General features: G+C 66.6%; 201 protein-coding genes, 2 tRNA genes and 1 riboswitch. Of the genes, 102 read left to right on the top strand and 101 right to left on the bottom strand.

Features of this window, described 5'->3' with window-relative positions:
- Positions 1–88 precede the first annotated feature (88 nt).
- Positions 89–904, bottom strand: coding sequence for a DUF4184 family protein (locus AC6CHY_RS01015; RefSeq protein WP_217387435.1), 816 nt, complete (start codon positions 902–904; stop codon positions 89–91).
- Positions 905–1,076: 172 nt separating this feature from the next.
- The gene (locus AC6CHY_RS01010; RefSeq protein WP_498225131.1) at positions 1,077–2,024 is read right to left on the bottom strand and encodes a LysR family transcriptional regulator; all 948 of its coding nucleotides are present in this window, start codon (positions 2,022–2,024) and stop codon (positions 1,077–1,079) included.
- 108 nt (positions 2,025–2,132) lie between these two features.
- On the opposite strand from AC6CHY_RS01010, the gene AC6CHY_RS01005 reads away from it, so the two are divergent.
- Complete coding sequence (locus AC6CHY_RS01005; RefSeq protein WP_498225345.1) at positions 2,133–3,842, top strand: L-aspartate oxidase; 1,710 nt, start codon at positions 2,133–2,135, stop codon at positions 3,840–3,842.
- Positions 3,843–3,926: 84 nt separating this feature from the next.
- Here AC6CHY_RS01005 and AC6CHY_RS01000 read toward each other — a convergent pair whose 3' ends face one another.
- Complete coding sequence (locus tag AC6CHY_RS01000) at positions 3,927–5,225, bottom strand: MFS transporter (protein ID WP_498225130.1); 1,299 nt, start codon at positions 5,223–5,225, stop codon at positions 3,927–3,929.
- A 48-nt stretch (positions 5,226–5,273) separates the two neighbouring features.
- On the opposite strand from AC6CHY_RS01000, the gene AC6CHY_RS00995 reads away from it, so the two are divergent.
- From AC6CHY_RS00995 to AC6CHY_RS00935, 13 genes are all read left to right on the top strand, one after another.
- Positions 5,274–6,098, top strand: coding sequence for an IclR family transcriptional regulator (locus tag AC6CHY_RS00995; RefSeq protein WP_498225129.1), 825 nt, complete (start codon positions 5,274–5,276; stop codon positions 6,096–6,098).
- Positions 6,099–6,249: 151 nt separating this feature from the next.
- Positions 6,250–7,197 carry an ABC transporter ATP-binding protein gene (locus tag AC6CHY_RS00990; protein WP_217387440.1) on the top strand — a complete coding sequence of 316 codons (948 nt, stop codon included), beginning with the start codon at positions 6,250–6,252 and terminating at the stop codon, positions 7,195–7,197.
- Positions 7,194–8,009 (top strand): ABC transporter permease subunit, encoded by an 816-nt coding sequence (locus AC6CHY_RS00985; protein ID WP_217387441.1) that lies wholly within the window; start codon positions 7,194–7,196, stop codon positions 8,007–8,009. Before AC6CHY_RS00990 ends, AC6CHY_RS00985 begins: the two co-directional genes overlap by 4 nt.
- 528 nt (positions 8,010–8,537) lie before the next feature.
- A complete protein-coding gene (gene abaF, locus AC6CHY_RS00980; RefSeq protein ID WP_217387442.1) occupies positions 8,538–9,929 on the top strand; it encodes a fosfomycin efflux MFS transporter AbaF in 1,392 nt (463 codons plus the stop codon).
- A 42-nt stretch (positions 9,930–9,971) separates the two neighbouring features.
- Complete coding sequence (locus AC6CHY_RS00975; protein ID WP_217387443.1) at positions 9,972–11,450, top strand: alanine/glycine:cation symporter family protein; 1,479 nt, start codon at positions 9,972–9,974, stop codon at positions 11,448–11,450.
- Positions 11,451–11,577: 127 nt separating this feature from the next.
- Positions 11,578–12,483: a dihydrodipicolinate synthase family protein gene (locus tag AC6CHY_RS00970; protein WP_217387444.1), complete on the top strand. Its 906-nt coding sequence runs from the start codon at positions 11,578–11,580 to the stop codon at positions 12,481–12,483.
- An 88-nt stretch (positions 12,484–12,571) separates the two neighbouring features.
- A complete protein-coding gene (locus tag AC6CHY_RS00965) occupies positions 12,572–13,573 on the top strand; it encodes a proline racemase family protein (RefSeq protein WP_217387445.1) in 1,002 nt (333 codons plus the stop codon).
- A complete protein-coding gene (locus AC6CHY_RS00960) occupies positions 13,570–14,523 on the top strand; it encodes an ornithine cyclodeaminase family protein (protein ID WP_498225128.1) in 954 nt (317 codons plus the stop codon). The genes AC6CHY_RS00965 and AC6CHY_RS00960 overlap by 4 nt, the downstream gene beginning before the upstream one ends.
- Positions 14,520–15,257 carry a GntR family transcriptional regulator gene (locus tag AC6CHY_RS00955; protein WP_254455751.1) on the top strand — a complete coding sequence of 246 codons (738 nt, stop codon included), beginning with the start codon at positions 14,520–14,522 and terminating at the stop codon, positions 15,255–15,257. Before AC6CHY_RS00960 ends, AC6CHY_RS00955 begins: the two co-directional genes overlap by 4 nt.
- A gap of 12 nt (positions 15,258–15,269) precedes the next feature.
- Complete coding sequence (locus tag AC6CHY_RS00950; RefSeq protein ID WP_217387447.1) at positions 15,270–16,451, top strand: NAD(P)/FAD-dependent oxidoreductase; 1,182 nt, start codon at positions 15,270–15,272, stop codon at positions 16,449–16,451.
- Positions 16,448–16,714 (top strand): (2Fe-2S)-binding protein, encoded by a 267-nt coding sequence (locus tag AC6CHY_RS00945; protein ID WP_217387448.1) that lies wholly within the window; start codon positions 16,448–16,450, stop codon positions 16,712–16,714. Before AC6CHY_RS00950 ends, AC6CHY_RS00945 begins: the two co-directional genes overlap by 4 nt.
- Entirely contained in the window at positions 16,711–18,162 is a 1,452-nt protein-coding gene (locus tag AC6CHY_RS00940; protein WP_217387449.1) for an FAD/NAD(P)-dependent oxidoreductase, read from the top strand. The genes AC6CHY_RS00945 and AC6CHY_RS00940 overlap by 4 nt, the downstream gene beginning before the upstream one ends.
- 76 nt (positions 18,163–18,238) lie before the next feature.
- The gene (locus AC6CHY_RS00935) at positions 18,239–19,702 is read left to right on the top strand and encodes an aldehyde dehydrogenase (NADP(+)) (protein ID WP_217387450.1); all 1,464 of its coding nucleotides are present in this window, start codon (positions 18,239–18,241) and stop codon (positions 19,700–19,702) included.
- Between the two features lie 219 nt (positions 19,703–19,921).
- Here AC6CHY_RS00935 and AC6CHY_RS00930 read toward each other — a convergent pair whose 3' ends face one another.
- From AC6CHY_RS00930 to AC6CHY_RS00920, 3 genes are read right to left on the bottom strand one after another with little or no spacing between them, the layout of a single operon-like run.
- A complete protein-coding gene (locus AC6CHY_RS00930; protein WP_217387451.1) occupies positions 19,922–20,560 on the bottom strand; it encodes a LutC/YkgG family protein in 639 nt (212 codons plus the stop codon).
- Entirely contained in the window at positions 20,557–22,071 is a 1,515-nt protein-coding gene (locus AC6CHY_RS00925) for a LutB/LldF family L-lactate oxidation iron-sulfur protein (RefSeq protein ID WP_217387452.1), read from the bottom strand. The genes AC6CHY_RS00930 and AC6CHY_RS00925 overlap by 4 nt, the downstream gene beginning before the upstream one ends.
- Positions 22,068–22,868: a (Fe-S)-binding protein gene (locus tag AC6CHY_RS00920; RefSeq protein WP_498225127.1), complete on the bottom strand. Its 801-nt coding sequence runs from the start codon at positions 22,866–22,868 to the stop codon at positions 22,068–22,070. The genes AC6CHY_RS00925 and AC6CHY_RS00920 overlap by 4 nt, the downstream gene beginning before the upstream one ends.
- Before the next feature lie 243 nt (positions 22,869–23,111).
- Between AC6CHY_RS00920 and AC6CHY_RS00915 the strand changes: the two genes are divergently transcribed.
- Both AC6CHY_RS00915 and AC6CHY_RS00910 read left to right on the top strand, forming a co-directional pair.
- Positions 23,112–24,848, top strand: coding sequence for an L-lactate permease (locus tag AC6CHY_RS00915; RefSeq protein ID WP_217387454.1), 1,737 nt, complete (start codon positions 23,112–23,114; stop codon positions 24,846–24,848).
- Between the two features lie 140 nt (positions 24,849–24,988).
- Positions 24,989–25,753 (top strand): FadR/GntR family transcriptional regulator, encoded by a 765-nt coding sequence (locus AC6CHY_RS00910; protein ID WP_217387455.1) that lies wholly within the window; start codon positions 24,989–24,991, stop codon positions 25,751–25,753.
- 16 nt (positions 25,754–25,769) lie between these two features.
- On the opposite strand, the gene AC6CHY_RS00905 is transcribed toward AC6CHY_RS00910, so the two are convergent.
- Both AC6CHY_RS00905 and AC6CHY_RS00900 read right to left on the bottom strand, forming a co-directional pair.
- Complete coding sequence (locus AC6CHY_RS00905; protein ID WP_498225126.1) at positions 25,770–26,780, bottom strand: NADP-dependent oxidoreductase; 1,011 nt, start codon at positions 26,778–26,780, stop codon at positions 25,770–25,772.
- Positions 26,781–26,820: 40 nt separating this feature from the next.
- A complete protein-coding gene (locus AC6CHY_RS00900) occupies positions 26,821–27,210 on the bottom strand; it encodes a DUF1304 domain-containing protein (RefSeq protein WP_217387457.1) in 390 nt (129 codons plus the stop codon).
- A gap of 94 nt (positions 27,211–27,304) precedes the next feature.
- On the opposite strand from AC6CHY_RS00900, the gene AC6CHY_RS00895 reads away from it, so the two are divergent.
- Together AC6CHY_RS00895 and AC6CHY_RS00890 are read left to right on the top strand one after the other, a co-directional pair.
- Positions 27,305–27,910 carry a TetR/AcrR family transcriptional regulator gene (locus tag AC6CHY_RS00895; RefSeq protein ID WP_498225125.1) on the top strand — a complete coding sequence of 202 codons (606 nt, stop codon included), beginning with the start codon at positions 27,305–27,307 and terminating at the stop codon, positions 27,908–27,910.
- Positions 27,911–28,044: 134 nt separating this feature from the next.
- On the top strand, positions 28,045–29,283 hold the full coding sequence (locus AC6CHY_RS00890) for an MFS transporter (RefSeq protein WP_498225124.1): 1,239 nt from the start codon (positions 28,045–28,047) through the stop codon (positions 29,281–29,283).
- 22 nt (positions 29,284–29,305) lie between these two features.
- On the opposite strand, the gene AC6CHY_RS00885 is transcribed toward AC6CHY_RS00890, so the two are convergent.
- Both AC6CHY_RS00885 and AC6CHY_RS00880 read right to left on the bottom strand, forming a co-directional pair.
- Positions 29,306–30,850: an amino acid permease gene (locus tag AC6CHY_RS00885; RefSeq protein WP_498225123.1), complete on the bottom strand. Its 1,545-nt coding sequence runs from the start codon at positions 30,848–30,850 to the stop codon at positions 29,306–29,308.
- A gap of 635 nt (positions 30,851–31,485) precedes the next feature.
- A complete protein-coding gene (locus AC6CHY_RS00880; protein WP_498225122.1) occupies positions 31,486–33,231 on the bottom strand; it encodes a bifunctional metallophosphatase/5'-nucleotidase in 1,746 nt (581 codons plus the stop codon).
- Positions 33,232–33,416: 185 nt separating this feature from the next.
- Here AC6CHY_RS00880 and AC6CHY_RS00875 point away from each other — a divergent pair, with 185 nt between their 5' ends.
- Together AC6CHY_RS00875 and aztD are read left to right on the top strand one after the other, a co-directional pair.
- Complete coding sequence (locus AC6CHY_RS00875; protein ID WP_254455754.1) at positions 33,417–33,659, top strand: toxin-antitoxin system YwqK family antitoxin; 243 nt, start codon at positions 33,417–33,419, stop codon at positions 33,657–33,659.
- Positions 33,660–33,835: 176 nt separating this feature from the next.
- Complete coding sequence (gene aztD, locus AC6CHY_RS00870) at positions 33,836–35,146, top strand: zinc metallochaperone AztD (protein ID WP_498225121.1); 1,311 nt, start codon at positions 33,836–33,838, stop codon at positions 35,144–35,146.
- Between the two features lie 91 nt (positions 35,147–35,237).
- Here aztD and AC6CHY_RS00865 read toward each other — a convergent pair whose 3' ends face one another.
- Both AC6CHY_RS00865 and AC6CHY_RS00860 read right to left on the bottom strand, forming a co-directional pair.
- Entirely contained in the window at positions 35,238–35,783 is a 546-nt protein-coding gene (locus AC6CHY_RS00865) for an OsmC family protein (protein ID WP_217387461.1), read from the bottom strand.
- A 40-nt stretch (positions 35,784–35,823) separates the two neighbouring features.
- Positions 35,824–35,942: riboswitch (SAM riboswitch) on the bottom strand.
- Positions 35,943–36,299: 357 nt separating this feature from the next.
- On the bottom strand, positions 36,300–36,803 hold the full coding sequence (locus AC6CHY_RS00860) for a MarR family winged helix-turn-helix transcriptional regulator (protein WP_217387462.1): 504 nt from the start codon (positions 36,801–36,803) through the stop codon (positions 36,300–36,302).
- Between the two features lie 276 nt (positions 36,804–37,079).
- On the opposite strand from AC6CHY_RS00860, the gene AC6CHY_RS00855 reads away from it, so the two are divergent.
- The 3 genes from AC6CHY_RS00855 to AC6CHY_RS00845 all read left to right on the top strand — a co-directional run bounded on the left by AC6CHY_RS00855 (position 37,080) and on the right by AC6CHY_RS00845 (position 39,731).
- Positions 37,080–37,511, top strand: coding sequence for a VOC family protein (locus AC6CHY_RS00855; RefSeq protein ID WP_217387463.1), 432 nt, complete (start codon positions 37,080–37,082; stop codon positions 37,509–37,511).
- Between the two features lie 391 nt (positions 37,512–37,902).
- Positions 37,903–39,273, top strand: coding sequence for an FAD-dependent oxidoreductase (locus tag AC6CHY_RS00850; protein ID WP_498225120.1), 1,371 nt, complete (start codon positions 37,903–37,905; stop codon positions 39,271–39,273).
- Positions 39,274–39,338: 65 nt separating this feature from the next.
- On the top strand, positions 39,339–39,731 hold the full coding sequence (locus tag AC6CHY_RS00845) for a hypothetical protein (RefSeq protein WP_217387465.1): 393 nt from the start codon (positions 39,339–39,341) through the stop codon (positions 39,729–39,731).
- A 337-nt stretch (positions 39,732–40,068) separates the two neighbouring features.
- On the opposite strand, the gene AC6CHY_RS00840 is transcribed toward AC6CHY_RS00845, so the two are convergent.
- From AC6CHY_RS00840 to AC6CHY_RS00830, 3 genes are read right to left on the bottom strand one after another with little or no spacing between them, the layout of a single operon-like run.
- Entirely contained in the window at positions 40,069–40,968 is a 900-nt protein-coding gene (locus AC6CHY_RS00840; RefSeq protein ID WP_217387466.1) for a glycine betaine ABC transporter substrate-binding protein, read from the bottom strand.
- 54 nt (positions 40,969–41,022) lie between these two features.
- Entirely contained in the window at positions 41,023–41,871 is an 849-nt protein-coding gene (locus AC6CHY_RS00835; RefSeq protein ID WP_498225119.1) for an ABC transporter permease, read from the bottom strand.
- The gene (locus tag AC6CHY_RS00830) at positions 41,871–43,187 is read right to left on the bottom strand and encodes a quaternary amine ABC transporter ATP-binding protein (protein ID WP_217387468.1); all 1,317 of its coding nucleotides are present in this window, start codon (positions 43,185–43,187) and stop codon (positions 41,871–41,873) included. Before AC6CHY_RS00830 ends, AC6CHY_RS00835 begins: the two co-directional genes overlap by 1 nt.
- A 531-nt stretch (positions 43,188–43,718) precedes the next feature.
- Here AC6CHY_RS00830 and AC6CHY_RS00825 point away from each other — a divergent pair.
- Positions 43,719–44,057 (top strand): bifunctional 3-phenylpropionate/cinnamic acid dioxygenase ferredoxin subunit, encoded by a 339-nt coding sequence (locus AC6CHY_RS00825; RefSeq protein ID WP_217387469.1) that lies wholly within the window; start codon positions 43,719–43,721, stop codon positions 44,055–44,057.
- 212 nt (positions 44,058–44,269) lie between these two features.
- On the opposite strand, the gene AC6CHY_RS00820 is transcribed toward AC6CHY_RS00825, so the two are convergent.
- Positions 44,270–46,546 carry a LuxR C-terminal-related transcriptional regulator gene (locus tag AC6CHY_RS00820; RefSeq protein ID WP_498225118.1) on the bottom strand — a complete coding sequence of 759 codons (2,277 nt, stop codon included), beginning with the start codon at positions 46,544–46,546 and terminating at the stop codon, positions 44,270–44,272.
- 292 nt (positions 46,547–46,838) lie between these two features.
- Between AC6CHY_RS00820 and AC6CHY_RS00815 the strand changes: the two genes are divergently transcribed.
- Both AC6CHY_RS00815 and AC6CHY_RS00810 read left to right on the top strand, forming a co-directional pair.
- Positions 46,839–47,426 (top strand): flavin reductase family protein, encoded by a 588-nt coding sequence (locus AC6CHY_RS00815; protein WP_217387471.1) that lies wholly within the window; start codon positions 46,839–46,841, stop codon positions 47,424–47,426.
- Positions 47,427–47,475: 49 nt separating this feature from the next.
- Positions 47,476–49,071 (top strand): 4-hydroxyphenylacetate 3-hydroxylase family protein, encoded by a 1,596-nt coding sequence (locus tag AC6CHY_RS00810; RefSeq protein ID WP_217387472.1) that lies wholly within the window; start codon positions 47,476–47,478, stop codon positions 49,069–49,071.
- On the opposite strand, the gene AC6CHY_RS00805 is transcribed toward AC6CHY_RS00810, so the two are convergent.
- Entirely contained in the window at positions 49,068–49,271 is a 204-nt protein-coding gene (locus tag AC6CHY_RS00805) for a hypothetical protein (protein ID WP_498225117.1), read from the bottom strand. The two genes, AC6CHY_RS00810 and AC6CHY_RS00805, sit on opposite strands and share 4 nt — an antisense overlap.
- Here AC6CHY_RS00805 and AC6CHY_RS00800 point away from each other — a divergent pair.
- The 6 genes from AC6CHY_RS00800 to bioD all read left to right on the top strand — a co-directional run bounded on the left by AC6CHY_RS00800 (position 49,270) and on the right by bioD (position 56,610).
- Complete coding sequence (locus AC6CHY_RS00800; protein WP_217387474.1) at positions 49,270–50,472, top strand: MBL fold metallo-hydrolase; 1,203 nt, start codon at positions 49,270–49,272, stop codon at positions 50,470–50,472. The genes AC6CHY_RS00805 and AC6CHY_RS00800 overlap by 2 nt on opposite strands.
- 422 nt (positions 50,473–50,894) lie before the next feature.
- Positions 50,895–52,139: a biotin synthase BioB gene (gene bioB / locus AC6CHY_RS00795; protein ID WP_217387475.1), complete on the top strand. Its 1,245-nt coding sequence runs from the start codon at positions 50,895–50,897 to the stop codon at positions 52,137–52,139.
- Entirely contained in the window at positions 52,136–53,485 is a 1,350-nt protein-coding gene (gene bioA, locus AC6CHY_RS00790; protein ID WP_217387476.1) for an adenosylmethionine--8-amino-7-oxononanoate transaminase, read from the top strand. The genes bioB and bioA overlap by 4 nt, the downstream gene beginning before the upstream one ends.
- A complete protein-coding gene (locus AC6CHY_RS00785) occupies positions 53,475–54,686 on the top strand; it encodes an aminotransferase class I/II-fold pyridoxal phosphate-dependent enzyme (RefSeq protein WP_498225116.1) in 1,212 nt (403 codons plus the stop codon). The genes bioA and AC6CHY_RS00785 overlap by 11 nt, the downstream gene beginning before the upstream one ends.
- The gene (locus AC6CHY_RS00780) at positions 54,683–55,852 is read left to right on the top strand and encodes a cytochrome P450 (protein WP_498225115.1); all 1,170 of its coding nucleotides are present in this window, start codon (positions 54,683–54,685) and stop codon (positions 55,850–55,852) included. The genes AC6CHY_RS00785 and AC6CHY_RS00780 overlap by 4 nt, the downstream gene beginning before the upstream one ends.
- On the top strand, positions 55,849–56,610 hold the full coding sequence (gene bioD, locus AC6CHY_RS00775) for a dethiobiotin synthase (RefSeq protein ID WP_498225114.1): 762 nt from the start codon (positions 55,849–55,851) through the stop codon (positions 56,608–56,610). Before AC6CHY_RS00780 ends, bioD begins: the two co-directional genes overlap by 4 nt.
- A 111-nt stretch (positions 56,611–56,721) precedes the next feature.
- Here the strand turns inward: bioD and mhpA are convergent, their stop codons facing one another.
- From mhpA to AC6CHY_RS00760, 3 genes are all read right to left on the bottom strand, one after another.
- Complete coding sequence (gene mhpA, locus AC6CHY_RS00770) at positions 56,722–58,446, bottom strand: bifunctional 3-(3-hydroxy-phenyl)propionate/3-hydroxycinnamic acid hydroxylase MhpA (protein WP_498225113.1); 1,725 nt, start codon at positions 58,444–58,446, stop codon at positions 56,722–56,724.
- Between the two features lie 155 nt (positions 58,447–58,601).
- Positions 58,602–59,309: an IclR family transcriptional regulator gene (locus AC6CHY_RS00765; protein WP_498225112.1), complete on the bottom strand. Its 708-nt coding sequence runs from the start codon at positions 59,307–59,309 to the stop codon at positions 58,602–58,604.
- Positions 59,310–59,536: 227 nt separating this feature from the next.
- Positions 59,537–60,439: a LysR family transcriptional regulator gene (locus tag AC6CHY_RS00760; protein WP_498225111.1), complete on the bottom strand. Its 903-nt coding sequence runs from the start codon at positions 60,437–60,439 to the stop codon at positions 59,537–59,539.
- A gap of 119 nt (positions 60,440–60,558) precedes the next feature.
- Here AC6CHY_RS00760 and AC6CHY_RS00755 point away from each other — a divergent pair, with 119 nt between their 5' ends.
- Both AC6CHY_RS00755 and AC6CHY_RS00750 read left to right on the top strand, forming a co-directional pair.
- Positions 60,559–61,635 (top strand): MBL fold metallo-hydrolase, encoded by a 1,077-nt coding sequence (locus AC6CHY_RS00755; protein WP_498225110.1) that lies wholly within the window; start codon positions 60,559–60,561, stop codon positions 61,633–61,635.
- Positions 61,636–61,672: 37 nt separating this feature from the next.
- Positions 61,673–63,067 carry an MFS transporter gene (locus tag AC6CHY_RS00750; protein WP_498225109.1) on the top strand — a complete coding sequence of 465 codons (1,395 nt, stop codon included), beginning with the start codon at positions 61,673–61,675 and terminating at the stop codon, positions 63,065–63,067.
- A gap of 230 nt (positions 63,068–63,297) precedes the next feature.
- Here AC6CHY_RS00750 and AC6CHY_RS00745 read toward each other — a convergent pair whose 3' ends face one another.
- From AC6CHY_RS00745 to AC6CHY_RS00705, 9 genes are all read right to left on the bottom strand, one after another.
- Positions 63,298–65,400: a S8 family serine peptidase gene (locus tag AC6CHY_RS00745; RefSeq protein ID WP_498225108.1), complete on the bottom strand. Its 2,103-nt coding sequence runs from the start codon at positions 65,398–65,400 to the stop codon at positions 63,298–63,300.
- 105 nt (positions 65,401–65,505) lie between these two features.
- Positions 65,506–67,995, bottom strand: coding sequence for a CHAT domain-containing protein (locus tag AC6CHY_RS00740; RefSeq protein ID WP_498225107.1), 2,490 nt, complete (start codon positions 67,993–67,995; stop codon positions 65,506–65,508).
- Between the two features lie 2 nt (positions 67,996–67,997).
- Positions 67,998–68,471 carry a hypothetical protein gene (locus AC6CHY_RS00735; protein WP_217387487.1) on the bottom strand — a complete coding sequence of 158 codons (474 nt, stop codon included), beginning with the start codon at positions 68,469–68,471 and terminating at the stop codon, positions 67,998–68,000.
- Positions 68,468–69,049 (bottom strand): RNA polymerase sigma factor, encoded by a 582-nt coding sequence (locus AC6CHY_RS00730; RefSeq protein ID WP_217387488.1) that lies wholly within the window; start codon positions 69,047–69,049, stop codon positions 68,468–68,470. Before AC6CHY_RS00730 ends, AC6CHY_RS00735 begins: the two co-directional genes overlap by 4 nt.
- Positions 69,046–70,515, bottom strand: a complete 1,470-nt coding sequence (locus AC6CHY_RS00725; RefSeq protein ID WP_498225106.1) for a S8 family serine peptidase — start codon at positions 70,513–70,515, stop codon at positions 69,046–69,048. The genes AC6CHY_RS00730 and AC6CHY_RS00725 overlap by 4 nt, the downstream gene beginning before the upstream one ends.
- Positions 70,516–70,820: 305 nt before the next feature.
- Positions 70,821–71,849: a 4-hydroxy-2-oxovalerate aldolase gene (dmpG, locus tag AC6CHY_RS00720; protein ID WP_217387490.1), complete on the bottom strand. Its 1,029-nt coding sequence runs from the start codon at positions 71,847–71,849 to the stop codon at positions 70,821–70,823.
- Between the two features lie 20 nt (positions 71,850–71,869).
- Positions 71,870–72,805 carry an acetaldehyde dehydrogenase (acetylating) gene (locus AC6CHY_RS00715; protein WP_217387491.1) on the bottom strand — a complete coding sequence of 312 codons (936 nt, stop codon included), beginning with the start codon at positions 72,803–72,805 and terminating at the stop codon, positions 71,870–71,872.
- 48 nt (positions 72,806–72,853) lie between these two features.
- Positions 72,854–73,660 (bottom strand): 2-keto-4-pentenoate hydratase, encoded by an 807-nt coding sequence (locus AC6CHY_RS00710; RefSeq protein WP_254455755.1) that lies wholly within the window; start codon positions 73,658–73,660, stop codon positions 72,854–72,856.
- Complete coding sequence (locus tag AC6CHY_RS00705) at positions 73,657–74,598, bottom strand: 3-carboxyethylcatechol 2,3-dioxygenase (RefSeq protein ID WP_217387492.1); 942 nt, start codon at positions 74,596–74,598, stop codon at positions 73,657–73,659. The genes AC6CHY_RS00710 and AC6CHY_RS00705 overlap by 4 nt, the downstream gene beginning before the upstream one ends.
- Before the next feature lie 195 nt (positions 74,599–74,793).
- On the opposite strand from AC6CHY_RS00705, the gene AC6CHY_RS00700 reads away from it, so the two are divergent.
- On the top strand, positions 74,794–75,423 hold the full coding sequence (locus tag AC6CHY_RS00700; RefSeq protein ID WP_217387493.1) for a TetR/AcrR family transcriptional regulator: 630 nt from the start codon (positions 74,794–74,796) through the stop codon (positions 75,421–75,423).
- Between the two features lie 89 nt (positions 75,424–75,512).
- On the opposite strand, the gene AC6CHY_RS00695 is transcribed toward AC6CHY_RS00700, so the two are convergent.
- From AC6CHY_RS00695 to AC6CHY_RS00685, 3 genes are all read right to left on the bottom strand, one after another.
- A complete protein-coding gene (locus AC6CHY_RS00695; RefSeq protein WP_217387494.1) occupies positions 75,513–76,844 on the bottom strand; it encodes an MFS transporter in 1,332 nt (443 codons plus the stop codon).
- A gap of 175 nt (positions 76,845–77,019) precedes the next feature.
- A complete protein-coding gene (locus AC6CHY_RS00690) occupies positions 77,020–77,829 on the bottom strand; it encodes an IclR family transcriptional regulator (RefSeq protein WP_217387495.1) in 810 nt (269 codons plus the stop codon).
- A 232-nt stretch (positions 77,830–78,061) separates the two neighbouring features.
- Positions 78,062–78,922 carry an alpha/beta fold hydrolase gene (locus AC6CHY_RS00685; RefSeq protein WP_498225105.1) on the bottom strand — a complete coding sequence of 287 codons (861 nt, stop codon included), beginning with the start codon at positions 78,920–78,922 and terminating at the stop codon, positions 78,062–78,064.
- 612 nt (positions 78,923–79,534) lie between these two features.
- Between AC6CHY_RS00685 and AC6CHY_RS00680 the strand changes: the two genes are divergently transcribed.
- Complete coding sequence (locus tag AC6CHY_RS00680; RefSeq protein ID WP_217387497.1) at positions 79,535–80,746, top strand: NAD(P)/FAD-dependent oxidoreductase; 1,212 nt, start codon at positions 79,535–79,537, stop codon at positions 80,744–80,746.
- Positions 80,747–80,824: 78 nt separating this feature from the next.
- The gene (locus AC6CHY_RS00675) at positions 80,825–81,190 is read left to right on the top strand and encodes a Rieske 2Fe-2S domain-containing protein (protein WP_217387498.1); all 366 of its coding nucleotides are present in this window, start codon (positions 80,825–80,827) and stop codon (positions 81,188–81,190) included.
- Between the two features lie 42 nt (positions 81,191–81,232).
- Here the strand turns inward: AC6CHY_RS00675 and AC6CHY_RS00670 are convergent, their stop codons facing one another.
- Positions 81,233–82,075, bottom strand: coding sequence for a hypothetical protein (locus AC6CHY_RS00670; RefSeq protein ID WP_217387499.1), 843 nt, complete (start codon positions 82,073–82,075; stop codon positions 81,233–81,235).
- 204 nt (positions 82,076–82,279) lie between these two features.
- Here AC6CHY_RS00670 and AC6CHY_RS00665 point away from each other — a divergent pair, with 204 nt between their 5' ends.
- The 3 genes from AC6CHY_RS00665 to AC6CHY_RS00655 all read left to right on the top strand — a co-directional run bounded on the left by AC6CHY_RS00665 (position 82,280) and on the right by AC6CHY_RS00655 (position 84,756).
- Entirely contained in the window at positions 82,280–83,566 is a 1,287-nt protein-coding gene (locus tag AC6CHY_RS00665) for an MFS transporter (RefSeq protein WP_217387500.1), read from the top strand.
- An 84-nt stretch (positions 83,567–83,650) separates the two neighbouring features.
- Complete coding sequence (locus AC6CHY_RS00660) at positions 83,651–84,103, top strand: DedA family protein (RefSeq protein ID WP_217387501.1); 453 nt, start codon at positions 83,651–83,653, stop codon at positions 84,101–84,103.
- 158 nt (positions 84,104–84,261) lie between these two features.
- On the top strand, positions 84,262–84,756 hold the full coding sequence (locus AC6CHY_RS00655; protein ID WP_217387502.1) for an Lrp/AsnC family transcriptional regulator: 495 nt from the start codon (positions 84,262–84,264) through the stop codon (positions 84,754–84,756).
- 7 nt (positions 84,757–84,763) lie between these two features.
- On the opposite strand, the gene AC6CHY_RS00650 is transcribed toward AC6CHY_RS00655, so the two are convergent.
- On the bottom strand, positions 84,764–86,221 hold the full coding sequence (locus AC6CHY_RS00650) for a GuaB1 family IMP dehydrogenase-related protein (RefSeq protein WP_217387503.1): 1,458 nt from the start codon (positions 86,219–86,221) through the stop codon (positions 84,764–84,766).
- A gap of 242 nt (positions 86,222–86,463) precedes the next feature.
- Here AC6CHY_RS00650 and AC6CHY_RS00645 point away from each other — a divergent pair, with 242 nt between their 5' ends.
- The 3 genes from AC6CHY_RS00645 to AC6CHY_RS00635 all read left to right on the top strand — a co-directional run bounded on the left by AC6CHY_RS00645 (position 86,464) and on the right by AC6CHY_RS00635 (position 89,088).
- Positions 86,464–86,757, top strand: a complete 294-nt coding sequence (locus tag AC6CHY_RS00645; RefSeq protein ID WP_217387504.1) for a DUF1540 domain-containing protein — start codon at positions 86,464–86,466, stop codon at positions 86,755–86,757.
- Positions 86,758–86,985: 228 nt separating this feature from the next.
- Positions 86,986–88,203 (top strand): NRAMP family divalent metal transporter, encoded by a 1,218-nt coding sequence (locus AC6CHY_RS00640; protein WP_254455756.1) that lies wholly within the window; start codon positions 86,986–86,988, stop codon positions 88,201–88,203.
- A 69-nt stretch (positions 88,204–88,272) separates the two neighbouring features.
- Positions 88,273–89,088, top strand: a complete 816-nt coding sequence (locus AC6CHY_RS00635; RefSeq protein ID WP_498225104.1) for a putative hydro-lyase — start codon at positions 88,273–88,275, stop codon at positions 89,086–89,088.
- 256 nt (positions 89,089–89,344) lie between these two features.
- Here the strand turns inward: AC6CHY_RS00635 and AC6CHY_RS00630 are convergent, their stop codons facing one another.
- Positions 89,345–90,346: an adenosine deaminase gene (locus tag AC6CHY_RS00630; RefSeq protein ID WP_498225103.1), complete on the bottom strand. Its 1,002-nt coding sequence runs from the start codon at positions 90,344–90,346 to the stop codon at positions 89,345–89,347.
- Positions 90,347–90,433: 87 nt separating this feature from the next.
- Here AC6CHY_RS00630 and AC6CHY_RS00625 point away from each other — a divergent pair, with 87 nt between their 5' ends.
- Positions 90,434–91,816: an MFS transporter gene (locus AC6CHY_RS00625; RefSeq protein ID WP_498225102.1), complete on the top strand. Its 1,383-nt coding sequence runs from the start codon at positions 90,434–90,436 to the stop codon at positions 91,814–91,816.
- Positions 91,817–91,842: 26 nt separating this feature from the next.
- Here the strand turns inward: AC6CHY_RS00625 and AC6CHY_RS00620 are convergent, their stop codons facing one another.
- Both AC6CHY_RS00620 and AC6CHY_RS00615 read right to left on the bottom strand, forming a co-directional pair.
- Entirely contained in the window at positions 91,843–92,355 is a 513-nt protein-coding gene (locus tag AC6CHY_RS00620) for a hypothetical protein (protein ID WP_498225101.1), read from the bottom strand.
- A 115-nt stretch (positions 92,356–92,470) separates the two neighbouring features.
- On the bottom strand, positions 92,471–94,084 hold the full coding sequence (locus tag AC6CHY_RS00615) for a helix-turn-helix domain-containing protein (protein WP_498225100.1): 1,614 nt from the start codon (positions 94,082–94,084) through the stop codon (positions 92,471–92,473).
- Positions 94,085–94,268: 184 nt separating this feature from the next.
- Here AC6CHY_RS00615 and lysA point away from each other — a divergent pair, with 184 nt between their 5' ends.
- The 5 genes from lysA to AC6CHY_RS00590 all read left to right on the top strand — a co-directional run bounded on the left by lysA (position 94,269) and on the right by AC6CHY_RS00590 (position 99,233).
- On the top strand, positions 94,269–95,573 hold the full coding sequence (gene lysA, locus AC6CHY_RS00610; protein WP_498225099.1) for a diaminopimelate decarboxylase: 1,305 nt from the start codon (positions 94,269–94,271) through the stop codon (positions 95,571–95,573).
- A 67-nt stretch (positions 95,574–95,640) separates the two neighbouring features.
- Positions 95,641–96,582 (top strand): ABC transporter substrate-binding protein, encoded by a 942-nt coding sequence (locus AC6CHY_RS00605; protein ID WP_498225098.1) that lies wholly within the window; start codon positions 95,641–95,643, stop codon positions 96,580–96,582.
- A complete protein-coding gene (locus tag AC6CHY_RS00600) occupies positions 96,569–97,540 on the top strand; it encodes an amino acid ABC transporter permease (protein ID WP_498225097.1) in 972 nt (323 codons plus the stop codon). The genes AC6CHY_RS00605 and AC6CHY_RS00600 overlap by 14 nt, the downstream gene beginning before the upstream one ends.
- Positions 97,537–98,346: an amino acid ABC transporter ATP-binding protein gene (locus AC6CHY_RS00595; protein ID WP_498225096.1), complete on the top strand. Its 810-nt coding sequence runs from the start codon at positions 97,537–97,539 to the stop codon at positions 98,344–98,346. The genes AC6CHY_RS00600 and AC6CHY_RS00595 overlap by 4 nt, the downstream gene beginning before the upstream one ends.
- Positions 98,347–98,468: 122 nt before the next feature.
- Complete coding sequence (locus AC6CHY_RS00590; RefSeq protein WP_498225095.1) at positions 98,469–99,233, top strand: SurA N-terminal domain-containing protein; 765 nt, start codon at positions 98,469–98,471, stop codon at positions 99,231–99,233.
- Positions 99,234–99,262: 29 nt separating this feature from the next.
- Here AC6CHY_RS00590 and AC6CHY_RS00585 read toward each other — a convergent pair whose 3' ends face one another.
- From AC6CHY_RS00585 to AC6CHY_RS00570, 4 genes are read right to left on the bottom strand one after another with little or no spacing between them, the layout of a single operon-like run.
- Positions 99,263–99,943 carry a GntR family transcriptional regulator gene (locus AC6CHY_RS00585; protein ID WP_217387509.1) on the bottom strand — a complete coding sequence of 227 codons (681 nt, stop codon included), beginning with the start codon at positions 99,941–99,943 and terminating at the stop codon, positions 99,263–99,265.
- 41 nt (positions 99,944–99,984) lie between these two features.
- A complete protein-coding gene (locus AC6CHY_RS00580; protein WP_498225094.1) occupies positions 99,985–101,727 on the bottom strand; it encodes an acetyl/propionyl/methylcrotonyl-CoA carboxylase subunit alpha in 1,743 nt (580 codons plus the stop codon).
- Entirely contained in the window at positions 101,724–103,379 is a 1,656-nt protein-coding gene (locus AC6CHY_RS00575; RefSeq protein WP_498225093.1) for a 5-oxoprolinase subunit B/C family protein, read from the bottom strand. Before AC6CHY_RS00575 ends, AC6CHY_RS00580 begins: the two co-directional genes overlap by 4 nt.
- Entirely contained in the window at positions 103,376–104,134 is a 759-nt protein-coding gene (locus tag AC6CHY_RS00570; RefSeq protein ID WP_217387512.1) for a LamB/YcsF family protein, read from the bottom strand. Before AC6CHY_RS00570 ends, AC6CHY_RS00575 begins: the two co-directional genes overlap by 4 nt.
- A gap of 206 nt (positions 104,135–104,340) precedes the next feature.
- On the opposite strand from AC6CHY_RS00570, the gene AC6CHY_RS00565 reads away from it, so the two are divergent.
- From AC6CHY_RS00565 to AC6CHY_RS00555, 3 genes are all read left to right on the top strand, one after another.
- The gene (locus AC6CHY_RS00565) at positions 104,341–104,529 is read left to right on the top strand and encodes a hypothetical protein (RefSeq protein WP_217387513.1); all 189 of its coding nucleotides are present in this window, start codon (positions 104,341–104,343) and stop codon (positions 104,527–104,529) included.
- A 67-nt stretch (positions 104,530–104,596) separates the two neighbouring features.
- Positions 104,597–105,097: a DUF456 domain-containing protein gene (locus tag AC6CHY_RS00560; RefSeq protein WP_498225092.1), complete on the top strand. Its 501-nt coding sequence runs from the start codon at positions 104,597–104,599 to the stop codon at positions 105,095–105,097.
- 203 nt (positions 105,098–105,300) lie between these two features.
- Entirely contained in the window at positions 105,301–105,663 is a 363-nt protein-coding gene (locus AC6CHY_RS00555; protein ID WP_217387515.1) for a hypothetical protein, read from the top strand.
- Between the two features lie 96 nt (positions 105,664–105,759).
- Here the strand turns inward: AC6CHY_RS00555 and AC6CHY_RS00550 are convergent, their stop codons facing one another.
- From AC6CHY_RS00550 to AC6CHY_RS00540, 3 genes are all read right to left on the bottom strand, one after another.
- On the bottom strand, positions 105,760–105,999 hold the full coding sequence (locus AC6CHY_RS00550; RefSeq protein WP_498225091.1) for a LapA family protein: 240 nt from the start codon (positions 105,997–105,999) through the stop codon (positions 105,760–105,762).
- Between the two features lie 226 nt (positions 106,000–106,225).
- Positions 106,226–106,936, bottom strand: coding sequence for an SDR family oxidoreductase (locus tag AC6CHY_RS00545; RefSeq protein ID WP_498225090.1), 711 nt, complete (start codon positions 106,934–106,936; stop codon positions 106,226–106,228).
- Between the two features lie 63 nt (positions 106,937–106,999).
- Complete coding sequence (locus tag AC6CHY_RS00540; protein WP_498225089.1) at positions 107,000–108,076, bottom strand: alkene reductase; 1,077 nt, start codon at positions 108,074–108,076, stop codon at positions 107,000–107,002.
- Positions 108,077–108,252: 176 nt separating this feature from the next.
- On the opposite strand from AC6CHY_RS00540, the gene AC6CHY_RS00535 reads away from it, so the two are divergent.
- Together AC6CHY_RS00535 and AC6CHY_RS00530 are read left to right on the top strand one after the other, a co-directional pair.
- Positions 108,253–108,855, top strand: a complete 603-nt coding sequence (locus AC6CHY_RS00535; protein WP_498225088.1) for a TetR/AcrR family transcriptional regulator — start codon at positions 108,253–108,255, stop codon at positions 108,853–108,855.
- A gap of 63 nt (positions 108,856–108,918) precedes the next feature.
- A complete protein-coding gene (locus AC6CHY_RS00530; protein WP_254455758.1) occupies positions 108,919–109,470 on the top strand; it encodes a PaaI family thioesterase in 552 nt (183 codons plus the stop codon).
- Positions 109,471–109,551: 81 nt separating this feature from the next.
- Here the strand turns inward: AC6CHY_RS00530 and AC6CHY_RS00525 are convergent, their stop codons facing one another.
- From AC6CHY_RS00525 to AC6CHY_RS00515, 3 genes are all read right to left on the bottom strand, one after another.
- Positions 109,552–110,415 carry an alpha/beta fold hydrolase gene (locus AC6CHY_RS00525; protein WP_498225087.1) on the bottom strand — a complete coding sequence of 288 codons (864 nt, stop codon included), beginning with the start codon at positions 110,413–110,415 and terminating at the stop codon, positions 109,552–109,554.
- 72 nt (positions 110,416–110,487) lie between these two features.
- Positions 110,488–111,483: an NADP-dependent oxidoreductase gene (locus AC6CHY_RS00520; RefSeq protein ID WP_217387520.1), complete on the bottom strand. Its 996-nt coding sequence runs from the start codon at positions 111,481–111,483 to the stop codon at positions 110,488–110,490.
- 435 nt (positions 111,484–111,918) lie between these two features.
- Complete coding sequence (locus AC6CHY_RS00515; protein ID WP_498225086.1) at positions 111,919–112,593, bottom strand: TetR/AcrR family transcriptional regulator; 675 nt, start codon at positions 112,591–112,593, stop codon at positions 111,919–111,921.
- A 109-nt stretch (positions 112,594–112,702) separates the two neighbouring features.
- On the opposite strand from AC6CHY_RS00515, the gene AC6CHY_RS00510 reads away from it, so the two are divergent.
- From AC6CHY_RS00510 to AC6CHY_RS00475, 8 genes are all read left to right on the top strand, one after another.
- Positions 112,703–114,127: a flavin monoamine oxidase family protein gene (locus AC6CHY_RS00510; protein WP_217387522.1), complete on the top strand. Its 1,425-nt coding sequence runs from the start codon at positions 112,703–112,705 to the stop codon at positions 114,125–114,127.
- A gap of 5 nt (positions 114,128–114,132) precedes the next feature.
- Positions 114,133–115,011: a universal stress protein gene (locus AC6CHY_RS00505; protein ID WP_217387523.1), complete on the top strand. Its 879-nt coding sequence runs from the start codon at positions 114,133–114,135 to the stop codon at positions 115,009–115,011.
- A gap of 78 nt (positions 115,012–115,089) precedes the next feature.
- Positions 115,090–116,616: an APC family permease gene (locus AC6CHY_RS00500; RefSeq protein WP_498225085.1), complete on the top strand. Its 1,527-nt coding sequence runs from the start codon at positions 115,090–115,092 to the stop codon at positions 116,614–116,616.
- Between the two features lie 186 nt (positions 116,617–116,802).
- Complete coding sequence (idi, locus tag AC6CHY_RS00495) at positions 116,803–117,333, top strand: isopentenyl-diphosphate Delta-isomerase (RefSeq protein WP_217387525.1); 531 nt, start codon at positions 116,803–116,805, stop codon at positions 117,331–117,333.
- A 219-nt stretch (positions 117,334–117,552) separates the two neighbouring features.
- Positions 117,553–118,317 carry an electron transfer flavoprotein subunit beta/FixA family protein gene (locus AC6CHY_RS00490; RefSeq protein WP_498225084.1) on the top strand — a complete coding sequence of 255 codons (765 nt, stop codon included), beginning with the start codon at positions 117,553–117,555 and terminating at the stop codon, positions 118,315–118,317.
- Positions 118,318–118,331: 14 nt separating this feature from the next.
- Positions 118,332–119,300 (top strand): electron transfer flavoprotein subunit alpha/FixB family protein, encoded by a 969-nt coding sequence (locus tag AC6CHY_RS00485; RefSeq protein ID WP_498225083.1) that lies wholly within the window; start codon positions 118,332–118,334, stop codon positions 119,298–119,300.
- Positions 119,301–119,345: 45 nt separating this feature from the next.
- Entirely contained in the window at positions 119,346–120,278 is a 933-nt protein-coding gene (locus AC6CHY_RS00480; protein WP_498225082.1) for a cytochrome b/b6 domain-containing protein, read from the top strand.
- 71 nt (positions 120,279–120,349) lie between these two features.
- Positions 120,350–121,486: an acyl-CoA dehydrogenase family protein gene (locus tag AC6CHY_RS00475; protein WP_498225081.1), complete on the top strand. Its 1,137-nt coding sequence runs from the start codon at positions 120,350–120,352 to the stop codon at positions 121,484–121,486.
- 37 nt (positions 121,487–121,523) lie between these two features.
- Here AC6CHY_RS00475 and AC6CHY_RS00470 read toward each other — a convergent pair whose 3' ends face one another.
- On the bottom strand, positions 121,524–121,919 hold the full coding sequence (locus AC6CHY_RS00470) for a RidA family protein (RefSeq protein WP_498225080.1): 396 nt from the start codon (positions 121,917–121,919) through the stop codon (positions 121,524–121,526).
- Between the two features lie 103 nt (positions 121,920–122,022).
- Positions 122,023–122,499, bottom strand: coding sequence for an Lrp/AsnC family transcriptional regulator (locus AC6CHY_RS00465; RefSeq protein WP_217387531.1), 477 nt, complete (start codon positions 122,497–122,499; stop codon positions 122,023–122,025).
- Between the two features lie 393 nt (positions 122,500–122,892).
- On the opposite strand from AC6CHY_RS00465, the gene AC6CHY_RS00460 reads away from it, so the two are divergent.
- Both AC6CHY_RS00460 and AC6CHY_RS00455 read left to right on the top strand, forming a co-directional pair.
- Positions 122,893–123,111, top strand: coding sequence for a helix-turn-helix domain-containing protein (locus tag AC6CHY_RS00460; RefSeq protein ID WP_498225079.1), 219 nt, complete (start codon positions 122,893–122,895; stop codon positions 123,109–123,111).
- A gap of 79 nt (positions 123,112–123,190) precedes the next feature.
- A tRNA-Ala gene (locus AC6CHY_RS00455) sits at positions 123,191–123,263 on the top strand.
- Positions 123,264–123,284: 21 nt separating this feature from the next.
- Here the strand turns inward: AC6CHY_RS00455 and AC6CHY_RS00450 are convergent.
- The gene (locus AC6CHY_RS00450) at positions 123,285–124,451 is read right to left on the bottom strand and encodes a DUF4232 domain-containing protein (RefSeq protein WP_498225078.1); all 1,167 of its coding nucleotides are present in this window, start codon (positions 124,449–124,451) and stop codon (positions 123,285–123,287) included.
- A 424-nt stretch (positions 124,452–124,875) separates the two neighbouring features.
- Between AC6CHY_RS00450 and AC6CHY_RS00445 the strand changes: the two genes are divergently transcribed.
- On the top strand, positions 124,876–126,024 hold the full coding sequence (locus AC6CHY_RS00445) for a N(5)-(carboxyethyl)ornithine synthase (RefSeq protein WP_498225077.1): 1,149 nt from the start codon (positions 124,876–124,878) through the stop codon (positions 126,022–126,024).
- A gap of 96 nt (positions 126,025–126,120) precedes the next feature.
- Entirely contained in the window at positions 126,121–126,792 is a 672-nt protein-coding gene (locus AC6CHY_RS00440; RefSeq protein ID WP_498225076.1) for an alpha-ketoglutarate-dependent dioxygenase AlkB family protein, read from the top strand.
- A gap of 21 nt (positions 126,793–126,813) precedes the next feature.
- Here the strand turns inward: AC6CHY_RS00440 and AC6CHY_RS00435 are convergent, their stop codons facing one another.
- Positions 126,814–127,551, bottom strand: coding sequence for an endonuclease/exonuclease/phosphatase family protein (locus tag AC6CHY_RS00435; RefSeq protein WP_498225344.1), 738 nt, complete (start codon positions 127,549–127,551; stop codon positions 126,814–126,816).
- A gap of 497 nt (positions 127,552–128,048) precedes the next feature.
- On the opposite strand from AC6CHY_RS00435, the gene AC6CHY_RS00430 reads away from it, so the two are divergent.
- Together AC6CHY_RS00430 and AC6CHY_RS00425 are read left to right on the top strand one after the other, a co-directional pair.
- On the top strand, positions 128,049–129,302 hold the full coding sequence (locus AC6CHY_RS00430; RefSeq protein ID WP_498225075.1) for an NAD(P)/FAD-dependent oxidoreductase: 1,254 nt from the start codon (positions 128,049–128,051) through the stop codon (positions 129,300–129,302).
- 211 nt (positions 129,303–129,513) lie between these two features.
- Positions 129,514–130,743, top strand: a complete 1,230-nt coding sequence (locus AC6CHY_RS00425) for an MFS transporter (protein ID WP_472857759.1) — start codon at positions 129,514–129,516, stop codon at positions 130,741–130,743.
- A gap of 19 nt (positions 130,744–130,762) precedes the next feature.
- Here AC6CHY_RS00425 and AC6CHY_RS00420 read toward each other — a convergent pair whose 3' ends face one another.
- Entirely contained in the window at positions 130,763–131,377 is a 615-nt protein-coding gene (locus tag AC6CHY_RS00420) for a TetR/AcrR family transcriptional regulator (protein ID WP_217387537.1), read from the bottom strand.
- Positions 131,378–131,809: 432 nt separating this feature from the next.
- Between AC6CHY_RS00420 and AC6CHY_RS00415 the strand changes: the two genes are divergently transcribed.
- Positions 131,810–131,882, top strand: a tRNA-Ala gene (locus AC6CHY_RS00415).
- Between the two features lie 62 nt (positions 131,883–131,944).
- Here AC6CHY_RS00415 and AC6CHY_RS00410 read toward each other — a convergent pair.
- Positions 131,945–132,361 carry a hypothetical protein gene (locus AC6CHY_RS00410; protein ID WP_498225074.1) on the bottom strand — a complete coding sequence of 139 codons (417 nt, stop codon included), beginning with the start codon at positions 132,359–132,361 and terminating at the stop codon, positions 131,945–131,947.
- 427 nt (positions 132,362–132,788) lie between these two features.
- Between AC6CHY_RS00410 and AC6CHY_RS00405 the strand changes: the two genes are divergently transcribed.
- On the top strand, positions 132,789–133,859 hold the full coding sequence (locus tag AC6CHY_RS00405; RefSeq protein ID WP_498225073.1) for an SH3 domain-containing protein: 1,071 nt from the start codon (positions 132,789–132,791) through the stop codon (positions 133,857–133,859).
- 34 nt (positions 133,860–133,893) lie between these two features.
- On the opposite strand, the gene galK is transcribed toward AC6CHY_RS00405, so the two are convergent.
- On the bottom strand, positions 133,894–135,039 hold the full coding sequence (gene galK / locus AC6CHY_RS00400; protein ID WP_498225072.1) for a galactokinase: 1,146 nt from the start codon (positions 135,037–135,039) through the stop codon (positions 133,894–133,896).
- A gap of 11 nt (positions 135,040–135,050) precedes the next feature.
- Positions 135,051–136,187: a galactose-1-phosphate uridylyltransferase gene (gene galT / locus AC6CHY_RS00395; protein ID WP_498225071.1), complete on the bottom strand. Its 1,137-nt coding sequence runs from the start codon at positions 136,185–136,187 to the stop codon at positions 135,051–135,053.
- A 265-nt stretch (positions 136,188–136,452) separates the two neighbouring features.
- Here galT and AC6CHY_RS00390 point away from each other — a divergent pair, with 265 nt between their 5' ends.
- Positions 136,453–137,229, top strand: coding sequence for a DeoR/GlpR family DNA-binding transcription regulator (locus AC6CHY_RS00390; protein ID WP_217387542.1), 777 nt, complete (start codon positions 136,453–136,455; stop codon positions 137,227–137,229).
- A gap of 20 nt (positions 137,230–137,249) precedes the next feature.
- On the opposite strand, the gene AC6CHY_RS00385 is transcribed toward AC6CHY_RS00390, so the two are convergent.
- The 3 genes from AC6CHY_RS00385 to AC6CHY_RS00375 all read right to left on the bottom strand — a co-directional run bounded on the left by AC6CHY_RS00385 (position 137,250) and on the right by AC6CHY_RS00375 (position 140,107).
- Positions 137,250–137,762: a methylated-DNA--[protein]-cysteine S-methyltransferase gene (locus AC6CHY_RS00385; protein WP_498225070.1), complete on the bottom strand. Its 513-nt coding sequence runs from the start codon at positions 137,760–137,762 to the stop codon at positions 137,250–137,252.
- Between the two features lie 7 nt (positions 137,763–137,769).
- The gene (locus AC6CHY_RS00380; protein WP_498225069.1) at positions 137,770–139,170 is read right to left on the bottom strand and encodes a DUF1731 domain-containing protein; all 1,401 of its coding nucleotides are present in this window, start codon (positions 139,168–139,170) and stop codon (positions 137,770–137,772) included.
- 94 nt (positions 139,171–139,264) lie between these two features.
- Positions 139,265–140,107 carry a helix-turn-helix transcriptional regulator gene (locus AC6CHY_RS00375; protein WP_498225068.1) on the bottom strand — a complete coding sequence of 281 codons (843 nt, stop codon included), beginning with the start codon at positions 140,105–140,107 and terminating at the stop codon, positions 139,265–139,267.
- 77 nt (positions 140,108–140,184) lie between these two features.
- Between AC6CHY_RS00375 and ilvD the strand changes: the two genes are divergently transcribed.
- Positions 140,185–142,053 carry a dihydroxy-acid dehydratase gene (gene ilvD / locus AC6CHY_RS00370; RefSeq protein WP_217387546.1) on the top strand — a complete coding sequence of 623 codons (1,869 nt, stop codon included), beginning with the start codon at positions 140,185–140,187 and terminating at the stop codon, positions 142,051–142,053.
- A gap of 48 nt (positions 142,054–142,101) precedes the next feature.
- Here the strand turns inward: ilvD and AC6CHY_RS00365 are convergent, their stop codons facing one another.
- The 4 genes from AC6CHY_RS00365 to AC6CHY_RS00350 form a co-directional block, all read right to left on the bottom strand.
- Positions 142,102–143,622: a S10 family peptidase gene (locus AC6CHY_RS00365; RefSeq protein WP_498225067.1), complete on the bottom strand. Its 1,521-nt coding sequence runs from the start codon at positions 143,620–143,622 to the stop codon at positions 142,102–142,104.
- A 161-nt stretch (positions 143,623–143,783) separates the two neighbouring features.
- A complete protein-coding gene (locus AC6CHY_RS00360) occupies positions 143,784–144,161 on the bottom strand; it encodes a DUF4282 domain-containing protein (protein ID WP_217387548.1) in 378 nt (125 codons plus the stop codon).
- 117 nt (positions 144,162–144,278) lie between these two features.
- The gene (gene putP, locus AC6CHY_RS00355; RefSeq protein ID WP_217387549.1) at positions 144,279–145,796 is read right to left on the bottom strand and encodes a sodium/proline symporter PutP; all 1,518 of its coding nucleotides are present in this window, start codon (positions 145,794–145,796) and stop codon (positions 144,279–144,281) included.
- A 180-nt stretch (positions 145,797–145,976) separates the two neighbouring features.
- The gene (locus AC6CHY_RS00350) at positions 145,977–146,921 is read right to left on the bottom strand and encodes a LysR substrate-binding domain-containing protein (RefSeq protein ID WP_217387550.1); all 945 of its coding nucleotides are present in this window, start codon (positions 146,919–146,921) and stop codon (positions 145,977–145,979) included.
- 249 nt (positions 146,922–147,170) lie between these two features.
- Here AC6CHY_RS00350 and AC6CHY_RS00345 point away from each other — a divergent pair, with 249 nt between their 5' ends.
- The 3 genes from AC6CHY_RS00345 to AC6CHY_RS00335 all read left to right on the top strand — a co-directional run bounded on the left by AC6CHY_RS00345 (position 147,171) and on the right by AC6CHY_RS00335 (position 151,785).
- Positions 147,171–150,686: a proline dehydrogenase family protein gene (locus AC6CHY_RS00345; protein ID WP_336245022.1), complete on the top strand. Its 3,516-nt coding sequence runs from the start codon at positions 147,171–147,173 to the stop codon at positions 150,684–150,686.
- A 155-nt stretch (positions 150,687–150,841) separates the two neighbouring features.
- Positions 150,842–151,522, top strand: coding sequence for a hypothetical protein (locus AC6CHY_RS00340; protein ID WP_217387552.1), 681 nt, complete (start codon positions 150,842–150,844; stop codon positions 151,520–151,522).
- The gene (locus AC6CHY_RS00335) at positions 151,522–151,785 is read left to right on the top strand and encodes a helix-turn-helix domain-containing protein (protein ID WP_217387553.1); all 264 of its coding nucleotides are present in this window, start codon (positions 151,522–151,524) and stop codon (positions 151,783–151,785) included. The genes AC6CHY_RS00340 and AC6CHY_RS00335 overlap by 1 nt, the downstream gene beginning before the upstream one ends.
- A gap of 58 nt (positions 151,786–151,843) precedes the next feature.
- Here the strand turns inward: AC6CHY_RS00335 and AC6CHY_RS00330 are convergent, their stop codons facing one another.
- From AC6CHY_RS00330 to AC6CHY_RS00315, 4 genes are all read right to left on the bottom strand, one after another.
- A complete protein-coding gene (locus tag AC6CHY_RS00330) occupies positions 151,844–153,079 on the bottom strand; it encodes an ABC transporter permease (protein ID WP_217387554.1) in 1,236 nt (411 codons plus the stop codon).
- On the bottom strand, positions 153,076–153,957 hold the full coding sequence (locus AC6CHY_RS00325; protein ID WP_217387555.1) for an ABC transporter ATP-binding protein: 882 nt from the start codon (positions 153,955–153,957) through the stop codon (positions 153,076–153,078). Before AC6CHY_RS00325 ends, AC6CHY_RS00330 begins: the two co-directional genes overlap by 4 nt.
- Before the next feature lie 125 nt (positions 153,958–154,082).
- Complete coding sequence (locus tag AC6CHY_RS00320) at positions 154,083–154,793, bottom strand: response regulator (protein WP_217387556.1); 711 nt, start codon at positions 154,791–154,793, stop codon at positions 154,083–154,085.
- The gene (locus AC6CHY_RS00315) at positions 154,790–156,166 is read right to left on the bottom strand and encodes a histidine kinase (protein ID WP_217387557.1); all 1,377 of its coding nucleotides are present in this window, start codon (positions 156,164–156,166) and stop codon (positions 154,790–154,792) included. The genes AC6CHY_RS00320 and AC6CHY_RS00315 overlap by 4 nt, the downstream gene beginning before the upstream one ends.
- 119 nt (positions 156,167–156,285) lie before the next feature.
- Between AC6CHY_RS00315 and AC6CHY_RS00310 the strand changes: the two genes are divergently transcribed.
- Positions 156,286–158,121, top strand: a complete 1,836-nt coding sequence (locus tag AC6CHY_RS00310) for a glycoside hydrolase family 15 protein (RefSeq protein WP_256449108.1) — start codon at positions 156,286–156,288, stop codon at positions 158,119–158,121.
- Positions 158,122–158,144: 23 nt separating this feature from the next.
- Here AC6CHY_RS00310 and AC6CHY_RS00305 read toward each other — a convergent pair whose 3' ends face one another.
- Positions 158,145–159,323 (bottom strand): metallophosphoesterase family protein, encoded by a 1,179-nt coding sequence (locus AC6CHY_RS00305; RefSeq protein WP_217387559.1) that lies wholly within the window; start codon positions 159,321–159,323, stop codon positions 158,145–158,147.
- A 455-nt stretch (positions 159,324–159,778) separates the two neighbouring features.
- On the opposite strand from AC6CHY_RS00305, the gene AC6CHY_RS00300 reads away from it, so the two are divergent.
- Complete coding sequence (locus tag AC6CHY_RS00300) at positions 159,779–160,153, top strand: VOC family protein (protein ID WP_498225066.1); 375 nt, start codon at positions 159,779–159,781, stop codon at positions 160,151–160,153.
- Positions 160,154–160,264: 111 nt separating this feature from the next.
- On the opposite strand, the gene AC6CHY_RS00295 is transcribed toward AC6CHY_RS00300, so the two are convergent.
- Complete coding sequence (locus tag AC6CHY_RS00295) at positions 160,265–161,542, bottom strand: MFS transporter (protein ID WP_498225065.1); 1,278 nt, start codon at positions 161,540–161,542, stop codon at positions 160,265–160,267.
- Positions 161,543–161,685: 143 nt separating this feature from the next.
- Between AC6CHY_RS00295 and AC6CHY_RS00290 the strand changes: the two genes are divergently transcribed.
- On the top strand, positions 161,686–162,234 hold the full coding sequence (locus AC6CHY_RS00290; RefSeq protein WP_217387562.1) for an acyl-CoA thioesterase: 549 nt from the start codon (positions 161,686–161,688) through the stop codon (positions 162,232–162,234).
- A 30-nt stretch (positions 162,235–162,264) separates the two neighbouring features.
- On the opposite strand, the gene AC6CHY_RS00285 is transcribed toward AC6CHY_RS00290, so the two are convergent.
- The gene (locus AC6CHY_RS00285) at positions 162,265–162,645 is read right to left on the bottom strand and encodes an antitoxin Xre/MbcA/ParS toxin-binding domain-containing protein (protein WP_217387563.1); all 381 of its coding nucleotides are present in this window, start codon (positions 162,643–162,645) and stop codon (positions 162,265–162,267) included.
- Between the two features lie 147 nt (positions 162,646–162,792).
- Between AC6CHY_RS00285 and AC6CHY_RS00280 the strand changes: the two genes are divergently transcribed.
- Positions 162,793–163,638 carry an SDR family oxidoreductase gene (locus tag AC6CHY_RS00280; protein WP_217387564.1) on the top strand — a complete coding sequence of 282 codons (846 nt, stop codon included), beginning with the start codon at positions 162,793–162,795 and terminating at the stop codon, positions 163,636–163,638.
- 24 nt (positions 163,639–163,662) lie between these two features.
- On the opposite strand, the gene AC6CHY_RS00275 is transcribed toward AC6CHY_RS00280, so the two are convergent.
- The 4 genes from AC6CHY_RS00275 to AC6CHY_RS00260 form a co-directional block, all read right to left on the bottom strand.
- The gene (locus AC6CHY_RS00275) at positions 163,663–164,955 is read right to left on the bottom strand and encodes a M20 family metallo-hydrolase (RefSeq protein WP_498225064.1); all 1,293 of its coding nucleotides are present in this window, start codon (positions 164,953–164,955) and stop codon (positions 163,663–163,665) included.
- 31 nt (positions 164,956–164,986) lie between these two features.
- On the bottom strand, positions 164,987–166,654 hold the full coding sequence (locus AC6CHY_RS00270) for an amidohydrolase (protein ID WP_498225063.1): 1,668 nt from the start codon (positions 166,652–166,654) through the stop codon (positions 164,987–164,989).
- Entirely contained in the window at positions 166,651–168,291 is a 1,641-nt protein-coding gene (locus AC6CHY_RS00265) for a thiamine pyrophosphate-dependent enzyme (RefSeq protein WP_498225062.1), read from the bottom strand. Before AC6CHY_RS00265 ends, AC6CHY_RS00270 begins: the two co-directional genes overlap by 4 nt.
- Positions 168,292–168,388: 97 nt before the next feature.
- Positions 168,389–169,711 (bottom strand): MFS transporter, encoded by a 1,323-nt coding sequence (locus AC6CHY_RS00260; protein ID WP_217387568.1) that lies wholly within the window; start codon positions 169,709–169,711, stop codon positions 168,389–168,391.
- A 162-nt stretch (positions 169,712–169,873) separates the two neighbouring features.
- Between AC6CHY_RS00260 and AC6CHY_RS00255 the strand changes: the two genes are divergently transcribed.
- Both AC6CHY_RS00255 and AC6CHY_RS00250 read left to right on the top strand, forming a co-directional pair.
- Complete coding sequence (locus AC6CHY_RS00255; protein WP_217387569.1) at positions 169,874–171,058, top strand: RsbRD N-terminal domain-containing protein; 1,185 nt, start codon at positions 169,874–169,876, stop codon at positions 171,056–171,058.
- A gap of 26 nt (positions 171,059–171,084) precedes the next feature.
- On the top strand, positions 171,085–171,663 hold the full coding sequence (locus tag AC6CHY_RS00250; protein WP_217387570.1) for an antibiotic biosynthesis monooxygenase: 579 nt from the start codon (positions 171,085–171,087) through the stop codon (positions 171,661–171,663).
- Positions 171,664–171,742: 79 nt separating this feature from the next.
- On the opposite strand, the gene AC6CHY_RS00245 is transcribed toward AC6CHY_RS00250, so the two are convergent.
- Together AC6CHY_RS00245 and AC6CHY_RS00240 are read right to left on the bottom strand one after the other, a co-directional pair.
- On the bottom strand, positions 171,743–172,726 hold the full coding sequence (locus AC6CHY_RS00245; protein ID WP_498225061.1) for a diaminopimelate dehydrogenase: 984 nt from the start codon (positions 172,724–172,726) through the stop codon (positions 171,743–171,745).
- A 227-nt stretch (positions 172,727–172,953) separates the two neighbouring features.
- On the bottom strand, positions 172,954–175,362 hold the full coding sequence (locus tag AC6CHY_RS00240) for a hypothetical protein (protein WP_498225060.1): 2,409 nt from the start codon (positions 175,360–175,362) through the stop codon (positions 172,954–172,956).
- 352 nt (positions 175,363–175,714) lie between these two features.
- Here AC6CHY_RS00240 and AC6CHY_RS00235 point away from each other — a divergent pair, with 352 nt between their 5' ends.
- Positions 175,715–177,469 carry an FMN-binding glutamate synthase family protein gene (locus AC6CHY_RS00235; protein WP_498225059.1) on the top strand — a complete coding sequence of 585 codons (1,755 nt, stop codon included), beginning with the start codon at positions 175,715–175,717 and terminating at the stop codon, positions 177,467–177,469.
- Positions 177,470–177,520: 51 nt separating this feature from the next.
- Positions 177,521–178,717: an MFS transporter gene (locus tag AC6CHY_RS00230; RefSeq protein WP_498225058.1), complete on the top strand. Its 1,197-nt coding sequence runs from the start codon at positions 177,521–177,523 to the stop codon at positions 178,715–178,717.
- 23 nt (positions 178,718–178,740) lie between these two features.
- On the opposite strand, the gene AC6CHY_RS00225 is transcribed toward AC6CHY_RS00230, so the two are convergent.
- Both AC6CHY_RS00225 and AC6CHY_RS00220 read right to left on the bottom strand, forming a co-directional pair.
- Entirely contained in the window at positions 178,741–179,031 is a 291-nt protein-coding gene (locus tag AC6CHY_RS00225) for a hypothetical protein (RefSeq protein WP_498225057.1), read from the bottom strand.
- A gap of 208 nt (positions 179,032–179,239) precedes the next feature.
- Complete coding sequence (locus AC6CHY_RS00220; RefSeq protein ID WP_498225056.1) at positions 179,240–180,292, bottom strand: enoyl-CoA hydratase/isomerase family protein; 1,053 nt, start codon at positions 180,290–180,292, stop codon at positions 179,240–179,242.
- A gap of 181 nt (positions 180,293–180,473) precedes the next feature.
- Here AC6CHY_RS00220 and AC6CHY_RS00215 point away from each other — a divergent pair, with 181 nt between their 5' ends.
- The 4 genes from AC6CHY_RS00215 to AC6CHY_RS00200 all read left to right on the top strand — a co-directional run bounded on the left by AC6CHY_RS00215 (position 180,474) and on the right by AC6CHY_RS00200 (position 184,480).
- Positions 180,474–180,863, top strand: a complete 390-nt coding sequence (locus AC6CHY_RS00215; protein WP_217387577.1) for a YidH family protein — start codon at positions 180,474–180,476, stop codon at positions 180,861–180,863.
- Complete coding sequence (locus tag AC6CHY_RS00210) at positions 180,860–181,195, top strand: DUF202 domain-containing protein (RefSeq protein ID WP_498225055.1); 336 nt, start codon at positions 180,860–180,862, stop codon at positions 181,193–181,195. Before AC6CHY_RS00215 ends, AC6CHY_RS00210 begins: the two co-directional genes overlap by 4 nt.
- Before the next feature lie 124 nt (positions 181,196–181,319).
- Positions 181,320–183,926: a SpoIID/LytB domain-containing protein gene (locus tag AC6CHY_RS00205; RefSeq protein WP_498225054.1), complete on the top strand. Its 2,607-nt coding sequence runs from the start codon at positions 181,320–181,322 to the stop codon at positions 183,924–183,926.
- 83 nt (positions 183,927–184,009) lie between these two features.
- Entirely contained in the window at positions 184,010–184,480 is a 471-nt protein-coding gene (locus AC6CHY_RS00200; RefSeq protein WP_498225053.1) for a hypothetical protein, read from the top strand.
- Between the two features lie 15 nt (positions 184,481–184,495).
- On the opposite strand, the gene AC6CHY_RS00195 is transcribed toward AC6CHY_RS00200, so the two are convergent.
- On the bottom strand, positions 184,496–185,431 hold the full coding sequence (locus AC6CHY_RS00195) for a LysR family transcriptional regulator (protein ID WP_217387581.1): 936 nt from the start codon (positions 185,429–185,431) through the stop codon (positions 184,496–184,498).
- A gap of 81 nt (positions 185,432–185,512) precedes the next feature.
- The gene (locus AC6CHY_RS00190; protein ID WP_217387582.1) at positions 185,513–185,767 is read right to left on the bottom strand and encodes a hypothetical protein; all 255 of its coding nucleotides are present in this window, start codon (positions 185,765–185,767) and stop codon (positions 185,513–185,515) included.
- A gap of 137 nt (positions 185,768–185,904) precedes the next feature.
- Here AC6CHY_RS00190 and AC6CHY_RS00185 point away from each other — a divergent pair, with 137 nt between their 5' ends.
- The gene (locus AC6CHY_RS00185; protein WP_217387583.1) at positions 185,905–186,399 is read left to right on the top strand and encodes a hypothetical protein; all 495 of its coding nucleotides are present in this window, start codon (positions 185,905–185,907) and stop codon (positions 186,397–186,399) included.
- A 48-nt stretch (positions 186,400–186,447) separates the two neighbouring features.
- Here AC6CHY_RS00185 and AC6CHY_RS00180 read toward each other — a convergent pair whose 3' ends face one another.
- The 3 genes from AC6CHY_RS00180 to AC6CHY_RS00170 form a co-directional block, all read right to left on the bottom strand.
- The gene (locus tag AC6CHY_RS00180; RefSeq protein ID WP_498225052.1) at positions 186,448–187,551 is read right to left on the bottom strand and encodes a class I SAM-dependent methyltransferase; all 1,104 of its coding nucleotides are present in this window, start codon (positions 187,549–187,551) and stop codon (positions 186,448–186,450) included.
- 559 nt (positions 187,552–188,110) lie between these two features.
- Entirely contained in the window at positions 188,111–189,733 is a 1,623-nt protein-coding gene (locus tag AC6CHY_RS00175; protein ID WP_498225051.1) for a LuxR C-terminal-related transcriptional regulator, read from the bottom strand.
- Positions 189,734–189,835: 102 nt separating this feature from the next.
- The gene (locus AC6CHY_RS00170; protein ID WP_498225050.1) at positions 189,836–190,831 is read right to left on the bottom strand and encodes an LLM class flavin-dependent oxidoreductase; all 996 of its coding nucleotides are present in this window, start codon (positions 190,829–190,831) and stop codon (positions 189,836–189,838) included.
- 86 nt (positions 190,832–190,917) lie between these two features.
- Between AC6CHY_RS00170 and AC6CHY_RS00165 the strand changes: the two genes are divergently transcribed.
- A complete protein-coding gene (locus AC6CHY_RS00165) occupies positions 190,918–191,580 on the top strand; it encodes a hypothetical protein (protein WP_217387585.1) in 663 nt (220 codons plus the stop codon).
- A gap of 100 nt (positions 191,581–191,680) precedes the next feature.
- Here the strand turns inward: AC6CHY_RS00165 and cspE are convergent, their stop codons facing one another.
- The 3 genes from cspE to nirD all read right to left on the bottom strand — a co-directional run bounded on the left by cspE (position 191,681) and on the right by nirD (position 193,296).
- Positions 191,681–191,884 carry a transcription antiterminator/RNA stability regulator CspE gene (gene cspE / locus AC6CHY_RS00160; RefSeq protein WP_007271190.1) on the bottom strand — a complete coding sequence of 68 codons (204 nt, stop codon included), beginning with the start codon at positions 191,882–191,884 and terminating at the stop codon, positions 191,681–191,683.
- A 246-nt stretch (positions 191,885–192,130) separates the two neighbouring features.
- Entirely contained in the window at positions 192,131–192,922 is a 792-nt protein-coding gene (locus AC6CHY_RS00155; RefSeq protein ID WP_498225049.1) for a sirohydrochlorin chelatase, read from the bottom strand.
- Entirely contained in the window at positions 192,919–193,296 is a 378-nt protein-coding gene (gene nirD, locus AC6CHY_RS00150; RefSeq protein ID WP_498225048.1) for a nitrite reductase small subunit NirD, read from the bottom strand. The genes AC6CHY_RS00155 and nirD overlap by 4 nt, the downstream gene beginning before the upstream one ends.
- Before the next feature lie 363 nt (positions 193,297–193,659).
- Between nirD and nirB the strand changes: the two genes are divergently transcribed.
- From nirB to AC6CHY_RS00135, 3 genes are read left to right on the top strand one after another with little or no spacing between them, the layout of a single operon-like run.
- On the top strand, positions 193,660–196,293 hold the full coding sequence (nirB, locus tag AC6CHY_RS00145; RefSeq protein WP_498225047.1) for a nitrite reductase large subunit NirB: 2,634 nt from the start codon (positions 193,660–193,662) through the stop codon (positions 196,291–196,293).
- Positions 196,290–197,312: a uroporphyrinogen-III C-methyltransferase gene (gene cobA, locus AC6CHY_RS00140; protein WP_498225046.1), complete on the top strand. Its 1,023-nt coding sequence runs from the start codon at positions 196,290–196,292 to the stop codon at positions 197,310–197,312. The genes nirB and cobA overlap by 4 nt, the downstream gene beginning before the upstream one ends.
- Positions 197,309–198,439 (top strand): uroporphyrinogen-III synthase, encoded by a 1,131-nt coding sequence (locus tag AC6CHY_RS00135; RefSeq protein WP_498225045.1) that lies wholly within the window; start codon positions 197,309–197,311, stop codon positions 198,437–198,439. Before cobA ends, AC6CHY_RS00135 begins: the two co-directional genes overlap by 4 nt.
- Here AC6CHY_RS00135 and AC6CHY_RS00130 read toward each other — a convergent pair.
- Entirely contained in the window at positions 198,436–200,019 is a 1,584-nt protein-coding gene (locus AC6CHY_RS00130; RefSeq protein WP_498225044.1) for an MFS transporter, read from the bottom strand. The genes AC6CHY_RS00135 and AC6CHY_RS00130 overlap by 4 nt on opposite strands.
- A 111-nt stretch (positions 200,020–200,130) precedes the next feature.
- Between AC6CHY_RS00130 and AC6CHY_RS00125 the strand changes: the two genes are divergently transcribed.
- Positions 200,131–200,673: a TetR/AcrR family transcriptional regulator gene (locus AC6CHY_RS00125; RefSeq protein WP_217387592.1), complete on the top strand. Its 543-nt coding sequence runs from the start codon at positions 200,131–200,133 to the stop codon at positions 200,671–200,673.
- A 4-nt stretch (positions 200,674–200,677) separates the two neighbouring features.
- On the top strand, positions 200,678–201,937 hold the full coding sequence (locus tag AC6CHY_RS00120; RefSeq protein ID WP_498225043.1) for an MFS transporter: 1,260 nt from the start codon (positions 200,678–200,680) through the stop codon (positions 201,935–201,937).
- Between the two features lie 16 nt (positions 201,938–201,953).
- On the opposite strand, the gene AC6CHY_RS00115 is transcribed toward AC6CHY_RS00120, so the two are convergent.
- From AC6CHY_RS00115 to AC6CHY_RS00105, 3 genes are all read right to left on the bottom strand, one after another.
- Positions 201,954–202,580 (bottom strand): trimeric intracellular cation channel family protein, encoded by a 627-nt coding sequence (locus AC6CHY_RS00115; protein WP_217387697.1) that lies wholly within the window; start codon positions 202,578–202,580, stop codon positions 201,954–201,956.
- 81 nt (positions 202,581–202,661) lie between these two features.
- On the bottom strand, positions 202,662–203,213 hold the full coding sequence (locus AC6CHY_RS00110; RefSeq protein ID WP_217387594.1) for a DUF1697 domain-containing protein: 552 nt from the start codon (positions 203,211–203,213) through the stop codon (positions 202,662–202,664).
- Positions 203,214–203,336: 123 nt separating this feature from the next.
- Positions 203,337–204,644, bottom strand: coding sequence for an Nramp family divalent metal transporter (locus AC6CHY_RS00105; protein WP_498225042.1), 1,308 nt, complete (start codon positions 204,642–204,644; stop codon positions 203,337–203,339).
- Between the two features lie 402 nt (positions 204,645–205,046).
- Here AC6CHY_RS00105 and AC6CHY_RS00100 point away from each other — a divergent pair, with 402 nt between their 5' ends.
- Together AC6CHY_RS00100 and AC6CHY_RS00095 are read left to right on the top strand one after the other, a co-directional pair.
- Positions 205,047–207,008 carry a S9 family peptidase gene (locus AC6CHY_RS00100; protein WP_498225041.1) on the top strand — a complete coding sequence of 654 codons (1,962 nt, stop codon included), beginning with the start codon at positions 205,047–205,049 and terminating at the stop codon, positions 207,006–207,008.
- A 59-nt stretch (positions 207,009–207,067) separates the two neighbouring features.
- Positions 207,068–208,456 (top strand): NAD(P)/FAD-dependent oxidoreductase, encoded by a 1,389-nt coding sequence (locus tag AC6CHY_RS00095; protein WP_498225040.1) that lies wholly within the window; start codon positions 207,068–207,070, stop codon positions 208,454–208,456.
- Positions 208,457–208,569: 113 nt separating this feature from the next.
- On the opposite strand, the gene AC6CHY_RS00090 is transcribed toward AC6CHY_RS00095, so the two are convergent.
- Complete coding sequence (locus AC6CHY_RS00090; protein WP_217387598.1) at positions 208,570–209,913, bottom strand: MFS transporter; 1,344 nt, start codon at positions 209,911–209,913, stop codon at positions 208,570–208,572.
- Positions 209,914–210,029: 116 nt separating this feature from the next.
- On the opposite strand from AC6CHY_RS00090, the gene AC6CHY_RS00085 reads away from it, so the two are divergent.
- From AC6CHY_RS00085 to AC6CHY_RS00075, 3 genes are all read left to right on the top strand, one after another.
- A complete protein-coding gene (locus AC6CHY_RS00085) occupies positions 210,030–210,521 on the top strand; it encodes an acyl-CoA thioesterase (protein WP_217387599.1) in 492 nt (163 codons plus the stop codon).
- A 77-nt stretch (positions 210,522–210,598) separates the two neighbouring features.
- Positions 210,599–211,381, top strand: coding sequence for a cyclase family protein (locus tag AC6CHY_RS00080; RefSeq protein WP_217387600.1), 783 nt, complete (start codon positions 210,599–210,601; stop codon positions 211,379–211,381).
- Positions 211,378–213,036 (top strand): thiamine pyrophosphate-binding protein, encoded by a 1,659-nt coding sequence (locus AC6CHY_RS00075; protein ID WP_498225039.1) that lies wholly within the window; start codon positions 211,378–211,380, stop codon positions 213,034–213,036. Before AC6CHY_RS00080 ends, AC6CHY_RS00075 begins: the two co-directional genes overlap by 4 nt.
- A gap of 176 nt (positions 213,037–213,212) precedes the next feature.
- Here the strand turns inward: AC6CHY_RS00075 and AC6CHY_RS00070 are convergent, their stop codons facing one another.
- The 5 genes from AC6CHY_RS00070 to AC6CHY_RS00050 all read right to left on the bottom strand — a co-directional run bounded on the left by AC6CHY_RS00070 (position 213,213) and on the right by AC6CHY_RS00050 (position 219,633).
- Entirely contained in the window at positions 213,213–215,618 is a 2,406-nt protein-coding gene (locus AC6CHY_RS00070; protein ID WP_498225038.1) for a bifunctional salicylyl-CoA 5-hydroxylase/oxidoreductase, read from the bottom strand.
- Positions 215,619–215,686: 68 nt separating this feature from the next.
- Positions 215,687–217,318, bottom strand: a complete 1,632-nt coding sequence (locus tag AC6CHY_RS00065; protein WP_217387603.1) for an AMP-binding protein — start codon at positions 217,316–217,318, stop codon at positions 215,687–215,689.
- A 58-nt stretch (positions 217,319–217,376) separates the two neighbouring features.
- Positions 217,377–218,246 carry an acyl-CoA thioesterase gene (locus AC6CHY_RS00060; protein WP_217387604.1) on the bottom strand — a complete coding sequence of 290 codons (870 nt, stop codon included), beginning with the start codon at positions 218,244–218,246 and terminating at the stop codon, positions 217,377–217,379.
- Entirely contained in the window at positions 218,243–218,728 is a 486-nt protein-coding gene (locus AC6CHY_RS00055) for a cupin domain-containing protein (protein WP_217387605.1), read from the bottom strand. The genes AC6CHY_RS00060 and AC6CHY_RS00055 overlap by 4 nt, the downstream gene beginning before the upstream one ends.
- A gap of 53 nt (positions 218,729–218,781) precedes the next feature.
- On the bottom strand, positions 218,782–219,633 hold the full coding sequence (locus AC6CHY_RS00050) for a fumarylacetoacetate hydrolase family protein (protein ID WP_217387606.1): 852 nt from the start codon (positions 219,631–219,633) through the stop codon (positions 218,782–218,784).
- A gap of 141 nt (positions 219,634–219,774) precedes the next feature.
- On the opposite strand from AC6CHY_RS00050, the gene AC6CHY_RS00045 reads away from it, so the two are divergent.
- The gene (locus tag AC6CHY_RS00045; RefSeq protein ID WP_217387607.1) at positions 219,775–220,194 is read left to right on the top strand and encodes a RidA family protein; all 420 of its coding nucleotides are present in this window, start codon (positions 219,775–219,777) and stop codon (positions 220,192–220,194) included.
- A 118-nt stretch (positions 220,195–220,312) separates the two neighbouring features.
- Here the strand turns inward: AC6CHY_RS00045 and AC6CHY_RS00040 are convergent, their stop codons facing one another.
- Entirely contained in the window at positions 220,313–221,194 is an 882-nt protein-coding gene (locus tag AC6CHY_RS00040; protein ID WP_217387608.1) for a PaaX family transcriptional regulator, read from the bottom strand.
- A gap of 144 nt (positions 221,195–221,338) precedes the next feature.
- Between AC6CHY_RS00040 and AC6CHY_RS00035 the strand changes: the two genes are divergently transcribed.
- Complete coding sequence (locus AC6CHY_RS00035) at positions 221,339–222,355, top strand: D-2-hydroxyacid dehydrogenase (RefSeq protein ID WP_217387609.1); 1,017 nt, start codon at positions 221,339–221,341, stop codon at positions 222,353–222,355.
- A 14-nt stretch (positions 222,356–222,369) separates the two neighbouring features.
- On the opposite strand, the gene AC6CHY_RS00030 is transcribed toward AC6CHY_RS00035, so the two are convergent.
- Positions 222,370–222,603 carry a response regulator transcription factor gene (locus tag AC6CHY_RS00030; RefSeq protein WP_217387610.1) on the bottom strand — a complete coding sequence of 78 codons (234 nt, stop codon included), beginning with the start codon at positions 222,601–222,603 and terminating at the stop codon, positions 222,370–222,372.
- On the opposite strand from AC6CHY_RS00030, the gene AC6CHY_RS00025 reads away from it, so the two are divergent.
- A complete protein-coding gene (locus AC6CHY_RS00025) occupies positions 222,500–223,195 on the top strand; it encodes an HTTM domain-containing protein (RefSeq protein ID WP_217387611.1) in 696 nt (231 codons plus the stop codon). The two genes, AC6CHY_RS00030 and AC6CHY_RS00025, sit on opposite strands and share 104 nt — an antisense overlap.
- A gap of 37 nt (positions 223,196–223,232) precedes the next feature.
- Here AC6CHY_RS00025 and AC6CHY_RS00020 read toward each other — a convergent pair whose 3' ends face one another.
- The 4 genes from AC6CHY_RS00020 to AC6CHY_RS00005 form a co-directional block, all read right to left on the bottom strand.
- On the bottom strand, positions 223,233–223,457 hold the full coding sequence (locus AC6CHY_RS00020) for a PLD nuclease N-terminal domain-containing protein (RefSeq protein ID WP_217387612.1): 225 nt from the start codon (positions 223,455–223,457) through the stop codon (positions 223,233–223,235).
- 80 nt (positions 223,458–223,537) lie between these two features.
- Positions 223,538–223,915 (bottom strand): RNA-binding S4 domain-containing protein, encoded by a 378-nt coding sequence (locus AC6CHY_RS00015; protein WP_217387613.1) that lies wholly within the window; start codon positions 223,913–223,915, stop codon positions 223,538–223,540.
- Positions 223,916–224,013: 98 nt separating this feature from the next.
- Positions 224,014–224,508, bottom strand: a complete 495-nt coding sequence (locus AC6CHY_RS00010; RefSeq protein WP_498225037.1) for a thermonuclease family protein — start codon at positions 224,506–224,508, stop codon at positions 224,014–224,016.
- Positions 224,509–224,572: 64 nt separating this feature from the next.
- Positions 224,573–224,929, bottom strand: a complete 357-nt coding sequence (locus AC6CHY_RS00005; RefSeq protein WP_498225036.1) for a hypothetical protein — start codon at positions 224,927–224,929, stop codon at positions 224,573–224,575.
- Positions 224,930–225,006 lie beyond the last annotated feature (77 nt).

Genomic DNA, 225,006 nt, shown 5'->3' with positions numbered 1-225,006 from the left:
AAAGGATGCCTTCCCCCTGCAGGGAAGCCGGCGTCGGTAATCATCAACATAGCAAGTGAAGATGTACTAAGCCACCATCCGGGCAAGGCTAGGAGCGGGACCCGGCGATGGCGCGCAACCTCCGGATCACGGACACCGCATGCCACACGACGGCATAGGCCGCCAAGGCCACAACCAGGGCGGCGCCGCCGCGCGTAATGACGATCCACAGGAACGACCCGGCAGTGGCTGCGTCTTCCATGGCCGGTGTCGAACCCAGGCCGAGGACCGCGGCAGCCGCGGCGGGAACCACAAGGAACAGCGCCAGCAGCACGGTGCGCACCTTCCGGCCCACCCGTTCGCTTCTCTTCCCCCGATGCCCGGAGGCTTTCTGCCGTTTCAGGTACCAGATCACGATGAACGCCAGCCCGGCCAGGGTGCTGCCGTGCTGCAGGAGCCGGTAGACGGCGATCCCGGCAAAAGGCTCGCTGGCCAGCAACGGCACTCGTTCAACGACCCAACCGTAGGAATGCGTGAAGGAATCCCATGCAAGGTGCGTGAGAAGCCCGAGCATCAGCGAATAGAAGGTCCACAACGCAACCCGGGCACTCGTGGGCGGACGCCCCTTGAGCGCCGGCTTGTCCGGGACCCACGAGTCGGGAAGCGCCCACCGCAGCGGTTTCACCACGAGCCACAGGAACCCTGCCAGCACCAGCGCCAGCGGCAAGCCGACGGTCAGGATCTGGGAAAAATCGTGCGAGTTGGCGCCGTTGAGCATCGGTGCGTACCAAGCGCCGCTGGTGGAGGACACCATGGCGAAGTAGGGGACATCCGGGGCCATGGCTCCGGCGACCAAGGCAATCGGGACGAAGGGTTGCCGCAGGAAGGGCAGGACGGCAGCCGGGTGGGCCAGGGTGAAAGGCAAGGGATTCCTCGAAAAGTTGTTTCAGGGCCCACGGAGCAGCCAATGACTGGTGCGAATGGGCCTACCGTCAAGCCTAATCCTCCATGGACGCGTTCCGGGCTGAATCCGCTGTTGGCACCGCCACGTTGGCTGCAGTCTGGGACACGGCGCCCAAGTGCCGCCAGTGTATTGCCTAGTGTTTGGGTGCCGGCGTGATCAATCCGTCCGGGGTGGTGCCGACCGATGAAAAGGTGTGGGCGGTCTGAAGGATCATCTGCTGCATGGCCTGGGCGGCACGGGTCGGGGCCACGTCATTGCGGTGGACCAAGGCGACCGAACGGATCAGGCTCGGCTCCTTCAGCCTGACCGATCGCAATTCCGGGCGATCCACCATAACCATGGCGGGAACCACAGCGACGCCGAGGCCGCGTTCCACGCAGCGGAGCACCGCGTCCATTTCCGACCCCTCGAGAACAATCTTCGGGCTGAGTCCCGCTTCCCGGAAGGCCTGCATCGTTGCCGCCCGCAGGTCGTAGCTTTCGTGAAACGTGATCTGCGGAAGGCGCGCGAGCTCGGCCAATGTGAGCGATTCCCGGTTCTTGAACAAGGGGCTGTGAGCCGCGGCCGCGACCACCAGTTCCTCGGTGAGCAGCGGGATCCTCCGGAAACTTGCCGAAGCCGCCTGGGCATCCTCCGAGGTGGTGATGAGCGCCAGGTCCAAGGTGCCGCCGGCCAGCTCATCCAACAGACCATGCGAGCCGCTTTCGCTCAGGTGCAAGTCAATGCCCGGGTAAGCCGCATGGAACGCAGCCAGGACCTCGGCGACCATGCTGATGCACAGCGTCGGCGGAGCGCCGAGGCGGACCCGGCCCTTTCGCAGCCCGGCCAGCTCCTGCATCTCGTGGCGGACCGTCTCGGCATCGGCGAGCATCCGTCTGGCCACGGGAAGAAGAGCCTCGCCGGCGGCGGTCAGCGTGATGTTGCCCCTGGCCCGGTGGAAAAGTTCACTTCCGAGATCCGCTTCCAGGGTGGAGATCTGTCGGCTCAACGAGGGCTGGGCAAGGTGCAGATGCGCGGCGGCACGCGTGAAATGGCCGATGCGGGCCACCTCCACGAAACTTTGGAGCTGTTCCAGGTTCATGTTTGATAGCGTATCCGCATTGAAACGACTCAAACAATTCATTGGACGAATCATGGGCATGTTCCTAGCGTTGAATACATGAGAACAACGAATGCGAACGAGCAACAGATTTCCACCACGGTCCTGGTCATCGGCACCGGCGGATCCGGCCTGCGGGCCGCCATCGAGCTGGCCGAAATGGGGGTGGACGTGCTCGCCCTGGGCAAGCGCCCGCGCAACGACGCCCACACCTCGCTTGCCGCCGGCGGCATCAACGCGGCCCTTGGCACCATGGACAAGGACGACAGCTGGCAACAGCACGCAGCCGACACCATCAAGGAAAGTTACTTCCTGGCCAACCCGCACACCGTGGAGATCGTTGCCCGCGGTGCAGCGCAGGGAATCGGCGACCTGGAACGCTACGGCATGGGGTTCGCGCGGGAAGAGGACGGCCGCATCTCGCAGCGCTTCTTCGGTGCACACACCTTCCGCCGCACCGCCTTCGCCGGTGACTACACGGGGCTGGAAATCCAGCGCAGCCTGGTGAACCGGGCCGAGCAACTGCAGATCCCGATCCTTGACTCGGTGTACGTCACCCGGCTGCTGGTGAAGGACTACCAGGTCTTTGGCGCCTACGGCTTCGATATCAACACCGGCAAGCGCTACCTCATCCATGCAGACTCGGTCATCCTGGCCGCCGGGGGCCACACCCGCATCTGGCGCCGCACCTCCTCGCGCCGGGACGAGAACACCGGGGATGCCTTCCGCCTGGCCGTGGACGCCGGCGCGCGGTTGCGCGACCCCGAGCTGGTCCAGTTCCACCCCTCCGGCATCATCGAACCGGAAAGCGCGGCGGGCACGCTGATTTCCGAGGCAGCCCGCGGCGAGGGCGGCATACTGCGCAACGCGTTGGGGGAGCGGTTCATGGAACGCTACGACCCGATCCGCAAGGAACTCTCCACCCGCGACCGCGTGGCCCTGGCTGCCTACACCGAAATCAAGGAAGGCCGCGGCACCAAGAACGGCGGCGTCTGGCTCGATGTATCACACCTGCCACGTGAAACCATCATGGAGCGGCTGCCGCGCGTCTACCAGACCATGATGGAGGAACAGATGCTCGACATCACCGCCGAGCCCATCGAGATCGCCCCCACCGCCCACTACTCCATGGGCGGGGTCTGGGTCCGCCCGGAGGACCACGGCACCGACGTCTCGGGGCTCTACGCCATCGGCGAGGCCTCCAGCGGACTGCACGGGGCCAACCGGCTGGGCGGCAACTCGCTGATCGAGCTGCTGGTCTTCGGGCGCATCGTCGCACGCGCCGCGGCCAAGTATTCGGCCTCCCTGGAATCCCAGCCGCGTTCGGCCGGCGCCATCGCCGGCGCCCGGGCGGAGATCGAGGACCTGCTGGCGGCAGACGGGACGGAAAACGTCCGGGAGCTTCAGCGCGCCATCCGGAACATGATGACCGACCATGCGGGCGTGGTGCGGGACGAGGAGGGCCTGTTGGCCGGCCTGGCGAAACTGGACTCGATCGAGGAGCGCATGGAGGCCGTGGGGATCCACCCCGACATTGCCGGCTACCAGGACCTCGCCCATGTATTCGACCTGAAGGGATCCGCGCTGGCCGCCAGGGCCACCCTCGAGGCGGCGCTCGAGCGCCGGGAGACCCGTGGCTGCCACAACCGCAGCGACTACCCCCGGATGGACGAATCCCTGCGGGTCAACCTGGTGTGGTCGCCGACAGCAGGGATTGTTCGTGAGGAGATCCCGGACGTTTCCATGGAAGTCGCCGAGCTCATCAAGGAGGTCTCAAGCGTCGGAAAGCTCGTGGAGTAGCGGGCAGGACGGTGCTGCCTGCGGCCCCGGCGGCCATTCCCGACGCAGGGGAAGGCCGCCCGGGCCGCAGGCATTTCGCGGCGGCTAGTGCTGTTCGGCCGGGTCGGCCACGGGCTTGACGCGGAAGGTGATGACGGCGAACAGGACTGCGGCCAGGCCCGCTCCCAAGGCGAAGACGAGGAAGTTCGAGTTGACGCCGAGCCCGGCGGCCAGCAGCAGCCCGCCCACCTGCGGGGCGGCGACGGCGCCGATGCGGCCCATGCCCATTGCCCAGCCCAGCGCGGTGCCGCGCAGACGCTCCGGGTAGTGGTTGGCGACGGCGGCGATGAGCAGCGCCGCGGTGCCGTGGGTGCCCACGCCGGCGAGGATCAACATCGCATAGACGACCCCGACCGGGGGAGTGGTCATGATGACTGCCAGCCCGATCCCGGCCACCAGGGCCGCGGCGGCCGCGGCGGGGGCGGCGCCAAAGCGGTCTCCGGCCCAGGCCGTGACGACGGAGCCTGCCACGGCGCCCAGGTTCAGGGCCAGCGCGAAAGTCAGGGCTGAGCCCAGGTCGTACCCGGCCTGTTCCATCAGGCTGGGCAGCCAGGTGCCCAGGCCGTACCAGGCGAAGAGGATGGCCAGCGAAGCCACCGCGAAGAGCACCGAGGCACGGGCATAGGGTGCGCGGAGCAGTTGGCCAAAACCCGACCCGCGGCGCGCGCCCGGCCCGCTGCGGTGCTTGAAGGAGAGGGTTTCTGGCAGGTAGCGGAAGCCCATCGGCACCACCACGACCAGCGCGATGATTGCAATCAGGAACATCGCCTCCCAGCCGAAGGCCGGGATGACCCAGATGCCGGTGACAGCGGCGATCGAACCGCCGATGGGCACACCCGACATCATCAACGTGGCCATGGTCGAGCGCCAGCGGTCCGGCACCAATTCGGCCACCATCGCGTTGGCCGAGGGAACGAGGCCACCCAGGCCGATTCCGGCCAGCAGACGGAGGGCACCGAAGACCAGGGGGTTCGGGGCGAAGGCGCACAGGATGGTGAGGGTGGAGAAGAGGATCGAGCAGGCCAGGATGGTCCGGCGCCGACCCAGCACGTCGGCCAGCCGTCCGGCCCCGAGCGCACCGATCATCATGCCCACGAAGGCCAGCGAGCCGATGGTGCCCATGGTCGTCGGGGTCAGGCCCCAGTCATCGATCGCGAGCAGGGATGACTGCACGGTGCCGTACACGATGAGGTCGTATCCGTCGAAAACCACCAACAGCCAACAGGTCACAATGGCCAGCACGGCCTTGCGGTTTGAGAGGTTCTTGGGCTGTGACGGCTGCGCCGAATCGCCGGTGTTCTGTCCGGTAGGACCCGCAACGGCGCCCGTTGTGGAAAAAGTCATAGGTACAAGTGTTGCCGGTCTCAGTGTGACGGCACATATAATTCTGATGTGCAGAAATTACGGGTAAGCCGCGAGATCCCCCGCTACCCCATCGAGGCGGTCGACAACGCCCTGAAGCTCATTGAGCTGTTGCGCGACCATGGTTCCGTCCGGCTCAAGGACGCGGCCGCCGAGCTCGGCGTCTCGCCCTCCACCGTCCATCGCCTGCTGGCCATGCTCATCTATCGCGGCTTTGCCGAACGCGCGAGGGGCCGCGGCTACGTACCCGGTCCCGCGCTCGGGGCAGGGCCTGCCGGCCACGGCAGGATCAGCGAGCTGCGTGCCCTGGCGCAGCCGCTGCTGGAGGAGCTGGCTGCCACGGTGCGGGAAACCGTGAACCTGATGGTGCGCGTGGGCGGGGAAGTCCGCTTCCTGTCCACCGTCGAGGGATCCCGGCCGGTGCGTGTCGGCGACCGCCAGGGGACGGTGCTGCCCGCCCACCGGGCCTCGGCCGGAAAGGCCATGCTGGCCCGGCTCGACCCGAACGAGCTCGAGCAGCTCTACCGCGGGGAAATGGCCACCGCACGCCGACTCAATGAGGAGGACTACGCCGCCCTGGTGCGCGAACTCGGAATCGTCCGGGAACGCGGGTTTGCCGCCAACTTCGAGGGGACCGAAGAGGGGGTCAGCGCGCTGGGAATGGCCATAACCAACGAAGATGGCGAGGTGGTCTGCGGCATCAGCGTGGCCATCCCGCAATCCCGTTTCCGGGAGGTGTTCGACGCGGGCCTGCTCGGGCAGACGGCGCGCACCGCCAAATTGCTGGAAGAGCGGCTGGGCGCGGTTTCCGGCGGCTCTGGGCCGGACCGGGACCAGCCGCCCTCGGCCGGGTAGTTCCGGCGCGGGCGCCGGATTGGAACCCGTTCGATGGCGCCGGGCCGCGGGCAACACCGGCCCCTGGAGTGCGGGGCTCTGGTGTGGATCCCCTTCGGGAACGACAATGAAGCGTGGGGGCCGAAGCGGGAACCCCGGGAAGGGAAGTGGCATGGAGAACGCCATCTCGGTGCAGGGCCTTGCCAAGCGCTTCGCCCACCGCGAGGCGTTGCGCGGCATCGACTTCGAGATCCCGCGCGGCAGCGTCTTCGGGGTGATCGGGCCCAACGGGGCCGGCAAGACCACCGCCATGCGCTGCCTGCTGGACATCATCAGGCCCACCGCCGGGAGTGTGCGGGTGCTGGGCACCGATCCGCGCCGGGCAGGCCCGGAGATCCGCCGCCGCATCGGATACCTGCCGGGCGAACTCGCCCTGGAGCGGAGGATCACCGGGCGGAGGATGATGGACCACTTTGCCGCCATCAGCGGACCCGTGGCACCCGGCCGGGTCGAGGAACTCGCCTCACGGCTGGGACTCGAGCTGGACCGGCAGTCGCGCAAGCTCTCCAAGGGCAACAAGCAGAAGCTCGGACTGGTGCAGGCGTTCATGCACGATCCGGAGCTGCTGATCCTCGACGAACCCACCTCCGGCCTGGACCCGCTGATGCAGCGGGAGTTCCTCGGCATGGTCGAGGATGCCCGCGGGCGCGGGCAGACACTCTTTCTGTCCTCCCACTTGATCGGGGAGATCGAACAGGCGGCGGACCGCGTGGCGATCCTGCGCGACGGATTGATCGTGCGCACCGCCACCGTCGAAGAGCTGCGGGCAGGTGCCCGTCGCCGGCTGCGTGTTCTGGCCGCCACCGACCCCGTAACACTGGCCGCGGCACTTAAACCGCTCCCCGGCCTTCAGCTGCTGGACGCCGAACGGCTCGGCGAAGGGGCCGGCGCGCTCGAGGCGAGATTCTCCGGCGAGGTCGGTGCGCTCCTGCACGCCCTGGCCGGGATCGAGGTGCTCGACCTGGTCCTTGAGGAGCCGGACCTGGAGGAAGCGGTGCTCGAGCTCTACGGCTCACCTCCCGGGAACGGACGCCATCGCGCGGGGGAGCCGCGGCCATGACGCCCGCCGCCCGCCGCCCGTTCCTTCCGCTGACGGGCAAGGCGCTGTTGGACACCTGGCGTTCCACGCTCGTCTGGGCCCTGGTGCTCCTGTCCGTGCTGGCGCTCTACCTTCCGCTCTACCCGTCCATGGCCGGCCCGGAAATGGAGAAACTGCTCGCCTCCCTGCCCGAGGAGCTGATCCGGGCGCTGAACTACGACCAGATCGCGACGGGCGCCGGCTACGCCCAGGCGACCTTCTTCGGCCTGCTGGGATTCATGCTCTCCTCGGCCGTGGCCATCGGCACCGGGGCGGCGGCCATCGGCGAGGACGAGGACGCTGGCCTGCTCGAACTCACGCTTGCCCACGGGGTGACGCGCACCCAGGTGGTTCTGGAACGGTCCCTGGCGCTGTTGCTGCGCATGGCCTTCCTGATGGTGGTGATCTATGCGGGGGTGCTGGCGCTGAACGGGCCCTCGGAGCTGGGCCTTGACGCCGGAACGCTCTTCCAGGCGGTGGCGCAGTTCCTGCTGCTGGTCCTGCTTGGCGGCACCGCGGCGCTGCTGGGCGGGGCCGTGGGCGGGCATCGGACGCACGGAACCGCTGCCGGTGCCCTGGTGGCGGTCGGGGGTTACGTGCTCAACGCGCTGGGCAACCAAGGCGAGGACCTGCAATGGATGCACGCCTTCTCCCCGTACCACTGGGCGCTCGGCGGGCAGCCCGTGGCCAACGGCGTGGACTGGAGCGCGTTTTGGGGACTGGCGGGCCTGAACGTCCTTTTCGTTGCGCTCGCCGTCCTCGCGCTGCGCCACCGCGATGTCGGGGGAGCATAGCGGCGGGATCCGGACCTGCGACTGACTCAGTCCGTTGACAACATCCCGACAGATCCGGCTCGTCGGCGGCGCATTGTTGGAAGAAACCGGCCGTGCATGCCGGAGCACCACCAGGTTCAGCTGCAGGCGGCCGCTGAGGGGAACGCCCACGGCAACGAAGAGGACAATTGCGCTGGCGTCGGTTGCATCCGCGGCCGACGCGACGGGAGCCGCCTCCGACCCGACCGCCGGCACCACGCAGTCGGCGCCCTCCGGAGGCGGTGGTCACGGACGGGACACCCACCCGGGACCACTCAGACGCGGTGGTCGGGCGCCGGGGCGTCGACTCGGGACCGCGTGGCCGGCGACATCCTCGAAGCGCTCGGCAGCTGTCAACACAACATGGATTCTTGTGCGGGGGCGCTGATCTCAAAAAGTTGAACCAGGGTCGAGAAAAGCATTGTTTCCTGAAAATGTGACATGTACCATTGCATAGATCGGTGATGCAGGGCACATGGGTGACGAAGCCCACCTTCTCAAGGAGACCAAATGAGTAGCAACGAAACACTCGACAGAACGGCCCGAAACGGGAGCGGCGGCGACGGATCAAAATCTACGAGCCCAGGAGGGTTGAAACGTGTCGTGGCTGCCGCAATGGCTGGAACCGTCGCGGAGTGGTATGAATTCTTTCTTTATGGAACTGCGTCGGCCCTGGTCTTCGGAACGCACTTCTTCCGGCAGACAGGCAATCCGGTCGATGGTGTGATTGCTGCATTTGCGCTCTATGCCGTGGGCTTCGCCGCCCGGCCGATCGGCGGACTGGTCTTCGGTCACTTCGGCGACCGCATCGGCCGAAAGGCGTTGCTCCAGCTGAGCCTTGTCGTCGTTGGCATCACGACGTTTCTCATGGGCTGCCTTCCCACCTTTGATGTCATTGGGTACTGGGCGCCCGCACTTCTGGTGACCCTGCGCCTGATCCAGGGCTTTGCCTTCGGAGGCGAGTGGGGAGGTGCAATCATCCTGGTGAGCGAGCACAGCCCCGACAACAGGCGCGGCTTCTGGGCAAGCTGGCCGCAGGCGGGTGTCCCGATGGGCAACCTGGTTGCCACGCTCGTCCTCCTTGGACTGTCCAGTGCCTTGCCCGAAGAGGCATTCCTTTCATGGGGCTGGCGCGTGGCGTTCTGGTTCTCCGCCGTGGTGGTCCTGATCGGCTACTGGATTCGCACGAAGGTCGATGACGCGCCGATTTTCAAGGAGGCCCAGGCCCGCCAGGCTGCTTCGCAGGAGGTCCAGCCCGGCGTCCTCCACGTCTTGCGTTACCACTGGCGCGCAGTGTTGATCGGCGTTGGCGCCAGGTTCGCGGAAAACATCCTCTACTACCTCGTGGTCACCTTTTCGATCACGTACCTCAAGCTGGTCGTCGAGATGGATACCTCGCGGATCCTCCTGCTGATGTTTGGCGCGCACTTCCTGCATTTCTGCATGATCCCGCTCGTCGGCCTGCTCTCGGACATCGTCGGCCGCAAGCCCGTCTACCTGACCGGAGCCGTGCTGACCGCATTCTGGGGATTCGTCGGATTCCCGATGATGGACACCGGCAACGACTGGATTGTCATGGCCGCAATCACATTGGGCCTGGCCATAGAGTCGTTGACCTACGCGCCGTACTCGGCGCTGATGACCGAAATGTTCCCCACCAACGTGCGTTACACGGCGCTTTCGCTTTGCTACCAGTTTGCGCCGATCCTTGCCGGGTCCCTGGCCCCGCTCATCGCGCTCTCGCTGCTGCAGAAGTTCGATTCGTCGACGCCGATTGCCCTCTACCTTGTCGGTGCAGCGGTCATTTCCATTGTCGCCGTTTCGTTCGCCAAGGAGACCAAGGGCAAGTCGCTACGCGATGTTGACGACGAGTCGGCGTTGCGTACCAACGTCCCGGCCTAGGCGCTCCCTCCTGTAGCCGCCCGAAAGACTTAAGGAATAACTATGGACATGCTCACCAGCATCAACGATGCGATCTGGAACCCCATGGCGTACTTCGCCCTGGCCGTCGGATTGTTCTTCACCGTACTAACCGGTTTCGTCCAGTTCCGGCGATTCCCTGACATGATCCGCCAGATCATGAGCAAGAAGAACAGCTCGGACGGCATCTCGCCGGTCCAGGCGTTGCTCCTGACCCTGGCAAGCCGCGTGGGCGTGGGCAACATCGCCGGTGTTGCAACGGCGATCGCTGCCGGCGGCCCCGGCGCGCTGTTCTGGATGGTGGTCTGCGCACTGCTCGGATCGGCCAGCTCCTTCGCCGAATCCATCCTGGCCCAGGTCTACAAGCGCCGCATCAACGGCGAACACCGCGGCGGCATGCCGTTCTACATAGAGCACGGACTGAAGCTTAAGTGGCTGGCCGTCACGGTGTCGTTCGTGGCCATGGTCGGCTACGGGTTCGTGTTCCCGGGCGTCCAGTCCAACAACATCGCCTCCAGCGTCGAGACCGCGTTCAGCGTTCCCACCTGGGTCAGCGCCGTTGGCATCACCGCACTCATGGCATTCGTCATCATCGGCGGGACCAAGCGCATCGTCGGTGCCGCACAGTTGATGGTCCCGGTGATGGCCGTGGGTTACATCCTTGCCGCACTGGTGATCGTCGCCGTGAACTTCGAGCAGATCATTCCAACCATCGGCCTGATCCTGTCCTCGGCCTTCGGCGCCCACCAGGTCTTCGGCGGCATCGTCGGTGCGGCCGTGGCCTGGGGCGTGCGACGCGCGGTGTTCTCCAATGTCGCCGGTGTGGGGGAGGGGACCTACGGCGCCGCAGCCGCATCGGTGTCCCACCCTGCCAAGCAGGGCCTGGTCCAGGCCTTCTCGATCTACATCGATACCGTTGTAGTCTGCTCCGCCACCGGCCTCATGATTATCATGACCGGCTCCTACAACGTCACGGCCCCCGATGGCACGGTCCTCATCCAAGGCGTGCCAGACCTTAAGGCCGGCGCCGCATACACCCAGCAGGCCATCAGTACCGTGTTGCCGGGCGTTGGCCCGGGGTTCGTGGCCGTCGCGCTCTTCTTCTTCGCCTTCACCACGCTCGTTGCGTTCTTCTACATCGCCAAGACCAATCTCGTCTACCTCACCGGTCGCGACGACAGCCCGGTGCTGGACTGGGCCTTGAAACTGGGCATGCTCGGTATCACATTCTTCGGCGGCATCGTCAGCGCCGATGCGATGTGGGCGATCGGCGACATCGGTTACGGGACCCTGGGCTGGATCAATATGCTCTGCCTGTTGGCGCTCACGTCGGTGGTCTACAAGGTCAGCCGCGACTACGACAGGCAGTGCAAGGCCGGCCTGGACCCCGTCTTCGACCCCATTTCCCTGTCCATTCGAGGCGCCGACTTCTGGGTCGAGGAGGCGGCGGAAATCGCCAAGAACCAGGCGTCTTTGGCTGCTGGCGGGTCCCGGAAGAACTAATTTGATCCGCCCCTTCCTTCTGTGCAATGTCACATGATACTATCGAAATGTGATGTACGGCATGGAGCCGAAAGCATCGCCCCCAACTTTGCAAAACACTGAAAAGTCCGCTTGAAAGGAACACAACATGAGCACCACCAAGAAGCCCTGGCACGGAGTCATCGTCGCATCGGCGCTGCAGTTCAAGGATGACCACTCGGTCGACTACGAAGCATTTGCCGACCACGTTCGCTTCCTTGCCAGCAGCGGCTGCGACGGCATCGCCCCGAATGGCTCGCTGGGTGAGTACCAGACCCTGTCCGACGAAGAACGCGCGAAGGTCATCGAGACCGCTGTTGCCGCCGCACCCGAGGGCTTCGTAGTCATGGCCGGCGTTGGCGCCTACGGCGGACTGCAGACCCAGAAGTGGGCACAGCATGCCAAAGATGCCGGCGCTCACGCCATCATGTGCCTGCCACCGAACACCTACCGTGCAACCGACGACGAGGTAGTCGAGCACTTCCGCCTCGCCGCCTCCGCAGGCCTGCCGGTAGTGGCCTACAACAACCCGATCGACACCAAGGTCGACCTCACCCCGGCGCTGGTGGCACGCCTGTTCCACGAAGGCCTGATCGTCGGCATCAAGGAATTCACCGGCGATCCGCGTCGTGCCTACGAAATCAAGGAACTGGCACCGGGCATGGACATCCTCATCGGCACCGATGACACCGTCCTGGAAATGGGCCTCGCCGGCGCCGTTGGATGGGTTGCCGGATACCCGAACGCCATCCCACATGCCACCGTCGAGCTCTACCGCCTGGCCACCTCCGGCAACCTTGCCGACATGGAGCGCGCCCGGGAAATCTACCGCGACCTGCACTCGCTGCTGCGCTGGGACACCAAGACCGAGTTCGTCCAGTCGATCAAGCTGTCGATGGATGTCGTCGGTCTCAACGGCGGCCCCTGCCGCCCGCCGCGCGGCCCGCTCACCGACGCCGTCCGGGCCGCCGTCATCGCAGACACCGAGGCAGCTGTCGCCAAGGGTTACAAGTAACCTCAAAGCTCCGGTGCTGTTGGCCGACCCCACGGGGCCGGCCAACAGCGCCACCTCACCAACAACGATTTACCGGAGAACTTGAACCATGCGCACCAACAGGATCTTCCACGCAGTGGATTCCCACACCGAAGGCATGCCGACCCGCGTCATTACCGGGGGCATCGGCACCATTCCCGGTGACACCATGGCAGAGCGTCGCCTCTGGTTCATGGAGCACAGCGATTGGATCCGCACCCTGTTGATGTGCGAACCGCGCGGACACGCCTCGATGAGCGGCGCGATCCTGCAACCCCCCACGCGCCCCGACGCCGACTACGGCGTCCTGTACATCGAGGTCTCCGGACTGCTGCCCATGTGCGGACACGGAACCATCGGAGTGGCCACCGTGCTGGTGGAAACCGGCATGGTCGAGGTCCAGGAACCCGTGACCACCGTGCGCCTGGACACCCCGGCCGGCCTGGTCATCGCCGAGGTCGCCGTCAAGGACGGCCAGGCCGAATCCGTGACCATCCGCAACGTGCCCTCCTACAGTGACCGCCTGGACGCATCGGTCGAGGTCCCGGGCTACGGCACCGTGAACTACGATCTCGCCTTCGGCGGCAACTTCTACGCCGTCGTCGAGCTCGATGACCTGGACCTGCCGTTCGAACGCGAACGCAAGGACGACCTGATCACCGCCGGCCTGGCCATCATGGACGCCATCAATGTGGCCGACGAGCCCGTGCACCGCGAACGCGACGACATCCGCGGCGTCCACCACGTCTACCTCAAGGCTCCGGGCTCCACCGCCGAGCACTCCCGCCACGCCATGGCCATCTACCCGGGCTGGTTCGACCGCTCGCCGTGCGGCACCGGCACCAGCGCCCGCATGGCCCAACTCCATGCCCGCGGCGAACTGGCGCTGGACACAGACTTCATCAACGAGTCCTACATCGGCTCGCAATTCACTGGCCGTTTGGTCGAGGAAACCACCGTCGGAGGCCTGCCCGCCGTCATCCCCACCGTGACCGGACGGGCCTGGATCACCGGCACCGCCCAATATTTCCTTGACCCGAGTGACCCATTCCCGGAGGGATTCCTGCTGTGAACCTGCCATATTTCGACGCTGCCGAGGTTCGCGCCTCGCTTCCCTTTGACCGCGCCATCGCCGCCATCGAGGATGCGCTTCGCGGCCAGACGGATCCGGAAATCGACGGCCCGCGCATCTTTGCGCCGGCACCCGATGGCGAATTTCTGCTGATGCCGGCGATCGGCCAGGGCTACACCGGGCTCAAGGTCGCAACCATCGCCCCGCTGAACCCGGCCAAGGGTGAAGAGAAAATCCAGGGCGTCTACCTGCTCTTTGGCTCCTCGAACCTCACGCCGATCGCTTCAATGGACGGCGCGGAACTCACTGCCATCCGCACCCCGGCGGCGACACTGACAGCGGTCAAGAACATCGCAGAAGCGCCGGGCGGCACTCCGTTCACACGAACGCCGAAGGTGCTGGTCTTCGGGGCAGGAGCACAAGCGCTCAACCACATCCGGGCCGCCAAGTCGGTCTTCCCCGAGGGCACCTTCGCCGTGGTGGGCCAGCGGATCGAGCGGATCCAGGCACTGGTCGAACAGCTGGCGACCGAAGACATCACCGTCACCCGCGGCACGGTGGAGGATGTGCCGAACGCGGATGTGATCCTGTGCGTCACCTCCTCGCCAACACCGCTCTTTGACGGATCGCTGCCGGCCGACCACGCCATCATCGCCTCGGTGGGGCAGCACGGGCTCGACGCCCGCGAGGTCGACGAGACGCTCGTCAAGCGCTCAGAGGTCGTCGTCGAGGGACGTGCTTCCTCTTGGCGCGAAAGCGGGGATTTGATCCCCGCACGTAGCGTCGAAGAGTGGAAAGAGATCAACCCGGCAAACCTCAAGGACCTGGTGAACGGCAAATTCAGCCGCGTCGGGGGCAAGCCGACGCTTTACACGGGTGTGGGCATGGCCTGGGAAGACTTGGTTTCCGCCGCAGTGGTGTATGAAGATCACAGGAGTAACAACGCATGAGCGCACCTGTAAAAATCGGAGAACAAACCATGACCGGCAATTCAAAATTCACCATCGAAAAGCTCGACCGCCAGATGAGCCTGCGTGAGACGGTCACCGAGCGGCTCCGCACCTCGATCATCTCGGGTGACCTGGTGGAAGGAGAGCTGTACTCTGCACCCAGTTTGGGCGCGGCCTTCGGCGTCTCGGCAACTCCGGTACGCGAAGCCATGATGGACCTTGTCCGTGAGGGGCTGGTTGAGACAGTCAAGAACAAGGGCTTCAGGATCACCGGCATGACGGACGCAGAACTCGAGGAAATCGCCGAGATCCGGCTGCTGGTGGAACCGGCAGCGACCAAACGTGCCCTGGAAGCGGTTCCAAGTGACAGCATTTCCGACCTCCGTTCGCTGGCAGACGTCATCGTTCGCACAGCCCGGGACAAGGACCCGGAAGCGTACCTTGCCGCAGACCGTGAGTTTCACGCACGACTGCTGAGCTTTGCGGGAAACAAGCAACTTGTTGAACTGGCAACGTCGCTGCGCCTGCGCACGCGAATGTATGGCCTCAAGACGCTCATGGACAACGACCAGCTTGACGGCTCGGCCCAGGAACACCACGAAATGATCGATTGTGTGGAACGGGGCGACGGAGAGGCGATCTACGAATTGATGATCCGCCACATCAACCATGCTCGGGGCATGTGGAACACCGGCACCCCGGACCAAGATGCACCAGAGCAGAACACCCAGTAACCAGGAGTACACATGAATGCGCCCAGCGACGTGATCGTCATCGGTGCCGGAGTCATTGGTTCGGCGATTGCATATTTCGCCACCATGCAGGGACTCTCCGTGACCGTGCTGGAGCGCGGCCTTCCGGCAAGCGGAACCAGCTCCGCCTGCGAGGGCAACATCCTGGTGTCGGACAAGGAACTAGGCCCGGAACTCGAGCTGACAAAGTTCTCGCTTGACACCTGGCGCGGCGACCTGGCCGAGCACGCAGCCCACTGGGAATTCGAGTCCAAGGGTGGCATCATCGTCGCCTCCCGGGAATCCTCCCTTGCCTCGCTGGACCGCCTGACCAAGGCGCAGGCCGACTACGGGATCGACGTCGAACGGGTCGACATCCCGCGGCTGCGCGAATTCGAGCCCAACATTTCCCCCGACGCGCTGGGTGCTGCATGGTACCCGGACGACTGCCAGGTCCAGCCGATGCTGGTTGCAGGGCACCTGCTCAAGTTGGCCCGGGCCGCCGGCACCACGGTCATCACCAACACCATGGTCACCGGGTTTGTGCGCAACGGCGACACCGTCACCGGGGTGAAGACCGACCGCGGGCAATTCCACGCCCCGGCAGTCGTCAACGCCGCGGGCAGCTGGTCCGAGGACATCGCGGCACTGGCAGGGGTCAACGTGCCGGTCAAGCCCCGCAAGGGCTTTGTCATGGTCACCGAACCGTTGCCGCCGATGGTGCACCACAAGGTGTACGCGGCCGAGTACGTGGACAACGTTGGCAGCTCCGACGCCGGACTGCAGTCCTCGCCGGTGGTCGAGGGAACCCCAGCCGGGTCAATCTTGATCGGCTCCTCCCGAGAGCGCGTCGGATTCGACCGCAGCGTCAACACCGACGCCCTGCGCCAGATGGCCGCCAACGCCATCGCGCTCTTCCCGTTCCTGGAGAAGACGCGGATCATCCGCCACTACCACGGCTTCCGCCCCTACTGCCCGGACCACCTGCCGGTCATCGGCCACGACCCGCGCGCGCCTGGCCTCTGGCACGCCAGCGGCTACGAAGGCGCGGGCATCGGCCTGTCCGCCGGCACAGGAAAGCTCGTGGCCCAGGCCCTGGCCGGATTGGTCCCCGACATGTCACTGGCGCCCTTCGCCCCCGAACGCTTCGGCGCATTCACCCCGACCGGCAACGTCCCACAGGAGTCAGCAGCATGAGCACCACACCGCGGCGGATCACCGTGACACTCAACGACGCCCGGGTGACGGCCGATGCCGGCCAGAGCGTCGGCGCCGTCCTGATGGGCCAAGGAATCAAGGCCTGGCGCACCACCCGCAACGAGGGCAAGCCGCGCGGCCTGTTCTGCGGCATCGGCGCTTGCTACGACTGCCTGGTCACCATCGACGGACAAGCCAACCAGCGGGCCTGCCTGGTCGAAGCGACCGAATCCATGACCATTGAAGGGGACTTCAACGCATGAGCCCCCACGAGGAAATTGCCTTCTCCGTAGCAGTCATTGGTGCAGGCCCGGCGGGCCTGGCCGCCGCGGTTGCCGCGGCCGAACGAGGCGCCAGGGTCGTCGTCCTCGACGCCGGCGCCCAGCCCGGCGGCCAGTTTTGGCGCCACCGCCCCGAGTCCGTCGTTACCGAATCCGATGGCCACGGCCACCACGGCTGGAAGACCTACCTGGATTTGCGCGCACGCTTCGACGCGGCCATCTCCCGCGGCTTGCTGCGCTACTTGCCCAACACCCAGGTGTGGATGATCGAACGCGAGGATGCCGGCCGCTTTGTGTTGCGGCTGACCCCGGCCACCGGCACCGCAATCGACACTGCAACGGTGCGCGCCGACAAACTGGTTTCCTGCAGCGGCGGCTACGACCGCCAGCTGCCGGTACCCGGATGGGACCTGCCCGGGGTCATGGCCGCCGGCGGGATCCAGGCGTTCATCAAGGCCAACGGCGCCCTGCCGGGCAAGCGCTTTGTGGTGGCCGGGACCGGGCCCTTCCTGCTGCCGGTGGCCGCAAACATTGCCGAGGCCGGCGGCAAGGTCGTGGCAGTGTGCGAATCCGCCTCGCTGGCCAACTGGCTCCCGCACCTGGGCGCCGCAAGCGGCGTACCGGGCAAGGCCCTCGAGGGTGCGGAGTACGCTGCCGCCTTTGCCAGGCACCGCATCCGCTACCGCACGCGCACGGTGGTCACCGAGGTGCTGGGGGAGTCCAGCGCATCCTCGGTGCGCATCGCCAAAGTCGACGCCGAGGGGGCCGTGATTGCGGGAACTGACCTGCTGCTTGAGGACGTGGACGTCGTTGGTTTCGGCTGGGGGTTCACCCCTCAGATCGAACTTACCGTCGCCTTGGGGGCAGCGACGCGCATCGATGCCGACGGCTCGCTGGTCTGCGTGGTCGACGGCCGGCAGGCATCCAACGTGCCCGGTCTTTACCTCGCCGGCGAGGTGACGGGCGTTGGCGGTGCCGTGCTGGCCGTGGCCGAGGGGCTCGTTGCCGGGGCCGCGGCAGCCAACGGCGAGGCACCGGGAGCCGGCACCGCGCGGCAGATCCGGCGCCACCGCCGGTTCGCCGGGGCCATGCACCGGGCGCACCCGGTCCCCGAAAAGTGGGACGAGATGCTGACCGACGACACCCTGGTGTGCAGGTGCGAGGAGGTACGCCATGCCGAGGTCGCACACGCCCGCGACACACTTGGCGCCACGGATGCACGCACCATGAAGTCCTTCACCCGCGCCGGGATGGGCTGGTGCCAGGGCAGGGTCTGCGGCTTCGCTGTCTCCTGCCTTTCCGCCAAGGGCACCGAGGATGCAGGGGCCGAAGCCGCATCGCTGGCGGCCATCGCCAAGCGCCCCGTCGCCGCCCCGCTGACCCTGGGCGAGATCAGCACCATGGACTCCCGGCAACCCCGGGACGCATGACCGCCCACCCAAGTTTTCGACCCGCGGATTGCCTCCGCATCTCCATCTACTTCCCCGTGAAAGGACCACGCCAATCATGACGACCACCATCACCGTCACCCCGACGACAGCCACCGAGCTCGAGGAAATCCTCGTTGCCGCCCAGCAGGCGGCGGCCCCTTGGGCCGCACTGCGCCCCTCCGAGCGCGCCGCCGTACTGGATGCGGTTGCAGACGCCCTCGATGCCGCGGCAGGCACCCTCGTCCCGATAGCCATGGCGGAGACCAACCTGCCGCAGGCCCGCCTGACGGGAGAGCTCAAGCGCACCACCTTCCAGCTGCGCCTCTTTGGAGAGGTGCTGCGCGACGGCGCCTACCTCGACGCACGCATCGACCACGCCGATGCTCAGTGGCCGATGGGCGCACCGCGCCCCGACCTGCGCCGCGTGCTCGAGCCGATGGGCCCGGTCGTTGTCTTCGCCGCCAGCAACTTCCCGTTCGCCTTCTCCGTGGCAGGCGGCGACACCGCCTCCGCGTGGGCCGCCGGCAACCCCGTCATCCTCAAGGCCCACTCGGGCCACCCGGAACTCTCGAAGGCCACGGCCAACACCATCGCCGAGGCATTGGGGGCGGCCGGCGTTCCGGCCGGCGTCTTCGCCCTGGTCATGGGCACCGAGGCGGGCGCCACCGCGTTGAAGGATCCACGCGTCAAGGCGGCTGGCTTCACCGGATCCATCCCCGGCGGCCGCGCCCTCTTCGACATGGCCAACGCCCGCCCGGAACCGATCCCGTTCTACGGCGAGCTCGGTTCCAACAACCCCGTCTTCGTCACCGCCGCCGCTGCGGCCGAGCGCGGCGTCGCGATCGCCGACGAATTCGTCGCATCCTTCACCATGGGCGCCGGACAGTTCTGCACCAAGCCGGGAACGCTCTTCGTCCCGCGCGGTTCGGGCATCGTCTCAACCCTGCGCGCCACGCAAATGCCCGCCGCAGCTGCCCTGCTCAACGGCCGCATCCAGGCTGGCTACGTCGAGGTGCTTGGGGCCCTGCAGGGCCACGAAAAGGTCCAGGTCCTGGCCCAGGGCTCGGACCCGCTGGCCGATCCGCCGAGCCCGACCCTGCTGCTCACCAGCGCCGAGGACCTGTTGGCACACCCGGAGTCCCTGCAGACCGAGTGCTTCGGCCCGACCGCACTGGTCGTCGAGTACACCGACGAGTCGGAACTCGTTGCCCTGGCTGAAAGCTTCGAGGGCCAGCTGACCGCCACCCTTGTGGGCACCGAAAACTGCGAGGTCGCCGACCTGATCGAGGTGCTCTCCCGCAAGGCGGGCCGCGTGTTGTGGAACCAGTGGCCGACCGGCGTCTCGGTGACCTATGCGCAGCAGCATGGCGGCCCGTACCCGGCAACCACCTCCGTGGGCAGCACTTCCGTGGGCACCGCAGCGATCTCCCGCTTCCTGCGTCCTGTGGCATATCAGGGCTTTCCGCAGGGACTGCTTCCCGAGGCGTTGCAGGATGCCAATCCGCTGAACGTGCCGCAGATGGTCAACGGCAAGCGATAGCCCTCTGCCTGTCGGATTCCCCGAGGAACGAGCCGGCCAGCGGTTCGATTCTCGGGGCCGGTGCGAATCGCGGGATGAACCTCATAAGCGGTGCAGGAAGAACGTGACTTATGGTCGGCATACTGTCACGGGATCGCAATCCAGCGGCCTTAACGCAGGTAGCGGTTCCGCGGTGCACGAATGCGTGCGGGCCGCGGAACCGCTTTCGTGGTTGGGCGCCTAGAGCCCCTTGGCGATGATGACGTCCAGCTGGCGCGGGCCATGCACGCCCTCGACGCGCTCGAGCTCGATGTCACTCGTGGCGCTGGGCCCGGAGATCCAGGTCAGCGGGCGGGTGATGTCCATCCGCTGCATCGCCTCGGGCAGCAGGCGCACAATGCTGGAGACCGGGACCACGCACACGTGGTGGTCGGGCACCAGGGAAATCGCGCGGCGGCCCTGATCGCCGCTGCCGTCGAGCACGATGGTGCCGGACTCGGCGATGGAGACGGCCGAGGAGGTCAGCACCGCGTCGGTGCCGTCCAGCTCGGCCACGCCCAGCACGGCGCCGGGGGCATCGATGCGTCGGCGTGCATCGCCGGCCGGCGCGGCATCGGCCAACCAGGTCCCGTCGATGCCGTGCGGCACCACAAAGCTGGAGGCGTCCTTGAGGCGCTCGGCAATCGTTGCCGAAAGATCCGCGGCTTCCACGACGTCGACGTGGGCCTTGTAGTCCTCGAGGCGGTCCACCAGCAGTTCGATGAGTTCGGCCTCCGGCATGTCCGAGACGGTGCGGTACTCGCGGGGAACCGGCCCCGGTGTCGGGGCATCGCGCAGGGCGGAGGTGATGCGGGAGAGGATTTCTTCCTTGGCGCTCATTTGGTCAGCTTCTCCTGCTCATTGATGGGTGCAACCGGCTCGTGGTCCTTCTTCCACCAGTCGCGGAAGGACTGCGACGGGGGAGCGGGGATGTCGCGGGACTGTGTCCAGCCGGCCGCGATGCCCGGAAGGCGCTTGATCTTCTTGTCGCGCCCGCCAGCGAGCTTGCCCAGCGGCAGGCCCTTCTCCAGCAGCCCCAGGTGCTTGCCCGAGGAGAACGCCCAGGCCCCGCCCTTCATCATCAGGTCCATTTGGCTGGGCAGCTTCTTTTCCCCGCGCTTGGAGTCCACGTCCTCCCCGCGCAGGTGCACGAGGATCTCGGGGATGTTGATCTTCACCGGGCAGGCGTCGTAGCAGGCGCCGCAGAGCGAGGAGGCGTAGGGCAGGGTGCTGTTTTCCTCGGACTTGATGCCGGTGAGCAGCGGGGTGAGGATCGCCCCGATCGGGCCCGGGTAGGTGGAGCCGTAGGCGTGGCCGCCGGTGCGTTCGTAGACCGGGCACACGTTCATGCAAGCCGAGCAGCGGATGCAGTTCAGTGCGGTGCGCCCGTATTTGTCGGCCAGTGCCGCGGTCCGTCCGTTGTCCAACAGCACCAGGTGCACGTTCTGCGGTCCGTCGCCCTCGGTGACCCCGGTCCACAGGGAGGTGTAGGGATTCATGCGCTCGCCGGTGGAGGAACGCGGCAGCAGCTGCATGAAGACCTCGAGGTCGTCCTTGGTGGGGAGCAGCTTTTCGATGCCCATGACGGTGATCAGGGTTTCGGGCAGGGTCAGGCACATCCGGCCGTTGCCCTCGGACTCGACTACGGCCAACGTGCCGGAGTCGGCCAGCGCAAAGTTGGCCCCGGAGACGGCGACCTTGGCGGAGAGGAACTTGCGGCGCAGGTGCTCGCGGGCGGCCATGGCCAACAGTCGGGGTTCGTCGGTGAGGTTCGGGTCGACGTTCGGCATTTCGGCCAGGAAGATGTCGCGCACCTCGGTGCGGTTCTTGTGGATGGCCGGGACCAGGATGTGGCTGGGCTTGTCGTGTCCCAGCTGGACGATCAGCTCGGCCAGGTCGGTCTCGAAGGCGGAGATGCCCTGTTCCTCGAGGTACTCGTTGAGCCCGATTTCCTGGGTGGCCATGGACTTGACCTTGACGACCTCGGTGGTGTCCTGCTCGCGGATCAGGTCCGCGACGATTTGGTTTGCCTCCTGGGCGTCGCGGGCCCAGTGGATGATGCCGCCGCGGGCGGTGAAGTTCGTTTCGAACTCCTCCAGCAGTGCCGGGAGATTGGCCATGACGTGGTTCTTGGTGGCCGAACCCGCATCGCGTAGCTGTTCCCAGTCGGGAAGCTCGGCCACGACCTTCAGGCGCTTGTCGCGGATGGTGTGGGTGGCATGGCGCAGGTTGGCGCGCATCTGGGTGTTGCCCAGTTCCCGGTGTGCCGCGGCCGGGAAGGGTTCTTCGATGTGGAGGTTGCCGTCGCCGAAGACCGGGAGGGTCGGCATCCCCATGAAGACGTTGCTCATCGCACGCCCGCCTTTCCTACGAGGATTTCGCCGGTCACCGAGACCGGCTCGTCAAGGGTGCTGGCCAGGATCTCGGCAAAGTGCAGCGTCGTCGCATCCGACTTGGTGCGCGAGAGGCCGCCGCCGATGTGCATGAGGCAGGAGGCGTCGCCGCCCGCGCACAGCGAGGCGCCGGTGGACTCGATGTTCTTGGTCTTGTCCTGGAGCATGGCGGAGGAAACGTCCGCGTTCTTCAGGGAGAAGGTGCCGCCGAAGCCGCAGCACTGGTCGGCCTCGGGCAGGTCGGCGACCTGGATGCCGGCCACGGACTTGAGCAGGTCAAACTGCCGGTCGCCGAGTTTCAGCGAGCGCATGCCGTGGCAGGAGGGGTGATAGGTGACCTTGTGCGGGAAGTGCGAGCCAAGCTGTTCGGCGGCGTTGGTGACACCCAGGACGTCGACCAGAAGCTGGGACAGCTCGTAGGTCTTGGCGCCCACGGCCTCGGCCCGCGCCTTGAGCGCGGCGTCCCCGCAGCGTTCGGCCAGGACCGGGTGCTGGTGCTTGACGGAGGCGACGCAGGATCCCGACGGCGCAACGGCCACGTCGTAGCTCTCCGCCTCGAAGGCCTTCACGTGGTTGGTCACCACGGGGAGTGCCTCGTCCATGTAGCCGGAGTTGATGTGCATCTGGCCGCAGCATGCCTGCCCCGAGGGGAAGACCACCTCGTGGCCCAGTCGTTCGAGGATCTTGACCGTGGCGCGAGCGGTCTGCGGGTACATGGCGTCAACGATGCAGGTGGCGAAGAGTGCGATTTTCATTCAGTGATCCTTCCGGCGTGCTCAGCCGAGGAATTGATGTGGTCTGACCATACTAGGACGTGATCGGGCCCACGTCCACCCGGCGGGCGAAGTAAAAAAATTCTGTGACCCCACTCACCATGGAGTTGAATTTTGGGTTATGCTGGTGTGGTCGGACCATAGTGGTCCGACCACGGATGTCTACCGGCGTCCACCAAGACCCACCCCTTATCCGCGCTCCACTCCCAACGCGAAGGACGCCCAGTGGACACCTTTACACCCACCACCGATCCGCTGGCAGGAAGCATTGCGCTTTCCGCCATCATTTCCCTGCTGCCCCTGCTGACGTTCTTCGTCATGCTGGCGGTCGTCAAGGCCAAGGCGTACGTCTCGGGCCTTACCTCCCTGCTTGTTGCCATCCTGGTCGCAATCTTTGTCTTCAAGATGCCTCTGGGCATGGCCTTGATGTCGGGGGTGCTTGGCGCGGTCTTCGGGGCCTTCCCGGTGGTCTGGATCGTCATCATGGCGATCTGGCTCTACCAGGTCACCGTCGTCTCGGGCCGGTTCGAGGACCTGCGTCGCGTCTTCGACGTGATCGGCGGCGGCGATATCCGCATCCAGTCCATCCTGATCGCCTTCTGCTTCGGCGGCCTGCTTGAGGCGCTGGCAGGATTCGGCGCACCGGTGGCCATCACCGCGACAATGCTGCTGGCCCTCGGCATGGCCCCACTGCGTGCGGCCGCCGCGGTACTGGTCGCCAACACCGCCCCGGTGGCCTTCGGCGCCGTGGCCATCCCCATCACCACCGCCGCCGGCCTGACCGGATTGGACGCCAACCACATCGGCGCCGTCGTCGGCCACCAGGCACCGCTGCTGGCCATCTTCGTCCCGACCCTGCTGCTGTTCATCCTTGACGGCAAGCGCGGCGTCAAGGAAGTCTGGCCCGCGGCGCTGGTCATCGGCGGTTCCTTCGCCGTGGCCCAGTTCCTCTGTGCCACCTACTTCTCCTACGAGCTCACCGACATCGTCGCCTCGCTCGCCGGCTTGGGCGCCGCAGTGATCTTCCTGCGGTTCTGGACCCCGAAGGGCCGCGACGAGGCACGCGCCCGCGTCCTGGTGGGCGAGGCAGCGCAGGGCGCACATGCCGGCCAGGGCGGCAACGCCCGCACCGGTTCGGCCGCCGCCTACCGCGGGCACGAACAGAAGCTGGAGGCCGGCCCGACCTTCCTTGCGCTCTTCCCCTACCTGCTGGTCATCGTCGTCTTCGGCATTGCAAAGCTCTGGAAGCTGGGCGTGAACGTCCCGGGAGCGCTGGCCGCGACCGACGTCAAGATCAAGTGGCCCATGCTCTACGGCCACGTGCTTGACGGCGAAGGAAACCCGGTTTCGTCGACGATCTACAATTTCCAGTGGCTTTCCAATCCCGGCACCCTACTGCTCTTCACCGGCCTGATCGTCGCGATCGTCTATTCGCTGAACGACGCAGGCGGCAAGTACAAGATCAAGGTGTCGGATGCCGTCCTGGAAATCGGGCGCACGATCTACAACATGCGGTGGGCCGCCACCACGATCCTCTCGGTCCTGGCCCTGGCCTACGTCATGAACCTCTCGGGGCAGACGATCACCATCGGCACCTGGCTCGCGGGAACCGGCGCCTTCTTCGCGTTCCTGTCCCCGATCCTGGGCTGGATCGGCACGGCTGTCACCGGTTCCGACACCTCGGCAAACGCCCTGTTCGCGAAGCTGCAGCAGACCGCCGGCATCAACGCCGGAATCGATCCGAACCTGCTGGTCGCGGCCAACACCTCGGGCGGTGTCGTCGGCAAGCTGATTTCCCCGCAGAACCTGGCCATCGCCGCCACCGCGGTGGGCATGGAAGGCAAGGAATCGGTCATCCTGAAGAAGGTCGCCGGCTGGTCGGTGGGCATGCTTCTGGTGCTGTGCGTGCTGGTGTACCTGCAGTCCACGCCGATCCTGGGCTGGATGCTGCCGACCCCGTAAGGCGGGCCCGGCAACACCGGCCGCGACGGCCGACAAGCGGCCCTGTGCATCGGCGAGGCGTATCGCCGATCCACGGGGCCGTCGCCGGCTCCGCAACCCATTAGGCTTGAATGATTCTTTGTGTGGTCAAGGGACCAAACATGAGCAATGACCATGGGGGCAAGAAAGCAGTGAAAAGCACAGCCAGGAATTCGCCGCAGCCGGCCCGGGCCTACGAGACGGTCCTGACCACCATCGAGGCCGACCTTCGCGCGGGAAAGCTCAAGATTGGCGACCAGTTGCCCGGCGAGCGATCCTTGGCCGAGACCCACGGGATCTCCCGGGCATCGGTCAGGGACGCCATCCGCATCCTCGATGCCATGGGCATGGTGCGCACCTCCACCGGGTCCGGGCCAAACTCCGGCGCCGTCGTCATTTCCGATCCCGCGGTGGGACTGTCGGCGACGCTGCGGCTTCACGTTGCCTCGCGCCAGCTTTCCGTTGCCGACATCGTCGAATCCCGAATCCTGCTGGAAACCTGGGCCGCCGAGTCCGCCGACCTGGGCAGCGACCCCGAGCGCAGCGCCGCGGTGTTGCGGCGGACGGCCGAGCTGCTCGAGGCCATGGACGAGCCGGGCCTTGACCGCGAGGAATTCCACGACCTCGACTCCCAATTCCATGTCCTGCTCTCATCGCTTGCCGGCAACGCCGTCATCGAGGCCATGATGGAATCGCTGCGCCTGTCGATCAGCGACTACGTCAGTGAGTCCGTGGCCAGCGACGCTGCCTGGCAGAAGATCGCCAAGGTCCTTCGGGCCCAACACCACGGCATCCACCAGGCGGTTGCGGACGGTGACGGCCCGCTGGCCGCCAGGCTCCTGCGCGAGCACATCGAGTGGTTCTACACGGAATCCAGGCAGCTCTGAGCGGCGCCGGGGGCGTTTAGAGTTTGATGACCATTTTGCCGGTGTTGGCGCCGCGCATCAGGTCCAGGAACCCCTGCACCGCGTTGTCCAGGCCCTCGACGACGGTCTCGTCGAAGACGATCTTCCCCTGCGCAATCCATTCGGACATGTCGGCCATGAACGCCGGGTAGTGTTCGGCGTAGTTCCCCACGGTGAACCCCTTGAGGGTTAGCCCCCGGGTGACCATGTTGCTCATGTTTCGCGGACCCACGGGGGCCTCTGTCGAGTTGTAGACGGAGATGGCCCCGCACAAGGCGCCCCGGCCACCGGGGTTGAATGCATCCAGTGCAGCCTCCAGGTGTTCACCACCCACGTTGTCGAAATACACGTCGATGCCTTCGGGCGCCGCTTCGTGCAACTGCCCGCGGACCGGCCCGTTCTTGTAGTTGAAGGCGGCGTCGTAGCCGTACTTTTCGGTCAGCAGATCGACCTTGGCCGCGCTGCCGGCGGAGCCGATGACACGCTTGGCGCCCTTGAGGCGGGCAATCTGGCCTGCCGCGCTGCCGACGGCCCCGGCCGCGCCGGAAATGAAGACGGTGTCGCCGCCCTTGAGGCCGGCAATTTCGGTCAACCCGACATAGGCGGTGAAGGCCGTCATGCCCAAAATGCCGAGGTAGGCCGACAGCGGCAGGCCTGGAATGTCCTGGACCACGCGGAAGTTGCCTGCCGCGGCCTGGGAGCGGTCCCGCCATCCCAGTTGGTGAAGCACCGGATCGCCGACGCTAAATCCCTCGGCGCGTGATTCAACCACGCGGCCCACCGCTCCACCCGTCATGACCTCGTCGAGGGCATACGGCGCAGCGTAGGACTTGGTGTCGTTCATGCGCCCGCGCATATAGGGGTCAACGGAAATGAACTCGTTGGCCACCCGGATCTCGCCCTCGGCGAGGTCGGGCAGTTCCACCGCGACGGTGGAAAAAATCGCGTCCGTTGGCCACCCGGTGGGGCGGCTGGCGAGGTGGATCTGGGTGCTGGTGAAAGTGGACATGAAGTCGAGGCTCCTTTTCAGAGAGGAAATTTGGGGGGCTTTAGCGGGTGAAGGCAAACAGGCCAAAAATGATGGCCAGGGCCGGAGCCGTGAGCTGGAGGATGGCCGCGCGGGCAAGCTTGGGCGAGGACAAGAGCAGGACCATCCCCGCCGCCGCCATCGAGCCGGTGCCTGCAAAGATCAACGTTGCTCCGGCAGTCGTGGACGAAGCAAGCGCCAGGACCATGCCCAGAACCGTGAGAACGGCCAGGAACAAGTTGTAGAACCCCTGGTTGAAGGCCAGCGGCTTGGTCGCGCTTGCCTCGGCGTCAGTCTTGATGCCGAACGCCTTGCGGGTGGAGGGGAGGTCCCAGCGCAGCGACTCCAGCACAAATATGTACACATGGATTGCCGCGGCCAGTCCGGAGAAAATCATGGTTGTCAGCAGCATCTGGTGCGCCCCTAGATTGAACGAGTGATTGTGTAACGCTCGTTCCAATATATACTGGAATGACCGTTACACAAAACAGGGGGATCCGGGTCTCATGGCCAGAACGCAAGAATTCGATACCGGCAAGGCGCTTGGCGATGCCCGGCGCGTCTTTTGGGACAAAGGATTCGATGCCACATCGATCGCGGATCTTGAGGCCGCCACGGGACTGGGCCGTTCAAGCATCTATCACGGCTTTGGCTCCAAGCGGGGACTCTTTGATGCAGTGATCCAGGACTACATGGATACGATCCTGCGACCTCGCCTGACCCTGTTGCACAACCCGGCACACCCTGCCGAGGGCATCTCGACCTACCTGACCTCGTTGTCCGATGCCTTGGTGAAGACGGCGGACCAGACCACAAACCGAGGATGCCTATTGCTGAACACTGCGGCGGGCATCGCGGGAAACGACGAGGCGCTGAGGCTGTTGGTCGATGGGTACCAGGTCGAATTGCGGGACGGCGTTGCCGGCGCCCTGCGCGCAGCCGACCCAACGCAAACCGACGCGGTGGTTCTCGCCCGGGCCCGTATCCTAGCGGGGCTGACCATGGGCGCACTGCTCATGGCGCGCGTGAATTTGGACGAGGCACTGTCCACCCTCGAAGCGGCCGGGGAACAGGCGCGGCTGTGGCTTCCGGCGGGATCGCAAGCCCGGTAGGCCAGCTCCACGGGCCTGTTTCCGCGCGATTTCCCTTCGGGTCGAAACCCAAAGTAGGGAGCGCCGGGCCGATGTGAGCAACCTTGCCCCCGGTTCGCCGTCTCCCGCAAGGGCTTGCCCAGTAATCTGTGAGCATGTCCAAGATGGAAAACCCGGCAGCCGACAATTCGCACACGGTTCCGCGGCCGGCGTCCCGTGGATTCATGTTGCTGTCGCTACTCGCCGTGATTCTCGTCGGGCTGAACCTGCGTGCGGGCATCACCAGTGCTTCACCGCTATTCCTGGACCTGCAGGAATTCCTGGGCTATGGCCCGTTCGTCACGGCGCTGCTGCCCTCGATCCCCACCCTGGTTTTTGCCGTGGCCGGCATGGCGACGGCGTGGCTGGCCCGGCGCCTTGGCCTCTCCGGAACAATGCTGCTCGCACTGGGCGTGCTGGCCGCCGGGCTGGCGTTCAGGGCATTGCCGACCACGTGGGCATTGCTGGCCGGAACGGTGGCGGCCATGTGCGGCATCGCGCTGTGCAATGTTGCCATGCCGTCGTTTATCCGCGAGAACTTTGCCCAGAAGACCTCGATGATGACCGGTCTGTACACGATCACCATGTCGGTGGGCGCCACCGCCGCCTCGGCCCTGAGCGTCCCCCTGGCGTTGGCCGCCGGCTCGCCGACCATGGGGCTTGCCACCTGGAGCTTCCTGGCGGTAGTCGCCGTGCTGGCGTTCCTGCCGTTCATGGTCATGGCCCGCTCGGACCGCGCCGCCACGCCGTCGCCGTCGGGCGTCAGCCCGCTCTCGCTCATCCGCACCCGGCGCGGAATGGTCATCACCGGGCTCTTCACCGTCCAGGCACTCATGGCCTACGCCATGATGAGCTGGCTGCCCAGCATCCTGATCTCGCGGTCCATGTCGCCCGCCGATGCCGGGATCATCCTGGGGGCGCTGCAGGCCATGACGATCCCCGCAACCATGCTTTCCCTCTGGCTCGTCAACAAGCACGGCAAGCTGCGCGGCGCCTTCATCATGTGTTCGGTCATGGTCGCCGCAGGACTGGCTGGCCTCGTGTGGCTGCCACTTTCGCTCGCCTGGCTATGCGCGGTCGCCATGGGAATCGGGTTCTCCGTGTTCCCGCTGGTGCTGCTGGTGATCTCCCATAGCGGGGACACCTCCGAGGAAACCACCGCGATGAGCACCCTGGCCCAGTCGGTCGGGTATCTGGTGGCCACCAGCGGACCGTTCGGCATGGGCCTGTTGTACTCGCTCAGCGGCGACTGGACCCTGCCGTTGCTGCTGCTGATTCTCGTTGCCGGAATCCAGCTCTGGCTCGGTGTCGTGGCCAGCGGCTATCGCCGGGGAACCCCGCAACGCGTGCAGTAGGTTCCCCGGCCGACGGGACCGGTTACGCCTTGGAGGCTAGCTCGTCTTCGACATCCTGCGGCGCGGCCAGGTCCATTTCGAGCAATGGCACCACCTTGGACTTGGTGACAAGACGGTGGACGAGCCACAGTCCCAGGAAGATCGGCAGGCCGATGTAGGAGGAGAGCACCTCCATGCCGCGCCCCGCCACCACCGCCTCGTAGTTCTGCCCGGCGATCACCAGGATCAACACGGCGAATGCCAGCAGCGGCCCGATGGGGAAGAACGACGCCCGGTAGGGCAGGTCGCTGACCTTGTTGCCCTGGGCCAGGAAGCCGCGCCTGAACCGGTAGTGCGAAATTGCGATGCCCGCCCACACGATGAATCCGCACAGGCCCGAAACATTCAGGAGCCAAGCGTAGGCGGCACCCTGGCCGACGATCGCGGACAGGAACCCAAAGAGTCCAACCGCGGCGGTGGCCAGCAGCGCCGGAATGGGCACGCCGCGCGAGTTGGTGCGGCCAAAGACCTTGGGGGCCTTGCCGTCATGGGCCATGGAGTAAAGCATGCGGGTCGAGGCATACAGCCCGGAGTTGCCCGCCGACAGGATCGCGGTGAGGATGACCGCGTTCATGAGCGACGCTGCAAAGGCGATGCCCGCACGCTCAAAGACCATGGTGAACGGGGAGGCTGCGACGTCGGCCTCGCCGGATGCCAGCAGGCTCGGATCGGCGAAGGGGATCAGGCAACCGATGATGAAAATGGCGCCAATATAGAAAATCATGATCCGCCAAAAGACGTTGCGGATTGCCCGGGGCACCTCGCGCCGGGGATTCCTTGCCTCACCGGCGGCCACGCCGACCAGTTCGGTGCCCTGGAAGGAGAAGCCGGCGATCATGAAGACTGAAATGATCGATACCCATCCACCGTGGAAGACGTCCTCGCGGTTTTGCCAGTTGCTGAGCCCGGGGGAGCTGTCACCAAGAATGCCGACGATCATCAGGACACCGGCGATCAGGAACAGCACCACGGCGGACACCTTGATCAGCGAAAGCCAGAATTCGCTTTCGCCAAATGACCTGGCCGAGAGCGCATTGAGCCCCGTCAACACGACGAGGAAGATCCCGGCCCAGATCCAGCCGGGGACGCCCGGCAGCCAGAAGTCCATGATGATCCCGGCGGCGACCAGCTCCGCGGCCACGGTGATGGCCCAGTTGAACCAGTAGTTCCAGCCGATCGCGAACCCGAAGGAAGGAGAGACGAAGCGCGTGGCGAAGGTTTGGAAGGAACCGGCGACGGGGATCTTGGCCGCCATCTCGCCCAGGGACTGCATCAGCAGGAACACCATCAGGCCAACCAGGGCGTAGGCAACCAGTGCGCCGCCGGGGCCGGCCTGTGAAATCGTGCCGCCCGAGGCGACGAAGAGTCCCGTGCCGATCGCGCCACCGATGGCGATCATCTGCAGGTGCCGGCTGCTCAGCCCGCGCTTGAGTTCGTTGTGATGGCTGGCAGGACCGGTGCCGGACGTGTTCGCGGTTTCCCGCGGTGCCGCCGCTTCGGGTTCGAGTGCTACAGAAATTCTGCTCATGGGTGTCATGCAACACCACCAAGGGGCCTTGATGCGAGCTGGCTCACATTCGCCGGGCGGCGCCCCGAACGTCCCTGGCACGGGGTCGACGCTGCGGCGCCCCCGCGTTCGGGTGCAGGGTGGACCCGACGCGGCGCTTCCAGGGGCGGCTCACCGTACCCCAGGTCGTTCCGTGCTCCGAATTCGCCGTCGTGAGCCGTAGGGAATTGAATGTGTGACCTTACCCTTGCGTGTCCCAAGACACAGCGTTTCTGATGCACGGATTGCTTCCCGGTTGATGAGCTGGCTGGATCAAGACCCTGCCGCGGTCGTTGGTCCGGGGTCTGGTGGACCCCCGGGCGTCGGATCTGGCCCCGGCTTGAAGGCCCCGGTTCCCAGAACAACACAGCTTATTATGACGTGAAAATGTCACAAAGAATGAATCCTGGCCCGCGGGGAAGCTGCATCGTCTGGCCGCGGCAACGATACCCCGCGATCGGACCCGGACGACCCGGGGACAGGGAAAGCGGGTTCGGTCCTCTCTCGTGGCTCGTTGTTCCAGGGGCTCGCATGACGTGCGGATTGCGGATGCTTGATCGCAAGCTGCGACAGCGAACTTCCGCCTTGGGGGCGGAAGCTCGCTGTCGCCGTGCCGACTACTGCGCTATTTGGGCCCGGCCCAAGGGGGCCGGATCCACCAACGGGTGGGCCTGGAAATAGCCGATGCAGGCCACCAGGTCGATTTGGCCGGAATCCGCCACGTTGCTTCCCTGGGCAAAAGTGGAGAAGTTGTCTCCGCCCGCGGCCAGGAACGAGTTGGTGACGATGCGGAAAACCTGGTCGTTGGCGACCGGCTCTCCCTGGTAGGTCATCGACAGGATGTGCTGGCCCCGGGCGGCGTTGGGGTCATAGGCATAGCCGAAGCCGTCGGAAATCCCCAGGTGCAGCTTGGGCCGGCTGGACCCTTCGGGCTGCCACTGTTCCTCGAGCACCGCCTTGATCTGGGCGCCGGTGAGGTCCATCGTGAACAGCGTGTTGCCGAAGGGCTGGACCGACGCGGCGTCCTTGTAAGTGACCGTTCCGTCGGCCCCATAGATGAGGTCGGCGCGCAGCCCGCCGGGATTCATGAAGGCGATCTGGGCGGGAATGCCGCCGAAAGAGTCGTTGGAAGTGGCCCACAGGTGCATGTCGGCCACCAGGTTGCCCAACGAGGATTCGACGCCCCGGTCCGAGCCCGCGGTTCCGCCGCGCGTGACGCTCGCGCTGATCGCCCCGATCTTCTGGGCGCCGATGACCTCCGCCTGGGCGGTCGCGGCCGCGACGATCTCGGCGACCTTTGGCACCGCCTCGAAGCGCGGGATGACCTGTCCGTTCTCGGCGATGGTGGTCAGCGAGACCAGTCCCGCGTCGAGTCCCACGACCTGTTTTTGCTGCTTCGACACCGTGATCTGCAGGTTGTCCAGGGTGGTGCCGTATTGGTGCGCCTGCAGCACGGGGCGCTGCAGCCCCTTGGCCCAGCCGTCCACCGGGTAGGAACAGGAGTAGCCCCCGTGGGTGTGGCCGGAGAAGATGGCGTCGATTTCCGGCGACGCGCCGCGAACCAGCTCCCCGTAGGAGGTTTCCTCGGAGCCGATGGCGGCGCAATCGGTACTCGCCGACCCCTCGTGGGTCAACAGCACCAGCACATCGGCCTCGCCGTTGGAGCGCTTTCCGTCGCTCAATTGCGCGGCCACCCGGTTGGCGGCCTCCAGCTGGTTGCCGAAGTCGAGTCCGGCGACGCCCGCGGGGGTCACGAGGGTGCCCGTCTGGTCGGTGACGGTGCCAATGATGCCCACGGTGACACCGTTGAGGGTCCGCAGCGCGTATTCCTTCAGGGCCGGCTTCTTGGTCCCTTTTTCATAGACGTTGGCGCCCAGCGCGTAGTCGGCGCCCGCGGCGGAATCCCCGGCGCCGTAGCGCGGGATCACGCGTTCAACCAGGTCGGTGAAGCCCTGGTCGAATTCGTGGTTTCCCACCGCGGAGACGTCCAGGCCGGCGGCGACCAGCGCGTCGATGGTGGGGTTGTCCTGCTGTGAGAACGAGGTAAACGTGGAGGCGCCGATGTTGTCCCCGGCCGAGACGAAGAGCGTGTTGCGGTTCCTGCTCTTGTAGTCCTTGACGGCACCTGCCAGCACCGCGGCCCCGGCCTCGGCACCGTTGGCCTCGATGCGGCCGTGGAAGTCGTTGATGCCCACCAGCCCAATGGTCGTGGTGGGCGTGTTCTCCTCCTTGTTGGCCTGGCCCTGCGAATTCGGGTCGGCGGGCCGGGCCTGCGCGGGGGCGGCGACGGCAGCGGATGCAAGGAGCGTGAATGCTGCGGCGGCGGCCAATGCATGGCGCCGCAAGGGATGTTTCTCGGACACGTTGGTTCTTCTCCCTCATGAAAGGTGACGAGTTGATGTGGTCCCATCCCTGTGAACCGGTGGGGACACATGCGGCTGATCCTACCCAGCGCCACGGCAGAGTCCAAGGGTTGTTGGGGCGCCGGCATCCCGCGGGCGCAAGCGGGGCAGCCTGGCCCGCGGCATGCCTGTGGCACCATGGGTCCATGGCCAGTCGCGATGCAGAAAAGGCCTCCGGCCTGGAACCCTTCGAGAAGCTCCACAATGACGGCAGCTTGTGGGCGCGCGGGTTCACCCTGGGCGGGGAGATCCACGGGGACTGGGAATGGTTCAGGATCGACGGCACGATCATGCGCTCCGGTCGCCTGGACCGCGGGCGGCAGGTGGGAACCTGGACCACCTATGACAAATCCGGGATCCCGTACAAGGACACCGACTACGGCGAGTAAATGTTGGCGGGCGGCCGTTCCGCGGGCCCCGATCTTGCGGATGCCGTTGCCGGGCACCTGCTCCACTGCGACACCAACCATCCAATCTAGATGAGAAATGTTCTCAATAGCAGGGCTAGCGTTACGCGCCTTGGTCATTGTTGTGAATGATTCTCATTTAATTTACGGTGATTCCCATGTCACACGAAAAATCACTCACCAAGCGCCATGGCCAAGCCGACGCCACCCGCCGGTTGCGCATGGGCGCCGGAGCCCTGGGGCTCATGGCCGCCGGAGCCCTGCTGGCGGGCTGCGCCGCCAGCGCGCCAGGCCAGGCCGCACCGATCTCGGGAGCTCAGGCGGCGAGCCCGAGCGCGAAGATCGCCGAGGCCGGATCCGCCACTCCGCGGCTCGTGCTCACCTATGACGGGGGACTGCTGGTGGCGGACGCGCGTGACGGCGCAGTCCTCTCGAACCACAAGCTTGCGGGCTTCAACCGCGTCAACCCAGCGGGCGATGGCCGCCGGGTGCTCGTCTCCACCGCCGGGGGATTCCAGGTCCTGGACTCCGGTGTCTGGTCCGAAAAGCATGGTGAACATGCCCATCACTACACCTCAGATCCCTCGCTGACCGAGCTGGTGTTCCCGGCCGCCAAGCCCGGGCACGCAGTGGTCCACGCCGGGCACACCGCCCTCTTCGACGACGCCACCGGCAAAATCAACATCTTCGAATCCACCCAGCTGGACAACAGGGCCCTGCCCCGCACCGAGGACGTGGCACTGCCCGAAGCGCACCACGGGGTGGCCGTGCGGCTCGCGGACGGGACCCTGCTGGTCACCGACGGCAATGCCGAGGCCGTCAACGCGGTGAAGCTGCTCTCCGCGCCGGATGCCGAGCACCGGCGAACCACCGTGGCCGAATCCCGGCAGTGCCCCGGCGTCCACGGCGAGGCGGTCGCCAAGGACGAGGCCATGGTGGTCGGCTGCGAGGACGGCATCCTGGTCATCAAGGACAAGAAGATCGCCAAGCTCGAGGCGCCTGATGCTTACGGACGGATCGGAAACCAGGCAGGATCCGAGGTCTCGTCCGTGGTGCTCGGGGACTATAAGAAGGACAAGGACGCCGAGCTCGAACGCCCGCAAACCTTTTCGTTGACGGATACCGCGACCAACACCCTCAAGCTCATCGACATCAACTACAGCTATTCGTTCCGCTCCCTGGCCCGCAGTGCCGGAGGGGACGCGCTGCTGCTGGGAACCGACGGCAAGCTGCATGTCTACGACGTGAAGAACGGGAAGGAAAAGAAGGCCATTGCCGTGGTCGGCGCATGGGAAGAACCGATCGATTGGCAGCAGCCGCGCCCGACTGTGCACGTCTCCGGGGGTACCGCCTATGTCACCGAACCGGCCACCAAGGAGTTGCACTTCGTGGACCTGAAGACCGGCAAGGTCTCACGGAGCGTGACCCTGCCGGAAGTTCCCAACGAGATCACCTCGATCAAGGGATAGCGGGAACCCGCGCCCCAAGGGAAACAAAAAAATCGTGGGTCGGTGCCGTTCCCCTCGAACGGCACCGACCCACGATCGGTTCATGGTGGCGCTAGCCGGCGGTAACCAGCTCGACGCTGACAGGGGTCGGGTTGCTGAAGATGTCCAGCACCGGGCAGCGTGCATCGACGGTTGCCTGCAGCTCCTCGTAGCGCTCGCGCGTCTCCGGGCCATCGATCTTGACCGTCAGGCGCACCTCGCCGAAGCCCGGGCGGATGGTTTCCTCGATGCCGAAGAGACCGCGGACATCCAGGTCGGCCTCCGCGCTGATTTCCAGTGAGTCGATCTTGAGACCCAGCTGGTGTGCGTACAGGCGGTAGACCACGACCTGGCAGGAAATGAGGGCGCCGAGGGCAAATTCCACCGGGCTGGCCGCCACGTCGTCCCCGGCCAGTGCCTCCGGTTCGTCGACGATGAAGCGGTGCTTTCCCGCGGTGATTTCGCTGGACACCGAACCGGTGGACACTCCGCTGGCCTTGAAGGTCAGCGCCGCGCTGGCCGTGTTGGCGGCAATGCGCTCGCCCCAGGCGGTGCCTGCCGCGGTGAGCTTTTCTGCGCGAATCTCATCAAGGGTGCTGTCGATCAGGGTTTCGGACATGGAAGTTCGATCCTTTCGTGGTTGGCGCATGCCTTGCACAACGCCATACTTACGCCGATCCGGTTGGGTGGCGTCGAATCTTCACCTGGCGCACCCCGCTATGACGAAGAGGGTTGCGGTCCAATCGACCAGGGCCGTGAATGATTGGAGCTCGTGATTCTGTCTACGAGTGTTGCCGATTCCGTGGCGCCCGCGCAAAGCGCAGCCTTAACAAATCTTCACGATGAAACGCTCTTTCGTCGAACAAGTGCCCGTTCTTTTGCCGATTCGGGCCAATGCGGCGAATGGATCAAGGCGTTGGAGGCAGCATGGCGAAGAAACCACGCCGCGTGCCGGGGCCGATTTCACTGCCGGGAAACGCCATGGGAGCCCGTGCTATCCGGCAATCGGCCGGGTTCGGAACGGGCGGTCGTCCCGGGGGCGAACAGGCGACATGGATGCGCCCAGACTCGCCGACGCCGTCGGCCCCGACCCTTCCAGGTGGAGGGCCGGGGCCGGGGAACGGTTTCGCGCCAGTCAGCTTTCGCGTGCCGGGGCGTCGTTGGCGTTGAGCTTGGAGAGCAGGTCGGCGAAGCGCTTGATTTCCTCGGGGTCCCAGGAAACGAGCCGGTTCCTCAGCAATTGGCGCGACGCCGCGCTGGAGGCAAGATAGCCCGCACGCGCGGGTTCGGTGATGCTGACCAGCATGGCCCTGCCGTCGCGCGGATCCGGAACGCGGGTGACCAGGTCCTTGGCCTCGAGCCATTTGATCATCCGGCTCATGGTCGCCTTGTCCACCTGGAGTTCCTCGGCAAGGATGATCTGCTGCTGGGCGTGCTCGCGCGCCAGGATGGAGAGCACCTTGTAGCCCAGCGGCTGAAGTTCAGGATGGATCGCGGCGGCGCGCTTGCGGATGGCCTGGCGCGCCTTGACGACCATGATTGAAAACTCTTTTTCCACGTCCTCGATCAATGGATCAAGGGTTTCGTGATCAGTTGCCGATCCCGGGTCGGGTCGGGATTCGGAGAACGGTGAAGTCATGGGAATCATTTTAGTGGCGATCCGCCGATTCGAATCCTTCGCGACGGCGCGTTTGCCATTTCCGCGCGCCGGCGTTTTGCCTGCGTGGCGCCGCGCCGGCCCGGGCCTGTCCGCGGTGTTGACCTCGGCTGTTGCCCACGAACCCGATGCGGCAGTTCCCGCCGGGTTGGACCCCCAGCGAATTCACGGCAAACTATCGGTCCGAAGGCTTCACGGATCCGGTTGCGGCGGGCACAATTGCTAATTGTTGAACACCGCCAAACGATGGAGAACACCATGGGCACGATTCTCAACCCCTACATCAGCTTCCGCGATACGGCGCGTCCCGCGCTCGAGTTCTACCAGTCGGTATTTGGCGGTGAACTGGATTTGCGCCCCTTCGCGGACTACGACTTCGCCAAGACCGGCAATCCGGAGGATGACAACAAGATCATGCACGGTCACCTGCGTGCACCCAACGGCCTGAACCTGATGGCGGCCGACACCCCTGCCTCCATGGAGTGGAAGGGCGGCACCGCCATCTCCGTCACGCTCAGCGGCGACGACAAGGACGAAATGACCGCGTATTGGAAGAAGCTCAGCGAGGGTGCCACGATCGGCGAGGAGCTGGCCGAGGCCCCGTGGGGAGACTCGTTCGGCATGCTCACGGACAAGTTCGGGGTTGACTGGATGGTCAACATTGCCGGGCCCGGGAACGCGGGGCAGTAAACGCCCGTTCCGCAGGCGAGGGGGCCAACGTCACCAAGCCAGCATGAAAAATGCGTGGGTTAGACCCTGGGCGGTCCAACCCACGCATTTTTGCGTCGATGGCGTGAGGGCGACAGCCAGCGAGCACGGGTGCGTCCTGGCTGCGGCCGCTTCGCCTGGACCACGCCCACCCTGCCTTTGTCAGGATCCGGTTTCCTTGGCCCTTCGACGGCGCTGCCCATATGTTTCCATGTCGTAGTCGTTGCCGAAGGCTGCACGAAATGGGTGTTCAATCCGGTCAAGGATGTGCGGCCTTCGGCCCGTTCGGCGCGGGCTTCCTTGACCTCCAATCCGCAGCGAACCAGACTCAACCGTAGTCAACACCGTATTTCCAGGAACAGAGGATGCCCCGATGGAACACGAACTCGATCTCATAGTCATCGGCTGGGGCAAGGGCGGAAAGACGCTTGCCGGAACCATGGCCCGTGCCGGGCAGCGGGTGGCAATCATCGAGGCATCGCCTGATATGTATGGCGGCACCTGCATCAACATCGGCTGTGTTCCCACCAAGGCGCTGATCCATGACGCGGACATCCGCCCCGGTAACGGATTCGACCCCGACTACTTCGATGCGGCGGTGCTGCGCCGGGACAAGCTGACCGCCGCGATGCGTGCCAAGAACTTTTCCATGCTGGACGGGCTGGATTCGGTCATCACCATCACGGGCAGGGCCAGCTTCATCTCGCCGCGCCGCATCAGGGTCGAGGCCGGGGAAGAAACCCTCGAACTTGAGGCCAAGCGGATCATCATCAACACCGGCGCCGTGCCCACGATCCCGGACCTTGACGGCGCGCGCATCGGCGGGCGCATCCACGACTCCACCACGCTGCAACACGCGCCGCTGCCCAAGACCCTGGTGGTGGTCGGCGGCGGATACGTCGGGACCGAGTTCGCCTCCATGTTCGCGCACTTCGGCTCGAAGGTCACCGTGCTGGACCGCGGGGCACGGGCACTGAAGAAGGAGGACGAAGACGTTGCCGCCGAGGTCCTCGAGGCGCTGAACGACGTGGGGGTGGAGGTGCGGGTGGGAGCCAGCGTGAAGCGCATCGGCCAAGACACCGACTCCGCCCTGGTGCACTACGATCAAGACGGCCAAGTGCGATCAATCGAGGCCGACGCGGTGCTCATTGCACTCGGGCGAACCCCGGCCACCGGCGGGCTGAACCTGGAATCCGCAGGCATCGAGCTCACCGCATCGGGGGCCATCAAGGTCGATGGACGCATGGCCACGACGGCCGAGGGCGTATACGCGCTGGGGGATGTGAACGGCGGGCCCCAATTCACCTACGTGTCCCTTGACGACAACCGCGTCGTCGCCGATGCAATCCTGGGAACCGGCAAGCGCACCACGGCCGACCGCGTTGCGGTTCCCCACACGATCTTCACCACCCCGCCATTGGCCCGCGTCGGGCTCAGCGAGGACCAAGCTCGGGCGCAGGGCCTGGAGATCAAGGTCGCCGTCAAGAAGGTAGCCGAGATTGCCGCGATGCCCCGACCCAAGATCGTGGGAGATGCACGCGGCATCGTCAAAATCGTGGTCGATGCCGACTCCGACCGGATCCTCGGCGCGGCCCTGATGCACGTGGATTCCCAGGAAGTCATCAACCTTGTCGCGCTGGCCATGCGCCAGGGAGTCACTTCATCCACGCTGCGCGATTCGATCTTCACCCACCCCTCGTCGACGGAGGCGTTGAACGAGGTGCTCGGTTCGTTCGCCCGCTGATTCCTCCTCGGTCACGCGGGGACCCGGATGCGGTGACTGAAAGCCGCAGACCATAAGATAAAAGCGTGCAAGACCTGCTGACCAGCCTGGGCCCCGCACTCGACCTCATAGGGTGGGTGGCGCTCATTGCCGCGGCCGGATTCTATGCCTTTGCCGTGGCCGAACGTCGCCGGGATGCGGAATGGAAGACCGCCGATTATGAGATCGCCGTGCTCGAGGGGCAGGAATGCCTGGTTTTCCACACCGCGGACGGCACCATCCGCAGCGAGCTTCTGGTGCTCGAACACCCCCGCGCTCCCGAGGGCAAGGCGCTGGTGTACTACCGGGAAGACAAGTCCGGATCCTGGCAACTGGAAAAGCCGCGCTCAAACGTGCGCTTCCTGTATTGGACGGCGGCGGCCCTGGCGGCCGTCTTTGCACTCAGCAAGGTCCTGGGCATTATTGCCCACTGGGACTAGCCAGCCCGGGAATTCACGCCAAAGCGCGATGATCCGGGAACCGGATTCCTCATTGGCCGCCATCCACAGGTCGATTCCCACCACCGGCGCATGGAGGTTCCGTTGCGCGCAGGAATACGCCGGCGAACCGACAAAGGGGTTTTGGATTCCGGGATGTCGACGTCTCGGCTGACCCGCAGGAGCTTCCCGTCGAGGCCCGCCGTGCGCCGGTGCATCTTTACGGCACGCGCGTGGTCCGCGCCGGCCCAAGACCACAAAAGCGGCCCGTTTCTTCGGGGACACCGCAGGAGATGCCGGTGACCCCGGAAGAACCGGGCCGCTTGATGATGGTGTGCGACTACTTCGCGGCGGTCAAGGAATCGACCCATTCCTGGTTTTCGGAGATCCACTGGTCCACGATCGGGGCGTAGTCCTGGGTGTCGGCACCGTTGAACATCGCGTTTTCAAGGGAGAAGAGCTTCTCGTCATCGATCTTGAAGTCCTTCATCCAACCGGTGAGGGTCGGGAAGTCTTCCTTGAAGGTCAGGCTGCCGTAGGTGCTGATGTGCTCGGCGGTGCCCAGCGTGCCCTTGGGATCCTTGAGATCCTTGATCGGGAACGCATCATAGGCCCAGTGCGGACGCCACAGTGTCACCAGGACGTCGTCGCCGGCATCCGTGGCCTTCTTCAACTCGGTCAGCATGGCGGGGGTGGAGGAGGTCACGTAGTCCATCTTCTCCAGACCGTACTGCGGGATCACTCGCTCCTTCGTGGCCTTGGTCAGCCCGGCTCCCGGGTCGATGCCCACGATTCGATTGCCGAACATGTCGGCCTTGCCGGCGAGCTCATCCAGGGACTCGATGTCCGCGTCCTTGTTCACGGCCACGGTGAGCTTGGCGTCCTCGTACCAGGTGCCCAGCTCCTGGATCTTGTCACCATACTTTTCGGCCTGGGTCGCGTGGGTTTCCGGAAGCCAGACGTCCATGGCCATGTCGAAGTCGCCGGTGGAAATGCCGGAGAAGACCGGGGCCACGTCGGCGCTGGTCAGCGTGACGTCGTAGCCCTTCTTGGCCAGGATGCGCTCCCACAGGTGGGACACGGCAAGGCCTTCGTCCCATCCGGCGAAGACACCGATGGTGACGTCCTTCTTGTCACCGTTTTCCGGGCCGGCGGCCGCGCCGCTGCCGGAACCGCACGCGGTCAGCGCCAGGGTCGAGGCCGCGGCCACTGCTATCAAAGATGCGAGTTTCTTCCTCATGATTCGTGCCTTTCTCGACGGCCCCGGTGTTGCGGGGCCGCTAATGGGGGGTGATTACGCTGCAACGTGTTGCTTGGACCTGCTCAGCGAAGCGGTGACGCGATCAAGGAAGATCGCGAGGATGACGACGGAGAGACCCGATTCCACACCCAATGGGGTGTTGAGGCCGGTCAACGCCGCGTAGACGGCGCCGCCGAGCCCTCCGGCGCCGACCATTCCGGCAATGACAACCATGGATAGCGAGAGCATGATGATCTGGTTGATGCCGGCCATGATGGTGGGCATGGCCAGGGGGATCTGGATCTGGCGCAGGATGCGCATCGGTGAGGCACCGAAGGCCTGGCCTGCCTCGACGACTTCGCTGTCCACGGAGCGGATGCCCAGTTCGGTGAAGCGGGCACCCGGTGCCAGGGCAAAGATGATGGTCGCCACGATGCCCGGGACCGGTCCAATGCCCAGCAAAAGCAGCACCGGGATCAGGTACACGAATGCGGGCATGGTCTGCAGGAAGTCCATGACGGGTTTCACGACGCCCGAGACAGCGCCGGACTTTGCCGCAGCGATGCCCAGCGGGACGCTGATGATCACCGCGACCACGGAGGCCACGAGCACCAAGGCCAGGGAGTGCATGGCGTTTTCCCATTGGTTCATGCCGTAGATCAGCAGGAACCCGACGATGCTGCCCAGTGCCAGCTTCCAGCCCTTGAGCCAGAACGCCAAAGCCGCGAGCACGACGATGACTGCCCAGAACGGCGGTGCCGTCAGGACCCAGTCGAGTCCTTGGTAAAACTGTGCGAAAAAGGCCTTGACGCCGTCGAAGAAAACTCCAAGGTTGTCAATGACCCAGTCAAGGGCGCTTTCGGCCCATTTGCCGACGGGAATCCTGAATAAGTCGTTGGCCATTAGAGAGTGCCTCCCGCTTCACCGGATGGCTCCTGGGTGAAAATTTCTGGTCGTTGGCTGCCATCGTCGCTTCCGGCGGTTTGGCCCGGGACGACGATCTGGATCGCGTCGGTCGAAGAGGGAACATTGCCCAGCGCGGCCAGCAGCGTCGCACGCGCGACCGCGCCGACCAGCCTGCCCTTCTCATCGACGACCGGCAAGGGCGTGTTGCTTTCCACGGAACGGCCGAACAAGTCGTTGAGCGCGGTTTCGGTGGAAACCGCGTCGTCCGCCCGTGTCAGGATCTCGGTCAGGTCGGACCCTGCGCCGTCGACCAGGGCCATGACCTCGCGGTCGGTGACGATGCCGCGGAAGTTGCGGTGCCTGTCGATGACGAAGGCCCCGGAGGTTTGCTGCTGGCGCATCGTCAGCAGGGCGGCTCGCGCGCCTCCGCTGATGCTGACCACCGCACGAGGGTTCTCCATGACGCTGCCTGCGGTCAGCACGCGGGTGCGGTCCACGTCGCGTACGAATGATGCCACGTACTCGGTGGCCGGATTCGTGAGGATTTCATCCGGGGTCCCGATCTGAACGATTTCGCCGTCACGCATCACCGCAATGCGGTCCCCGAGGAACATGGCCTCGTTGAGGTCGTGGGTGATGAAGATGATCGTCTTGCCCAGATCCGCTTGCAGGGAGGCGAGCTGTTCCTGCATATCGCGGCGGATCAACGGGTCAAGTGCAGAGAAGGCCTCGTCCATGAGCAAGATGTCTGTTTCCGAGCACAATGCCCGGGCCAGCCCGACTCGCTGCTGCATGCCGCCGGAGAGCTGCCCGGGGTACTTGTCACCCCATCCGGTCAACCCGACGGTTTCGAGCATTTTTGTGGCCTGCTCGGTGCGCTTCTTCTTGCCCACGCCCTGGATCTCCAGGGCGTAGGCGGCGTTTTCCAGCACGGTGCGGTGCGGCAGCAGGGCAAAGTGCTGGAAGACCATCGAAACACTCTTCTGCCGTACCTGGCGCAGGCGCTTGCCGGAGATCTTGCTGATGTCGGTGTCCCCGACATGGACCGATCCGCTGGTCATGGGCAGCAACCCGTTGAGCATGCGGATCAATGTCGACTTGCCGGAACCCGACAAGCCCATGACAACGAAGATCTCGCCCGGCTTGACCTCAAACGAGGCATCAATGACGGCGGCGGTGCCCATGGGGGCGACATCCTTGCGGGATTTCCCGTCCTTGAGGGCCCTCACGGCTTCCTGCGGTTTGCGCCCAAATACCTTGAAGGCATTGGTGACACGCAGGGCCGGCGAAGGCGGTCCTGTTATTGAATTCATGCGTCATTCCATCCACGTGCTGCGCGGGATATCCGGCAACACGATTTGTGCATTCTTGTTTCACTTTGCCGTTGCATTCGGCTGGTGAGCCTCGTGCAAACGGATGAGACCTAGGCCATCCACGCTAACAGCCCGGCGACGAAAGGCAACAATTCCTCGGTGATTACCGGTTGATCCTGGACGCTTTCTCGGTGCGTTTGGCCCGTGATTTAGCCTCAGAATCGGAGTTGCGACATCGTTATATTGGTGACCGGACAAAAATCAATTTCGGATCGTTTTGCGCCGGATGCTCCAGCCATCATCGATCGATGAATCCTGTGTTTTGTAAATATTATTTGGATGCTATTCGATGATATTTACAGAATTAATCACGTCGGTCCAGGGTGTGGAACGGGGGGAGTGTCTGGACCTTGGAATGTTCACCGGTTGGGTCGGAAGCGGAAAGCACGCGATGATGGGATTACACGATTCTTTTACTTCCACCTCCGACGCCAAAGGTGCGGCGGCGGTGAAACCCCAGGAGGCACACTCATGAGCGAGGCCATCAACATCGGTTCCGTCGACAGCATCGACGAAGGAGAAGCCATCGTCATTCCGTCCGAGGACAACGGGACCAAGGAAGACATAGCCGTGTTCCATGCCGAGGACGGCAACTTCTACGCCATCAACGACGAATGCACGCATGAGACCGCCTCACTGGCCGACGGCTGGATCGAAGGCACCGAGGTGGAGTGCCCGGTCCACGCGGCCAAGTTCTGCCTCAAGTCCGGGGAGGCCCTCTGCCTGCCGGCCACCGTGGGAGCCCGGACCCACAAAATCGAGGTCAAGGACGGGGAGCTGTTGCTCTACCCCGAAACCCCTGCAGTCTGACTGATGCTGCAACCCCGCTGATCGAGCGGTGCACCAGAGGATCACGCGACATTCGTTCCCTGAGAACGGCCGTTGGATCTAGGTGATGCCGCTGCTGTTCGACGTCGAGACCGGTCTGACATCCGAAGTGACGCCGAGGTCGGGTTTGATTCGCCCGTGGGTGGACCGTCGCGCCACATGGGAGCCAATGCCTGATGCTGAAGCCTTGTCTTCTAGTCCGACCGGCCCATTGCAGTTGCCCACGACGCGATTTGGGAGCGGGTTCTAAAACTAAGCTTGGCCAGGATGCGCTCGACGTGGCCGTCCACCGTGCGCGGGGAAATTACCAACTGCTGGGCGATGAGCCGGTTGGTCAATCCTTGGGCAACAAGACCGGCGACTTGCATCTCTTTCTTGGTTAGCGGGTTATTCCCGGAGGAGTGCTTCGCTGGGCTAGTGGTCACGCCCAGGGCACAGTCGATTGCTTGGGTCTTGGACATCCTGTGTTCGTCCTTGGTTTTCGAGACATAGCGACGGCCAAGGGCCTCGCGCATGCGACGGTTGCTAGTCAACGAAGCTTTATGCATGTGCGGACCAAAGGCCGCGACCGTGATGCCCAATTCGGACCAGACCGAGGCTACGGCATGTGCCAGTTCTGCGGCCCGATCGTAGTCGCCCATCGACACTGTGATCCAGTGCAACGTCTCAAGGCTTAGCGCCACGCATACGCCGTCTTGGAAAGTGTATTGCTGAATGCGTAGCGCCTCGGTGACGGCGGTGACGGCCGAGGCATACTCGCCAAGCTGCCAGTAGCTGATCCCGCGGATCCAGTATGCATATGCCCGGTTCCATAGCTCACCGTGGGAGGTGGCGATTTCGATGACCTGGCGGCACGTTTCCAGCGCCGCCTCGAGACGGTTGTCCAACGCCTGGGCCATGCCAAGCTGGAAGAGAGCTGTCAGCTTGGCCGCTGTATCACCATGGGCGTCATGTGCCTTGCTGACCTTCCGGTACAGCTCGATGGCTCCAACCAAATCGCCGCTGAACATTCGATGCAGGGCAAGCCAATGTTCGGCATGTGCCTCTAGCGCGGGATCCTCAAGTTTCTGGGCGCTTGTGAGGCACCGGCGGGCGTAGTCTGCTCCGGTGTCGTGATCTCCCTGGATGAGGCTGACCCAGGCGGCGACCCACATGGCCGAGGCATAGCTGAGTGGATCGGCTTCCGAGGGCTTCGACAAGACCCTGTCGAGCAGCGCACGGCCTTCGGTGATGAAATTCCCGGAGACCCATTGGTAGCGCAGCAGAGAAGCCAGCCGGGCAGCAGTTGCGTGCTCGCCTGGAGCTTCCAGAGCCCATTCCATGGCCGAGGTCAGATTTGCCCTGTCGACTCGTGCAGCTTGAAGGAATCGGCTTTGGTGCGGACTGCACCAGTTTCGAACCATGGTGTCGCATCGTTCCACATAGTGGTGCAAGTGTCTGGTGCGCAAGGTCTTCACCTCGTCCGGATTGGCCAGCAGCTCCTGGCCGTATTCGCGGATGGTCACGAGCTGGTGGTAGCGCAGCACTTCGCCGTCGCGGCGAACCGAGAGAATTGACTTTGCGACGAGGGAATCCAGGAGGTCGACAATGTCGTCCGATGGCAGTTCGCCAAACCCGCAGACCGCTTCTGCCGCCTCCATGTCGAAGCTGCCGGGGAACACCGACAGCCTCCGCCAAAGCATCTGCTCGGAATCGGAGCATAACTCGTAGCTCCAGTCGATGAGGGCCCGCAGCGTCTGCTGCCGAGGCAGGGCTGAGCGGTCACCACGGTTAAGCAACTGGAAACGTCGATCCAGGCGATCGAGCAGCTGGGTTGCCGACAAGGAGCGCAGGCGGGTGGTGGCTAGCTCGATGGCCAGGGGCATGCCATCCAATTGGGTGCACAACTGCGCCACGACCGGGGCGTTGTCCACGTCCAGGGCAAAGCCCGGCACCACATTGCGCGCCCGGGCCACAAACAACGCGACGGCCTCGAAACTTTCCAGCTGCTCGACCCGCACGGGATCATCGATTGGAGGGGTCGACATCGGGGGAATGGCATAAAGGGTTTCTCCCGTAATGCCCACCGGTTCGCGGCTGGTGGCTAGAATGCGCACGTCGGGAGCCTGGCCAAGTATCCTGTGCACCAGCACGCTGACCTCGTCGAGCAGGTGCTCGCAGTTGTCCAGAACCAGCAACAGCTCCTTGTCCTGCAGGAAATCGGCCAGTCGGTCAAGGGCAGGGCGCTGCGACTGGTCCGAGACTTCCAACGCCGCTGCCACGACCGCGGCGACAGACGCTGTCTTGGTCAGTGGTGCCAACTCGACGATCCTGACCCCGTCGCGGTAGGCCCGGCGCGCCTGCTGGGTAATCTCCCCCGCCATCCGGGTCTTGCCCACGCCTCCCGCGCCCGTCAGTGTGACCAGCCGGGAAGTGGACATCAAGGCCTTGGCCTCCGCCATTTCGTGCCGCCGACCGATGAAGGAAGTCATTGAAAGTCGGCCCGCGGTGAATTGATGATCGATTGGTTGCCTAGTCATCGGTTGTTTTTCTCCAGTCTGCTGCCGCGGACTTCTGCCGTGCGCGGTGGGTCCTGGGGCGGTGCCGTGCACGCCCGAAACCCTATAGTTCGGATCCAAGTCTCTCACCCGGGGCTGGACGTTTTATGGCGCAGGCCACAAAGCAGGTAGCTGAGGGGGTGGTTCTACGCATGTGGCCGGGAGAAGTTCGGTCCAAGCTGGTGTGCATCCACCAAACCGAGACCACGGAACCAGAGAGCGAACCATGAGCCAGCAACCAGCCCCGACCGGCCAGCTGCCGGATATCGATCCGCGCCAGCTGCGTAATGCCTTCGGCAAGTTTGCCACCGGTGTCACCGTGGTCACCTGCCGCACCCCGGACGGCGTGCCGCACGGAGCCACGGTCAACGCATTCACTGCGGTGTCCCTGGATCCGCCGCTGGCCCAGGTCACCCTGATCCGCGGCAACAAGATCTCCGGGCTCCTCGAGGACTCCCCGTTCGCCATCAACATCATGTCCTCCGGACAAATGGATACCTGCCTGAACTTCGCCGGCAAGCCGATGAAAGGCGAGGTGGCGTGGCGCCCGGATGCCGAGGGCATCCCGGTGCTTCAAGGCAATAGCGCAACTCTGGAATGCGAGCCCTGGGCCATCTATGACGGCGGAGACCACCTTATCGTCGTCGGCAGGGTCATCGCACTGCACAGCAATGACGAACTGGACCCCCTGTGCTTCTTCGCGGGCAAATTCCGGGAGATCGGCGACCACGTGGGAGGTGCTCCCTGGGCCTCGTGCGGTGACAGCATGGCCACCGGATGGTTCGAGGGCAGCACCGACTTCAACGCCTTCTGAGAATTTCATCCCACCACCATTTCCACCCCCAGCAAAGGAGCTGAACACCATGACACAAGCACCAGAAGCCGAAAAGAACCTTGCGGACATGTCCGAACGGACCACGCCTGCCAATCCCAAGCTGCCGATGACCGGCGACGAATACATCGAATCGCTGCGCGACGGCCGCGAGGTCTACATACATGGCGAGCGCGTCGAGGACGTGACCACCCACCCTGCATTCCGCAACTCGGTTCGGATGGCCGCACGCCTGTACGACGGTTTCCACGACCCGGCCACCTCAGGCAAGCTACTTTCCCCGACCGACACCGGTTCCGGCGGCATGACCCACCCGTTCTTCAAGGTCCCCAAATCCGTTGAGGACCTGAAGGAATCCCGCACCGCCATCGAGACCTGGGCCCGGATGAGCTATGGCTGGCTGGGCCGCTCACCGGACTACAAGGCTGCATTCCTGGGAACCCTCGGATCCATGCCGGAGTTCTACTCGCCATACCAGGAGAACGCGTTGCGCTGGTACAAGGAATCGCAGGAGAAGGTCCTGTACTGGAACCACGCGATCATCAACCCGCCTGTGGACCGCCATCTGCCGCCGGACGAAGTGTCGGACGTTTTCATGAAGGTGGAAAAGGAGACCGACAACGGAGTGATCGTCTCGGGCGCCAAGGTCGTGGCCACCGGTTCGGCGATCACCAACTTCAACTTCATCTCCCACTACGGATTGCCGATCAAGAAGAAGGAATACGCGCTGATCTGCACCGTGCCGATGGACGCCCCGGGAGTGAAGCTGATTTCCCGCACCTCCTACGCGCAGAACGCCGCGGTGACCGGTACCCCGTTTGACTACCCGCTTTCCTCACGCATGGACGAGAACGACGCGGTGTTCGTCTTCGACAAGGTGCTGGTGCCGTGGGAGAACATCTTCGCCTATGGGGACCCCGACCAGATCAACGGTTTCATGCCACAGACCGGCTTTATCCAGCGCTTCACCTTCCAGGGCTGCATCCGCCTGGCCGTGAAGCTGGACTTCATTGCCGGGCTGCTGCTCAAGGCCCTGGAAATCACCGGCACCCAGGACTTCCGCGGCGTGCAGGCCCGGGCCGGCGAGGTCATCGGCTGGCGCAATCTGTTCTGGGGCCTAGTGGACGGGATGATGCTCAACCCGGACAAGGGACCGAACGGCTCGGTGCTGCCGAAGATGGAATATGGCCTGGCCTACCGCATGTTCATGGCCCAGGGCTACTCGCGCATCAAGGAGATCATCGAGCAGGACGTGGCCTCGGGCCTCATCTATCTACCCAGCGGCGCCTTGGATTTCCAGAACATGGAAATCCGCCCGTACCTGGACAAGTACGTGCGGGGTTCGAACGGCGTGCAGGCCGTGGACCGCGTCAAATTGATGAAGCTGCTGTGGGACGCGATCGGCTCCGAGTTCGGCGGCCGTCATGAGTTGTACGAACGCAACTATTCGGGCAACCACGAGAACGTGCGCGTCGAAATGTTGATGCACGCCAAGCAGACCGGCACCGCAGGCATGATGAACGGCATGGTCGAACAGTGCATGGGCGAGTACAACCTGGACGGCTGGACCGTGCCGGACCTTTTCAACAGCGACGATGTCAACGCATATATGAAGCGCGGACGCTAGCAGGGGCAGCCGATCGGCACCACCACGTGGTCGACCGGCTCGAGGAATGAAGATCTCCGGGCGGGATGGAAATCATCCAGATATTCATCCCGCCCGGAGATCTGTGGTTGCAACCATCGGAATGCGCAAGCATTCCATGACCCAGCCGCGTGATGTGAAACCTTTTCACAGGCGGCGACATCGATTGGAAGGATCGCCATGTGCGAGATTATGGGCCGGGCTGCTGCTGCGGGAGTTGCCCGACGAACGATGCTGGCAAGTTTTGGTCTCGGGGCCGCCGCCTTGGGAGTGGGCGCGTTTTCAGGCAAGGCGCAGGCCGCCGGGCCTCGCCCCGATCAGGTCCGAGATTTTGGGCCGGCACCACTGGGAAACCACCGGACACGATTGGTGTTGCTGGGGACCTCCGGCGGACCTCCGTACTGGCCGGGCGGTACGCGCGAGGGGATTTCCTCAGCACTCGTCGTGGGCGACAGATACTACTTGATCGATGCCGGCCACGGGGTCATGGGCCAACTAAGAAAGGCAAGGCTCGGTCCCAATTTCGAGTCCGATATGGACGGCCCCTTGGATGTGCTGGCCGGGATCTTCCTGACCCACCTACACTCCGATCACGTGGTGGACCTGAACAACATCCTCAGCGAGGGAATTTTCAACGGACTGCAGCATGTGCAAGGGAAGGTGCCGATCTGGGGGCCCGGCAACCGCGGCGAGTTGCCCGAGCTCTTTGGTGATGGGAAAGCGCCGAAGCCGGTTAGTCCCAAAAACCCCACCCCGGGCACGAAGGAAATGACCGACCTGCTAGTTCAGGCCTTCGCCACGGACTTCAACGACCGCCTCTTTGACAACCGCAAACCGCGCCCGGAGGAACTTTGGGAGGCTTTCGATGTTCCAGTGCCCAAGAAGTACATGAAGAATCCGAACACCGATCCGTGCCCGGTCATGGAGCCATTCGTGTTCTTCGAGGACGACCGGGTCAAGGTCTCGGCCATTCTCGTCAACCACGCGCCGGTGTTCCCAGCCCTGGCCTACCGGTTCGACACCGAAGACGGTTCCGTGGTCTTCTCCGGCGACACGGGACTGACACCGAACATCATTACCCTGGCCAAGGGTGCAGACGTGCTGGTGCACGAGGTCATCGACAAGTCCTGGCCTGAATCCCTCTTCCCGCAGCCACGAACCGACGCGCAGGAAGGCCTGTACCAGCACTTGATCCGATCCCACACCCTGATCGAGGACGTGGGAAGGGTCGCCCAGGAGGCAGGAGTGGGGACCTTGGTGCTTTCGCACATGGTTCCCGGCAATCGTCCGGACGAAGTCTGGGTGCCCTGCGGCGACGGCTTTGACGGGCGGCTGGTCATCGGACATGATCTGGACGTCATTGGCGTGGGTCAGCCGGGGTAGTCGGCAATCGGTGTGGGAGCGGGGCGGAATCGAGGGCCGATTCCGCCCCGCTTCGATGTGTCCGGCCGAATGCACTGTGCAAAGCGGCCTCACGGTGGCCGGGCGCGGAATCGGCTCACAGTTTCGATGGGCCCGCGGCGCGAAAGGTTGAGGCGGAGTGGCGGGCGAATTAGGCGTATGCCGGTCGGCCCGCCACGCAGCCGGGAGTGAAGAGGCAGTTCCGAAGGAACACGGCCTGCATCAGTCTTTTCTCCCCGCATCGGGCGCACCCGAGCCGGGCGTTTATGGCCCATGCCTTCAGGCAGCGCGTTGAACGGTGTTCAAGATTGGGTGTACGGTGAATCCAGAATCTATTGAACGGTGTTCAGTTTCTCGTTGTGAGGCGCCTGGCACCGCTCCACCTCGGAAGGCCATCGATACCCATGACCACGATCAACACCGTTCCTACAGTTGCGACTTCTCCGGGCAGGCACGTTTCACCCGCCGGGATCCCGGATGCCGCAAACCTTGCGGCGCGCATCGATTCCGGCCACCGTCTCACCGCCGCCGAGGCCCTCGCGGTTCTCGGCACCGAGGATGAGGCGACCCTGGCGCTGGTCGCCGCGGCCGGAACGCTGCGCCGCAAGCACTTCGGCAACACGGTCAAGGTCAACTACCTGGTGAACCTCAAGTCGGGGCTCTGCCCCGAGGACTGCACCTACTGCTCCCAGCGGCTGGGATCCAAGGCAGAGATCCTCAAGTACACGTGGCTGAAACCGGAGGAAGCCGTGCGCCAGGCGGGGCTGGGAGTCGCCGGTGGTGCGTCGCGCGTGTGCATGGTCGCATCTGGCAAGGGTCCCACGGACCGGGACGTGGACCGGGTGGCCACGATGGTCGAGCAGCTCAAGGACGAGCATCCGCACGTCGAGGTCTGCGCCTGCCTGGGCATCCTCAAGGACGGGCAGGCGGACCGGCTCAAGGCCGCCGGAGCCGATGCCTACAACCACAACCTGAACACCGCCGAGTCGCTCTACCCGGAGATTTGCTCGACCCACACCTTCGCCGAGCGCGTTGACACCGTCGGGAAGGCCAAGGGTGCCGGGCTCTCACCGTGCTCCGGACTCATCGTGGGCATGGGGGAAACCCCCGAACAGCTCGTCGAGGCTGTTTTCGCCCTGCGCGACCTGGCCGCCGACTCGATCCCCGTGAATTTCCTGATGCCCTTCGACGGGACCCCGCTGGCCGGAACCTGGCATCTGACCCCGATGGCATGCCTGCGCATCCTCGCGCTGGTCCGCCTGGCCTGCCCAGCCACCGAGCTGCGCATGGCCGGCGGCCGGGAAATGCACCTGCGCTCCCTGCAGTCCACGGCGCTCGCCGTGGCCAATTCCCTGTTCCTTGGCGACTACCTCACCAGTGAGGGCCAGGACGCGCGGCGGGACCTGGAGATGATTTCGGATGCCGGGTACGTGGTGCTGGGCCAAGAGGACATCGACCCCGCGGAATTGGCGGCACGGCTGCGGCACCGGGCCGACGAGGCCCCGGCGCAGCCCGGGGCCACGGGGTGCGGCAGTGCGTGCGGCAGTGCCTGCGGCAGCGCCACCCAGGGCTGCGGGCCGGCCGGCGGGCAGGGCGAACCGGTGCTGCGCCGCCGCGGCGCCGGCACCCCGGAAAGCCCCAACGCATGAGTTCCGCACCCCTCGGCCTGCTCGCCCGGGACTCGGGCCTGCTCTGGCACCCCTACGCGACGCTGGATGCCGGGGCGCACTATGCGGTGGAAGCGGCCCAGGGTGTCCGGCTATCGCTGAGGAATGAAGCGGGCACCCACGGGGTCATCGACGGAATGTCCTCCTGGTGGTCAATGGTGCACGGGTACCGCCACCCGGTGCTGGATGCCGCAGCGCACGAGCAGATCGACACGTTTAGCCACGTGATGTTCGGCGGGCTGACTCACTCGCCGGCGGTGGAATTGGCCGAACGCCTGGTGGCCATGGCCCCCGGGGACCTGCAACACGTGTTCCTGGCCGACTCCGGTTCCATCTCCGTGGAGGTGGCGCTCAAGCTCGCACTGCAATACCAGCACGCCCGCGGGCACGGCACGCGGCAGCGCTTCCTGGCCCTGCGCGGCGGCTACCACGGGGACACCTTTGCGGCGATGGGCGTGTGCGATCCGGTGGACGGCATGCACGCGGCCTTCGCCCCGCCGGGCCGCGAACAGGTTTTCCTGCCGCGCCCGCCGGCGGCCCGGCTCACCGCGAAGGGGCAGTGGGAGTCCGACGCCACGGAGCTGGCCGCGTGGGAAGCAGCGGCCAGAAACATCGCCGCCGCCCACGCCCCGGAGCTTGCGGGCATCATCTGCGAACCCGTCCTGCAGGGTGCAGGAGGCATGTACGTCTACGCGCCGCGCGCGCTGGCGATCCTCCGCGAGATCGCGGATGAACACGGGCTGTTGCTGATAGTTGACGAGATCGCCACCGGATTCGGGCGCACCGGCGCGCTCTTTGCCACCGAATGGGCACAGGTCGAACCCGACGTGATGTGCGTGGGCAAGGCGTTGACCGGCGGCTACCTCTCCCTGGCGGCCATGCTGTGCACCGCCGAGGTGGCCGAAGTGCTGGGCGATGCAGGCGAGGCCTTGCTGCACGGGCCCACCTTCATGGGCAACCCGCTGGCCTGCGCCGTGGCCAATGCATCGCTGGAGCTGCTCACCGGTGGTGGTGACCCGCGCTCGGCCTCCGCACCCTGGCGCGTCCAGGTTTCGGCGCTGGAATCCGGGCTGCGCGAAGCCCTGGCGCCGGCGCGTGCCCTGTCGTGCGTGAGGGAGATCCGCGTTCTCGGAGGCGTCGGCGTCATCCAGCTTTCCGAACCCGTGCGCGTGGCCGAGCTGACCCAGGCCGCGGTGCGCCGCGGGGCCTGGGTGCGGCCCTTCCGCGACCTGGTCTACGTCATGCCGCCCTATATTGCCACGGCCGGGGACCTGTCGGTCCTGGGCGCTGCCCTGGTCGCGGCGGTGGGTGAAGTCCATGGAGACTAGCCAGAGGCTCGCCGCCCCAACGCCGGGCGCGGCTGCGGCGGCACCGTGGGAACGGTGGCTGGGGGATCGGGCCCGGGTGCGCGCCGCCCGCGGACTGCACCGCGTGGAGAGCTCCCGCGAGAAGCTCATGGACCTGGCCTCCAACGACTACCTGGGGCTCAGCGGCCACCCGGAGGTGCGGGCGGCGGCCGCTGACGCCGTGCACCGGTACGGGGCAGGGGCCGCTGCCAGCCGCGTGGCAACCGGCACCCTTGAGGTGCATCGCGAGCTCGAAGCCGCGCTGTGCCGCTACACCGGTCGAAGCGCTGCCCTGGTTTATTCCAGCGGATACACCGCGAACCTGGGTCTGCTGCAGGCGCTTGGCGGACCGGGCAGCCTCTTCATCCTCGACGCCCACGCGCACGCCAGCCTGATCGACGGCGCCCGCCTCTCCGGGGCCAAGGTTGCCACCGCCGCGCACAACGACCTCGCGGATCTCCAGCGGCTGCTGGAGGAAAACCGAGATTCGGCCACCCCGGCCCCGCGCGCGGCGGTGGTCCTCGAATCGGTCTATTCGGTGCTTGGCGATGCCGCCGATCTGGCCGCCGCAGCCGAACTTTGCGCCCGCCACCGGGCATTGCTGGTCATCGACGAGGCCCACTCGCTGGCTGCGACGGCACAAGGCTCGGCGCTGCGTGCCGCGGGGCTGGCGGACTGCTCCCACGTGGTGGCCACCGCCACGCTCTCCAAGGCCCTGGGTGCCCAGGGCGGCGCGGTGCTGCTGGGCGGCGGGCAGGCGGGCGCGCTGCGCGAGCACCTGGTCAACACCTCGCGGACCTTCCTCTTTGACACCGCGCTTGCCCCTGCCGCCGCGGGAGCCGCCCTGGCCGCGCTGGGACTGGCCGACGCCGAGCGCCTGGCCAGGCTGGGGCGCAACGCGACGCTGGTCCACGACACCCTGGCCGCCGAACCGCGGCTGCTCCCGCGCATCGAGCAAGGGGCAGGCGCGGTGCATTCGGTCATGATGCCGGACGCGGCCTCGGCAGTCCGGGCGGCCGCATCCCTGCGCGCCCGCGGCATTGCCGTTGCATGTTTCCGGCCGCCGAGCGTGCCCGACGGGGTGTCGCGGTTGCGGATCACCGCGCACGCCGACCACGACCCCGCTGACTTGCTTGCCGCCCTGCACGCCATTGCCCGGATCATCCTGGAGGAAGAATCTTGAGTTGTCCCTTTGGCGCCACGCGCGCACCGCTCGCCGAGCTGGCGCCGCTGTCCGGGCCGCTGCCCGAGGCCTATCCCGAAGCGGTCAACCGCCGCTACCGCAACATCGAGGATCCCGGCTTGGTGCGCGCGATCCTGCTGCGCCCCGAGGACTTCACCCCGGCCAACGCCCTGGACACCGCCGTCGACCTGGAACCTGCCGCCCTGCGCATCCTGGCCGCCGGGCGGTTCTCCCTTCCTCCGGTGCTTGCAAGCGCCAGTGGATCCGAGCACCTGGCGGTGCGCCGGGTGGTGGCCAGGTTCTTCAGCCCCGCGAAGGTGGCAGCGCAGGCCGGGCCCATCCGGGCGCGGGTGGAAGGGATCTGCGCGGAGCTTGCGGAGCAATACCGCAGCGGAGAGCACATCGATCTGGCACACCATCTGGCTGCGGTGATCCCGCCTGAGGTCATGCAGCGGCTCACCGGGGTCCCGATTCCGCCGGCCGCGGAGCTCAAGCGCTGGAGCCAGGACTCGCTGGAACTCTTCTGGGGCTGGCCCGACGCACAGCGCCAGGTGGAACTTGCTGCAAGCGCCGCGCAGTTCCATGCCTGGCTCGATGGCAGCGTGGCCGAGGCCGTGGCCCGCGACGATTCGAACCTCTATGCCGCGTTGCACCACTCCGGGGTGGACTCGGCGAGGATCCGCTCGCTGGGTTACTTCCTGATGATTGCCGGGCAGGAAACCACCGCCATGCTCATCGCCACCGCGCTGCGCACCGCCCTGCGCGAAGGCAGCTGGGAGAAGTGCGCCGACGGTGAATCCACGGCGGAGCTGGTGCGCCAGGTGCTGGCGCAGGCCTCCTCGGTGCCGACCTGGCGCCGAGAGGTCGCCGCGGACATCGAGCTGGACGGGGAACACTTTGCCAAGGGGGAGCAATTGGTGCTCATGCTCTCCGGCGGGGTCCTGGGGGAGGAGGGCGACGACTCGCTGGCCTTCGGCTTCGGGATCCACCGCTGCCTGGGCGCGGGGTTGGCGCGGATGGAAACCGAGGTGGTCCTGGCCGCTGCGGCCCGCGCCCTGCCGGGCCTCGAACCGGCCGGCGCGGAACCTGACTGGATGCACCTCTTGTCATTCCAGGCACCCCGGACGGTGTGGGCCTCCCTGTCCATGGCGGGGGAAGCGGCATGATCCTGGTGGTCACCGGGACCGACACGGACGTCGGCAAGACCGTTGTCACCGCGGCCCTGGCCGCCTGCGCCCTGGGGACCGGCGCGCGGGTTGCCGTGTACAAGCCGACGCAAACCGGAGTGGGTCCCGGGCAGGGCGGGGACGTGCACTCGATCGGCGACTGGCTCGGGAATCCGCCGGCACTGACCCTGGAAGAAGGCGCCCGGCTGGCCGATCCCATGGCGCCGGTGGACGCTGCCCTGCACGCCGGCGGGATCGCCGCGGCCGAGGCACTGCCCACCCTGGCGGACCACGTGATGCGCGTGCGGGAACTTGCACTGGACCACGGGGCTGTCATCGTCGAGGGCGCCGGCGGCCTGTTGGTGTCCCTGACGCTTGCCGGGGAAACCATCGCCGACATGGCCCGCGCGCTCGATGGCCGGTTGGTGGTGGTCACCCGTCCGGACCTGGGCACGCTGAACCACACGGCGCTGACCCTGGAAGCCGCCGTCTCCCGCGGCTTTGCCGACGGCGTCTTGGTGCTCGGCAGCTTCCCGGCCGAGCCCACCGCCCTGAATGAACGGAACCGGGGCAACCTGCGCGAACTGGCGGAGCGGAACGGGTGGACCTGGGTGCCCGGCCCGCCGGCGGCAGCCGTCGCGGCGGACGTAGCCACAACCCGGCGGATCCTGCACGCGGCGGGCCGGCAGCTGGCCCCGGTGTTCTACGACCAGCCGGTTCCTGCCCCAGCTGCATCCAGCCCGGGCACAGCGGGTTAGGTTCGGCACGCGGGGCGGGGCGGGGCGAGATGAAAGCAGGCACGGTCCCCGCATCCGGATTGCCGGGTGCAGGGACCGTGCCTGTCGTGGGTGTTTGCTTGGGCGCCGCAGCTACACTGCCAGGGCCGAGTCCTGCGGCTTGGCCGGGGAATGGTCGGCGGCGCTGCCCATGGAATCAAGGATCGCCTGCAGCGTGGCCGGCCCGTGCTGGTGCAGGCAGGCCCCTGCCACGAAGCGGTCGGGGCGCAGGAAGATCATCGGCGTCGGGCGCTCGTTGAACCACTTCTTCACCGTGCCGGTGTGGTCGCCGAGCACCAAGACGTCCTTGTCCATGTGTTCGGTGGCCCAGGCGCGCTGGGTTTCGGGAACGATGGCCACGAGCTTGGCACCGAGGGCCTCGAGCGCCTTGATGGAGTGGGCGGGGAGCACGTCCTTGGGGTCGTTGCCCCAGACCAGCACCGTCCACCAGTTGCCGATCACGTCATCGAGCAGCCGGTTCTCCCCGAGCTGCGAGTTCACCCGTGGCTGCGGGAACTGCACGCCCACCGGCGAGACCTTGTTGTTGGCGGTGAGCACCGGGATCAACTTGCTGGTGAGCTTCGCGGCGGCGTTGCCGGATGCCTGCGTGGTCGGGTCGGCCAGCACGCCGGAGGTGTAGCGCGGCATCGGCTTGAAGCGCATGTCGGAGAAGTAGCTCTTGGCCGAGGGGAAGAGGTTGAGCACCGAGGAGGCGGCGTCGCGGGCGGCGACGGCCAGCGGGTTGGTGAGCTTGATGACCGAGCCCAGCGTCATGGACAAATCGACCATGGCCTTGGCGTGGTCCTTGCGCTCGGAGGTGTAGGTGTCCAGGATGTCCTCGCCGGCGGTGCCGGTCAGCACGCTGGTCAGCTTCCAGCCCAGGTTGGTGGCATCCCGCATGCCCGAGTTCCAGCCCTGGCCCATCCACACCGGCATCAGGTGCGCGGCGTCCCCGGCGATCAGCTGGCGGCCCTTGCGGAAGGATCCCGCCACGCGGCCGTGGTGGGTGAAGACGCGGCGGCGGATGTAGGAAAGGTTGTGCGGGTCCGGGACGTGGTCCTTGAGCATCTCGGCGACCCACTCCTTGGAGGTGACCACCGATTCGTCCTCGTGGTCGTGGAGCATGAACTCCCAGCGGCGCACCGCGTGGGGCAGGCCGATGGAGACGTACGGGCGCTTGGGGTCCGCTCCCAAAAAGACGTTGGGGGTGCCCAGCGGGTCGTTGTCGACGTCGACGACCAGCCAGCGGGTGGAGGGGGAGTCGCCCTCGAAGCTCACGCCCATGCGCTTGCGGGTCGGCGACTTGCCGCCCTCGCAGCCCACCAGGTACTGCGCCGAAAAGCGGGTCTCGGTTTCGGTGCCGTCGGCGTTGGTGACGCGGGCGATGGCTGTGACGCCGTTGGCGTCCTCGGTGACGTCCTCCACCAGGTGGCCGAAGTGCACGTTGATGTTGGGATACTGGGCCAGGCCCTCGTAGAGCGCCTTGTCGACCTCGGGCTGGATGAAGGCGTGCTTGCGGTCCCAGCCGAATTCCTGGGTCTGCGGGTTGTTGATCATGATGGTCTTGCCCGAGCCGTTGACCAGGCGCATGATGTGCTGCGGTGCGGTGTGCGGCAGCACGGTGTCCACCAGGCCGACGGTCTGGATGGTGCGCAGCGACTCGTCGTCGAGGCCCACGCCGCGCGGGTAGTCGATGAGTTCGTCGCGGGCCTCGAGCACCGTGACGCTGCGGCCGTACATCCCCAGGATATTGGCGAGCATGAGGCCGGCGGGACCGGCTCCGATGATCAGGACTTCACTGCTGGGGATGCTGTTCATGGCCACATCAAACTTTCCTTGTGTAAATAGTGCACAACCTATTCGGTATCTGCACAACTAGTGAGAACTAGTTCACCAGTCGTTGTGATGCACGTCAAAGTCGGTGTGCCATCTGTTGGCACGAATTCCATCCTGCGTTCACGTGGAAAGGGGGATCAGGCAAGCGATGCCTCGAGGGCTCGGGCGGCCTGCTGCAACACCGTGATGGCGGAGGTGGCCTGTTCCCGGCGCACGGTGATCAGGTTCAGGCAGGCGGGGACGCCGCAGATGCCGCGGTCAAGCGGCACGGCCAGGCCATGCATGCCCGGTTCGACCTCGCCGAAGGTCTGCGCGAATCCCTTGGCGCGGGCGGTGGTGACGCGGGGGTCCTCCCCGATGCGTGCCGCCTCGCTGGCCAGGATCGCGTGGCCCGCGGCGCCGAGATCCAGCGGATGCCGCGAGGCCTCGGCGAACGACACGTGGTAGGTGCCGGAGGTCGGTGCGGTGACCCGCAGGGCGATGGCCTCGCCGCCCTCGCGCACGATCAGGGCCAGGGTGGCGCCCAGTTCGTCGGCGTAGCGGCGCAGCACCGGCTCGGCGGCGGCAAGCAGCGAGTGGTAGGCCGAGGCCGAGAGGGCGAGCAGCCCCGCGGCACCGCGGTAGCGCCCGTCCGCCCCGCGATGCAGCAGCTGGGCGTCGCAGAGCGTGTTGAGCAGCCGGTAGGCACCGGTGCGGTGGATGCCGGCATGCTCTGCCACCTCGTTGATGCCCAGCCCCGCCGGGGTGCCCGCCACCAGGCGCAACACTTCGAGCCCGCGGGCCAAGGTCTGGGACCCTGCGGTCCGGGACGTGGAGGGGGAGGCGGTGGTTGTTGGCTCGTTCACGCTCTTGATCATGGCACAGTCACCGTCTCGGCACCGTCCGATGACGGGTCCCGGGGACGGGGGACTGCGGCATCAAGGATCGTTCATGTGCCCTCCCGAGAGACTGTCCCGGACCGGACGGCCGCGCGGGGCCCAAGGCAATCCCCTGGGCGGCACCGGGGCGGGTTTCGGGGCGTGTATCCGGGGCAAGGCCCGGGGTATTGGGCTGGCCATCATTGCCGCCCCGGTTAGAAAGCGCTGAAATTCTCCCGGCCGAAGGCCAGTAGTTCGTTGATTTTTCGGGTGGGTCCGAGGCCCGCCGGGTAGGCCAGGCCGAAGGCATTTTCCGGCACGGGTTCGGCAATGTCCTTGAGCACGAGGGGGAGTCCTTCCTGGCTGGTCGGTCCGGGCCAGATGCTCAACAGGACCGAGTAGGCCAAGCCCCGGCCGACCATGGAGCGGATGGTTTCGGTGCTTGAGGAACGCCAGCGCACGTCCGGCTGAAAACCCATGGAACGGATCATTGCCTCGACCAATGTCCCGGCAGGCTTGACGTCGGAGAGCACGGCCGGCAACCCTGCCAGATCCTTGAAGGACACCGTCCCCTGGGAGGCCAGCGGATGATGCGCGGAGAGCAGGACCTTGGGAACGACGGCGGCGATCGGTTCGAAGGAGCTGTGTGACAGGACATGTCCGCGGAGAATGAAGCAGGCATCCAGGGTCCCGTCCACCATCTGCGCCTGCAGTTCCGTGGAGGAGCCCTCCTCGAAGGCGAGATCCACGTTTGGGTGGTTCTCGGCAAAAAACTGGACCATTTCCGGAATGATGCGCGATGAGTAGGCGCGGTAACAGCCCACGCGGAAGGTGCCGCTCAGCTCGCCCTGAAGATCACCGGCAACACTGCCCAGTTCGGAGGCCTCGCGCAAGATCCCGCGGGCCCGGGCCGCCACCGTCGCTCCGGCGGGGGTGAGGACCGAACCCTTCGACTTGCGCCGGATGGCCAGCTGGACGCCGAGCGCGGCCTCGAGCTGGGTCAACGCAAGGGAGACCGCCGTTTGTGAGACGAATAGCTCGTCGGCCGCGGCGGCGAGCGATCCGGTTTCGGCAACGGAGACCAAGTACCGCAATTGTTTGAGGGTCACATCATTCACAAGTTTTCCTTGGGTAGTTTGCACGACACATGTGTTTTACAAAGGATATGGCGCGGCGCACAGTTGAGGGAAGTAAGTGAGCACCCTCACGCATGATTTATTCCAAAGGACTTCAAGACATGAGCAAGCATTCGGGCCCCTACGTGGTGGCCCTCGGCACGGCGGGCGGACCCCGCTGGTGGACCGGGGCGGGCGCCGGTGAGCGCCAGGGCATCGCAACCGCCGTGGTGGTCAATGGATCCGCTTACCTGGTCGATTGCGGCCACGGGGTGGGCAGACAACTCATGCTTGCCGGCATCGAACTCGGTTCGCTCAAGGGCATCTTCATCACCCACATGCACTCCGACCACACCGTGGATCTCGCATCCATGACCGTATTCGGGACGCTGGCCCTGGCTGCGCAGGACGCGGAGCCGGTCAAGGTCTTTGGACCTGGCGACCGCGGCATGTTGCCGCCGGTCTCCACCCATGTTTCGGGCCGTGAACCCCAGGCCGTGGGCGGGAACGATCCGACCCCCGGGGTGGAAGGCATGTTCAGGTACCTGGTCAGTGCCTACGCCACCGACCTGAACGACCGGATATTCGACACGCTGCGTCCACCTCCGCACGAGAAGTACACCGTGCAGGACATCGAACTGCCCGCGGATGTCGGCTACCACCCGAACTCCAACCCGACTCCCGACATGGAACCGTTCCTCGTCCACGAAGACGAAAACGTGACGGTCACGGCCATCCTCGTCGAGCATCCCCCGGTGGCTCCCGCCTTCGCATTCCGCTTCGACACCGCCGAGGGCTCGGTCACGATTTCCGGTGACACTGCGCCCACCCGGAACCTGGTTCGCCTCGCGAGGGGCACCGACCTGCTCATGCACGAGGCCATCGACTTCGACTGGGTGCGCCGGGGCTACGCCCACGAAACCGAGCAGGCGGCCGAGGCCGGGATGGAACACCATCGCAAGTCCCACACCTCGGCCCGGCAAGCAGGAGAACTGGCCACGCGCGCCGGAGCCGCCCGCCTGGCACTGCACCACCTGGTGCCAGGCACCACGGACCCGGATGTCTGGCACCGGGCGAGGGAAACCTTCGCCGGGGAACTGTTCGTCCCCGACGACCTGGACATCATCCCGTTCCAACGTCCGTCCACCGAAGTTCCCCCGGTGATGGAAAAAAACTCACTACAACCCCTGAGCCGCTAGGCGTTCTCAACCCCTCCTCCTGAGAGAAGCAGCAATCATGACCAAGCATTCATCGGTCTCCCAGCCCGCGTCCCATGATCCGCGGCAAATGCGCCGCGTCCTGTTTTCCAGCTACCTCGGCAGCGTCGTCGAGTTCTACGACTTCCTGCTCTATGGCATTGCAGCATCGCTGGTCTTCGGCCAGGTGTTCTTTGCCAACCTTGACCCGATGGTGGGCACCATCGCATCCTTCGGAACCCTGGCCGCGGGCTACATCGCCCGACCGCTGGGCGGAGTCATCTTCGGCCACTTCGGGGACCGGGTGGGCCGCAAGTCCATGCTGGTGATCACCATGACGCTCATGGGCGTGGCCTCCACCCTCATTGGCCTGATTCCCACCTACAACCAGATCGGCGTCGCCGCGCCGATCATCCTGGTCTTCCTGCGCGTGATTCAAGGCATTGCCGTGGGCGGCGAATGGGGCGGCGCCGCGCTGATGAGCCTGGAGCACTCCACCAAGCGCCGCCGCGGATTCTCCGCCAGCGTCACCAACATGGGCGGCCCCTCCGGCGCGCTGTTGGCCACGCTCATCATGACCGCCTGCTCCACCATGCCGGAGGAAAGCTTCCTGGCGTGGGGTTGGCGCATCCCGTTCCTGCTCAGCGCCGTCCTGGTCGGGCTGGGAATGTTCATCCGCCTGCGCATCCAGGAATCCCCGGTCTTCGCCGCGGCCCAGGCCGCCGCTGCCGCGGAGCGGAAGTCGGCAACCGGGGCCAAGAAGCCATCGGTGCCGCTCTTCGAGGTGCTGCGCCACTACCCCAAGAACGTCCTGTTGGCCGCCTTCGGCGGGGCCGGGGCATTCGTCATCCAGGGCCTGCTTGCCACCTTCGCCATCACCCTCGCGGTGGGCGGCGGCGCCGACCGCACCTCCGTCCTCATGGTCCACGGCATTGGCTCGTTCCTGCACATCTTCACCATCCCGTTCTTCGCCGCTCTCTCGGACCGGGTGGGCCGCCGCCCCGTCATGATCAGCGGTGCACTGGCCGCCGCGCTGATGGCCTACCCGCTCTTCCAGATGCTGGCCACCGGGGACATGGGATGGGTCCTTGCCGCCTTCCTGATCGGCAACCCGCTGATCCAGGCCTCGATGTACGGGCCGCTGGCGGCCTTCATTTCCGAGATGTTCGGAACGACCTCCCGCTACACCGGCGCCTCGCTGGGCTACCAGCTGGCCTCGACGCTGGGCGCAGGACTGGCCCCGCTGCTGGCCGCGACGCTGTTGACCGTGGGTAACGGGAACCCCGTGTGGGTCTCCGTCATGGTCGCCTCGATCTGCATGATCAGCGCGCTGGCCATCTTCCTCACCAAGGAATCGCACAAGCTCGACTTGGACGGGGACCGGCCGGAGCCCGCGGCACTGCCGGCGGGATCCGAAGCGGCAAACGCCGCATAGCCCTTTCGCCACCGAAGTAGGACAGGTGTCCGCGGCACACGCCACAAGCGTGTGCCGCGGACACCTGCTTTTCGCGTCAACGACCGCTCCCTTCCGTGGAATCGGGAGCCGTTTGCGCCAGGTCCCCGGAGCCGTTGCGGGACTCGGCGGGCCGGACACAGGGTCGGGGACCCGCCACACATCCCCCAAGGACTGTGTGGCGGGTCCCCGTCCGGCCCGGGGGTGCCGGGTCAGCGCACGACGATCGTGATCGCCTTGCTTGCCCTATCGACGGTGATCCGGTCCCCGTCGGCGCCGTTGGGGGCATCCATCGGCGTGGTGCCTGTGCCCGGCCCGGCCTCCGGTGAGGCGTCGCCTCCGGAGTCCGCGCCTTCGATCATCTGTGCAGTCTCGTTGAGTCCGCGGGCCTCGTCGAGCGCTCCGGCGTTTGCCGGCTCTTCGGCCCCGAGCGGATGCACGGGAGTGCCCGGCCGCCAGAACGTATAGCCCCAGTTCACGGACCAGTTGTACGACCAACGCGACCGGTTCCCGTTCGCCCTCAACAGCACGTTCGTGAAGCGCACGTCGTGACCGCTGCGGGCCAGCATCACCGGACCCGGGTTTCCCGCGAAGGTGAACTGGTCAAGCACGGATCCGTCCGGTGCATGCGAGCGGAACACCAACCCGTTGAGCCGCACCGTGTTGATGCCGGAGTTGTAGATCCGGATATTGGCGCGGATGAACGTGTCGCCGCCGGATCCGAGGAAGACCGGGGAGACCTGGATCGAGTACCAGATCCGGGAAGCCGCCTCGAGCGCCGCCCGGGCGTCGATCCGGCCGAACCCGAAGTGCTGGTCCCTGCCCCCGGCACCCAGATCCCGCGCCGTCAGCTTGATGATGTCCTCGACCTCCCACGAGCGCAGCCCCGGATCGACGGCAAGGACCAACGCCATGAGGCCAGCGACATGCGGAGTCGCCGAGGACGTGCCGTTGAACGTGTTGACGTAGTTGCCGCCGGAGTAGCCGCCCGAACCCATCATGTCGGTGGTCGGGATCTTGACCCCCGGCGCCACCACGTCGACCTCCGGGCCGTAGTTCGAGCCCCACCAGGTCTCGCCGTCGAGGCTGGTCCTGCTCTTGCGCTGGTCCCATTGGTTGCTGGCACCGACCGCGAGGAATCCCGGGATCGAGGGGGAGAGGCGGGCGGGGTAGCCGACACCGAGGCTGTCGCCGTTGCCCGTGGCCGCCGCGATCGGGGTGCCCCTCCCGCCGCGCCCGTTGGTCTGGGCGTAGCGGAACGCGTTGGCCACCACGGTGCTGGCGCCACTGCCCCACGAATTGGAGAGCACGTCGGCCCCGAGGTCGACGGCCTTGCGCACGCCTGCGGCGATGATGGCGTCGGTGGTTGACCAGTAGCCGCCGCCGATGCCGTAGGCGATGCGGATGTGCCGCACCCGGCTGTTCGGTGCGACCCCCGCAACGCCCCGCCCGTTGTGGGCCGTCGCCGCGACGATCCCGGCGCAGGCAACGCCGTGGCCGTCGGCCGGGTTGGGGGTCGGGTCCGGGTCGTTGAAGCGGGCGTCGAAGCCGGGGGCCAGGACATAGTCCTCGTGGGCGTTGCCGCCCTCGTCGATGACCGCAACCGAGATCGCGGAGCTGCCGCGGGAGATGTCCCAGGCCTCGGGGCAGCGGATCTTGGCGATTCCCCACTGCGCGGACAGCAGCGGGTCGTTGGGCGTGAACGCCGGTCCGGTGCCGTCCGGCGCTGCCGTTTCAACGAGCTCCTCGAGGGTGCTGGTGAGGCGCGGGGAGATGCGCACGAAGTTCGGCACCGCGTACTCGACGCCTGCCTGCTCGTGCAGTTCGTTGGCGATGGCCAGCGCGGAGTCCTGCCCGCGCGCGGTGCGGACAAGGCTCGCTCCCGGCTCCGGGTAGTCCTCCTGGACGGTCTCGAGGTGGTGCTTCTTGAGCAGCCGCGCCGCGGCGTCGGTGCCGGGTTCGAACTTGACGATGAGCTCGCCCTGGTCAATGAGTGCGCTCGGCACGTCCTCGCCCTCCCCGGCCGTGGGCTCGTAGACGTCGGGGCCCCCGGCGTCCCCGGCGGCCCGTGCCCCGGCGGGCAGGGCGGTTGCCGCTGCCGCGTCATCGACCCGGAAGACCACGAGGTCCTGGTCGGTGACCCTGAGCACTTGGACCGGGTGCTGCGGGTCGGGTGAGGCCGCCGCGGATCGCGATGACAGCTCTTCGGCCTCCTCGGGGGTCGCCCGGACGGCGACGAAGTGGGTCGATGGGGCCAGCGGGACGCGCTCGCCGTCGGCGTAGTAGTAGGCCGTGGCCTCGGTGGTCTCTGACATGGGACTGCTCCTCTAGCGGGGATGGGTGCGGCGCCCCTTTGCGCCGCACACCCTAGGAGCGCCCGCGGTGGCCGGTGATACACATCCGGCCAAAAAAGTTTCCCCTCAGCGGTTCGGACCCGCCCGCCAGTCTGAGCCGAACCAGGCGAAGCTGCGCTCCAGCAGCCCGTCGCCGGCCGCGGCGAGGGCGTCCGGCCCGTCCTGTCCGGCCGCGAGCCGCCGGTGCATCTCGCCCATGGTCCGCGACGCGAGGGCGTCGGGGACGTCGGTCAGCGGCGCCACCACGGCACCCACGCCCATGGCGAGCAGGCTCGAGGTCAGGCCCAGCGCCTCGTCCCCGGGCCTCAGCCGCCCCCGCCCGGCGCCGCAGGCGGAGAGCACCACCAGCGAGGCGCGGATCGGGACATGTTCCAGCTCGTGGGCGAACAGCGAGCCGCCGTGCAGCCGCAGGGAGGAGAAGAGCGGGCTGTCCTCCCGGTGCTGCCCGTGGGCGGCGATGTGGACGACGTCGTACGCGGCCAGCGCCTCCTTGACGGCGGCAGGTTCGGCGGGGATCTGCCGGGCGCCGGGCCAGCACCCGGCCACCGCGGTGCATTCCGCCTCGGCCAGGGCCAGCCCCGGACCGGAGGCCACCGCCACGCGGGGCGGTCCCGCCAGCCGCACGGCGCCGGCAGCCCAGGCGCCCACCGAGCGGCTGAGCGCGAGTCCGCGGTGCCGCAGCCTAGGCAGCATGCCCCAGGGTAGCCTGGCCAGTTCGCCGCTGGGGATGACCACCAGCGGCCCGGTGCCGAGCTCGACGGACAGGATCAACTCCTCGAGCCGTTCCAGCGATGCGGCCAGGGAGGAGAGCACCGCCGCGGCCAGCGGGCCGGGCGGCGCGTGGCTGGCTGCCGACGCGTCGGCGAGCGCGCCGGCGACCAGGTCGGACACCTCCGCCCTGTCTCCCACGCGCAGCAGCCGCGCGGGAAATCCCGGCTCGACGTGCACCAGGTGCAGCGTGTCCCCGGACCAGAAGTAGCTCAGCACGCTTGCCGCCCCGAGATCGGCGCGGAGCAGCCGCCCGGGCAAGCGCACCGGGCCGCGCTCGCGCTGGGCCCAGTGGTGTTCGCGCAGCTCCCTCTCGATCCCGCCGATCTCCACCCGCAACGCACCCGCGCGCCCGGGGTCGGCCGTGCGCAGCTCCTCGTGGTGCCGGCGCAGGGTGGAAAAACGTGTGGCCGCCCATGCATCGGCCGGCGGGACGACCGAGGGCACCTCGGCGAGCGCCGCCCGCCAGCGTTCGGTCGCCAGCAGCGCCGCCCAGCCGTCCCCGCTCCCGGCCACCCGTTCCAGGTCCGAGCGCACGATGGGGGCCAGATGGATGGCCACGGCGGTGCGCAGGTCCAGGCTGGCCATGCCGGACCGGGCGGCGGCCGTGTCCCGCGCCGCGGCGCGCAGCAGCCTGCCGCGGCCCTGCTGGTCCGTGGTCGTGGACAGCTGCGCGAGGATGGCCAGCATCCGCGTGGACAGATAGGGGGACGCGCGCATCCGCCGCAGGCAGCGCACGGCCTCGACGTCGGGAACCGCCGTTCCGTGCCCGGCGGCGGCGATCAGGTGCAGGGCGGTGGCCCGGTCCGCGAGCCAGGGCCTGCGTGCCGCACGCGCCGCGGAGGCGAGCTCCGCGGCCTCCGCTCCGAGCCGGACATCCGGCATCCCGGGACCCAGGAGCAGCGCCTCGAGCCGCATCGACCGGGCCTCGTGCGCGCGTGCCGGCTCCCCGCGTGCCGTGGCGTCGCCCATGACCTCCGTGGCCAGGCGGACCGCGTCGGGCGTGTGGCCGGTGAGCGCGGCGCAGCGGGCCTGGTCCAGCCGGGCCTCGGCCCATTCCTCGGCCAGGCCAGCCAGGCGCAGTTCCTTCACGGCCGTGTCGAAGAGCTCGGCGGCCTCCTCGATCAGGCCCGCCTCCAGCAGCACGCGGGCGCGGTCGTGCCGGGCGACGGAGCGGTCCACGTCGGCCTCGAGCTCGTCGGCCTGCGCCATGAGGCGCAGGGCCGCCGGCAGGTCCCCGCGCAGGTACTGGACGAATCCGAGGTTGTGCAGCGCCATGAACCGGTACGCGGGCAGTCCGCTCCCCAGGTGCGCCGCGGCCCGCAGGTCCCCGGCGGCCTCGTCCAGTGATCCGGTCCGTGAACCGATCGTGCCCTTGTTCAGCAGCAGCCGGACGCGGTCATCGAGCGGGAACGCAGCCGAGTACTTCACGGCGGGCCGCAGCTGTTCCAGCGCCTCGTCGAAGTTCCCGGCGCGGGCGCCGAGCACCCCGGCCTGGATGTGGGCGAGCGCCCGGATGTCATCCCGTCCCGCCGCGACGGCTTCGCGCAGCACCGCGTCGATCTGGGCCAGGGCCGCGGGCAACCCGTGGTCATCGCAGGTCAACCACGACTCGGTGAGCCGGATCCTCAGGCCGAGCTCGAACCCCTCATCCCGGGGCAGCTGGCCCAGGTGGTGCCGGGCCGTCTCGATCTTCCGGCGTGCCTCGGCCAGCCGGTACGCGGCGATGGCCGCCCGGGCGTCGCTGTACGCGCCGGCTGCTGCCGTGAGATGGTCCGGTGCGGGCATCCCTAGAACTCGACCACCGGAGTCAGGACGGGCTTGGCCTCCGGGTCGTCGGGCTGGAGCAGGAAACGGATCGGGCCGTGGGGGATCGAGCGCCAGAGCAGGCGCCCGTGCGCATCCGAGGTGGCCCAGTGGGCGGTCCTGTCCGCGTAGAGGGCGACACGGAGGCCGCCGCCGGTGACCCAGCCGTCCACGCGCAGCCCGCCGTCCTGGTCCTCAGTGCTGCGCACCATCAGCTGCAGGGCCGAGCTGGTGAAGGTGATCGAGTCGGTGGGGCTGGCATCCACGGCGCGCAGCGCCGGCAGGTTTTCCTCCAGCGCCGTGGCGAGCTCCGCATCCAGGGCGGCGAGGGAGAGCGCGAACAGGACGCCGTCGTCCAGCGTGGGCGGCGGCGGGTCCATCGCGTCAAAGAGCTCGGCGACACTCTCCAGGATGGCGGCGTCCAGCCCGTCCAGGGGTTGCTCGTGGTTCTCGTTCATGGTGTGCTCCAGGTGGGGTCGGAGGCGAGGAAAGTGCGCAGCGCGTCCAGGCAGCGGCCGCGGGTGGGGCCGATGGACCCGACCGGGATGCCCAGCGCCGCGGAGAGGGCGGCGTAGTCGGGCGGTCCGCCGCGGCTGACGACGCGCAGGATGGCCTGGCAGCGGGGGTTTAGCCGGGAAACGTGGTTCCAGAGCGTGCGCTGGGCCTCGTCGCGCAGCAGGGCCTCGGCCGGTCCGGGTCCGGGATCGCGGGGTCCGGTTCCGGGGTCCGGCTCCTCCCACGGCAGGGTGCGCCCGCGCTCGCGGGCCACGCGCCATGCCTCGCGCCTGACGGTGGTGCCCAGCCAGGCGAGCACCGTCTGCGGGTCCCGGATCGTGTCCGCCCGGTCCACCAGCCTCAGCCAGGCGGTCTGGACGACGTCCTCGGCATCGGTGGGCTCGAGCCGGCAGGCGCGGGCCAGGTGCCACAGGGTGGGGTTCAGCAGCCTCACGAGGGGTTCAATCCGGCCGCGCCCGCCGTTGCGGAACTCCTCGAACAGCGTTGCGGCCTCCTCGACGAGGCCCGTGGCCCCGGTCATGGCCGCTTCCATCCCAGCGTGCTCCCCAGCGCCGCCCAGGCGCTCTCGAGGCGTTCGGCAAGATCCGGTGCGGCGGATCCGGCCAGGGCGCGTGCGAGTTCGGCCGCGAGGACCGGGGCCGAGAAGGACGTGCCGCTCCAGACCCCGAAGCCGCCGGAGAAGTCGTCGGGGTCAAGCGTGGCACGCGGCAGCCCGGAATTCTCCAGCGCGGCGATCATCTGCCTGTCCCCGCGCAAGTGCGTGGGCATCGTGGAGACCAGTGCCGCTCCTGGCCGGTGGCAGCTCACCCACGGCCCGGCATTGCTGAAGTAGGCGACAGTGCCGTCCGGGTTCAGCGCACCGACGCCGGCGATCGGCAGCAGCCCGGCGGCCGCAGGTCCGGCGGCGAACCCGGCAGGGTACATCGGGGCGGTCGTGGAGTTGTTGCCGGCCGAGGCGACGACCAGGACGCCGAGGCGGCCAAAGTCCTCGAGCAGCGCGCGCAGCGGGGCGTCGGCGAGCCGGTCGGCCGGGGTCTCGTGGTAGTAGCCGAGCGAGAGGCTGAGCACGTCGATGGGGCTTTCCTGGTCGCCTGTTGCAAGGGCGGAGAGCTGGCGCGTGCGCAGCGACTGGAGCGTTGCAATCAGGCACGATTCGGAAACCACGCCGTCGTCTGCCATGACGGGGATGCCGAGGATGCGGGCCTCGGGGCAGCGTTGGCGGATGATCCCGGCGATGAACGTCCCGTGGCCGGCGAAGGGCGGCAGCGTGCCGTCCAGCGGGTTGCGCACCGGTTCGGGGACCGCGGATCCGGGGACCGTCCCGTGGCGCCCGAGCAGGTGCCCGTCGACGTGGACCTCGGCGGTCGCGGTCGCCGGGTCCTGGAACCACGGGTGCTGCTCCAGGCCGGTGTCGGGCACGACCACCACGGGCGCCCGTTTGGTGCGCGGGCGGCCCACGAGCGGGTCCGGCAGCACCACCGACACCGGGGTCCGGCCGCCCATGCCGGGCGATCCGTAGCTGGTGGCCGGGGCACCGGCGACGCCTGCGTAGTAGGGAACGCCCGCGTAGTAGGGCACCCCTGCGTAGTACGGGGTGGCGACCATCGCGTGGTCCAGGGCCACGCCGGCCTCTGCCCCTGCCCGGCGCAGCCTCCCGAGCACCTGCCAGGCGTCGACGTCCTCCGGTTCGCCGTGCAGGACGAGCCGGCCGATCGGCGGCGCGAGCTTCACCGGGGCCCGCTCATCCCCGGGCGCGATGCCCAGCGGCGTGGCCTCCACCTTGATCCCCAGCTCCCCTGCCACCTTGTTGATGGTGTCGAGACGGCCGGCGAGCTCGCCCGGCTCCGCGGAGATCAACAGGGAATCCGCCACGTAAGCGCTCGCCCCACCTCCGGGCGGGACCACCGCGCGAAGGTTCCAGGCCGCTGCGACCAGCGGGTCGATCTGCGGGAAGGGATTGCTGGCGACAGCCATGGGCTCGGTCATGGTGGTCCTCTCAAGATCGTGTTCCTGAGACTTAGGAGGGGCTTGGCTCGGCGGTGATACATCCATGGTGGAAGGGAACATCTCGGCGCCATTCCAACATGGTCGAATCCTACGCCCGATCCGGGCACCTTGCGCCGGTGAACCGGCGGGGAAAGACCTCGTTGCCGGCATTGCGGGAGGCCGGCCCCTTGCCGGCCCCTTGCCGGGCAGAGGCCCGGCGAGAGTCGGGCAGCAAAAAGGTCCGCCCTGCGGGGTGCCACCAATGATGGCATCCCACAGGGCGGACCCGTGCGTGTCGGTGGTGCTTAGCGGGCGCCGGCCAGCTGCACGGCGACGTCCACGATCATGTCTTCCTGGCCGCCGACGTAGCCGGCCTTGCCGATTTCCTCGAGGATGCGGTAGGCCGGGACGCCATAGCGTTCTGCCGCGCGCTCGGCGTGGATCAGGAAGGAGGAGTAGACCCCTGCATAGCCCTGCATGATGGAGGCGCGGTCCATGACCGGCATGCGGGTGATGAACGGCTTGACGACGTCCTCGGCCGCGGCCATGACGCCCTGGATGTCGACGCCGGTCTTGATGTCCAGGCGGTCGAACGCTGCGGCGAGGACCTCGGTGGGGGAGTTGCCCGCACCGGCGCCCAGCGCCATCAGGGTGCCGTCGATCTGCTTGGCACCTGCACGTACGGCGAACACCGAGTTGGCCACGCCGAAGCTCATGTTCTGGTGGCCGTGGAAGCCGACCTGCGCGTCGTCGCCGAGCTCGGCGACCAATGCTGCAACGCGGTCCGAGACATCGTCAAGGATCAGTGCGCCGGCGGAGTCGACCACGTAGACGCACTGGCAGCCGGCGTCGGCCATGATGCGTGCCTGCTTGGCGAGCTCCGCCGGGGTGACCCGGTGGCTGAGCATCAGGAAGCCGACGGTTTCCATGCCGAGCTTGCGGGCGTGCTGGAAGTGCTGGATGGAGACATCCGCCTCGGTGCAGTGGGTGGCGATGCGGGCCACGGAGGCTCCGGCGTCGTACGCCTGGTTGAGGTCGTGGATGGTGCCCAGGCCCGGGAGCATCAGCACGGCGATCTTGGCCTGCTTGGCCTCGTCAACCGCTGCCTTGATCAGGTCAAGTTCCGGGGTCTTGGAGAATCCGTAGTTGAAGGAGGATCCGCCCAGGCCGTCGCCGTGGGTGACCTCGATGACCTCGACGCGGGAGTCGTCCAGCGCGCGGACCACGGAGCGGACGTGTTCCTCGGTGAACTGGTGGCTCATGGCGTGCGAACCGTCGCGCAGCGTGGTGTCGGTGAGGCGGATGTCGAAGGTGGTGTTCATGGGTGCAGTCATGATGTGCTTCCCCGTTCCTACTAGTTGGCCAGCGCGTTGGTGCGCGCGGCGTCGATTTTGTCGGAGAGCAGGTCCGCGGTGCGCGTGGCTGCTGCGGTGATGATGTCCAGGTTGCCGGCGTATTCGGGCAGGTAGTCGGCGGCGCCCGCCACCTGGACCCAGATGCCGACGCGGCCAAAGCCGCCCCAGTCCTCGCGGGCTTCGTCGAATTGCGGTTCCAGGCGCAGCTCGTAGCCGGGGACGTAGTCGCGGATGGAGGCGGCTGCCTCATCGATGGCCGCGCGGATGGCGTCCTGCGTGGCGCCGGGTGCTGCTGCTTCGGCGGGGATCATGCAGTAGATGGTGTTGCGCATCATCATCGGTGGTTCCACCGGGTTGATGATGATGATGGCCTTGCCGCGCTTGGCACCTCCCACGACCTCCAGGGCCTTGGCGGTGGTCTCGGTGAATTCGTCCACGTTGGCGCGGGTGCCCGGGCCTGCCGACTTCGAGGCGATGGACGCGACGATCTCGGCGTACTCAACGGGAACCACGGAGGAAACGGCGGCGACGATCGGGGTGGTGGCCTGGCCGGCACAGGTAATCATGTTCACGTTCATGGTGTCGGTGAGCGTTTCCAGGTTCACCACCGGGGCGAGGTACGGACCCACTGCGGCGGGGGTCAGGTCGATGGCGTGGATGCCGGCGGCCTTGTATTTCGGGGCGTTGGCCTCGTGGGCCTTGGCGGAGGTGCATTCGAAGACGAAGTCGGGCAGCTCGTCCTGGGCCAGCAGCCAGTCCACGCCCTCGGCGGAGGTGGTGATGCCCAGGCGCTTGGCGCGGGCCAGCCCGTCGGAGTTGGGGTCGACGCCGATCATGTACTTGACCTCGACGTTGGTGGAGCGGCGCATGATCTTGAACATCAAGTCGGAGCCGATGTTGCCGGAGCCGACGATGGCGGCTGTTTTCTTGGCCATGGGGTTGCTACTTCCTGAGAAAAGGTATCGAAGAAAAAAGGGTGGGGGTTAGACGAAGTTGATGCTCAGCGAGCCCAGGGGCCCGAAATCGGCGGTGGCCGACTGTCCGGCGATCACCGGCAGGGCGCCGGTGAAGGAACCGGGTAGGACGAGCTGTCCGGCTTCCAGGGAGACGCCCTGCTCTCCCAGCACGTTGGCCAGCCACGCCAGCGGGGCCACCGGATCGCCCATGACGTCGGTGCCGGTGCCGGTGGAACGCACTTCGCCGTCGATGAGCAGCGAGCACTCGATCGAGCCGAGGTCCTCGACCTTCACATCCAACGGGGTGGTGCCCACGGCGATTGCGCCGCAGGAGGCGTTGTCCGCGACGGTGTCGACCAATCGGATGTCCCAGTTGGCGACGCGCGAATCGATGATCTCGATGGCCGCGTAGACCTCGCCGATCGCGGCGGCCGCCTGCTCGCGGGTCACGCCCGGGCCGGTCAGGGTTTCCTTCAGGACGAAGCCGAATTCGGGTTCAACCTTGGGGGAGATGAAGGTGTTGGCGGCGATCTGCGCGCCCTCGTGGTGCACCATGTCGGTGAAGAAGAAGCCGAAGTCCGGGGAGTCCACGCCGAGCTGCTTCTGCATGGCCAGCGAGGTCAGCCCGACCTTGCGCCCTGCCAGCACGCGGCCGGCGGCGAGGTGGGCGCGCAGCTGGGAGTCCTGGATGCGGTAGGCATCGGTGACGTCCATGTTTTCCACGCGGTCGCGCAGCGGGGCGATGGGTTCAAGCGTTTGGGTGGCGGTCAGCAGGTCCGCGGCCAGGGATTCGAGGAGTTGGGTGCGTTCGGTGCCCATGGTGGTTTCGCTCATTTCTTCAGTACCGCGGTGGTGACGCCAAAGCCGGCAATGTATTCCTTGATCGGCTTGTAGAACTCGTAGTTGACCTCGTATTCGCCGCAGGCGCGCAGCGCCGAGTAGGCGGCGACCCAGGTGCGGACCTCGTGCGAGGAGTGCCCGGCGACCGCGTCCATCTCGTCGGCGGTGTAGGCGTCGAAGCCCTCGACGTTCCCCGACTTGCAGACCTCGAGGAAGGCGCGGTCCCATTCGGGGTTCAGATCCATGATGTCTGCCTCGCCAGCGGCGAACTTGATGGCCGTGTTGATGGTGTTGGCCTGGCGGGCGGCGCGGGCCTCCGGGGTGGGGTTGCGGCCGTTGGTCAGCATGGCGCGCTGTGCCTCGGTGGCGGTGGCGATCTGCGGGACCGGCGGGTCGTGGGACAGGCCGCCGGAACCGATGAACAGGACCTTCTTGTCGGAGTCCTTGAAGTATTCGCCCACGGCCTGCCCGAACTTGCGCACGCGGGAGACCTTGGTGAAGGGGCGGGCCACGGAATTGACGAAGATCGGGATCACCGGGACGGTGTCCAGCCCGCCGAAGATGATTTCCATGGGCTGCACGGCCCCGTGGTCGACCTCCATCTTGCGGGAGATTGCGGTGTCGATGTCCTGGTCGATGATGTACTGGGCCAGCTTCTCGGCCTCGTTCGTCGGGACGTTGATCGGCCCGGCCCAGGAGTCGTAGTCGCCGGTGCCCAGCGCTTCGTAGCCCACGCAGAACGGCGGCATCAGGTCGTAGAAGAAGCCGTTGTAGTGGTCCGGGCCGAAATTGACGACCAGATCCGGGTTGAAGTCCTTGGCAAAGGCACGGACCTGCTCGAAGGCCGCGTTGACCGCTGCCTTGACGTCTTCGGGCGGATTCGTGTGCCCCAGCAGGGGCGAGTGCGACATGGCGATCAGTGCTTGTTGCATTCCTGGCGCTCCATTCGATCGGCGGCTAGAAGATCTTGCTTGCATTCATTCCATCCCATGCGCCGCACGAAGGCACGCCGATGTTCCATTCAGCGGCACGAAACATTTGTTGTCTTGCGGGCAGCGCCATTGAATCCCGCGAAAATTGCGCTCTGGTTCATCGAGCAAAAGCGTGCACTAGTGCATAATTTAGGCATGGAACAGATCAACGAGGGCGTCCGCTCCGCCCGGCGCGGCCGTCAGTGGACGCAAATCCACGAGGCGGCGGTGGCATTGGTGCTGGAAAAGGGCCTGGCGGCGACGACCATTGATGCCGTGGCCGCGGCGGCCGGTGTTTCGCGGCGCAGCTTCTTCAACTACTTCCCCACCAAGGAGGATGCGGTGCTGGGCACCCGCGATCCGTGGCTCCCGGAGGCCGACTGGGAGGATTTTGTTTCCTCGAGTTTGGCGGTGTTGCCGCGCACCGCCAAACTGCTGGCGGCCGTGCTGAACACCAGCACGCAGGCGGGGGAGGGATTTAGGCGCCGGCGCGAAATGGTGCGCGCCTTTCCCGAGCTGCGCCGGCGCACCCACGTCCACGTGCAGGCGGCCGAGCAGCTGGTTTCCACCGCGCTGATCGAGCGGCTCAAGCCCCACCAGGCGGCGCTGCTGGCCCACGAACTGCCGAACGATCCCGGCGCGCAGCACGCCCTGGTGCTGCTGGCCGGGACCATCACCCGCTATGCGTTCACCGAGGACCCGGAGGAATTCGCGCGCGACTGGCAATCGGCAGTGATCCGGGCCAGTGCGATTTTCGGCGCCTTGCTGCATCCTGTATCGCGCTAATCCGCCGGAAATGAGTCCATGTGCAGAAGCGGCGGCCCCCCGAGAACGAATCGTCGTGTCGGGATGCCGCCGCCTGGAGCCTGGAGCGCCTAGTCGCTCGCGGCCCTGCTTCGGGTCTCCTTGGACAGGTAAACGCACACTGCGGCAACAACGATCAGGAAGATGAAGTACCACGCGATGTTGTTGGTGCCTCCGCCGTTGTCCAGGGCGATCAGCCACTGGGCCATCAGAGGCGCGGTGCCCGCCCCGAGGACCGATCCGACCTGGTAGGTCAGGGAGACGCCGGTATAGCGGGCGTTGGTGTCGAACTTCTCCGCCAGGAACGCGCCGACCGGTCCATACATCGAGGCCTGGATGATCGGGTTGCCGACCATGAAGCCCAGGGCGATCAGCCAGAAGCTGCCCGAATTGAACAGGGCAAACATCGGGAATACCAAGACCACCGAGATCACGGCCCCGGCGAGCATCACCGGGCGGCGGCCGAACCGGTCCGAGAGCCAGGCGAAGAACGGGATGGCGAAGATGTGCAGGAAGTTCGAGGCGGTCAACATCATCAGGGCCTGTTGCTGGGTCATGGCACCGGTGGCAACCACGTGCGGGACCATGAAGACACCCATCAAGGCCTGCATGAACAGCGGACCGGCGATGCCGAGAATCCCCAGGACCGTTTCCCGCGGGTACTCGCGCAGCACGCGGAGGATCGGGGCGCCGGTGGGCGCGGCGTTCTCGCCCTGGGCCTTGAGGAAGTCCGGGGACTCTGTCACGCGGTAGCGCATGTACAGGCCGATGATGACCAGCACCACGGAGAAGAGGAACGGGATCCTCCAGCCCCAGGCCAGGAACTCCTCGCGCGGCAAACCGGCAAAAAGTCCAAGCACGAGGGTGGCGAGCACCGCGCCGGCCGGACCGCCAGAGACGGCGACGGAGGCGGCAATGCCGCGGTTCTTTTCCCCGACGTGCTCGGCTGCCATCAGGGTCGCGCCGGCCCATTCACCGCCCACGGCCAGGCCCTGGATGATGCGCAGCAGCACCAGGGCGACCGGGGCGGCCATGCCGATGGTCTGGTAGGTGGGCATCAACCCGATGCAGACGGACACCAGGCCCATCATCATCAGCGTGATGAAAAGGATGTTCTTCCGACCGAAGCGGTCACCGAAATGACCAAAAATGATGCCGCCCACTGGCCTGGCGACGTAGCCGGCCAGCAGGATCACGAAGGAAAGGGCGGTTCCCACGGCGGGGTCCATGGTCTCGGGGAAGAACAGGTAGGGGAATACCAGTCCGGCGGCCGAGCCGTAGAGGAGGAAGTCGTAGTACTCCACTGACGAGCCCAGGAAACTGGAGACCAGGGCACGGCGGGAGTCCTTGCCGGAAGTGCCTGCTGCGGCCGGTGAATGAACGGGATGCGTGGTCTGGGTCAACGTGTCTCCGAAAAAAGAAAAATTGCTGAGGGGGATGACACAACCATGGCCGCTGTGATCGGGCGCACCAAAACGGCGTTCCGTCAGGCGGAACGTTATTCAGAACACATGCAATCGAAGGCTGGCGGTGGAAGCGATTCGTTCGCGGGGAACGGCAGGAGCCGGAGTCGACCGTCTAGGCCGTTTGCGCGTGGCGCAGTTGCTGGCGCTGGCGCGCACTGACGGCGGCGACGGCACGCGAGGCCGCGTAGCAAACCTTGCGCAAGACCTCGGATTGGGAATCGGGCACGAACTTTCCGGTGGGGCCGGAGATCGACAGCGCCGCCACCGGTTTGCCTGCCGGGCCCATCACGGGCGCGGCGATGCAGTTCAGGCCGGTCAGTATTTCTTCCCTGTCAAAGCCCACATGCTCCTGGCGGATCGTGGACAGTTCCCGGCGGAGCACCTCCGGGTCGGTGATGGTGTGCGGTGTCCACGCCGGCAGTTCGCCGCGTAGCACCTCGTCGGCGCTCGTGGGGTCGAAGGCGAGCAGGACCTTGCCCACCGCGGTGCAGTAGGCAGGCGCCTTCCCGCCGATCCGGGAGGGGCTGCGGACTTGGAGGTGCCCGTAGAGCTTGTTCAGGTAAATGACGTCGGTGCCCTGCAACACCGCCAGGTGCACGGTTTGCTTGGTCAATTCATACAGATCGGCGAGATAGGGCGTCAGCACGTCGCGCATCCGTCCGTGCGTGGCCGATTCCTGGGTATCGCCGAGGCTTAGGATCATCTTGCCCAGGCGGTAGGCGTTGCCCGCCCGCTCCACGGCGCCGTTGCGCTGAAGCATCCCCAGCAGGCGGAACGCCGTGGACTTGGAAAGATCTGCACGCCGGGCGAGCTCGCTGACACCAACACCGCTCACCGAATCCGACCCGAAGGCATTGAGCAGTGACATGGCCTTGTCCACGGCGGTGCGTTCATCTCGCTGCGGTGCTGTGCTCAATGACATGCTTGGGAACCTCCAACGTTTCCGCCCGGATGAATTGCCACGAGTTTTGGGCGTGTTACAAGTGTCCCGGGGAAGTCCGGGTGGGTCAAACACCGGGGATGCGCACCCTGGCGGGTCAGCTTCCCCAGGGGCGCCGCGATGTGGGCCCCGTTTCGGGCGGGTGCCGGGCAGGCCGAAGCCCCGCCGGTCCTGTTGTGGACGGGCGGGGCTTGCGGGCGGCTGCCTGGGGAAACTACTTGGCCATGTGCAGTGCGAGGTACTGCTTGATGACCTGGTTGAATTCGTGGGCGCGCTCGACCTGTGACCAGTGGCCGCACTGGTTGAAGATGTGGGCATCGGCGGTGGGGATGACGGCCTGCAGTTCGTGGGTGCGGCTCACGGGGATGACGACGTCCTGCATGCCGTGGACCAGGAGCACCGGGATCTCGAGCTTGCCCAGGACCTCGAAGTCCAGCGGCAGGGCGTCGCGGTCGCGGTCGCGGGCGGTGACGACCTCGACGAGGCGGTCGGAGGCGGTGTCGTTCAGCGCCGAGGCGTAGCGCAGGGAGACGAGTTCGTCGGTGACCAGGGACTTGTCCACGACGAACTGCTCCAGGGTGCGGCGGATGCCGGCCTCGGAGAGCTCGGGCTTTGCGTGGCCGGAGAGCGCCGCGGTCTTCTTGGCTCCGCCGGTGCCCATCGAGACGATGCCGAGCAGGCGCTCGGGGAAGTCGATGGCAAATTGCATGGCGACCCAGCCGCCGATCGAGTTGCCGACGATCCAGGTCTTGTCGATGCCCAGGGCGTCCAGGACACGGACGGAGTGGCGGACCCATTCCTTGATGCCGTATACGATGCCCTCGGGCACGACGGTCTGGCCGTAGCCGACGGAGTCGATGGCGATGCAGCGGCCGGACTCGGCCAGTTCGGGGAGGTTCAGCCACCAGTTGGCGGCGGCGGTGACGCCGGTGCCGGAGCCGTGGAGGAAGAGGATCGGGGTGCCCTCGCCGAGCTCGTGGTAGTGGGTGATTTCGCCCGGGGCCGTTTCCAGCCACTTGTCTTCGAGGCCGAAGAAGGCGTCGGTCGTGTAGTCGGGGATCTGGGTGACGGTCATCGTGGAACTCCTGAGTCAGTCGGTGAGCCTTAAGGCGGTTTAGCTCCACCCTAGACGCGGGCCCGGGGGCCGCGGGATGGCCTGTGCCGACCAGCGGCACGAAATCGGAGGTCGCGGGAACCGTAGTCTCCACAAAACTTGACCATCGTCCACCAAGACTTGCATTGGTGCAACTATTTTCCACTGGCCGGTGGGGCTTCCCCGCGGCGAAAGCGCGTGGGAAACGGTGCGAATGCCGCAAGGGCCGCGGGAGGACTCCGGGGTGGTGGAGCGTCGGGCGGCTACGCTGTTTCGGTTGCCGGACCAATCGTGGCAGATTACGAGGAAACTCCGCGCATCACCCGCCCACGTCGGATGGCGGATTCTCCGCCGGAGAATTGCGCTGGTACTTCGGCAGGAAGCCAGCCGTTGCACCGGTCCCAGACATTGCCGCCCATTGCGTGGAGCCAGTACCCGTTGGCCGGTCTTAGCGGGCGGCCGAATCGCTGGCCCCGCGCCGCGGTGTGGCTTTGTGTCCCGCGGTGCCCGCGCGGGATGATGGGAGGGTGAAGCGGCGCTCCGGGAGACCTGCGGCTTCCCTGGCCACTGACCTCCGACCGAACGGCAGCACCCATGAGCATTGAATCCATCCTGATCGTTGGAGGCGGCCTGGCCGGGTTCACCGTGGCACAGAACCTGCGCGCCCGCGGCTACGCGGGGAGCCTGCAGATCATCGACCCGGCCGGGATCCCGTATGACCGCCCGCCGCTGAGCAAGGGCTACCTGCTGGGGGACAAGGACGCCGCGGCCATCGAGTTGGCCCCCGCTTCCTGGTTCGCCGAACACCGCATTGGGCTCGTCCCGGCCACGGTCCGTGCCCTGGCGCTCGAGCCCCTGGGGGTGGAGCTGGAGGACGGCGCAGTGTTGCAAGCGGACCGCCTGGTGCTGGCCACCGGCGGCTCCGCACGCCCGCTGCCGATCCCGGGCGGTGAGCTTGACTCGGTGCTGGTGCTGCGCGACCGCCAGGACGCGGACCGGCTGCGGGCAAGCATCGCCCCGGGGACGCGGTTGGCCATCGTCGGGGCGGGTCTCATCGGCGCGGAGGTCGCCTCCTCGGCGCTCGCGCTGGGTGCCGAGGTCACGCTGATCGACCCCGTCGAGACGCCGCTGGTCCCCGCCGTGGGCCCGGAGCTGGCCCGGCGCCTGCACGCCATGCACGCCGGCGCCGGCATCACCGTCATCCACGGCACGCCCGCGGGCATCACGCGGACCGGGACGGGCCACCGGATCGAGCTGGCCGATGGCCGGGTGATCGAGTGCGACGAGGTGCTGGTGGGCATCGGCATCACCCCCAACACCGCCCTGGCCGAGGCGGCAGGGCTGCAGACCGACAACGGGGTGCTGGTGGATGAAAACCAGCGCACCTCCCGCCCCGGCGTCTACGCGGTGGGGGACATGGCCCGCACCCGAAGGCCCGACGGGACGCTGGCCCGGCGCGGCGAGCACTGGGAACACGCCATGAACACCGGGGCAACCGCGGCTGCCGCGATACTCGCCCAGGAGCCGCCGGTGCACGGCGCCTCCTGGTTCTGGTCGGATCGGCACGGCACCCACGTCGAGGGCGTGGGGGACATGAACGCGGACGGCACCACGATCCTGCGGATCCACGACGGCGAGCCGGTGGCCGCCTTCCGCGTGGCCGCCGACGGGACGATGCTGGGGGCCGCGGCCCTCGACGGCGGGCTGACCATCAAGGCGGCGCGGCGCATCATCGACCGGGGCATCATCGTCCCGGCCGAGGCGCTCGCCGATCCCGGGGTGCCGCTGCGCAAGCTCGCCCGCTAGCGGCCTCTGCCCCTTGCCCCGCCGCCCCGGGCAGGGCCAGACTGGAGAAGCACGCAACCGGACAGGGCGGGGGAAGGCATGGATTCCACGGGCGGCGCAGCTGCAACGGGCCGGCGCGCGGTGGACCTGGGGGACACGGAGATGCTCGAACCGGGCACCGCGCTGCTTATCGGGAGCGAAACCAGCGGGCACCCCGATGACATCGGCCTCTTTCGCACCGAGAACGGGGACTACTTCGCGCTTGACGACGAATGCCCGCACGAGGTTGCTTCGCTGTCCGAGGGGTGGATCGAGGGGGAGGAGATCGAGTGCCCGCTGCATTCCTCCCGCTTTGGACTACGCGACGGCAAGGTGCTGTGCCTGCCGGCGACCAGTGACGCCCGCACCCACCGGGTCGAGGTGGCAAACGGCCGGGTGCTCCTCTACCCGGGAACCCCTGCCTGAGGAATCCGCGACCGCGGAATGCCCGCCGCCGCCATCCCGCGGTCAGGAACCCGGACGGAACTTCGCCACGCGCACCAGGGCCTCATCGGTGCCCAGCTCGGCCCGGTCCGCGGCGTGGGTCCAATAGTGTTCGAGGGTGTGCAGCAGCAGATCCGGGTTGGCCGTGAGCTCGTGGACCAGGATCACCATCCGCCCGGCCTTTTCCCGCCCGGGGTTCGGGGCCGTCCGGGGGTGCACCACGATCCAGGCCGGTCCGCGCCTGCCCAGGGGCCGGCGCCGCGCCGGATCGGTCGCCTCGATGCCCGCGACATCGTTCCAGTAGATCTCCCGCGGGCCGCGCGAGGAGTGGAGCACAATGCGGCTGCGGGTGAGGTAGACGCCGGGTTCCTGGGCGGTCGCGGCAATGCGCGCCAGCCGGATCCCGCGGTTGAGCACGTAGACGCCCACGCCCAGCAGGAAGATCGTCAGCAGGACGATGAGCACCATCGGGTCGTAGTTGTGCATGATCAGCAGCCTGGCGCCCAGCGCCACGGTGGCCACCAGGATCACCACCGCCAGCCCCATCACCACCGCAGCCCACTGCGCCGAGGTCCGGAATATCGGGAACAGGGTCGCGGCGCGCTGCCCCGTGGAGGTCAGCACCGCCTCGGTGGCCGCGGCACGATCCGCCGCGGGGCGGCGGAAGGCCGCGGCGACTCCCAGCAGCACCGCCAGTGCGCTGGCCACCAGGGCGGTGGCCAGCACCGGGCTGGCATGCAGCGCCGCATAGACCCCCGTGCCGGCCAGGAAGGCAAACAACACAAATGACGGCAGGAGGTGGTGCGCCAGCTTCCAGCCGCTGTGGCGCGGCGCCCACAGTGCTGCCCTGGAACCGGTTTCGCTCATGCTCCCAGCCTAAGCCGCGCGCAGGGTGAAAGCCGCTACACACCGCGGCAAGCCGCCTTCTTCAAGGGGGCACCGCGGCCAATTCTGGCCTACGATAAACGCATCATGGAATCGATTCGCAAACGTGTAAAACTGATCACCTGGCTGCTTATTGCCTCCCTGGTCGTCGGCACCGGTGCCGGCATGCTGTCGGGCGTGCTCTAGATGGCCGCCGACTCACAGGACCCCACGGCCGTGGCCGGCGGCGGCGAGGCCGGGCTTCCCGAGGCCCTGCGCGCGCCGAGCGTCGACGTCAAGCGCGGCTGGGTCGCCTCGGTTGTCGCCATCAACATCGGCATCAACATTGTCTTCTTTGCCCCCATCAACGTGCTGCTCGGGCTGCAGGCAACGTCCATCGACCCCGGGTCGAAGGAAGCCATCCTGTCGCTGGTCACCGCCTGCGGCGCGTCGGTGGCGCTGGTGGCCAACCCGCTCTTCGGGGCGCTCTCCGACCGCACTGTCTCGAAGATGGGGCGCCGCTCGCCGTGGATCCTGGCCGGGGCCATCCTGGGCGCCGCCTCGCTGCTGATGCTCTCCGGGGCCACGACCGTCGCGCTGATGCTGCTGGGCTGGTGCGGCCTGCAGGCCGGCGCCAACGCCGCCTATTCGGCCGTCACCGCCACCATCCCGGACCGCGTGCCGGAGCGCCGGCGCGGGGGCATCGGCGGGCTGGCCGCCATGGGCCAGACCGTGGGCATCCTGCTGGGCGCGGTGGTCGGCTTCGCCATCACCGGCAACATCGCCGTCGGCTACATCATCTGCGCCGCGGCCCTGCTGGTTTCCGTGATCCCCTACCTGCTGCGGTCCAACGACCCGCAGTTGCCGCGCGAGTTCCGCCCCGCCTTCAACCTGCTGGAGTTCGCGAAGGGGTTCTGGATCAACCCGCTGACCCACCGCGACTTCGGGTGGGCCTGGCTGACCCGGTTCATGATGAACACCGGCAACCAGATGACGATCGTGTATCTGCTCTTCTTCCTTACCGACGTGGTCAAGCACCCCGACCCCGCCGGCGGGGTGTTGGTGCTGACCGGCATCTACGCGGTCATGGTCATCATCAGCGCCGTCATCCTGGGGCCGATCAGCGACAGGTCCGGGAAGCGGAAGATCTTCGTGATCGTCTCCTCCATCGTCGTCGCCTGCTCCGCATTGATCATCGCGGTGTCGCAAAACTTCACCGGCGCGATCATTGGCGCCGGTGTGCTGGGGCTGGGCTTCGGCGCCTACCTGGCAGTGGACTTCGCGCTGTTGACCCAGGTGCTGCCCTCGGCCAAGTCCCGCGGCAAGGACATGGGCGTGATCAACGTGGCCAACTCGCTGCCGCAGGTCATCGCCCCGGCGCTGGCCTTCTTCGCGGTGAAGGTGCTCGGCGGCTACACGGCACTGTTCGTCGTTGCCGCGATCATCGGCATCTTCGGGGCGATGCTCGTGCGGAACATCCGCTCCGTGCCCTAGCCGAAAATCTGTGACGGTGCCGGGTCCTGTCTGCTGGCTCACCAATGCCCTGGCGGCCGGGCCCGCGCGGCTAGGCTGTTTCCCATGGATTGGTTACGCGACGCTTCGTTTGGATGGGCCTTTGCGTTCCTTTTCCTGCTGGCCATGGCACGGGCAAACATCACCTACTGGATCGGGCGGGGCATTGCCGCCGGGGTGGAACACACCCGCTTCCAGCACCTACTCAGGGGCCCGATCTACCAACGCGCCGAGCGCTTCATCCAGCGCTGGGGCGTGTTTGCCGTTCCGCTCTCGTTCATGACCGTGGGCATCCAGACGGCCGTCAACGCCAGCGCCGGCGTCGCCCGGATGCCGCTGCTGCGCTACCTTCCGGCGGTGGTGGCCGGGTGCCTGATCTGGGCGACCATCTATTCCACCGTGGGCATGGCCGTGATCTATGCCTGGCTGGCCCTGGGCTGGCAATGGATTGCCGCCGGGGCACTGCTGCTTCTCGTCGCGACCCTGGCGTGGATCCGCCACCGCCGCAAGGACTCCTGAAAACCGGCCCCGGGCAGCGGGACCGCCGTGCCGCTGGCAATTCCGACGGGGCTCCGGGCTTCGACTCTGCCCTTCCTGCAGCGCGTCGGGAAGCGGGGCAAATATTCATCGGTAGGATTCAGGAAACCAATGAATTATTGCGAAAGACGGGTATCGACGTGGCCATCACGACCAGGACTCCTCGCCAGGGCGGCCCCGTGGAGCTCGATGACATCGACCGCGGGTTGCTGCGCATGCTCACGGAGAACGCCCGCCGCACCAACAACTCGCTGGCCGAGGAACTGGGCATCGCCCCCTCGACCTGCCTGGCGCGGCTCAACGCCCTGCGCTCGGCCGGGGTCATCCGCCGCTTCACCCTGGAAATCGACCCCGAGGTCCTGGGCCATGCACTCGAGGCCCTGATCTTCGTGAAGATCCGCCCGGGCGCCCGCCACCTCATGTCGAGCTTTGCCGAGGAAATGCGCGCCAAGCCCGGGGTCACCCAGCTCTTCTTCCTGGGCGGCGCCGACGACTTCCTGATCCACGTCGCGGTGCGCGACTCCAAGGACGTGCGCCAGTTCGTGCTCGACAACCTCTCGGCAAACCCCGCGGTGGCCACCACCCAGACGTCGCTGGTCTTCGAGCACAGCCAGGGCGCGGTGCCCTGGCTGTAGCCCGGATTTACCAGGAGACCTCGCGCGGACGCCCCTCCTCGTAGCCGGCGGCGGACTGCACCCCGACGATGGCGCGATCGCGGAATTCGGCAATCGAGTCGGCCCCGGCGTAGCTGAAGGCCGAGCGGACCCCGGAGACGATCGAATCGATCAGGTCCTCCACGCCCGGCCGATGCGGATCCAGGTACATGCGGGAGTGCGAGATCCCCTCCTCGAAGAGTGCGGCGCGGGCGCGTTCGAAGGCCGACTGGTGCCGGGTGCGCTGCTGCACCGCGCGGGCCGAGGCCATGCCGAAGCTTTCCTTGTAGAGCCGGCCCTCGCCGTCGGATGCCAGGTCCCCGGCCGATTCGTAGGTCCCGGCGAACCAGGATCCAACCATCACGCTGGCGGCGCCGGCGGCCAGTGCCAGGGCCACGTCGCGCGGGTACTTGACCCCGCCGTCGGCCCACACCTCGACGCCGGCCTCGCGCGCCGCGGCCGCGCATTCCAGGACGGCGGAGAATTGCGGGCGTCCCACCCCGGTCATCATCCGGGTGGTGCACATGGCCCCCGGCCCCACCCCGACCTTGAGGATGTCGGCCCCGGCTGCGGCCAGGTCGAGGGTGCCGGCGGCCGAGACCACGTTTCCCGCGGCGATCTGGATCCGCCGTCCGGTGCGCTGGGCAAAATCGTCGCGGGCCGCGACCGCCAGCGGCAGCGCCTCGATCATCCGCTCCTGGTGGCCGTGGGCGGTGTCCAGCACGATCACGTCCACGCCCGCCTCGAGCAGTTCGCGGGTCTTGGTTCCGACGTCGCCGTTGATGCCCACGGCGGCCCCGACCATCAGTTTGCCGGCGGGGTCAACCGCCGGGGTGTAGAGTCCCGAGCGCAGCACGCCCTTGCGGGTCAGCACCCCGGCGAGGTGTTCGCCGTCGAGCACAGGGACCATGCCCAGGTGCCGGGTGCTGAGCGTCTCGAACACCGAGTCAAGGTGCGTGTCCTTGTCCACGGTGACGATTTCGGAGGTCATGACCTGGTGGATCGGGGTGAAGCGGTCGACTTCCAGGCAGTCCTTTTCCGCGACGATGCCCACCGGGCGGTGTCCCTCTAGCACCACCGCCGCACCGTGCGAGCGCTTGCCCAGCAGCGCCAGGGCGGTGGAGACCGAGTCGTTGACGTCCACGACAATGGGGGTCTCGAAGACCGGGTGGGCGCGCTTGACCTTCTCGACCATGTCCTGCAGGGCGGCCAGGGAGATGTCCTGGGGCAGGATCGTGATCCCGCCGCGGCGGGCCACCGTTTCGGCCATGCGCTTGCCGGCCACAGCTGTCATGTTGGAGATGACCAGCGGGATGGAGGTGCCCACGGAATCGGGCGTGGTGAGGTCCACCCCGGACCGGGACACCACCGCCGAGCGCGAGGGAACCATGAAGATGTCGTTGTAGGTCAGGTCGTGTGCGGGCTGCAGATCATTGAGAAACTTCACCCTGTCAGGCTACAGCCGCGCGGACATCGCGCGCGTGAGGCACGTCACCGCGGGCGGGGTGCGCGACCGGGATTCGGGCATGTTCAGCGCACGGAATTGCGCCCCCGCAATCGTGTACCCGTGGGTAGCAAGCCTCCCGATTAGGGCCCATAAACAGCACTAATTTCCGGGCGGGGTTTGGGGTTACCGTGGTACCCAGAGCGGTTCGAAATCCGCGAGACCGCCGGTTCGAGGAGTGCATCATGACAGTCACCGTGCCCGTTACCGAATGTTCCGTATCCAATTGCTCATTCAATGACCACACCCATTGCGGGGCCTCCGGCATCACCATTGGCGGAAATGCCGACCACGCGCAATGCGCGACGTTCATCGACACCGGCGTGCACGGCGGCCTGCCCAAGATCCTGGCCTCGGTGGGTGCCTGCCAGCGCATGGAATGCACCCACAATGACCACCTGATGTGTGCCGCGGACTCGGTGCGCGTGGGGCCCGGCGCAGACAATGCGGACTGTCTCACGTACGAACACGGCGCCTGAGCCGCGACTGTTTGGGCCCTTCCCGGCGCTGGCGAACCACGGCGCCGGGGAGGGCCTTGTCGTGCCCGGGTCCGGGGGCAATCCGCGGGTTTCCTTCGGCGTCGGGGGAGGAGGCGCCCGAAATAAATTGTTGAACAACCTCTTGTCAAGATTGTTCAACAACCTGTAGTGTACTTCTCATCGCTCCCACTTGTGACAGCAGTCACCCGCAACCCGATGGATGGAATCATGGCCACTCCTAGCACGAAACCGAAGCTCAGCACTTCAGCCAGGCGCACCGCAATGCTGGGCGCCATGTTCCTCATGGCAACCAGCGCCATCGGGCCCGGCTTCATCACCCAGACCACCGAATTCACGGTCCAGATCGGCGCCTCGTTCGCCTTTGCGATCGTCGTCTCCATCCTGGTGGACATCGCCGTCCAGCTGAACGTGTGGCGCATCATCGGCGTTTCGGGCCTGCGTGCCCAGGAGCTCGGCAACAAGGTGCTCCCAGGCATCGGCTGGGTCCTGGCGGGGCTGGTCTTCATCGGCGGCATGGTCTTCAACATCGGCAACATCGCCGGTACCGGCCTGGGCTTCAATGCCATGATGGGGCTCGACCCGAAGGTAGGCGGCATCATTTCCGCCGTCGTGGCGATCCTGATCTTCCTCTCCAAGCGCGCGGGCATGGCCCTGGACAAGATCGTGGTCCTGCTCGGAGCGATCATGATCCTGCTGATGCTCTACGTGGCCATCGTCGCCGCGCCGCCGGTGGGCGAGGCCCTGAAGAATGCGGTGCTTCCGGAGAACATCAACTTCCTGATCATCACCACGCTGATCGGCGGCACCGTCGGCGGCTACATCACGTATGCCGGTGCCCACCGCATGCTCGACTCCGGCGCCGCCGGCATCGAGAACGTCGGCGACATCACCAAGACCTCCATCTTGAGCATCATCGTCACCGGCATCATGCGCGTTCTCCTCTTCCTGGCCATCCTCGGCGTCGTCGCCGGCGGAGCCGTGCTGACCACCAACAACAAGGCGGCCGAGGCCTTCGGCATCGCGGCCGGCGACATCGGCATGCGGTCCTTCGGCGTGATCCTCTGGGCCGCAGCCCTGACCAGCGTCATCGGTGCCGCTTACACCTCGGTTTCCTTCATCACCAAGTCCACCACCCCGGAGCGCACCCGCAACCTGCTCACCGTCGCGTTCATCGGCGTATGCGCGGTCATCTACATGTTCCTGGGCCAGGCGCCGCAGACGCTGCTGATCTTCGCCGGCGCCTTCAACGGCCTGATCCTGCCCGTCGGCTTCGCGGTCCTGCTCTATGCCGCCTGGCGCCGCCGCGACCTGCTGCAGGGCTACGTGTACCCCAAGTGGCTGCTGATCATCGGTGTCGTGACCTGGCTGCTGACGCTCTTCCTCGGCTGGAACTCCCTGGCCGGCCTGTCCAAGCTCTGGGCCTGACCCGCGTACCCCACCCTCCCCGGCAACACCTTGCCCTTCAATCCGCCCTTCGAAAGGACGCCAGCAGCCATGACACCCGCCAATTCGCCATCGACCGGGGCAGGGGAGCGCGCAACGCTGTCACCGGCCCAGGCACGTGAACTGTTCCGCAACGGATTGGCGGTTCCGACCGCCGGCTTCTCCCTCGGCTACGCCCAGGCCAACCTGATCATCGTGCCCAGGGACCAGGCCTTTGACGTGTTGCTCTTCGCCCAGCGCAACCCCAAGTCCTGCCCGATCCTGGGCGTGCTGGACGCGGGGGAGACCAGCGGGGAGCTGCTGAAGGGCGGGGACATCCGCACCGACGTGCCGAAGTACATGGTCTACGAAAACGGCGTGAAGATCGCCGAACCCACGGACCTTTCCGAGTACTGGCGCGATGACCTGGTGACGTTCATCGTCGGCTGCTCGTTCACCTTCGAGACCGCACTGATGGAGGGCGGCATCAAGATCGCCCACATCGACCAGGGCGTGAATGTGCCGATGTTCAAGACCAACATCCGCAGCGCCTCGGCCGGCTCCATGTCAGGGCCCATGGTGGTGTCGATGCGCCCCATCCCCGCCTCGCAGGTCGCCGACGCCGTGCGCATCACCTCGCGCTACCCGGCGGTGCACGGGGCACCGGTGCACATCGGCAACCCCGGGGAGCTGGGCATCACCGACCTCTCCGCACCGGACTTCGGCGACGCCGTGGAAATCCCGGCCGGGCACATCCCGGTGTTCTGGGCCTGCGGGGTCACGCCGCAGGCGGCGGTCATGGAGTCCAGGCCCGCGCTGGCCATCGGCCACGCGCCGGGGCACATGCTCATCACCGACGCCCGCGACAGCAACTACTTGGTTCCCTAGGACCGTCCCCATGCCCTCCACGAGCCTGGTCCCGCGGGACCGGTTCGTGGACCTCGATCCGCCTGGGAATTTCCTGCTCCCCCATGCAGGGACTTCCCTGGCGCCCCCAAAGGGCCGTCGCCGGGAGTACCATCCCATCGTCGACGCCCGTGAGAATCGCGTCCTGGTTCGCCCCCCGAACCCCGGCGTGATCCTCCGCCAAGGAAGCGCCCGTTCCCCCCAAAACGGGCGCTTCCTTGGCTCCTTTAATGGTTGCCTACAGGTCCCGTCCCCCGGCCGACAGCCAGAGGTCCACCTCGGCGCACAAGCGCGACTTCGCCGGCTCCTCCAGGAAGGATGACTCGATCGAGTTCCGCGCCAGCACCGCCTGCTCCTCTCGGCTCAGCTTGAACTGCCCGTTGACGGCGGCGAAATTCGCGTCCAGGTACCCGCCGAAGTAGGCGGGGTCATCCGAGTGGATCGATACCTTCAGGCCCGCCTCCAGCATCCGCCGCAGCGGATGGTCGGCCATGGTGTCCACGGTTCGCAGCCGCACATTTGAGAGCGGGCAGACGGTCAGGGGCATCTGCTCCGCCACCAGCCGTTCGACCAGGGTCGGGTCCTCCAGGCAGCGGATTCCGTGGTCGATGCGTTCAACCTTGAGCAGGTCAAGGGCCTGGACGATGTATTCCGGCGGTCCCTCCTCCCCGGCGTGGGCCACCACATGCAGTCCGTGGTCGCGCGCATAGTCAAAGACCTCCCGGAACAGGGCGGGCGGATAGCCCAGTTCCGAGGAATCCAGCCCGATGCCGTCGACATCGTGTCCCTCGGCGATAAGCGTGCGCAGGATCTCCATGGCCGAGGCGGCCGGCGCGTGCCGCCAGAAGCAGGCGATGAGCTTGTGCGTGATGCCGAAGCGTTTCTCGCCCTCGTGCAGTGCCTCGCGGATGCCACCGACGACCTCGCCCAGCCCGATCCCGCGTTCCAGGTGTGCCTGCGGGTCGAAGAACAACTCGACATGCCGCACTCCGGCGGCCTCGGCCCGGCGCAGGTAGGCGAGCGTGATCTCGTGGAAATCGGCCCAGGTCCGCAGCACCGCAAGGTTGGTGTAGAACAGGTCGAGGAACGACTGGAGATTGCTGAAGTTGTACTGCTCCCTCAGCTGTTCCAGGGACGGCCACGGCAGCGTGACGCTGTTCTGCGCGGCCAGGCGCAGGATGGCCTCGGGCTCCAGCGTCCCTTCGAGGTGGATGTGCAATTCGGCAACGGGCAACTTCATGGTCTTGGCTCCTGTCGGTGGTCGATCAAGAATAGTCTCCCGGGTCCCTGCCTCCCCGCGTGCACGCCGGGGCGGTTGCCGCTTTGAGTGGCAAGTCACGGATCGGCCACCGCCTCCGGTGCCGTGGCAGACTGGTCGTTGAAGCGCTCGCGATCGAGTGCTGGAGGCCCGCGCGAGACGCAGCCAGTGAATGATCAGAAGGACAGGAACGTGAGCGTCACAACCGACCAGCGGAAGCATTGGTTCCCCGCTGCCCTGAGCCTGATGATGGTGGGCTGGGGCGCCAACCAATTCGTTTCCCTGCTGGTGTTCTACCGTCAGGAACACGGCTTCTCCGAGGTCATGGTCACCTCGATGCTCGGCATCTATGTCGTGGGACTGGTTCCGGCGCTGCTCTGGGGCGGCCGGCACTCGGACAGGATCGGCCGCAAGCCCGTCACGCTCTTTGCCGTCGCCCTGTCCATGACCGCCAACGTGGCCATGATGGGGTCGGTCATCGGCACCGCGCCTCTGTTCGCCGGAAGGTTCATGGCAGGCATTGCCACGGGGCTGGCCATGGCGGCGGCCACCAGCTGGGTCAAGGAACTTTCCCAGGCGCCGTGGGACCTGCACTCCGCTGCGGGATCGGGTGCCCGACGCGCCTCGCTGCTCACCAGCGCCGGCTTCTGGCTTGGACCCGTCGCCGGCGGGTTGCTGGCCGGACATGCCCCCGCCCCCGCGATCCTGCCCTACGCGCTGCATATTGTCCTGTGCATCCCGCTGCTCGTCGTGGTGTCCAGACTGCCCGAGACCCGCCCCGGGGCCCCTGCACAGGGTATGCCCGTTGCCTCACCGCCTCCGCGTCCGGAGGCAGGAAAGCGCTTCCGGAGGGTGGTAGCCCCGGCAGCCCTGTGGGTCTTTGCCGCGGGCACCACCGGCTTTGCCGTCGTCCCGGCGGTCATCCCCGGCTTGGGGGAGGGGCGGCTCGCGTACGCCACCGCGGCCGTGGCCATCACCCTGGGCTGCAGCGTGCTGATCCAGCCGCTGGCCCGCAGGCTGGACACCGTCCGCAATGCGCGCTCGCTGCTGACCGGAACGATCACCGCGTTCTCCGGGCTGGCGACCGTGCTCGTTGCGATCCTCGCGGCCAGCCCCGCGCTGGGCCTGGTCGCCTCCGCAATCCTGGGCTCGGCCAACGGATTGCTCATGGTCGGAGGGCTCCTGGAAATCCAGCGCCTGGCCGCGGCACACGAACTGGGCAAGCTCACGGGGTTCTTCTACACCCTGGCCTACGTGGGATTCCTGGCCCCCACGGTGGTGGCCGTCGCCGCGCAGTGGATCCAAACCGCCTGGATCATGGCAGGGATGCTGGCCTTGTGCCTGGCGTCGCTGGCCTTCATTGTGGTGAACTCACGCAAGTACCTGCCGCCGTTGCTCGAGCGGGTCGAATCGGATCCGGCCGTGAAGGTCCGCGGGCACAAGACCAGCTAGCCTCGGCGGGCAGCTCCGGCCACAGGTCAGCCGGTCACGCGGAAGGCCACATGGGGCATGGCACAGGCGGCACGCACCACGCCCAACCCGGTGTCGCCGAAACCGGGGTTCTCCACCCGATTGTTGTGTCCGGTGTCGTCGCACCAGTCCACGGAATCGGGGGCCGCCGAGATGCCGTAGGTGCCTGGTTTCAGGGTGGCGGGGATGTCCAGCACATGGCTGAAGGCTCCGTCGTCCGACATCGGGGCCAGCTCGCTGAGCAGGACCTTCTGGCGGGCGTCGACCAGATCGATGCGTACTTTTGCTGCCTCGCCGTAGCGCGGATTGCAGGTGGCCGCCGGAGCCGAAACCCGCAAGGTTGCACCCGGGGCAACGACGAGGGAATCCAACGTGTAGCCGGGCGGCATGCAGGGACCGGAGGAATGCAGAATCAACGAACACCCCGGCAGTCCCAGCAGGGCACCCGCCCCCAGGGTGGCCGCCAACAGGACCCGTGTGCAAACGGCCAATCCAGGAACCGGTGACCCCATCCATGTCATGGAACCCAGTCTGCGCCCGCGGGACGCCGCGGGACAGGGGTCGGGGAACAACGTTGCGTCATCGTTGTGGGGCGCGGCCCAAGGCAGCGTCGGCGCCGACACCCGGCGTGGCGATTCATGCCGTAGGGCCTGTCGCCACACGCAATTGCACCCACAACGCCAGCTGCTCGTCCCCGGTTGAAAAGTCCAATCCGAACAATTCGGTGGCACGCTTGATCCGGTAACGCAGGGTGTTGGGATGCACGTTCAGTGCCCGGGCCGCCGACGCCACGTCGCCCGTGGCGGCAAAGTAGGCGCACAGGCTTGCCCGGTACTCGGTTCCCGAAGCGGCGTCGTTCTCCAACAATTCCCGCACCCCTGGATGCACCAGCCGCGGCCGCGAACGCAACACGCGCTCCAGCTGGTCCAGGAGCAAGGCCGCATTCACTTCCTTGGTTCCCACCACACGGCCGGCACCTCGGTGGGGGCCGGGGGTTTCGAGCACCCGCACCACATCCTCGAGTTCCCTGCGCAATTCGACCAGGCCCAGCAAACTGCCTTCCACTGAGCTTACGGCGACATCCACGTGGCATCCCAGACGGGCGGCCAGGGCGGCGGCCGCGCCGCCGGCCAGTCGCATGGCGGCTTGTTCGGAACCAATGGCCGGGACCAGGACGTAGACCATGCTCCCGGATTCCATCGCGGAGACATTGGGATGGAAAATCGAGCAGTATTGTTCGGCGGCAAGCGCCAGCTGGCGGGTCAGCGGAAATGCACTTCCGGGCGCCTTCCCAGCGGGCAACGGGGCAAACTTGAATCCCAGCAGGACCGGGGACACTCCCTCCATGAGTCCGAAACGGGCAGAGGTCGCCGGATCGGAACCGTGGCCTTCCAACGCCGATCGCAGCCATTCGGTGCGCACCTGGCGTTCCAGGTCCACCGCGTTTTGTGAACGCAGGATGTGAATGGCTGCAAGACGTGCGACTTCCAGAATGGCGGCCTCCCCGTCGGGACCCAGCGTGGCCTTGTCCTCGATTACCCAAATCGAACCCAGCATTTGCCGGCCGGCACGCACGGGCGCCGCGCAGCGGGGCAATTCGCCATCGTCGGCATCATAGGGGAAATGGACCACGGAATCGGTGAGCATGACGGACCGGTACTGGTCGGCGTTCTTATCCATTTGAGGAACCTGCCTGGCCAGGATGCCGCTGCGGCGCAGCGGGTCGACCGTATGCCGCTCTAGGTTCGAGTACGCGAGGATGTTCTGGTCCAGGTCCTCTATGGCAACTGCGCCGTCGGTCGCCGTGGCCAACGCGTTGGCCAGCACGAACAGGTCCTCACCGTGCGAATTCGCGGCGTTGCTACCCGAGGGACGGCCGCTGGTCACCGCAGTGATGAGGTTGTCCAGATGCAGCCACGGGACCTGGTCATCCACGACGAGCACAGGCAGAGCGGCATTGGCCAGGTGCGCCGCATCCAGTTCCTTCCCGCGGCTCTTGACGACCACCGCGCCAAACCCATGCTCGGCCGCCCGCTCAATCAGGTCGTCCAGGTCCTCGTGGTTTGGTGCCATGCCCACCAGCAGCAGGATCCCGCCGGGAGTTTCCGGCAGTGGATCCAGGCGGTCATGGATGACCGGGACGGAAATCGAGGAGCCCAGGCCCCGGCTTCCGGTCAGCGGGGTCAGCAGCGGGGCGCCCAGGCTTTCCAGGAGCCCGGCCAAGGTGAGCGGTCGACCGGTGCTGTTCAACGAGGTCCGTTCCTTCTGTGCCGTCCACGTCTTTAGCGGATCAGACAATAAATCGATTTCAAGCTTGGTTTGATCTACGAATTATTTTGGTGAGCTCAATCCTACAGTTGACGCAGATCACATTCGCCCCCGGGTATTGCTTAGGCAACCAACCACCAGGCACAAAGGAATACGGCACACCACCATGACAGTCACCCAGCAAATGCGCCATCCGGACCTCAACTTGTTGATGGACATCCTCCCCGAGGAATCCGATGTATCCGACACCGGCGAATTGTCCATCGGCGGGGTACCGGTCGGCGAACTTGCCCGGCAATACGGGACCCCCGCCTACATCATGGACGAGACCGGCCTGCGTCGGCAGATCCGCCGCTTCGTCCAAGGCATGAAGTCCAGGCGCCCCAACTCCGAGGTGCTCTTCGCCTCCAAGTCGCTGCCGTGCGTTGCCATGTATGCGATCGCGCAGGCCGAGGGGCTCAGCGTCGACGTTGCAGGTGGCGGGGAACTCATGATGGCCCTGACCGCCGGCGTCAACCCCGGGAACATCTACCTGCACGGCAATGCCAAGTCCGATGCTGAAATCCAGATGGCACTGGCGGCGGGCATCCGGGCGATCATCGTGGACAACTTCAACGACCTGGACCGGCTCGAGGCCATGGCGACGAAAAAGCAACACGTCCTGCTTCGGATGATCCCGGGCATTACCCCGGCCACACATGCCTCGCAGGTCACCGGCGGCAGCGATTCGAAATTCGGCCTTCCCCCCGCCGACATCACCCGCGCCATCGAACGCATCGCCCAGCACCCCCTGCTGCACTTCGATGGCATCCACGTCCATATCGGCTCGCAGGTGCTGGAAACCGAGCCATTTGCCCAGGCCGTGAAATCCGTTGCCGAATTCGGAAGCTTCGACACCTATGACGTGGGCGGGGGACTGGGCGTGAAATACACCTACGACGAGATCGCCCCGAGCGTCGAAGACTACCTGGACACACTGACCGAGGCCGCAGCCCGGCTATTGCCCGCCGAGGCAAGGCTCATCATCGAGCCCGGGCGCTCGCTCGTGGCCCGCGCCGGCATCACCCTGTATTCGGTCAACACCGTCAAAAACACGGGCAAGACATTCGTCGCAGTCAACGGAGGCATGGCCGACAACATCGACATCGCCCTTACCGGACAACGCTACGAGGCCGTGATGGCCTCCAAGATCGGCTCCGAGCCCACCGTGGTCGCAGACGTCGTGGGACGTCAATGCGAATCCGGCGACCTGATGTGTGCGGACGTGCCGTTGGCCGACCCCCAAGTCGGGGACCTGGTGGCCATGCCGGCGACCGGGGCCTACGCCTACACCCTGGCCAACAACTACAACGGGGCCTGCAAGCCGCCTGTCATTTTCTGCGCCAACGGGTCCTCCACGCTCGCGGTCGCCAGGGAAACCTACGAAGACCTGCTGCGCACCCAGCAACCGGCCTTGCAGCGTCGCTGGTAAGCCGGCCCCCGGGCCGCCGTCCATTCCTTCCCTCTCGCACTCCACTCCCAAAGGAAACCGCATCGCCATGAACATCACCGCCCACAGCCGCCGTTCCGGGCTGACAATACTTTCCACCGCCGCATTTGCCATGGGCCTGGCCCTGACCGGCTGTGCCACGGACGAACCAGTTGCCGCCGAATCGCCGGCACCCGAGGTAAGCGTCGAAGTGGACGCAGCCGCGGCGGCCGCACTGCCGGCGAAGTACAAGGACGCCGGGGCCATCAACGTGGCGGCCGACATCCCCAACCCGCCCATGGAAATGCTGGACGAAAACAACAACCCCACCGGCCTTGACTACGACCTGTCCCAGGCCATGGGAGGAAAGCTGGGTGTGAAGTTCGACTTCCGGCAACAGGCCTTCGACACCGCGATCCCGTCACTGCAAGCGGGGAAGAACGACATCATCTTCGCCGGGATGAACGACACCGCCGAACGCCAGAAGGTGTTGAACTTCGTGGATTACTTCCATGCCGGGTTCAAAATCCTGGTCAATGCCTCAAATCCCGAAGGGATCGGGTCCATCATCGACCTGTGCGGCAGGCCCGTCGCGGTCCAGAAGGCAACGGTGCAGGTTGAGTACCTGGTTTCCTACGCGGGCGAGTGCCAAGACGCCGGGAAGGCGCCGATCGAGCTGGTGCAGCTGCCCACCGAGCTCGATGCCCAGACGGCGGTGCGTTCGGGCAAGGCAGTCGCCGACGTTGTCGATGCCTCGGTTGCCGCCTATGCCGCCGCCACCGCCGGAGACGGCAAGCTCTTCGAACTGGTCAAGGACCCCGAGTTCCCCAACGGGTACAACCCGGTCTACACCGGCATCGGGTTGCTGAAGGAAAACGAGGAACTCACCGAGGCGCTGCACCTGGCGCTGCAGTCACTGATCGAGGACGGCACCTACGCCAAGCTCATGGAAAAGTACGACCTGGGTGACTTTGCTGTGGCCGAGGCAGGTGTGAACAATGGCGGGAAATAGCACCGTGCAGCGGCAACCCGCCCCCGCCCTGCCTGCCGCGGCGCAACCAGGCGATCACGACATCGTGGCCGTCCCGCTGCGCCATCCCGGCCGGTGGGTCCTTGCCGGCCTCATCCTGCTGGCGGTCATCGGGGTGGCGACCTCGCTGTGGCGCAACCCCAACATAGACCACGCCACGATCGCCAAGTACCTCTTCAGCGACCGGATCGTGGCCGGCGCGGTGCTCACCGTGGCCCTGACGATCATCACCATGGTCCTGTCCACCATCCTCGGGATCGTGCTGGCACTCATGAGGCTCTCGGCCAACCCGGTGCTCAATTCCGTGGCTTGGTTGTACGTCTGGGTGTTCCGGGGAACGCCGCTGCTGGTGCAGATCGTGTTCTGGGGTTACCTGGGACTCCTGTACAAGCAGCTGTCGCTGGGGGTTCCTTTCACCGACTTCACCGTCTTCACCATCGACACCAACGCGTTGATTCCCGCCTTCGTGGCCGGCGTCATCGCCCTGACCACCAACCAGGCCGCCTACACGGCGGAAATCGTCCGCGCCGGCATGCTCTCCGTCGACCACGGGCAAAAGGAGGCATGTTATTCGCTGGGCATGACCCCGCTGTTCACGCTTCTCAAAGTGGAACTGCCACAGGCGATGAGGGTCATCATCCCGCCCATGGGCAATGAGACGATTTCCATGCTCAAGGACACTGCACTGCTCTCCCTGATTGCAGTGGCCGAGCTCTACACCGTGGCCGCGCGCATATCCTCGCAGAACCTGCACCAGGTGGAACTGCTGATCGTTGTCAGCATCTGGTACCTGGCACTGACCTCCATCCTGTCGGTTCCCCAGTACTACCTCGAACGCCATTACGGCAGGGGCAGCCGCGCACTGGGGCCAACGCCCATCGGCCGGGCACTCGCCCTGGCAGGACGCGCACGCCGCAGCCAGAAAGGAAGCAGAACATGAGCTCGATCCTTGAGTCCCCGTCCCTGATCCGCACCGACGAGAACCGCCTGCCGCTGGTCCAGGCCCAGGGGGTGCGCAAGAGCTACGGACCGATCCAGGTGCTCAAGGGCATCGACCTGCAAGTGGATGCCGGTCAGGTGATGTGCCTGCTCGGGCCCTCGGGCTCCGGAAAATCCACTTTCCTGCGCTGCATCAACCACCTCGAACGCATCGACGGCGGCCGGATCAACTTTGACGGCGAGCTCATCGGCTACGCCCAGCGCAACGGCAAGCTCCACGAAATGAAGCCGCGCGAGGTGGCACGGCAACGCCGGGGCATCGGAATGGTGTTCCAGCGCTTCAACCTCTTCCCACACCTCACCGCGCTGGAAAACATCATCGCCGCACCCATAGGAATCAGGAAGATCCCCAGGCCCCAGGCGATCGCCCAGGCCCACGGACTCCTGGAGCAGGTCGGGCTGGGCGACAAGGCGGGGCTGCACCCGGCCAAGCTCTCCGGAGGGCAACAGCAGCGCGTGGCCATTGCCCGGGCCCTGGCCATGGAACCGAAGCTGATGCTCTTTGACGAGCCTACCTCCGCCCTGGATCCGGAGCTGGTGGGCGATGTCCTGGACGTGATGCAGAAGCTTGCCGCCAGCGGCATGACCATGATCGTGGTGACCCACGAGATCGGGTTCGCCCGCAACGTGGCGGATGAGGTGGTGTTCATGGACGGCGGCGTCGTGGTCGAATCCGGCGCACCCGCAGAAGTCCTGGGCAACCCCAGCCATGAACGCACCCGTGCCTTCCTGGAAAACGTTATCTAGCCCAGCCGTCCCTTGGGGTGCGTGTGCCGGCCATATCGCCGCACGCACCCCAAGGGGATGTCCAGCGGCCGCCCGGTTTCGCCTGTTAGGGTTCCAAGGGTTGTTTCAATCGCTGGGAGTTTATGTTGCAGAAGAAGTGGATCGTTTCCATGTCCCTGATCGCCTCGCTGGCGCTCATGACCGGCTGTAGTGCAGCGGACGAACCCGGGGCCCTTGCCGAAGCCAGCGCCCCTGCCGCCGAAGGGGCACCTTCGGAAGCCGCGGACCCGACGCCGGATGTCTCCGGGATCCCGGAGATCATTGCCGAGGTCAACGGCGAGAAGATCACCAAGGCCGATTTCATCCGGATCTATGAGGGCCAGTTCCCCCAGATGGTGCAGCAGGCGCAACTTTCCGGCCAGGAACTGGACCAGGCGCAGCTGCGCGCGCAGACGGCCGAAGGCCTGGTGAACACCGAGCTGCTGATTCAGCAGGCGAAGAAGAAAAAGATCTTCGCCACGGCCAAGGACCTCGACCAGGCACTGGCCGACGTGGCCAAGACCAATGGCATGAATTCCAAGGAATTCCTGGCCTCCATGGACAAGCAGGGCCTGAACGAGGATGCGGTCCGCATCCAACTGAAGACCCAGCTTGAGGTGGGGCGGCTGATCTCCCGGGAAGTCGGGGACTTCAAGCCCACAGACAAGGAACTCAAGGACGCCTACCAGGTCGTTCTTGAGCAGTACAAGGGCCAGGGAACCGCCGAAGCCAAGGCACCGGAGGCTCCCACCTTCAAGAAGATCAAGCCCGAGCTCGAACAGCAGCTCAAGCTCCAAAAGGAAGGCGCCGCCGTGAAGGACTACGTCGCGGTGCTGCGCAAGGACGCCAAGGTCACCACGAACATGTAGCTCCGCCCGGCCGGCGGAATGGCTTGGCTCTACTCGTCGTCGGCCAGGTGGGCCAGCAATTCGGCCTCGGCCCGGTCAAGGTAGCCGCGCAGGGACTCCGCAGCCTCCTCGCGCTTGCCCTCGGCCAGGAGCCGGACCAGCCCGGCATTCAGTTCCACATAGTGCGAGTGGAAATCCGGCGCATCGCCCATGGCATGGAAGACCAGGCGCATCTGCGCCAGGACCTTGGTCATGAGTTCCTGCAGGTGCTGGCTGCCGGTGGCGCGGACCAGTTGCTCATGGAAGCACTGGTTGGCATCCGCCATCCGGGCAATGTCGCCGGCCGCCAGGGCCTTGCGCGCGTCCACGATGACCGCGGCCAGGGCCTCGACGTCCAGATCGGGGCCCCACAGGACGGCCGCGGGCTCGATCATGCGCCGCACCCCGTAAATCTCCCGCACGCCCTCGGGCCCGGGGGAGGTGACGAAGACGCCGCGGTTGGGGATCCGGGTGATGACCAGCTCGTGGTCAAGGACCGCGAAGGCCTCGCGCAGGGTGTTGCGCGAAACCCCCAGCGCATCGGAGAGGGCCTGCTCGGAGAGCTTCGCGCCGGGGAGCAACTGCCCCTCGGCAATGCGTGAGCGGAGCACTGCGGCAACCCACGCGCCGGTGTGTGCGTGGGTTGACCCCTCGGCCAGGGGAAGTGCGGACATCATGGCGTTCACTGGCATCCTTTCAATCTAATCCAAGGCCGTCCCGACAGCCCCAAGCATTAAGCGATGGCCCCGAGTGCTTCGCCGCGGCCAATGGCGGTTCCCGGCTCCTGGGAGCCGCGGGTGAATGTCCCGGCACGGTGGGCGGTGATGTTCGATTCCATCTTCATGGCCTCCAGCACCGCCACGGTGTCGCCCTCGGCCACGGCGGCACCGTCGTCGAGCACCCACTTGACCAGGTTTCCGTTCATCGGCGCCAACAGCGAAGCGGCGTCCGAGGCTGCCGCCACGTTTTCGGCAGCAACATCCATGGCCACGCCGTTTCCGCCGTGTCGGATGGCCTCGACCAGGGATGCCGGCAGGCCGATGTCCATGGCCTTGCCGTCGACCTCGATGGTCAGGGTCTCACGCTCGGCGTTTGGCTCGGCCGCGGCGATCTCCGGGCTGGAGGCAAGTGCCTCGGCGAACTCGGATTCGATCCAGGTGGTGTACACCCCGTAGCGCTCGTTGTTGGTGAAGTCGGCGTTGCGCACCACCGCGCGGTGGAACGGCAGCACGGACGGCACCCCGGCGATGACCATTTCGTCCAGGGCCACCTTGGCGCGGCGCAGCGCCTGGGCGCGGGTGGCGCCGGTGACGATCAGCTTGGCCATGAGGGAGTCGTAGTGCGAGGGGATCACCGAGTTGGTGCGCACCCCCGAGTCCACGCGGATGCCGGCACCGGTCGGGGCCTCGAAGGCGGTGATGCGGCCGGGGCCGGGCAGGAAACCCCGGGCGGGGTCCTCGGCGTTGAGCCGGAACTCGAAGGAGTGGCCAATCGGGGCAGGATCCTCGGTGAGGCTGATGGGCTCCCCGGCGGCGATCCGGAACTGTTCGGCGACCAGGTCCACGCCGGTGGTTTCCTCGGTGATGGGGTGCTCGACCTGCAGCCGGGTGTTGACCTCGAGGAAGGAGATCAGTCCGTCGGGGGCGACGAGGTATTCGACGGTTCCGGCGCCATGGTAGCCGGCCTCGCGGCAGATGGCCTTGGCCGAGGCATGGATGGAGGCGCGTTGCGCATCGGTCAGGAACGGGGCAGGGGCCTCCTCGACCAGCTTCTGGTGGCGGCGCTGCAGCGAGCAGTCGCGGGTGCCCACCACCACGACGTTGCCGTGGGTGTCGGCGAGGACCTGGGCCTCGACGTGGCGGGGCTTGTCCAGGAAGCGCTCGACGAAGCATTCGCCGCGGCCGAAGGCCACGGTGGCCTCGCGCACGGCCGATTCGAAGGCGTCGTCGATTTCCTCGAAGTTGCGCACGATCTTGATGCCGCGCCCGCCGCCGCCGAAGGCCGCCTTGATGGCCACCGGCAGGCCGAATTCCTGGGCGAAGGCGCGTACCTCGGCACCCGAGGCAACCGGGCCGTCGGTGCCCGGCACCAGCGGGGCGTTGGCCCGCACCGCGATTTCGCGGGCGGTGACCTTGTTGCCCAGCGCGCGGATGGACTCGGGGGAAGGGCCGATCCAGGTGAGCCCGGCGTCCATGACGGCCTGGGCGAAGTTGGCGTTCTCGGAAAGGAAGCCATAGCCGGGGTGCACCGCATCGGCGCCGGAGCGGGCGGCGATGTCAAGGATCTTGGCCATGTCCAGGTAGGTCTCGGAACCGCTGGATCCGTGCAGGGCCCATGCCTCGTCGGCGCGGCGCACGTGCAGCGCATCCGCGTCCGGGTCGGAGTACACGGCCACGGACACCATCGAGGCATCCGCGCAGGCGCGGGCGATGCGGACGGCGATTTCCCCGCGGTTGGCGATCAGGACTTTCTTCATGGGGTGTTTCCTTCGTGGCTTGGGGCGCCGGCGGCCCGGGGAGCATGTGGGTTTTGGGTGAGCGGGTCGACCAGTTCAAAGCGAAGCTGCGAGCCCGGGGGCAGCTGGGCCGCGGCCGGCAGGTCCTCGGCGATGACCCCGGCAATGACCGGGTATCCGCCGGTGACCGGGTGGTCGGCCAGGAAGAGCACGGGCAGGCCGGAGGGGGGAACCTGCAGCGCGCCGATCGCAACCCCTTCGGAAGACAGTTCCCCGGTGCGGATGCGTTTCAGCGGCGAGGAGCCCTCGGGCAGGGCCAGGCGGACGCCTACGCGGTTGGACTCGGCCGAGACGCTCCAGGTTTGGCCGGTCAGCTGCCGCAGCCCGGCCTCGCCGAACCAGTCGTCGCGGGGGCCGGAGCTGATGCGCAGCGTGTAGATGCCGTCTGCGTCGGGAACCGGCAGCGTGGAGGGCTCGGGGTTTCCGACCACGTGGGATCCGGTGACGGTGCCGACCGGCAACAGGGTCCCGGGTGCGAGCGGGGCGGGGCCGATGCCCGACATGGAGTCGGTGGAGCGCGAGCCGAGCACGGGGTCGACGTCGATGCCGCCGCGCACGCCCAGGTAGCTGCGCAGCCCGGAGCCCGAGGGGAGAAGCGTGAGCGTTTCCCCGTCGAGCAGGGCGAAGGGCGCGTTCATCTGAGGCGCGCGCTCCTCGTCGTGGAAGTCGTCCTCCTCCGCGGGGGTGATCAGCAGCTGCGCGTGCGCGCCGGTGACGGACAGGACCGCGTCGCCGCGGGCGCGCAGGACCAGCGAGCCCAGGAGGTTTTCGATGACCGCCGCTTCCGCGGCGTTGCCCACCAGGCGGTTGGCGGCCCGGGCGGAGGAGCTGTCGGCGACCCCGGCGGCGGAGACCCCGAGGTTGCCCAGGCCCGGGCGGCCCAGGTCCTGGATGAGGGATTGCAGCCCGGGATCAAGGACTTCCAGGTGCCCGGCAGCGGCCTTGGGTGCCGCGTGCGCGGGGGCGGCGGCGGTGCGGGGGGAAAGCTTCAGCGAGGTGTGCGAGGCGGTGAATTGCACGCGGTCCTGCGGGCGGATCAGCGCGGGGTTCTCCCGATCCAGGTCCCAGAGCACCGCGTCGGTGTGCCCGATCAGCTGCCAGCCGCCGGGGGATTGGCGGGGGTAGACGGCCGAATAGTCCCCGGCCAGGGCCACGGCGCCCGAGGGCACGACCTTGCGCGGGGTGTCGCGGCGCGGCACGTTCAGGGCGCGGTTCTCGCCGAGCAGGTAGGCGAAGCCAGGGGCGAAGCCGCCAAAGGCCGCGCGCCAGGTCTGCGAGGTGTGGGCATTGATGACCGACTCGATGCTCAGGCCGGTGAGCTTGGCGACCTCTGCCAGGTCCTCGCCGTCGTAGTGCACGTCGACGGTGACCAGGGAACCGGCGTTTTCCGGCGCCGTGCCCAGCTCGAGGGCGGGAATGGCGGCGGCGATCCTCCGGGCGCTGGCCCAGGAATCGGCCTTGATGAAGACGGTGGAGGCCGCTGCAAGCACGTCAAGTTGTCCGGGCAGCGGAGAGGCCTCCAGCAGGGCGTCGAGGGCCAGCACGGAGTCGAGGTCGGAGAGCTCGACAAGCACCGACCGGGTTCCGGCAAAGCGCGTCGCTGTCACGCTCATGCGAAGCTCTTGATCGACACGCCGGCGGATTCCAGCCCTGCACGCACTGCCGCGGCCATGGCAACCGCACCGGCGGTGTCGCCGTGCACGCAGATGCTCTCGGCGTCCATCGGGATCACGGAGCCGTCGACCGCAACGATGGTGCCTTCGGTGGCCAGGCGGATCATGTTCGCGGTGACCTGTGCGGGGTCGTGCAGCACGGCGTTCGCCTCGCGGCGCGAAACCAGGGTCCCGTCGGGGTTGTAGTTCCTGTCGGCAAAGGCCTCGGCAACCGGGCGCAGGCCCGCGGCCTGCGCCTTGGCCAGGGCGACGGAACCGGGCAGCAGCAGCACGGGCAGGTCCGAGCCGAAGGCGCGGATGGCGTCGACGACTGCCTGGGCGTGGGCCTCGTGGTGCACGATGGTGTTGTAGAGGGCGCCGTGCGGCTTGACGTATTTGATGCCCGAGCCTGCGGCGCGGGCCAGGGCCTCGAGGGCACCGAGCTGGTAGAGCACGTCGTCGGCCAGTTCGGTGGGGGAGCAGTCCAGGAAGCGGCGGCCAAAGCCGGCCAGGTCCCGGTAGCCCACGTGCGCACCGATGGTGACGTTCGCGGCGACGGCGTCGCGGCAGGTCTGGGCTATGACGCTGGGGTCCCCCGCGTGGAATCCGCAGGCAACGTTTGCCGAGGATACGGAGGTGAAGATTGCGGCGTCGTCGCCCATCACCCAGTTGCCGAAGGATTCCCCGACGTCGGAATTCAGGTCGATGTAAGGCATTTGTGACCCCCGTCTCGTGTTGTTGTCCCTTAAGAATGCACTATGAACGCAGATTGTTCAACAATCTTTCGCAACGGGTTTTCCCGAGCGTTGTTTCCCGGCCGCGCGGTTCGCCGTGGCACATCGGATCGCCGCGAGCCTAGGATGGGAAAACTACAGGGCGTGACGCCACGGGATGGCGTCGCACTGAGCAAGGGATGTGGGACATGAGATTCATTTTCGAAGTCGACATGAACACCGAGGCGATGAAGCTGGACCCCGAGGCCGAGCTCGGACGGGCGTTGCGCTACTGGGCCGGAAACCTCAAGAACTACCCCATGGAACCCGGCGCCGGGGAAGACATCTTCGACAGCGAATACAAACCCGCCGGCAGCTGGGCCATCGTCGACGACTGAGCCGGCCGCGCACGCTTGACCGGCGCGCCCCGCCCGACGGGGCCAAACGGATGTCAGACTTGCACTCGTGGATATCCAAATCATCACCACCGTCGTCGCCGGCCTGCTGTTGGCCGTTGCCGTCGTGGGAACCATCGTCCCCGTGCTCCCTGGAAGCCTGCTTGCCATCGGCACGCTGCTGGCCTGGGGCTGGATCCTGGGCGGCCCTGCCGCCTGGTGGTGCGCCGGCATCGGCATGGCCCTTGCGCTTGCCGGCTGGGGCGCCTCCACGGTGCTGACCGGCAGGAACCTCAAGCAGCAGAAGATCCCGCGCGGCTCCATTGCCCTTGCCATCGCGCTGGCGGTCGTGGGCATGTTCCTGATCCCCGTGCTCGGGCTCTTCATCGGCTTTGCCGTGGGGTTGGTGCTGGGGGAATATGGGCGTCGCAAGGATTTCCGGGCGGCGCTGCGCTCCTCCGGTTCCGCACTCAAGGCCATGGGGCTGGGCGTCCTCGTCGAATTCGGCTGCGCGGCCATGGCCTCGTCGGTCTGGATGATCGGCGTGATCGTGCACTTCGCCACGCGCTGAGCGGCGGATGTGCGCGGCGCCACGGGAATGGGGCGGCCCAGGCCACAGACCCCTGTGAGCTTGCCAACCGAAAGTGCTTATTAGCGCTTTCGTCGATAATTCGCACGTAATCTCAATGTTGTAACGATTGAGATGATTGCGGGTGTCGGCTTCCCCGCTGGAAGATTATAAAGGGGTAGGCAATGCGGTTGGCGCGTCGAACAATGCCACTTGGCGAAGACATCCTGTTGGCCCGCCATGGGTCCAACATTGCTGAAATGACCCAGGACCGCAAGAACAACCTGACCCGCGCCCGCCTGATCGACGGCAGCATCGACACCGCCTCCAACTTCCTGGTGAGCCTGAACGCCATGGCGGCGATCACCCCGGCCGAGCGCTTCAGCAAGGTCGCCGGCGACTACTCGGCCGACCGCCTGCCCGTCAGCCGTTCGGAAATCCGCTTCATGGCCAAGCTCTCGGCCGCATGGGGCGTCGCTTCCCTCGCCTTCATCGGCGGAATGAGCTGGGTCGTCTACAACTACGGCGATCCGGAGATGCTCATGCAGGTCATGGGCACCTCGCTCTAGGGCCACTCCAACTTTTCCCATGCCGCCCCGTCGGGCCGCACCCCACTCTTGGGTGCTTCCGGCGGGGCGGTTTTGCGCTCTGCGGGGCACGCAGGCTCAGCGCTTGCGGAACGAGAAGCGTCCCACGACCCAGCCAATGAGCAGCACCGCGCCAAGGGAGATCCACAGCGGGGCGTTCATCTCGAGGAACAAGAATTCTATGCGGACCCGCTGGCGGTTTTGCAGGATGAAGATGACCGCCAGGGCCGCGCCGAGGATGGCGATCCAGTTCTTGGCCGAGAGCCGCGCGAAGAATTGAAGGACGGGGTTCTTGGTGCTGCCGGGGGTTTCGCTCATGTCAACAGGGTAGTCGAATCCCGCGGCCCGACACGTGGGCCATTGCGTTGGCTCCTTGCAGCCGCCGGAGTGATTCGACGGTGCTGCAGCCGGCTGGAAATTCATTCCGGTGCGGGAACGTGATGCCTAGGTGCCCTTCACCTGCCAGGAATCGACGGCCGGATGACGAGGGATCCTGCTTTCCCACCATCCGGCCGTCGCCTGGGGCACCTACAGCTGGTTCCTGCTAATTCTTGACGGCCAGCTGTGGGTAGACCGATTCCAAGGGGGCACTGAGGGCCGCCTTGAGCTGAACCGACGTCTGGTCCGCGAGGACCTCGTGCTCGCCGCCTTCGAGTGCATCAAAGACCGTAGCCACCAGGTCTGCCGGGTCCACCTTCGGATCGGTGGCGTGTGCGGCCATTGCGGTGTCCACGTATCCGACGTGCACGCCCAGGACCTGGACTCCCGCCGGAGCAAGCTCCAGGCGCAGGGAGTTCGTGGCCGACCACAGGGCAGCCTTCGTCGCGGAGTAGATTCCCGCCACTGCCCACCAGGCCAAGGCCGAGTGGATGTCGATGATCGCCGCGTTGTCCTTGGCTGACAAGACCGGGGCGAAGGCGCGGGAGAGGAAGAGCGGGCCCAGGAAGTTGGTCTCAACGTTCCGGCGAATCTCCTCGTCGGTGTGGGCAAGGATGCCCGGGGTGGAGATCGAGGTGCCGGCGTTGTTGATCAGTACCGTCACGTCCCCGGCGGCCGCCAGTGCGGCCCGGATCGATGAAGGATCGGTGACATCCAGGGTGAGCGGCACAATCCGATCGTCGTCCCATTGCCGTGGGGTGCGGGCGGTGGCGTAGACCTTCGCCGCTCCACGGGCGAGGGCCTCGCGTACGAAGTGGGTGCCGATACCGCCGTTCGCCCCGGTGACGAGGACCACGGCTCCGTTCAATGAGGTCATGGGGAGGTTCCTTCTCTTGTTGCGTCAGGATTGCGCAGTCGCGCTTTCCCAGGGGTGGTGGGGTCAGGATTGGCTGAGTGCTGGATAGTCGGTGTTCCCGGCGGCGCCACCGCCATAAATGGTCGTTGGCACGATCTCGTTCAGCGTTGCGTCGGAGCGCAGGCGCTCAACGATGTCGGGGTTGGCCAGGGCGAAGCGGCCCAGCGGGGCGACATCGGAGAGACCTGCGTCGATGTCGGAAGCGATCTGTTCCCGCTCGCGCCCGTAGCGGAGGACCAGCAGGGCGCTTGGCCACAGCTCGCGGAACGAGCGCAGCAATTCGTCGTCGCCGAGATGATGCACGTGCAGATACGCCAGGTTCAGCTTCGCGAGTTCACCGACGAGGTACCGGTACTGGGCGCGCACCGCCTCGGTGCCACCCTCGTTGAGCCCGCCCAGCGGGAAGGCGGGGGAGATGCGAATGCCCGTGCGGTCGGCTCCGATCTCCTGGGCCACGGCGGCGGCAACCTCGATGACAAAGCGAGCGCGGTTTTCCACCGATCCGCCGTAGGCGTCGGTGCGCTGGTTGGCGTTCGGGGAGAGGAATTGGTGCAGGAGATAGCCATTGGCGCCATGGATCTCCACGCCGTCTGCCCCGGCTGCGATCGCCGAGGCCGCCGCGTGGCGGAACTCCTCGATGACCCCGCCGATCTCCCCGCTGCCCAGCTCGCGCGGGACCGGGACCTGCTGGCGGCCGGTGGGAGTGAAGATCTCATCGTCCGGGGCAATCGCCGACGGAGCCACAGCCTTCCGACGGTGCGCGGTGTTGTCCGGATGCGATATCCGCCCCACGTGCATCAGCTGGATGAAGATGTGCCCGCCGCGTCCGTGCACCTCATCGGTGACCTTGCGCCACCCTTCAACCTGCGCGGGGGTGTGGATGCCCGGAGTGTTGAAATACCCTTGTCCGTCCTCCGACGGCTGGGTTCCCTCGGTGATCAGCAGTCCCAGGGAGGCGCGCTGTCCGTAGTACTCGGCAGCCAGATCACCCGGGGTGCCGTCGGCATTTGCGCGATTTCGGGTCATGGGGGCCAGAGCAAGGCGGTGATGCAACTGGATGCGGCCCAGGGAGAAGGGCTGCCACAAGGATGAAGTTGTCATGGGGTAGGTGTTTCCTTTGCTGGGGAGGGCCGGATGCGGCGGTCGTGCCTGGTTGCCATCCGATAGAACCGATTCATCGTGGGATAATGATTGCCTGATCGGGATGCCGATCCCGATCACTAACGACTATACTCATAACTGAGTGCGGTCATAATTTATTTCGAGAGGATCACCACATGTCATCGCCGTCCCAACAGCTCGGTCGGCGCGAACGCAACAAGCTGGAAAAGCTCGAGCGCATCACCGCCGCAGCCAGTGAATTGTTCGCCAAGCACGGGATCGAGGACGTCACTACCCAGCAGATTGCCGAGAGGGCAGACATCGGCACCGGAACGTTGTTCCTGTACGCGAAGTCCAAGGGCGAATTGCTGCTGCTTGTCCAGAACGCGCACTATGCCCTCGCGCTGGAGCGCGGGCAGGCAGCGGCCGCGAAAACGCCAGATGTGCTTGAGGCGGTGCTGGCAATATTGACGCCAGTAGTTGAATGCAACCGCGTGCAGGTCGAGAACGGGCGCACGTACCTGCGTGAGATGGTCTTCGGTGACCCCGCCGAACCGCGCCATGCCGAGGCCCTGGAAATTGTCGCCCAAACCCAGGAGGCACTCGCAGCGGTCCTTGGCCGGCATGAGCGCATCGGTGAAAGCGAAGCGACAACACTTGCAGGTGTTGTCTCCGCGGTCATGTTCCTCACGATGGCCGCGAGCATGAATGCGCAACGGAGCACCGTTGAGGTCATCGATGCCATCAGGACGCAGGTTTCTGCCATACTTCCGCGCTAGGCGGTAGCCGAGTCGCCGAGCCCGAGCAACCATTACCCGTATCGAGCATGTGGAGATCCAACGATGTCAGCAAGGCCCACGCCACCGGCGAACCGTTCGCGGACGATCCATTACCAGGTCCCCGAAGCGGATAAGACAAGGCTGTTCGAGCGGACCGGGCTCGAGCAGCTGCGCGCCATGGCCGAAGGGCGCATCGCGGCACCGCCGATCAGCAGCCACATCGGTTTGGAGTTCGTGGACGTCACCGACGGGGACGTCGTGATGACAGCGCAGCCGGACGAATCGCACTACAACCCGATCGGATCGGTTCACGGCGGTTTCTTCGCCACGGTGCTGGACTCCGTGTGCGGATGTGCCGTGCACAGCACCCTTCCGGCCGGAGTGGGATACACCAGCCTGGAAATCAAGGTCTCTTTCCTGCGTCCGATCACTGCCGAAACAGGCGCCGTCACCGCGCATGGCTGGGTCACCCGACGCGGTCAGGCGGTCGCCTTCGCCGATGCCGAGATTCGGGACGCGGAAGGCCGGGTGCTGGCCACCGCCTCGAGCACCTGCCTGATCATCTACCCGGACGGTGCCGTCCCGGACTCCCGGCCCGGTCCGGCGATTCAATAGCGTCTACGCATCGCCGGATGGGCCGCACTGCAGAAGAAGTTTGCGGTGCGGCCCATCCGTTTCGAGGGGAAGCACCGCCATTTAGGCGGCCAAGAATTTCGCGGCGATGGGAGCGAAATCCTGGTGAAACTGGAAGATGCCGCCGTGCCCGGAGTTCGGATAAATGATCAGCTCGCTTCCGGCGATGCCACGGTTTAGTTCCTCGGACAGAACCGTGGGGACCATCCGGTCGTTGTCGCCGTTGGCGATCAGCGTGGGCCGGGTGATCACCGAGAGATCCGATGGCTCTGAACGCCCGTACTTTTGGATGGCCTTCAACTGGGTTTGGAGTGCCTTGGTGGAGATGGCGGCATCGCGGTTGCCTGTGCGTTCCTTGAGACGACCAATGAACGCCTTCCCTGCCCGTTTCCCTGCAGCGTCGCGGTTGAAGAAAAGGAACTCCTTCGGGTCCGAACGCGCGAGTGCAGCGCGCAGGATGTCGCGGTAGGTCACCCCCGCGACCTTGTCGATGTCCTTGCCGCCGCGTGGTCCGGTGCCGGTCAGCACCAGCCTGCGCACCAGATCGGGGTGCTTGACGATCAGGTCCTGGGCGATGAATCCACCCATCGAGAAGGAAAAGACATCGATCGTCTCGAACCCGAGGGCGGTGATGAATTCATAGGCGTCGTCGGCGGCTTCCTCGAGTGTTTTGCGCACTCGCCCGGAGGACGCGCCGACGCCGAGCTGGTCGAAAGTGATTACATGCCGACTCCGAGCAATGGGATCAACGATGCGTGGATCCCAGTTATCCAAGTTGGCGGCCAAATGCACGAAGAAGACGACCGGGATCCCGCCCTTGGGGCCCAGCTCCCGGTAGGCGAATGTTTCCCGGCCAACGGTGATGCTCTTGGTCGGCGCCATGGCATAGGACTCGATGACCGGTTCCACCTCGTTGCTGGTGGTCATGGTGGTTCTCCTTGTTGAAGATGCTGATGGAGGTGGAGATGGTTGCCGGTACCGGATCCGGGCCGGTGGCACTCAGTCGTTGACGACGACGACTTTTCCGCGCATTCCGCCCTTGGACAGCGACTGAACCGCCTGCGGCGTCTGGGTGAAGGGGAAGGTCGCACCCACGATTGGGCGCAGGGCGCCGTCATCGATGAGCGCGGAAATCTTGCGCAGCTGTTCACCGCTGGGGTGCATGAACAAGAATTCATAGGATACGCCGAGCTTCCTGGCCTGTCGGCGGATCTTGCTGCTCAGTCCCGTGGTGACCAGTCGCAGCAGGGGGTTTAGTCCCGCCTCCTTCGCAAACGCCGGATCCGGTGGACCGGAAATCCCGATCGCCTTTCCTCCGGGCCTCAGGATCCGCAGCGACTTTTCCAGGTTCTCGCCACCCAGGGAATCAAGGACCAGATCGTAGCCGGAAAGCTCCTTCTCGAAGTCCTGGCTGCGGTAATCAATCACTTCGTCGGCACCCAGGGAGCGAACGAAGTCTGCATTGGCGGCCGAGGCCGTGGTGGCAACATGGGCGCCGAGGTGCTTGGCCAGCTGGATCGTCAATGACCCGACACCTCCGGCGCCTGCGTGAATCAGCACCTTCTGGCCAGCCTTTAGCTTCCCCTTGACCACCAGGGCCTGCCAGGCGGTCAACGCCACCAGCGGGAGGGACGCTGCTTCCGCCACGGTAATGGAGGTGGGTCGCAACGCCAGATCCGCCTCGGCGACTGCCACCCGTTCGGCGAACGTCCCCACCTGGTCCTTGGCCACCCGGGCGTAGACTTCGTCGCCAATCTTGAATCCGGTGACATTCGCGCCGATGCCGATGACGCTACCCGCCATGTCGTGCCCGATCCCATGAGGCAACGAGTAGGGCAGGATCGCCTTGAACTCGCCCTCTATGATCTTCGCATCGAGCTGGTTCACGCCGGCGGCGGCTACCCGCACCAGAACATCGTGGTCACCCACGGCGGGTTCTGGGACATCTACTTGCTGGAGAGGTTGCTTGTACTGGCTGAACACGAACGCTTTCATGGCGCATGGGCTCCTGTCTGGGTTGGGTCTTTGGATGGTGTTGATGTTGTTCGGCGTTCGGGGAACGTGAGGACCCCGTGCGTGAGGATCATGTGCTTTTGAACCACGGCGCCGTGCCCGGAGCCGGGAAGCATTCGCACCGAGCAAGTTCGCAAATGTCTTGCCGCTGCGTCGATAACGGAGGTAGGGGCCCTAACGTCATTCTCTCCAGGAGCGATCCTTGGCTCATCTGGGAGGCGACGGCCAGCGGGCCTTGCCGTCGAGCCTCGGGCAGTTGTGCGGGGGAGTGCCCCGGGGATTGCCGTTGATCGAGCTGGCCGCCATGTTTCCTCACACCTTGTGTTACCCGAAATCGGACAATACGATCATACTCAATTATGAGTGCACTCATTTATTAAGTCAAGAGCGAGAAACTGTCGGGCCCTGGCCGTGGTTCTAGGCGAGCTCCGCCTGGTCCATGAGCCCGGCGATGATGGCCCTGAGTCCGGTCATGAAGGCGGTGTCGGCGCTGTTTCGGCCCGTCGCCCGTTGCGCCTCCAGGGCGCTTTCGAAGCTTGGCATTTTTCCGGCATTTTCGCCCGGGTCGAAGATGTCCAGGGGCGCGGTGGCGTCGAGGGCCGATCCGAAAATAAACGATTCGAGCGCCACGATGGCCGGGACAATCTCGGCCTGCTTCCAGCCGGCACGGGTGAATCCCGCGGCGACCTTTTCGTACATTTCCTGCGTACGCGGGGAGCCGGAGACCGGCAGGACCGCGATCAGCGGAATCAGCGGCGCGTGTCCGGCGAAGATGTCCCGGTAGGTCACCGCCCATTCCGCCAGGGCCTCGTCCAATGGCAGTGTTTCAAAGACCGAGGAATCGACCCCGTCCATCACGATTTCCTGGATCCACTGCATGAGTTCCTGCTTGGATTCCACGTGGTTGTACAAGGCTGACGGGGAGACGCCCAGCGACTTTGCCACCGCGGACATGGTCAGGGTGGAATAGCCCCCCGCCACAACGAGCTTCAGGGCGGCCCGGGCAATGAGGTCCCGGTCGAGCACCACCGACCGCGGACGGCCGGCGCGGCGACGGGGCGCCCCGGCCTGTGCTGCTGCTTCCTGGTTCAAAGTCCGCTCCTGACGTGGCCTACTTCACAATACTGCACTTTATGGCCTACCATGGAACCAGTCTAGTAAATGAATGCCATTCATTTAAAAACCGAAAGAAGTGGAAGCCATGACAACCCTGGATCGCGACGTCGTCATCATCGGAGCGGGTCCCTCAGGCCTGACCGCAGCCTACGAACTGCGCAAGGCCGGCAAGACCGTCGCAGTGCTTGAGGCACGCGACCGCGTCGGCGGCCGCACCTGGAGCCAGAACATGGACGGTGCCACCATCGAGATCGGCGGCCAGTGGATCTCCCCGGACCAGACCGGCCTGTACTCGCTGATCGAGGAACTGGGCATCGAGACCTTCGAACGCCACAAGGAAGGCGCCTCCGTCTACCTGGCCGAAGACGGCACCCGCACCGTCTATTCCGGGGAAGACTTTCCGGTGGCCGAGTCCACCGTGGCCGAGATGAACAGGCTCATTGCCGAAATGGATCGCCTCACCACCGAGGTCGACCCGGACGCCCCGTGGGAACACCCGCAGGCCGAGGAACTCGACAAGATCTCCTTCCACCACTGGCTGCGCAACATTTCCGGCGACGAGGTTGCCTGCAACAACGTCGGGCTGTTCATCGCCGGCGGCATGCTCACCAAGCCCGCCCACACCTTCTCCGCGCTGCAGGCGTTGCTGATGTCCGCCTCCGCCGGATCCTTCTCCAACCTCGTCGACGAGGACTTCATCCTCGACCGCCGCATCGTCGGCACCATGCAGGGCGTCTCGATCGCCGTGGCCGAACGGCTGGGCGAAGACGTCTTCCTGAACAACCCGGTGCTCAAGCTCGACTGGTCCGATTCGGGCGTGACCGCCCACGGCGCGGACGTGAGCGTCAACGCCAAGAAGGTCATCGTTGCGGTTCCGCCGAACCTGTACTCGCGCATTTCCTACAACCCGCCGCTGCCGCGCCGCCAGCACGTGACCCACCAGCACCAGTCCATGGGCCTGGTCATCAAGGTCCATGCCGTATATGAGACTCCGTTTTGGCGCGAGGAGGGGCTCTCGGGCACCTGCTTCGGTCCGTCCTCGATCGTGCAGGAGGTCTACGACAACACCTACCACGGGGAATCCACCGGCACCCTGGTCGGGTTCATCTCCGACACCCAGGCCGACGCCATGTTTGCCCTGGACGAGGCCGCGCGCAGGGAAGCCATTCTCCAGGGCATCGCCGGGTTCCTGGGGGACAAGGCGCTGGATCCGGAAGTGTTCTACCTTTCCGACTTCGCTGCCGAGGAATGGACCCGCGGGGCGTACGCCACCAGCTACGACCTGGGCGGCCTGTTCCGCTTCGGACCGGACCAGAACAAGAACGTCGGCCCGATCTACTTCTCCTCCTCGGATTTGGCCGGCGAGGGCTACCAACACGTCGACGGCGCGGTGCGCATGGGGCGGCGAACTGCCGCGCGCATCGTCGCCGCGGTGGACGGCACGGAGTGCGACAAGGACTACGACGGTGTCGTCTCCAAGTTCGGCACCCTCGCGGCATTGGACGCCTAAGCACCATGCGCCTCCTTGTTGGATACACCGCGGATGCCCGAGGCGCCGAGGCGATTGCCCTGGCCGCCGCGCTGGGCGGCCCCGCTGCCCACCTTGACCTTGCCATCGTCCTGCCCGAAAGCACCCCGTTCTCCGCGGTGTACCCGGGCGGCGACCACGGGTATTGCTCCATCCTGGCCGAGAAGGTCGACCTGTGGGCGAAGGAAGCGCTCGCCCTGGTCCCTCCGGGCATCAGCGCCCGCGTGATTGCCCGGGCGGTAGGCTCCCCAGCCCAGGGCCTGATTTCCATGGCCACGGAGACCGGCGCACGGGCCATCGTGCTGGGCGGCCGCAAGCGCCACATGGCAGGGTTCTTTGCCCCGGGATCGGTGGCCAGCGCGCTGCTGCACGCCTCGCCGATCCCCGTGGCCATGGGTTCCCCCGAGGCCGTTGACTCGTTGGAGAGGGCCAACGGCCAGCTGCGCCGGGTCACCGCCCTGGTGGGCACCCGCCCCGGGGCCAAGGGGGTGGTGCAGGCGGCCGCTGCCGCCGCGCACCACCAGGACCTGCAGCTTCGGGTCGTGTCCCTTGTGGCCCAGGACGACAATAACGAACGCGGCGCGGACCTGGACGAGTCCATCTCCCGGGCCCGGGCAAGCGTCGCCGAGGTCGTGGCGGAACTGGGCGTCGCAGCCGAGATCTCCATTGCCTCCGGCACCGGCATCGACGATGCCATTGCCGAATTGGGATGGGAAGACGGGGAAATTGCCGTCGTCGGTTCGAGCCGGCTGGCGCGCAAGCGCCGGCTCTTCCTGGGCTCCACTGCCCAACGCATGTTGCGGACCCTGCCGGTTCCGCTGGTGGTGGTTCCCAAGAACTACAAAACGGGGCCGGCACGGTCCTAGCACCAATCACCGCATGATGGTGCGGCGCGTTCCCCTTCGGGGTCGTTTGCCGCACCGCCTGGATGAAGGAAACCAATCATGAGTCGTGAAACAACGACCGAAACCCGCCCCGCGCAGGATGCCGCATCGGGCCTGGGCGCCAAGGGACTGTCAAAGGGCACCGTCGGGGTGCTCGGCGCCGTCGTCATCGGGATTTCGTCCATTGCCCCCGCCTACACGTTGACCGCGGCGCTGGGGCCAACGGTCGCAGAGGTGGGCACCCAGCTCCCGGCGATCTTCATCGCCGGGTTCCTGCCCATGCTCCTGGTGGCCCTGGGGTACCGCGAGCTCAACAGCGCCATGCCCGACTCCGGCACCTCGTTCACCTGGGCGACCCGCGCGTTCGGGCCCTGGATCGGCTGGATGGGTGGCTGGGGCCTGGTCGCCGCCACCATCATCGTGCTCTCCAACCTGGCGGCGGTCGCGGTCGACTTCTTCTACATTCTGCTCGCCCAGCTCACCGGCAACGACGCCATCGCCGAGCTGACGACGAACCTATGGGTCAACATCCCCACGACCCTGGTGTTCATCGCCGCCGCGTGCTGGATTTCCTATCGCGGCATGCAGACCACCAAGGCCTTCCAGTACTGGCTCGTCGCCTTCCAGCTCATCGTGTTGGCCTGGTTCGCAATCGCGGCCTTCGGCCACGTGAAAAACGGCACGGCCTTCGACCCGACACCCATCTCGCTGGACTGGTTCAACCCCCTCGCGGTGGAATCCTTCGGCGCCTTCGCCGCGGGCATCTCCCTGTCGATCTTCATCTTCTGGGGCTGGGACGTCACCCTGACCATGAACGAGGAGACCAAGAATCCGGCCAAGGTGCCGGGCCGCGCCGCGACGATCACGGTGCTTGTCATCATGGGCATCTACATGGTCATTTCCCTTGCGGTGATCGCCTATGCGGGGGTCGGCGAGACCGGGCTCGGCGCCGGCAACCCGGAGAACCAGGAATCGATCTTCGCCGTCCTGGCCGGACCCGTCATGGGCCCGTTTGCGATCCTGATGTCCCTGGCCATCCTTTCCTCCTCGGCCGCCTCCCTGCAATCGACCCTGGTGTCCCCGGCCCGCACCTTGCTGGCCATGGGCTACTACAAGGCACTGCCGGAGACCTTCGGCAGGATCTCTCCGCGCTTCATGTCCCCGTCGGTGGCGACGATCACCGCCGGCGCGGCCGCCGCGGGCTTCTACGTCATCACCCGACTGCTCAGCGAAAACGCGTTGTGGGACACCATCACCGCCCTGGGCCTGATGATCTGCTTCTACTACGGCGTCACGGCGCTTGCCTGCGTCTGGTACTTCCGCCGCGAGGCCTTCGACTCGGTGCGCAACTTTTTCTTCAGGTTCCTGGCCCCCCTGCTGGGCGGGGTGATCCTGTTGGTGATGTTCGTGAGCACCGCGCGCGACTCGATGGACCCGGACTACGGTTCGGGCTCCAACATCGGCGGCTTGGGCATGGTGTTCATCCTGGGGGTGGGCGTGCTGCTGCTGGGCGTGGCAATCATGTTCTGGATGCGCGTGCGCAGCCCCGGATTCTTCAGGGGGGAAACGCTCAAGCGCCTGAGGTGAACCGTGACCCCCGGGACCAGGCAAGACGGCTGCCCGCCGGATCGCGACTTCACGTCGCGGGCGGGCAGCCGCCTTCATTAAGCCCCCAAGGAATCCCCTCACCCGCCCCCCCAACGGCATGGGAGAATTGGGGGTGGCGGCAGGGAAGTCTCCCGCCCCGAACCCATTCTTTGATGAAAGAGAGTCATGAGCGAGGAACTTGTGGTGCTGTTGGCGGCCGACGGCACCCGCATCGGCACCGAGCCCAAGGCGAGCGTGCACACCGCGAACACCCCGTTGCACCTGGCGTTTTCCTGCTACCTCTATGACCCGGAGGGCAGGATCCTGATGACCCGGCGCGCCCTGGGCAAGAAGACCTGGCCGGGTGTGTGGACCAATTCGTTTTGCGGGCACCCCGGTGCGGACGAATCCTTCGAGGATGCAATGGTCCGCCGTGCCGGTCAGGAACTGGGCACCGCCATCGGCGGGATCCGACCGCTGCTCCCTGACTTTGCCTACCGGGCAGTTGACGCCTCGGGCATTGTGGAAAACGAGGTCTGCCCCGTTTTCGCGGCCCGGATAGTCGGGGACCTCGAGCCCAATCCGGAGGAGGTTGCCGAATACGCGTGGGTTGCCCCCGCTGACCTGTTGGCGGCAGCCAGGGCAACGCCCTTCGCCTTCTCCCCGTGGCTGCTCGAACAAATCGCCCAGGGCTCGCTGGACGTACCTCTGCCATAGGACGGGTTGCGGGCCGAAGCCTCCCTGCCCGGTTCACGGGCAGGGAGGCTTCGGCATTCCCGGCGCCCTTGGGGTGGGCACAGCCTTGCACGATGGCAGAAGCGGGATCCCACACGGGTGTTTCATGGGCAAAATTTAGTAGGAAGACCTAGTAAATTTCGATGCTTCCTAGTAGTCTCGCGAATGAGCGCAAAGCCCAGCATCACAAGGAGAACTCGGATGAAGATCGTGGTTTTGATCAAGCAGGTTCCGGACACCGCGGAGGAACGCAGGCTGTCTCCCGACACCGGGAAGGTCGACCGCGAAGCCGCCGACCCGGTCATTGACGAAATCACCGAACGCGCCCTGGAACTTGCCCTCACGGTCAAGGACGGGGACAAATCCACCGAGGTCGTGGTCGCCACCATGGGACCGGCAGAAGCCTCCAAGTCCATCCGCAAGGCACTGTCCATGGGCGCCGATTCCGGCATCCACATCCTGGACGACTCGCTGGCCGGGGCCGACACGGTCCTCACCGCCGCGGCTCTGGCAGCGGCGCTGCGCGGGACCGGGGCAGACCTGGTCATCGCCGGCAACGAGTCCACCGACGGCCGCGCCGGAATGATCCCGGCGATGATCGCCGAACACCTGGACCTGCCGTTGCTCGGTTCACTGGTATCCGCCGACATCGGAAGCGACGCCGTCACCGGGGTGCGGGTCTCCGAGCTCGGCACCCAGGAGGTCGTCGCGTCCTATCCCGCGATCCTCACCGTCACCGAACGCTTCGAGGAGGCGCGCTTCCCCAACTTCAAGGGCATCATGGGCGCCAAGCGCAAGCCCGTGGCAACGATCTCCGCCTCCGAGCTCGGCATCGCCGCCGAGGTGCGCAGCACCGTGCTGGACCTTGCGCAGCGACCCCCGCGCAACGCCGGCCGCAAGATCGTCGATGACGGGAATGCCGCCGCCGAACTCGTCGACTTCCTCGCCGCCCGGCGCCTGATCTAGCAAAGGTTCCCACCATGCCCAGCATCCTTGCCCTCATTGAACTGACCCACGCCGGACACGCCACCGCCTCGGCGCGCGGCCTGCTGGCAGTCGCCGCCCGGCTTGGCACCCCCGTCGCCGTCACTGTTTCCGCGACCGCGCTGCCGCCGGAAACCGTGGCCAGGCTCGGCGAGCTCGGCGCCGCGAAGATCCACGCCGTGGAAATGGCCGACGCTGACACCACCCTGCTCACCCCGCTGGTCGACGCGCTTGCCGACGCCGTGGCCGCCCATGCACCGGCGGCAGTGCTTGCCGCTGCATCCGTCGATGGCCGGGAAGCGGCGGCGCGCCTGGCCGTGCGCACCGGAGGGGGAGTGCTGGTGGATGTCGTTGACGCCACCTTGTCCGACTCCGGGATCGTCACCGAGCACTCGGTCTTTGGCGGCAACTACACCGTGCACGCGGCGGTGCCCGACTCCCTGCCGATCATCACCCTGCGCTCGGGCGCCATCGACGAGCAGGCCGCGCCCGCCACCCCCGAGCTCATTGCGGTGAAGCTCGAGCCGGGAACCGCCCGCACGGCGAGCATCACCTCCCATGCCGACGTTCCGGAAACCTCGTCCCGGCCCGAACTGCGCGGGGCCGCCACCGTGGTCTCCGGCGGCCGCGGACTGGGCTCCGCCGAGAACTTTGAGTTGGTCGAGCAGCTGGCCGACGCCCTCGGCGGGGCCGTCGGCGCCTCCCGCGCCGCGGTCGACGCCGGATACATTGCCCAGGGGGCGCAGGTCGGGCAAACCGGCGTGAGCGTCTCCCCGCAGCTCTACCTCGCCCTGGGCATCTCCGGTGCCATCCAGCACCGCGCCGGCATGCAAACGGCCAAGACCATCGTGGCGATCAACCGTGACGAGGACGCACCGATCTTCGAGATCGCCGACTTGGGTATCGTGGGGGATGTGTTCACGGTGGTTCCGCAGGTGGTCGAACTGCTCAAGTCCCGCTCCTGAGCCACCCCCCATGCACCAACCAACCACTAGCACGAGGTACCAAAGATGACCGCACGGTCCACCCCCAAGAAACTCTCCGCCAACAAGTGGGTGCGCGCCGGCATCATCGCGGGATCGCTGATCGTCCTGCTGCTCATCGCGGTCTTCGTCGCCCGCTGGATGGTCACCCTTGAGGGCGTCAAGACCTGGATGGCGACCTACCCCGGGCACTCCGAGCTGCCAGCCGGCACACCCGTCGGATTCCCCGCCTGGCTGGGCTGGCAGCACTTCCTGAACGTGTTCTTCCTGGTGCTGATCGTGCGCACCGGCTGGCAGGTGCGCACCGTCACCCGCCCGGCAGCACACTGGGTGCGCAACAACAAGGGCCTGATCCGCACCAAGGGCGCCCCCAACCGCATCAGCCTGGACCTCTGGTTCCACCTCACCCTCGACGCCCTGTGGGTGCTCAACGGCATCATCTTCGTCGTCGTGCTCTTTGCCACCGGCCAGTGGGCGCGCATCGTGCCCACCAGCTGGGACATCATCCCCAACGCCCTGTCCGCAGGGCTCCAGTACCTCTCGCTGAACTGGCCGACCGAGCACGGTTGGGTCAACTACAACGCCCTGCAGGTGCTGACCTACTTCGTGACCGTATTCATCGCGGCCCCGCTGGCGATCATCACCGGCCTGCGGATGTCCGGGGCCTGGCCCAAGAAGGCTGTTGCGCTCAACAAGGCCTACCCCATGGAACTCGCCCGGGCGCTGCACTTCCCGGTCATGATCTACTTTGTCGCCTTCACCGTGGTGCACGTGGCCCTGGTGCTGGCCACCGGGGTGCTGCGCAACCTGAACCACATGTACGCGGCCAACGATTCGACCGGTCCCGCCGGGCTCATCATCTTCGCGGTGTCCATCGTCGTGATCGTGGGGGTATGGTTCCTGGCCCAGCCGGTCTTCCTGCGCCCCCTGGCCTCGCTGACCGGCAAGGTCGGCAAGTAGCCGAGCCCCCGGTCCGGCCCCCTACTGCGTGAACCCGACATCCGCCCACCGCACAGACCCAGGAGCCGAGCATGTTTGAACCCACCGAAGACCAGAATGCCATCATCGAGATGGTGGCCGACTTCGCCACCGAACAAATCGCGCCCCATGCGGCGGCCTGGGACCGGGACCACCATTTCCCCGTCGACGTCCTGGCCGAGGCAGGGGCCCTGGGCATGGGCGGGATCTACGTGCGGGAGGACTTCGGGGGCTCGGGGATGAGCCGGCTGGATGCTGCCCTGATCTTCGAGGAGCTGGCCAAGGCCGACCCGACCATCGCCGCCTACATCTCCATCCACAACATGGTGGTGTGGATGATCGACAAGTTCGGCAACGACGAGCAGCGCGCGGCCTGGGTTCCGCAGCTGTGCACCATGGAGATGCTGGGCAGCTATTGCCTCACCGAGCCCGGAGTCGGATCCGACGCCGCTGCGCTGAGCACCCGGGCGGTGCTGGACGGGGACTCCTACGTGCTCAACGGGACCAAGCAATTCATTTCCGGCGCCGGGTCCTCGGGCGTCTACCTCGTGATGGCCCGGACCGCTGACACCGGCAGCGCCGGCATCACCGCCTTCCTTGTGCCGGACGGGACCCCGGGACTGTCCTTCGGGGCGCTGGAGGCGAAGATGGGCTGGAACGCCCAGCCCACCCGCCAGGTGGTCATGGACAACGTCAGGATTCCCGCGGGCAACCGCCTGGGGGAGGAGGGGACAGGGTTCGGGATCGCCATGAAGGGCCTGAACGGCGGCCGCGTGAACATCGGCGCCTGCTCGGTCGGTGGCGGCCAGGCGGCGCTGGAGAAGTCCATTGCCTACCTGAAGGAACGCGAGGCCTTCGGAAAGCCGCTCATCGGCCAGCAGGCCCTGCTCTTCGAGATCGCCGACATGGAGACCGAACTGGAAACGGCGCGGACCATGATCTGGCGTGCCGCCGACGCCCTGGAACGGGGGACGGCGGACGCCGTGCGCCTGTGCGCCATGGCCAAGCGCGTGGCCACGGATGCCGGGTTCAACGCCGCCAACACGGCATTACAGCTGCACGGCGGCTACGGCTACCTCTCCGAATACGGGATCGAGAAGATCGTGCGTGACCTGCGGGTGCACCAGATCCTGGAAGGCAGCAACGAAATCATGCGCCTGGTCATCGGCCGCTTGGCCGTGGAGCGCTAATGCCGGGTTGCCCCGTGGCGGGGCACCGCCGGATCGGCTAGTTTCCGGCCCAGGCGGTGGCCTGGACCTCAACCAGAAGCTCTGGCGCCAGCAGTGGTGCGACGATGGTTGCACGCGAGGGGCGGTGGCCACCGAAGGTGTCGACCCAGGCGCGGTTGTATTCGCCGGCCATGGAAGCGTCGTTGATGTAAACGGTGGTGGTGGCCACGGCATCGAGCCCCAGATCGAAGCCGGCCAGGACGGTCTGCAGGTTCTTGAGGGTCTGGACAGTTTGCGCGTAGATGTCGCCCTCGCCGACCAGGACCTTGTTTTCGTCCTTGGAGACCATGCCCGAAACGAAGACGAAGTCGCCGGCGCGGGTGGCGCTGGGGAACGGGCTTGCCTCGGTGGTGATGCCCGCAATGTCGATATTGGTAAGTCCTGTGGTGCCCATGGTGCTCCTCAAGTGGAAGTGGTCCGGTGGCAAGTCGCCGCCCAGAACAGACTAGGGCATCTGGCGGGCAAGCACCGGGACATGGGGCACGGGTGCGGGACTCTTAGCCCAGGTGATTGAGCAGGGCCGTGGTGCGGTACGGGATCACGTCGCGCAGGATCATCGACGTGGAGGTCCGGGTGATGCCCGGGCAGAGGCGGATCTCCTCGCTGACCCGGTACAGGTCATCCGGGTCCTTGGCGACGGCGCGAATCAGCAGGTCGGTGTCTCCGGCCGGGGCGACACATTCGAGGACCTCCGGAATGAGACTCAACGCCGCGATGGCTTCTTCCAAATGTGACTGGTCGAGCTCCGCGCTGACAACGGCCGAGACCCCGCGGCCAACCGATGCAGGCTTCACGCGGCTGGAGTTCGGGCGCAAGGCACCGGAGTTCGCGAGCCGCTCCATGCGGGTCTGGACGGTGCCGCGGGCCAGGCCCAAGCGTTGCGCCAGCATCATGGTGGGAACCCGGGGATCCTCGTCCAGGGCCAAGAGAATGCGCCTATCCGTATCATCCAGTTGGTACGATTCCGGCGTCATTCCGGCTCCTTCGCCTAGGTTCGGTCAGACTGACCAAGTTGTTCGGTAGCTACCGCTCCATGTTAGTCAAAATGATCAGTGATTCCCAACTGTGTTGCACGGTATGCCCGGTTGTTGCTTTAGTAGTTGTTAGAAGCTCATCCAAGGTCACAAGCTACGGCGAGCAGACCCCCGTAGCGGGACCGGATCCAGGCCGCGCTACGGGCCGGCCCACCAGGCCGCAGGTCGAACATTAAGAGTGGTCCGCAAAGATTCCAAGCATCTGGAGTCATCGCGGGCCACTCTTGTTTTCGCCGTTCCTCCCCGCTTCGCTGCTCTCGTGACGCGTAGCAGTTATCCACAAAAGTGCTTCGGAGAGTTTCGCCGGATCGGGAAACGGGTAGCCTTCAATGCATGAGGTTCATGCGCCTAGAAGATGTCGCCGACGAGTTGAACGTAAACCTGCCGCAGGTGCGGTCCCTGGTGCGCAGCGGGGACTTGCCGGCAATCAAGATCGGTGGACGCGGCGTCTGGCGCGTGGAGCGCAGCGAACTTGAGGCTTACATCCAGCGCCAATACACGGTGGCGCGGGAATCCATCGAAGCCGGGGCCGCCGACGGCGACGAAGACTAGATACTCGGTGGTTCGCCGATTTTGCGTGCGGCCCACCACGGGTTTAGGCTAACAACATTGCGGCTCCAAGCCGCAAAACGGGGCATTAGCTCAGTTGGTAGAGCGCTTCGTTCGCATCGAAGAGGTCAGCGGTTCGATTCCGCTATGCTCCACACATTGCACCCGCAGGAACCTTAGGGTTTCGGGCGGGTGCTCTTGTATGGACCGGCTGGTTCCGGGACCGGCTCCCATGCGGTGACTGATACGGCACCGCCGTCAATGATGTCCAGGTCCACCGGCGAACTGTGGCGCAACGATCCCGCATAGGGTGCCACCAGCATGGTTCCGGTGCGCATATCCCCGGCCGCCGCCATCGCGTTCCAGCCCAGATATGCCCGTGCGCTCTTGCCGGGCGGTAGGGTGATGGCCGAGACCCCGGGGTCGTCGGTCATGAAGGATCCGCCATGGACCACCAACACCTCTATGGCCCATCCGTCGGCGTTGTTGAAGGCGATGTCGGGGTAGGACTCCACGACGCAAGGCCCGGTCCCGGTATTCGTCAGGTCAAAACCCATGCCTCGGTGCCCCGTCGCACCCTCGGGTTCGTGCCAAGAGATCGACACGTCTTCGCCCCGGCACCAGTTGTCCTTGGCCGGCTGAAAGGCGTCCGACCGGTTCGACCAGCCGTATGGTGTCGGCGAGGGAGTGGCCTGCGGCGGCGGCGCAGCCTGCGGGGCCTGGGTTTCTTCGGTGTAGGTGTAGGCGGCGGGGATCGTGACGACCAGTATCACCGCGAGGAGCCCTGCGATCAGCAGCGGCATGGCATCGGCGGGTCGCCGCACGGTCTTCGGGTCGGCTAGCGGCTTGGCGGATTTCATGGCGAGGGCTCCCGCCAAAGCCGGCAGCCAGCCCCAGACGATTCCCCAGTAACCGGCCGCCAGCAAAGCGGGCTGGATACCGTCCAGCAACCAGGCAAGGCGCGCCGGAGGCCAAGAGGCAACGACGTAGCCAAGGGAGGACACGGTCGCCGTGGCGAAGCCGGCAAGGACGATGGCCATCCACGTGGCAAGGAATCCGAGAGGTTGCCGACCGGCACGCAAGCCAGCTCCCCGCAGCAGCAGGAGCGTAAACGCCATCACTGCCAGGACTGAAAAGAGGGAAAGCAGGATCGGCCACGGCTGGGCCGATTGCCAGGTTCGCATTGAAATTGTCTCGGGAAACAACATGCGGGTGAATTGGGTCGGGAGGCGGACCTGATGGGCGAGCGTCAAGCCGCTCAGCGCGCCGCTGAACAGCCAGCCAATTCCTGCCCCGGCGACGATCCAAGCGGTGCCGATCGTTGTTTTTTCGTATCGTCCCATGCCATGGAGCCTATCCGAGCCGACTCGCGGTTCGGATGCCCCCTCGACGCTGACACGTGTGGATCTGTCACCAATGAACTACCGATCTGCCGAAGGATACTCGTGCGACGTGCGGGCAGGCGGAGCCCATCATCTTCGACCTCGACTGGCGCCGACGGGCTTCATGTCGCCGGACATGGCCACGCGCCTTGCCGAGTCACATAGGGACGTGGCGGGGCGCCGACGGCAGGAACCCGGCAGTCCACTCACGGCCATGTCGGCCGCGGGAATTTCCCCCTCATCGATGGAGACGACGCCCAACGATGCGGAGGCGCAGGGGCCCGGTGCAAGGACTTTTCGGACTGCGGAGAAGCCATCCCGTGTACCGTGAGCCCTATGGGGCGGGCCATTTTGGCCTGCTCCACCTAGGAAGAGAACAAGACGCATGGGCTTTACGAACGAACTTACACTTGGTGTCATTGCCACTTCCAACAAGGTTGACGAGCGGCGTTTGCCGATCCATCCTTCGCACTTTGAACGTATTGACGAGCGCTTCCGCAGCCGTATCACGGTCGAATCCGGCTATGGGCGTGCCTGCGGAATTGACGATGAAGAGCTTGCGCCCTTCGTCTCAAAATTTGCCACCCGCCAGGAAGTAATCGCCGGTAGTGACATCGTACTTTTGCCCAAGCCCCAGGTCTCGGATCTGATGGAAATGCATGAGGGGCAGACGCTGTGGGGCTGGCCGCACTGTGTCCAGGACACTGCGCTGACGCAGCTGGCCATTGACAAGAAACTGAACGTGATTGCCTTCGAGGCCATGAACCACTGGGGCACGGACGGCAGCTTCGGGCTTCATGTGTTCCACAAGAACAATGAGCTGGCAGGCTACTCGTCCGTCATCCACGCCCTACAGCTCTGCGGCATGACGGGTGACTATGGGCGCAGGCTATCGGCAACCGTCATTGGGTTTGGAGCCACCGCCCGTGGAGCGGTCACGGCCTTGCGCGCCCACGGGATCCACGACGTGCGTGTCCTCACGGGTCGCTCCGTCGCCGCGGTCGCTTCACCCATCCACTCGGTCCAGATGGTGCAGTTCGACCACGACGGCGGACCGAATCTGAGCGAGGTCATCACTGACGAGGGACGATTGCCGCTGGCGCCGTTCCTGGCCGAAAGCGACATCGTGGTGAACTGCACGCTGCAGGACCCGAACGCCCCGTTGATGTATCTGCAGACCGAGGACCTTGCGGCGTTTTATCCGGGCAGCCTGATCATCGATGTTTCGTGTGACGAGGGAATGGGTTTTGAATGGGCCAAGCCCACGACCTTCGCCCAGCCGATGTTCACCGTTGGCCGGAACATCAACTACTACGCGGTTGATCACAGCCCCTCTTATTTGTGGAATTCCGCAAGCTGGGAAATAAGCGAAGGCCTGTTGCCGTTCCTGAATTCGGTCATGGACGGACCGACGGCCTGGGAAGAAAACGAAACGATTGCCCGGGCCATCGAGATTCGTGACGGCGTCATCCAGAACCCGGCCATCCTGGAGTTCCAAAACAGATCTGCGGAATACCCGCATAAGATGGCATAGGGCTGATTCCCGGAGCAGGTTCGGGAACGCGGCAGCAGCGGTAACCATGCGGCGGGAAGTTCCCGCACCGCCGCCATGGGAACGGGAGGCGATGACATGGGTACCCTCTTCTCCGAGAGCTTTCTGGGCCGGCGCAGACGGGAGCTTGCGCCCGGTGCCCATTGGGTTCCCGACTGGCTGGACCTGGAGGAACAACGCTGGTTGGTTGCGCGGTTCCGAGAATGGGGACGGGGCCCGGTGCCACCACGTGCGGCGACGATTGGCGGCCACGAAATGTCGGTCCAGACCGTCTGCCTGGGGTGGCACTGGCGTCCCTACGCCTATTCGCGCGAGGCCATCGATGTCAACGGCAACCGGGTCATGGACTTCCCCGAGTGGATGGTGCGGCTTGGCCGCAAGGCAATCTTCGCCGCCACCCAGGACGCGGCAGCCGCCGAAAGCTACACCCCGGACACGGCCCTGGTGAACTACTACGGGGCGGAATCCAGGATGGGCATGCACCAAGACCGCGACGAACGGTCGGTCGCCCCGGTGGTCTCGATCTCCATCGGGGACACCTGCCAATTCCGGTTCGGCAATACGCAGAACCGCAACAAGCCCTACGAGGACATCCTGCTGGCCTCGGGGGATCTGTTCGTGTTCGGGGGACCTGCTCGTCTTGCCTTCCACGGGGTCACCAAGGTCCTGCCCGGAACGGCACCCGCCGATTGCGGGCTCGAAACGGGACGAATCAACATCACCATGCGTGTTACGGGCCTGGCCGACTGAGCGGGCCCGTCCACATCCTGCCTATTTTCCGGGAAGGTTCAACTCTGCCCGAACGGCGAAATGGTCGCTGATCCCGGCTTCGACATTGGTGTTCGAGGTGACCTCCAGGCCGCGCACCAAAACATGGTCAAGGCGCATCATGGTAAAAGGTGACCGCGGCCAGGTGAAGCCAAGTAAGCCGTCATCCTGGTTGGGTTCTTCAAGGATCGTTGAGATCTTCTTGAAGGCGCGGTCGGTGCTGGTTGCATTGAAGTCACCCACGGCAACCATGTTTTCATGGGGATCGGTTCGCACCGCGGCTGCCAACTGTGTCAGCATTTCGTCACGATCGACGTGGTCGTTCGGACGGGCCGAGGCAGCATGGATGACATAAAGCCGGACACGTCCGGAGTCTGTGTCGACGTCCGTGGACAGGGCACGCTTCCAGCCGAGTCCGAGCTCGAGCGGCTGGGAATTCGTGAGTGGATACTTGCTCCAAACCCCCACCGTGCCCACCACGAAATGATGGGGATAACGCTCCTCCAGGGCGGCGGTGACGCGCTGGGCGCTGCCGGCGTCGAGTTCCTGCAGGGCAATGACGTCGCTTCCGCCGGCGGCCAGCTCAAGCGCCGATTGCGCGGCGGCCCCGGTACCCGCCTTGATGTTCTGGCTGCTGAGCACCATCGTGTGGGCACTGGGTTGGGGCGCCGACCAAGACAACGGGACAATGGCCGGGCCGAAGATGAAAAGCCACGTCAACGTCGGGACCAGCAGCACCACCAAGGAGGTTCGGCTCCGCGACGCCAAGGCCAGCAGGAGCAGCGCCGGAACCACCAAACCCAGCCACGGCGCGGCATTGTCCAGGAGCAAGCCAAGACCCAGGGCATCGGGAACCCTTGAGTGGAATGCCATCAGAAGGGCACCGGCCAGAGACCCGATAAGCACCAGGAAACGCAGGAAGCGGTGGGCGCGCGCTCGCCGGCGCGGCGGATTTTTCGCAGCGTGAGACCGGGCAGAATATACAGACATCGCTACCTAGGGTCGCACACTGTCCTGAGCGGCACATGAACCGCGGCTGTGATTCCGCCATGGATTGCCAGTGTGCAACCCGGAAGGGTTTGGAAGCGGCCGGCGCGTGCCGGTGGGCGGCTGCCGATCTTCCCTCGACTCTGGCGGTGCAAGGTGAGATTCTAAAACTAGGAATATTAACCGCTACAAGGACTCTCCGGACCTGGCCGGATTGTTCGGTGGCACCATTCTGACGGGAAACGAACACCATGAGCGAATCGGCGACGAAGGAACCGGCAACGCAAGACGATTTGGGGACCGTGGTGATTGGCGGCGGACTTGCCGCGGCCCACTGCGTCCACGCACTGCGTGAGGGCGGCTACGCCAAGCCCATTACGCTCATCGCCTCCGAGAACGAAGTCCCCTATGAGCGGCCCCCGTTGTCCAAGGAATTCCTCCAGGGCAACAAGCCCGCGCAGGAACTCGAACCCTTCCCCGCCGGCTGGTATGCCGACGCCGGTATCGACCTGCGCTTGGGCACAACGGCCGAATCCATCGACGTCGCCGCCAAGCAGGTCACGCTGCGCGGCTCGGCAACCGTGGGCTACGAAAACCTCGTCATCGCCACCGGTTGCCGTTCACGGCTGGGCGGTCGCAACGCAAACATGGACGGGTGGGACCTGCCCGGCGTCTACACGTTGAGGTCGCTGGAGGACTCCAGGAAGCTCAAGGAGCAATTGGTTTCCGGCAAGAACCTGGTCATCATCGGCGCAGGGTGGATTGGCATGGAGGTCGCCGCCTCGGCGCGCGCGGCCGGAGTGGAAGTCACCGTTGTCACCCCCGACGGGGTCCCACTCGCGACTGCCATGGGCTCCGAATTCGGTGCCCACGTAGCGCAGCTGCACGTTGCCAACGGAGTCAAGTGCCGCTTCGGGACCGCAGTCAGCGGGATCGGCTCGGACCCCCGGAAGGGGTTGGTGGTGCAGACGCCAACCGGGGACGTCCCCGCGGATTTCGTCTTGCTGGCCATCGGTGCGGTGCCCAACAACGAACTGGCCGAAGCCGCCGGACTTGAAATCGGCACCGGCGTCGTTGTCGATGAACACCTGCGCAGCAGCGACCCGAATATCCTGGCCATCGGCGACATCGCAGAGGCATACAACACCACCTTGGGCCGGGCCATGCGCGTCGAGCACTGGGACAACGCCATCCGACAGGGCAAGCTCGCCGCGGCCACCATCCTGGGACGCGACGAATCCTACGACTGGTTGCCATACTTCTTTACCGACCAATTTGATTTGGGCATGGAATACGTGGGTGACCGGGCTGCAGACGACGAAGTGGTCGTGCGCGGCGACATGTCCGCGGGGGAGTTCATCATCTTCTGGCTGCGCCATGGCGTGATCACCGCAGCCATGAACGTGAACATCTGGGACGTCAACGACCACCTGCGCAGCATGATCGGCAAGAACATCCCTGTCTCCACGCTGCAGGACACTGACAACGAATTGACGGCGCTGTAGCGCCATGCGAGGGCGTGCCGGGTCCGGCATTCACGAAGCCGGCCCGCTCCGCATGGCCAGTGCCGGATTCGTAGTGACGGTCGGGGCCGTGGGCGTGCTCACGATCGTTCCTGCCAACACCGGTGGCCACGTAGGCTTGAGGTGGCGGCGACGAGGCCAGATGCACTTCACCCTGCCGCCTACCCACCGCTGAACCATTGAAAAGGTACCCGTGAATTCCGACGCAACTGTCCTGGGCAACAGCAAGCAGGCCCACAGCACCCAACTATCCGGAAGGGCACTGTTCCTGGCGGTGGTGGCACTTGCCATGGGCGGGTTCGGGATTGGCACCACGGAATTCTCCATCATGGGACTGCTCCAGGAAGGTGCCGCGGACCTGGGCGTCAGCAATGCCCGGATGGGCCTGCTGATCTCCGCCTACGCGCTTGGCGTGGTCGTCGGCGCCCCGATCCTGACCGCGTTGGGTGCCAAGGTCGCCCGCAAGACCATGGTCCTGTGGCTCATGGCGTTCTTCACGCTTGCCAACCTCAGTTCGCTCTTTGCCGCGAACTATGAGTGGATGCTCGTCTCCCGGTTCCTGGCCGGTCTCCCGCACGGAGCGTACTTCGGCATCGCAGCCATCCTGGCGGGCACCCTGGTGCCGGCATCGATGCGCGGCCGTGCCATCGCGTGGGTGATGCTGGGCCTCGCAGTCGCCAACGTCATTGGCGTACCACTGGTGACCTTCCTGGGCCAGAGCCTTGGCTGGCGCTGGATGTTCGCGGTGGTCGGGATAGTGGGTGCGTTGACCTGGGTTGCCATCCGCGTGTTTGTGCCGTTTTCGCCTGCTCACGCCGGCGCAAGCATCCGCAGGGAACTCTCGGCCCTGCGCAGCGGACAGGTCTGGATGGCCATGCTGACCGGCATTGTCGGCTTTGGCGGGTTCTTCGCCGTGTATTCCTACATCAGCCCAATCCTGACCGACGTCACGGGGCTGCCGATCTCGGCCGTGCCGCTGGTGTTGGGACTTTATGGAATCGGCATGGTCGTCGGTTCATTGATCGGCGGGCGCCTGGCCGACTGGTCGGTCCTCGGTGCCATTTACGTTGCGACCACCGCCATGGTCGTCTTCATGACCTTGTTCGGCCTGGTCTCCACCCACGCGGTCCCCGCTCTCATCCTGGTCTTCATCCTCGGTGGCACCGGGTCGCTTCTGGTGCCCGCCCTCCAGGCGCTGCTCATGGACTCCGCGCCGCACGCCCAATCCCTGGCCGCGTCGCTGAACCACTCTGCACTGAACGTGGCAAACGCCCTGGGTGCCGGGCTGGGTGCCGCCGTGATCACCGCCGGCTTGGGGTATCGGGCACCCTCGTTCCTGGGCGCCGGCCTCGCCTTGGTCGGCCTGCTGCTGGCCCTGGCCACGGGCTGGCGTGCCAAGCGACTTGCGGCGGCAGGGAAGTAGCCTCGCAGTAGTTGCCGGGCTATGCGTTGCCCGGCGTGGCCCGGATGGACGCCAGCTTGCGATCCATCGCTTCGTGGGTCTGTTCCATCAGCAGCTTCATGGTGCCAACGACATCGAGGGATCGATCCACCAGCCACTGCTGCTGCAGCCCGTCCGCCGTCGCCAGGACCATCCGGGTCATCGCACGGAAGTACTCGAGCTCTTCTTCCGAGGGCCGCGGCTTGTCGCGGTAGTAGGACTCCTCGGAAATCTGCATCAGCCGGGCATTTCGCTCCTGGAAGTATGCAGCGGCGGGATGCTCCGGGTCCGCGGCGGCGGCGGCCATGGTGACAAAGAGTGCAATCAGGCCGGGCTCGCTGTGCCCCTGCCCCAGGACATCGGCCAGGCGCCCCTCCTGCTCCTCGATGGTGCCGTCGATCTCGTTGCGGGCGTCGCGCTCGCGCAGGATCTGTACGAGAAGGTCTTCCTTGGATTCGAAGTAGTGCATCACCCCGGCCAGGGACAGGTCGCAAAGGCTTGCGACCTTGCGCAGCGATGTTCCCCGGTAACCCTCGACGGCGAACACCTCCAGTGCGACGTCTAGAATCTCGGCGCGCTTAGCGATGCCCTTTGCGTATGATCCACGTATTGCCATGTTGCTAGAGTAGCGAGATTCTGGGCCATTTCTTACTAACCTGTCATGCGTCGGTATTTGGTGCGGGGCCTGACCTGTAAAGACTCGGCGAAATCCATTCCCCGGCACTCGGGGTGGGGCACCCGGAAATCGTCCTCGTTCCGGAGGCACAGGACGACGCGGCAGGCATCGCCCCGCCGCCCTCGCCTCACCGAGATGTCGGCATATCCGCGGCTCCAGGCACTGCGCGGCGGGCTGTGATTGACGTCATGTTACGATGGCGGGCGGGTGATTTTTCCGCGCGTTTTAGCCCTTCGGGTACGTTCCCGGATGGGATTTCGGCCGTGAGAAATGCCAGCGGCCCGCGATCGATTGGCGTTGGGGTGCCATCGTGCTGTAGATTATTATCTCGGTTCGGCAGCCCTTCGGGAAAGCCTGAAACCAATCCTTTTCGGGGGTATGGCGCAGTTGGTAGCGCGTCTGCATGGCATGCAGAAGGTCAGGGGTTCGAATCCCCTTACCTCCACGAAATACAAAAGGTCCCAGACATTGCGTCTGGGACTTTTTGCGTTGTCCGAGTCGGGCGGCTCAGCCGACCGCCCGGTATCCGGAGTAGCCAATCATGGCCCGGAGCCACGTCACCAGGGGATCGATCCCGGTGTGCGGACGGCCATCATCCCCGACGGTAAAGACCGGGACCTCGCCGCGCATGCGCCTGGGCAGCTGGCGAAGAATGCGGTCGGTGTCGCCGGTTCCGGTCAGAAGCAGTGCAACGGGCCGGAATCCGAAGACGGCATTGGCCAACGCCAGCCCATGCATGCGGGAAAAGCGCAGCGGACCGACCAGGACCGTTGCGTCAAAGTACACCAGCTCGTGGGCAGAGGAGCTGGCGACCTCGAGAATTTCGCTGCGCAGCTCGTGGGTGTGCAGTTTTTCCGCCAGTTCGGCGGCCCGCTGCCTGGCCAGTGCATCACGCTGGTAATAGACGATTGCAACGCGATCCATGTGAATCCCTCATCCCTGCGACAAATGCATGCTCCGGGTCGAATGCCCGCGGACCATCCGACTTCACGCTAGGCCCAAAAGCCGTGAAATGGCTGGGAAACCATTGCCTGCACGCATGGCCAAGCCGTAACCGTTCGTCGGTGCAGACGCGGCGTTCTGCACGATTTGGGAACGAATTGGCACATCGATTGCGCGGGCGGCCCGCTGGCCGCATACTTGCCGCAAGAGTCTTCTTGGGGAAGCAAATTGAGGGTGAATAGAGATGCTGTGGCATTGGGGACAAAGCAATCTTGCTTGGGGCGCCTGCGGAATTTTCGTTGCAGCAGGACTGGTCATTTCAGCGGCGTCGATAGCGGAAACCGGAGCGCCTCATGCGCCCGGATCCCCGGGCGTGATTCAGGTACAGGGCGCAGCTTCGACTTCGGTGATGGTGGCTACCGCGTTGCCGTCCAAGGTCAAGACCACCGCGAACCTGAACCTGCGGACGGGGCCGAGCACGGCGTATCGGATCCTGGTGACCATCCCGCAGGGGACCACGGTCAACGTATTGGCCCAGGCGTCCACCGGTTGGTACAAGGTCAGCTACGCCGGATACATCGGCTGGGTCAGCAACAGCTACGTGAGCATCGTGAGTTCATCGACACCGAGCACGCTGCCTGCCACGGTGAGAACAACCGCCAACCTCAACCTGCGCACGGGCCCAAGCACCGCCTACAGGATCCTGGCGACCATTCCGCAGGGCACCACCGTGAAGGTGTTGGCCCGCGCAGCCAATGGCTGGTACAAAGTCGGCTATGCGGGACTCACCGGATGGGTCAGCAACGCCTACGTCACCACCAGTACCGGTACATCGGCACCCTCGGCACCGCAGTCCACGGGCCCAAACCGCACCTCGCGGGTGGTATTGACCTTTGACGACTGTCCGCGCACGCTCAGCTCCTTCACCTCCACGATCAAGTACGCCGCGGACCACAACATGGGCCTGGTGCTCGCCCCCACGGGCAATTGCCTCTCATCCTTCCGGTCACGTTATGGCGTGGATCTGGCTTCGCTGGCCCGCGCCAAGGGGCAATGGGTCATCAACCATTCGGTGAGCCATCCCGACCTGCGTCCGCTGAGCTGCTCGGCCGCCGCCGCCGAACTTGGCGGCTCCGGGGTGCACACCAACTTCGGACGCCCGCCCTATGGCGCCATTGATGCGAGTGTGCGGTGCGCCTACGACCGGGTCGGCATGGCGATCTGGACCTGGTCGCGGGACACCCTGGACTGGAGCACGAAGTCCAAGTCCATCACGGTGGCCCGCGCATCGGCGGCCAGGCCGGGGGACACCGTCCTGATGCACATGCAGTGGCAGGGCTTTGCGCCGGACTCGCTCCGGCAGATCAAGGCCAACCTGGCCAACCGCGGCGTCGGGGTCTGCCGCGCCTACCACGGGTCCGACGGAGCCGGGGCGGTGGCCAGAACCCCGGTCCTGCTGCCCTCCTCGCTGCCTTGCTAGAGCGGGCGCCCGGAGCCGGATGCGGGGTGCGGCATCACAGGCGCCGTGCCCCGGGGCCGGGGACCACGGAGAAGATTTCCGGGGTGATGTATCCGGCCTCGGCAAAGGCGCGCCGCACCGCTGCCGAAACGCCCTCCGCATGCGATGCCTCGATCAGCGCGATCGCGGATCCGCCGAATCCGCCGCCGGTCATGCGTGCGCCGATGGCGCCCGCGGCCATGGACGTGTCAACGGCCAGGTCCAATTCGACGCAGGAGATTCCGAAGTCGTCACGCATCGAGGCGTGGCTGGCCAGCAGGAGCCCGCCGATGGCGGCAGGTCCGCGGCTCTCGAGCAGTTCGACGGTGTCCAGCACCCGCTGGTTCTCGGTGACGATGTGCTTGACCCTGCGGTAGATCTCCGGTGCCAGCGTTTCCCTGGCCTCGTCCAGGCGCTCGGTCCCCACATCGCGCAGGGCGGCGACGCCCAGTTCCCGGGCACCCCGCGTGCAGGCGAGCACCAGTTCCCGGTAGCCGCCCGAATCGTGTGAATGGCTGACCCTGGTGTTAATGACCAAGACCTGGAGGCCGCTGGCCGCCAGCGGCAGATCGACCTGGCGGGCATCCCGGGTGCGACAGTCCAGGAACAGGGCATGGTCGGGGGTGCTCAGCAGCGACGCCGACTGGTCAAGGATGCCGGTGGGCGCCCCGACGAACTCGTTTTCCGCCAGCTGGCAGATCAGCACGAGTTCCTCGCGCGACAGGCCCAATCCCAGGTGTTCGTTCAGGCCCAACGCCATGGCGCATTCGATGGCGGCCGAGGATGAGAGGCCGGCACCGACCGGCACCGTCGAATCCAGCAGGATGTCGGCGCCGGGCAGCGCGAAGCCGCGCTGTTCCATCGCCCAGAAGACCCCGGCGACGTAGCGGGCCCAGGGGGCCACCATCGAGGGAACCAACCCGTTGGCCTGGGCCTCGACCATCTGTCCGCCGCGGGTCGAGGCGATGCGCAGCAGCCGCCCGGACTCCCTGGGACGGATCCTCAGCCCGATGCCCGCCACCTTGTCGATGGCGAAGGGCAACACGAACCCCTCGTTGTAGTCGGTGTGCTCGCCAATGAGGTTCACCCGTCCCGGCGCGGCGAAGCAGGCCTCGGGGGCGTTTCCGTAAAGGGTGGTGAATGCGTCGGCCAAGGTGGTCATTGCGCGGTCCTTCACAGGGCCGGGGCGTGGGATTCGAGGCGGGCGGCGGCCGCGCGCAGGGACTCGGCGGTGGCTTCGGGGGTGACGTCCCCGATGAAGGCCCCCATGGCGGCCTCGGACCCGGCCAGGTACTTGAGCTTGTTTTCGGCCCGCCGCGGGGAGGTCAACTGCAGGTGCAGCCACGCCTCGGCCCGGTGCTCGTGGTGCCTCGGTGCCTGGAACCAGCCGGCGATGTAGGGCGTGGGTGTGGGGTAGAGCGCATCCACGGCGGAGAGCAGTCGGTGGTACATCGATGCGAGTTCGTCGCGTTCGGCCACGGTGAGCTCTCCGAGGTCGGCAACCTGGCGGTGCGGCACCAGATGGATCTCGACCGGCATACGGGAGGCATAGGGGACGAAAGTGGTGAAATGGGTGCCGCGTTCAAGGACGCGACGCCCGTCGGCGACCTCGAAGTCCAGGACGTCGGCCATGAGGTTGCGCCCCGTGCGTGTTCGGTGTGCGGCAGCCCGCGCCAGGTGGTTTTCGGTGCGCGGGGTGACGTAGGGGTAGGCGTAGAGCTGCCCGTGCGGATGGTGCAGGGTCACGCCGATGTCGGCACCGCGGTTTTCAAAGGGGAAGACCTGCGCGACACCCTCGAGCCGGCCCAGCTCCCGCGTGCGGTGGGCCCATGCCTCGATCACGGTGCGGATGCGCTGGGCTCCGAGCGAAGCCAGCGAATCGGTGTGCCCGGGGCCGAAGGAGATGACCTCGCAGCGGCCGTGGGAGGGGCGCGCCGCGCCGAGCTCGACCGGGGCGTCCACTGCATGCTGTTCGGGCCCGAAGGACGGGAAGCGGTTTTCAAAGACCACGACGTCGTAGGAGCCGGCCGGGATTTCACTGGCCATTTCCGGGCGCGTGGGACACAGCGGGCATTGGCTCGCCGCGGGCAGGTGAGTGCGGGTTTGGCGGTGTGCGGCAAAGGAAATCCATTCACCGCTCAGGGCGTCGTAGCGCAGCTGCGATGTCGCCGGGCGGTCCGGCAGCTCACGGGTGTCCAGGGGGGCCAGGAAGTCGGCGGGAGCGTGGCCGCCGTCGAAGAAGTAGAGGAGCTCACGTCCGTCGGCAAGCTCGGCGCGTACGGGGCTCGCAGGACTTGTCTTCTGTTCCACGGCGTCTCCTGGGTGATGTGCGAAAAGAGTCAAATTCAAACAAATTCGATCACATTCTATCGGAGAGTGGCGTCGGGCGAAAGGCCCGAGCGTTCCGCCGTTGGCGATCCGTGCTGGTCAGCCTTCAACTCAACCGTCGGTCGCCAGGGAGGCCCGCGGAAGGTCGACGGGACATATTTCGCGCAACTTCGAACAAATCTCCCCGAATTGTGTTCGTTTTTCGCTACCATGGAGGGCGAACAGACGCCCGAACGAACGGATCGCCATGACAGAGATGCTGGCCGGTGCCCGGCAGCAGCGCATCCTTGATGCCCTGCGCGAACGCGAGCAGGTTCGCGTCACCTCCCTGGCATCGGAGCTGGGCGTCTCGGAAATGACGGTGCGCCGCGACCTCAATGCCCTGGCCGCCCGCGGCGCGCTGGTCAAGGTGCACGGAGGTGCCACGCTGGATGCCGCCCCGACGAGCAACGAGCCGGGATTCACGCACAAGTTGTCGCTGGAGTCAGGGGAAAAACAGGCCATTGCCCGCGCCGCTGCCGGCCTCATCAAGCCCGGCATGTCCATTGCGCTGAACTCCGGCACCACCACCTTTGCGCTGGCCGCCCAATGCACCGGCATCAAGGACCTGACCGTGGTGACCAACTCGCCGCGGATCGCCGAGGTCTTCCACGCAGCGGCGAACCCGACCCAAAACATCATCCTGACCGGCGGGACCAGGACAGTTTCCGATGCCCTGGTGGGACCGCTGGCACTCTCTGCCCTGGGCCAGCTGCACGTGGACCTGCTCTTTCTGGGCGTTCACGGCATGACCGTCGAGGACGGGTTCACCACGCCGAACATGCTCGAGGCGCAAACCAACCAGGCCTTCATCAAGGCTGCGGCACGGCAGGTCATCGTGGCCGACCACACCAAGTGGGGCGTGACGGGGCTGTGCCAGATCGTCCCGCTCTCCCAGGTCGATGCGCTGATCACCGGACCCCGGCTGGATGCCGAGGCCCAGGAGATCCTGCGCCAGTCCCTGGACACGCTGATCCTCGCCTGAGCCGGGCCTGCGGGTCCTCCTTAGAAGAGGGTTGCCTCGGCTTCTGGCCGGATGCCCTCGTGGCGCAGCAGGAATTCCTTGGCTCCCAGCCCCCCGGCGTAGCCGGTCAGGGCGCCGTCCGCGCCGATGACCCGGTGGCACGGAACCACGATCGCAATCGGGTTGCGCCCGTTGGCGGTGCCCACGGCCCGGGTCAGCTTTTCGTCTCCCAGCTCCAGGGCCAGCTGGCCGTAGCTGCGGGATTCACCAAAGGGGATCCGGGCCAGTTGGGCCCACACCCGCTGCTGGAACGCGGTTCCCAGCGCGTCGCACGGCACGCCAAATGACGTCCTGGTCCCGGCAAAGTACTCGGCAAGCTCGGCGGCGCATTGGGCAATGAACGGGTCGTCCTCCACCGCGGCCAGAAGCTCTCCCAGGACCTCGGGGGCCAGCGGGTGGGCGTGGTTTTCCATGTAGATCCCGGCGATCCCGTGCCCTGAGGCCACGATTCGCAGCTGGCCGACGGGGGAGTCCATCACTGCATGGCGCAACACGCGCCCGCTAGCCAAGGATCCGCCCCAATGCGTCCTCGAAGTCGGGGAACTCGAACTCGAACCCGGCCTCCGCCAGCACCTTGGAGGTCACGTGCCGGCCGGAGGTGCCCAGCGCCGGGTCGGTGTGCAGCACCACGGCACCGGCGGCCAGCACGGGCCTGGGTGTCGGCAAGGAAAATCTGCGCAGGGGACCCGGTGCGATCTTCTCCCGCAATGCCGCCATCATCTCCCGGTTGCGCACCGGGTGCGGTGCCGCCAGGTGGATCACGCCGCCGGGGAGGGACAATTCCCCCTCCAGGCCCAGGGCCGCGCGGATGATGCGCAGCCAGTCTGCGAGGTGGATCCAGCTGACCCACTGTTCCCCGCCGGCCACAGGGCCGCCCAGGCCGACGCCGGCCAGCAGCGACAGCCGGTCAACCAGGGGGCTTTCCTGTTCGAAGACCAGTGAGGTGCGCAGGATGTTCAGTCGTTCGGTGTTGGCGCCCGCGGCGGCCTCTTCCCACGGCTTGGCCACGCCCGTCATCTGGGGCAGTGCCGCGGGGCCGGTTGGCAGCGCGGAATCCTCGGTGATCCGGTGTTCCCCGGCGTCGGCGAAAATCGCGGTGGTGCTGGCCTGCAGAAATGCCGCCAGCGGGGCGGGCGCGGCACGGGAGGCATCCACCAGCGCGCGTGTGGAATCGACGCGGGAACTGCGCAGGCGGGCGATGTTGGCCGCGGTGGGAGGCAGGTCCACCAATTCCCCGGCCAGGTTCAGCACCGCGGTCTCGCGCCCGGCGCGGTACAGGGTCGTGGACCAGGGGCCCTGGTTCTTCCCGTCCCACAGGACCTGGGTGAACGGGCTGCCGGCGCGAATGCCCCGGGTGAGGACCACGACCTCGTGCCCGCGGCACACCAGGTCCGCCGCTGCCCGGGAGCCCACGAACCCGTGGCCCCCGGCAATCACGACGCGCAACTGCCGGGTGACGCCGCCGCCCGCCAGCGCATAGAACCGGGCGCAATTTTCGGCGAAGTTCTCGGCGATCGGCCGGCCGCCGAAGCGCGCGAAAACCGCGGATGCGGATCCGGCGACAGACACCCGTTGGGTGAGCTCGGTTCCGCCCGCCACCTCGCGCAGCGACCAGCGAACCTCCAGGTGGCCGCCGGGCTGGGGCTGGCGCCAGCCAATGGCGGTGCCTTCCTCGACTTCTGTGAGCACGGCGGGAGGCGCGGTGGCACCGTGGATCCTGCCCATGATGTTCCCGGCGGGCAGCAGGTCCAGCAAGGTCCCTGCTCGCGCGGGCACCGCGTGGGGGCGCAGGCGTGCGATGGAACCGTGCCACTCGGGAGCCCGGGCCGGATCGCGCAACACCTCCCACACGGTCGCGGGGGGAAGAGCGAGGAAATGGGTTTGCGTGCGCTGCCATGCCATGGTCCCAGCTTAGCCACCCCGCGCAGTGCGGCCCATTGTCCCGCCACGCACGCCACGTGGCCACCGGGGTGCTGCGCCCGGGCGGGGCGGGAAGCTATGCGCCCGGCGGCGCCCCGGCCATCAGCTTGCGCATCCGTTCCCGGGTCGGGGTGTCGGCCACCGGCGCGTACATCACCAGGTGAAGCTCCGGGGCATCCGAGGGCACGAGCCGGTGCTGCTCAAAGACCAGTTCGCCGGCGAGCGGGTGCAGGAAGACGCGCTGCCGGGAGGCGAACCGCTCCACGCCGCGGTCCGCCCAGAGCTTGGCGAATTGCCCGCTGGCCTCGCCCAGCCGCTGCAGGAGCGTCGTGTGGGCGGCGGAGCCCAGCCGGGCGCCGGCCTCGGCGCGGAACTCGGCCACGAAGTGCCGCGAGGTCTCTTCCCAGTCGGGCAGCATCTGGCGCAGGTGGGGGTCGGTGAAGATCAGCCAGAGCAGGTTCCGCTCGGCCGGGTCGACGTCCGCGATCCGCGCGTAGAGGCCCGCGTAGGCGCGGTTCCAGCCCGCGATGCCCCAGTCGGGGGCGACGGCGAAGGCCGGGAAGTCGAAGGTGTCGAGCAGGCGCTGCAGGTGGTCCGGAGCCTGTTCGATGCGGGTGACCTCGGTCGCCGGCACGGGGGTGTAGCCGCCCATGGCCAGCAGGTAGGACTTCTCCGCCGTGGTCAGGCCGAGCACGCGGGCGATAGATTCAAGCACCTGCCGGGAGGCGTTGATGTCCCTGCCCTGCTCAAGCCAGGTGTACCAGGTGATGCTCACCGCGGCGAAGGCCGCGATCTCCTCCCGGCGCAGTCCCAGCGTTCGGTTGCGTCCGATCGGCGGCAGCCCAAGTTCCGCGCGGACCAGGTTGCCGCGCCGATCGCGCAGGAACTGCCCCAATTCCCGTCTGCGTTCATCGCTCATTGTCATAAATCTATCACTGCCACTACTAGTATTGGCACCGTCTTCCTCCCCGCCCGGGTTGCTGGTTGACTGGTCCAATGCCTGAATTACGTTCACGAACAGTCACCCACGGCCGCAACATGGTCGGCGCCCGCGCCCTGCTCCGCGCCGCCGGAGTCAAGGGCTCCGACTTCGGCAAGCCGATCATTGCCGTCGCCAACAGCTTCACCGAATTCGTCCCCGGCCACACCCACCTGCAGCCGGTGGGGCGCATCGTCTCCGACGCGATCATCGAGGCCGGCGGAATCCCGCGCGAGTTCAACACCATCGCCGTGGACGACGGGATCGCCATGGGCCACGGCGGCATGCTCTACTCGCTGCCCTCGCGCGACCTCATCGCCGACTCCGTCGAATACATGGTCAACGCGCACTGCGCCGACGCGCTGATCTGCATCTCCAACTGCGACAAGATCACCCCCGGCATGATGATGGCCGCGATGCGCCTGAACATCCCCGTCGTGTTTGTTTCCGGCGGGCCCATGGAGGGCGGCACCGCGGTGCTGGTCGACGGCACCGTGCGCAAGCGCCTGAACCTGATCTCCGCCATCGCGGACGCCGTGAACGACTCGGTCTCCGACGAGGACCTGCTGAGCATCGAGGAGGCCGCGTGCCCCACCTGCGGTTCCTGCTCGGGGATGTTCACCGCCAACTCGATGAACTGCCTCACCGAGGCCCTGGGCCTGGCGCTGCCGGGCAACGGCACCACGCTGGCCACGCACACCGCCCGCAAGGACCTGTACGAGGACGCCGGCCGCGCCATCGTGGAGATCACGAAGGCCTACTACTTCGACGGCGACGAGTCGGTGCTGCCGCGCGCCATCGCCGGCCGCGAGGCGTTCGAGAACGCCATGACCATGGACATCGCCATGGGCGGGTCCTCCAACACGATCCTGCACCTGCTGGCCGCTGCGCAGGAGGCGGAGCTGGACTTCACCCTCGATGACATCGACGAGATCTCCCGCCGCACCCCCTGCCTGACCAAGGTCGCTCCCAACGGCGAATACCTGGTGGAGGACGTCCACCGCGCCGGCGGCATCCCCGCCATCCTGGGCGAGCTGGACCGCGGCGGGCGGCTGAACCACAACGTCCGCTCCGTGCACAGCACCGACCTGCGCTCCTGGCTCGACGACTGGGACATCCGCGGAGGCAAGGCCACCGAGACCGCCACCGAGCTCTTCCACGCGGCCCCCGGCTGCGTGCGCTCCGCCGAGGCCTTCTCCCAGTCCGAGCGCTGGGACACCCTTGACCTGGACGCCAAGAACGGCTGCATCCACTCGATGGAGCACGCCCACTCCGTCGAGGGCGGCCTGGCCGTGCTGCGCGGGAACATCTCGCTGGACGGGTGCGTGGTGAAGACCGCCGGCGTGGACGAGTCGATCTTCAAGTTCACCGGCCCCGCGGTGGTCTTCGAATCCCAGGACGATGCCGTCACCGCGATCCTGAGCAAGACCGTGGTCGCCGGCGATGTCGTGGTGATCCGCTACGAGGGTCCGCGCGGGGGACCGGGCATGCAGGAAATGCTCTACCCCACCTCGTTCCTCAAGGGCCTGGGCCTCGGCGCCAAGTGCGCGCTGATCACCGACGGGCGCTTCTCCGGCGGCACCTCGGGACTCTCGATCGGGCACGTTTCGCCCGAGGCCGCCGCGGGCGGCGCGATCGCGCTGGTGGAGAACGGCGACACCATCTCCATCGACATCCCGGCCCGCTCCATCACCCTGGAGGTCACCGAGGACGAGCTGGCCCGGCGCCGCGCGGTGCTGGAATCCACCATCGGCTACCAGCCGCGGGACCGCGACCGCGTGGTCTCCCCGGCGCTGCGGGCCTACGCGGCCTTCGCGCAGTCGGCGGACAAGGGCGCGGTGCGCCACGTGCCGCAGATCGTGCAGCAGCAGGCAGTCCTGTCCTAGAAGGTCGGCGCGGCCCGAGGCCCCCTTGCGGGGCCGCGGGCCGCTCGGCTAGGCCTTGGCGACGAACTCGGCCAGGGCCGCGAGCTGGGTGGAACGCACGGCCGGATCCAGGTACATCATGTGCCCGGCCGCGTGGTAGTGGTGCGTGAAGCGGGTCCGGGCCGCGGCCGGGACCTCCAGGTGCGCCCACACGTACTCGGCGGCGAAGTGCGGGGTGGCCCCGTCGTGGTAGCCGTAGTCGACGTGCACGCGCAGGTCGGGGATGTCGATGAGCAGGCGCTCCAGGTCCCGGGTCACGTCGATCGGCCTGCCCTCGAACCCGCCGTAGCTCCAGGGGTGCACCCGGCCGGTGAGCACCTCGTAGGGCAGGTCGGATTCGTAGCCCAGCTCCGCGCGCACATAGTGGTTGATGGCCGCGGCGTAGGCCGGGGTGATGGCGCGCAGCGACGGATCGTCCCAGGTGTGCGATTCCTGCAGGCGCGGCGGGACGCCGGTGAAGCGCCCGTCGATGCGCCCGACCATCAGGCCGTTTTCGCGCAGCAGCTCGGTGGCGAATTCCATGTACTCCCAGCGCAGGTTGGTGCGCCGGATGAAGGACTCGGAGAGCGTGGTGAGCTCGGCCAGGTGCTTGACCACGGAGTCGAACTTGCGCTTGGAGAGCCGGTTGCCCAGGTGCAGCGCCACCACGTAGTCGCCCGAGGCGTAGTCCTCGGCGTCGCGCACGACCTCCTCAAGCGGGCGGTTGCCGTGGCGCCCGTGGTAGTGCGCGATCGCCGCATAGGTGGGCAGGTGCAGCGCGTAGGGGGTGTCGTTGCCCGGGGCGAAATCCAGGGTGGAGAGGTTCAGCACCGTGGAAATCAGGCCCAGCCCGTTCACGGCCAGCCCGTGTGCCTCCTGCAGGCGCCTGGCCACCGCCACCGCGCGCATGGTCCCGTAGGACTCGCCGACGAGGTACTTGGGGGAGAGCCAGCGCTGGTTGCGGGTGATCCAGAGCCGGATGACCTCGGCGACCAGGTCGCGGTCGGCCTCGAAGGCGTGGAACTCGTCGGTGGTGCCGCCTGCCACCACGCGGGAGAACCCGGTGTTCACCGGGTCGATCATCACGACGTCCGCGTGTTCGAGCAGCGACTCGGGGTTGTCGATGACGCCGTAGGGCGCCGCGGCCATGTTTCCCACGTCCCCGGAATCGACAATGCGCGGACCGAGCAACCCCATGTGCAGCCACAGGCTGGCGGAGCCGGGGCCGCCGTTGAAGGCGAACACCACCGGGCGGCGGTTGGCCGCGACGGGGCCGGCAGGCTTCTTGGCACGCGGCTTGGCGACCTGCCCGGCGGCGGGGGCCTCCTCGGTGTCGGCGGTGTAGGAGACCAGGAAGATCTCGGCCTTGGCGTTGAATCCGTTGGTCTTCCCCTCGGCGTCCTCTTCCCGGCGCAGCACCATGCGGCCGGTGGTGCTGGTGTAGCGCAGGCCGGAGGCGGTGCGGTGGCTCCGGGTGACAAAGTCGTCCACCACCTCGGGCTTGGGCGTGGTTTCGGGCGCGGCAGGGGAGGTTGCGGAAGCTTCAGGCATGCCAAGATCCTACCGCCGAAGGACCGTCGTTTTGCAGTGTGTCCCGGGCGGCCGTGGCCGGGATCGGCGTTGGTGCACGGGGCAAGACAAGGGCGGTGGATCGGCCGGCGCCTGAGCGCCCTCCCGATCCACCGCCCCTGGGCGAGGTGGTTTGCCCGAATCTAGGCCTGCGGGCCGTTCCCGTACGGGTTTGCCGGGGGAGCGGCCGGGCCGCCCGGGTAGGCGCCGCCGGCCTGCGGTGCGGCCCCCGGTGCGTTGCCGCCGGAGAGGCGGACCAGTTCACCGGTGTTTTCGGCGGTGCGGATCGTGGCGATCAGCGATTCCAGGCCCATGCGTGCCAGGGCCAGGTAGATCAGGACCACCAGCGGGCCCACGATGATCATCACGAAGAAGCCCGCGGCAAGCTGCTCGGTGGCGAAGGCGGCGATCACGAAGCCCAGGTACATGATGCCCAGGCCGATGGTGATCAGGATGTAGACGATCTTGACGAGCTTCGGGGTGACAAAGCTGTTGAAGTTGAAATCAAAAAGTGCCTTCACGGGTTGAGGCTCCCTCTCTTTGTACATGCGATTGATGATCTGTCGTTCCCAGTCAAACACAAGGAACCCCCCACACCGAAACAGGTGAAGGGGGTCCGTGTCGCAGTTTGGCGACGGCTAGGAAACGACGTAGGGAGCGTTTTCCTCAATTTCATTTTCCATTGCGGTGAACTCTTCCTCGATGGTCGCATTGTGCTTGTAGGTGGCACGCGAAACCAGCACGGCGACGACGAGGTTCAGCACGAAGCCCGGAACGATTTCGTACATTGCCGAGGAGAGCACATCGATGTTGCCCCAGACGAAGACCGTGACGGCACCGGTGAGCATGCCCGCAAGCGCGCCGGTGGAGGTGAGCTTGCGCCAGTAGAGGCTCAGCAGCACGATCGGGCCGAAGGCGGCGCCGAAGCCTGCCCAGGCGAAGGACACCAGATCCAGGATGCTGGAGTCCCGGTTCAGGGCCAGCGCCGCGGCGACGATTGCCACGACGAGCACGCCGGAACGGCCGAGCATGACCTCGCGCTGGGGGCTCAGCTTCTTGCCCGCAATGTTGTACAGGTCCTCGACCAGGGCCGAGGAGCACACGATCAGCTGCGAGGACATGGTGGACATGATGGCAGCGAGCACCGCCGCCAGCACCAGGCCGGCGACGAAGGGGTGGAAGAAGATCTGGCTCAGCAGCAGGAAGACGGTCTCCGGGTCGGTGATTTCCTTCTCCGGGCTGTCTGCGAAGTAGGCGATGCCGACCAGTGCGGTGACGATGGCGCCGATCGCGGTGAGCACCATCCAGCCGATGCCGATGCGGCGGGCGGTCTTGGCCTCGGACGGGGAGCGCAGGGCCATGAAGCGCACGATGATGTGCGGCTGGCCGAAGTAGCCCAGGCCCCAGGCCGCGGTGGAGAAGATGGCCACTGCCGCCAGGAACCCGTTGGTGGTGTTGAAGCTGGAGAACAGGTTCAGCGCCTCGGGGTTCACGTCCTTGATCTTGGAGCCGAGGTCCCCGATGTTGCCCATCTGGAAGATCGCGACAATCGGGACGGCAATCAGTGCCGCGAACATCAGCAGGCCCTGGGCGACGTCGGTGAGGGTTGCGCCGAGGAATCCGCCGAAGAGCGTGTAGAGCAGGGTGACGCCGGCGACCACGAACAGGCCGGTGAAGTAGTTCCAGCCGAAGGAGGACTCGAAGAACTTGCCCGCCGCCACCATGCCGGAGGAGACGTAGAAGGTGAAGAACGCCAGGATGATGACCGATGCGGCGATGCGCAGGAAGTGGCTGTTGTCCTTCAGCCGCTTCTCAAAGAAGCTCGGGATGGTGATCGCGTTCTGCGCCACGGCCGTGTAGGAGCGCAGCCGCGGGGCGACGAACTTCCAGTTCAACCACGCGCCGATGGTCAGGCCGATGGCGATCCAGGCCTCGATGAGCCCGTTGAGGTAGATCGCGCCGGGCAGGCCCATCAGGAGCCAGCCGGACATGTCCGAGGCACCGGCAGACAATGCCGCGACCCCCGGCTTGAGCCCGCGGCCGGCGAGCATGTAATCGTCGATGTCGTTGGTTCGCTTGAAGGCAAAGTAGCCGATGGCCAGCATTGCTGCGAGATACACCGCAATGGCTATCAGCTGGAATGTTGAGTCGGACATGGTGTGGACCTCATGAAGGTTGGGCGAGCCGGGGAAGGGTGATCCTCGGCGTATTTTGCTGCCAGGGGCATGGTTGCACTGCCCCGTGGCACGTGCCGTTCGTTCGCAACCGACCTCGAGTATGACAGGAAAATTCGATGCCGTGTGGCCGCTCTCACCACGGCGTTACCTGTTTGTGACCTAACTTACAGCCTCCGGGTCGACGTCCGTCGGCGCCGGAAGAGTGGCAGCCTGCGCGTGCAGGGCGCTGCGGACCGCGACCAGCCCGGGGTGTTGGGTCGAGGAGTGGCGCACGGAGGTGAAGATGGTGCGCCGCGGCGCCCCGGGCAGATCGACGATGCGCAGCTCGCGCTTGCGGGCGGCCCAGACCAGGTCCGGCAGCAGGGCCACGGCGTTGCCGGATTCGACCAGCCTGACGTGGGCCTGCAGGTCGGCTGTTTCGTAGCGCACATCGGGTTCGAACCCGGCCATGCGGCAGGCCTGTTCGGCCCAGTGCCGCGAGGCCGCGCCACGCGGTTCCATGACCCAGGGCAGGCCGGCGGCGGCCTCGATGGCAGTGACATGGTGGAACTCGGCCGGCATCGCCTCGTCCCGGGCCGGCAGCGCCAGGCGGATCGCGTCGTGGGCCAGGATCTTGCGGTCCAGGGTGGCATAGTGCGGGGCCGCATGGCCGGGGTACTGCTCCGCCACGACCAGGTCGAAATCCCGCGCCCACGTCTCATGAAGCGCGGTTTCCGGTTCGTGCTGCACCATTTCCACGCGCAGGTGGGGGAAGTCCTGGCGCAGCTCGCGCAGCACCGAGGGGATCAGTGAAAGCACCGCGGTCTGGAACACTGCCAGGCGCACCGTGCCGGCCACGGCCTGCTGGGTGGAGGCGAGGTCCGCCTCGGCCCGTTCCATGGAATCAAGCAATTCGTCGGTGTGTGCCACCAGCACCTCGGCCTGCGGGGTCAGTTGCAGGCGCCGCCCGACCTTGCGCAGCAGTTTCACGCCGGTCTCCTTTTCGAGCAGCGAAAGCTGCTGGGAGATCGAGGAGGGGCTGTAGCTAAGCGCGTCGGAGACCTCGGCGATGGTGCCGCGGATGCTCAGTTCGCGCAGCAGCCGCAGGCGTCGGATTTCCAGCATGGTCGGCTCCCTGGTGGGCCGGGTGATCCCTGCGGATCACGGTGGTTGGTGACACCCCAGGATACATTGGGAAAACCGAAGGAAAACATTCGGCTTTGTTCACTTTTGCTGAAGGGATGAAAAGGGTCATACTGTCTGGTGAACCCCGCCTATCAATGCGACACCATACGTGTGCAAGATGGGTAGTGGTAGCTCCCCAGCCACCCTTTCTTCCTAGGAGAAGCAGCCGTGTCCCAATCGACTTCGCACGTGCGTGTAGTCCCACCGGCCCAAGCCGCCGATGGCACCCCCCTGGTCCGCCCCCAGGACCTGGCCGACGAGACCATCAAGCTGGTGCGCCATTGGCTCACCGAGGGCTCGAAGGTCCCGGTTGACGCCTCCGCCGCACAGCTCGCCGGCGTGTTGAAGGACCCCAACGGCCTGGACTTCACCGTTGGCTTCGTCGACGGCGTGATCCGCCCCGAGGACCTGAAGGTCGCGGCCCGCAACCTCAAGTCGCTGGCCCCGAAGGTTCCCTCCTTCCTGCCCTGGTACATGAAGTCCGCGGTGGCACTCGGCGGCACCATGGCCCCGATCCTGCCCGGCATCGTCGTGCCGATCGCCCGCAAGGTGCTGCGCGAGATGGTCGGCCACCTGATCATCGACGCGACCGACGCGAAGCTCGGTGCCTCGATCTCCAAGATCCGCAAGGAAGGCATCGACCTCAACGTCAACCTCCTGGGCGAGGCCATCCTCGGCGAGGGCGAGGCCGCCCGCCGCCTCGAAGGCACCCACAAGCTGCTGGCCCGCGACGATGTCGACTACGTGTCCATCAAGGTGTCCTCCACCGTGGCCCCGCACAACCACTGGGCCTTCGACGAGGCCGTCGGGCACATCATCGAGAAGCTCGTCCCGCTGTACCGCCTGGCCGCCACCTCCGCGCCCAAGAAGAAGTTCATCAACCTGGACATGGAGGAGTACAAGGACCTGGACCTGACCATCGCGGTCTTCACCCAGATCCTTGACCGCGAAGAATTCCGCGACCTCGAGGCCGGCATCGTGCTGCAGGCCTACCTGCCCGACGCCCTCTCGGCGATGATCCACCTGCAGGAATGGTCCGCCAAGCGCGTGGGCGCCGGCGGGGCCCCGATCAAGGTGCGCGTCGTGAAGGGCGCCAACCTGCCGATGGAGCAGGTCGAAGCGAACCTGCACGGCTGGCCGGTCGCCACCTGGAACACCAAGCAGGACTCGGACACCTCCTACAAGTCGGTGCTGGACTACGCGCTGCGCCCGGGACACGTGGAGAACGTGCGCATCGGCATCGCCGGCCACAACCTCTTCGACGTCGCCCTGGCCTGGCTGCTGGCCCAGGGCCGCGGCGTCACCGCCGGCATCGAATTCGAGATGCTGCTGGGCATGGCCACCGGCCAGGCCGAGGCCGTGCGCAAGGACGTCGGACGCCTGCTGCTCTACACGCCGGTCGTGCACCCGGGTGAATTCGACGTGGCCATCGCCTACCTGATCCGCCGCCTCGAAGAAGGCGCCAGCCAGGAAAACTTCATGTCCGCCGTCTTCGAGCTGGACAAGAACGAGGCCCTGTTCGAACGCGAAAAGAACCGCTTCCTGGCTTCCCTGGCTGACCTGGATGACAGCATCCCGGCCCCGCACCGCATCCAGGACCGCAACGTGGTCGACGCCGCCGCCATCGAGGCCAAGCTGGCCGGCCTGGCCGACGGCACGCTCGACTTCGAGAACACCCCCGACACCGACCCCGACCTGCCGGGCAACCGCGCCTGGGGCCGGGAGATCGTGAACAAGATGGTCGGCTCGACCCTCGGAAACGACTCCGTCGCCCAGTCCATGATCCACACCGAGGACGAGCTGGAGAAGGTCGTCCAGACCGCGGTCGCCGCCTCCGACTCGTGGGTTGCAATGGGTGCCAAGGCCCGCGCCGCCATTCTGCACCGCGCCGGTGCCGCCCTCGAGGCCCGCCGCGCGGACCTCCTCGAGGTCATGGGTTCCGAATGCGGCAAGACCCTGGACCAGGGCGACCCCGAGGTCTCCGAGGCCATCGACTTCGCCCACTACTACGCCCAGCGCGGCCTGGACCTGGAAAACGTCGACGGCGCCACCTTCGTTCCCTCGAAGCTGACCGTTGTCACCCCGCCGTGGAACTTCCCCGTTGCCATCCCGGCAGGCTCCACCCTGTCGGCGCTGGCAGCCGGTTCCTCGGTCATCATCAAGCCCGCGGGCCAGGCGGCACGCTCCGGCGCCGTCATGGTCGAGGCCCTGTGGGAAGCCGGCGTGCCGCGCGATGTCCTGCAGCTGGTCCAGCTCTCCGAGCGCGACCTGGGCACCGAGCTCGTCTCGCACCCGGCCGTTGACCGCCTGATCCTCACCGGCGGCTACGAGACCGCCCAGCTCTTCCGCTCCTTCCGCAAGGACCTGCCGCTGCTGGCCGAGACCAGCGGCAAGAACGCCGTGATCGTCACCCCGAACGCCGACCTGGACCTGGCGGCCAAGGACGTCGCCGCCTCGGCCTTCGGCCACGCCGGCCAGAAGTGCTCGGCCGCATCGCTGGTGATCCTGGTGGGTTCGGCAGCGGACTCCAAGCGCTTCCACAACCAGCTGATCGATGACATCCGCTCGCTGAAGGTCGGCTACCCGCAGGACCCGCAGACGCAGATGGGCCCGGTCATCGAGCCGGCCCAGGGCAAGCTGCTGCGCGGCCTGACCACCCTGGGCGAGGGCGAGAAGTGGGTCCTCGAGCCCCGGAAGCTGGACAACTCGGGAAAGCTGTGGAGCCCGGGCGTGCGCTCCGGCGTCAAGCGCGGTTCCGAGTACCACCTGACCGAGTACTTTGGCCCGATCCTCGGCGTCATGACGGCCGAGACCCTCGAAGAGGCCGTCTCCATCGTCAACGACATCGACTACGGCCTGACCAGTGGCCTGCACTCGCTGGATTCGGGCGAGATGGCCTACTGGCTGGAGAACATCCAGGCCGGCAACCTCTACATCAACCGCGGCATCACCGGTGCCATCGTGCAGCGCCAGCCCTTCGGCGGCTGGAAGAAGTCGGCCATCGGTGCGGGCACCAAGGCCGGCGGACCGAACTACCTGGTGGGCATGGGCTCCTGGGAAGACGCCCCGGTGGCACAGGCCGGCCAGCTTTCGGCCACCTCGACCGCACTGCTGAACGCCGCACGCGGAACCGACATCGCCGAGGCCGACCTTTCCTGGCTCGAGGGCGCACTTGCCTCCGATGCGACCGCCTGGACCAACGAGTTCAACACCGCCAAGGACGTCTCCGGCCTGCACGCCGAGCGCAACGTGTTCCGCTACCGCGCCCTGCCGGTGACGGTCCGCTTCGAGAACGAGACCTCGGGCCACGGCATCGCCGAACTGCTGCGCGTCGTTGCCGCTGGCATCGCCGCAGGATCCCGCGTCACGGTGTCCTCCGCGGTCGAGATTCCCTCGGCAATCCGCACCGTGCTCGCCGAATCCTCCGCCACCGTCGTGGTTGAGGATGCCCAGGCCTTCGGCGCCCGCGCCGCACGCCTGGCCGCCAAGACCGGCCCGGATTCCGCGGCCCGCATCCGCCTGATCGGCGGCTCGCTCCTGGACGTGGCCGAGGCCACCGGTGGCAAGCCCGATGTTGCCATCTACGGCAACAACGTGGTTTCCGCGGGACGAGTGGAAATGCTGACCTTCCTGCACGAGCAGGCAGTCTCCATTACCGCGCACCGCTTCGGCACCCCGAACCACCTGAGCGATTCGGTCATCTAGTTACCTCAAGCTCCAACGACGGAGGCCCGTGGCATTCCCCTCAAGGGGGAAAGTCGCGGGCCTCTTGCGTGCTCCCGGACAGTGCTTGACGGCTGTCGTCCCGGCCGATAGGTTAACGATTATCGTTGTTATCGCAAATCGTTAAGGTGGGTATTGTGAGCAGAGACCTGGATCCCCCGGCCCAAAGACTTGGCCACATCGGCGGACGGACATTCCTCCTGACAGTTTCGGGAGTTGCGGCCGTAGCCGGCTTGCTGGCAGTTTTTTACTTGGTGTGGTTCACCGAGGAAACCTTCACGCGGTCATTCTTTTTCGAAGCGTCCCTGGCGACGCCACCGGGTGATGTTCCGGACCTACGCGGGGTCTCCGGGACATCCTTCGCCACGTACGGTACTGCAATCGTTGAGAGCGACGAAGGCCTCTTGGGGCCCCGATTGGCACTGGCTGCTGCCCAGGCCTTGTACTTCATTCTGTTCATTGCCGGCTGCGCGGCCGTCATCCTGATCTGTCGCCGCCTGTGGAAGAACGAACCGTTCACCACGATGGCCCACTGGGTCCTGCTTGCCTTGGGGACCCAGGCCGGCATCACTGCATTGATTGCCCCCTGGCTCGAAACGCTCTCGACGCACCTGGCTGTCACCGAGCTTGGATTCCCCGGTTCAGGATCGGAAATCCCGGGCGCTTCCGGCGACGGCTATTGGCTGGCGACCTCGGCGGAGTTCAGTTTCCAGGACGCGAACCACTCATTGCTGGCGCTCGGCGTCGTCTTGATCCTGCTGTCGCTTGTCCTGCGGCGCGGGCGCAGTATGCAGCTAGACACCGCCGGGTTGGTTTGATGGGCCGCAAGAACGAGGAAATTGATTTGACGAGCGGAGTCCATTGCCGGCTTGACGAGCTGTTGCGTGAGAGCTCCATGACGTTGACCCGCCTGGGCGAGCTGGCGGGCGTGAGCATCGTGAATCTTTCGGTGCTGAAGAATGACCGGGCCAAGGCCATCAGGTTCAGCACACTCGTCGCCATCTGCCGGGCTCTGGAATGCGAGATTGGCGAGCTACTGGTACTGGAGAAGCAGGTTTTGAATCGAGTCGCCAACGCTTGAGGCGTGCGACACCATCGTGGGATCGCACGCCTCGAGCGCACCTAGTGCACCCTTCGGTTTAGTCCTCGAGCTTCAGCGCCTTGCGCCAAGACAGCGCCGATCCGGTTTGCATGATGGCCCGGCGGTAGATCCGTTCGCCGAGCAACACCATGGCCCAGGCCGCCGCGATGGCAACCGCCAGCGATGCGATGGGCTCCCAGAGCGGCACGTCGCTGCTCAGCAGGCGGATGGGCATGGCCACCGAGGAAACCACTGGAATGTACGAGGCGACGACCAGCAGGGAGCCCTTGGCATACATGCCGGTGAACAACACTGCCACCAACACCATGATCACCGGGCCGGTGGACTGCTGCAGGTCCTCGGTCCGCGAAGCCATCGCGCCCAGCGCCGCCCAGACTGCGGCAAGGATCAGGAAGCCTGCCAGGAAGAAGGCCAGGAACCAGCCGGAGGTGGCAATGACCACCGAGATGAACGGGATTTCCGTGGGCATCATGGTCAGTGCCAACAGACCGATGCCCACAAAGAGACACAGCTGGCCCATGGCAAGGACCAAATTGCCGAGGATCTTGCCGGCGAGCAGCTGGCGGATGGGAATTGCCGTGGCGAGGATCTCGACCACCCGGTTCTGCTTTTCCTCGACCACGGAGTTGGCGATCGGCATTCCGAAGATCATTGCGGACATGTAGAAGAGGAACGAGAAGATGAAGCCCATGACCATGGCCATCGAATTGCGTTCCTGGTTCCCCTCGAGCAGGACCTGGCTGACTTCCGACCCCGCTTTCAGTTCGTCAGGGGTGACTCCCAGTTGGCCTGCATTGAAGTCCAACGCCTGGGCCTCGGCAGCGTCGGCGAGCAGCGACTGGATGTCGGCCGGTACATCGGAGATCCCGGTGAGGCTGTAGCCGTCCGGGGTGGGCGCGAGCACCAGATCGGCATCCTTGGCGCGCAGCGTTTCGAGGGCCGCGTCCCCGGAAGACACCGGATGGGCGGTCAACTCGATCTTCTGGTCCTTGGAGCCGGCCAACTCGTTGGCCGAGGCCAGAAGGTTGGCGGTCCTGCCGTTTTCGGCGAATGCAACCGTGGCGGTGGTGGTCCGCTCTCCCATGATCCCGGCGAACACCACGGAGCCCACGATGAGGGCGACGGTGATCAGCGTGGTGATTATGAACGACTTGTCGCGGACCTTCACCGTGACCTCGCGCAGGGTCACGATCAGCCACGGAGCGCCCCGCTGTTCGGCAACGGGGGAAATGGCGGTGGCGGTGAACGGCTTGGTGTTTAGATCGGTGCTCATCGGATGACCTCCCGGTAGATTTCTGCCAACGAGGGACGTTGCGGTGCGAATTCGGTGACGGCCCCGCGCTGGACGGCGGCGCGCAGGACGCGCTGGGCGGTCGCGTCGTCGGCGAACTCGACCAGCGCCCGCGGGCCTGCGACATCAAGGACGCCCACTCCTGGCTGTTCGCGCAGCCACCCGGCATCGGGCGGGGTCACCACGACGTGTTTGGCGCTGGCGCGCGCCCTCAGTTCCGCAGCCGTGCCGGAGGCCACGATCTTGCCTCCTGCCAGCACCACCAGGTTGTCGCAGAGCTGGTCGATCAAATCCAGCTGGTGGCTGGAGAACAGGATTGGCACCCCGGTGGCCGCGCGCTCGGCCAGCAAGGAGGTCATGGAATCCACGGCCAGCGGGTCCAGCCCGGAGAACGGTTCGTCCAGGACCAGTGCGGTGGGGTGGTGCATCAGCGATGCGGCGACCTGGACGCGTTGCTGGTTGCCCAGCGAGAGGGATTCGAGTTTGTCCTTGGTCCGGTCGGCAATGCCAAAGCGGTCCAGCAGGTCCAGGGCCTCGGTGCGGGCATCCCCGCGGCTCATGCCGTGCAGTTGTCCCAGGTATTGGAGCTGGTCCAGCACCTGCTGCTTGGGGTAGAGCCCGCGTTCCTCGGGCATGTAGCCGAAGCGCGCCCGGTCGGCATCGGCGATCTGCGTGCCGTTGAAGTACACCGACCCGGAGTGGGACTTCAGCACGCCCATGATGATGCGCATGGTGGTGGTCTTCCCGGCGCCGTTGGCCCCGACGAATCCCGTCATGCCGTTGGCCGGGACGGAGAACGAGACCTCATCAAGCACCGTCCGGTCCCCGAAACGCCGGGTGAGACCTTTTACCTCTAACATGATTCTTGATTCCTCCGGTATGCATGGCGCCGGCCCGCGGCGGGCCCGATCCTGTCTTCCAATCTATGCCGCGGCATGGGCGTCAAGGATCGTTCAAAGGAATGAAATTCGGACCCGGACGTGGGTCAGGGCCGGGCCCAGGGCTCCATCGAAGGGATGAGCCCGGCGCGGTAGGCAAAGACCACGGCCTGGACCCGGTCCCGCAGTCCCGCCTTGGCCAGGATGTTGGACAGGTGGGTCTTGACCGTGGCCTCGGAGACGTAGAGCGAGGTCGCGATTTCCGCATTGGACAGACCGCCGGCCAACTTGACGAGCACTTCGCGTTCCCGCGCGGTCAGTTCGTCGAGGATCCGCTGGTCGTGGGGGTCCGCCACTCCCGCCGGGGACGGGGTCCGCGCGGACTGCGGTTGCGCCGCCGCGGTGCCCCGCCGGATGATGCGCATCGTGACCTCGGGGGAAAGCAGCGCGTGCCCGCCGGCCGCCGCGTGTACGGCACTGATGATGACTTCGGGTTCGGTGTTCTTCAGCAGGAACCCGCTGGCCCCGGCGTCGATCGCGGCAAAGAGGTAGTCGTCGCGGTCGAAGGTGGTCAGGACGACGACCTTGGCGTCGGTGCCTGCGGTGATCTGCGCGGTGGCGCCGACCCCGTCGAGCTCCGGCATCTGGATGTCCATGAGCACCACGTCGGGCTGCAGCTCCAGCGCCGCAGCCACCGCTGCCCGTCCGTCGGCCGCGGTGCCGACCACCTCAAGGTCCTCGTCGGTGCCGAGGATCAATTCCAGGGAGGAACGGATCAGCGGCTGGTCGTCGCACACCAGGATGCGGATCCTGCTCATGGTGTTGCTCCTTCGGCGGCCTCGGCCACGGTGTTGGTGTTCAGGGATCGGAGCCGCGCGCGGGTCCGCCACCCGGTGGGGGAACGCGGGCCGATGTCCACCTGCCCGTGGTGCAATTCGGCGCGTTCCCTGATGCCGCGCAGGCCAAAGCCGCTGCCGGCGGTCCCGGGCCGCGGGCTGCCGTCGTCGGTGACCTCGACCTCTGCCCATTCGCCGGTGTCATCGCGGCCGCTGCGCAGGGACAGGACAGCGGTGCGGGCCGTGGAATGCTCGCGCACATTGGCCAGTGATTCGGCGGCGATCCGGTAGAGCGCCAGCCCGAGCCCGGCGCCGGCCTGATCGAAAAACCCCTCGCGGTGCTCGACCTTGATCAGCTCGACCTTCACCCCGGCGCGGGCCGACTGCTCGGCCAGGACGGGAAGCTCCGCGAGCGAGGGCTCGGGGGAACGCTGGGCGGAATCCTCGGGATCCGTTTCCCCGTGCCGCAAGACCCGCAGCAGCGAGCGGGTTTCGCCCACCGCCTGTCGGGCCGAATCCTCGATGCCATGCATCAGCTCCGCGGCACGCCCCGGGTCCCGGGGCTGGACCATGCGGGCGGCCGCCGCCTGCACGCCGACCGCCGAGATGTGGTGGGCAACCACGTCGTGAAGTTCGCGGGCAATGCGCAGGCGCTCGTCGATGACCGCGCGGCGCGCCAGCTCCACGGCCTGCTCCTCGAGCTTCGCGGCCTGGTCCACGACGATCTCGTGCTGCCAGGCGCTGCGCCAAGACATGAGTCCCAGGAACGTGGCCCCGCCGAAGTAGAACAGGTTGATCAGGAACGAGTAACCGGCATAGGCAATGACCGGGTCGATGAAGCCCGAGGTCTCGATGGCCATCGGCAGGTCCAGCTCCTCGCCGAACACCAGCTTGGCGTTGGTGATCCCCACGACCAGCCAGACAAACATGGCAAGGATGACCCCGGTCAGCGCGAGGCGCAGGGCGCGCCTGTCCCGCGCCCAGGTGACGGCCGAATAGAGTCCGACGAAGTAGGCGATCTGCGGTGCGAGCTGCATCATGACGGCCGGCATCCAGATCCCGAACCCCAGGAACATTGCCGAAAGCACCAGCATGGAACCAATCGGAAAACGCCGGCGAAACGCCAAGGGGGCCGTCAGCGCACACATGGCCAGATAGCTGGGAATCCGGTCCGGGGCATCCTCGGCCGGGGCAAAGCTGAGCATCATTTCCATGCCGAGCAGCGCGGCTGCCATGACCAGAAGCGTGACCCAGACATCGCGCCGCAGCAGCTCGCGGGAAGGCAGGGGGCGTTCGAATTCCTCGGGCGGAAAGTCGCCGGGCAGGAAGCGTTGGCGCAAGGCCAGGAATTTCATGGTTCGTCCTCGGGGCACATAGCCGGTCATCATCCCACCCATGAACCTATCGCATGGCCCGCCCGGCGCGGGCTCCCGATGCGGCGTGGCAGCCAGAATCCCTTGTCTGGAGGAGACAAATGCGATTGGGTGGGGCCATGGCCACATTGATCGAAGACTACGCCCTGCTCTCGGACCAGCGCACCGCGGCGTTGGTCTCCCTCCGCGGTTCGGTGGACTGGTTGTGTTTTCCCCGATTCGACTCAGGATCGGTCTTCGCCGCCTTGCTGGGCACCAAGGAGAACGGCCGCTGGCTGCTGGCCCCGACCGCGGGCGAGGTTCTCAGCCGCAACTACCTTGACTCCTCCTTTGTCCTGCGGACCCTGTGGGGCAGCAAGACCGGGCAGGTCCTGGTCACCGACTTCATGCCCATGGGCGACGGCGGTTCAAGCATCATGCGCCGCGTGGAGGGGCTCTCGGGGTCCATGACCTTTGAGCACGAGCTGGTCATCAGGTACGACTACGGCCAGGTCCTGCCCTGGGTCCGGCGCAACTTCGATCCGGAGCGCGGCACCGAGTCGCTGGTCGCCGTAGCCGGCCCGCATGCCGCGGTGCTTCACGGCACCCGGCTCCCCAAGCCCAAGCACCATACCCACCGCGACGAGTTCGAGGTCCGGGCGGGAGAATCCTACGATTTCGAATTTGCCTGCTACGCGGGCCACGTGGAGATTCCCGCGCCGAACGACATTGGCATGGCCATGACGCAGACGGCGCGCCAGTGGCGCGACTGGGCGGCGGACATCCCTCCGCACGGAGACCACGAGGCGCTGGTGCGCCGCTCGCTGCTGGTGCTCAAGGCGCTGACCCACCGCGATACCGGTGGCATCGTCGCGGCGCCGACGACCTCGCTTCCCGAGTTCTTCGGCGGCGAGCGGAACTGGGACTACCGCTTCTGCTGGTTGCGCGATGCCGCACTGACCCTTCAGGTGATGATGACCCACGGGTACGAGCGGGAGGCCCTGCAATGGCGCGCCTGGCTGCTGCGGGCCATCGCCGGTGACCACCACACCGTGCAGGTGATGTACGGGGTCGGCGGAGAGCGCGAACTGCCCGAGCGCATCCTGCAGCACCTTCCCGGCTACGGCGGTGCGAAGCCGGTGCGCATCGGAAATGCGGCGGTGCGCCAGTACCAGGGGGACGTGGTCGGCGAGGTCATGGTGGCACTGGATGAGTTGCGCACCATGGGCGGGCGCGAGGACCACTTCTCCTGGCCGCTGCAAAAGGCGATGATCGCGGACGTGATCGCCAAGCTCGAGCGCAGGGACCACGGCGTGTGGGAAATGCGCGGGGAACCCCAGTACTTCACGCATTCGCGCGTCATGATGTGGGCCGCCCTGGAAGCCGGGGTCCGGGCGGTGAGGCATCACGGGCAAACCGGTGACCTGAAGAAGTGGGAGGCCGCCCGCGATGCACTGCGCGCCGAGATCCAGGAGAAGGGATACAACGAGGAACTGAGTTCGTTCACGCAGACCTACGACAACACCGAGGTCGATGCGTCCTTGCTGGTCCTCGCGCAGGTCGGGTTCGTTGACTACGCGGACCCGCGGATGCTCGGCACCGTGGCCCGGATCGAGAGCGACTTGCTGGGCCGGCAGGGCTTCGTCCGGCGTTACCGGACCGAGGTCGGAACCGACGGGCTGCCGCCCGGGGAATACACGTTCATGGTCTGTACCTGCTGGCTCATCGAGCAATACGCCCATTCCGGGCGCCTCGACGACGCCCGGCGGCTTCTGGCGAAGCTCGCCGGGATCGTCAACGACGTGGGGCTGGTGGCCGAGGAATTCGACCCGGAAACCGGCCACATGGCCGGAAACTTCCCGCAGGCACTTTCGCACCTGGGGCTCATCCGCGCCGCCGATGCCATCGAGGAAGCCGCCGGGGCCCGACCGGCCCGGCCGCGCCGCGGCCCCAAGTAGGATCGCGGCGCGGCCGTCCGCCGTTAGCGCTCGGGCAGGGGCAGCGGCTCGGCGAGCGGCTGGCGCTTGGGGTCCATGTCGATTCCGTAGTCCTTGGCGAAGAGGGTGCGGGTGCCGGTGTAGACGCCCTCGTGCTTTTCGTCGAGTTCGAAGACCCGGGCGCCGCGCAGCTCGTGCTCCTTCGTGCCGCCCAGGCCGTAGGTTCCGAAGCCCGTGCCCGGGCCGTAGCCCAGCTCGATGCCGTAGTAGTCACCCATGAAGGTGTTGATGTGGTCGTGCCCGCAATAGGCACCGCGCACGTCGCCGCGTTCCTGCATGGCGGCGAACAGGCCCGAGTTGAACGCCCCGACGTAGACGTCCTCGTTCTTCACGCCCACGATTCCGTGCTTCTTCACGGCCTTGGCATGGTCAGCGTCGTTGGAGGTGAACTGGGATCCGTACCACATGTGGTGGTGCTCCCAGAGCGGGATGTGGAAGAACATCAGCGACTGGACCTTGCCGTGTCGAACCTCGGTGGCACGGGAGGTCTCGCGGTACCAGTCGATCTGTTCCGGACGGATCCAGTCGTAGGACTTCAGGCCCTCAAAGTCCTGGCCGCCGATCTTTTCCGGAGCGTAGCGCCCCGAGTCGAGCAGCCAAATCCCGAAGGCCGGCTTGTTGCCCTGCGAGGAATTGATCAGCAGCTGGGAATTCGAGGAGCCAAAGGTCTCGTCGTCCTTGGTGTTGACGTTGTAGTCATAGCCGTGCAGGAACTCGAGGATTTTCGCCTCATCCATCTTGGTGCCGTTCGACAGGGAATCCTCGTCATGGTTTCCGAAGGTCAGTGCCCACGGGATCTTCCGGGATTCCATGGGCTGGACCACGTTGTTGATGGCCTGCTTGACTTCCGTCGCGTTGGTGGGCGAGCCGTTGATGACATCGCCGTTGATCACCACGAAGCCCGGCTTCTCGGAGTCCAGCACGGCATCCATGAGCTCGAGGGTGCGGCGGTCGGTCCGCGGCCCGTCCTGGGTGTCGTTGAACTGGACGATCTTGAACTTGCCGTCCCGGCCGAACTTCAGCTTTGCGCTCGCCGGGGATCCTTGCTTCTGGGGGGCGACGGCTGCGGCAGGACGGGCGCCGACGGCAAGGATGCCGGTGACGGCTGCGGCCGTGCCGCCGAGCAGGATGCCACGGCGGGGGACGGAAGAGGAGGTTTTCATGGAGCGCCTTTCAAACGGATTTCGACCAGAGGTGATTATCGAACGCGATGGTTCGAGGTCGTGAACAAGACCTTAGAAAGGTTTGGTGTCCGGATGGTTAAGCCCTGGTGACGCCAGGGTTCCGCCAGGTTCGAGACGGGCGTGGTTGCAACGAATGCTTGCGTTCAGTTCGGGGTTTGCGCGCCGGAGGCGCCCTTGAACACCCGATCCCGGGCGTGGAAGAATGCGTGATGTGCCCCAGACGGGCCGAACTTCCAGCAGGACAAGGCAACCCGCGTTCTTGCCACGATGTGGTGTTTCGAGGCCTTGCCTCGATCGTTCCGCGGCGGCAATCTTGCGCATTGCAGGGTCCCTCCGCACCCGGCACACACGCGCTATTGTTCCTATGCCTGGCAACCGGGCCATGGGCTGCCTGAGTACTTCGGAATTACCGAATCGGGAAGTTGGAAAACATCATGGGCATTTCCTTCAACCACACCATCATTGCCGCCAAGGACCGCGAGGCCTCGGCGCAGTTCTACATCGAGATAGCAGAGGCCCGCGCCGTCAATGGCTGGGGGCCGTTCACCAACGTCCAGCTGGACGACGGTGTCATGCTGCAGTTCGCCCAACCGCCCATCGACTTCCCTCCGCAGCACTACGCCTTCCTGGTCGACGACGACCACTTCGACCGCGCCTGCGCGCGGATCCAGGAACGCGGCATCAAGCATTGGGCGGACCCGCAGCGAACCCTCCCGAGCCAGACCAACACGGAACACGGCGGGCGCGGCGTGTACCTCCTTGACCCGGCGGGCCACTACATCGAGTTCATCACCCGCCCCTACCTGTAGCGACGGGCTGCCCGGAACGGTGGGAGGATCCGGTGAAGGCCCTGGAGGGGCGGGAAACCGCGTTGCGCCCTCGGCTTGCCGGCACCCGTGGGCCCGGCAAGCCGATGCAGGTCAGGCATCCGTCGGTTGCGGTGCCGCCTCACGGTCGAGGGGATGCTCGATCTCATCCCGGTACATTCGCCCGGCGAACCAGGCAATGATCCCGATCACCGGAGATGCCACGCCCGCCACCACGAAGATCATCCACAGGGGAATGACCTCGGCAAGCGGTCCGGCCAGCGCCATGGACACCGGCATGAGCGCCAGGGAGACGAAGAAGTCCAGGGAGGAGATCCGGCCGAGCATGTGGTGCGGCACGCGGCGCTGCAGCAGCGTGCCCCAGATGACCTGTCCGAGTCCGCCGGTGATGCCCGGGATGACCATGATGATGGCCAGTGCCAGCGGGGTGCTGGTCAGCCCGATCAGTGCCAGCGGCAGCGTGCCGAATCCCCAGAACATGATCATGAAGGTGAGGTAGCGCCGCGGGAGCGGGAAGGAGGAGGTCACCATCGAGCCGATGGCGCTGCCGATGCCGTAGGCGGCGAGCATGAACCCGAAGGTCTTGGCATCCCCGCCCAGCTGGTCCTCCACGACGAAGGGCAGCAACACCTCAATGGGGCCAATGAAGCTCAGCACCGAGATCACGGCAAAGAGCAGGGTCCAGAGCAACCAGGGAGTGCCCACGGTGTAACCCACTGCCTCGCGCAAATCGGCCAGGACGCTCGGGCGCTTCTGGTTGGGTTCCAGGTGCGCGTCGTAGGCCTTGTGGTGCCCCAGCATGTTCAGGACCAGGAACGCGACAAGATGGCAGGCCGCGATGCCGATGACCGCCATGGCCGGATTGAACGAGGCGACGAGCACGCCGGCAATGGCGGGGCCGGCGGCCTGCTGCAGAACCGGCCGGAACATGCCTTCCATGCCGTTGGCGGCCAGCAGGTCCTCTGCCGGCAGGATGCGAGGCAATAGCGCGGAATATGCGGGGAAGAAGAACGCTGCACCGGCACCCTGGATGAAACCGGCCACGGCAAGATGCCAGAGTTCCATGGCCCCGGTGAGGGCCAGGACCGCCACGGTGGTCATGACCGCCAGCGAGACGGCCTCAACAAGGATGATGATCTTCCGGCAGCTGACCCGGTCGGCGGTGATGCCGCCAATGAGCACGAAGCCCAGTAGCCCCAACGATGTTGCCGTGGCCACCACCGAAAGCTGGGCGGGGCCGCCGCCCAGGTGCTTGACCTGGTAGACCATGGCCACGGCCCACATGCCATGGGCAAACACGCTGATGGCCATCGCGATGAGCAGGATGCGGTAGTCGCGGTGGGCGAAGGGGCGGAGTGCGCGCGGGGCCATGGGTGGGGTCCTGGAAGTGGGTGCGGAAAGTGGAAACACGGTGGTGCCCGTGTTCAATCTTGGGGTAACCCATTGAAGAATGTCAATCACTGTTTGGCGTGAGCTGGGTGACAGTCAAGTTACTCGCGAGTAGGATGAGCTCCATGCATGTACTCTTTCGCCTCCTGCTCCTCCTTGCCACGGCCCGCAAGCGTCCGAAGCTCTCCATGTTCGAGACTTCCTCCGTGCCGATGCGTGCACTGCTCACGGACATCGACATTGCCGGCCACATCAACAACGGGATGTACTTTTCCCTCTTCGACCTGGGGCGCTTCGACCTGATGGTGCGTGCCGGGGTCTGGGACGAGATGAAGAGAAACAAGTGGACACCCGTGGTGCAGTCCGAGACCATCACCTTCCGCAAGTCGGTGGTGTTCAACCAGAAGTTCACCCAGGAAACCAGGATCCTCGGCATGGACGAAAAATGCATCTACTTCGAGCAGCGGATGGTCGCCGGCGGCGAAATCTATGTGCAGGCCACCATCGCCACACGCCTGCTGTCCAAGATGGGGCCGGTGGCCAACGAGGAGATCCTCGCCAGCATGGGACTTGCCGTTCCCGAGGACCTGGTTCTTCCCGAATGGGTGGCACGCTGGCGCGAGGACACGGCGTTGCCCGGTGCGCGCAAGCCGGCCCCGCACCTGTGGGGCTAGGGCCGTCCCCGACGGCATCCTCCCCTGACCTCAGCGCCTCGGGGTGTGGGTCACCAGGGTCTCGGCCGCGTTGACGACCTGCTGCGCATGCATCTTCGCGATGAAGTCCAGCGGCCGGTCATCATCGAGCAAGGGATTGGCGGCCTGCAGCCACGCGGCGGCCGCGCCGGGATCCTCCAGGCTCTGCAGGGTCAGCCACACCCGGTAGCCCAGGCGCAGGCGTTGTTCGGTCACAGCGTCCAGCTCGGTGCCCTCCGGGTGGGCCCAGCGATGCGGGGCCGTGCGGTCGGTGGTGCCGGAAAGCACCTGGACCCGGGGTGCGCCGATCGCGTCGATGAGGGTGCGCACCAGGTCGTGGATGTCGGCCCGGGCCGCCTCCACGTACACGGCGCTGTGGTTCAGCGGTTTCATGCTTCCAGCATCGCCCCGCCGCGCCCGGAAATCCATGCCCGGAAGCACACCGAATGCCCGCAAGGTGCCCGGCAGGCCGGGGAAGTTGCCACCCGCGGCCGGGCCTGCTCCTATGCCGGGAACCGTGTTCGGTGGTGGAATGTAACCATGAACCTTATTCCGCCGCCGCTGGCCGTGACCGGGTCCACCGGGGAACTCGGTGGCAGGGTCGCCGCGCTGCTCAGCGCCGCCGGCGTCAGGCAGCGCCTGCTGGCCAGGACCCCGCGCAAGGCGCCCCCGCTTGACGGGGCCACCGTGCTGCAGGCCGCCTACGAAAACACCTCGGCCACGCGCACCGCACTCACCGGGGCCGAAACCGTGTTCATGGTTTCCGCCTCGGAAAGCCGGGATCGCCTGGACCAGCATTGCGACTTCGTCGATGCCGCCGTGGAGGCCGGGGTTCGGCACCTGATCTACGTCTCGTTCATCGGTGCCGCCCAGGACGCCGTTTTCACCCTGGCCCGGGACCACTACGCCACCGAGGAGTACATCCGTGCTTCCGGACTCCAGTACACGTTCCTGCGCGACAACTTCTATGCCGACTTCCTGCCGGACCTGGTGGGCCAGGACGGGGCCATCCGCGGGCCGGCCGGGGACGGACGGGTGGCGGTGGTGGCACGGGCCGACGTGGCCCGGACGGCCGCGGCCATCTTGCGTGCACCGGAACTGCATGTCGGCGCGACCTATGAGCTGACCGGACCCGAGGCCCTGTCGCTGGCCGAGGTCGCGCGGCTGCTCAGCGACATCGGGCCGCGCCGCGTCTCCTATGTGGACGAGACGGTGCAGGAGGCCTACGCGTCGCGGGCCTCCTACGGCGCCCCGCCGTGGCAACTCGATGCCTGGGTCTCCACCTACCTGGCCATCGCCTCCGGGGCGCTTCAAGGGGTCAGCGGCGACATCGAGCGGATCACCGGCGAGCCGCCGATGTCCCTGGAGCAGTTGCTGCGCCCCTAGCCCATGCCGCCGCACCCCGCGGGGTCAGGAAACCAGCGACCGCGCGGCCCCTGCATCCCGTGCGCCGCCGGAAGCGGAAACAAATTCGCCGCGCACCACGCGCAACAGCACCTCTGCCAAGAGGTCGACCCCGGCAAGCATGTCCTCATCGCCCGTGAGTTCCCGCTCGTTGTGGCTGATGCCCTCGACGCTGGGGACGAAGAGCATGATGGTCGGGACGATGTCCTTCATGTTCGTCGAGTCGTGTCCGGCCAGGGTGCGCACCACCCCGTGGCTCAGTCCCAGCGACTCGGCGGCCCGGGCCGCCAGTTCCAGCCCGGCCTTGTCGTAGGCCTTGGCACCCCACACGTGTTCGGCGCCGCGCTCGATCCGCACGTTGGCCATCTTTTCGATCTTCGCCACGCTCGCATGCAGGTCGGCATCCGCTGCCGCCAGCACGTCGGGATCCGTGGAGCGCACATCCACCAGCAGGTTCACGCGGCTTGCCACCACCACGGGGGAGTTGGGGAAGACGTTGAACTCGCCGCAGGAGGTGATGACCATGTGCTCATCCGTGGAGTGATCCAGCGCGATCTCGCGGGCGGCGACGACCAGCGCGGAGGCACCCAGCAGTGCGTCCCGGCGGTCGGCGATGACCGTGGCGCCGGTGTGTGCCTGGTCGCCGTGCACCGTGAACTCGTACTTGTTCGCGCCCCAGGTCGACTCGACCAGCCCGATGGTCAGGTCCCGGTCCTCCAGCGAGCGGCCCTGCTCGATGTGGATCTCCACGTAGGCGGACACCGGCAGCTCGAAGTCTCCAATGGTCCCGATGGCCTCGAGCGCCTCGCGCACCGTGACGCCGGCCGGGTCGGTGGTTTCCAGCACCTGCGCGGCCGGCAGCTTGCCGGTGTAGACGGAGCTGCCCATCATCGAGGGCTTGAACCTGCAGCCCTCCTCGTTGAACCAGTTGATGACCACGATGTTGAACTTGGCCGTGTCAGAATCCCCGGCCAGCGATTCCCTCACGCGCAGTGCCGCATGCGCCCCGGCCAGCACCCCGTAGGCGCCATCGAAGCGGCCGCCCAGCGGCTGGGAATCCAGGTGCGATCCCACGGCGATCCACGGGGCGCCGGGGACCAGCTCGAGCATCGCGTACTGGTTGCCGACGGCGTCGTAGCGCACGGTGAAGCCGTGGCCCTCCACCAATCCGCGGAACCAGTTGCGGGTCTGTCCGTCGGCCACGGTGGCCGCCTGGCGGTCCACGCCGCCGCCGGCGGTCGCGCCGTGGCTGCTCATCGAGGTGAAGTCGGCCAGGAAGGGGAAGTCGGTCGGGGTCATGATGTCTCCTGCAAGGTGGTGGGGGCGGGGATTAGGCGGTGGCCGGAACGGCGGCGGCGGAGCGTGCGTAGCTGGACGTGCCGCCGACGAAGGTGCCCAGGACCTGCAGGGCGGAAATGTCCGCGGCCTGCAGCGGGGATTCGGAAAGCACCGTGAAGTCCGCGAGCTTGCCGCGGGCCAGGGACCCGCGGTCGGCAAACAGGCCGGTGGCCCTGGCCGCGTTGACGGTGTAGAGCCGCAGCGCCTCCAGCGGCGAGAGGCACTCGGCCGCCCCTCCCAGGACCAAGCCGTTTTCGGTCCTGCGGTCCACGGCCGAGGCCATGGCGCGGCGGACGTTGTTGTCCGCCACCGGCAAATCGGAACTGCCGGCGGCCAGGACCCCTGCCTCGAGCAGCGAGGCGCCCCGGTAGAGCCAGCCCTCGCGCCCGGGGCCCACGAGCTTGGCGAACTGGTCGCCCAGCGGGCCGATGAAGGAGGCCTGCGGGGTCACCGCGATCCCGTGCCTGGCCACCGCCTCGACCTGGTCGGGGCGGGCGATGCCGAAGTGCTCGATGCGGTTGGGCAGCGCATTGCGGCCGTGCTTCTCCTGCAGCCCGGAGATGATCTCGATCGCCAAGTCGATGGCCGCATCCCCGATGGCGTGCAGGGCCACGGGCCAGCCGGAGCGGTAGGCGGCGGCGATCCGGTCGCGGTAGGCCTGGGCGTCGTCGAGCAGGTAGCCGGTGTTGTGCAGGTGTCCGCAGTAGTCCTCAGTCACCGCGGCGGTGGCGCCCAAAAGCGAGCCGTCCATGAACACCTTCACCGGGCCCAGCGAGAGGTGCTCGTTGCCGAACCCGGCCACGACACCCAGGTCCACCCCCAGCCCGGTGCCGGTGCCGTGGGCGTCGGAGGCATGGGATTCCTGCGCGCGCAGCGCGTCGAGCGTCGGCATCAGCTGGGCCCGGGCGTGCAGCCTTCCGGCGGCCAGCGCTCGCTGGTAGGCGGTGACCTCCACGGGGGAGTGGCCGATCCAGCCGCCGCCGATGCCTGCCTCGGTGAAGGAGGTGATGCCCTCGGCGGCGTAGCGGGCGGTTGCGGCATCCAGCGCCCCGACGATCTGGTCCACCGAGTAGGGCAGCAGCATCTTCTGGATGATGCCCTGGGCCGATTCCTCGACCAGCCCGGTCGGGGAACCCTGCGCATCGCGCACCACGGCGCCGCCCACGGGATCGGCGAAGCCGGGTTCCAGCGCCCCGGCCAGGGCCAGCGTGGCCGTGTTGGTGATCGAGGCGTGCCCCGAGACGTGGCGCAGGTACAGCGGGCGGTCCCCGGTGATCGCGTCGAGCCGCTTGATGTCGGGGAAGTGCCCGCCGTGGTTCTTGTGGTTGAAGCCGGTGCCGTTGAGCCACACGCCGGGGGCGGCGGCAAGCCGCTGCATCTCGGCCTCGAGCAGGGCGTAGAGCTCCTCCAGCCCGCGGGCCTCCGAGAGGTCCAGGGCGGCGAGCCCCAGCCCCCACCAGGTGGTGTGGCAGTGGGCGTCGATGAAGCCGGGGGTGATGGCCGCGTCGCCGAAGTCCTCGGTGCGATCCGCGGTGCATCCGGCCAGTTCCTCGTCGAAGCCCACGATGCGCCCGCCGATGACGCCCATGTCGCGTGCCGTCGGACGGTCCTCGTCCATGGTCAGGATGGTGCCGGCGCGCACCAACAGGTCGAGCCTCATGCGTTGGCCTCCGCGCGGTGCGCCACGGTGCCCGGGCCCATGGTGGACGGATCGGTCTTCAGGTGGAGCACCGCCGGCAGGCCGCTGGCCAGGGCCCGTTCCAGCGCCGGGGCAAAGTCTGCGGTGTTTTCCACAAATTCCCCGTGCCCGCCGAAGGATTCGATCCACCGGGCGAAGTTCGGGTTCTCCATCGCCGTGCCCGAGGGCCGCTGCGGGTAGTGCTGCTGCTGGTGGGCCGCGATCGTGCCGAAGATGCCGTTGTCGGCCACGACGATCAGCGGTGTCCCGCCGTGGGCGAAGGAGACGGCAAGTTCCTGGGCGTTCATGAAGAAGTCCCCGTCCCCGCAGACGGCCACGACGTGGCGTCCCGGTTGCATGATGCTTGCCGCCACCGCGGCCGGGACCGAGAGTCCCATGGCGCCGTTGCGCGGGCCCACCAGGGAATTCGGCCCGTGGTGGGAGAGGTAGCGGTGGCCCCACAGCGTGGCGTTGCCCGCGCCGTAGGTGATGATCCGGTCAGCGTCCAGGGCCGCCTCGAGGGCCGCGAAGGCCAGCCCCAGGTCCACCCCGGTGCCGCCGTCCGGGCCGGGGGCAGCGAAGGCGAGCTGCTCGGCGCGCAGCGTGTCCATCCATTGCGCGCCGCGGGAGCCACGCAGCGTGTGGCCCGCCGGCAGGGCGGCGACGAACTCGGCGGGGGATGCGCCCAGGTGGGCATCGATCCGTCCGGCATGGCCAATGAGCTCGGCATCGTTGGAGATCACGATGGTCGGGGTGTCCAATGCCGCCCTGTAGCCCTCGGAGAGCACGTCGGAGCGGGTGCAGCCGATGAACACCAGCAGGTCGGCGTCGTTCAGCGCGGCAACGGCGCGCTCGGCGCGGCCGTAGCCCAGCCAACCTGCATAGGCGGGGGAGTCGTGGTCGATCGCGTCGTAGGCCCGCCAGTCGGCGAGCACCGGGACGTGGGCGGCGGCGGCGAAGCCGGCCAGCGCCGCCGAGGTGGCGGCATCCCAGCAGTCCCCGCCGACGATGATGGCCGGACGCTCGGCTGCACCCAGCATGGTGGCAAGCATTCCCATGCCGGAGGCTCCCGGGGCGGCGTCGGGCAGCGGGAGGATGGCGGGCAGGGGCGAATCGGTCAGGCGCACCAGCACGTCCTCGGGCAGGCCCACCACCACGGGCCCCGGGCGGCCGGTGGAGGCCAGGCGCATGGCGCGCGCCACGAGGTCCCCGGCCTGGTGCTCGTCGTCGAGCACGTACACGGCCTTGGCGGTGGTGGAGAACCAGCCTTCCAAGCTGAACTCCTGGAAGGAGTCGCGCCCGCGGTCGGCCAGCGGGATCAGCCCGACGAACAGGACCATGGCCGTGGCGTCCTGCCAGGCGGTGTGGATCGCGATCATGGCGTTGGCGGCGCCGGGACCGCGGGTGACCATGGCGATCCCGGGCACCGTGCCGAGGCGTCCCTCGGCCAGGGCCATGAAGCCGGCGCCGCCCTCGTGGCGGGTGACCACGGTGTGGATGGAGGAGTCGTGCAGGCCGTCGAGGACGTCGAGGTAGCTTTCCCCCGGGACTGCGTAGATGCGCGAGACGCCGTGGGCCTCGAGGGTCTTGACGATGAGGTGTCCGGCTGACATGGTCATGGGCTGTGCTGGTCCTTTGTGGTGGAGCGTGAAGAAGTCGGGTTGCCGTGTGGGCCCGGCACCGGATGCGGGGCCCACACGGCGGGAGGGGGTGTGGCTAGTGCTTGAATCCGGGCAGCTCGACGCTGAGGCGCGGGGCGATGACCCCCGCCACGGCGGTGAACAGTGAAAGGAAGATGAGCATCGCGGCGGCCGGCCACCAGTGGTTTGACGCCGCGGCGACCAGGGCGGTGGCGGCCAGCGGGATGAACCCGGAGATCATGCCGGCGGTGTTCTGTGCGAAGCCCACCCCGGTGTAGCGGGTCTTGGCCGGGAACAGCCCGGTGAGCACCGTGCCGGAGGCGGCGTAGGGCAGCGAGAGCGCAGCGACCGCCAGGGTCATGCCGGTGATGACCAGCACGTCGTTTCCGGATTCAATGAGCAGGAATGCGGGCCAGGCGATGACGGCGGAGAAGATGCCGCCGTAGGTGATGACCTTGGAGGAGCCGAAGCGCTCACCGAGGCGCCCGCCGAGGATCAGCACGGGGATTTCCACGACCGCGGCAATGATGCCGCCGGCAAGCATCAGCGAACGCTCGTAGTCCAGCACGTTGACGCCGTACCAGACCACGAATGCGGTGACCAGGTAGAACCCGCCGATGCCGAGCATGCCCGCGGCCATGCCGATGATGATCTGCTTCCAGGATTCCCTCAGCGTGGTGCGGATCGGGGCCTTTTCGGTCTCGCCCTTCTCCATCAATTCCTTGAAGACCGGGGACTCGTCGAGGCGGCTGCGGATGTACAGGGCCACGAGCAGCATCGGGATCGCTGCAAGGAACGGGATGCGCCAGCCCCAGGCGTCGAAGCTTTCCTGGGAGAAGAACACGGTCATCAGGAAGAAGCCGCCGGAGGAGAGGATGGTGCCGATCGGGGAGCCGATCTGCGGCAGCGCCGCGTAGCGGGCCCGGCGGTGCAGCGGGGCGTTCTCCACGACGATGGTCATGGCGCCGGACCACTCGCCGCCGACGAACAGGCCCTGCATGATGCGCAGGAGCACCAGCAGGATCGGGGCCGCGATGCCGATGGCGGCGTAGGTGGGCAGCAGGCCGATCAGGCCGGTGATCACGCCGATGCCGACAATGGTGACCATGAGCGTCTTGCGGCGCCCGATCTTGTCGCCCATCACCCCGAAGATCATGCCGCCGAGGGGGCGGGCGACCAGCCCCACGCCGAAGGTGGCGAAGGCCGCCATGGCCGCGGCGGTGGCGTTCTGGCTGGCGAAGAACTGGACGTTGAAGACCAGTGCCGCGGCGGCGCTGAAGAGGAAGAAGTCGTACCACTCCATGGCCGTGCCAATGAGGGCACCGACCGCTACCTTGGTGGCCTCCTTGTCGGAGATCTGTCGAGTTGCACCCGCTTCGAGTGTTCCAGTGTGGGTCATGGGATTATCTGCCTGAATCTCAAGGGGAGGGCCGTTGCGTTTCTGCTCGCCATCCGGATGGTGGGGACATGTTTCATCTTGCCAAGGATCCGCGGTGACATGGCGCACGTTTCGCAACGAGTTCCACGCCACAAACGGTGCAAATGCACATAATATGGGGGGATGTTAACGCCAGATTTCCCGGGAATCACGCAAAGCGACAAAAACCACGACACCCTGCGCTGGGAGTCGCTGCTGGACCGCCTGGATGTCGGGGAACTGACGGACGAGTTCATCCGGCGCCTCGGCACCGTTCCCAGCTACGCCGTGTCCCCGCTGCCGGCCAGCGAGATCAGGCGCACGGGCAGCGCGTCGTTTGAGGCGTTGATCCTGGCGATGAAGGCCGAGGACGACGAGCCGGACTACCTGCGCGAACGAGATGCCATCGCGCTGGACGTGGGGGTCTCCCGGGCCCGGGCCGGGGTCCCGATCGAGGCGCTGATGACGGCGATCCGCCTGGACTTCTCGGTGATCTGGGAGGCCATCACCGGCATTGCCGAGCCGGGGGACGCGCAATTGCTGGTCGGGCACACCGCCCGGGTCTGGGAAGTTGTTGACGGCTACGCCGGGGAAACGCAGCGTGCCTACGTCGCGGAGTTGGCCAGGATCCAGGCGGAGGCGGCCAGCATGAGGCAGGGCTACCTGGCGACGCTGTTCAGCCAGAAGAACCTCACCCCTGCCGCACTGGAACGGATTGCCGAGGAACTGGGCCAGGACCTGGACACAGAATATGTGGTGGCGGTGGCCTCGTGGGACCACATCCCCGCCTTGCGACTGGCACTGGCCAATGCGCCGGCCGGCCGGCAGGTGTTTACCTACTCTCGGGCCGATGCCCTGGTGGTCTTCTTTCCGCTGGGAATCCGTGCGGGCTCCGAGGGGCAGCGGCTCTACGCGAGCCTGGAGCGGCTCACCTGCGGATTGCTCGGCGAGGGCTGCACCCTGGAACGGGTTCCGCATGCCGCGGCAGTGGCCGCCTCGCTGGCCAAGCTGCTCGAGCCGGCGGAAGAGGGGGCCATGACCTGGGCGCGGGGCTGGGCGCGCATGGCCAGGCTCGAGCTCGACCGGGCGGGTGCCCCGGGACTCGGCGAGGTCGAGCGGGCCCTGCACGGTTGCGGGACGACCGAACGCCGCCGGCTGCGCGAGGCGGTGGAGGCGTACCTGCAAACCGGTAGCATTGCCCAGGCCGCGGACCGGCTGTATTGCCACCGCAACACCCTGCTGAACCGGCTGAAGCGCTTTGCCGGGCTCACCGGCGTGGACCCGATGGTGCCCCTCCAGGCGGCGCGGCTGGTGGTGGGTTGGTCGTAGACGGGCAGGGGCACTAGATTGTGAAAATGCCACAAGCTACCCCCATCACCGTATCGATAACCCGGACGGTACTTCCCGAACATCACCGACGCTTCAACGCCTGGGTCCAGGCCGGCCAGGAACTGGCCCGCGAGTGGGACGGCTACCTCGGATCCGGATGGATCCGCACCGCCCCTGACTCCAACGAATGGCATGTGCTCTACCGGTTCGCCTCCGCCAAGGCGCTCGCCGCCTGGGACGGATCCGCCGAGCGCCGCTGGTGGATCGACAGCGCCGCGGAACTGGTGGAAATCACCAAGGTGGAACACCGCACCGGAATCGAGGGCTGGTTCGAGCAGCCCGGGGACACCACCGTCACGATTCCCGAGACAGTGGTGCCCCCGCGGTGGAAGCAGGCGGTGAGCATCTTCCTGCCGTTCTTCCCGCTGAGCCTGCTCTCCAACCTCCTGCTGATGCCGCTGCTGCATGACTGGCCGCTGGTGCTGGCCGTGCTGCTGAACATCTGCATCCTCACCCCGCTGATGACCTACATCTTCCTGCCGGTGACCACGCGTTTGCTGCGGCCCTGGCTGCAGAAGCCGCGCGGCGGGAAAAGCCGGGCGTAGCGACCGCGAGCAGCCACGGCGTGCCGGAGGAGACCGGGTTGGCCCCCTCCCGCACGCCGTGGCGTTGCGGCGATAGGGGCTACAGCAATTCGGCGCGCAGCTGCTCCGCGGACTTCGGGGAAAGCAGGCCCGGGGCCACGTCGAACACGGTCTTGGCACCGACCTGGCCGGCCTGGTTCATCCGGTGCACCGCGCGGGCGTAGGCCACCAGCACGCTGGAGGTGAATTCCGGGTTGGACTGCAGCGTCAGCGAGTATTCGATGACCTGGGCATGCTCGTCGCTGGTGTTGCCGCTGCGGAAGACGAACCCGCCGTGCGGCATCGAGGAGTGCTCGGCGGCCAGGGTGGCGGCGTCGATGAAATTCACCGAGGTGTCGTACGCATCGAAGTAGTGCTCCATGGTCACGATGGACTCGCGAACCGCCGCGGCGTCAGCGCCGTCCTCGAGCACCACGAAGCACTCGCGCACGTGCTTCTCGCGGGTCTTCAGGCTCGGGCGCTCGCCCGCACGGACCTGGGCGATCGCCTGGGTGCTGGGAATCGTGTACTGGACGCCGCCGGCGACGCCGGGCACCCGGCGGATGGCATCCGAATGGCCCTGGCTGAGCCCGCGTCCCCAAAAGGTGTAGGTTTCGCCGTCGGGCAGCAGCGCCTCGCCGTAGACCCGGTTGATGGAGAACATGCCCGGATCCCAGCCGGCCGAGATCAGCGCGGTCTTGCCCGCCGCGGCGGCCGGGGCATCGACGGCGGCGAAGTGCTCGGGGATCCGTGCATGGGTGTCGAAGCTGTCAACGGTATTGAACAGGGCTGCCAGTGCAGGTCCCTGTTCTGGGAGGTCGGACTTGGAACCGCCGCACAGGACCAGCACGTCGATGTCCTCGGTGTGCCCGGGCAGCTGGTCCATGTGGAAGGCGGGGGCGCCGCCGGGAAGCGACAGGGCCGCGGGGTCCCGGCGGGTGTAGACGCCCACGAGCTCCATGTCGGGGTTCTTGGCGACGGCCGCCTGCACTCCTCGCCCCAGGTTTCCATAACCGGCAATGCCAATGCGGATTGTTGCTCCCACGAATTTCCTCACGTCAAAGTGTTTTTAATATTCCTTCCACGGTAGTGCCTGCGACGCCGGAACACCTAGACGGTTGCGGTCCGGGCCAAGACGGCGATGCCCGGCGGCCCCATGCCGTCGATTTGGGCTGAAACGGCACAAGGCGCGGCCGGTGCGCCCGCCCCGAGGGGAGGTCGCACCGGCCGCGCCCGTGGTGTCCACGGCCCGGGGACCGCGAAGGGTGGAAACTAGCCGCGCAGGTGCCGGCGGTTCCGGATCATGATGAGCGCCGGGATCAGCAGCAAGGCCACCGGGATCAGGAGCAGCAGCGCGCTGGGGCCGCTGCCGATCTTGGATGCCGAGACCGCCCGCGTGCTGGCCTCCAAGCGCGAGGTGCCGCTGGCCAGCTGGGTCGAACCCTCGGAGAGGGTGGACAGGCCGGTGGCCAGTTGCGAGTTGCCGTCGGCGAGCCGGTTGGCACCGTCATCGAGCTTGGTGGCACCGGCGGACAAATCACCGGAGCCCTTGCGCAACGCCTCCAGGCCCATGCCCAGGGTTTCGCTGCCGCCGGCGAGCTTGGCCGCCCCGGCGTCAAGCTCCTTGGCACCGCGGGCGATCTTGGCGTTGCCGGCAGCCAGTTTCGTGGCACCGGCCTCGAGCTTTTCGGCACCGGCCGCCGCGGAGTCAGCTCCCTGTGCCAGTGCGGGGGTCTTGGACGCCAGCTCGGAGGTTCCGTCCTTGAGCGCCCCGGTGCCCGCTGCCAGCCTGTCGGTGCCGGCCGCAAGCTTCCTGCCGCCGGCCGCAAGCTCATGGGCACCCGAGCTGAGCTTGGTGGCTCCGGCATCCAGGGCCGACGTGCCGTCAGCGAGCTTGCTGCCGCCCGCGGCCAGGGCGTCCGCCCCGGTCGTGAGCCTGCCCGCCCCGTCCTGGAGGGTGGCGGTGCCCTGGGCCAGCGTTCCGGCCCCGGTGCTGAGCTTGGTGCTGCCGGCGGCCAGCGCGTCGGTGCCCTCGGCCAGCCGGGAGGCCCCGTTGCCCAGGGTGCCGAGTCCGGCCAGCAGGCCCTTGGAGGAGTCGTTGAAGCCGGCGTCGAGCTGTCCGAGCCCCGAATTGAGGTCCTGCGCCCCGGCATTGAGGGCGGTGGCTCCGGTCTTCAGTGCGCCGATGCCCGCACCCAGGGCCTTGGACCCCTCGCTGAGCTGGCCCAGCCCGCCGTCGAGCTTGGCGGCTCCGGTCTTGACTGCCTGTGCGCCGTCGTTCAGGGCGCCGGTTTGGCCAACGAGGTCCTTGGTCCCCAGCTTCAGGGAATCCATGCCCTCGGCCAGTTGGCCGCTTCCGGTGGCCAGCTTCCTGGCGCCGGCCGAAAGATTGGTGGTACCGGCGTGCAGCTTCTCCATGCCGGCATTCAGGTCCTGTGAACCGTCATGAAGTGCGTTGATCTGCTCCAGCAAAAGGCCCGAGGGCACCGCGGGATTCGCCTTCACGAACGCGGCAAGGTCGCCCAGGCCTTTCGACAGCCGACCGGAACCATCCGTCAGTTCACCTGCTTTTCCGTCGGCGGTGACCAGGCCGTCGGCCAGGCCCTTGGCGCCCGTTTCGACGCCCACGGAACCCTCCTGGGCGGCCACGATGCCTCCGCGGAGCTTCGGCGCAGCGTCGGCCAGCTTCTGGGTGCCCGCCGCCAGCCTGGTGCTGCCGTCCGCGAGCTGTCCCGAGCCGTCCTTGAGTGCCGCCACTCCTTCAAGCAGGGCCGGGGCCTTGCTGGCCAGCTCCTCGACGCCGCCGAGCAACTTGTCGCTGCCGGCCGCCAGGGCATCGGACCCCGCGGCCGCACTTGAGGTGCCGGCGGCCAGCTTCTGCGCACCGGCATTTGCCGCCTGCGTTCCGGCGGCAAGCTTCTGCGCACCGTCGTTGGCGGCCCCGGCTCCCGCGGAGAGTTGCTGCGCGCCCGCCGAGAGATCGTGGGCTCCGGTGTTGACCTTGCCCGTGCCAATGCCCAGCTGGGACATGCCGGCCGAGAGCTCCTGGGAACCGTCCCTGAGCGACTGCGCCCCGGCGTCCAGGGTGCCGGTGCCCGCGGCGAGGGAACCGGCACCGGTGGCCAGCTTGGATGAACCTTCACTGAGTGCACCTGCACCCACTGTCGCGTCCTTGGCGCCCGCGGCCAGCTTGCCCGCGCCGGCGTTGAGCTTGCCCGCGGCGGCGTCGACCGCATCGGTGCCGGCGGCGATCTTCTTCGCGCCGGTGGACAGGTCCGCTGCCCCGTTGCCGAGCCTGGTTGCACCGGCCTCGGCATCCCCGGCGCCGACCGAAAGCTTGGTCGTTCCTGCGTGCAGCGTGCCCGCACCGTCCGTTAATTTGCCGGCGCCGGTTGCTGCCTTTTCCGCGCCCTTGGCAAGTTTCTGCGCGCCCTCGGACAGTGCGCCGGTGCCGGTGGCCAGTTCGGCGGCGCCGGCGGCGGCACCGGAGGATCCGTCGGCCAGCTTGGCGACTCCGTCGTTCGCCCTGCCCATCCCGTTGTTGAGGTCCGAGGCGCCGCTTGCCACCTGGGATGAGAACATCGCGTAGAAGGCCACGAAGGCGATCAGGAACAGGCCGAGCAAAACCGTGATGATTGCATGCAGCAGCGTGTGCCGCTTGGCCGCAATATGTGCATTCAACTGGACTCCTGGGGGATCGATGGGGATTGGTGGGGAAGCGGAGCCGCGGGGATTTTGGGCGCACAGAGGTACGCCACGATCCGTGGCCCGGTGGAGCGGGAGGGTGCTGCGGCCGGAATCCGGCCGAACCCAAGGTGAAGCTGTGATGTGGATTACAAAGGGACTAGGATCATTGAACTTACTGATGGGTAGCTTTGCAAGTGTTTTGGGAAAATAACTTACCCGGCGGTAGGTTGTGACGTCTTCTCCGCGCCCCGGCGGACGGGGTGTGAAGCCCGGACCGCGGGTGCCGCAGGCGCCCGGCGCCGGGCGATCGGCCCAAAGCCCGCCGGGAAGTTGTAGGCTCGCACTCATGGTGAGATTTCTGATTTTGGCGCTCTTGTCCCTGCTCGGGTTCATCACCATCGTGGCCGCCGCGCTGGGGCCCGGTGGATGGTGGGTGGTCGCCGTGCTCGTGGTTCTCCTGCTGGCGCTCGGGATCCACGACGTCGTGCAGACCAAGCACGCCATCCTGCGCAATTTTCCCGTGCTGGGACGCATGCGCTTCCTGCTCGAGTCGATCCGCCCCGAGATCCAGCAGTACTTCATCGAGCGCAACACCGACGGGCGGCCCTTCGACCGGGACACCCGTTCGCTGGTCTACGCGCGGGCCAAGGGCGCCGACAGCCACAAGGCCTTCGGCACCGAACGCGACGTCAACGAGGTCGGCTACGAGTACCTGTTGCATTCCACCGCCCCGGTCGAGGTCGCGAAGGACCAGCACCGCGTGCGCATCGGCGGCCCGGACTGCACGCAGCCCTACGACATGTCGCTGATGAACATCTCCTCGATGAGCTTCGGCTCGCTGTCCAAAAACGCCGTTCTGGCCATGAACAAGGGCGCGGCCATGGGCGGATTCGTCCACGAGACCGGCGAGGGCGGGCTGGCCCCCTACCACCTGGAACACGGTGCCGACCTGTTCTGGGAAATCGGTTCCGGCTACTTCGGCTGCCGGGACGACGCGGGAAACTTCGATCCTGACCTCTTCGCCCTCAAGGCATCAAACGAACATGTCAAGGGCATCACCATCAAGCTCTCCCAGGGTGCCAAGCCCGGACTGGGTGGCGTATTGCCGGCGGCGAAGATCACCGCGGAGATCGCCGCTACTCGCGGGGTGCCCATGGGTGTCGACTGCATTTCACCCGCCTCGCACTCGAGCTTCTCCACGCCGCGGGAGCTGATGCAATTTGTGGCCCGGCTGCGGAAACTGGCCGGCGGCAAGCCCGTGGGCTATAAGTTCTGCGTGGGATCGCGCACCGACGTGCTGGCGATGTGCAAGGCCATGCTGGAAACGGGGATCACCCCGGACTTCATCACCATCGACGGGTCGGAGGGCGGCACCGGGGCGGCGCCACTGGAATACGAGGACCACGTGGGAACCCCGCTGACCGAGGGGCTGATGCTGGTGCACAACGCGCTGGTCGGGACCGGGCTGCGCAGCAGGATCCGGCTCGGGGCCGCGGGCAAGGTCGCCACCGGATCCGATGTGGTGAAGCGGCTGATCCAGGGCGCCGACTTCACTTTCAGCGCCCGGGCCATGATGATGGCCACCGGCTGCATCCAGGCGCAGAAATGCCACACCAACGAGTGTCCGGTCGGGGTCGCCACCCAGGACCCGCGGCTGATGCGCGCGCTGGATGTCACCGACAAGGGCAACCGCGTCTACAACTACCACAAGCTCACCGTGCAGGAAGCCGCGCAACTGATGGCCTCGATGGGCGTTGCGACGCCGTCGCAGCTGAACACCAGGATGCTGCGCCGTCGCGTCGACCACCTGACAACGCGCAGCTACGCCGCCCTGCACAACTGGCTGGAGCCCGGTGAGCTGATGCGCGAACCGCCCCGGGGCTGGGCCCCGGACTGGCTGGAGGCCGACGCCGACACCTTCGGGGAGCACGCCCCGATGCCGTGGCCGACCCCGCGCGAACCCGTCCCCGCGGAGATGACCGTTGCGCCCAAACGGGTGGAACCCAAGGACTCCACCCACCGAGCCGTGGAACCCGTGCACCCCAACGCCGAGCGACCCGAGGGCAGGCCGGCCCCGAAGGCCACGCCACATGGGGGTTAACAACCGTCATCAATGCCGGGCGGTGTTTGGCGGCTCGGAATAATGGCAGCCATGGCTCCCTCCAGCACCGCGCCGGGCATCGGTTTCCCCTCCGTGCTTGCACACGCCTTCTTCCTGCAGGCCGCGGTGTACCTGGTCCGGCCCGCCACCTCCTACAAGGCGCTGGAACTCGGCGTCGACCCCGGGCTGCTGGGCCTGGTGGTGGCGAGCTTCTCGATCCTGCCTGTCTTCCTGGCCGTGTTCATCGGCCGTGCCGCGGACCGGGGCAAGGAGAAACACATCCTGCTGGCGGGCGCCGCCCTGCTGATCATCGCCGGGGCCGGGCTGCTTTTTGCCGCCCCCTCGCTGCCGGCACTGCTGGGCTGGAACCTGATCCTGGGCGTGGGCCACCTGATGAGCCTGATCGGGGAACACAGCCGCCTGGCCTCGGCCACCAATCGCAACATGGACAGGGTCTTCGGCTTCTACACCATGGTCACCGCCGTGGCGCAGGCAGTGGCCCCGCTGCTGCTCGGGGTGCTGGGCGGGCCGGCCGTCACCCCCGACACCTCGGTGCTGCTGCTGGCCTACCTGGTGGGCGCCGCCGGGGTGCTGGCCACTTCCGTCCTGATGGCCCGCCACCGCGGTGCGGGGCGCTCATCCGGCCCCGCGAAGGCCCAGGTGAAACTGCGCACCGCGCTGCACGTTCCGCCGGCGGCCCGCAACACCCTCATCGCGTCCATCGGGCTGAGCATGATGGTGCTGTGCACCATCGACCTGCTGCAGGTCTACCTCCCGGCGCTGGCCGTGGAGCGGGGGATTTCCACCCAGGCGGTCGGGGTGCTGCTGGCGCTGCGGGCAGTCGCCACGGTGCTGTCACGGCTGGCGATGGACCGCCTGGTCCGCGCCGTGGGCAGGGCCAGGCTGCTGCTCGTGTCCACCGGTGCCTCCGCGGTGCTGGTCGCCCTGCTGATGCTGCCGCTGCCCACCTCGGCGATGGCGGTGCTGCTGGTGCTGGCGGGACTGGGCCTGGGCATCGGGCAGCCGCTGAGCATGACGGTGGTGTCGATGACCGCCACCGAGGGCACCCGTGGCACCTGGATGTCGATCCGGCTGCTGGGCAACCGCCTGGGGCAGGCGGTGATCCCGGTGGGCGTGGGCGTCTTCGCCACCTCCCTGGGTGCCGGGGGAGTGTTCCTCGCCCTGGGCGTCACGACGGCCGCGGCGACGCTGGGGGCCATCGTGCCGCTGCGGTCCATGGAGGACTGAAGCCGGCTTGCTGAAGGCCCTAATTATGGACTTTGGGGCAGCGGCCGTTCCTCGTCGGCTGGCTCGCGCCCGTGCAGCAGGCACATTCCGGTTCCGCCTTCATAGTTGTACTCTACCCAGATCACTGCCCGGCGGCCATTGCTGTTGGCTTCGGCCCACGCAAGAACGTCGTCAACGCACGCCGCATTCTCGAGCCGATGCTCGGTGCTGTCGAGATTCTCGTTCCAGAAATCCACGCGGTATACCGGAGTGAGTACCTCTTCGCCGACATAACGCGGATCAACGAGGGATGCCTTGATGCCATCTACGCCCATGGCCACAATCTATCCCGCAGAGGGATGGAACTCGCGGGATTTCCCGAAGCATTCCGATCGAGTGTCCTTGAAAGCGCATGTGCCACCGAACTTCCGCGGAAAAAATGGCCAGTTCGATAAAATCTCCAGTCAACCTTCGGTCGCCAACCGGCGCAAGCGCCAAGACGAGCGCCCTTCGGCGTGAGCTCCCCTGCGGGTCATCGTGACCCTATTCGGAGTCGGCGATCACCGCGGCAACTTTTTCGCGATCCACCTGCGCCAACTCCGCGGGGTTCCACACCGGGCTGCGGTCCTTGTCGATGACCTGGGCGCGGATCCCCTCGGCCAAATCGTCGCGGTGCATCAGGTAGTCGGCCACGCGCAACTCCCGTGCCAGGGCCGAGGGCAGGTGGTCCTCTGCACGGGCCGCGCGCACCGCCAGCAGAGCGCATTCCAGGGAGGTGGGGCTGTTGGCGCGCATCCGGGCCGCCGCCGCCCGGGCGGCGGGATGGACCATGGCATCGAGCCGCTCGAGGATCTCCGCAAGCGTCGGCGCACCAAAGGCGGCATCGATCCAGGGCTGCGCGCTCGCCAGCGGGGAGGCGTCAAAGGATCCGAAAAGCACCTCCAGGCCGGCCGCGATGTCGGCCGCCGGCATCGACTCGAAGTCGGGCAGGGCCTCGATGACCTCCTCGAAGCGTTCCGCATCCACCAGCATGTCGGCAAAGCCGAGCTCCACGGCGTCGGCCCCGGTGAAGGTGTCGGCGGTCAGCACCAGGTATTCACCCAGGTGCCCCGGCGCCCTCGCCATCAGATGAGTGGCGCCCACGTCGGGGCTGTAGCCGATGCGGGCCTCGGGCATGGCGTAATGCGCATCGGGGGTGGCGATGCGGATGGCGGCGTGGGAGGCCAGCCCGATCCCGCCGCCCATGCAGAGCCCGTGGACAAGGGTGACCACCGGCTTGGGATAGTTCGCGATCATCTCATCGAGCCTGAACTCCAGGGCGAGAAGTTCCAGGAAGCGGGCGTGCCCGCCGTTTGTCACCGCGTGGTGAAAGTCCTTGATGTCGCCGCCGGCGCAAAATCCGCGCGCTCCCTCGCCGCGCAGCACCACCATTGACACCCGCGCATCGTCCCGCCACGCAGTGAGGACAACCGTCAGCTCCTGCAGCATGGCGCCGGTGAGGGCGTTGATTTGCTCGGGCCGGCGCAGCGCCACCAGGCCCAGTGTTCCCAGGACCGTGGAGTCGATAAGGGTCGTGATGGTTCTTGTCCTGTTCATTGCGGCGTGCGGGTCCCAGCCAAGATATCTCTCCGGTGGCTCCCAAGGGAAACGCCGGCGGTGCGCAACAGAGCTCCCGGGAGGCGGGGCACCTGCATTTCACCGGTATCCTGAAGAGGATTTTCCGGCGGTGGATGGTGCCTCCGGATTCGAGACTCAACACAGGGGAGCACGCCGGCACATGGCATCGACCGATGGGAACGACGAACGCGGGAGAATCGCCAGGCGCGTGCTGCCCGGGGGCCAGGAGCCGGACCCGCGCTTCACCCTGGCCAACGAGCGCACCTTTCTGGCCTGGATCCGGACGGCGCTGGCCTTCCTCGCCGGCGGCATCGCGCTGGAGGCATTCGCCGCCGCAGCCTTCCCCGGCCCGCTGCGCACAGGCATCTCGGTGCTGCTGATCGTCATCGGCATGCTGATCAGCGCCGGGGCGGCCTTGCGCTGGCGCAGCATCGAAATGTCGATGCGCCATTCCAGGCCGCTGCCGCTGCCGCTGATCATCCCCATCCTGGGCCTGGGCGGTGCGCTGGCCGCCGCGGTGGTGGCCGTGCTGATCGCGCTGGGCACGTGAGTTCGGCAGCCCGCCCGCCCCTGCACCGCGACCCCGGGCTGCAGCCGGAACGCACGGTGATGTCCTGGGGCAGGACCACGCTTTCGCTCTGCGTAGCCGCCCTGGTCTTCCTGCGCTGGCTGCCGCACTACGGGGCCGGCGTGCTGGCCATGGTCGTGGCGTCCCTCCTGGTCGCCGGCTGCATCTATGCCACGCAGCGGCGGCGCTATTCCGTGGCCTCCCGCGGGATCACCGCGGAGCGGCTGCGCGCCGACGTGGTTGCCGTCCTGGCGACAAGTGGTGCAGTCCTCGGGCTGGGAGTCCTCGGCATCCTGGTGGTGCTGGGCCAGTAGGCCCCGAGGCCACCCGTGCCGGCGGGAACCGACGACGCGCCCCGTTAATCCAGCTGACGTATCATCAAGGTTGATTGACGCGGGCCGGTCCGGCCCTCCACGGGAAAGCTGTCCAGGAAAAACCATGAGAAAAACCGCCATGGCCGTTGCGGCCGCACTCGTCTGCGCACTCTTGCTTCCCGGAACCGCAGCAACGGCCGAGGTGCCGGTTCAGGCCTCCGTGGCCGCCGCCAGCATCCAGGACACCAACAAGGCGTACCTGGCCAAGGCCGCCAAGACGCTGGGCGGCGCCGATGCCGGAACGGGCAAGCTCAAGGACGGAACGCTGTGGCGTTCGCACCGCGACGGGATCGTGGTGCACTCGGCCAAGCGCAGGGCATTGACGGTGCGCAATGCGGTGGCCCAGGCCTGGGCCGACACCGGATGGGAGAACGGCCGCTTCGGCTACCCGACCGGCGAACAATACAAGTCCGGGGCCGACACCCGGCAAAACTTCAGCGGCGGCGTCATCGGGGTGCGCCCGAACGGGACCTCCTACTGGCTGCCCAAGGCGCCCAAGCTACCCGACTTCACCGTCACCGGTGCGGGCTGGGGCCACGGCGTGGGCATGAGCCAGTACGGCGCCCGGGCCATGGCCGCCGAGGGCAAGAGCGCCACCAGCATCCTGGAGTACTACTACAACCCCGCCAAGGTCACCGCCAGCAAGACCGCGGCATCCGGTGACATCCGGGTGCAGGTGCTCAAGTCCGGAACCAGCACATTGACCGTTGCCGGCGGACGCATGCGCGTCACCGATCCCACGGCCGGAAAAACGTATACCGCCGTGTCCGGATCCACGCTCACCCTGAACCGGAGCGGCACCCAGCTCACCTACGTGCTGAAGACCCCGGCCGGGTTCGACGTGGTGCCGCGGGACAGGAACAAGGACGGGGTGCGCGACGTGAATCCGGCACCCGGGGCCAACAAGGCCAGCGGCAAGCTGCGCATCACGTGGGAGGGGACGCGCGCGTGGCCCTCGTCCAACCGCGCCACGATCTCCGTCCCCCAGGCGAACGCCGAATCATCGGCTCCGGGGCTCTACCGGCACGGGGCCTTGGAAGCAGGGCTGCTCGATGACCAGGTGAACCTCGTTGCCTCGCTGCGGCTGAACGACGAATACCTCTATGGCCTGGCCGAGGTCCCGTCCTCGTGGCCCAGTGCGGTGCTTCAGGCCCAGGCCATTGCGGGTCGGACCTATGCTATGCGCAAGGTCAACAGGCTCAAGGCATCCTGCGACTGCAACGTCACCGACGAGGTCCAGGACCAGAAGTTCACCGGCTGGAAGAAGGAAAACGAGCAGCCCGGTTACGGGGCCAAGTGGAAGGCCGCTGTCGACGCCACCGTCTCCCGCAACGCCGCGGGCGTGCCAACCGCCGGCAAGGTCGTGATGTACGCAGGGCGACTTGCAGAGACCGTGTACTCCTCCTCGACCGGCGGGGCCACGCGCAACAGCGAGGACGTCTGGGGCGGCGCGGGCCAGCCCTACCTGCGGTCGCGGGCCGACTCCTGGTCGTTGAAGAAAAGCGCCAATAACCCGTACAAGTCATGGACCCAGCGCACCAGCCAGCGGGAGATGGCGAAGGTCTTTGGGCTCAGCGATGTGGTCAGCGTGAAGTTCACCCGCGCCAAGGACCTGACCATCACCTCTGCCACCGCCAAGTCTTCCTCCGGAACCAGCAAGACCCTGAAGGGAAACACCTTCCGCGGATCCACCTCCGGCATCGGCGCACTCTCGGCCTGGATCAGCGGCATCAAGCCAAGCGTGGTCGCCCCGAGCGCAACCACCATCAATGCCCGGAACTTCTGCACCACCGCGGTCAAGCCCGGGGCCAGCATTTCCACCGCCGCGGCCAAGGCGCGCGACGGGGCCGTCATCTGCCTGAAGCCCGGAACCCACAAGCCCAGCAACGTGGTGCTCAAGCCGCGGCAAACGCTGGTCGGGCAGGGAATGTCGAGCACCCGGTTCGACGGGACCATCGCCGTGAACACGAAGAAGTCAGGCAAGCTGCACCGCATCGGCACGGCAAGGATCCCGGCCAAGGCACCCAAGACGCTCGCGTGCACCACCGGGAGCCAGTGCAACAGCGCCCAGGTCCTCTTCGCCAACGGCGCCCAGCTGACCCGGGTGTCGTCCAAGGCCAAGGTGAAGTCCGGAACCTACTGGATCGACCACAAGAACCGTGCCATCTTCACGGGCAAGGCCAGCAGCTCAAAGAACAAATACACCATGTCCTCCCTGACCCGTGCCGTGACGTTGGGAACCTGGTCCCGGATGGGCAATGTCAATGTGGTCGGCTACGCGAATCCCTCCAACACCGGGGCGGTGTGGCTGCGCGGAGCGCACTCGACGCTCTTTTCCTCCCGGGTTGCGGTGAACCACGGCATCGGCGTGCAAAGCAACGGCCATGCCACCGGCATCATCAACTCCATCGTCAGGCTCAACGGCCAGGCGGGCATCAGCGCCTCGGGCGGGAAGAACTCGGTGGTGCGGGGGAGCGAAATCAGCAAGAACGGGTGGGCCGGGTTCAGGCCGGCGACCTTCACCGGCGGCATCGCCGCATCGAACAAGGCCACATTGAAGGTCTCGTCCTCCAGGATCCTGGACAACCGCGGCGCCGGGACGCGCGGCGTGCGTTCCAAGAGCGATGCCAAGATCTCCGTGGGCACCAGCACGGTGCGCGGAAACAAGTAGGCGCGCGGCCTGCCAGTGCCGGTGTTGCCGGGTGCCCGGCGAGGCGAGGACGATTTCGAAGACGAACGATGAATGTAGTTCCCTTGACCCAACCTGTTTCCGGCCGGGCGGTCTACAGCCTGGGGGACCAGGCCTTTGACTTCGTCCCCACCGATCCCGGGGACGTGGCGGCGCGCAGGGGTTCGCCTGCCTCGCTGGCACTGGACACCGTGCTTATCGAGGTAGGTATGCCCAACGGCATCCTCCTTTACGTTTGGGGATACTCGCCGCGGTCCTCGTGGCTCAGTGTCCCTGGTAGGCCCGAGGGTGCCGTCGACGGGGTGGTGAGGGGCGACGAGCCGGCCTTGGGTCCGAGCGGAAGTGTCTCCATTCGCCGCGACCGCAGTGATCCCGCAGAGGTGTGGTGGACGCAATTCGACGCGGAAAGCGGCTGGTGCCGGATCACCTGTGGCGGCGCCGATGGGCGCCTGGCGAGGATTGCGACCGACACGGTCATTGGAACCGACGACACCGGCATCACCTCGATGTGGTTGAAGCCGACGTTCGTCCCCTGAGCGACCCTCCACCGCCTAGCGCCGCTTGGGTCCGATGCTCAGTTCGGCCAGGACCCTGGTGAGCCGGTCCATGAACACCCCGACCTTGGGGTTGTCCCGGTTTTCCGGGCGGAGGGCAAAGATGCTGCGGACCAGGCTGATCTCGGGCGCATCGATCACCTGGATGCCATCGGGTGCCCGCAGCATGGCCAGTTCGGGGACCACGGCGGCACCCAGCCCGGCGGCGGCCATGTGCAGCGATGCATTGAAGTCATCCGAATGGGCGACCACCCGCGGGTGGATGTTGAATGCGGCGAAGAGCCGGGAGATCACGGTGGCGTCGGAGGTCCCCGGATGGTGCATGATCCAGGGCATGTCGGCCAGCTGGGCGGCGCTGAAGACCGAGGAGCCGTCGAGCTTCCAGGAAGCCGGGACCACCACGCGGAACGGGTCGTCTCCCAGCCACTGGCGCTCCAGCTGTGCCGGCCAGGCCAGCCCGCCCTGGCCCACCTGGAAGATCAGCGCGAGGTCCAGCTCCCCGTCCTGGCGCAGCCCGGTGATCGTTTGGTGGGGTTCGCCCACGTTCACCCGCAGGGCGATGCCCAGCTGGTCCCAGTCCGGCGAGCCCAGGAGCTTGGGCAGGGCGTAGGTGGCCAGCGACGGAAAGATCCCGATGCGCAGTTCCTGCAGCGGCTTGCCGCTGGGGTCAAGGTCCGGTGTGGAGGTCGCTGCCATGAGCGCGTCGATGTCGGTGAGCACGCGGCGGGCATGCCTGGCCATGGTCAGTGCGGCGGGAGTGGGCTCGATGCTCTTGGCCCCCCGGGTGAAAAGGGTGGTGCCTGTGTCGCGTTCCAGCGCCGACATCTGCTGCGAGACCGCCGAGGGCGTGTACCCCAGGCGGAGGGCGGAGGCGGCGAACGACTTTTGCGTCACGACTTCCAGCAGCGTGCGCAAGTGAACCGGATTGACCACTGAAACTCCTGTGCCTCGGGCGGGGTGAGAGCGCGAACCACTGATGGAGCGCGTCCGTCCCATCCTAGACGGGCGAGGGTCCTACGTGGATTCCTCCTCGAGGAGCTCGTCCTCGGACCACTCCTCCTCGACGGATTCCTCGTCTTCCTCCTCGTCCTCGGCGGCGAGGTCGTCATCGAGGAGATACAGGTGCTTGCGCAGCGGATCGAGGGCCGTCATGGTTTCGGGGCTGTCGGAGGAACCATCGTAGGGCTGGCCGTCCCGGCCGTCGTCCGGTTCGTACATGTCGTCGTCAATCGGCTCATCGAAGACGGTGTCATCAAAGCTGTTGCTCATCGTGTCCCTCTTTTCTTCAAACGCCGGGATCTGCGACCGAACCCCGATTGATTACAGCCTATGTTGCATCCGGGCGTATGGGAATGGGCACTTTTTCGTGCGCGGAATCGGGCCGTCAGGCGGAGTATGGTCGGTATATGGACAGCGATATTTCCCCACGGTTCCTCACGCCCGCCGTCAGCGGCCGCGCCTTGCTTGCCGCCGCCGGGCGGATCCTGGCACCGGCACTGTGGCTGGGATTGCTCATCGGGATTTCGTTCATCGAGACGCCGCTGAAGTTCATGGCCCCGGGCATGACCCTGGCGCTGGGCCTGGGCATCGGGCAGCTGGTCTTCGCCGCCATGAACATCGTGGAAGTGGTGTTCTTCATCGTGCTCGCCGCCTCCTGCCTCCGGCGGGGCCTGGACCGGGCGTACCTGTGGGTGGTTGGGTTGCTGGGCACCGTGCTGCTGGCCAAGGTCGCGCTCATCAGGCCGTTCCTGTCCGGGCGCACCGAGGCGGTGCTGGCGGGAGCCGAGGCGGGCGGCTCGGCCTGGCACTACTTCTACATTGCCGCTGACGGCCTGCTTGTGGTCCTGCTCGTCACGGTTCTGGTCATGGGCGTGCGCCGTTGGGTGCTTCCCGGGCGGTAGGTGCGGGGAGCACCGACGGGCAGGGCACCGCAAGCCCGGTGCCACGGGTCACCTCCTGGCGACGAAGCAGACGTTGAACGGGTCCGATTCGAACTCCTTGTACTCGACATCGCGGAATCCGGCGTCGGCAAGCATCGACATGGCCAGTTGCGAGCCCCAGACAGTTCCCAGCCCGTCGCCGCCGAGCCCGAGCGACACGCTCATGCAGTGGAAGGTCGAAATCGCATACAGGTAGCTGCCCCACGGCACCGCGATGTTCTCCTGGACCCGGCTCGAGGCCTTGATGTCCACCATCAGGAAGATGCCGGAGGGCCGCAGCGCCCGCCGCACCGCCTCCAGCACCGTGGCCGGATGGGCCTGGTCGTGAATGGCGTCGAAGGCCGTCACCGCGTCGAAGCCGGCGGAGATGTCCAGCTCGGCGACGTCGCGCACCTCGAAGTCCGCGTTCGCCAGTCCCCACTCCCCGGCCTCGGCACGGGCGGTTTCGATGGCTTCGGGGGAGAAGTCATAGCCGGTGAACCGGCTCGCGGGGAAGGCCCGGGCCATGAGGTTGACCGCATGGCCGGTGCCGCAGCCGATGTCGGCAAGCTCGATCCCGGCAGCCAGCCGCGAGGGCAGGCCCGCCGCCAGGGGAAGTATCGCGTCCACCAAGGCCCAGTCGTGGACCGCGGCGCTGATTTCGGCCATGCTCCGGTGGAAATCCGGGTAGGCGCCGTACGACAGCCCGCCGCCATGCCGGAACCGCCCGATGATCTCCTGTTCCACCTGCCCCATCATGGAAATGTGCTGCATCAACACGGCCATGTTGTTGGGGCCCGCGGCGCGCGTCAGCACGGCCGCATGCTCGCGCGGCAGCACATACGTCCGGGCGGCCGGGTCGTAGCGGACGATGCCGGCCGCCGTCATGCCGCCCAGCCACTCGCGCACGTAGCGTTCATCGAGCCCGCCAGCGTCGGCGATCTGCTCGCTGGTAGCCGCGGGCAGCGCCGCGAGCGTCTCGAACAGTCCGGTCCGGTGGCCGACGCTGGTCAGCATCGCGATCGATCCGTCGTTGAGAATGCCCACGAAGCGGTCGGTGAAGGCCTCGACGACCCCGGTGTCGACTGGTTCCGCGGCGGCCTGTGCCGGTGGTGTTTCACGTATGGTGCCCATGGCTCCTCCTTCGATGGCCGGCGGCCTTCGCCGCCTTGGCGATTCGAGGGTAGGGGGCCGGCCGGGACCCAGACATCGGGAAAATCATGAATCCTTTCCCGGGCTGCGTGGTGTCGATGATGCAGGAGGCGGGCGCGGGGAACCGCGTGACGCAGGTACATCGCAAGCATGAGCCCGGTGGTGGCCACGTAGAAGGCGTGCATCACCCAGATGGGCCCGGCGGGCAGGCTGTAGACGTAGAAGGAATGGACCACGTTGCCCGTGTTGGCCAACAGCAGGTTGCCCAGGCTGTAGGAACCCAGGTCCCGGGTCCGCACGGCCTTGACGACCATGGGCATGACGCTTCCGGCGAAAATGACGGTGGAAATGCTTCCGGCCAGCATGGCGATTCCTGCATCCATGTCCGGTTCTCCTTCGGGGTCCGCGGGCCATTGTGCCCTCCACGCTAGGCTTCGACCTGGGTGCGCCGCGTCGGCAGGACTACCCATTTTGGCGTGCCGCGTCTGCGTCAATGCATGCAGTGGCGTTCCGGGGCGCGCAGGCGGGACGGGGCAGGCGGTCAGCGGCGGGCCTTCAGGCCGTGGCCGTGCGCCCAGGCCGCGGCCGCCGTGCGCGAGGAGACGCCGAGCTTGGCGTAGATGTTCGCCAGATGGCGGCCGACGGTCTTTTGGCTGATGAACAGGGCCGCGGCGGTGTCCTGGGTGGAGGCGCCACCCACGATGCATTCCAGGACGTCGATTTCCCTGGCGGTCAGTCCGCCCGGTGCCTTCGCGCCCTCGAGCCGCCGCACATCCGGCAGGGCGCCGAGTTCGCGGTAGATGGCCAGGGCTGTCGCGCAATCGGCGGCGGCGATCCCCGGCGCGCCGAGGCCGCGGTGCACCTGGGCAAACAATTCGTACAGCCTGGCTGTCTCGTGGCGGGCGTGCACTTCGCGGTATTCGCGGGCAGCGGCCTGCAACAGGGGCAGTGCCTCGGCATGGCGGGACTGGGAGATTAGCACCGCGGCGCGTGCATGGCCGGCCCAGGCGCGGAAGCCGGCGGTGGCAAATGCCGCGGCGGTGTCCTCCAGCCTGCCGCACAGTTCGTCGGCTTCCCGCAGCAGCCCCAGCCCGAGGGCGATGTCGACCCCGGCGGGAAGCAGCCGCGCGCACTCGAGCTCGTCCCGTCCGGCGAAGGCAGCGCACAGCTCGGCCCACGCCGCCTCGGCGTCCCCGGCGGCACGCAGGAGCAGGGACTGGCCGGGCTGCGGTTCGATTCCCAGCCCGCGGGCGCGGGCGTAGGCTTCCCTGGCGCCGCCGGCATTCCCGCGCAACCGACGGATCTCGCCCAGTTGGTAGAAGGCCTCGCCGGCAATCCAGCTGTTCTGGCCGATGAGCGCTTCCCCGCCCTGCGCGATGGCCTGTTCCGCCTCCGCCCAGCCGCCCTCGATGGATCGCAGCTGCCATCGATGGATCCGGCAAATGCCCGAGTACACCACCTCGCCGCTGAACTGCTCGCACCACTGCTCCGTGGCCCGGGTCCAGGCCCGCATCCTGCGCAGGTCGGCCAGTTCATGGCAGGCGTGGATCACGGTGCAGTAGATGTCGCCGGCCCATTCCGCGGGCACCTGGCCGGCGAGCACCGGCAGCATCGCCTCGTCCAGCTGCGCAAAGCCGGCGGCTGTGCTGCCGCCGTAGACATCCACCAGACCACCGAGGACCAGGCCCAGGGCCGTGAGCGCCGGGGAATGCAGGGAAGAGCCCAGTCCGTGGAGCGTTGCCGCGGCCTCCCGAGCCGGGGCGAGGTCCCTCATGCCCAGGGAGAGTGCCGCGTCCAGGTAGAGCAGGAAGCCGTTCTCGGGGCCTTCGGGCAGGTCCCGCAGGAGACTTTTGGCGCGGTTGACCCAGCCGGAGGCAATGACCGGTTCGCCGCGGTTGAACCACAACAGCGCGAGGTCCAGGGCCTTCATGGCAGCACGCGGGGCATCGCCGTCATCCCGGAAGCGGAGGTAGGCCTCCTCGGAGATCGCCAGCGATTCCCGGATGGCTCCGAGCCACCAGGCGGCACGGCCCAGCATGTCCAGGTCCCCGGCGGACAGCGGCGAAAGTGCGCGAGCCCGCGCGAGATTGTCGTGGGTAGCGGGCCAGTCCCCGCGGGCGTAGGCCAGTCGCGCCGAGTTCAGCAGCGCGTCGAAATCCTCCATCGTCGAACCCCATCGTCGATCCCCACCTCAACGGTAGCCCCGGGACGGCGGCCGGTCGAGGACCTGTGGCCGTTCCGGGGATCCGCCGGGCGGGACGCGGGACTAGACGCCGGCCATGGACATGGCCTGGGCGGTGATCTTCACCGATTCCAGGCGCTGCGCCGGATCACCGGCGTTGTGCACGGTGATCAGTTCATCTGCCCCCGCGGTGCGCGCGAACTCGCGCAGGTACTCGGCCACGGCCGTACCGTCGCCCACCGCCGTGTATTGGAGCATCTTCATGATCGAATCCCCATGCGGGGTGTCCAGCAGCATTTCCACTTCGGCATCGGTGAACTCCGTGGGACGGTTGCGGCCCAGCATCATCCGGATGCGGTCGCGGCGGACCTGTTCCATGATGGTCTGCGCCTCGGCGTTGGTCCCGGCCGCGACCACGCCCACGCCTGCGATGACGTACGGCTCGGCGAGGAACTCCGAGGGGCGGAACTCGTTGCGGTACGCGGTGGTGGCCTGCACCAGGGCGTCCGGGGCAAAATGCGAGGCAAAGGAGTAGGGCAGGCCCAGCTGCGCGGCAAGCCGGGCGCCGAACAGGCTGGAGCCAAGGATGTAAAGCGGGACGTTGGTGCCGTGTCCCGGGTAGGCGTTGACGCCCTCGATGCGGGAGGTTTCGCCGAGGTAGGCCTGAAGTTCCAGCACGTCATGCGGGAACGCGTCGGCGGCGGCGGGGTCGCGGCGCAAGGCCCGGAACGTCGCCTGATCGGTGCCCGGCGCCCGGCCCAGGCCCAGGTCGATGCGGCCCGGGAACAGGGTTTCGAGGGTGCCGAATTGTTCGGCAATCACCAACGGCGAGTGGTTGGGCAGCATGACGCCGCCGGAACCCAGGCGAATGCTTCTGGTGTGGTGGGCGACGTGGCCAATGAGCACCGAGGTCGCCGACGACGCGATGGAACTCATGTTGTGGTGCTCGGCGTACCAGACACGCTTGTAGCCGGTCGCCTCGGCGGTTTGCGCCAATTCGACGCTCTCGGCGAAGGTCTGGGCGGCGGTACCGCCGCGGCGAATGGGGGCAAGATCAAGGATCGACAAAGGAATGCTCACACAGGCGGCAACTAGCGCCCCTCCGGTTTCATTCCCGCGGTGTCCGGGCACACACCCCAAACGCCCGAAAGCGTAGGATTTGGGTCATGAAGCGGAAGGCTTTGCCGATAGCCGGCGGCCTGCTGGCCTGCCTGCTGGGCGCGTGCACGGTGTTGGTCCCTGACCCCGATCCCGTTGAGTCCACGCTGCCGACACCCGATCGCCTGGCCGAACTCCCCGCCGACTGCCCGCGTTCCGGGGGTGTGGCGGAGCCCGAGGGGATCGGCCCGGGGACCGAGGCGCAGATAGCCGCCGATTTGTTGGCCGCCGTCGGCGATTGGGTCAATGCAGGAACCGCAATGGTCGCCAATGAGCCGGACTGGATCGGGCCCGGTTTGCCCGGGCACTGCCTGGCGGACTTGGCCGAGCTGCTGGGGCGGATCCACGGCCCGGCACTCCTGGCCCAGGGCGGCGATGAGACGTTGTCCGCCTTTCAGGCGGAATTGGTCAAGGAGAACCTGGAAAATCTGGAAGCCGCCCGTGCCCAGGGCGGGGCCACGAACGCAAGGCGGGAATTGGCGCTCTTGCAGCAATCGTCCCAATCGGAAAGCGGCGCATTCCTGAATCTCATCGTGCGCAAGCTGGAGAACCGGTCGATACAACCGGCGGGTACGGAGGAATGGATGGCCATTGTGGTTCCGCAGGGGTCGCGAAACCTGGTGTTCCACCTGGAAACGAAGGAAGCGGCGCACGGCTACTTCAGTTGGTGAGTCCGGCGCGGCACCCGTGGGCTAAAACAGTATGGGCGCCACTCCCGGGGGAGTGGCGCCCATACTAATCAGCTAAATGCCGAAGGTGATGATCCGAAGCTTAGACAGCGCGGATATCGGTGGCCTGAAGGCCCTTCTGGCCCTGAGTAACTTCAAACTCAACGCGCTGGCCCTCTTCGAGCGAACGGAAGCCGTTCGACTGGATGGCGGAGTAGTGTGCGAAAACATCATCCGAGTTGTCGTCCGGAGCGATGAAGCCGAAGCCCTTTTCGGCGTTGAACCACTTAACGGTACCTGTTGCCATGATGGGTGTGTCCTTTCGAGACTGTCCTGAAATGGGACGTAGGGGAGTCAATTCCACTGTGGAATCCACTTGCAGCTACGTGATTCAACGCGGTTCAGAAAGGTACTCGCCCCGGCAACGGGGTGTTTGCACTGAAATTACTGCGAGAAAAACTAGAACTACAAGCTCAACGGTACGCTACTTGGCGACCAGTTGCTAGCACGGGGGTCATTCCGGGCAAAAGTTTCCCGGAATGACCCCTGCCGTTTACCAGGCGATGGACTGCCGGTAACGCTCGATGACGAGGTCCACGAGCTCCCGCGGCGGAGCCTGGCCCGGGTGCAGCAACGGTGCGCTCAGCACGTCCGGGGAGCTCGCGGCAGCCACCCCTGCAAAGTATCCGGCGGCCAGGAGATAGCTGGAAACCACCGTGCGCCGCCCGGGGTTGAGGGCGCGGGCCGCCGCCAGGACATCGGGCAGGCGAGGTTCTGCGGCCGAAATAAAGGCAGGAGTCACGGGAACCTGCAGCCGGCCGGCCAGCAACTGGGCCATCGCCCGGCAATCCGCCAAGCCGCGCGGATCCGCGGACCCCGCACAGGCAAGGACCACCGCCTCGCCGGGAATCCAACCGGCCTCCAAAAGCCGGCGATGCAGGACCGCGGCAAGCGAGGCATCGGGACCCAGGGGAGCGGCCACCCCGGTGCCGGGGTGCCCGCCGGCGGCGGCGGCAAGATCGCCCGAGGCATGGGTTCCCGCCGACAACAGCAACGGCACCAGGGCCGCCGCCTGCCCGGGCTCGATGGCACCGGAGCGCAGGAAGGGACCGACCCGCGGTTCCTGCACGTCGACGAAGGCCGCGTGCACGGAGACATCGGAAAGTGCGACATCCACCACATCAACCAGCGCCCGGATGGCCGCACGTCCCGCCGGGCTGTCCGTGCCGTGGGAGACGGCCACCAGATCGGGGGACGGGGCGGTTTCCAGCCAGCCAAGCCAGGGCGGGTGTTCGACGGTTCCGGCCACCCGGGCGCCGGTGCGCGTGAGCGTGGCGCTGCTCATTGGGCGGAGTCCAGCCACAACATGCCCTGGTGCAGGCGCACCGGGTGGACCTGCAGCGCCGGCGCCGCCCCGCTGAGGCAGTCGCCGGTGTCCAGGCGGTACACCTCCTTGTGCAGCGGGCAGGCAATCGTGGGAACACGGGCGCCGGCAATGGACTTGTCACCCAGGATGCCGCGGGCCATGACCTTGGCGCCGCTGCCGGGGCAGTGGTGCGAGGCAGCGAAGAACTCATCGCCCTCGGTGCGGTACACGGCAACCTGCCTGCCCCCAAGCCACGCGGCCTCGCCCCAGCCGGGCTCGAGGTCCCCGGTCCTGCACACCGCAACCAGTCCCTGCACGGTTTCGAGCGTGGTTTCTTCGAGCGTTTCACTCATCGCTTCGGTCCTCTCGTCGTTGCTGCTTCGATGCCCCGAGCCTAGAAGTCCCTTGTTTCACGTGTGGCGATGCCACGTTGCGTGCCGGTAAACCCCATCTCACGCAGCCGCATCCAGTTGGTGAACCGGACCCGAGGCGGGGGTGGTCGGCCTTGGGCGACCCCGGCGAACCACCTCGGCCGGAGACTTCGACGGCCTCGCGTTAACTGCATGTTTCGACAACCTCACGTGGTGCCTTTTGTCCGGGACGCAGAGTTGTCCTGCCCGAAACAAAGAGGAAATTGGTCGGCAAAACCCGTTCCCTAGGCTGGAAGGCAATCAACGACGCGTCATGGGCGCAAGAGTGAAAGTCGGGTAACAGACATGGGTACAGGACACGGCGCACGCCGCATCGTAGTCGTCGGTGGCGGTCCGGCCGCGCATCGCTTCACCGAGGCCATGGCGGCCCGCGAACCAAGCAACCTCGAGATCACCGTGTTGACCGAGGAAGCGCACGTTCCCTATGACAGGGTTGCCCTGACCAAGGCACTGACCGATACCGCCGTGGACCTCACTCTGGGGGATCCGGCACTCTGGGCCCGTGACAACGTCACCCTTGCAACAGGCGCCGGCGTGAAGACGCTGGACAGCGTCAACCAGGTGGTCCACACCCACGATGGCCGCAGCTTCGGCTATGACGAACTGGTGCTGGCCACCGGCTCGAATGCGGCAACGCTGCCGATCCCGGGCAATGAACACACCCACGTCTACCGCACCCTCGAGGATGTCTGGGCGATCAACGCCGGCATTCAGGCGCTCACCGCCCAGCTGGGCCGCAAGCCGGTTGTCGCCACCATCGGCGGCGGGCTGCTGGGACTCGAGGCGGCAGCCGGCTCCCAGTCCCTGGGCGCCGAGGCGGTGGTCATCGACGGCGGCAAGTGGCTCATGGGCACCCAGCTGGACGAGGGCGCGGGCCAGGCCATGGGCAGGCTGATTGCGCAGACCGGGTTCAGGGTCCACGGCGGGGTGTTCCCGCAGGAAGTCACCACCGAGATCGTTGGCGGAACCGAGAAAGTCACCGGTGTGCTGATGGCCGACGGCAACCACATCCCCGCGGACATGGTCATCGTCTCCATCGGCGTGCGCCCCCGCGACGAGCTGGCCCGCAACCACAACCAGGCACTCGAGGACACCGGCGCGCAGGCCCCGGTCTTCGGCATCGGCCCGCGCGGCGGCATCGAGATCGACGGGCACTGCGCCACCGCGGTGCCCCATGTCTGGGCCATCGGCGAGGTCGCGAACTTCGCAGGCATGTGCATCGGCCTGGTGGCCCCGGCCAACGCCATGGCCGAGGTGCTCGCTTCCCACCTGCAGGGCGGGGACGCCGAATTCACCGGCTTCGACACCGCCACCAAGCTCAAGCTCTCCGGTGTCGACGTGGCAAGCTTCGGCGACGGCTTCGCCCGCACCGAGGGTGCGCTCGAGGTCGTCTACGCCGACGCCGCCCGCGGCCTGTACCAAAAGATCGTCGTCTCCGCCGACGCCAAGGTCCTGCTCGGCGGGATCTTCGTGGGCGACGCGAGCCCGTACCAGTCACTGCGCCCGCTGCTGGGCCGCGAGCTGCCCGCCGAGGCGGGCGCCTACCTCAGCGCCCTGGGCGGCGAGGTGCCAGACGGGGACCTGCCCGATGACGCGGTGCTCTGTTCCTGCAACGGCGTGTCGGTCGGTTCCATCAAGGACGCGGTCGGGGGCTGCGGCAGCTGTGCGGGCAGCGAACCGGTCAACGACCTGGCCTCGCTGAAGACCTGCACCCGCGCCGGAACCCAGTGCGGCTCCTGTGTCCCGATGCTCAAGAAGCTCATGGAATCGGAGATGACCAAGAACGGCGTCGTCGTCTCCACCGCCATGTGCGAGCACTTCGAGCTTTCCCGCTCCGAGCTCTTCGAGGCCGTCCAGGTTGCCGGGCTGCACAGCTACCCGCAGATCATGGAGCGCTTCGGCAAGGGTTCGGGCTGCGATATCTGCAAGCCGGTCATCGCCTCGGTGCTGGCCTCGCAGACCTCGGGGCACCCGATGGAGGCGGGCCTGGCCGGCGCGCAGGACACCAACGACCGGGTCATGGCCAACATGCAGAAGGACGGCACCTACTCGGTGGTCCCGCGCATCCCCGGCGGGGAGATCACCCCGGAAAAGCTCGGCGTGATCGCCGCGGTGGCGGCAAAGTACAAGCTCTACACCAAGCTCACCGGCGGGCTGCGCATCGACATGTTCGGCGCCCGGCTCGAGCAGCTGCCGGAGATCTGGAAGGAACTGGTGGACGCCGGATTCGAATCCGGGCAGGCCTACGGCAAGTCGCTGCGCAACGTGAAGACCTGCGTCGGTTCCTCCTGGTGCCGCTACGGCATGCTGGACTCGGTGGCCATGGGCATCGAAATGGAGCTGCGCTACCGCGGGCTGCGCGCCCCGCACAAGTTCAAGATGGGCGTCTCGGGCTGCGCGCGGGAATGCGCCGAGGCCCGCGCCAAGGACGTGGGGGTCATCGCCACCGCCGAGGGCTGGAACCTCTACGTGGGCGGCAACGGCGGGGCGAACCCCGCCCACGCCCAGCTGCTGGCCGGCGGCATCGACGATGCCACGCTGCTGCGCTACATCGACAGGTACCTGATGTACTACATCCGCACCGCGGACAAGCTCCAGCGCACCGCACGCTGGATGGAGGATTTGGACGGCGGCATCGAGCACGTGAAGTCGGTCGTCGTTGAGGACTCGCTGGGCCTGGGCGCGGAACTCGATGCGGCCATGGAAACCCACGTGGGCAACTACCAGGACGAATGGGCCGCAACGCTCGCGGACCCGGAAAAGCTGCGCCGCTTCCGCTCCTTCGTCAACGCCCCGGAGCAGAAGGACGAGGACCTCGCCTACGTCCCCGAGCGCGGGCAGCACCGCCCCGCCGAGCCGGTGCGCCTCGGCGCCACCATCTCCGTCGGCGCCCCCAACCCCACCCAGGAGCCCTCATGATCGCCACCGGACTGCAACTGCAAGGCCAATTCGTGCTGGTTGCCGGCGCCCGCTGGGCGGCACGGCATGTCGTGGCACGCTATGTGTCGGCCGGCGCCCAGGTATTGCGGGCCCACCACCCGCACGAGCTCGAGGGCCACGGCCACCTGCTGTCCGAGGTCAGGTTGCTGGTTGCCGTCGACGACGGAGCCGCGGGCTGGGAGGCGCTGGAAGAGATCGCCCGCCGCGAATCGATCCTGCTCTCCCGCGAACAGGCGGCCCGGCGCGACGGCGGGATCACCCTGCTGGGCGGCGGTCCGGGCAGTTCCGACCTGCTGACGGTGCGTGGCGCCGCGGCGCTGGCGAACGCCGACGTGGTCTTCCACGACCGCCTGGGCCCGGGACACGACCTGGCCGCGCTGGCACCGGGCGCGCAGCTCGTCGACGTGGGCAAGGCCCCGGGGAACCACAAGGTGCCCCAGGAGCGCATCAACGAGCTGCTCATTGCCGAGGCCCGCGCCGGGAGGGACGTGGTGCGGCTCAAGGGCGGGGATCCATTCGTCTTTGGCCGCGGCTCCGAGGAACGCGACGCCGCCCTGGCCGCCGGCCTGAAGGTCCAGGTGATACCCGGGATCAGCAGCGCGATCTCGGTGCCCGGCGCCGCAGGGATCCCGGTGACGGCCCGCGGCGTGTCCAAGGCCTTCACCGTGGTCTCGGGCCACGACCCCTTCACCGAGACCGAGTTGGGGCACCTGGCGGGCATCGGCGGGACGCTGGTGCTGCTCATGGGCGTGGCGACCCTGCAGCAAAACGCCGCCGGCCTGCTGCGCAACGGACTGGCGGCCGACACCCCGGCGGCCATCGTCGAACGCGGCTTCTGCGACACCCAGCGCAGCACCCGCGCCACCCTGGGCACGCTGGCGGCCGCGGCCCGGCTGGCCGGCTGCTCGAATCCCGCGGTCATCGTCATCGGCGGTGTCGCGGCCCTGGGCGCGGGCGCCGACGATGTGGCCGCCCTGCTTCCGGCGGCCGTGCGATGAGCGCGACGGCAACCGCCGGCACCGGCACGCGAAGCGCCGGGGCGCTGGCGGGATTCCGCATCGCGGTGACCTCCCAGCGGCGTTCGGCAGAACTCATCGAGGCACTCGAGCGCCGCGGCGCCCAGGTGCTGCACGCCCCGACGCTGCGCCTGGCCCCGCTGGCCGAGGATTCGGAAGTGCTGGAAGGCACCCGCCGGATGCTGGGGCTGCGGCCCGAGTACGTGCTGGTGAGCACCGCCTACGGGTTCCGCCGCTGGTTCGAGACCGCCGAGGCCGCGGGGCTTGGCGACGAGCTGGCGGAGGTGCTGCGCGCCGCAAGGATCCACGTGCGCGGTCCCAAGGCGCTGGGTGCCGTGCGGGCCCTGGGCTTCGATGCGGAGGCGATGGCAGGGGACGAACTGACCTCCTCGATGGTGGCCCGGCTGGCCCCGCAGCTGCGGGGCAAGGCGGTGGTGCTGCAGCACCACGGGCTCGGGGACGACGAGGCAGCCGCCGCGCTCCTGGAGGCGGGGGCCTCCGAACTGGTCCGGATCAGTCCCTACCGCTGGGTGCCGCCGGAGGACGCCGGGAAGCTGGAGGTGCTGCTGCGTGCGCTGTGTTCGGGCGCGCTGGACGCGCTGACCTTCACCAGTGCCCCCGCGGTGGTGGCGCTGCTGGAGGCCGCGCGGGAACACGACTGCCATGCCCAACTGCTGCACGCGCTGCAGACCACCGTCAGCACGGTTGCCGTGGGGCCGGTGACCGCCGCTCCGCTGCGCGAGGCGGGCATCGAGCCGCTGGTGCCCGCCCGGCACCGGATGGGCGCGATGATCCACACCCTGGTCGAGCACCTGGGTGAGCGCGGGGCGCTGGAATGCGCCACCGTGCTGGGCCCGTGCCTATTGCGCGGGGACACCGTGCACCTGGCCGGGGCCGGGACGGAGTTGGGCGCCAGCCAGTTGCGGCTCTTCAAGGCCCTGCTCGAGGCCCGCGGGAACGTCGTCTCGCGCGGGGCCCTGGCGGCGCTGCTGCCGGACGGTTCCTCGGACCACGCACTGGACATGGCGGTGAGCAGGCTGCGCGGCGCGCTGCCCGATGCCCGGCTGGTGTCCACCGTGGTGAAGCGCGGCTACCGGCTCAACGCCTAGGCGCCGGTGCCCGCCGTCCCCCGCGGCAGCGGTGCGCCCTCGACCTCGGACGGCACCCGGCGCAGCGCGAACGCGACGATCGCGGCGGAGGCCAGGGCCAGCACCATGGCAATCGCGGAGGTGTACACCACCCCCTTGTCGAAGGCCGCGGCGGCGGATTCCAGCAAGCGGTCCGCGGCCGGGGCGCCCAGGCCCCGGGCTACCTCGTGCGCGCCGCCCAGGGTCTGGTGCGCGGTCTCGGCCGCGTCCGGGCCCAGCTGCGCGGGGATCGCCACGTTGCGGCTGTACGCGGCGTTGAGGATCGAGCCGAGCACCGCGGTGCCCAGCACCGAGCCGACCTCGTAGGCGGTCTCGGAGATCGCCGAGGCGGCACCGGCCTGGGCCGGGGGCACCGCGGAAAGCGCCATGTCGTTGGACAGCGTCTCGCTCAGGCCCACTCCGGCACCCAGGACCGCGAAGGCGAGCATGAGCATCGGCACCGAGCCGGACTGCCCGGTGAGCATCACGATGCCGTAGGCCAAGGCGTTGAGCCCCAGCCCCCACACCATCACGTGCTTGACCGCGAAGCGCCGGGTCATCCGCACCGCCAGCAGCCCGAAGCCAACGGTCAGGCCCAGGCCCGGGAGCATCAGCACGCCCGCCATCATGGGGGTGTAGCCGGCGACCAATTGCAGGTGCTGGGAGATGAAGTAGATGAAGCCGACCAGCGCGAAGATGCTCAGCAGGTTCACCGCCAGCGCGGAGGAGAAGGACGGGTTGGCGAACAGCCGAACATCGAGCATCGGGTTGGTGCGCCGCAGTTGGCGCCGCGTGAAGGTCACCCCGGCGGCCAGCCCCACGGCGATTGCCAGGATCGGCAGCAGCGGCGAATCCCCGTGGGTCATCTCCTTGATGCCGTAGACGATGGGCAGCAGGGTCATGATGACCAGGCCAATGGAGATCGGGTCGATGGCCCCGGGATTCGGGTCCTTGGACTCGGGGACCAGTGCGGGGGCGAGGATCAGCAGCGGCACCAGCATCGGCACGGCGAGCAGGAACACCGAGCCCCACCAGAAGTGCTCCAGCAGGAAGCCGCCGACGACGGGTCCCAGTGCCGCGCCTCCGGAGAACCCCGCGGCCCAGATGGCGATGGCCTTGCGGCGCTCGAGCGGGTCGGTGAAGATGTTGCGGATCAGCGAGAGGGTCGCGGGCATCAGCATGGCGCCGAAGATGCCCAGCAGGGCGCGGGCTGCAATGAGCTGCTCGGCATTGCCGGCAAACGCGGCGGCGGCGGAGACCGCGGCGAAGCCGGTGGACCCGATCAGAAGCAGGCGGCGTCGGCCGAACCTGTCGCCGAGCGAGCCCATGGGCACCAGCAGGCCTGCCAGCACCAGCGGATAGATGTCAATGATCCACAGCAGCTGGTTCCCGCTGGGGGACAGCGCTGCCGACAGCGCGGGGACCGCGAAGCTGAGCACCGTGTTGTCGACTGAAACCAACAGGACCGGGAACATGAGGACAACGAGGGCGGCCCAGCGTCGGCGATGGATCGTGCCGATGCCCTGGTTCGTGGGAGTGCTCGTGGCGCGTTGGGTGCTCATGATGCTCGGTTTCCTGGGGATGCCGTGGAGGGTTGACAAGCATAACTGTACCGTCCGGACGGTACAGTTACAATGTGACGATGCCTACTGGAAAGGGATAGGGTTCACTACATGTCTCGACCGCCATTAGCCAAGGAAAAGATCGTCGACGCCTACGCCGCGTTGCTTTGCGACGAAGGCGAGCGGGCGGCGACCATCGAGGCCACCGCAGCACGCGCAGGTGTTTCCAAGGGCGGGCTGCTCTACCACTTTGCCTCCAAGGAGGCCCTGGCCCAGGGCGTCATCGACGGGCTGCTCCAGGTGCAGGCCGAGGACCTGGAACGCATGGGGTCGGCCCCGGAAGGTGCATCGCGGTACTTCGTGCGCACATCCACCCTCATCGGCACCGAGCTGGACCGCTTCTTCCTGGCCGTGCTGCGCCTGGCCCAGTCCGGCCACGAACCCTCCATCAAGACCCTCGATGCCGTGCACTCCGGGTGGCTCGACCTCATCCGCGCCGAGGTCCAGGACCGGTACGTCGCCGAAACCATCATGTTGATCGGCGAGGGACTCTACTACCAGACATCAATGCCCGGGCCCTGGTCCCAGGGGACCTTCGCCAAGGACCTGGAGCACCTGCTGGACCAGGTCGAACGACTCAAGAACGGCGGCTGACCCCATGCCCCTGACTCCGCCACGGCAAAAGCTGGCCGGCCGCATCGGCGCGCTGCTGGGCATCATCCTGATGGCCCTCTCCCTGCGCGCCGCGGTCGTCTCCGTGCCGCCGTTGCTGGGAAGCATCGGTCCGGAACTGGGGTTCAACTCCTTTTCCACCGGCCTGCTGGCCATGTTGGCGCCGGTCGTCTTCGCCGCGTTCGGGCTGCTCACCCCGCGCCTGATCCGGTGGTGGGGGCTGGAGAAGGTGCTGGTGGCAGCGGTCCTGCTGGCCGTGGCCGGGCAGCTGTTGCGGGCCGTGGTGGGGGATGTGGCCAGCTTCCTGCTGCTCTCGGCCATCACCCTTGCCGGGTACGGCATGGGCAACGTGGTGCTGCCGCCACTGGTGAAGAAGTACTTCCCCGACCGCCTGGCGATTGTCACCTCGGGATATGTCACGATGCTGGCCGTGGGCACCTGGATGGCCCCGCAATTCTCCGTGCCGCTGGCCGACGCGGCCGGCAACTGGCGTCCCTCCATCGCCGCCTGGGCACTGCTTTCGGCCCTGGTGCTGTTGCCCTGGGGCATCCAGCTGTTCAGGGACCGCAGGAACCCGCGCCCCGACACCCCGCTGGTCAATGGGCTGGTCGCCGCGCCCCCGGCGCGGATCAACCCGTGGAAATCCCCCGTGGCCTGGGGCCTGGCCATCTTCCTGGCCGGGAACTCGGCGCAAACCTATGTGTATTTCACCTGGCTGCCCCCGTATCTCTCCCAGCAGGGCCTGGACACGCAAACCGCCGGATCCATGCTGGCGCTCTTCGCCATTCTGGGCCTGCCGGTGAGCCTGCTGGTTCCGTTGTGGGTTCCGCGCCTGCGCCACCCGATCGTGGCCGTGCTGGTCTTCACCGCCTTCTGGATCGCCGGCCACCTGGGCATGTACCTTTCGCCGACCGAGCACACGGCCCTGTGGGTGGTGTTTGCCGGCCTGGGCCAGGGGACCTTCGCCATTGCCCTGTTGATGATGAACCTCCGCTCGCGCAGCACCTACGGATCCGGCGTCCTGGCAGGCTTCAGCCAGGGCCTGGGGTATGCCGGGGCGGCGGTCGCGCCGCTGCTCTTTGGCATTGTCAAGGACGCCACCGGCGGCTGGACCGCCTCGTTTGCGATGCTGGGGATCTGCCTGGCCGTGATGCTCGCCGGCGCGGTGATGATCAACGGGCCGCGGAAGATCGAGGACGGCCAGGGCGGGGCCGAGAGGCTCGGCACACTCGAGCGAGTCAGCTAGCCCGGTCCGTGGCTTCCTAGTGAAGTTCGGCGTCGCGGTGCCAGGGCCCAACCGCCTTGGGGACGTGCCAGCGGAACTTCAGTGAGAGCAGTCGGAGCGAGAACACAACCGCCGCCACGCCCAGTTCCCAGGCCCATCCTCCGATGCCCGCCACCCACAGGGCGGCGATGAGCCCGGCACCCAACATGGCAGGGACCGCATACATGTCGCGCGGGTCGAAGATCGCGGGGGTCTGGTTGGCGACCACGTCACGCAGCAGGCCCCCGCCCACGGCCGTGGTGGCCCCCAGCAGCGCCGCGGCAAAGGGATTCATCCCGGCCTCCAGCGCCTTGATCGTGCCGGCGGTGCAGAACAGGGCCAGGCCTGCGGCGTCAAAGACCAACAGCGGCCGCTTCAGGCGCTGCACCCCGGGTGCCACGAAGTAGACCAGCAGGGCGGCGAGCGTCGGCGGAACGAAGTAGTACGGATTGGCGAACGCGGTGGGGACCTGTCCCAGGATGACGTCGCGAACGATGCCGCCGCCGATTCCCGTCAGGCTCGCCAGCATCAACGACCCGATGATGTCGAAACCGCGGCGGGCGGCCAACAGCGATCCGGAGACGCCGAAGAAGAAGACCCCCAGCAAGTCGAAGAACAAGGGCATGGTCACCGGTTTTCATCCTCTGGTTGGGGCTCGGCCGCGGCCTGGCGCTAGGGAATCATTACAACATGGACCGGCGACGTCTCACGGTGTCGGTGACCGCACGGCCTGGTGGATCTTCCCGATGGTGTTCATGTTCCTGGTCGTCACCAGCGTTCGGGACGCTACCTTGGCGAAGTGCTTGGCCAGCGGCGTCCGCAGGCTTTCGCCGCGCGGCACTTCCCAGCAGATGGCGTGGCCCAGGCGGGCCACGCGCTCGGAGGCCGCTGGTTCCGGGGCGCTGTCCAGGACGTCCGCCGCATCCCGGTCGCTGCCCGTGAGCACCAGGTATTCGTGCCGTTGGATCCCGTCCCGGGGTGCTTCAAAGGGATACTGCGCCACGATTCGCTCGAGTTGTTCCCGGTCCTGCACGATGACAGGGATGTCCCTGCCATAGCGGTTCCGCAGGATCTGCTCAACGGTTTCCTTGACGCGTGCAGGGTCGGCTTCATCGCTGCCCAGGACCACATTGCCGCTGGCCAGCAGCGTGCGGACCTGCGTGAATCCGGCCTCGCGCAGCAGCGCGGAGAGGTCCTTCATGAGGACCTTGACGCCGCCGACGTTCACCCCGCGCAGGAAGATTGCATAGAGATTCATGTGGCCAAGTCTGCTCCGCGGGCGCTTGCGGTGTCCATTCGCGCCCGAAACGCAGCACGGTGCCGCACCCGCGATCAGCGGATACGGCACCGTGCTGCGTTTTTTATTGCCCCGGCGGGGTGGCTAGCCGGCCCAGAGCGGCGAGATGGCCTTGTAAAGCTGCTGGACACCCAGGGAAATGAAGAGCAGGGCGGTGATGCCCAGCAGGATGTTGGTGTGCAGCTTGTTGGACCAGACCTTGGGGATCCGCTTGCCGTTGAGCAGGCCCAGCAGCGTCAGTGCCAGGAACGGCATGAACAGCGAGCCGAGCACGCCGTAGGCCAGGATCAGGCCGATCGGCTGGTCAAGCAGGAACAGGACCATCGGCGGGAAGGTGAGCCACAGGACGTAGAACTTGAAGTACTTGCCGCCCACGCGGGTGTCCTCGTGCCCGGATTCCTTGCCGCGGATGTTGCCCCAGAAGTCGGCGAACATCAGCGAGACGCCGTTCCATACCCCGATGATCGAGGAGAAGGATGCTGCCCAGAAGCCCACCAGGAACCCGGTGCCAACCACGTCGCCGTACTTCTCGTTGAGCACATTGGTCAGGTCGAGCAGGCCGGCATCGCCGGCACTCAGCGAGACGCCCGCGGCACGCACCACCTCGGCGCCGACAATCAGCATGGCAATGACGAAGATGCCGGTGATCACGTACGCCATGGTGTTGTCGATGCGCATGACCTTCATCCACTTGGGCGTGTACCAGCCCTTCTCACGCAGCCAGTAGCCGTAGGCCGCCAGGGTGATGGTGCCGCCGACGCCGCCGGCCAGTGCCAGGGTGTAGACCAGGCCGCCGGAGGGGATGATGGGGATCAGGCCCTTGAACATCTCGGGGATGTTCGGCACGGCGATGATCGCCAGGCCGACCACGGTGACGAACATGATGCCCACCAGCACCGCGGTGATCTTCTCGAAGATCGCGTAGCGGCCGAACCAGACCATGGCGAAGCCGGCCAGTCCCATCAGGACCGCCCAGATCTTCAGGTCGATGGCCGGGAAAAGCGCTGCCAGCGGCATGGCCGCGGAGCTCATCGCGGTGGCGCCGTAGACGAAGCCCCAGATGATGATGTACGGGCCGAAGTACCAGGTGGTCCACTTGCCCAGGGACTTCCAGCCCTCGAAGATGGTCTTTCCGGTGGCCAGTGTGAAGCGTCCGGCGCCTTCGACCAGGATGATCTTCAGGATGACGCCGATGATCACCGCCCAGAGCAGGCCGTAGCCGTAGCGGGAGCCGGCCACCAGGGTGGCGACCATGTCGGCGGCGCCGACGCCGGTGGCCGCAACGACCAGGCCGGGGCCGACGATTTTCCATTTGGCGGGCTTGCCGCCGTCATCGTCGATGCGGTCGGCATGCGACACCTTGACCGGCGGGACATTGTCTTGTGTTGGCATCAGCCTGTTTTTCCTAACCCTTGTGGTTGCCGTATGTGCCTGGGATGTCTCCCGCGGGGCGGCACATCCGGCACGATCCTGCGCATCCTCCGGGCCGGCACACTGCCCGTGGGACGCCCTGCGGCGGAAGACGTCCGCCGGTGGCGCAGGGGACCGGCCCGGTACGAGATCGCAGCGTTGCGGATCGATGTGGGCCAAGTCCCGTGCGAGAGTCTTGTCACAGACTAAGGTATAGGTGATCGTGCGCACACCCACGCTCATTTGCCTTTTCCTAACACTTTCTTAAGGAACCGTCCGGTGCGCCGTTTTGGCATTTCCCGCATCGACCTGCTTCGCGGCCGCATCGGCGGGCAGCACGCGGCGGGGGTTCATCCGCACGAACGGGGCGGCTAGGATCGCATCATGGATACGCATTTGCCCTATGGCTCCTGGCCCTCGCCCATTACCGCCGTCCATGTTGCCGCCGGCACCACCCCGGTGGGCGGCGGGGCCTTTGTGGGGGAGGATCTCTGGTGGCTTGAGGGCCGCCCGGCCGAGGGCGGGCGGCTGACTGTGCTCGCGCGGAATGCCGCTTCCGGCGGGGAGACGCGCGAACTTCTCGCCGCCCCGTTCAATGTCCGCAGCCGCGTCAATGAATACGGCGGGGCGTCCTGGGCCGCCGTCGAGGCGGGGGACGGGCACCGGCTGGTGTTTGCCAACTTCGCCGACCAGCGCCTCTACGCCGTGGGCGCGCACGGCGGTACACCCGTGCCGCTGACCCCCGCCAGCGCCGGCCCGGACGGGGATCCGCAATTGCGCTTCGCCGAAATCATCCTCGGCCCGACCGCGGAGACGGTGCTGGCGATTTGCGAGGACCACCGCACCGAACTGCGCCGCTACATCGTCTCCATCCCGCTGGACGGCTCGGCGGCCGAGGACCCCGGGGCGCTGGGGGAGGTCACGGACTCCTCGCGCTTCGTGGCGGCACCGCGGCTGAACCCTGCCGGAACCCGGATCAGCTGGATCTCCTGGGAGCACCCGCAAATGCCCTGGGACGGCACCGAGCTGCACGTGGCCGACCTCGAATCCCTGGCCGCGCGCAACGACACCGTGCTTGCCGGCTCGACCACCGAATCGGTGCTGCAGCCCGAGTGGCTCGGCGACGACGAGCTGGTCTTCGTCTCGGACCGCAGCGGCTGGTGGAACCCGTACCTGCACAGCCTGGCCAGCGGAACCCAGCGGCCCCTGTGCGAACTCGCCGAGGAATTCGCCGGACCCCTGTGGACGGTGGGGCAGACCTGGTACAAGGTGATCGACGCGGACACGCTGCTTGTCACCCACGGAACCCACGGCACCTCGCTGGCCCGGCTGGATGTGCCAAGCGGGAAGCTCGCGCAGCTGGTGCTTCCCTTCACCCGCATCTCGCCCTCGGCGCTGGAGGGAAACCGGCTGCTGGCCACCGCCACCTCGCTGGTGGAGGGGGACGGGCTGCGGCTCATCGACCTGGACACCCTCAAGACCCAAAACATCTCGCTGGCCCTGAAGGAACTTCCCGATCCCGAGGCGCTGCCCGGGGCCGAGGCCATGGAATTCAGCACGGACGACGGCTCGCGCGTCTACGCCCACGTGTATGAGCCGAAGCTGGGAAACCTTGTTGGACCCGAGGGGGAGCTGCCGCCCTATGTGGCCTTTGTCCACGGCGGGCCCACCGCCCAGGCCTTTGCCCAGCTCTCGCTGTCCATCGCCTACTACACCTCCCGCGGGATCGGGGTGGTGGACGTGAATTACGGCGGCTCCACCGGATTCGGCCGGGCCTACCGCGAGCGCCTGCGCGGTCAATGGGGCGTGGTCGACGTGCAGGACACCGTCGCGGTGCTCGAGGGTCTGGTCGCCGCCGGCATGGCCGATCCCCAGCGCCTTGCCATCGAGGGCGGGTCCGCCGGCGGCTGGACGGTGCTCAGCGCGCTGACCACCACGAAGACCTTTTCCGCCGGGATTTCCCGGTACGGGGTCTCGGACCTGGTGGGCCTGGTGCAGGACACCCACGACTTCGAATCCCGCTACATGGACTCGCTGGTCGGCCCCTACCCCGAGGCCGCCGAGCTCTACGCCCAACGTGCGCCCATCAACCACGTGGATGCGATCAGCTGCCCGGTGCTGCTGCTGCAGGGCGACCAGGACAAGGTTGTGCCCCCGGCCCAGTCCCAGGTGGTGGCCGACGCGCTGGCGGCCAACGGCATCCCGCACGCCTACGTGCTCTTCAAGGGCGAGCAGCATGGCTTCCGCCGAGCCGAAAACATCGCCACGGCGCTGGAGACCTCGCTGGCATTCTATGCCGCGGTCTTCGGCTTCGAGGCAGACGTTCCGGTGCTCCACCTGAGCTAACCGCAGACAAGTCCCCGCCGCCGATGTTCCCCCAGGGCAGGAATGAACCAGGAGAGCAGATGACCACCAACGGAAACGTGTCGTTTTGGCATGCCGCCGACGGGCTGCCCGCGCCGCGCCCGGCGCTCGCCGGGGACCTGGACGTCGATGTGGCGATCGTGGGTGCCGGGTACACGGGGCTGTGGACCGCCTACTACCTGGCGAAGGCCGACCCGGCGCTGCGCATCGCGGTGCTGGAGGCGCGCTTCGCCGGCTTCGGGGCCTCCGGGCGCAACGGCGGCTGGCTGGCCAACACCATCACCGGCGGCCGCGATGGCTACGTGAAGTCGCACGGCCGGGCCGTGGTGGGAGAATTCCAACGCATGCTCAACGAGTCCATCGACGAGGTCATTGCCGTTGCCGCCGCCGAGGGCATCGATGCGCACATCGTCAAGGGCGGGGAACTGCTGGTTGCCCGCAACCCCGCCCAACTGGCCCGGCTCGAGCTCCTGGCCGCCGGGGAAGCGAAATGGCCGGAGGACGACGCGGCGCGCCTGGGCGCGGCCGAGACCCGGGACCGAATCAACGTCGCCGGTGCCCTGGGTGCCCTGCACATCCCGCATTGCGCGCGGATCCACCCGGCCAGGCTGGTGCGCGGACTGGCGCTGGCGGTGGAACGCCTCGGCGTGGCGATCCACGAAAACACGCTGGTCACCGAGATCCGGGCCGGCGGGCAGGGAATACCCGCAACCGCGGTGACCGAACGCGGAACCGTCAGCGCCGCCCACGTCCTGCGGGCCACCGAGGGGTTCACCGCGAACCTTCCGGCGTCTCACCGCGACTGGCTGCCGATGAACTCCTCCATGATCGTCACCGAGCCGCTGGAAGCGGCAACCTGGGCGGGGATCGGCTGGGACGGATGCGAGACCCTCGAGGACCTGGCCCACGCCTACGTCTACCTGCAGCGCACACACGACGGCCGCATTGCCCTCGGCGGCCGCGGGGTGCCCTACCGCTACGGGTCGCGCACCGACATGGACGGGGCAACGCAGCGAAAGACCATCAAGACCCTGACGGGCATCCTGCACTCGATGTTCCCCGCCGCCGCGGGCGGCAAAATCGACCACGCATGGTCCGGGGTGCTGGGGGTGCCGCGCGACTGGAAGGCAACCGTCAACCACGACCCGGCCACCGGGCTCGGCTTTGCCGGGGGATATGTGGGCACCGGGGTCACCGCCGCCAACCTGGCCGGCCGGACCCTCACCGACCTGGTCCTGGGCCGCGAGTCCCGGGCCACCGCCATGCCGTGGGTCAACCGCAGGGTGCGCCGCTGGGAACCCGAGCCGCTGCGCTGGATCGCCGTCCAGGCGATGTACGCGATGTACCACCGCGCCGACCGGCAGGAAGCCGGCGGCCGGGCCACCACCTCGCCGCTGGCCGTGATCGCGGACAGGATCTCCGGGCGATAGCCCGGCACCGGAACCCAGGACAGCACAGGGCGGGAGCCCGCGAGCCGGGGAACCTGCGTGTTCCGATCCGTCCGCGAGCGTCCCGCCCGGTTCATTGAAGGAGGGGCGTGGGGTTAGTCCCGGGCCGCCTCGCGCTCCACGTCGAGCGCGACTGCCGGGGTCTCGGCGATCCGCTTCGGGATCAGCGACACCGCAACCGCTGCGATGACCCCGACGATGGCGAAGAAGACGAAGTTGAACTCGAAGCTCAACCCGGTCGAGGCGATCCAGCCGCCGATGATCGGGCCGGAGATGGCGCCGATGCGGGCAAACGACAGCGCCCACCCGGTGGCGGTGCCGCGCTGGGCCGGCGGGTAGTAGTCGGCGATGTAGCCGGTGAGCACCAGCGAGGTGGAGATCGATCCGATGCCGGCAAACGCCACGAAGCAGAGGTTGACGAACATGGTGTTCGGGAACATCAGCAACAGAATGCCGCCGGCGCCGAGCAGGTAGAAGAGCACCAGGATGGTCTTCTGCCCGTACTTGTCTGCCAGGTAGCCCAGGACCAGGCCGCCGATGGCCGAGGCCAGGGAGAACACGAGCAGGAAGGCCAGGGAGGATCCCAGGTCGTAGCCGGCCTTGCGCATGATCTGCGGCAACCAGGTGTTCAGCCCGTAGACCAGCACCATCCCGCAGAACAACGAGATCCAGAAGAACACCGTGGAGCGCAGGTATTTCCCGGAGAACATGGCACCCATGACCTCGCGCCAGGGGATGCGCCGGCCCGGGTTGGCAGGTGCCACCGGGCGGTAGTCGCGCACGTTCAGCTTCGCGGCCAGGGCCTTGGCCTCGGGAATCCGGCCCTTGGCCACGAGGTATTCAAGGGACTCGGGAACGAGCCAGGCGACCACGGGAAGAATCAGCACCGGAAGCGTGCCCACGGCGATCACCCAGCGCCAGCCGAGGGTCGGCAACAGTGCCATGGCCACCATGGCCGCCGCCACGATGCCCAGCGAATAGCCGGAATACATGATGCCGTAGTTCAGCGAGCGCTTCTTGGGGGCCGAGTATTCAATGGTCAGTGCCGCGGCAACCGGGATGATCCCGCCCATGCCCAGGCCGCCCAGGAAACGGAAGAAGCCAAACATCTCCGGCGTCGGAGCCAGGGCGGCGCCGGCCTGGGTAATGGTGAAGATCGCCATCGAGAGCAGGAGCATCCTGCGCCGGCCGATGATGTCGCTGAGGGTGCCGATGAACAGGGCCCCGAAAAGCATCCCGACCAAGGCGTAGGCACCCAACCCGCCAAGCTGAAGCGGGGTCAGCGACCATTCCTGGTATTCCGCCAACGCAGGGAGGACCGCGCCGAGCACGCCCACGTCGTACCCTTCGGCCAAGATGGCCAGCCAACAGGCAAAGAGGACCACCGAGGTGGTGCGTTTGGGGATGTTCCAGTCGGTGCTGGCTTGTGTTGACGCCATGCTTGGGGCTCCTCGTCAATAAGGGTGCGAGTGGTGCAGGTGGTGGATCAACGAATGCTTGTATTATGTCGTTAAGGTGACGTGCGTAACAATAGTTGAATGGAGAATTCTTAGCGATGGTCAACGAAATTGAGGAACGTGTCGATGCCGGAGCGGCCGACGTCGCTCGACTGGTGGAGGATTTCCTGGCAGGGAAAATCCGGGGCGCCTCCCTGGAGCGCACCATCGAGTGGGTTGACACCGACGCCGCCGGGCATCAGCACAACTCCGCGATCATGCGCTTCGTCGAGGCCGCCGAGGCCAGGCTCTTCCGGTTGCTCGGGGCCACCTCGTACTTTGGCATTGCACCCCGGGTCCGCCACGAAATCGATTACCGCGCAAAACTCTACTTCGGGCAGCAAGTCAGCGCCGCAATCGCGATCGAACATGTCGGCACGAGCTCCATGGCGTTCGTGTTCAAGGTCTGGGGACACCCGCACGAGGGGCGGGAACCCGTGCTGGCGGCCGAGGGCCGCTTCGTCACCGTCTGCGTGCCGCAGGGTGCCGAGGAATCCGCTCCCTGGCCCGAAACGATCCTCACCGCGATCGCGTCAAAATCCACCATCTGAGCAGGACTTATACGCGCGATAAGTTCGCTGGTAGCCTGGCCGCAATCAACCACCCCCCAACCGCTTGGAGCCCCGCCTTGAGTCCCGTACAGAACATGCTTTCCTCGCTTGCCGCGGGATCGACGGAGGTCTTCGACCTGACCGCGCCGCTTTCTTCCCGCACTCCGACGCTGGTGCTGCCCGAACCGTTCTCCAACCTCATCGACTTCAGCATCGAGGAAGTGTCGGCCTACAACGAGAGCGGCCCGCTGTGGAAGCACCACAACATCCACACCGGCGAACACATCGGCACGCACCTGGATGCACCCATCCACTGGGTGTCGGGGCGCGGTGGCAAGGACGTTTCCCAGCTGGATCCCGCCCGGCTGGTCGGCCCGGCCGTGGTTTTGGACTTCAGCGCCGAGGCGGAGGCGGACCCGAATTTCCTCATCGACGTTGCGCACCTGGTCGCCTGGCAAGAGGAGCACGGACCCTTCCCGGCCAATGCGTGGCTGCTCTTCCGCACCGGATGGGACCGGTACGACCACGACCCACAGGCCTTCCTGAACCTCGACGACAACGGATCGAACACCCCCGGATTCACCGCCGCATGCGCCAGGTGGCTCGCCGAGGAACTGGATATCTCCGGCGTCGGGGTCGAGACGGTCGGCATCGATGCCGGCAACGCGGCAGCTCAGGATCCGCCCTTCCCCATGCACCACTTCCTGCTCGGGGCCGACAAGTACGGCATCACCTCGCTGAAGAACCTCGACAAGCTGCCCCCGCACGGGGCCATGGTCGTGGTCGCCCCGCTGCCGATCGTCGGAGGTACCGGCGCACCGACCCGCGTGCTGGCCATTGCGGCGGGAGTCGGGGCATGAACGTCGCGCAGCTGGTGGGCAAGACCCTGGCCGAACTCGGCGTCGGACACTGCTTCGGCGTGGTCGGCTCCGGAAACTTCACCATCACCAACGCCCTCATCGAACACGGGGTGCCCTTCACCGCCGCCCGGCACGAGGGCGGGGCCGCGACCATGGCCGACGCCTTTGCGCGCTCCAGCGGCCAGGTGGCGCTGCTCTCGGTGCACCAGGGCTGCGGGCTGAGCAATGCGGCAACCGGGATCGGGGAGGCGGCCAAGTCCCGCACCCCGATGATCGTGCTGGCCGCCGAGGCCGCGCCGAGCGCCGTGTATTCGAACTTCGCCATGGACCAGGACGGTTTCGCCGCCTCGCTCTACGCGATCCCAGAGCGCGTCCACGGCGCCGCCAGCGCCGTGGACGACACCGTGCGGGCCTACAAGCGCGCGGTCAACGACCGCCGCACCGTGGTGCTGAACCTGCCGCTGAACGTCCAGGCGCAGGAGGTCACCGAGGAGCAGTCTGCCGCACCGGTCGGCATCGCGGCGGCGGAACCGATCCGCCCCTCGCGCGCCTCGGTCGCCGCGCTGGCAGGGCTGATCGAGAAGGCCGAGCGCCCGGTGTTCGTCGCCGGCCGCGGAGGCCGCGGCGCCCGGGACGAAATCCTGTCCCTGGCCCAACACGCCGGAGCCCTGGTGGCCACCTCGGCGGTGGCCAAGGGCCTGTTCAACGGGGACGACTTCAACCTGGGCATTTCCGGGGGCTTTTCCTCCCCGCTGGCGGCCGAGCTGATCACGGGGGCGGACCTGATTGTCTCCTTCGGCTGCGCCCTGAACATGTGGACCATGCGCCACGGGCACCTGATCGGCGAGGCAACCACGGTGGTGCAGGTCGATGTGGAGGACCAGGCGCTGGGCGCCAACCGGCCGATCGACCTGGGCGTGGTGGGGGACTCGGCACAGTGCGCGGCAGATGTTCTGGAGGCGCTGACCGGCCGAAACGTTGCCGCCCGGGAAGGCTACCGCAGTGCCGGGATTCGCAGGCGCATCAAGGAATCCATCCACTGGAGCCAGGTCGACTACGAGGACCTCTCCGACGGCCGGCGCATCGACCCGCGCACGCTGACCAAGGCCCTGGACGGGCTGCTGCCCGCCGAGCGGATCGTCAGCGTCGATTCGGGGAACTTCATGGGCTACCCCAGCCAGTTCCTCTCGGTGCCCGACGAGTTCGGCTTCTGCTTCACTCAGGCCTTCCAATCCATCGGCCTGGGCCTGTACACCGCGATCGGCGCGGCCCTGGCGCAACCCGGGCGGATCCCGGTGCTGGGCACCGGGGACGGCGGCTTCCACATGGCCATCGCGGAGCTGGACACCGCCGTGCGCCTGGCCCTGCCGCTGGTCTGCATCGTCTACAACGACGCCGCCTACTCGGCCGAGGTACACCACTTCGGTGCCGTTGCCCCGGAGTCCGACATGGGCACCGTGCAATTCCCCGACACCGACTTCGCCGCCATCGGCCGCGGCTTCGGGGCCGAGGGTATCACCGTGCGCACGCCCGAGGACCTGGACGCCGTGGGTCACTGGCTGGCCTCGAACCCGTCCGGGCCACTGGTCATCGACGCGAAGATCGCCTCGGACTCGGGCTCCTGGTGGCTTGCCGAGGCCTTCAAGGGGCACTGAGGATTAATCCTTCGTGCCCGGAAGCGGGCCATCGGATTCGTTGGCCGAAGGGTTCTAGCCCTTCGCCGGGCATCGCGGGCTCTTCGCCGCAGGGGCGCCCGGAGGAAGCGGAAAGGCAGTGGCCGGTTCCGCCCTGCGGCGGAGCCGGCCACTGCCTTGGCTGCGTGGCGCCGGGTTTAGGCGCTGGGAACCAGGCCCTTGGCATACCCGGCCGGCGCCGCCTGGGCAGGGGTCCAGCGCAGGTGGACCTGCTCGTCGATTGCGTTTTCCTTCAGCAGCGACAGGCGCGGGCGGACCGCGTCGGTGCGGGAGCTTGGCGGCTTGCGGCGGCCTGCCTTGAACGGCAGCGGCCAGCTGGCGCCCTCGCCCGCGTAGTCCTGCTCGGCGGCGGCCTGCAGCGTCCAGGCCGGGTTGTACAGGTGCGTGCGGCCCAAGGCCACCAGGTCGGCGCGGCCCGCCAGCAGGATCGAGTTCACGTCGTCGTAGGAGGAGATCGCGCCCACCGCGATGACCGCGACGCCGGCCGCGGCAGCGACCTGGTTGCGGATCTTGTCCGCGAACGGCGTCTGGTAGCTGCGCCCGAAGGCGGGGCGCTCGTTGCGCACGATCTGCCCGGAGGAAACGTCAATGGACTTGACCCCGTGGTCGATGAACGCCCTGGCGATGGCCAACGCGTCGTCCTCGGTGTTCCCGCCCTCGGTCCAGTCGGTGGCGGAGATGCGCACGCCGATCGGCTTGTGCGCCGGCCACGCCTCGCGCACCGCGTCGAGCACCTCGAGCGGGTAGCGCAGGCGGTTTTCCAGCGATCCGCCGTACTCGTCGGTGCGCTCATTTGAAAGCGGGGACAGGAAGGAGGAGAGCAGGTAGCCGTGGGCGGCGTGCAGCTCGAGCAGGTCAAAGCCCGCCTCGTCGGCGCGGCGGGCCGCGGCGACGAACTGCCCGCGGACCTCATCCATCATGGCCCTGTCCATTTCCACCGGCACGTGGCAGCCCTCGCCGTAGGGAATCGCGCTGGGGGCCAGCACCTCCCAGTTTCCCGATTCCAGCGGCTCGTCGATGCCCTCCCACATGAGCTTCGTGGAGCCCTTGCGGCCGGAGTGGCCGATCTGCGCGCCGATCTTGGCCTGCGAATTGGCGTGCACGTAGTCGGTGACGCGCTTCCAGGCGCCTGCCTGCTCGTCGTTGTACAGGCCGGTGCAGCCGGGGGTGATCCGGCCGATGTCCGAGACGCAGACCATTTCGGTCATGACCAGCCCGGCACCGCCCATGGCCTTGGAGCCCAGGTGCACCAGGTGGAAGTCCCCGGGGACGCCGTCGGTGGCCGAGTACATGTCCATGGGGGAGACGACCACGCGGTTGACCAGGTCCAGCTCGCCGATCCTGTAGGGCTGGAACATGGCCGGGGCAACCTGGTCCGACCCCGCCAGGCGGGCGAAGTCCCCGTCGACCTTGCCGGCGAAGGAGGTGTCGCGCAGCTTCAGGTTCTCGTAGGTGATGCGGCGGGAGCGGGTGAGCAGGTTGAAGCAGAACTGCACCGGATCCTGGTCCTTGTACTGCCCGATGTTCTCGAACCACTCCAGCGAGGCCTGCGCGGCGCGCTGGGTCGAGGCCACCACCGGACGGCGCTCGGTCTCGTAGGCGGTCAGCGCGTCCTCGACGGAGGGGTGTTCGTGCAGGCAGGCGGCCAGGGCCAGGGAATCCTCCATGGCCAGCTTGGTGCCCGAGCCGATGGAGAAGTGCGCGGTGTGCGCGGCGTCGCCCAGCAGCACGATGTTCCCGTGGCGCCAGTTTTCGTTGCGCACCGTGGTGAAGTTGATCCACTTGGAGTTGTTGGTCAGCACGTTGTAGCCGGCAAGTTCCTCGGCGAAGATCTCCTTGACCTTGGCGACGGCCTTCTCGTCGCTCACGCCGGGGGCGAAGACCTCGTCCTGGGTCTCGTCGAAGCCGGCGGCGCGCCACGCGTCCTCGTGCATTTCCACGATGAAGGTCGAGCCCTCGTCCGAGTACGGGTAGCCGTGGATCTGCATGGTCCCGGCGTCGGTTTCCTTGACGAAGAACTTGAAGGCCTCGAAGACCTGGTCGGTGCCCAGCCACATGTACTTGGAGGTGCGCGCGTCCAGGGACGGCTTGAAGTTCTCCGCGTAGCGGGTGCGGATGGCCGAGTTCAGGCCGTCCGCCGCCAGCACCAGGTCGTAGTTTGCCGAAAGCTCTTCGACGTCCGGGGCCATGGTGGAGAAGCGCACGTCGACGCCGAGCTCGATGCAGCGCCGCTGCAGCAGCTCGAGCAGTTCCTTGCGGCTCATGGCCGCGAAGCCCTGCCCGCCCACGGTGTGCATCTCGCCGCGGAAGTGGATGTCGATGTCACTCCAGCGGGCAAAGCGGCGGGACATGTAGTCGGCGATGACGGTGTCGGCATTGCCGATGCCGCCGAGGGTCTCATCCGAGAAGACCACGCCGAAGCCGAAGGTGTCCGAGGCCGCGTTGCGTTCCCAGATCGTGAGCTCGTGTGCGGGGTCCAGCTGCTTCATCAGGGCCGCAAAGTACAGGCCGCCGGGGCCGCCGCCAACAACTGCAATTTTCATGGTGGATCCTTTCAATGACACGGTGCGGCCGAGGGGGCCGAGCGGTGCTGGCTAAGTGTGGGGAAAAGCTAGGATGCGCGGGATTCGGACAGCGTTTCGCGCAACTTGAAGTGCTGGAGCTTGCCGCTGGGGTTCCGGGGGAGGTCCTCGACGAAGCGGATGTCGCGCGGGTACTTGTAGGGGGCGATGACGGACTTGACGAAGTCCTGGAGTTCCCTGGCCTTGGCCTCCGAGCCCTCCACGCCGTTGACGAGGACCACGAAGGCGCAGACCACCGAGCCGCGCTGCTCGTCGGGCCGTGCCACCACCGCCGTCTCCAGCACGTCGGGGTGCTGCATGATGGCCTCTTCGACCTCCGGCCCGCCGATGTTGTATCCGGAGGAGATGATCATGTTGTCGCTGCGGGCCTGGTAGGTAAAGTAGCCGTCGGCGTCGCGGACGAAGGTGTCTCCTGTGACGTTCCAGCCATTGGACACATAGGCGTGCTGGCGCTCGTCGTCGAGGTACCTGCAGCCGGTGGGGCCGATGACCGCGAGCCGGCCGACCTCGCCGGGGCCCAGCTCGTTGCCTTCCTCATCGAGGATGGTGGCGCGGAAGCCGGGGACGGGACGTCCCGTGGAACCCGGGCGGATGTCCGCCCCGGCGGCGGAAATGAAGACATGCAGCAGTTCGGTGGACCCGATGCCGTCGATCAGCGACAGGCCCGTGGCGTCGTGGACCTGCTGCCAGGTCGCCGCCGGAAGGTGTTCCCCGGCCGAGACGGCCAGGCGCAGCGGGCGCAGCAGGTCGGCCTTGCCCTCCTTGAGGATGGCACGGTAGGCGGTCGGGGCGGTGAAGAGGATCGTCGCCCCCGCGTCGTGCGAGTACTGTGCCAGTTCCACCGGGGTGGTGCGCTCGGTGAGCAGGGTGCTGGCGCCAAAGCGCAGCGGGAAGACGACCAACCCGCCCAGCCCGAAGGTGAAGGCCAGCGGAGGGGACCCGGCGAAGACGTCCTCGGGCGTCGGGGCAAGGATGTGCCGGGCGAAGGTGTCCGCATTGGCCAGGATGTCCCGGTGGAAGTGCATGGTGATCTTCGGGACTCCGGTGGTGCCCGAGGTGGGGCCCAGCAGCGCCACGTCGTCCGCGGCGGTCTCGACGTTGGCGAATTCGCCGGACTTGCCTGCGGCGCGGGCCACCAGGTCCAGGGAATCCGCGGACCCGACGGCCACGACCGGGAAGGCGGTGCCGGCCGCGTCGCGGGCATCGTTGAGGAAGCGGTGGTCGCAGAGCAGTAGCGCGGGCTTGGTGAGCTCGGCCAGCTTGGCGATCTCCGGGGCGCGCAAGGCCGGCATGGTGGTGACCACGACGGCGCCGGCCTTCAGCACGCCGAGCCAGCAGGCCACGAGCCAGGCGTTGTTGGGTGCCCGCAGCATGACCCGGTTTCCGGGCACGATCCCGAAGTCCTCGGTGAGGACCTGGGCAACCTGGTTGGCGCGCGCGAGCAGTTCCCCGTAGCTCTGCCGCGACCCGTCGGGTGCCAGCAGCGCCGGGCGGTCGGCCCCGAAGGCGGCGACGGCATCGTCGATCAGGGCGGTGGCGGCGTTGAGCCGGTCGGGGTACTGCAGCTCGGGCAGCGTGAATTCCAGGGTCGGCCACAACTCGTGCGGCGGCAGGTGGTCGCGCGCGAACGTGTCGTGGTGGGCCGAAAGCGATAATTCCATGAACTTGCCGTCTCTTTCCAGGAGTCGATTTCCAAGGTTGCGTTGGTGCAGTGGTGCCTTATCCGCGGGGTCCGCGGATCATGCCCTCCTGGGCGACGGTGGCCAGCAACTGGCCGTCACGGGTGTAGAAGCGGCCCAGGGCCAGGCCGCGGTTGTTTTGGCTGGAGATGGCTTCCTGGACGTACAGCACCCAGTCGTCCACCCGCCCGGCCCGGTGGAACCACATCGAGTGGTCAAGGCTCGCCGTCACCAGTCCCTCGGTGCTCCAGGACAGGTTCTGCGTGCGCAGCAGCGGCTCCAGGATGGTGTAGTCGCAGACGTAGGCCAGGGCCGCACGCTGGGTGATGCCGTCATCGGGAAGTTCGGTGAAGGCCTTGACCCAGACTGCCTGGTGGGCGGTGGGCGCGCCGTCGACCTCGAGGTAGAGGGCGCCCGGGACATGGCGCATGTCGAAGGACCGGCCGGCAGACCAATAGTCGGCTGCCGCTCCCTCGGCCGCGGTGAGCACGGTGGCGGCGCTGGCCAGGGTCTCGGGATCCAGGTCCAGGTACTCGGCCGGGGCAGCGGAGGACTGTTCTGGGCCGGATTCGGGAACGTGGAACGACCCGAGTGCGGTGTAGACGGGCTTGCCGTTTTGGAAGCCCCGCACCTGGCGGGTGGAGTATCCGCGACCGTCGCGCAGGAGCTCCACCTCGTAGCGGACGGGCACATGCATGTCCACGGGTCGCAGGAAGTAGGAGTGCATGGAGTGCAGTTCCCTGTCCTCGCCCACCGAGCGCATCATGGCAGAGGCGCCCTGGGCCACCATGTCCCCGCCGTAGGCCTTGGGCCACGGAACGTATTGGGGGATGGCGGTGTAGGCCTGGTCAAAGACCTCGGCCTCGCAGGACGTCAGGTCGATGGCGTCGAGAAAGATTTGTGAGCTCATGCCCGGCGGTATCCTTCCAGGGTCTCGTCGGCGACATCCTCGAGGTTCACCACGATGTTTTCCGGGGTGCGCGCGGTCAGCCAGACCAACTCCTCCGTCACCGACATGTTGGCCTCGACGTGTGGCATGAAGGGTGGGACAAAGACCCAGTCGCCTGCGGTCATGTCCAGGAACTGCTCGTAGTTTTCGCCGAAGTAGATCCGTCCGTGGCCGCGCAGCACGTAGCCGCCGGTCTCCGCCTCGCCGTGGTGGTGCGGCAGCGAGCGGTATCCCGGGGTGTTGGAGACCTGGCCGAACCAGATCTTGGTGGCCGGGGTGTGCTGGATGCTGACCCCGGAAACCCTGATGCAGTCGCCGGATTGTGCCGTATTGGTGTCTTCCTCGCCCTTGCGGGTGACCACCGGGACGACGACTCCGTCGCTGCCGGCGTAGATCGAGTTGTCACCCTCGGTGCGGTAGATCGTGGGGGCGGTGTTGCTCATGGGCTTGGCTCCTTGGCTCGGTTGGCGGGTTGTTCTGCTGCTGGAAAAGGTATCTAGAGTGTTGCGTTGACGCGCAGGCTGATGCGGTTAGTCAATGTCCCGATGCCGGGAATCTCGGTGGTCAATTCGTCCCCGTCCTTCAGGAAGCGCGGCGGGACCATGCCCATGCCGACCCCGCCGGGGGTGCCGGTGAGCACGACGTCGCCGGGGCGAAGCACGGTGAAGGTGGAGATGTAGGCCAAGAGTTTGGCGGCGGAGAAGACCAGCGTCTTGGTGTTTCCGCGCTGGAGAACCTCGCCGTTGACGGCGCAGATGACTTCGAGCCCGGCCTCGGGGTCGATCGAGTCGGCGGTGACCATGACCGGACCCAGCGGGGTGGTGGCGTCAAAGGCCTTGCCCTGGAACCACTGCAGCGTGCGGCGTTGCCAGTCGCGCATGGAGACATCGTTGGCCACGGTGTAGCCGGCGATGGCTGCGGCGGCCTCATCCTCGGAAGCGTTCTTCAGGGTGGTGCCGACGACGACCGCCAGTTCGGCCTCCCAGTCGAGGTCCACCGACTCGTCGGCCATGATTTGTGCGTCCGGGTCGGTGAGGGTGTCGGCGAACTTGGCGAAGAGCGTCGGGTACTCGGGCAGCTCGCGGCCCATCTCACGGATGTGGTCGGAGTAGTTTAGTCCGCAGCAGATGACCTTTGCCGGGGCAGGCACCGGATTGAGCAATGTGGCGCCGGCCGCCGGAATGATGGCCGGCCCGCCCTGCACTGACGCGGCCTCGCGGACGATTCGCTTCCACTCGGGCATGGCCAGCAGATCGCTGAGGTTCTGCGCCGGCAGCGGCCCGTAGCCGCCGTCCACGACCAGAGCAGCGGTGGTGATTCCATCGTGTCGAATCGTTGCGAGTTTCATTCCTTGGCCCCTTGCCATTCATCAATTTTGCGTGTGTCGACTTTTTGACCGCCGTCACGTATCCTCAATGTAACACGCATCACTAGTCCGGCGCCAGAGCGGAACTGCCGCAATCGCCACGGGAACCCATAGGAGAGCACGATGACCGAAACCACCCTCTTCCAGAACCTCACGATCAACCCGGATTCACTGGGCAAGCCCTCCGGATTCGCCCATGGCGTGCTCGCGGGAAGCACCGTGTACCTGGGCGGGCAGACCGCGCTGGACAAAGACATGAAGATTGTTCCCGGCAACATCGTGGACCAGTTCAAGCAGGCGTTTTCCAATGTCCTCGCGACCCTTGCCGAGGCAGGAGGCCAGCCCGACGACTTGGTTTCCGTGACCATCTACCTCACGGACGTCGATGACTACATGGCCAACGGACGCGAGATCGGCCGACTCTGGCGTGAAATGGCAGGCAGCAACTATCCGGCGCTGGCAGGCATCGGAGTCAGCCGCCTGTGGCAGAAGGAAGCGCTCATCGAGATCCAGGGTGTGGCGGTGATCCAGGACCGCGCCTAGAGCCTGGTCGGGCGGGCCCGGGGCCCGAAGGAGTTAACTACGAAGCCGTGCCGTGCAACCGATTCCCGTCAAGGGAAAGGCTGCACGGCACGGCTGTTTCATGGACCGAACGGATTGATCAGCGGTCCACCATGTTGTCGTCAATGGCTCGATCGGCATGACGCTGGGCACGTGGCGACAGCAACGCGTGGAGCTCCTGGAAAAGGCGTTCGGCTTCCAGCGCATTCCAGTTCTCGGGGAGGAACTCGATGGGAAGCCCTGGATCGAGATAGGGCAAACGTCGCCACTGGGTGATCAGCACCAGGTAGTCGGCAAAGGCGCGGGCATCGGATTCGAGATTGCTGCGATACCCGTCCCGCTGGGCCCACGTGGTCAAGAGCCCACGGTTGCGCTCCAGGAAGTCGGAATACAAGGAGTCAAGCGCTGGTAAATCCCACCACGCCCCGATGTTTTTGTGCGGGTCTGTCCCGCCAATATGATCTGCCATGAAAAATTCGAGATATTCGTTCAATCCTCGCGTGGCAAAGTAGGCCAGGACAGACTTGCGAAGATGGCCCGGCGCAATCCAGAGTCCGGGAGTGACCGAGCCAAAGCCCATGCGGACCAGCGATGAACGGATCTTGTGCCGGATGTTGCGCTGCGATTCCGGAACCGTGAACGTCGCCAAGAGCCACTGGTCATCTTTTTTCGCCCTCCGGGGGTGGAAGATGCGTTCGTCGCCCTCGATGAATGTCTCGATGACCGAGGGGGCTAGAGCGTACCCGTTGCGGCCATTGACCTGCACGCTGTCGATGACGCCGCGCTTCTTCAGGCGGGATATCGATGACCGGGTCCCCGTGGACTCCACACCGATATCCTGCATCAGGGAAATAATGGTGGCCACGGCCAAGGCTCCGCCGTGTTGGCGCGCGTACAGGCCAAAAAGCGAGACGATGAGCTGGTGGTGACGAGGAACCGGGGCCTCACTGGGGCCCTTTCGGTCGCCTACGTGTGTAGTCATGCGCTCACTTTATCCAATCGGCCGGGATAGCCTGTCCGAAGGGGCGGGAGTCTCAGGCGTGTCGTTGTGGTGACGCCGGTGACGGCATCCCGATGAATCTGCCCGCCCTGAGTCGCCATCCGTCGAAAGGGGTTTAAGAGATTCATGCGCCCACAGGTATTGATCTGCTCTTATCTGCAGGAAGAACTGGTCCGCAAGCTGATTGACGACGTGCCCGAGGTCGACGTCGTCTACCGGCCCGACCTGCTGCCGGTCCCGCAGTTCGGGGCGGATCATTGGGGTACGCCCCGCGATCTGTCCGACCGCCAAATTGCCGAGTGGCAGGCACACTTGGGCGACGCCACCGTCATGTTTGACTTCGACTGGTGGCAGCCGAGAGCGTGGCAGGAAAACAGCCCTAACCTCGCGTGGATCCAGGCGACACAGGCAGGTGTCGGCGCGCGGGCCGAGGCCATGGGGCACTCCAGTAATAGGGTTCGCATTACTACTGCCGCAGGCGTCCATGCCAAGCCGCTGGCCGAGTTCGCCTTGGCCGGCTTGCTCTATTTTGTGCGGGAACTGCCGCGTCTCGGATCCCAAAAGGAGTCGCAGCGGTGGGAAAACGGGGCGTCGAACACGCTCCATGGACAACGCGCCTTGATCGTTGGCGCCGGCAGCATTGGTAGCGAAGTGGCCAGGACGCTGAGCTTTATGGGTGTCAGCTGCGATGGAACCACCCGGGGCTCGAGGGCCCTTGAGCAGCCATTTGAGCATTCGGTCAGCCTGCGTGACTGTGATCTGGGGGCGTACCACATCGTGGTTTTGGCGTGCCCTTTGACCGCGGAAACCACGGGCCTCCTTAACAAGCAGAGGATTTCCGCGATGAGGGAAGGTGCATTGCTCGTGAACTTGGCCCGGGGTCCGGTGATCGACCAGGAAGCACTTATAGATTCCTTGAAAACAGGTCACCTTGGTGGAGCCGTCCTTGATGTGGCGGAACCAGAGCCGTTGCCGGCCGGCCATTCCTTGTGGGATGCCCCGAACTTAGTGCTGTCGCCACACACGGCCGCCAACGTGGACGCCGAAAACGCACGTCTTGTGGAACTCTTCACCAAGAATCTTCGCCGTTATCTGACGGGGGAAAAGTTGCTCAATTCCTATGACCCGTTTCTGGGATACTGAAGTTTGCCGAGGGTTTAGGCCCGGGGTGTCGCGTGGCGCAACGGACCTGAACTCAGCGGCTTCGTGGGCCGAACTTCATCGACAAGTCCGGCCTGCACGACTAGCACTGCGAGCTGAACACGATTGTTGACATCGAGCGGTTCCATGATCTTAGCCAGTTGCGCCTTGACGGTTCCTTCACTGACATGGAGCAGAGAGGCTATCTGGGTCGATGCAGCGCGACGAAAGCGAGGTATCGAGAAGGGCAACGTCCTGACCCGTTTATGGCACGGGGCCCCCGTTTTTCCACAAGCATTGGTAAATATGGCACATAACTTGGTCGTCGTAACGCTGACATGCCAAGTAGTTTTTATTTACGTGTCGGGAGCGCTTTACAAGGCCGGCGGAAAGCCCTGGCAAGACGGAACGGCCGTCTATGCGCCGCTACATGTCACTCGTTTTGCCCCATGGCCGGAGTTGAGCGAAATAGCGACCGCGTGGGCCCCTGCGGTTGCAGCTATGAGCATCGGGTCAGTGCTGATCCAGCTGTTTTTCCCGGGAGCCTTGCTCTTCCGATGGACGCGAATCCCGATTCTATTTGCCATGATCGGATTTCACGCGGGCATTGGCCTGTTAATGGGACTTCCGTGGTTCTCACTTTCCATGGTTGCGATTGACTCAATTTTCGTGCGCGACGTCACCTGGCAGCGCATTGAAAACTGGTTCAAAAAAGCCATGCGTGAGCAACCCGAGGCATTGCCTGAGTTCGTTGACATGGTTCATCCCACGGAGAAATCGAGCGAGTTACGAGAATCCACCCATTCCGAATCGACAAGCTTGCTGGATGCGGGACGACGCTAAAGTTGTCGGTCTTCGACGACTTCTACGGAATGGTGGGCTACTTCTTTTTGGAACGGCCAAATGCAAGATACGCAAGCGGCCCAAGGAAATTGATGAACGAAGCGGCAGCCCAAGCGCTCTTCGGGCCATTGACCTCAGCCGCGGGACGCTTGACCAGATCGCGCAGGGCAACAAATTGGAGTGCCAGCTGGGCAAGCCCCATGATGGCGATGCGCCACCGGGCAACGACAGATAGTTCGTTCCAGCTCTTATTCCGGGCCATGGTTCTCCTCATTAGTGATTGCAGGTGCAAAGACGAACTTGCCGCGCATCCGGCTACCCATAGTCATCGTAGCCCGCGGATTAATGGAATTGGTCGCGAAGCCGTTCCATCTCGCGCCGGTCCTTTTTGGTCGGACGGCCCGCACCTCTGTCCCTGACGGGAACCTGCGGGATGACTTCCTTGGGGCGGATCGGGGTGTGGTCGACATAGCAGCGTGTCGCGATGTCTGCTCCCACCCTCTTGGCAATCACAGCGGTCACTTCGAGGATACGGTCAAACCCAGACTGCCTGACCCTTATCGTGTCCCCTGGAACGACAATTTGAGCGGCCTTGGCGGGCTTGTCGTTCAGGCGCACATGGCCTGCCCGGCACGCTGTCGTCGCCGCCGAGCGGGTCTTATAGATTCGAATCGACCATAGCCAGGCATCGATTCTGACGGCCTTGGATTCCTGCTTCACCCCGCCAGTCTAGCCATTGCGGCGCCACGGGACTGGCTATGTTGCGCTGGATCGGATTCACCCTCGGCCATGGGCTCCATTCAACCGGGGACCGGCTGCTAATGTCTGCACCCGTTGGCGGGATCAAACATTCCCGCATGGCGTTGTTCTGCCTGCGCCTGCGCGGCCCGCAGCTGCTTGTAGAACTTAACATTTGGCTCGACCTTCATCGCCGTTGCGTGTCCAGATGCAACAAGTGATTCGTTGATGAGTTCGCCCCCAAGGCTCACTGCGGCCAGGCTGCGTCCGTACTGATCCAGAGGTTCTACATCGAATTCGAGCTCGACCTTCGAACCCTTGGGCAATTTCTTGGCCAGGAAGTTGGCAGCCTGCGGGCCAAAGCATTCCCCGGGCTGCTCAGGGTGTGGAATCTCGGGTGCGTCGACATTCAGGAGCCGAACCTTGGTGCGTTCCCCGGCCAGCATGAGGTAGACGGTGTCACCGTCAACCACATGCTGGACTGTCGCACTTTCATGCTGAACCGGAGCGCCTGATGTGCCCTCGCGACTGTTGTCGTCGTTGGGCACCAACAGCCATAAGCCGCCGAGGACCACGGCGCACATAATGAGCACAGGTGCGGTACGGCGGCGGCGGGAACCCCTCATGGCCGTTGGGCGTCTAGACCAGCGCGTTGTCGCAGGCGGTGACGAGCCGGGCCTGCGTATCGGCCGGCACCTTGTCGCCGGAGGCGGCCACATCGTCGAGGGCGTCGACGATCTCCTGGGGCAGTCCACCTTCCCGGACCGCGTCGACCATGGAGGAAACGACCTTGAGGTCGGCGGCGTTGATGGTGCCGTCCTTGATGGGGGCACACACCTTCTTGATGAGTTCCTTTTTGGCACCGTCGGCCAGCTGCGTGGCTGCCGACGAAGCGGCGGAGCTGGCGGTGTCGGCAATGGTTGCGCAACCGGTGACCGAGAGCAGCAAGACTGCGCCGGAAACCAGCAGTGCACTTTTGGAGCGTAAAAATGTCATGGGTTCAATCGTAGTTGTTCCCGGGTGGGAGAACGCTGGGAAACTCTTGCGCGCTCCCGCCCGCTGGGCGTGAGGTG

Source organism: Paeniglutamicibacter sp. GQ140, from assembly GCF_059759235.1.
The sequence above is the reverse complement of the archived record's forward strand: the minus strand, read 5'-3'. Positions and strand labels throughout refer to the sequence as shown.

What these genes read in the sequence shown, in the direction of transcription:
- AC6CHY_RS01010 (WP_498225131.1), bottom strand. Translation starts at nt 2,024, where the DNA reads ATGAACCTGGAACAGCTCCAAAGTTTCGTGGAGGTGGCCCGCATCGGC.
- AC6CHY_RS01000 (WP_498225130.1), bottom strand. Translation starts at nt 5,225, where the DNA reads ATGACTTTTTCCACAACGGGCGCCGTTGCGGGTCCTACCGGACAGAAC.
- AC6CHY_RS00990 (WP_217387440.1), top strand. Translation starts at nt 6,250, where the DNA reads ATGGAGAACGCCATCTCGGTGCAGGGCCTTGCCAAGCGCTTCGCCCAC.
- AC6CHY_RS00985 (WP_217387441.1), top strand. Translation starts at nt 7,194, where the DNA reads ATGACGCCCGCCGCCCGCCGCCCGTTCCTTCCGCTGACGGGCAAGGCG.
- abaF (WP_217387442.1), top strand. Translation starts at nt 8,538, where the DNA reads ATGAGTAGCAACGAAACACTCGACAGAACGGCCCGAAACGGGAGCGGC.
- AC6CHY_RS00975 (WP_217387443.1), top strand. Translation starts at nt 9,972, where the DNA reads ATGGACATGCTCACCAGCATCAACGATGCGATCTGGAACCCCATGGCG.
- AC6CHY_RS00970 (WP_217387444.1), top strand. Translation starts at nt 11,578, where the DNA reads ATGAGCACCACCAAGAAGCCCTGGCACGGAGTCATCGTCGCATCGGCG.
- AC6CHY_RS00965 (WP_217387445.1), top strand. Translation starts at nt 12,572, where the DNA reads ATGCGCACCAACAGGATCTTCCACGCAGTGGATTCCCACACCGAAGGC.
- AC6CHY_RS00955 (WP_254455751.1), top strand. Translation starts at nt 14,520, where the DNA reads ATGAGCGCACCTGTAAAAATCGGAGAACAAACCATGACCGGCAATTCA.
- AC6CHY_RS00950 (WP_217387447.1), top strand. Translation starts at nt 15,270, where the DNA reads ATGAATGCGCCCAGCGACGTGATCGTCATCGGTGCCGGAGTCATTGGT.
- AC6CHY_RS00945 (WP_217387448.1), top strand. Translation starts at nt 16,448, where the DNA reads ATGAGCACCACACCGCGGCGGATCACCGTGACACTCAACGACGCCCGG.
- AC6CHY_RS00940 (WP_217387449.1), top strand. Translation starts at nt 16,711, where the DNA reads ATGAGCCCCCACGAGGAAATTGCCTTCTCCGTAGCAGTCATTGGTGCA.
- AC6CHY_RS00935 (WP_217387450.1), top strand. Translation starts at nt 18,239, where the DNA reads ATGACGACCACCATCACCGTCACCCCGACGACAGCCACCGAGCTCGAG.
- AC6CHY_RS00930 (WP_217387451.1), bottom strand. Translation starts at nt 20,560, where the DNA reads ATGAGCGCCAAGGAAGAAATCCTCTCCCGCATCACCTCCGCCCTGCGC.
- AC6CHY_RS00925 (WP_217387452.1), bottom strand. Translation starts at nt 22,071, where the DNA reads ATGAGCAACGTCTTCATGGGGATGCCGACCCTCCCGGTCTTCGGCGAC.
- AC6CHY_RS00920 (WP_498225127.1), bottom strand. Translation starts at nt 22,868, where the DNA reads ATGAAAATCGCACTCTTCGCCACCTGCATCGTTGACGCCATGTACCCG.
- AC6CHY_RS00910 (WP_217387455.1), top strand. Translation starts at nt 24,989, where the DNA reads ATGAGCAATGACCATGGGGGCAAGAAAGCAGTGAAAAGCACAGCCAGG.
- AC6CHY_RS00905 (WP_498225126.1), bottom strand. Translation starts at nt 26,780, where the DNA reads ATGTCCACTTTCACCAGCACCCAGATCCACCTCGCCAGCCGCCCCACC.
- AC6CHY_RS00900 (WP_217387457.1), bottom strand. Translation starts at nt 27,210, where the DNA reads ATGCTGCTGACAACCATGATTTTCTCCGGACTGGCCGCGGCAATCCAT.
- AC6CHY_RS00895 (WP_498225125.1), top strand. Translation starts at nt 27,305, where the DNA reads ATGGCCAGAACGCAAGAATTCGATACCGGCAAGGCGCTTGGCGATGCC.
- AC6CHY_RS00890 (WP_498225124.1), top strand. Translation starts at nt 28,045, where the DNA reads ATGTCCAAGATGGAAAACCCGGCAGCCGACAATTCGCACACGGTTCCG.
- AC6CHY_RS00885 (WP_498225123.1), bottom strand. Translation starts at nt 30,850, where the DNA reads ATGAGCAGAATTTCTGTAGCACTCGAACCCGAAGCGGCGGCACCGCGG.
- AC6CHY_RS00875 (WP_254455754.1), top strand. Translation starts at nt 33,417, where the DNA reads ATGGCCAGTCGCGATGCAGAAAAGGCCTCCGGCCTGGAACCCTTCGAG.
- aztD (WP_498225121.1), top strand. Translation starts at nt 33,836, where the DNA reads ATGTCACACGAAAAATCACTCACCAAGCGCCATGGCCAAGCCGACGCC.
- AC6CHY_RS00865 (WP_217387461.1), bottom strand. Translation starts at nt 35,783, where the DNA reads ATGTCCGAAACCCTGATCGACAGCACCCTTGATGAGATTCGCGCAGAA.
- AC6CHY_RS00860 (WP_217387462.1), bottom strand. Translation starts at nt 36,803, where the DNA reads ATGACTTCACCGTTCTCCGAATCCCGACCCGACCCGGGATCGGCAACT.
- AC6CHY_RS00855 (WP_217387463.1), top strand. Translation starts at nt 37,080, where the DNA reads ATGGGCACGATTCTCAACCCCTACATCAGCTTCCGCGATACGGCGCGT.
- AC6CHY_RS00850 (WP_498225120.1), top strand. Translation starts at nt 37,903, where the DNA reads ATGGAACACGAACTCGATCTCATAGTCATCGGCTGGGGCAAGGGCGGA.
- AC6CHY_RS00840 (WP_217387466.1), bottom strand. Translation starts at nt 40,968, where the DNA reads ATGAGGAAGAAACTCGCATCTTTGATAGCAGTGGCCGCGGCCTCGACC.
- AC6CHY_RS00835 (WP_498225119.1), bottom strand. Translation starts at nt 41,871, where the DNA reads ATGGCCAACGACTTATTCAGGATTCCCGTCGGCAAATGGGCCGAAAGC.
- AC6CHY_RS00830 (WP_217387468.1), bottom strand. Translation starts at nt 43,187, where the DNA reads ATGAATTCAATAACAGGACCGCCTTCGCCGGCCCTGCGTGTCACCAAT.
- AC6CHY_RS00825 (WP_217387469.1), top strand. Translation starts at nt 43,719, where the DNA reads ATGAGCGAGGCCATCAACATCGGTTCCGTCGACAGCATCGACGAAGGA.
- AC6CHY_RS00820 (WP_498225118.1), bottom strand. Translation starts at nt 46,546, where the DNA reads ATGACTTCCTTCATCGGTCGGCGGCACGAAATGGCGGAGGCCAAGGCC.
- AC6CHY_RS00815 (WP_217387471.1), top strand. Translation starts at nt 46,839, where the DNA reads ATGAGCCAGCAACCAGCCCCGACCGGCCAGCTGCCGGATATCGATCCG.
- AC6CHY_RS00810 (WP_217387472.1), top strand. Translation starts at nt 47,476, where the DNA reads ATGACACAAGCACCAGAAGCCGAAAAGAACCTTGCGGACATGTCCGAA.
- AC6CHY_RS00800 (WP_217387474.1), top strand. Translation starts at nt 49,270, where the DNA reads ATGTGCGAGATTATGGGCCGGGCTGCTGCTGCGGGAGTTGCCCGACGA.
- AC6CHY_RS00805 (WP_498225117.1), bottom strand. Translation starts at nt 49,271, where the DNA reads ATGGCGATCCTTCCAATCGATGTCGCCGCCTGTGAAAAGGTTTCACAT.
- bioB (WP_217387475.1), top strand. Translation starts at nt 50,895, where the DNA reads ATGACCACGATCAACACCGTTCCTACAGTTGCGACTTCTCCGGGCAGG.
- bioA (WP_217387476.1), top strand. Translation starts at nt 52,136, where the DNA reads ATGAGTTCCGCACCCCTCGGCCTGCTCGCCCGGGACTCGGGCCTGCTC.
- AC6CHY_RS00785 (WP_498225116.1), top strand. Translation starts at nt 53,475, where the DNA reads ATGGAGACTAGCCAGAGGCTCGCCGCCCCAACGCCGGGCGCGGCTGCG.
- bioD (WP_498225114.1), top strand. Translation starts at nt 55,849, where the DNA reads ATGATCCTGGTGGTCACCGGGACCGACACGGACGTCGGCAAGACCGTT.
- mhpA (WP_498225113.1), bottom strand. Translation starts at nt 58,446, where the DNA reads ATGAACAGCATCCCCAGCAGTGAAGTCCTGATCATCGGAGCCGGTCCC.
- AC6CHY_RS00755 (WP_498225110.1), top strand. Translation starts at nt 60,559, where the DNA reads ATGAGCAAGCATTCGGGCCCCTACGTGGTGGCCCTCGGCACGGCGGGC.
- AC6CHY_RS00750 (WP_498225109.1), top strand. Translation starts at nt 61,673, where the DNA reads ATGACCAAGCATTCATCGGTCTCCCAGCCCGCGTCCCATGATCCGCGG.
- AC6CHY_RS00745 (WP_498225108.1), bottom strand. Translation starts at nt 65,400, where the DNA reads ATGTCAGAGACCACCGAGGCCACGGCCTACTACTACGCCGACGGCGAG.
- AC6CHY_RS00740 (WP_498225107.1), bottom strand. Translation starts at nt 67,995, where the DNA reads ATGCCCGCACCGGACCATCTCACGGCAGCAGCCGGCGCGTACAGCGAC.
- AC6CHY_RS00735 (WP_217387487.1), bottom strand. Translation starts at nt 68,471, where the DNA reads ATGAACGAGAACCACGAGCAACCCCTGGACGGGCTGGACGCCGCCATC.
- AC6CHY_RS00730 (WP_217387488.1), bottom strand. Translation starts at nt 69,049, where the DNA reads ATGACCGGGGCCACGGGCCTCGTCGAGGAGGCCGCAACGCTGTTCGAG.
- AC6CHY_RS00725 (WP_498225106.1), bottom strand. Translation starts at nt 70,515, where the DNA reads ATGACCGAGCCCATGGCTGTCGCCAGCAATCCCTTCCCGCAGATCGAC.
- dmpG (WP_217387490.1), bottom strand. Translation starts at nt 71,849, where the DNA reads ATGACTGCACCCATGAACACCACCTTCGACATCCGCCTCACCGACACC.
- AC6CHY_RS00715 (WP_217387491.1), bottom strand. Translation starts at nt 72,805, where the DNA reads ATGGCCAAGAAAACAGCCGCCATCGTCGGCTCCGGCAACATCGGCTCC.
- AC6CHY_RS00710 (WP_254455755.1), bottom strand. Translation starts at nt 73,660, where the DNA reads ATGAGCGAAACCACCATGGGCACCGAACGCACCCAACTCCTCGAATCC.
- AC6CHY_RS00705 (WP_217387492.1), bottom strand. Translation starts at nt 74,598, where the DNA reads ATGCAACAAGCACTGATCGCCATGTCGCACTCGCCCCTGCTGGGGCAC.
- AC6CHY_RS00700 (WP_217387493.1), top strand. Translation starts at nt 74,794, where the DNA reads ATGGAACAGATCAACGAGGGCGTCCGCTCCGCCCGGCGCGGCCGTCAG.
- AC6CHY_RS00690 (WP_217387495.1), bottom strand. Translation starts at nt 77,829, where the DNA reads ATGTCATTGAGCACAGCACCGCAGCGAGATGAACGCACCGCCGTGGAC.
- AC6CHY_RS00685 (WP_498225105.1), bottom strand. Translation starts at nt 78,922, where the DNA reads ATGACCGTCACCCAGATCCCCGACTACACGACCGACGCCTTCTTCGGC.
- AC6CHY_RS00680 (WP_217387497.1), top strand. Translation starts at nt 79,535, where the DNA reads ATGAGCATTGAATCCATCCTGATCGTTGGAGGCGGCCTGGCCGGGTTC.
- AC6CHY_RS00675 (WP_217387498.1), top strand. Translation starts at nt 80,825, where the DNA reads ATGGATTCCACGGGCGGCGCAGCTGCAACGGGCCGGCGCGCGGTGGAC.
- AC6CHY_RS00670 (WP_217387499.1), bottom strand. Translation starts at nt 82,075, where the DNA reads ATGAGCGAAACCGGTTCCAGGGCAGCACTGTGGGCGCCGCGCCACAGC.
- AC6CHY_RS00665 (WP_217387500.1), top strand. Translation starts at nt 82,280, where the DNA reads ATGGCCGCCGACTCACAGGACCCCACGGCCGTGGCCGGCGGCGGCGAG.
- AC6CHY_RS00660 (WP_217387501.1), top strand. Translation starts at nt 83,651, where the DNA reads ATGGATTGGTTACGCGACGCTTCGTTTGGATGGGCCTTTGCGTTCCTT.
- AC6CHY_RS00645 (WP_217387504.1), top strand. Translation starts at nt 86,464, where the DNA reads ATGACAGTCACCGTGCCCGTTACCGAATGTTCCGTATCCAATTGCTCA.
- AC6CHY_RS00640 (WP_254455756.1), top strand. Translation starts at nt 86,986, where the DNA reads ATGGCCACTCCTAGCACGAAACCGAAGCTCAGCACTTCAGCCAGGCGC.
- AC6CHY_RS00635 (WP_498225104.1), top strand. Translation starts at nt 88,273, where the DNA reads ATGACACCCGCCAATTCGCCATCGACCGGGGCAGGGGAGCGCGCAACG.
- AC6CHY_RS00630 (WP_498225103.1), bottom strand. Translation starts at nt 90,346, where the DNA reads ATGAAGTTGCCCGTTGCCGAATTGCACATCCACCTCGAAGGGACGCTG.
- AC6CHY_RS00620 (WP_498225101.1), bottom strand. Translation starts at nt 92,355, where the DNA reads ATGACATGGATGGGGTCACCGGTTCCTGGATTGGCCGTTTGCACACGG.
- lysA (WP_498225099.1), top strand. Translation starts at nt 94,269, where the DNA reads ATGACAGTCACCCAGCAAATGCGCCATCCGGACCTCAACTTGTTGATG.
- AC6CHY_RS00605 (WP_498225098.1), top strand. Translation starts at nt 95,641, where the DNA reads ATGAACATCACCGCCCACAGCCGCCGTTCCGGGCTGACAATACTTTCC.
- AC6CHY_RS00600 (WP_498225097.1), top strand. Translation starts at nt 96,569, where the DNA reads ATGGCGGGAAATAGCACCGTGCAGCGGCAACCCGCCCCCGCCCTGCCT.
- AC6CHY_RS00595 (WP_498225096.1), top strand. Translation starts at nt 97,537, where the DNA reads ATGAGCTCGATCCTTGAGTCCCCGTCCCTGATCCGCACCGACGAGAAC.
- AC6CHY_RS00590 (WP_498225095.1), top strand. Translation starts at nt 98,469, where the DNA reads ATGTTGCAGAAGAAGTGGATCGTTTCCATGTCCCTGATCGCCTCGCTG.
- AC6CHY_RS00585 (WP_217387509.1), bottom strand. Translation starts at nt 99,943, where the DNA reads ATGCCAGTGAACGCCATGATGTCCGCACTTCCCCTGGCCGAGGGGTCA.
- AC6CHY_RS00580 (WP_498225094.1), bottom strand. Translation starts at nt 101,727, where the DNA reads ATGAAGAAAGTCCTGATCGCCAACCGCGGGGAAATCGCCGTCCGCATC.
- AC6CHY_RS00575 (WP_498225093.1), bottom strand. Translation starts at nt 103,379, where the DNA reads ATGAGCGTGACAGCGACGCGCTTTGCCGGAACCCGGTCGGTGCTTGTC.
- AC6CHY_RS00570 (WP_217387512.1), bottom strand. Translation starts at nt 104,134, where the DNA reads ATGCCTTACATCGACCTGAATTCCGACGTCGGGGAATCCTTCGGCAAC.
- AC6CHY_RS00565 (WP_217387513.1), top strand. Translation starts at nt 104,341, where the DNA reads ATGAGATTCATTTTCGAAGTCGACATGAACACCGAGGCGATGAAGCTG.
- AC6CHY_RS00555 (WP_217387515.1), top strand. Translation starts at nt 105,301, where the DNA reads ATGCCACTTGGCGAAGACATCCTGTTGGCCCGCCATGGGTCCAACATT.
- AC6CHY_RS00550 (WP_498225091.1), bottom strand. Translation starts at nt 105,999, where the DNA reads ATGAGCGAAACCCCCGGCAGCACCAAGAACCCCGTCCTTCAATTCTTC.
- AC6CHY_RS00545 (WP_498225090.1), bottom strand. Translation starts at nt 106,936, where the DNA reads ATGACCTCATTGAACGGAGCCGTGGTCCTCGTCACCGGGGCGAACGGC.
- AC6CHY_RS00540 (WP_498225089.1), bottom strand. Translation starts at nt 108,076, where the DNA reads ATGACAACTTCATCCTTGTGGCAGCCCTTCTCCCTGGGCCGCATCCAG.
- AC6CHY_RS00535 (WP_498225088.1), top strand. Translation starts at nt 108,253, where the DNA reads ATGTCATCGCCGTCCCAACAGCTCGGTCGGCGCGAACGCAACAAGCTG.
- AC6CHY_RS00530 (WP_254455758.1), top strand. Translation starts at nt 108,919, where the DNA reads ATGTCAGCAAGGCCCACGCCACCGGCGAACCGTTCGCGGACGATCCAT.
- AC6CHY_RS00525 (WP_498225087.1), bottom strand. Translation starts at nt 110,415, where the DNA reads ATGACCACCAGCAACGAGGTGGAACCGGTCATCGAGTCCTATGCCATG.
- AC6CHY_RS00520 (WP_217387520.1), bottom strand. Translation starts at nt 111,483, where the DNA reads ATGAAAGCGTTCGTGTTCAGCCAGTACAAGCAACCTCTCCAGCAAGTA.
- AC6CHY_RS00510 (WP_217387522.1), top strand. Translation starts at nt 112,703, where the DNA reads ATGACAACCCTGGATCGCGACGTCGTCATCATCGGAGCGGGTCCCTCA.
- AC6CHY_RS00505 (WP_217387523.1), top strand. Translation starts at nt 114,133, where the DNA reads ATGCGCCTCCTTGTTGGATACACCGCGGATGCCCGAGGCGCCGAGGCG.
- AC6CHY_RS00500 (WP_498225085.1), top strand. Translation starts at nt 115,090, where the DNA reads ATGAGTCGTGAAACAACGACCGAAACCCGCCCCGCGCAGGATGCCGCA.
- idi (WP_217387525.1), top strand. Translation starts at nt 116,803, where the DNA reads ATGAGCGAGGAACTTGTGGTGCTGTTGGCGGCCGACGGCACCCGCATC.
- AC6CHY_RS00490 (WP_498225084.1), top strand. Translation starts at nt 117,553, where the DNA reads ATGAAGATCGTGGTTTTGATCAAGCAGGTTCCGGACACCGCGGAGGAA.
- AC6CHY_RS00485 (WP_498225083.1), top strand. Translation starts at nt 118,332, where the DNA reads ATGCCCAGCATCCTTGCCCTCATTGAACTGACCCACGCCGGACACGCC.
- AC6CHY_RS00480 (WP_498225082.1), top strand. Translation starts at nt 119,346, where the DNA reads ATGACCGCACGGTCCACCCCCAAGAAACTCTCCGCCAACAAGTGGGTG.
- AC6CHY_RS00475 (WP_498225081.1), top strand. Translation starts at nt 120,350, where the DNA reads ATGTTTGAACCCACCGAAGACCAGAATGCCATCATCGAGATGGTGGCC.
- AC6CHY_RS00470 (WP_498225080.1), bottom strand. Translation starts at nt 121,919, where the DNA reads ATGGGCACCACAGGACTTACCAATATCGACATTGCGGGCATCACCACC.
- AC6CHY_RS00465 (WP_217387531.1), bottom strand. Translation starts at nt 122,499, where the DNA reads ATGACGCCGGAATCGTACCAACTGGATGATACGGATAGGCGCATTCTC.
- AC6CHY_RS00460 (WP_498225079.1), top strand. Translation starts at nt 122,893, where the DNA reads ATGAGGTTCATGCGCCTAGAAGATGTCGCCGACGAGTTGAACGTAAAC.
- AC6CHY_RS00450 (WP_498225078.1), bottom strand. Translation starts at nt 124,451, where the DNA reads ATGGGACGATACGAAAAAACAACGATCGGCACCGCTTGGATCGTCGCC.
- AC6CHY_RS00445 (WP_498225077.1), top strand. Translation starts at nt 124,876, where the DNA reads ATGGGCTTTACGAACGAACTTACACTTGGTGTCATTGCCACTTCCAAC.
- AC6CHY_RS00440 (WP_498225076.1), top strand. Translation starts at nt 126,121, where the DNA reads ATGGGTACCCTCTTCTCCGAGAGCTTTCTGGGCCGGCGCAGACGGGAG.
- AC6CHY_RS00430 (WP_498225075.1), top strand. Translation starts at nt 128,049, where the DNA reads ATGAGCGAATCGGCGACGAAGGAACCGGCAACGCAAGACGATTTGGGG.
- AC6CHY_RS00420 (WP_217387537.1), bottom strand. Translation starts at nt 131,377, where the DNA reads ATGGCAATACGTGGATCATACGCAAAGGGCATCGCTAAGCGCGCCGAG.
- AC6CHY_RS00410 (WP_498225074.1), bottom strand. Translation starts at nt 132,361, where the DNA reads ATGGATCGCGTTGCAATCGTCTATTACCAGCGTGATGCACTGGCCAGG.
- AC6CHY_RS00405 (WP_498225073.1), top strand. Translation starts at nt 132,789, where the DNA reads ATGGTGGCTACCGCGTTGCCGTCCAAGGTCAAGACCACCGCGAACCTG.
- galK (WP_498225072.1), bottom strand. Translation starts at nt 135,039, where the DNA reads ATGACCACCTTGGCCGACGCATTCACCACCCTTTACGGAAACGCCCCC.
- AC6CHY_RS00390 (WP_217387542.1), top strand. Translation starts at nt 136,453, where the DNA reads ATGACAGAGATGCTGGCCGGTGCCCGGCAGCAGCGCATCCTTGATGCC.
- AC6CHY_RS00380 (WP_498225069.1), bottom strand. Translation starts at nt 139,170, where the DNA reads ATGGCATGGCAGCGCACGCAAACCCATTTCCTCGCTCTTCCCCCCGCG.
- AC6CHY_RS00375 (WP_498225068.1), bottom strand. Translation starts at nt 140,107, where the DNA reads ATGAGCGATGAACGCAGACGGGAATTGGGGCAGTTCCTGCGCGATCGG.
- ilvD (WP_217387546.1), top strand. Translation starts at nt 140,185, where the DNA reads ATGCCTGAATTACGTTCACGAACAGTCACCCACGGCCGCAACATGGTC.
- AC6CHY_RS00365 (WP_498225067.1), bottom strand. Translation starts at nt 143,622, where the DNA reads ATGCCTGAAGCTTCCGCAACCTCCCCTGCCGCGCCCGAAACCACGCCC.
- putP (WP_217387549.1), bottom strand. Translation starts at nt 145,796, where the DNA reads ATGTCCGACTCAACATTCCAGCTGATAGCCATTGCGGTGTATCTCGCA.
- AC6CHY_RS00350 (WP_217387550.1), bottom strand. Translation starts at nt 146,921, where the DNA reads ATGCTGGAAATCCGACGCCTGCGGCTGCTGCGCGAACTGAGCATCCGC.
- AC6CHY_RS00335 (WP_217387553.1), top strand. Translation starts at nt 151,522, where the DNA reads ATGGGCCGCAAGAACGAGGAAATTGATTTGACGAGCGGAGTCCATTGC.
- AC6CHY_RS00330 (WP_217387554.1), bottom strand. Translation starts at nt 153,079, where the DNA reads ATGAGCACCGATCTAAACACCAAGCCGTTCACCGCCACCGCCATTTCC.
- AC6CHY_RS00325 (WP_217387555.1), bottom strand. Translation starts at nt 153,957, where the DNA reads ATGTTAGAGGTAAAAGGTCTCACCCGGCGTTTCGGGGACCGGACGGTG.
- AC6CHY_RS00320 (WP_217387556.1), bottom strand. Translation starts at nt 154,793, where the DNA reads ATGAGCAGGATCCGCATCCTGGTGTGCGACGACCAGCCGCTGATCCGT.
- AC6CHY_RS00315 (WP_217387557.1), bottom strand. Translation starts at nt 156,166, where the DNA reads ATGAAATTCCTGGCCTTGCGCCAACGCTTCCTGCCCGGCGACTTTCCG.
- AC6CHY_RS00310 (WP_256449108.1), top strand. Translation starts at nt 156,286, where the DNA reads ATGCGATTGGGTGGGGCCATGGCCACATTGATCGAAGACTACGCCCTG.
- AC6CHY_RS00305 (WP_217387559.1), bottom strand. Translation starts at nt 159,323, where the DNA reads ATGAAAACCTCCTCTTCCGTCCCCCGCCGTGGCATCCTGCTCGGCGGC.
- AC6CHY_RS00300 (WP_498225066.1), top strand. Translation starts at nt 159,779, where the DNA reads ATGGGCATTTCCTTCAACCACACCATCATTGCCGCCAAGGACCGCGAG.
- AC6CHY_RS00295 (WP_498225065.1), bottom strand. Translation starts at nt 161,542, where the DNA reads ATGGCCCCGCGCGCACTCCGCCCCTTCGCCCACCGCGACTACCGCATC.
- AC6CHY_RS00290 (WP_217387562.1), top strand. Translation starts at nt 161,686, where the DNA reads ATGCATGTACTCTTTCGCCTCCTGCTCCTCCTTGCCACGGCCCGCAAG.
- AC6CHY_RS00285 (WP_217387563.1), bottom strand. Translation starts at nt 162,645, where the DNA reads ATGAAACCGCTGAACCACAGCGCCGTGTACGTGGAGGCGGCCCGGGCC.
- AC6CHY_RS00280 (WP_217387564.1), top strand. Translation starts at nt 162,793, where the DNA reads ATGAACCTTATTCCGCCGCCGCTGGCCGTGACCGGGTCCACCGGGGAA.
- AC6CHY_RS00275 (WP_498225064.1), bottom strand. Translation starts at nt 164,955, where the DNA reads ATGACCCCGACCGACTTCCCCTTCCTGGCCGACTTCACCTCGATGAGC.
- AC6CHY_RS00270 (WP_498225063.1), bottom strand. Translation starts at nt 166,654, where the DNA reads ATGAGGCTCGACCTGTTGGTGCGCGCCGGCACCATCCTGACCATGGAC.
- AC6CHY_RS00265 (WP_498225062.1), bottom strand. Translation starts at nt 168,291, where the DNA reads ATGACCATGTCAGCCGGACACCTCATCGTCAAGACCCTCGAGGCCCAC.
- AC6CHY_RS00260 (WP_217387568.1), bottom strand. Translation starts at nt 169,711, where the DNA reads ATGACCCACACTGGAACACTCGAAGCGGGTGCAACTCGACAGATCTCC.
- AC6CHY_RS00255 (WP_217387569.1), top strand. Translation starts at nt 169,874, where the DNA reads ATGTTAACGCCAGATTTCCCGGGAATCACGCAAAGCGACAAAAACCAC.
- AC6CHY_RS00250 (WP_217387570.1), top strand. Translation starts at nt 171,085, where the DNA reads ATGCCACAAGCTACCCCCATCACCGTATCGATAACCCGGACGGTACTT.
- AC6CHY_RS00235 (WP_498225059.1), top strand. Translation starts at nt 175,715, where the DNA reads ATGGTGAGATTTCTGATTTTGGCGCTCTTGTCCCTGCTCGGGTTCATC.
- AC6CHY_RS00230 (WP_498225058.1), top strand. Translation starts at nt 177,521, where the DNA reads ATGGCTCCCTCCAGCACCGCGCCGGGCATCGGTTTCCCCTCCGTGCTT.
- AC6CHY_RS00225 (WP_498225057.1), bottom strand. Translation starts at nt 179,031, where the DNA reads ATGGGCGTAGATGGCATCAAGGCATCCCTCGTTGATCCGCGTTATGTC.
- AC6CHY_RS00220 (WP_498225056.1), bottom strand. Translation starts at nt 180,292, where the DNA reads ATGAACAGGACAAGAACCATCACGACCCTTATCGACTCCACGGTCCTG.
- AC6CHY_RS00215 (WP_217387577.1), top strand. Translation starts at nt 180,474, where the DNA reads ATGGCATCGACCGATGGGAACGACGAACGCGGGAGAATCGCCAGGCGC.
- AC6CHY_RS00205 (WP_498225054.1), top strand. Translation starts at nt 181,320, where the DNA reads ATGAGAAAAACCGCCATGGCCGTTGCGGCCGCACTCGTCTGCGCACTC.
- AC6CHY_RS00190 (WP_217387582.1), bottom strand. Translation starts at nt 185,767, where the DNA reads ATGAGCAACAGCTTTGATGACACCGTCTTCGATGAGCCGATTGACGAC.
- AC6CHY_RS00185 (WP_217387583.1), top strand. Translation starts at nt 185,905, where the DNA reads ATGGACAGCGATATTTCCCCACGGTTCCTCACGCCCGCCGTCAGCGGC.
- AC6CHY_RS00180 (WP_498225052.1), bottom strand. Translation starts at nt 187,551, where the DNA reads ATGGGCACCATACGTGAAACACCACCGGCACAGGCCGCCGCGGAACCA.
- AC6CHY_RS00175 (WP_498225051.1), bottom strand. Translation starts at nt 189,733, where the DNA reads ATGGAGGATTTCGACGCGCTGCTGAACTCGGCGCGACTGGCCTACGCC.
- AC6CHY_RS00165 (WP_217387585.1), top strand. Translation starts at nt 190,918, where the DNA reads ATGAAGCGGAAGGCTTTGCCGATAGCCGGCGGCCTGCTGGCCTGCCTG.
- cspE (WP_007271190.1), bottom strand. Translation starts at nt 191,884, where the DNA reads ATGGCAACAGGTACCGTTAAGTGGTTCAACGCCGAAAAGGGCTTCGGC.
- AC6CHY_RS00155 (WP_498225049.1), bottom strand. Translation starts at nt 192,922, where the DNA reads ATGAGCAGCGCCACGCTCACGCGCACCGGCGCCCGGGTGGCCGGAACC.
- nirD (WP_498225048.1), bottom strand. Translation starts at nt 193,296, where the DNA reads ATGAGTGAAACGCTCGAAGAAACCACGCTCGAAACCGTGCAGGGACTG.
- nirB (WP_498225047.1), top strand. Translation starts at nt 193,660, where the DNA reads ATGGGTACAGGACACGGCGCACGCCGCATCGTAGTCGTCGGTGGCGGT.
- cobA (WP_498225046.1), top strand. Translation starts at nt 196,290, where the DNA reads ATGATCGCCACCGGACTGCAACTGCAAGGCCAATTCGTGCTGGTTGCC.
- AC6CHY_RS00135 (WP_498225045.1), top strand. Translation starts at nt 197,309, where the DNA reads ATGAGCGCGACGGCAACCGCCGGCACCGGCACGCGAAGCGCCGGGGCG.
- AC6CHY_RS00130 (WP_498225044.1), bottom strand. Translation starts at nt 200,019, where the DNA reads ATGAGCACCCAACGCGCCACGAGCACTCCCACGAACCAGGGCATCGGC.
- AC6CHY_RS00125 (WP_217387592.1), top strand. Translation starts at nt 200,131, where the DNA reads ATGTCTCGACCGCCATTAGCCAAGGAAAAGATCGTCGACGCCTACGCC.
- AC6CHY_RS00120 (WP_498225043.1), top strand. Translation starts at nt 200,678, where the DNA reads ATGCCCCTGACTCCGCCACGGCAAAAGCTGGCCGGCCGCATCGGCGCG.
- AC6CHY_RS00115 (WP_217387697.1), bottom strand. Translation starts at nt 202,580, where the DNA reads ATGCCCTTGTTCTTCGACTTGCTGGGGGTCTTCTTCTTCGGCGTCTCC.
- AC6CHY_RS00110 (WP_217387594.1), bottom strand. Translation starts at nt 203,213, where the DNA reads ATGAATCTCTATGCAATCTTCCTGCGCGGGGTGAACGTCGGCGGCGTC.
- AC6CHY_RS00105 (WP_498225042.1), bottom strand. Translation starts at nt 204,644, where the DNA reads ATGCCAACACAAGACAATGTCCCGCCGGTCAAGGTGTCGCATGCCGAC.
- AC6CHY_RS00100 (WP_498225041.1), top strand. Translation starts at nt 205,047, where the DNA reads ATGGATACGCATTTGCCCTATGGCTCCTGGCCCTCGCCCATTACCGCC.
- AC6CHY_RS00095 (WP_498225040.1), top strand. Translation starts at nt 207,068, where the DNA reads ATGACCACCAACGGAAACGTGTCGTTTTGGCATGCCGCCGACGGGCTG.
- AC6CHY_RS00090 (WP_217387598.1), bottom strand. Translation starts at nt 209,913, where the DNA reads ATGGCGTCAACACAAGCCAGCACCGACTGGAACATCCCCAAACGCACC.
- AC6CHY_RS00085 (WP_217387599.1), top strand. Translation starts at nt 210,030, where the DNA reads ATGGTCAACGAAATTGAGGAACGTGTCGATGCCGGAGCGGCCGACGTC.
- AC6CHY_RS00075 (WP_498225039.1), top strand. Translation starts at nt 211,378, where the DNA reads ATGAACGTCGCGCAGCTGGTGGGCAAGACCCTGGCCGAACTCGGCGTC.
- AC6CHY_RS00070 (WP_498225038.1), bottom strand. Translation starts at nt 215,618, where the DNA reads ATGAAAATTGCAGTTGTTGGCGGCGGCCCCGGCGGCCTGTACTTTGCG.
- AC6CHY_RS00065 (WP_217387603.1), bottom strand. Translation starts at nt 217,318, where the DNA reads ATGGAATTATCGCTTTCGGCCCACCACGACACGTTCGCGCGCGACCAC.
- AC6CHY_RS00060 (WP_217387604.1), bottom strand. Translation starts at nt 218,246, where the DNA reads ATGAGCTCACAAATCTTTCTCGACGCCATCGACCTGACGTCCTGCGAG.
- AC6CHY_RS00055 (WP_217387605.1), bottom strand. Translation starts at nt 218,728, where the DNA reads ATGAGCAACACCGCCCCCACGATCTACCGCACCGAGGGTGACAACTCG.
- AC6CHY_RS00050 (WP_217387606.1), bottom strand. Translation starts at nt 219,633, where the DNA reads ATGAAACTCGCAACGATTCGACACGATGGAATCACCACCGCTGCTCTG.
- AC6CHY_RS00045 (WP_217387607.1), top strand. Translation starts at nt 219,775, where the DNA reads ATGACCGAAACCACCCTCTTCCAGAACCTCACGATCAACCCGGATTCA.
- AC6CHY_RS00040 (WP_217387608.1), bottom strand. Translation starts at nt 221,194, where the DNA reads ATGACTACACACGTAGGCGACCGAAAGGGCCCCAGTGAGGCCCCGGTT.
- AC6CHY_RS00035 (WP_217387609.1), top strand. Translation starts at nt 221,339, where the DNA reads ATGCGCCCACAGGTATTGATCTGCTCTTATCTGCAGGAAGAACTGGTC.
- AC6CHY_RS00025 (WP_217387611.1), top strand. Translation starts at nt 222,500, where the DNA reads ATGATCTTAGCCAGTTGCGCCTTGACGGTTCCTTCACTGACATGGAGC.
- AC6CHY_RS00020 (WP_217387612.1), bottom strand. Translation starts at nt 223,457, where the DNA reads ATGGCCCGGAATAAGAGCTGGAACGAACTATCTGTCGTTGCCCGGTGG.
- AC6CHY_RS00005 (WP_498225036.1), bottom strand. Translation starts at nt 224,929, where the DNA reads ATGACATTTTTACGCTCCAAAAGTGCACTGCTGGTTTCCGGCGCAGTC.